Raw genomic sequence first — 230686 nt, forward strand, 5'->3', positions numbered from 1 at the left:
ATACGTCTACAACCTCAAGCTCTACGACGAAAGCGGTTCCTTTAGAAGATGTTCAACGTTTTTCCAATGCTATTGGTGAAATTAAAAAATACTATGTAAAACCTGTTGATGATAAAGAACTCTTTGATAATGCCATTCGTGGTATGCTCAATGGACTGGATCCTCATTCCAGTTACTTGGATGAAGAAGAGTTTAAAGAACTACAAACTTCAACTAGTGGTGAATTTGGTGGTTTGGGGCTCGAAGTGACCATGGAAGATGGAGTGGTAAAAGTAGTGACTCCTCTCGTTGATACGCCAGCCTTTAAAGCAGGCATCAAATCTGGTGACTACATTATTAAATTGGGAAAAGAATCCGTTCAGGGTCTCTCACTTAAAGATGCAGTCAATTTGATGCGTGGTAAAGCTGGAAGTACTATTCAATTGACTATCTTACGTAAAGGGGTTAATAAAGCGCTTACTTTTGATTTGATGCGAGAAATTATCCTAATTAAAAGTGTACAAAGCAAAATAATCGCCCCCGGATATGGTTATATTCGTTTAACCCAATTCCAAGCATTAACTGGAAAAGATATGTTGCAAGCCATTGATAGGCTAAAACAACAATCTGGTGGAAATTTAAAAGGCCTGATCCTGGATTTACGTAACAACCCAGGGGGACTTCTTGATTCAGCAATTCAAGTTTCTGATGCCTTCCTTGGTAAAGATAAATCAGGAAAACCAGAAACAATTGTCTCAACTAAAGGACGTTTACCTGGTTCAGATTTTACCGCCTTATCCAAAGGAGTAGATGTCTTACACGATGCTCCAATGGTTGTATTAATTAATAACGGCTCTGCATCTGCAGCTGAAATTGTAGCTGGCGCTCTGAAAGATAACAAACGAGCTGTTATTCTTGGTACAACAAGCTTTGGTAAAGGCTCAGTACAAACTGTCTTGCCACTAGATGAAAAAACAGGGATCAAGTTAACTACTGCTTTGTATTACACCCCATCAGGAACTTCAATTCAAGCTCAAGGAATTGTGCCTGATATCGTAGTTAATGAAGTAGAAATTCCTAAAACTGCTGCGAAGCCTGCTGATCCTACAGGATACAGTGAAGCAAATCTTAATGGGCACATAATCAATAAAAGTAATCAAGAAGCTAAAGCTAAAAATTTCAAGGCACAAATGGATGAGCTAATGCACAATGATTATCAACTCTATGCTGCTTTGACGGTTTTGGAAGGTATGGCTTTAGCTAATAGATAATTTGTCTCTCATCAAAAAAAGGAGCCACTTAGGCTCCTTTTCTTTTTGAAGCTTGCTGCATTGGTAGATTAAAATTAGGCAGTAAGGGTCTGCTTCTTATAGGAAACCCCATTTTTGTTTAAATTAAATGCGCCCATGACCCCTGTTCCTGGCTCAAGAGCCAAGAGATGTGTTGCGATTGCTTGGCTGGAAAAATCAGAATGGGTTTGCATTGCAAGCAAAGCACTATTATGAATTAGATGGAATACATCAAAAGCATAACCGGCTTCACTGATAGGGTGGCTAAGATATTCTTGTTTAAATTGCGCGATAAACTCTGGCTTCATTGATTGTGTTAAAACAGCAGTTTGCTTGTGATTAGGGCTTTGTGCCTGAAAATTATTTTTTCCATCAGCAATTATTGAGTCATCCGTGAGACAAAAGTGTATGAGTTTATTTTTTTTTGCCAAAGGTGCAACTAAAGCCCCACTCTCTACTCCTTCAGTCATAATTACGTTAATGTGATGGGCATCTATAAATTTTTGCAAAGTATTTGCTGCATTAGCATTATTGGGCATTTTATCCAGCGTATAAAACTCATAATTAATTTCTGAGGACTTTAATTGATCCCGGGCAATTTCCATTGCTCCTAACATATTTCTACCAATAAAAGCAGATTTCTCAGAAAAGGGAGCATAAATAGCCACATTGATTGTCATTTTAGCTTTATTTGTAGAATCACTCAGATCTGATGTCGCATTACCAAAACTCGCTGTCATTAACGACAGAAAAAAAGTACCTAATACAGTATAAAATTTTGATAAAAAATGTTTCATGTTCATCATCCTAGTTGATTAGACTTTATAGGGTATTACATTCAAATGAGTGTTGCCCCCTTTCCTGCATGTCCAGTCCCTCACTTTATAGCCCCACTAATAGGTGAAATATAATTGTGACGAGAGCTTATATGACAGCCCCTAAGAACAATAAAATCATTTTGCTATGAATAGATCCTAAATACAATGGTTGGGATTTAATAATAATTGTGCGATAATTCCCACAAAACTGACATATTTTCGAATACAATGAACTATATTAAATCAATACCACTCCTTGCTGGTCTATTTTTTTCCTCTTTTTCACAAGCTAATGTCCAATCCCATTTCGACCAAATAAAAAATGATCCTAACGCATTATATGCATTTTTTAAGAGTATGCCTAAGGGTGGTGAATTACATTATCACTTAGCTGGGGGAGCTTACCCTGAGGTTATGCTGGAGCTAGCAGCCAAAGATAGCTATTGCTTAAATACAACCAATTGGAATGTTAGTAAAACTTCCTCTGTATGTAATGGAATTGATACAAAGGATCTGCTTAACCACCCTGAACTCTATGCAAATACTGTGAGAAGTTGGTCTATGAAAGAATTTGTACCAGGGAAAGAATCAGGGCATGATCACTTTTTCAACTCATTCGACAAGTTCATTCCTATAGTTGCAGATCATCAGCCTGAGTTAGTAGCAGCAGTATTGCAAACCGCAGCGCAACAAAATGAACAATATATGGAATTAATGATTTTACCTGATAACGCCCACTCTAGCAGTTTTGGGGATATGCTCAAAGATACCACTTCGTTTAATCAAAAAAGAAAGCGTTTATTAGCAAATCAAGATTTTCAAAATAATATTAACTACACTGTGGTAGAATCAAATCGAATTTTGCAACAAACACGCCGCGAATTGGGCTGTGAAACACATCCAGAAAAAAAAGCCTGCCAAATAAAAGTTAAATTTTTATATTATTCGCTTAGAGAGCAATCATTAGATAATCTCTTTGCACAAACACTTAATGCTTTTGAAGCCGTAACTCAATCCATAAAAAGCAACGGTGCGCTTGTTGGCGTTAATTTGGTGCAACCTGAGGACGGTATTATTTCTTTGCGCGATTTTCGTAAACAAATGCAAATGTACCAGTATCTTCATGAGCTCTACCCACAAGTCAACATCGCTTTACATGCTGGCGAATTAAGCCAAGAAATAGTTGCTCCCGAAGATTTGGATTATCACATCCATGATGCGCTTTTTACTGGTCAGGCGCAAAGAATCGGGCATGGAGTAGATATTGCTCATGAAAATAATGAGGAAAAAACCTTAAACTTCATGGCGAAACATCATAAGGCAGTAGAAATTAATCTCATCAGCAATTTAAAAATATTAAAGATTTCAGGGCGCAACCACCCTCTGAATTTTTATCTCCAACATCATGTTCCAGTTGTTTTATCTACTGATGATGAAGGGATATTGCGGACCAATTTAACTCAGCAATATGTTGAAGCCGTATTAGAACATGGTCTGGATTATCAAACTTTAAAACAAATCAATAGAAATGCCCTAACCTACGCATTCGTACCAGGAAAGAGCATTTGGTCCGATTCAGGTAAAGCTCTCTTGACTCATGATTGCCAAGATTTAGAAAGTGAAAGCTGTCAGCAGTTTATAAAAGCAAATGAGAAAGCGCAATTACAATGGAATTTAGAGAAAAAACTACGCGCATTTGAGAATAAGTTTTAAATATCTATATCCTTGTGACTGAAACTCAGTGTTTTGACAATCCATCCCTCATTTATGTACCGCGACTTGTTCGCGGTATCCATTAAATACCGAAATTTCCAATATAGCAATTCAATGCAAAGAACTCTGAATCTTATCAAAACATTACAGATTAGCGATTGGTTTATTGGAGTAAAGAGCCTGAAACACACGAAGCAAGGTGTAAGCGAATATTAAATTGATTGAAGATTTACATCCAGATGATGTGATTTTTATGAAGAAGTCTGTTGCTGCTGATTAAACTACTAGATACCGCGAACAAGTCGCGGCACTTAGAAACAATGCCTGGCTTTTTGTATAGCCAAGGACAATTAAGCTTTAAATGGACTGCGTAAAATAATCGTCGAGTCACGTTCTGGACCTGTTGATAATATATCAATAGGAACTTTGAGAAGATTTTCTATTCTATTCAAATAAGCAATGGCATTGGCAGGCAAATCACTGATGTTCGTGATATCGGCCGTAGACTCTTCCCAACCGGGCATTTCTTCATAAACTGGCTCTAAACCTTGAAAATCAGCCGCTGATTGAGGTGGACGAGAAATTAAATTACCGTTTTCGTCCTTATATGCAACAGCGATGCGTAATACCTCTAAATTATCCAGAACATCCAGCTTAGTAATACACAATCCAGTAATACTATTCAATTCAATAGAATGTTTTAATAAAACCGCATCAAACCAGCCACAGCGTCTAGGTCTTCCGGTTACCGCCCCAAACTCCTGGCCACGCTCAGCGATTCGTTTACCTACGTCATCGAAAAGCTCGGTCGGAAATGGACCACCACCAACACGTGTAGTATACGCTTTTGTAATGCCTAAAACATAATCAAGGTATTTAGGACCAAATCCTGCACCATTAATTACTGAGCCCACACACGTGTTTGAAGAAGTAACAAAAGGATAAGTACCATGGTCAATATCAAGATAGACCCCTTGGGCTCCTTCAAATAAAATATTATCCCCATTTTCTCTATGTTCATGCAAACAAGCAGAAACATCACATACCATGGGACGTAATTCCTCAGCCCAATGCAAAGCAGAATCTAATATGGGTTGCATCGCTACAGCAGGCTGTTTGAAATATTGTGTCAAAACAAAATTGTAGTAATCTAAAAGGTCTGCTAATTTTTTTTCGAACCGCTCAGGGTGAAATAAATCACTAACCTTTAGAGCGCGACGAGCTACCTTGTCTTCGTACGCTGGTCCTATACCACGGCCAGTAGTACCAATCGCAGCATTCCCCATATGTGCTTCGCGTGCTTTATCCATAGCCACATGACATGGGAGGATTAAAGGACATGCCATGCTAATCCGTAAGCGAGAACGAACATCAACTCCACTGTTTTCAAGTTCTTTAATTTCACTCAAAAGTGCATCAGGCGCCAGAACCACTCCATTTGCAATGTAACACATTACATTGGGTCGCAGCATACCGGAAGGAATGAGACGTAGAACCGTTTTCACCCCATTAATTTTTAAGGTATGGCCTGCATTATGACCGCCTTGATAACGAACAACAACCTGCGCATCTTGAGTTAATAAATCGACAATTTTACCTTTGCCTTCATCGCCCCACTGCGTTCCTAAAACAACAACGTTTTTACCCATGATCTACTCTTAATTTGCAAAATGCTATTCGCCGCTCTAAATTGAGAACACACTTGGACTCAATTTCAACAAAATTTGTAACTACTCCTCCCCCAGGCTGATTCCACATTGGAGGCATCTTAAATAAAAAACATTCTGAAAATACTCACAAGGTCATTGTGCTTTTTCAGAATGTTTTTATTCAACCTGTACTCATATGTGGATGTTATCCACAATTTTGCTCTAGGATGAATAGTTACCAAAACTCAACATTATAGTTACTTTTTAGCAGGTACACCATCATTTTTTGGTATGGCTTCCTTAAAATAATCGAAAAATGCATTACTTTGATCCAATACCAAAATATCCCTTTTGCTATTAAAACTCCCTTCATATGCAAGTAAGCTACGATATAAAGAGAAAAAATCTTTATTTTTATTGTATGCATCCGCATAGATTGATGCAGCTTGTGCTTGTCCAATTGCTCTTATTTTCTGCGCATTACTGCGAGTCTTCGCCAATAAGACCATAACATTAGCGTCTGCTTTAGCTTTTATTTCCTCAGCAGCTGCTTGACCATCAGCGCGATGCCTATTCGCTATTTTTTGCATATCAGCACGCATGCGTTGATAAATCGCATTGCTGGTATTGGCCGGTAGCTCTATTCCTTTAATGCGGACATCCACCACAATTATGCCTAGCCCGCCAGCTTGTTTTTGAGCCGCTTTACGCAACAATTCCATTAAATCGTCACGACCACCCGAAACTACTTCTGGAATGGTACGTTTACCAAACTGAGCACGTAATAATGTATTTAATTGTTGCTCCAATAATGTTTCCGCTTTAAATTCACTGCCACCGGTTGACTTAAAGTATTGGGCCAAATCAGTAATCTGCCATTTAACATAATAATCAACCATTACATCCTTTTTTTCCTTGGTGACAATACGAGTCGATTTGATATCCATAGTTTGAATACGCGTATCAAAAATGCGTACATTTTCGATAAATGGTATTTTAAAATGCAATCCAGGATTCAATACTTTAACTTTATTAGTCAACTTATCATCGACCAGACGACCTAAACGCAAAAGAATACCTTGCTGTCCTTCGGTGATAGTAAATACGCTGGTCAATAAAAATAACAAGAGTACGAAGATCAAGATGCCAAGGGTTCTAGCAGTAGTTTTCATTGTTAATCTCTCCCTTGTCGATAAACAGGTCTAGTAAACTCACGATCATCGATTAAATTCTCTGTCTCACCGATGTCATCTCGCTCCGTTTTACCATTTTTGGCGGAGACATTTCGAAAACCGGCAGGCTTTTCAAATAATTTATCTAAAGGTAGATACAATAAATTACTGGATTTGCTATCAACAATGATCTTACTGCTCTTGCTTAATACTTTTTGCATTGTCTCTAAATACATACGTTCCGCCGTAATATTAGGGGCCGCGGTATATTGAGGGAGCAAAGCTAAGAACTCAGAAACCTCTCCCTGGGCATTCAATACAACCTGTTTGGAATAAGCTTCGGCTTCTTGCAGGATACGGCTTGCCCTCCCTTCAGCAATCGGTACTACTTTAGCTGCATAGGCATAGGCTTGTTCTTTAAAACGTTTTTCATCTTCTTGTGCTTTAATCGCGTCATCGAACGCATCTTGAACACTCTCAGGTGCACGTGCGGGCTGAGGTGATACGTTCACGATCGAAATACCCGTTTTATAAAGATCCAATGTTTTTGCCAAAGTATCTTGAACTTGATTGCCCCAAACTTCACGACCTTCCGTAATCATTTGATCTAATGTAGTTGTTCCCACTACTTGCCTTAGAGCACTTGAGGTCGCTTGCTGCAAACTTTCTTCGGGATTGGCAACATTAAATAAGTAATCCTCCAGATCACCAATACGGTATTGCACGGCTAAAGACACGGAAACCAAATTTTCATCTCGAGTAAGCATTTGCCCAGAATAGGAATAATCCAACACCCTATCCACATTCATAATGATTTTAGAAGAAATAATTCTTGGTATCCAATGAGGTCCGGACCCCACAGTTTCTACATATTTACCAAAACGAAGAATAACCGCTTGCTCAGCAGGATCAACGATAAAAATGCCAGAAAGTACCCAGAGAATAAACGCAATCGAGACAACGATTAAAGTCACTAGCCCGCTATTTGATTTTTTGGAAGGCTCATTGTTCATTTTAGCAGCTCCTCCGAATAGAATCTTCTTCAATTTGTCATGAACACGTTTAAGAGCTTCATCTAAATCTGGAGGCTGATTTTTACCCTTCCAGGGATCTTTGCCTTTATCTGGCTCATTCCACCCCATGTACTACTCTCCTGGCCAATTCTAAGAAAACTAGAATTCTATGGGGTATATGAAGTTTAAGCAAGTTTTCACGATGGAATTAGCTCAATCTGAATTCTTTATTGTTCAGATACTATGCCTTTTCATGCGACAAAGTCTAATTAAGGTAGTTAATGTATCGCTTTGGTTCTATTACAAAAATCGTTCAAGTTTTTGAGAAACTACTGACATTTTCCTCTAAGATCAATATTCCAAATATCAACTACAATATCATGTTCAGTAATAAAAAATTGATCAAATAAATTAATTGTGGGATCGCAATGAGGGACCACCAGTTCTAAAACGTCACCATATGGGGGTAATTGAGTGCCATTTACAGCGGTAATCTTTCCATGTTCATCACCAAATCCCCCCCAATCATATTCCAAACCCTGATGACTAATAATTTTAGGTTTGTATTGATCGACATAAATGGATTTCGTCCCTGCATCGACGGTAACATGCTCAGTTCTGTTATTGCTGATGACTGTAGTCAAAAGTGTCAGTGCCGGTTTGAATGTATTAAATTGCTCCGGGTTGCTTTGAGAACCAATAGAAGTATATTGAACATCCATAACCGTATAAGAACCCGGTTGAACCTCAGTTACTTCTGTTGCCTCAACATCAATATCATAAGTTCCTGTTCCACTTCCTGTTAATATTGGGCAATTAAGACCATTTTTTCTAAAACGTTTTACAAGGTCACTTGCCATTTGCATTGTTTGCAATGATTTAATTTTGCGTTCATTAAAGGAAGATATATGCTGTAAATTACCTGCATAACATTGAATTCCCATCAAGTTTAACCAAGGAAATTGCTTCATTTCTAACGCAAAATTTAAGGCATATTCTGGTTTAACCCCGGTACGTCCTATTCCTGGATCGACATCCACGAGTACATGAATCATCTTCTTACTGCGTGCACCAGCTTCATTTAAAGCGGCAAGATTTTCCTTATTATCTACAACTATTAAAGTAGAAGGAGCGTGTTCCAAACAGGAGATAAGCCTAGAAATCTTATTGCTCGTGACTATTGGAGACGTGATCAGTACGTTGGATATTCCATTCCGAATAAGAACTTCCGCTTCAGAAATTTTTGCAACACTGACACCTATTGCTCCGTATTCAATTTGTAACTGAGCTAATTTGGAACACTTATGAGTTTTACAATGCGGTCGGACATTAACTTTATTCTCAATAGAATGTGTTCTCATGGTTGCTAAATTGGATTGTAGAATATTTTTATCAATTACTAAGCAAGGGGTATCCAACTCTGTTTTTTTTAAACCTAATGCTGTTTTCAACATTGTATTCCTCATAAAACAACTAATCCGCGCTCAACATCACTCGAATTCCTATATAAACCAATAAACCACCAAACAAACGACTCAAAACAGCTTGAAAATTAGCAAATACCACTCGAACTTTATTAGATTGCAGAAATAAAACTAATAAAGGCCAATAAAAAGCAGACTCAGTAACAAATACTCCAGCGACTAAAGCCTTATCACCCATTGATGCATTAATTGAGACAAATTGGGTAAACAAGCTCAGGAGAAAAACTGCAAGTTTTGGATTTAAAGCATTACACAAAACACCTTCAATATAAGCTTTTGAAATCGTTATATTTTTTATGGAAGCCTGCTCTTGAGATATTGTTGCAGAATGTTTGGATTTTAGACCTTTTAATCCAAGATAAATTAAATAACATGCGCCGATATATTTTATAGTGGTATAAAGGACAATACTTTGAGTGATAATAAATGCCAATCCCAAAATACAATAAGTTGCATGAAAAAGACATCCAGTGACAATACCAAAGGCCGTTGCCAAAGCCTGTCGTTTGGGGTAAAAAAAAGCGTTTTTTGTGACAAGTATAAAATCTGGCCCTGGACTAATCATACCAATAAAACAAATCATCATTAAAAGTAATAAACTAATATTCATAATGACTACACCCCAAAAATATATTAAGACTACGATTAACTACTAATTTTAATTCAATGCATACATGACATCCATTTATTATTTAATTAGAGAGATAGTCTCCTCTAAACTCTTATTGTGGTTCCTATCTCTACAGAGAAAATATGCAACTGTAATTAAAATTGGTTTATTACTTAACTTCAATAGAGCTAAGCCTGTTTTCAACGTCTACAACTGAACTCTCAATTTGTTCATGCATCTCCATTTTCGGCAAGGTCTTAAACATATCATCATAAATAATCTGCGTTCTAGTTCCTTTATGGGTACGAGCATATTCTTTTACGGTCTCCCAATTACATTTTCCCTCAGCAATCATCCAACGCATGGTACTCCAAGGATTGGGAATTTTTTGATTCTCATAAGCTTCGTTATAACGTCGTACAAATTCCGCATAAAGTTTAAATGGAGGCTCATTTTCTTTTAATGGTACTGCCGCGACTGTTGGCAATATAGAGGCTGCTATACTCCCTTCCGGTCGACGGCTGTATTTGCGAGTAACTAACCGCTCTATAACAAAGGCTGCCTCACTTGGCCTACCGAAAAGCTGGCGTAAAGTACTTCCCCAAGAATGATCCACATAAATTATTTTATACAATGCACTGTCATTTAAATGGCATCGGTTCACAAAAGGATCCACTAATTCGGGGCGAGTATCCAGATAGCGATCGATCTCTTTGAGCAACTCACTACGTTTATCGGCTAATAATTGACAGAGTGCTTCACTTCGTGGTGGTTCAGCACCACGACAAAGCAACATTGCAACCCCCCGCAGTAAATCTTTGTTGTGCCGATTATGATTCAACTGCTTACAAAGAGCTTCAATTGCATTCTCACCTGTTTTCTTATCTTCAGAACATTTATTATTTTCCGCCTCAAGCTTCAGTTTTTCTACTGGGGCCTCTTCTAATAAGGCTTCAAGCGCCTTAATCTTGCCTTGCCGTGCAGCCAATTGCAGTGGAGTTTCTTTCATCGTGCCTAAAGGATTTGTCACATCTGCACCGCTTCTTACTAAATTTATTACTCCTGAAGTAAAATCAAGTGCTATGGCTTGATGCAAGGGTTGAGAGGGAATACGACCTTCTGTAAGTCGTGTTGGCGCATTAACATCAGGTTTAGCGACTAAGATTTTTTCCAATAATTGACGGTTTTTAGTAGGCAATGCCAAAGACAAGAGCGTGCGTCCCTCTTCATCACGTTGATTGATATCAAAATTATGAGACTCCAAAAGATGAAGAGCTAACCGCACCTTACCTAAAGCAATTGCTTGGTGCAAAGGCTGGCCAATATTTTTATTCTGAATCTTGCCAAGGACCAGATCAATAAATTCAGTGAGATCAGAAGGTCGCTTCTCATCAACAGAATCTCTTTTTTTTCTCTGGTGTAGTTGAATCAAATAATTCAAAACGGTTACTTGAGCACCTTCTGCCATCCAAAATGGATGCTCAAGATAATTGGTGTCTACTTGCAGCTTTTGCTCAATGAACTCGTTAAATCCTTTCAACCCTGATTTTATAGCTGCATTTATTTCAGTGATAAATTCCATATTACGTCCTTTGTAATGTTCCATCCGGATTCATATTACACATTGGACAATAGAAGATCAAAAGGATAGTTAAAATTTCTACAAATTCATCAATTTTTCAAAAAAAAGCTTTGTGAATTTAAGCAAGGGTCCTCATCCAATTTTAGTAAAAATTAAATCCCAAACCCCATGCCCCAAGCGTTCGCCACGAAGCTCAAATTTTGTAAGTGGGCGCGATAAAGGCCTAGGTGAATATCCTCCTTCTTTTTGAGTATTCTGCAAAGAAGGCTCTGTGGATAAAACATCTAACATATGTTCCGCATAATCTTGCCAATCCGTTGCACAATGGATAAACCCTCCAGGCTTTATTTTTGTTGTTAATAATTGAATAAATTCGTTCTGAATTAAACGTCTTTTATGATGGCGTTTTTTATGCCATGGATCTGGGAAAAAAATTTGTACACCTGCAATTGAATTGTCCAACAATTGTGTGCGAAATACTTCAACAGCATCATGAGCAACGATACGTACATTAGATAATTGAGATTCATGCAAATCAGCAGCCAAACTACCGACGCCAGCCTGATGCACCTCTATTCCTATATAATTAATTTCCGGATTATTTTGAGCCATAGTTAACAATGAGGCACCCATGCCAAAACCTATTTCAACAACTGTATCTGCAACACGGTGAAACTCTTCTGCCAAATTCCATGGACTTCCACCCACAGTAAGCTCATAATTTTTAAACCAAAGATCTAATCCTTGACGTTGCCGATTGCTCACCCTACCAGCCCTTAAGACATAACTTTTTATCTTGCGTTGCATAAATTGCACTCATATTTTGTCAAAGCCTGAATTATATGTTTTTACAAAAATCTTGCAACTAATGCATTTTTTTGATATAAAACCGCTCTTGTATTTCACATCCGGCTATTTGCCCAGAATTTTACAAAGACAAGCAAATTAAAACCTATTTTGGAGTAACACAATGTCTAGAGTATGTCAGGTAACTGGCAAGCGACCCATGACTGGTCATAAAGTGTCGCACGCTAACAACAAAACTAAAAGACGCTTTCTGCCGAATATTCAGAATCATAGTTTCTGGGTTGAAGAAGAAAAACGATTTGTCACATTAAAACTTAGCACCAAAGGTATGCGTATTGTAGACAAGTTAGGTATTAAAGCAGTTCTGGATAAACTCAGAGCTGAAGGCGAAAAAGTATAACTAAGGGGATAAACCATGGCAGCCGTCACTATCAAAGTGAAAATGGAATCCACAGCAGGAACTGGATACTATAAAACTACAACTAAAAACCCAAGAAACCATCCTGAAAAGATGGAGCTTATGATGTACGATCCTAAAGTACGTAAGCATGTTCTTTTTAAAGAGAAAAAAGTAAAATAATGATTTAAGCCCCATAGCTTATGGGGCTTTTATTTATTTTAGGCAACGCCAATTCTCCACCATCATAGCAATTCATTTATTTCAGTATGTTTGCTCAAGCAAACAGTACCTGAGACCCAAGCTTTGTATTTTATTACTGCAACCCAGTTATTAAGTGCCGTTTTTTCATCGGTTATTTTCTAAATTAACGTAGTAGATACTGGATAATCCTTACGAATCGTTTAAACTGATAGTAAATAGCAATGAATACAAAGAGGATTTGCATGAAACCATCATTGCAACTAAGCATTGGCCAGCATTTAACACTAACCCCACAGTTACAACAAGCAATAAGACTGTTACAACTCTCAACATTCGATTTACAGCAAGAAATCCAACTCATTGTTGAATCAAATCCAATGCTTGAAGCCACTCCCAGCGAAGATAAAGAGGGATTTGAAACGGCGGAAGTAAAACAACAAGATAATGATGAGTCATATGACTTTCAATGGTCAGAACTTTACCAAAGCTCAAATAAACGCTCTGCTTTTGAAGAAAATGACTATAATTTTGATAACTTACATTGCACAACGACCAACTTACAAGACCATCTAAGATGGCAACTGGAACTTTCGCCTATGAGTGATGTGGATAGGGCGATCGCAACAGCTATCATTGATGCAGTAAATAGCGATGGCTTTCTAACAATGAGCCTTACGGAGTTGCATACAAGTCTTACCAGCGAGGAACATCCACTGGATTTAGATGAAATAGAAGCAGTACGTCATCGTTTGCAATTATTTGACCCTGTGGGTTGTGCCTCTGTAAATCTCGCAGAAACACTACTTGTGCAGCTAGAACAACTTCCATTGGATGGTGAATATTTAGCTCTAACCAAAAAAATTATTACAGAAAACATCGAGTTGCTAGCCCAGCACAATTATAAGCAATTAATGAAAAATCATCAGATTACTGAAAAAACGGTTGATGAAGTATTAAAGACCATTCAAGGATTAAACCCTAAGCCTGGTAATTTGATTCATGAAGACATTACTGAATACATTATTCCGGACTTAACTGTTAAAAAAGTTAACCATAAATGGAAGGTTCAACTCAACCAAAGCGTGCTTCCTAATTTAAGTATTAATAACCAATATGCCTCTTTGATTCAACGCGCTGATAATAGTGCAGACAATCAGTTCTTGAAAAATAACCTACAAGAAGCACGTTGGTTTTTAAAAAGTATCCAAAGCCGTCAGGAAACGCTCCTTAAAGTAGCCAAATGTATTATGGAATATCAGCAAGGATTTCTCGAATATGGTGAAGAAGCAATGAAACCATTGATTCTCAATGACATTGCTTCTGCTCTGGATATGCATGAATCGACAATCTCTCGTGTCACTACACAAAAATTTATCCATACACCCCGAGGAGTATTTGAACTTAAATACTTTTTCTCAAGCCATGTCAACACAAATGCAGGAGATGAATGCTCCTCTACTGCAATACGTGCTGTGATAAAAAAATTAATTTCCGCGGAGAATAGAAAAAAACCATTAAGTGACAGTAAAATTACCCAATTATTGGAAGAACAGGGTATCAAAGTAGCAAGACGAACCGTAGCAAAATATCGTGAAGCAATGGGAATTGCTCCATCTAATGAACGAAAAATTATTTGTAATTAATTAAGGATCATGATTTCATCATGATTCTATGTAACTCGGAGATTTTTTTATGTTAATTAACATCACTGGACATCATATTGATGTTACTCCCGCCCTCAGAGCATTTACCGAAGAAAAATTCGATAAGCTTGAGCGTCACTTTGATCAAATCAAATCCATTAATGTAGTATTCAATGTAGAAAAACTACGCCAAATTGCTGAAGCAACGGTTCACGTAAACAAAGTTGAACTGCATGCAACTTCAGAATCTGAAGATTTATATGCTGCAATTGATGCTTTAATTGATAAACTGGAACGTCAACTGCTCAAACATAAAGAAAAAAGTCAGAAACACCATGATTAAGAAATAAAGGCCGTTTGCATTTGCTAGCTTGAGCCAAAGTGGACTAATTGAAAAATAAGGACAATTTGGCCAAGCTAGTCAAATGTAATCAGTCCCTAATCGAAGTATGCTTGAGAACAGAGAGGTGTCTCCTTATTCTTCTAGACTCCACTTGACGGCACTCAGCTACACTTATTACTTAATTCGTGGTACATTGTGGGCGCTATGATTAAAACTAAGATTAAAATAATTAATAAGTTGGGCTTACATGCACGCGCTTCGGCAAAATTTGTTTCTACCGCAGCAAAATACCAAAGCCAAATTGATGTAACCAGCAACTCACAAACCGTTAATGGAAAAAGCATTATGGGGGTCATGATGCTTGCAGCCAATAAAGGGAGTGAACTCATTATGGAAATAGAAGGCCCCGATGAAGTACAAATGAATGAGGCCTTAACGCATCTAATTAATAATTATTTTGGCGAAGGTGAGTAAACAGGATTGAAATAATGATCCTTTCTGAAAATCAATCCTAAAAATATTCATTGAATTTTTTTGTAAGTTTATTTTGAATTGCTTTATTTCTCCGAGTTCTTCCTTTGCTTTCTCATTTTTTGCAACGCCAGTAAAGTCATAAGCAAGCCAGATAATGCATAAATGGTAAAACCAACAAATAAAACCAACGAAGGATTTGCTGCAATGGCTACAAACAAAATAATCATCACTAAGACGTAAAGAAATGGAACTTTTCCCTTAAAATCCACTTCTTTAAAACTGTAATAGCGAAAGTTGGACACCATTAAGCCTGAAACAACTAATGATAAAATGGCTGTTAATAGAGAAACAAACATATTCTGCCATTCATTTTGATAGCATAACCAAGCAAAGGAAGCCATCACAGCAGCGGCTGGTGGACAAGGTAATCCCTGGAAGTATCGTTTATCTGCTGTCTCAAGCTGGGTATTAAAACGCGCTAATCGTAAAGCAACAGCGGCTGTATATACGAACGCAACAAGCCAGCCTACTTTTCCCAACTGACTTAAAATTAAATTATATACCAATAATGAAGGCGCAACGCCAAATGTCACCATATCGGATAAACTGTCATATTCAGCACCAAATTCAGTCTGTGTATGAGTTAAGCGAGCAATTCGCCCATCCAAACCATCGGCAATCATACCAATAAATATAGCAATGATAGAGGCTTCAAATTGCCCTTTCATTGATGCAACAAGGGAATAAAATGCTGCAAATAAGCTGGCCGTTGTAAACAAATTAGGCAACAAATAAATACCAGAATGACTATCTTTTTCCATTCTTAATAACCTTCAAAAAAATGCCAAATAGAATATGTTGACATAATAGGGATAAAAATTACTTTTGAAAACCAAATTTAACACAAATTTATTTCTGTAAAAAATGAATAAATTACGGTACAGCATCTAGCATATGATGGTATACTTATCACACTGTATTTATATTGCATAAAAAGCTATGGCTACACCGAAAAATAAGACCATTATTATAGAGGGAATAACTGACCAAGGAAAAACTTTTCGACCCAGCGACTGGGCTGAGCGAATGAGTGGTTCGCTAGCAAGCTTTAAAAACAGCCGCATTCATTATTCACCCCTATTACGACCCAGTGTAAATAGTGAGGGATATCAATGCGTTTTACTTGATCCCAAACTTAAAGAATCAAGTCCTTTGTTGTATCAATCCATTATTGATTTTGCCAAAGCTAACAACCTTAGAATCTGTGGGGAAGAAAGTTAGAAACGATTAATATCCTTGACTGGCTGTGATTGCCATAGTCCAACGAGCCATAGAACTCACTACGTAATTTAGCATGGCGATGGTATTATCGAAATTCATTGCCAATACCCCAGCAATTATAAATACCAAGCCTTTAGGCCCATGCTGGGTCCCTGGTTGACTGGACTGTGCAACCAATACACTCCCACGAACAAACCATAATACCCCTGCTGTTTGAATCAATAAGCCCATAGAACTGAATATATTTAAGGGACTATAGGAAGTATAAGTTAAAATATTACCAACGCCAAAGGTTGTATTGGCCATAACATCTAAGGCAGTAGGTAAATACAGGAGTGCCGCGCCAAATACTAAGTACATCATAGGGGTATACATCTTTTCCTGCGATGATGATTGTGCTCGGTGATCTCCGATTTTTTTAAGTTTGGAAATAGCAGTCCAAAAAAATAAAATGCCCAGTATGTACGCAAGTCCACTGATTAAATGCTGCACCGGGTACAAAGAACGGCTGAAATTGCCTATAATTGTAATCAGATCTGGTGTATTCATAATATAATTATATGCCGTTAAAACTTGTAATGCATAATTTTTTGCTTATATTAACTTTAGTTCAGAGTTATAATCTCTAGTTTTACAGTAAAGTTGATATTCGTCATGCAAATAAATACATTCCCCATCACTTTAAAAGAGTCATTTATGATCTCTCCTAAAGTAAAACACTTCATTTTTAATTGTGAAGTGGCACCCAATTTTAATTATTTACCTGGACAATTTATAACCATTCACTTTGAACATCAAGGAAAATCGTTAAAACGTAGTTATAGTATAGCTAATGCGCCAAAACAAGATAATAAAATTGAAATCGCAGCCGGTTATTTTGAAAATGGACCTGGCACTGAATTCCTTTATAATTTAAAACCTGGAGACACTATTCAGATCAGTGGTCCATATGGGCGCTTAATTATCAAAGAGGATATACCCAATCGATTTATCTTAGTTGCCACCAGTACAGGAGTAACACCCTATCGAGCAATGTTGCAAGAACTAAGTGTACTCATGGAACAACATTCTGAACTCGAAGTAGTAATTCTGCAAGGAGTACAACGACGGGAAGAAATTCTCTACGCCAACGAATTTTATGCGTTTGCTCAAAAATACCCTAAAGTCACATTTAGACCCTATCTAAGCAGACAGGCAACGCATGAGTTGAATGAAAACGAATACAGTGGCTACGTACAACATGCTTTTCCTACATTAAACCTCGACCCTCAGCGTGATGTTATTTATTTATGTGGAAATCCCAGCATGATTGACGAAGCTTTTAACTCGTTAAAAGAACAAGGTTTTGCCATGCAACAAATTATTCGTGAAAAATATATATCTAGATAATAAACAATCAGGAGCAAACACAATATGAATTATGAAGAACTATCTAATACAATGGAGCAAATACTGCAAGAGGGAAAAGGAATATTAGCTGCAGATGAAAGCAATTCAACTATAGGCAAGCGTTTTGTCTCAATTGGTATTGAGAATACCGAAGAAAATCGCAGAGACTATAGGCTACTGCTCGCCACTACATCTGATTTGGAACAATATGTTAACGGGGTTATTTTATTTGAAGAAACTTTTAGCCAAACAGACGAGCATGGAACTCCTATTCCTAAACTATTTGCCGATAAAGGTATTGTTCCTGGCATTAAAGTAGATAAAGGATTAATTGCTTTAGCTAATACTGAAAATGAGCAAGTCACTCAAGGTTTAGATGGATTAGCTGAACGTTTACAACATTTTAAAAAGTTAGGTGCAAAATTCGCTAAATGGCGAAATGTTTATTCAATTTCTGAATTTACCCCCAGTTTAACTGCAGTAAAAACAGGGGCAGAAAATCTGGCTCGTTATGCGGCAGCCTGTCAAGAAGCAGGGATTGTTCCTATCGTTGAGCCTGAAGTACTTATGGATGGCGATCACAGCATTGAACATTGTGCAGAAGTATGTGAAATTGTCCTGCATGAGTTATTCCACGCATTATTTATTCACCAGGTTGAATTAGAACATATTATCTTAAAACCTAGCATGGTAACCTGTGGTAAAGCACATAGCCCTTTCAGTGAGCCTGATGAAATTGCTGATTACACAATCGGCGTATTCCGTAATAATGTACCTGCTTCAGTACCAACAATTAATTTCCTATCTGGTGGACAAACACCACAACAAGCTACAGCAAATTTAAATGCGATTAATAGCATCGACCATCAACCTTGGTTGCTCAGTTTCTCTTTCGGTAGAGCATTACAAGAAGATTGTTTAGCGGCCTGGGGCGGAAATAAAGATAATATTGCTAAAGCACAAGAAGCTTTATTGAAGCGTGCTCGCTTAAATAGCCTTGCATGTGTTGGGGAATACAACAACAAAATGGAATAATCTTTGTAAAAGAACATTGCCAGGATGAAGCAAAGGTAGCTACTTTAGCTTCATCTAGGGCTTAATTACTTCAAAACGTGCATAAAGCGGTAAATGATCAGACAGCATTCGCCAAGGCTTGCCATGTAAACAAGCTACTTCTTGTACTTTCATACCCCTAAAATAGACGCGATCAATGCAAAGCGCTGGTCTAATCGCAGGAAAAGAACGCGCGTGCTGCCCCTCTACCGAAACAAAAGCTTCTTCTATATTTAATTCCTCAGCCAAAGGCTTAGAAATAATAGTACGCCAATCATTGAAATCTCCTGCCATCAACAGAGGTTCGTCTTGTGGAACAACGTCCTTTATACGTTGCATTAAAGCATTACATTGTACCATTCGCTCCGCCTTAAAAAGGCCTAAGTGCACACATAACAAATGAATAGTAACGTTATCCAGTTTTAGTTGAGCGTGTAATATTCCCCTCGAAGCCCTGCGAATGTTTGCAAGATTAATATTTTCAAATCGTTCAAAAGCATATTTACTTAAAATTGCATTTCCATGATGTCCTGATTCATATACGGCATTTTTGGCATAAAGATAGTGAGGCCATATATTTTCAGCAATATACTCAAATTGTGGCGAGTCAGGCCAAGAATTAATTCGCTTTTGTCGTTTTATATGTTCACCTTGAACTTCTTGCAAGAAAACAAAATCAGGTTGTAAGCTTGTAATGGCGTCACGCATTTTAGGAAGCAAAAAACGTACAGCCCCTACACCAAACCCTTTATGGATATTGTAAGTAATTAATGAAACGCTTTGTGTTTCTTGTTGCATAGTTAACTCTGTTCAAGTTCCTGGATTAAGCATAACATTAAATGGATAAAAAAAATTGTACTCCATACGTCTTAAATCACATGCAACAGTTGTTTGTGGCAAGTGATTGTAATATGTAAAACGACGCGGTAAAAAATTCTTATTCATCTATAATGGATTATAGCTCTCCTATTTGCAGTAGAGATATAATCATTGCTTATAATAATCAAAAAATATTAAATAAAATGAACACATTAAATCTTACAATTCCAGGTTTTTCTATAGCCTGCAGGACCTGGGGAAGCCCAGATAAGCCAACCATCCTAGCTCTACATGGTTGGTTAGATAATGCAAACAGTTTTGCTCCCCTTGCCTCCTATTTAGCTAATGATTTTCACTTTATTGCAGTAGATTTACCTGGACATGGTTATTCGTCACATCTTCCTGAAGGATGTCACTATCATTTTTTTGATGGCATTTTTGTGGTTATTGAACTAATTAATGCGCTAAAACTTGATAAGCTCCATCTGTTAGGACACTCAATGGGGGCTTGTCTCGCAAGTCTGGTTGGCGGTGTAATCCCCGAACGATTTTTATCACTAAGCCTCATTGAGGGTTTAGGACCATTTTCTCATCCTGCAGAGACGGCATGTCAGCAATTAAGAGACTATTCCTATTTTCTTACTCAAAAAAGCAAAAAATCTAAAGGATATGACAGTTTAAATAGTGCCGCTCTTGCACGTGCCTTTAAAGGATATGTTTCTTTAGAGATTGCAAAAATTCTTTGTGAACGAAGTTTAATAGAAAAAAAAGGTAAATTTTATTGGCGACACGATCAACGTTTATTGGTACGTTCCCCTTTGCGTATGACAGAACCCCAAATCCTTTCTTGTTTACAAGAAATTACTGCAAAAACCTATTTAGTGTTATCGAGCAGAGGATTTTCTTTTGATACTGAAATCATCAATAATAGAATTAAAGCGGTAAAAAATCTTACACTAAAAAAAATGGATGGCGGGCATCATATTCATATGGAACAGCCAGAAGTTATAAGCAAACTTCTGGCTGATTTTATTACCAAGCGGATTAATTAGCGCAATCACTCATATTAGTGGTGATTTTAACTTCATTTAATGACTTTTTAACATCACAAAGAGCAGTTGAAGGATATCTCTCATGATTTGGATCAGCAGCTACCAGATCAGAGATTGCGCTTACTATGCCCTCACCACCTTCATCAAAGTTTGAATAAGGGGTCCAGTAATCCATGTTGGCTTTAACCATAACATCAAAGGCTAATCGGGTATTCCAATTAGGTTGATTGGCTAATATGTAGAATAAATGGTTGTATACCCCACTGGAGTAATGAACATCCAAACCACCATAATATTCATCAGCAGTGTCAATCGACTCACCATCACGACTTGGTTTATCCATATAACGCAATGCATCCCAGCCGCTGTCTTCTTTCATGATTTCGCCGCCAATTTGCCAAGTGCTTTTATTTACAGAATAATACTCGGCTGCTTGGGCTGCCATGTCAGAAAACGCCTCATTCATGCCGCCTGATTGCCCATAATATTCAAGGTTAGAATGTTGTTCTGTAAAACCATGGCTGATTTCATGTGCACCTACTCCCAGAGACACCAAAGGATACATCATGGTATCACCATCACCAAAGGTCATCTGTTGGCCATCCCAATATGCATTCTCATAGCCTTCGCCATAGTGAACTCGCATCACTAATTGCATTGGAGAACCATCAGAATTACTCAGCGCATTCGCGTTATACCATTCTTTATACATATGGTTAATCACATGACCGGCATACAATGCATCATTCGTTGGAGAAGCGGCTCCGTTTTGTTTGTCGTAACCATCTCCTCTATAACCAGTGAGGTAAATATTAGAGTCATTGGTTGGACAATTGAATTTCATTGCTCTACGTTTTGAACTGTATCGGTGATCCATGTCAATTACTTTGACATCGGTATTCTCCATAAAGCAGGATTCAGTACCTGAATCACGAGTTAGATCTAAATAAGGTAAGTCAGCACCATATCGGTAGAAACCTGTTTTATTATTTCCACCAAAACCTGCTCCATTAACCGCACTTTTGCCAGTTTTGATATCATTCCATTGGACAAAAGGTTTGTTAGTTTCTGCATCAATTATTGCAGTTGGGCGCTCTGGAATTTGATCTTTATGAACAACAAGAACACTCACTTTATAAGCCCAATGTGCTTTATGCTGAGCATCTATATAAACCATAGGAGTGACTTTTTCCTCACTCACATCTTTACCTGCATACTTCGCTTTAAACTGTTGTAGCGCTGAATCCGCATTTTTTACAAAAGAAGCATCAGGTTGTCCTAATTCGGATTGTAGGCCTTGATAAATAACGCCATTCATTGCCACGTTGGACTGTGCTTTAGTTAATGATTGCGCTGTATACATGCTATGCATAATTGCATAACCACCATAAACAGGAAATCCTACATATTGTTGTTGCATACGAACATGAGTTACTTTATTACTGTCAGTATGTTCGCTTACAAAACCTAAACTGTCTTTAGCAACCGCGACACCTTGTGTCGTCAAAGCAAATTTTTGCTTTACTTGCTCAAGAGACGCCTTCTGTAAAGGCATAGGCTCTGCGGCTCTCGCAGAGGATGCTATCCCTAAAGCCAGAGCAACAGCTAAGGGAGATAAATAGTAATTATGATGCATGGAAACCCACTCCTTCTTTGCAACTTAATCTAAATTGAAAGCAACTCATCTCCTGCCAAACCAATAATCCTTAAAATCAAGTCATAAAAAACCTGATTGGTTTCAACAGTGAGTTACACCTTTGAACACAACCAATAACTCTAAAAACTTATCCAAGCTAGCATAGTTTTAGAATTTTTGAAATTATTATTTGATGCTTCGCGACATACCTATATGAAAATACTGGTGTGATGAAAAAAATCTTATCGCCAAAGAATTCCTAAAATGGTGTGGTTTTCAAGAACGTGAATTTATTTTATTGAGTTATTGTTTCTTGATAATACCATGCAGCCAAAGCACTTATACCAAGAACAAGTAATATTGCAGCTAAAGAAAATTGACCTTGTATCTTGGTTATTGCAATAATACCACTGGTCAATGCAGAAGTTAAATCCTGCATGCTGACATACAAAGCAGCTACAGTTCCTGCAATTTGTGGAAATGGATGAAAAACTCCAGCAAACGCATTAATGAAAGTAAAACCTGCCCCCATACTAAACAAAGCAATAGGAATCATGATTGTCAGCACATTCATTATTCCTGCAAGAGCAAAGCTAAGCATGATCCCGCCCCCACTAATCATCAACAAGATACCAATGAACAACATGTAGGAAACACCTTTAGACATAACCAATTGGCTATTAATTAGTCCGCTAAGACAAATAGCACCCGCAATAAAAATTGAAAGTTGCCCGTATTCCAAAGGACTTAGTCCTAATCCATTTTGAAATAAAAAAGGAGCTATAGTCAGGTAAGCAACCAAACCCGAACATGCAAAACACGCACATAAGGTATAACCTAAAAAAACTTTAGATTTTAATAAAGCATAATAATTTTGCTGTATCACCCTTATCTTCGTTGCATTAGGATTAAGATTTTTATTGGTTTCCGGCAGAACCAGAAGAATAAAAAACCAAAAACCCAAACCAACAACAAGGATAAATAAAAAATTGGCCCTCCATCCAAAATGTTCCTGAATAAATCCACCCCAAATTGGGGAAGCAACTAAAAGAAGCGTACTTGCCACGCCAACATAGGAACCAATTTTCGACAAATACCGGTCATTAAAAAGATCGCGTATTAAAGAGCGCCCCACTGAACTGCACGCGCCAATGCCAAATCCTTGTAAGAAGCGACCTAAGGTTAACACCCAGACAGAAGGTGCCAATAAACAACAAAGGCATCCTATAATACTTATACCAATACCATAAATTAGAGGGCGTCTACGCCCAACTTTATCGGACCAAGGTCCAAAAAATATATGAGAAATTCCCAATCCAAACATAAAAAGAAATATGGTGAATTGAATGGATGATTCGTTACTATTAAGGGATTTAGTAATGGCTGGTAATGACGGAACATATTGGTCAATGGAAATTTGCACCAATATCATCATCATAAAAATCACAAAATATATTACAGGTCTTACTTTTTGTACCTTCTGTTGTTGGTCGAGCGTTGCTTGCATCAAAAATTCCTTTCTCCAGAAGGATTGAATAAAATCCCATTTTAATCCTTAAAATAATTCAATCCTTACCTAATCTAATAGTCTAGGTTACTGTATGAAAGTGAGCAAATTTTTACCCAGATATCAGGGGCACACAAAAAATATAAAAAAAGTGGGGATCATGTGGATATCTTCGGAGATATATGGACAATTTCAGGAAGATCAGGCAAAATCTGCAAAAATCGCTCGATACTAACTAAAATATGAAAAAAATTCTGGTTTTACATGGACCAAATTTAAACCTCTTGGGAACTCGAGAACCTTCAATTTATGGAGCTACGACGTTAGATCATATCAATACTCGTTTAATCAAAGAAGCAACAAAAGCAGGATTTGCATTAAAATGTCATCAAAGTAATTCTGAAGCAGATTTAATTCAAGTAATTCACCAAGCAAGTATCGACAAAATAGATTATATAATTTTTAATCCCGCTGGATTTACCCATACCAGCGTCGCTTTGAGGGATGCCTTATGTGCTGTTGCAATCCCCTTTATTGAAGTACACATCAGTAACATTTATTCCCGCGAACCTTTTCGCCACCATTCCTATTTCTCTGATATAGCGAAAGGTACTATCAGTGGATTGGGTGCGCAAGGATATTCATTAGCATTAACATCAATTATTGAAAGAGAATCAAATAATGGACATTCGTAAAATAAGAAAATTAATTGAATTGCTGGAAGAAACTGGCATTTCTGAAATTGAAATTAAAGAAGGTGAAGAGTCGCTGAGACTAAGTCGGCATAGCAGCGCACCGGCGGTAGAACATCCCCAGGTCCACTATGTTACATCACCTGCCCCACGTCAGGAATCACATCCTGCTGTAAATAATGTACCTGCTTCTGTAATACCTTCACACCATGAAAGTAAACCTGTACCTACAGCCTCAGGACACAAAATTCGTTCGCCTATGGTTGGTACAATGTATACATCTCCATCACCAGAAAGTCCTGCCTTTGTGACTCTTGGCCAATCAGTCAAAGCAGGTGATGTTTTATGTATTGTTGAAGCAATGAAAATGTTTAATGAAATTGAAGCGGATCGCGCCGGTAAAATTGTAGAAATACTCGTCGCTAATGGTGAACCTGTTGAATACGATCAGGTCCTGTTTGTCATAGAATAGAGGTGCATCAATGCTCAGTAAAATTGTTATTGCCAACAGAGGTGAAATTGCTCTTCGCATTTTGCGTGCGTGTAAAGAACTTGGCATTCAGACTGTAGCCGTACATTCAGATGTAGATAAAGATTTATTGCATGTCCGTCTCGCGGATGAAACCGTATGCATAGGCCCTGCTCCAGCACAAAAAAGTTATCTCAACATTCCAGCAATCATTTCTGCTGCTGAAATTACTGATGCTGTAGCAATTCATCCTGGTTATGGATTTCTTTCTGAAAATGCTGATTTCGCAGAAGTAGTAGAACAGAGTGGATTTCGTTTTATCGGTCCGCGAGGTGATACCATTCGCCTCATGGGAGACAAAGTGTCTGCGATTAACGCCATGAAAGCTGCCGGGGTCCCCTGTGTGCCTGGATCGGACGGTCCATTATCTGATGATGATCAACTAAATCTAGAAATTGCTCGAAAAATTGGTTATCCCGTGATCATTAAAGCAGCGGGAGGGGGCGGTGGGCGCGGTATGCGTGTTGTGCATAGTGAAGCGAATCTACTTAATTCTATAGCCCTTACCCGTAGCGAAGCCAAAGCTGCATTTAATAATCCCGTTGTTTACATGGAAAAATTCCTGGAAAATCCACGCCATATTGAATTCCAAGTGCTTGGAGATGGTAAAGGTAAAGCCATACATCTAGGTGAGCGTGATTGCTCGATGCAAAGACGCCATCAAAAAGTAGTAGAGGAAGCACCTGCTCCCGGAATAAGTGTTGAACTGAGAACTAAAATTGGCGCTTCTGTAGTCAAAGCGTGTCAAGACTTGCAATATCGAGGTGCGGGAACATTTGAATTCCTATATCAAGATGGATGTTTTTATTTTATTGAAATGAATACCCGAATTCAGGTTGAGCATCCAGTAACTGAAATGATCACGGGAGTTGATTTGATTAAAGAACAAATCAAAATTGCAAGTGATATACCAATGACGCTCACCCAGGAAGACATAAAAATACATGGTCATTCTATTGAATGCCGAATTAATGCGGAAGATGCAAGAACCTTTATGCCTTCGCCAGGAACAATAAAATTATTACATCAACCAGGAGGACCTGGTATTCGCTTTGATTCTCATATTTACAGTAGCTATACCGTTCCGCCTAATTATGACTCCATGATAGGCAAGCTGATTAGTTACGGCGAAACTCGTGCGGAAGCCATTGCAAGAATGCGAAATGCGCTGGATGAAATCATCATTGATGGTATAAAAACCAATATTGAACTACATCAACGTATTTTCCATGATCAATCTTTTATAGCAGGTGGTACTAATATTCACTATCTGGAAAAAATGCTGAAGGATTAATGCTGTGTGGTTTCAATTAAAAATAGAACATTGTCCAAGCCAAGAAATAGAACTGCTTAGCGAGGAGTTAGAAGAATTCGGTGCGTTGTCCATTATGCTCACCGATAAAAATGACAATCCTGTTCTTGAGCCTGAACCCGGAACAACGCCATTATGGCCTGAAGTTGTTATTCAGGCTTTATTTGCGGAAGTGTTCCAAGCGCAATACACCCGAGAGCACTTGCTGCACACTTATCCCAAACTTACCTGTGCTCTAGAAGTTCTTGAGGACAAGGATTGGGAAAGGGCTTGGATGGATGATTTCAAACCACAACGTTTTGGTCAACGCCTATGGATCTGCCCTACTTGGTCTACTCCACCAGAATCCGATGCAGTTAACCTAATGTTAGACCCTGGTTTGGCATTTGGTACCGGAACGCACCCTACGACTGCTTTATGTTTAACCTGGCTGGAGCAGGCTGATTTAAAAAATAAATCAGTTATTGATTACGGTTGTGGATCAGGAATACTTTCTTTGGCCGCTTTAAAGTTAGGCGCGGCAAAAGTGCATGCAGTCGATATCGATCAACAAGCCCTGCAAGCGACTCAAAACAATGCATTAGCAAACCAAATTGATGAACAAAAGTTGTTTATTAGCAAGCCCGATATATTAGACGAGCCTGTAGATTTGATTATTGCAAACATATTGTTGGCACCATTAATTACCCTGAAAGAGCGATTTCAACAATTGCTAAGCCCTCAAGGGATGCTTATTGTATCAGGAATATTAGAAGAACAAGCGCTTAAACTCATTGAAACGTATGCTTCAATATTTACTCCGATTCATCAGGAAAATCTTAATGGATGGTCATTATTGGCTTTTACCCATAAAGCAGATTAACTTGTCGAACTCGTTGTTTGGTAGTGCAAGAATAAAACCTGAGATAATACTCTAAATTTTCCAGGTTCCGCAGCACCTCACTCAGGCTACACTTAGTTAAGGAAATTATAATGGCCCAAGAACATGCTTTCTCTGCCTTTAAACCCAAAAGAGCTCTGCTTAGTGTTTCAGATAAACGAGGCATAGTGGACTTGGGTAAAGTACTTCACCAAATGGGCGTGGAGCTTATTGCAACGGGAAATACTGCTGCATTACTCAAAGAACATAAATTGCCAGTCATCGAGGTTAGTGACTGTACAGGCTTTCCTGAAATGCTGGATGGCCGAGTCAAAACCTTGCACCCAGCCATTCATGCAGGTTTACTCGCACGCGGGAAAAAAGATGAAAAAACACTTAAAGAGCACTCAATCAAACCGATCGATTTGCTGGTAATTAATTTATATCCATTTGAACAAACCATCAGTCGCCCTGACTGTAATTTCAATGAGGCTATAGAAAATATTGATATTGGCGGCCCCGCCATGATTCGCTCAGCAGCGAAAAATCATGCACATACGTTGGTAGTGGTAAAACCAGAAGATTACGCCGAACTTATTCAGCACCTAAAAAGCCAAAAAATTCCGTCAGATTGGGGATTCACCCTCGCTAAAAAAGCCTTTGCTCACACGGCTGCTTATGATGCAGCAATTACTAACTATCTCACTACTTTAGATGCACAATACACCCCTTGTGGTTTCCCAGATGTACTCACATGTCAATTTAATAAAATAACTGATCTACGTTATGGAGAAAATCCACACCAACAAGCCGCTTTTTATGTTGATAAAAAAGTTTCATCCGGCTCCTTAGGTTCTGCCCAATTAATTCAAGGTAAACAATTATCCTATAACAATATTCTTGATGCCGATGCGGCGTTGGATTGTGCTAAATCCTTTTCTTGCGAAAAACCCGTTTGTGTGATTATCAAGCATGCAAACCCTTGTGGAATTGCTATAAGCGACTCCCCTCTTAACGCCTATCTCAAGGCTTTTCAATGTGATCCAACATCAGCCTACGGCGGCATCATCGCTTTTAACCAAAAATTGGATGGTACTACCGCGAAAACCATTCTTGAAAAACAATTTGTAGAAGTCATCTTAGCCCCTGAAATCAGTGATGAAGCCAAAGAAATTTTTGCCAGCAAAGAAAATATTCGCGTCTTATCAACTGGAGCTTGGAAACACGATGATGCATTTCGCTTGAACATGAAAAAAGTAGATGGCGGCTTGCTGGTACAAGAACATGACTCTCTTTCATTAGGCAGTTATGAATTTAAAGTCATGACTCAAAACAACCCCTCAGCACAACAAATGAATGATTTAATGTTTGCCTGGCTTGGAGTAAAACATGTCAAATCCAATGCGATTGTTTATGCGAAAGATGCAGCAACAATAGGCATTGGAGGTGGTCAAACCAGCCGGGTTATGAGTGCTCGTATTGGCCTTTGGCAGGCAGCACAAATGGGATTTGACCCCCATGGTTCAGTTATGGCTTCTGACGCATTTATCCCTTTTCCAGATACAGTAGAAATTGCTGCAGAGGCTGGGATTGCGGCGATTATTCAACCAGGTGGTTCAATCAGAGACGCACAAATTATTGCTTGCGCTGAAGAACATGGAATAATTATGGTATTTACCGGAATCCGTCACTTTAAACATTGATAGGTAGAAACAAAAAACCTTATCCCTATGTCCCGCGAACACATCGTAGTGACGTAGGCAAACCCAAAGTTCTTAACTTAATGAAGTTACCGAAGTAGTTTTATGGAGAAAACAACTGTGAATACTCTTGTAATTACAGGAATTAGTCGAGGAATAGGATTAGAAACAGCCAAAATATTTTTATTGCATGGTTGGTTCGTTATTGGAACTTCTACACAAGGTGATACTCCCCTAAAACACAAGAATTTAAAAGTTCATCCACTTAATTTGTTGGATTCAGAACAAATTAATCATTTCGCGGAACAGTTACCCAAATTTGATGTATTAATTAATAATGCAGCCATCCTCCTAGAGGATTGGGGTGAAATGAACATAAACATGAGTCAGCTAAGAAAAACATTTGCTGTTAATGTGTTCGGAACTATTGAATTAACTGAACAGTGCATTCCAAAGTTAAATCCTAATGCCCAAATAATTAATATCTCTTCAGGATGGGGCGCTTTTAGTTCAAATGACTCTGCGTCAGTACCCCATTACAAAATGTCAAAATCATGCCTAAATATGTATACTCTCCTTTTGGCCAAAAGGCTCCCTGGAGTTACTATCTCCAGTTTTGACCCAGGTTGGGTAAGAACGGATATGGGAAAAAATAACGCCCCCAAGCTGCCTTCGGATACGGCATACGAACTTTTTGAATTGATTAACAAGAAGAAAGAGAGCGGTTATTTTTGGCATGAAGGGAAAACAAGGAATTGGTAAATCATAAACTTTCCAAGCACTCAGCTCTTGATCCATAACGATAAACCAACCAAAATAGGAAACAAAATTATTTGTCCACAGGAGTTAGGATGACCCATGACAAAGAGCTTGGCGAGTTATTGCAAGCTATAGCTGCAAAAAGTTTGCAAATCATTTCTGATATTAAAGAAACTCCTTTACAAGTACCCGTGATAATCAATCAATATATTGAGCTAACGGAACATTTCCAAAATGTAATGAGTATTCTTCTGCAGAATCCTGAAAAAATCTGGGAAATGCAACTCGCATACTGGCAAGATGCATTTAATTTAGCCCAAACCCAATTACAATATTGGTTAAATGGGACGCCCATGCCCATAAATGATCCACGCTTTCATGAAGAAGATTGGATAAATAATCCTTTTTTTAATGTGTTAACTCAGCATTACCTTTTAGCCAGTCAGCATATGAATACTTTATTTGAAAGGATAGAATACCCTGATACAAATACCGCAAAGCGGCTCCAATTTTTTACCAAGCAATATTTAGATGCATTATCGCCAGCTAATTTCCTTCATACGAATCCTCAGATCATGGATGAAACATTGAAAAGTCATGGTAAAAATTTATTGCATGGACTTCATAATTTACTTTCTGATCTAGAAATAGGTTCTCCTCGTCTCATGATTAAAATGACAGATACGGAGGCATTTCGGCTCGGTGAAAACATTGCTATTACTCCGGGAAAAGTAGTCTTTCGTAATAACCTGATGGAGCTTATTCAATATACGCCACAAACCACTAAGGTAAAGTCTATTCCCCTTCTTATTATTCCCCCCTGGATAAACAAATATTATATTCTGGATTTAAGCCCACATAATTCTCTTGTTGGGTGGTTAGTAAAACAAGGAATTACTGTATTTATCATTTCATGGGTTAATCCAGACTCAAATTTTTCTCATAAAAGTCTATATGATTATTTAAACGAAGGACCATTAACCGCGATTAGTATGATTCAAAAGCAACTACGTATAAAGCAGGTTAATACTATGGGCTTTTGTATAGGTGGAACACTTCAATCAATGTTACTTGCTTATAATAAAGCACGGCAAGACAACTCCATTCGCAGTGCAACCTTTTTAGCCTCCATGATTGATTTTAGTGATCCAGGTGATATCGCTGTTTTTATTGATGAACAGCAAATCGCAAAACTAGAAGATGAAATGAAGTCTAAAGGTTATCTTGCTGGAAAATTCATGGCCTCAAGTTTTAACTCTCTTAGGGCAAATGACTTAATTTGGTCTTTCTTTATTAAAAATTATCTGCGCGGTAAAAATCCGGTTCCTTTTGATATATTGTATTGGAACTCAGATTCCACCAACATGCCAGCAACAATGCATTCCCAATATTTAAGATGGATGTATTTGCATAACGATCTGGTAAAACCGGGTAAAATCCATCTTAATCATACCCCAATTAACATCAGTGCCATTGACATACCAACCTTTTTCCTTTCCACCGAAAAAGATCATATTGCTCCCTGGAAAACTACTTACCTGGGCTTTAAACTTATGAACGGTCCCAAACGCTTTGTACTTGGTGGATCCGGACATATAGCTGGGATTATCAATGCCCCTGAAACAAAAAAATATGGCTACAAGGTCAATAATCATTGTCCTACCCAGGCAGAGCAATGGCTAGAGCAAGCAACAGAATATTCAGGTTCTTGGTGGCCAGAGTGGCTAAAATGGCTAAAAACACATTCAGGAAAACTCATACCCGCGCCAGATTTTAACCAATTGCCATTAAAATCAGTAATGGATGCCCCAGGTAGTTATGTTTTAAAAAAATAAATATAATAAAATCCAGGATCCTCCCCAGGATTTGTCCCATGCCCGGTTGCTTGCAACCGGGATTAATCCCTTAGATGAAGCACAATCCTGAAATGCCAACAGACCACTTCTTTATTTGCCGAGTTTGTAAAAGTGAAGTCTTATACGCGAATTAAATAACTTCTAATTAGCTTAGCATCCACTAGTAGTTACAACCACCACTGGAGGGTTTGATGCACTGGTTGCTTGAGTATATACCACTCTGCAATTCGTTTTTAGTGTATATGTTGTTGTAGATCCTGACGTAGAAGATGAAAAGGCGCTTGATACATTCACTGCATTTACAATACCTGAGGCAGATGGATATCCAAAAACTAATCCAACTGTAGAACCTTCCATAGTAATTGAGCCAGTAGCTCCAGTTTGGCCTGTCGCTAAAGCCGCACCATGGGCGGTTACATTAGCTGAATTTAGCGCTCCAGCTAAACCATTGAGATCCGCTATATTCGCTTGTGTACTAAAGCTATAAAACTTAGGAATTGCGTAAGCAGCCAAAATTCCCAATATAACCATAACTACAACAAGCTCAATTAATGTAAAACCCTTTCCCTTATCCATTTCAAACCTTGAATCGTTTTTGCATTAGAGGTCTATTCACTATAGACGAACGGATCGCAGATATACCAACTGTATAGGTTATAGTAAATGTAGCCCAGATACATCTTCATCACTTATCCAGGCTACTGTATAAAACTCAAAAATTAACATCCAGAAGTAGTCACAGCCACCGTTGGAGGATTTGATGCACTGGTTGCTTGGGTATATACCACGGTACAATTGGTTTTGAGTGTATAAGTTGTTGCTGATCCTGAAGTAGAGGCTGAGAAGGCACTTGATACATTCACTGCATTCACAATACCTGCAGCGGATGGATAGCCAAAAACTAATCCAACTGTAGCACCTTCCATCGTTATGGAACCAGTAGCTCCAGTCTGACCTGTCGCTAAAGCCGCACCATGAGCAGTTACATTGGCGGAATTTAACGCTCCTGCCAAACCATTGAGATCTGCAATATTAGCCTGGGAACTAAAATCATAAAACTTGGGAATTGCATAAGCAGCCAGAATTCCTAATATGACCATTACAACAACTAATTCAATTAAAGTGAAACCTTTTTGCGTCTTCATTTGCATATCCTTATGTTAAGAGATTTTATTCCTACATAACAAAAATAAATCATTTACCATGAATCAACATCCCCAGATTTTTTTATCATGGCATTGAAATAGGTTTAGCTTAAAAATGATTATTACCCTTTGTAAAGTATAGATCAATAATCATCTGGTAAGAAAATTTTGATTTAAAATACTCTTTATTACGTACTGAATTTTTTCATATCCATCATTGTTGTTTCACCAAAGATGCTAAGTTCCATGTCGGCAGAAATACTCCCAATGCAAGAATCAATACCATCCCACCAATAATCACCAGTAAAATAGGCTCAATGGTGTCACTTAAACGCACAATGTCGTAATCAATTTCCCGCTGGTAATAGTCTGCCACCTCGTCAAGAAGACGATCAATGGTACCACTCTCCTCCCCAAGTACAATCATCTGAATAATTAGAGGCGGGAAAAGATGGGTTCTATCTATAGCTGCTGAAATTGTATTTCCTTTAGCAATTAATTCGGTAACACCTTGTATCTGCAAAGCCATATAAGCATTATTAGTTGATGCTCCTACCATTTGAATGCCATCAACTGCAGTGATACCCGCACGTAATACCAGAGAAAGAAGTCTGGCAAATCGAGTTAGTAATATGCGGTGGATAAGCCATCCCACAATTGGAATTTTAAGTTGTATTCTCCCCCACTGAATTGCTCCTCTAGGCGAATGGATATAGGCTCTAATAACCCATGTACCTACTACTATGATCCCGATCAATAAATACCAATAATGAATGATGAAATTGGAGGTAGCTAAGAGAATGCGTGTCGGCAAGGGTAAAATTCCATGCATATTGGCATAGAGTTTCGCAAATGCAGGAATGACAAACACATTAATGATGAGCAAAGCTATAATAATTGCTCCTATCACCATTATGGGATACCGTAAAGCAGATTTTACTTTTTTTGTAATATCTACTTCCATCTCAAGATATTCAGCAAGATGGAGAAAAATATTATCTAAGTTACCTGTATTTTCTCCAATCACAATCAAATTAAGAAAAAAATCAGAGAAAATATCAGGGAATTGTCTCATCGCAATATTAAGTGAACTGCCTTTGTTTAAAGAAACAACTACTTTTTGCAGCGCCTCAGCTAAGGTTTTATTGCGTGTCGTCTCGGCAAGACGTGTTATCGCAGAAGCAACGGGAATTCCAGCATGAATTAGAGAGTACATCTGGTGACAAAATATATGCAAATCATTTAAAGTGACTTTAGGTACAAACCAATCCTTTTTGGGATTTGGAGTACTAGAAGCACTAGATTTCTTACCAGCGCTAACCGAAATATCTAGCGGTATAAGACCCTCACTGATCAATTGATTAGCGAGATCTTCCGCACTAAGCGCGTTTCGTTGTCCACTTAGTGCTTTACCCTGTTGATCACGGGCATTGAAGTAATATTCTGGCATCCCTAATAGTCCCTTATCAAAATAATACTCTACTCGTAATACTAAAGATTGTAGCGAAAAAAGATAAAGCTTTAATCTAAAACGCTTACTCAAATAGGATTGGTTTAATGCGCGTTCAGATTACACGTTTTTAAAGAGTGTGCTTTTCCTTCATACAATTTATCGCCTCATAAACTCTTCATCTAATTGTCCCACGACACGAATAGCTTCAGAAACCGAAGTGATGCCTCGCTTCACTAAATCGAGCACTGATTCAGATAATGGTCGATAGGTTTCGCATGCCAATGCTGCTTTGACAAAGCTGCTTGAATCGTTATGTCTTAACGCCATAAGCATGTCTTTATTTAACTCTAACAGTTCGTAAACCCCTGTACGTCCCAAATATCCACGATAATTACAAGCAGAACATCCTTTACCTTTTTTAAATGGGAGCGTTAAATCAACCTTCATTGACTCAAGCCACAGGCTTTCATGCGGCTCAAGATCCTCAACACTTGAGCAATTATCACACAAATTACGAACTAATCGTTGGCCAATAATTCCTTTAACAGCAGCTGCAACCATATAACCTTCTGAACCCATATCAATTAAACGCATGGCGGAAGTCATGGCATCATTCGTATGTAATGTTGCTAATACCAAATGCCCTGTAATTGCTGCCCGCATGGCTATTTGTGCTGTTTCAGAATCACGAATTTCTCCAACCATAATGACATCAGGGTCCTGACGTAGCATGGCACGAAGAACGCGTGCAAAAGTAAGATCTATTTTGGGGTTCACTTGGACTTGATTAACTCGCTCAATCCTATATTCAATAGGATCTTCGACAGTTAAGATTTTACGTTCTGGAGAATTAATACGCTGGAGTACACTATATAATGTAGTTGTTTTACCGCTTCCTGTGGGACCAGTAACAAGGAGCATTCCGTAGGGTTTCGAATAAATATTCTCTAAACGTTTAACAATTTTAGGGTCAATACCTAACTGACTTAAGTCAGTAATCTGGGATGATTGATCTAATAAACGCATGACTACTGCTTCTCCATTCGCTGTGGGTAGCGTTGATACGCGTACATCAAATGATTTTCCTTTAATTTTAAAATTAAACCGTCCATCTTGAGGAATACGTTTTTCAGCAATATCTAAATGAGCACGGAGTTTTAAACGTTGGACCAAAGCACCTAGGATACGTTTATCGTCTAAAATATTTTCATTTAGAATTCCATCCACTCGAAAGCGAATTCGTAGCGATTTTTCACCTGGTTCAATATGAATATCTGAAGCACGTGCTTGAACTGCATCACGAAATAAAGAATTTAAAAGTTTAACAACCGGGGCTTGCTCTTCACTTTCTTGTGCTTCATCAAATAAATCATCTTGTTGTTCTTTAAATTCTTCTAAAATCTCATGGGAAAGCTCTTCAGCAAAGTTGGTGATTTCTTGTGTACGACGATAAACTCTATCGAACACTTTCAGTAGTGCCAATTCGCTCACTACAGCCATTTTAATAGGCCGTTTCAAGATTTTTGAGATTGCGTCAAAGGCGTTAATATCCTGAGGGTCAGACATCCCGACTATTAATACACCATCTTCCTCTTCAATGATAAGAGCTCTATAGCGACGAGCATAAATTTCAGGGAGAAGATGCGTGAGATTTTTATCTATTTCATGATGATTTAAATTGATAAAAGGTATCTTAAGCTGATTGGCAATGAAGTTTAAAACTTCTTCTTCAGAAATTACCCCCATATCAACTAATATATGCCCTAATTTACCTCCGGACTTTATTTGTAACTCAATTGCTTTATCCAAGCTTTCTTGAGTAATTAACTTCTCCTTAAACAATAATTCGCCGAGTCGAAGCCGTTTCATCATTATCCCTGTAAGACTTTCAATCGATTTTCGGCATAATCGCGTACGGTTGGATCACTATCCGGATTTTGGCTCGCACGAAGATATGCTTCAATGGCTTGATTCACTTTATTACTATGTTCTAACGCAATCGCATAACCCAACCAATAGCGACCATCATTAGGATCAATTTGTATTAAAGATCGATAAAGACTCCCTGCTTCAAGAGTCCGACCCTCAGATTGCAGCGCTGCTGCTAAAGTGCCATAAAAATCAGGATAAGACATTATAGAAGGGCGGTATTTTGATAAAAGGTTAATAGCCTCTTTGGCTTTTCCTTGATCAAGAAATAATCGTGCTTTAATCGTAATAAGAGCCGTATCTGCGGGTGCATATTGAAGCCCTTCATTTACAATTTCAGAGGCTTGGGCAAAATCTCCATAGGTCAAATACAATGAGGCTAAATTTTCTCGAACATCAGATGCATTAGGTACTCGAATCAAGATTTCTCGTAATAGGGTTATCGCCTCTTGATCAAAGCCTTTGTCTATGGCCTCCAGTGCTTTATTTAACTGAGCATCATGCCATTCCTCAAGAGTTTGGGGTGTATAGACCTTATTAACTGCAGCTATAGTTACAGGTGGTTCACCTTGATTATCTACCCGAGTGCTCAATGTATCTGGTGCAATCGGAGCTTGGATAGCAACGTGCTGTGATGCGGCGGAGGCAAAGGGCTCAAGATAACTTTCCAGGATGACTGATTCTGGAACTGCACTAACGGCAGCTTGAATTATGGGTTCAGGGTTTATGGTTACGTCAGCATTATTGATTTTAGTTTCAGGAACACTTGGGGGTGTTGTAAGGTTGATTTTTGATGAATGTTTATGAAGCAAAAAAAGGAACAAAGTGAAGGCGACCAATGCAAGACATAATAAAATTTTCTTGCTTGCTCCTTTATTTCTAAGAGGTACAGGCATATATAAAGGTGTGACTGGCCTTGTCTGCTTTTGCTTCGCAAGGTCATGTAACATTTCATTAAGCAAACTCATAGATATAGTCCATAGGTCCAATACATCATAAAAATAACGCTAAGCCCCAGTACTCCGATTCCAGAGTAGATTAATAATGAATAAATCCATTCTAAGCGTGTAGAACTTAATGTATCAATTATGGCTCGCCTTACGGCGTACCCATCAACTTGACTCTTTCCTTGTCCATAAGCCACTAAAAGTGATTTATGACACAAAATATTTAACAATCTTGGTAATCCTTGGCTTGCACGATATAAACGTTTTTGCGCCTTTTGAGTAAAGGCCGAACCATAGGTATATCCAGCTCGGGCCATCCTATGATTCAAATATTTGTCCAGTTCGTGACGCGCCAAGGGCTGTAAATGATACGAAAAAGTAATGCGTTGTTTTAATTGACGCAATCCAGATTGCTCAAGCTTAGTATTTAATTCTGGTTGTCCAAAAAGAACTACTTGCAGTAATTTATGTTCTTCAGTTTCTAAATTAGTCAAAAGTCGAACTGCTTCTAAACATTCGTCAGATAAAAACTGAGCCTCATCAATAATCAATACTGTTTTTTTGCCTGCTCGATGCAATTCTAATAAACATTGATTTATTGCTTCCAGCAATTGATATTGTGTCCAACTTTCATCGGGTTGCATCCCTAACTCGCGGGCAAGAGAAAGTCGTAACCCTTCAGCGGTTTGATCCGGATTAGGAATATAGGCAGTGACGTACTCCTCAGTTAAGTAGTTAAGCAATAACCTGCATAACAAAGTTTTTCCTGTTCCTACCTCACCGATAATTTTGATAAAGCCCTCACCTTGAGCCAAACTAAGCAAAAGGACATTCAATGCTTCTTTATGGGTTGGGAGTTCACAAAAAAACTCCGTATTAGGTGTGAGCGTAAATGGCGCTTTTTGTAATTTAAAATGTTCTAAATACATTGCTTCTCCCTTTTAGCGCGTACCTAAGTTCTCAGTAGTTTTTGGACCTAACATAATAGGTACCTCTCCCTGAGTACCATAAATATCAGGTCTACCACCAATATGGAAACCACGTTTGAGACTAGAAACGCGCCGCGCAGTTACCGTAATGTCTTTATTAGTAGTTCTTCCATTCACAATAGTTGGTCTTAATAAAATGACAAGCTCCGTTTTTTGAGAGTCTTGTTTTGTCGCGCGCACTAAAGTGCCTAAAAACGGGATATTACCAAACCAAGGCAACTGCCCTATTCCTTCCGTAGTTGTATCTTGCATCAAACCACCAATAACCACTACTTGGCCATTTTTAGCATGTACCATAGTATCTGATTCACGAATGGTGCTATTGGCTAAAGGTAAATCCAATATCCCACCTTGAGTTCCTAAATCAATGACTTTGCGTTGGTCTTTCACCAAGCTTACGGTAGGATGTATATGTAAAGTAACTTGACCATTTGCATCAATTTGTGGTGTAACATCCAACGTAATACCCGAGAAAAACGGAGTCAAGTTAACATTTAACATCGGTTGAGTCACAAGACTCGAAGTGACAATATTTTGATTTTGGGATACGTTAGTTACAAAAAATTCGTCAAATCCTACTTTTATTGCTGCGCTTTGATTATTCATGGCAGTAACGCGTGGGCTTGAAAGAACCTGAACGTTTCCTTGAGTTTCTAATGCTTGAATCACCGAGGTAAAATCTTGAGGATTCCAGTGAATGTCGATATCAAACGCTTTAGGGAAACTCGATTGAGAAATATCAACTTCTGGGAAATTACTTAATGCGTTGAGCCTTGCTCCAAAAATTTTCCAATCAATTCCCATTTGGAATTGATTGGTCAAATTGACCTCCAGGATTTTAGCTTCCAGAATCACTTGTCGGTCCATACTGTTTTGCACCATGTCCAAATAACGTTCGACGTGTTTGAGCTCTCGAGGTGCAGCATGGACAACAACTAAGCCAGCCATTTTATTGACCGTTACAGTGCGACCATCCTCTTTACCTACCATCTTTTTGACGGTATTTTCAAGTGACTTCCAAAAATCGATATTACTTTTGGTTTCCACATCACCAACGACAGCACTATAGTTTTGATTTCCATTACTTAGTACCCCAGAAATATTTCCACCAGAAACTGAGGTTCCTGTGCCACCTGGGCCTCCAGGAGAGCCCGCATTGGTCACTTCACCCGAACTTACCGTCATGCTTGAACGACTTTTTCGTTCTAATTCAAGATAATTTACTTTAAAAATCTGGGTTCTTAACGTGTTAGGTAAAATTTCATATCCACCCGGAATAGCATTAAAGGAATAACCATATGCATCCTCTAATGCTTGGAGGACTTGCTCTACAGTAACCCGTTTCATGCTTAAGGTAATATTGCCTTTAATTTCAGGACTCACCACCATATTGGTTGAAGTATCCGCGACCAATCCCATATAAAAGGCTTGGGCGGGCACATTTTTAACCGCTATATCAAAACGTTGGGGACCACCTCGGGATCGTGCATCACGGATTTTTAAGCTTGGAAGTAATGCTCTGACCGGGCTTCCTCGCCCCTTAGTATGATCTTTTCTCATGATTATTTTATTATTAGCAACGCCTTGTTGCATCACTTTATTCATCTCATCAATAGCAGTTCCCTTTATGGGAGCATGAGTGTTGCAGGCAGTAAGAAATAAAGAAACTGCTACTATGATCCCTCTTCTCATCAATGAGTCTTCCACAAGCGTTTGCCAAATAAATATAGAATCTTTCTATGTCCAGCGTAGAACAATACCACATGATTTTTATCAATAGCAAGAACACGAGCGCCCTGAATGCTACTGCCTGTTCCTACAATTTGACCATTAATCATAGCCAATCGCCGCATTGGCCCAATCAAAATACTTTGCAAATTAAAATCATCCTCATCTATTGATGATTCATGAACTAATGGGCTTATAATCGGTTTTGTTGGATCATATAATGCAGCATAACCGATATTCATTAAGTTAAAACAACAAAAGTAAAAGATAATGAATTGTTTTTTTATGCTCATTGATTTTGCCCTCTTTTTATTATCAGTTGAGCACTTTGGGGTTTTAAAGTATAAAAATCGACCGTTACCAATCCTTCCGGATATTTTGTTACCGTATAATCAAATTTGTCCCAATAGAGTTGCCATGGTAATTGTTCCAGACGTTGCAAATACCTCATCACAGGGAAATAAGTGCCCCGCATAACTAGGCGATAATGATTCGCTTGTATGGTTGATGGAAGTGCTGGCGTTTTAACTAGAGGCGTTTTAGATGGTGCTGCATCACTTGTTTGTTGGTTCACAGGAGGAGGAGGTGCTGGTGGTAGCGCAACCGTAGCAAAACTCTCAATAGTTACCCCCATTGTTTGTTTCAACATATCATGCAGTAGCTTTGCTAAATCACGTCCCGCAATATAACGCTTATTATAATGGATGAGTTTTTTATCGAGACTCGTAATCTCAGTAGATAAGTCTCTAATATGAGTAATAACTTTTACTGTTTCCGGGTTGCTGATCAAAATTTCAACGATCTTCTTTTTCTGTGTCAATATAGTAAGCTGTTCGTTTATCTTTTGGATTTGTTGTTCTTTGTGATGTTTTGAATTTATTATTGGCTTTACAACAGCAAAAAACCATAAAATAATAAAAACGATTATGGTAATGAAGAGTAACAAGATTCTATCGCGCTCACTCAGATGATCAATTTTTTGTTTTACTAAATATAATTGCTTTGAATAAAAGAACTTTAAATCCATTCACTTTACTCCCTGGGCATTTTTAGCTTGATCAGTTTGTTCAGTAATTGCTTCCTCCTGGGGACCGAGCGCATGGGTAGCAATAGAAAATTTCAAATAAGGATGATTTTTAATCGTTTTTACAAAAAATAAATTGAAGATGACATTTTTAAAAGAATTGGTCGTTAATAATTGACTCATCAGTTCCGATACTGAATCAGGACGAATGGCATACCCATTTAAGGTAATACTATTAGCATCATGATCAATTTGAATTTGATTTAGCCATAAAGTATTTGATGTTGTTTGAGCTAAATCAAACATATATTCAGAAAATCCGCGCCGAACAACAAGATGCTCCAAGGAGTTAAGTTCAATTTTCTTAGCTTGCAGTTTTTTCTCAAGGGTTTTAACGCGGGCTACAAAAGGAATATCGCTGACGAGCAACGGATAGGTCTTCGCCAATTTATTGTACTCGGCTTGTGCGTGCATTAAGCTCTTTTGAGTCCTCCTAAAGGATTTATAAGTTTGGAAATTAATTAACGCAAGAACTATTGAGATAATAGCTAAAGTAACCAAGGTAATAAGGACAATCCACCCCATTAATGAGGCAGTTAATCGACTGGTACTTTTAGGAAGACCCTTGAGAAAATTTATCGATTGACTCATGATCTACTTTCCCTATCTAGAAGCATTAGGGCACCACCAATAGCATAGAAAACCTTTTCCAGAGTTTCGGGAGCAATGGGTTTAGACGAAAAAAACGAATTAATATCTAATAACCTTACATCCTTATTAAGTTCTTCTTGTAAATAGGCAAATAAATCTGCTGCCTTATAAAAACTGGGCGTGAAGAAAATTTGTTTTGGCTCAGGAAGTTTCAGTTCCATTAAACAATAATCAATACTACGTTGAATTTCCAATAACATATCCTGATTTTTAGAATTATTGGGTTGTATAATGGTTTTACTCATAGGTAAGGTACGAAACAGATACAAGTCTCCCATGTAATATACATGGTGTTGACAGTTCTCATCATCATAACTAATGACGATGAGTGGCGCTGTGGTCGATACTGGCTCAAGAGATAAGATTTTGCTTAAAGCCAACTCACTAATACTCACTCCAGTAACATTTAATAGACAACTTTCCATCATCGATATGTGACTGAGTAATGCAGACTGTAATGTCACCGCAACAAAAGCTTTTTTTCTTTTGCTGCCCGCACCATGTGGGGGTACCGTAAAAACATCTACAACGATATCATTTAAGGGATAATCGACTAAACCTTTAAGTTGCCAACGTAATGCTTTTGCGAGTTCATTTTCAGGAACTTCGGGGGTATCTATTAATAGCAGCTGGTATAAGCTTGGGGAAAGAATTACTTGGCATGGGCGTCCAACTAAATGATGTTTATTAACATCGTCTTCTAAGCATTTAGCAATATAAACAGGAGATGGTTCAGAAGAATAATGCTCTTCACAAAAAAGGATGTGCTGATTATCAGTTAAGCCCACAAGTGAATATCCGAACTCACTAAGAAAGCAAGATAGAGGTTGAGGCGATTTAAATTTACCCAATCCAAACATGGATCATCCTGATCATTGTTCATGAATGGCAGTATAAACTGAGCTACATACGATTGTCGATTGAAAAAAATTGATAATTTAAGGTCGGAAAATTGTTTATGACATATTACTTAAGTACACTGTATTGATCATAGGAACGCTTTCATTACCATTGCTTAAAGTCATATCGATTGTTACAGCACGAACCGCCGTCAATGTTGTCGTTAAGGTAAAATTGGATTGATAATAAGTGAGAGAAAAGCGAGTCACTTGGTTATTGAGTGTCTGAGCTGAAGCACCTGTTCTTAACAAAATCGGACTGGACCAACTATAAGATATAGTTGAACCATCGGTGGTGGTAAATGTCATATTGGTTGGGTTAATTGTTGAAAAACGATTTGCCTGTTGTAACTCTTTAGTCATGCGTGCCATAGCCATCGTTGCCTGATTGGTCAACGCAGTAACTTTTACTCCTGTAAAATAGTTAGTAAACCCCGCACTTAACATAAGAGATACTGCAGACAAAACCACACCTGTGATAATCATCACAATCAACATTTCAATGAGAGTAAATCCTTTAGTTGTTCGCATAATTATAGACCCTTGCATTAATGGTAGCGCTCCCGGAACCCGTTACATTCAGGGTAATTACTTTGGGATTGGAGCCTAAAATAGTAGGATCACTGACAACAAAATCGTTTTCTAATGCATAATTCGATAATGCCATACAGATATCAAGACTTGGTGTACTAGTACATGGATCGTCTAGGCCTGTATAACCATTTATATCACGGTTCATTAATATTATTTGCATACGTGCATTGGCTAAAAAACTTGCTTGAGGTGTTCCTCTAGGTATACCGCTGTAACGTTGTGCTTGATTTATCCCAATCAACAATCCGCTTACAATAATCCCTATAGTTACTATAAAAACTATCAGCTCAATGATAGAGAAACCGCTCTGTTTCTGCTTTGACATACCGTTCCCTCATTGGTTAAGCAATACAGTAGGGACTACTCCCGCCCCAGTTCCCGAGCCTAACCCACTGACAGAATTAAGAGTAAAACTCGTAGGAAGTGAAATAGCAGTCCAAGCCCCGCCTGTATAGCGGTACGCGACAGCACCCGCACCTACAGCTAAACAGTCGTTTGCGGCATTACAATGCACTCCCAATAAATTCAGTGTTCCAGGAGATGTTTGAGCTACGCATGATGCATTAGAGGTAATAGGAATACTGCAATTAAAAATGACTCCATTATTTCCTACCACCATACAGTTACCCGTGCTCGGGCAGTGCACTTCATTAAGCGACTGGCTACTAATATTAAACGCATTACTCCATGCAACGCCATTAAAATAATGTACCGCGCCAATGCTGCGTACAAGTACACAACTATTCGATTGGACACAGTCAATGTCATTTAAAGTACCTCCTATATTAGTCCGATTGCCAAATGGGTTAGTAGAATTTATCGGAAACATATAAACATCATTAGGAAGAGTGGCCATGCAAATATCATTAGCACAACTCACACTTGAGACTGGGACACTCCCCATACCATTCGTGCTATAAGGTAGACCAATCCCCGTATAATACATCAGTGGCCACTGTGGGCTTTTGCCTTGTCCTACTATCCAACAAAGAGTTGGATATTTAGGGGCATCACAAGAAACTGCGATAAAATTTGCATTGATAACCGTTCCTAATAAAGCCCACGAGCTTCCATTAAATCGAAAGATATAGCCCAAGTTAATAACCGAAGAACCTACAGCCAGGCCATAATTAGTGCTAATTTCTACCCCTCTAAGGGTAACACCAGGGGCTGTCAGTACTGTTGACCACGAAGTGCCATCATATTTGAGAATAACACCGTTTGAACCTTGAGTCCCCACAGCATAATAAGCTCCTCCTTGAGACAATAATACTGCTTGATAGAGCGTTACCTTGCCATTAGGCGCATCTAGAGAAGGGGCACCAGCTTGACTGCTAATTATATATTGTGACTGACTGGCAGTTGCGCCAGAAAGATGGGCTGCCGCGGTTGTACCATTTTGTCCTCGTCGCAAATTGAGCAAGGTATTTCCGCTTATCCCATCATAGAAAATAATTTCTGAATCAATAGCTATGGCTCCAAAACCACCTAAATTGGCAACAGAAGCAAGTTGCATTGATGAAGAAGTAGCCGTCAGCGTACTAGTAATCGTTGTGGTGGCTTGGTTTTGACTGCAACTGTATTGGTATTCCCCTTGCCCCGTAACAGTGACAATCGAGCTCCATGTATTATTGCACGCTCCAAGTGATAATTGGTAACTGCCATTTTCAATACCAGCTTTAGCCAAATCAAAAGCATTATTTGCAGATATAGTACTTATGGTTGAATTAGTGCCACTTACAATCATCGAAACAAAGGCTGTAGCAAGCCCACCCACTACAACAAGTAAGACAGCAATAACCATCATTAAAAAACCAGATTGCTTACCCATTCACGAACCCCGTTTCTGCAGAAACTGTCAGTGTGTTGGTACCGACTCCAGATGCTGTAATTGTGATTGAAGCGCCTGATGCGGGCGCCCCCATTGAATTAAAGGTAATGCTCACCGAAGATAGTGTAATCCCTGTAGGCATGCTCACAGAGTATGCGCCATTGGGAGGATTGGGAGCAATCGTATAGCTATTTGTTGAAAGAATAATACTATAGTTTGTATTTAAACTAGTCGCCAAAGTTTGAGTATAACGTATATCACGTCTTAATTGTTCTGTTATGGAAGACAAACTGTAAAGTGATACTGATGGAGTTTTTATCCCAAAAAATAGTGCCACAAGGGTAATAATCAAAATCATCACAATGAGTTCGATAAGGGTAAAGCCAGATGTTCGTCGCATCACAAATACCTGTAATTAAAATACTCCTAGCTTTTAAAAAATATAGTACCGCTGACTTTATTTAATTGCTATGTATCTGTTTAAAAACAAAAATTATCAGTAATAAAAAATGGAAAACGTCTTGCCCATGGTCTAGCATAAAATCATAGAGGGTACAAATGATCAAGTGAGGCAGAGAAAAATGAAAAAAATAATAGTTGCCTTAATCATCGCGGGCTCATCTATTCTATTAAGTAATTGTGATACGAAGTGTTGTGACGATGGCCTAGGACATTGCATTCAAACAGGGACTAGCACATGCCCTAAGACTGATTATAATGCCTGGTGGTATTAAACACTTTTAAAACCGTATTACTCATCAATTAATTCATTTTGAATGGTTACATAATCAATTTTTCCTGAAGGTAATACTGGAATTTTACTTCCTGGAACAATTTTATGTGGAACAAGTAATTCCGAATAACTCAGTTCCTTTATTCGCTTAACAAAGCTGGTTTTATCTGCACTTTCAGCCTCACTATATAATATAATTTGCTCTCCTTTTTTTGGACTTTTCTTGCTTACTGCAGCATGCAATAACTCAGGCCAAATTGAGGCAGCAACACCCTCTACAGCAGTAAGCGAAACCATTTCCCCGGCAATCTTCGCAAAACGTTTTGCTCGGCCCGCAATAGTAATAAAACCTTCTTCATTCATAGTCACGATATCACCCGTATCATGCCAGCCCTCTTCAGGAGTAACAATCGCTCCCGACTTTTCGGAAGAGAGATAACCTTTCATGATATTAGGGCCACGCAACATTAACCGGCCTCCTTCAGCGATGCCATCTACAGGCTGAATCCGACTTTCCATAGAAGGTAGCAACATCCCCACACTACCTGGGATAGAAGCTAAAGGACAATTCATAGAAATCACTGGCGAAGCCTCTGTTGCACCATACCCTTCATAAACTTTTACTCCAAAAGTGTCTATCCAATGTCGAATTGTTTCCGGCTTCACTTTTTCTGCTCCAGCAAAAATATAACGTACACTACTAAAATCATGTCGTTCTGCGGCTCGAGCATAACCTGTTAAAAAGGTATCGGTTCCAAGCATAATGCTAGCACCGGTTTGATAAATTAATCCCGGAATTATTTTATAATGCAAAGGAGAGGGATAAAAAAAGCAACTAATTCCATGTATTAGTGGCAGAATTGCGCCCGTTGTTAATCCAAAACAATGAAATATAGGTAAGGAATCGAAAAATTTATCACGAGAAGAAAAATCCACTCGAGAAGTTAATTGGCAACAATTTGCCAGTAAATTAGCATGCGTTAAAACAACTCCCTTCGGAAGTCCTTCTGAACCCGAAGTAAATAATATAACTCCTGGATCCTCTGCAGAAACCGGGTTACCAATTAATCGATATGCTCGAGAAGGAAAGATCCCCTTGAATATCCCGGAAAGCTTATTGGCTAATGTTATGGAAGACTTAAAATCTTCAAGGAAATAAATCTTTATCCCTGCATTCTGTAATCCTTTGACCAAGTCGTCCAGTTTAGCTGTATCAATGAATTGTCTTGCCGTATAAATTGTTTTTACTTCTGCAACATCACAAGTAGCTAATAAATTATGAAGTCCCAAGCTAAAATTCAGCATGGCTGGAATACGTCGATATGCATGTAAAGCAAAAAAGGTGACCATTCCCGCAATCGTGGTAGGAAGCATGACACCGACATGTTCTCCTACTTGAGTTTGGTCCTTGATTTGTCGGCCTAAAATAAAACAACGTGCAAGAAATTGTTTGGCAGTTAATGGCGCACGATTAGAGTCTTCAATTTTTGCTTTATTCTTTGTCCCTAATACGACTCCTTGAATGAGTGCTTCAAACATTGGCATTGGTTGATAGCTATTTTCAAAAGTAAGCTCGCTAATTAATTGAAACAAACGAGTACTCATCGCATTTCGATCAAGAGGCGCATTATCCTCCTGAATATAGGATTGTGTTGGTAATACATGCAAAATAACTTTGGGAAATAAACGAATACGATGTTTATCTTTACTTATAGAAAAAATACTGTGTTGTGCTCCATCGATACGAATCGGAATCACTGAGGCTCCCGCTTTTTGGAGTACCATTCCTGGAGCATCAAAAACCTTCAAGCTCTCTTCTTGCAATCCTATTCCCTGAGGAAAAATAACACAACGCTTCCCTTCTCGTATGGCTTTGATTAAAGCTCTTGCTGCAAAAGCGTTGGTGGAGTCAATGACAATGACATCCGCAAAAAGCATCATCATCTTCATCCAAAGTTTACCCGCTGAGCGTGGAGGGAACGCTACAGTCAATTGCTCAGGTAAAAAAGCAGCAAGCAAAAGTAAATCAATTTTCGAAGTTCTATTGGCAATAATGACTGAGTTAGATTCCGGCTGATAATTTCCTCGCAGCTCCACTTTAAACCAGTAGGCTAAAATTGCTCTAATCCATCTACGAGCACGCTGCTTTTGTCGTTCCTTCCACATAACTTGTTCCATGTTTTTGTTTCTCTTATGAAAATCCGCTCTTGGTTATACCCAATCAATCATCATTTTTCAAGATTGCAACCGATAACCAGGTGTAATAGACTTTCATTATTAACGAACTGTTAAGGACTGTACGATTACAGACACAGATTTATCTCATACAAAAATAACGTCTATGAAATATCGAGTCACTCATCCTATTAAGACAATTTTCATTGTTTTAGCTTTGATATCGCTCATTTCGACTGCCTTTTTTTTTCATAAATATTCAACTGAAATAATTAATTGGATTGAGCATCTTGGCTGGATTGCCCCCATTCTCTTTTTGGTGGTATATTGCCTTGCAACCATCCTGTTCTTGCCAACTATGGTGATCACATTGGCTGGAGGTGCGCTTTTCGGTCCATTGTTTGGCACCCTACTCAACTTATTGGGCGCAACAAGTGGCGCCGCGTTCTCTTTCTTAATTACCCGACACTTGATTTATAATTGGTTTTCCCAAAGAAAAGGAGAAAGGTTAAGCAAACTCATTTCAGCCGTCGAGCAAAAAGGATGGGTAATTGTTGCTTTTCTGCGCTTAGTTCCCATAATCCCGTTTAATATAGTTAATTATGGCTTAGGGATCACCACGATAAAATTCCGACCTTATCTGTTCACTACTTTTATTTTTCTTATTCCAGCTGAGATTGTTTATACCTATTTAGGCTATGCTGGAATGGGAGTTTTAAAACAAGAAGTATTTTATAAAAATAATGTAGTTCTAATAGCAGGCCTAGTTCTCTTGCTATTGTGTGTTATCAAGTTGTTGCATTTTAATCACTACCGTTTTCAAAATGTAGAGAAGAAGATAATTGATTAAGTAATGGATGGTCCACTGCAAAAACAGTTTCATCCAGAGAGCATACAGGACGAATACCCTGTAAGGAATTAGTTACAAAAAGGGCTTCCGCTTCCTTTAACATTGTTTTGGTCACAGAAACCTCCATACAATTTATATCTTGTTGCTTGGAATGCTGGAGAACTCTTGAGCGAGTAATACCAGGAAGCACACCATCTGTTATAGGAGGAGTTAGCAAACAATTATCGTGGATCACAAATAAGTTAGCACATGTAGTATCTGTCGCATGATGCTGCAAGTTAAAAAACAAAGCATCATCCGCAACTGCCGCAATTGCTTGACGACGAGCAAGTATCGCCTCTAAATAATTGACTGATTTAACTTGATATATAGGATTGGCCCCATCTCTTAGCCATGACGCACTAACCAATCGTTGTGGATGGGTTTCTATAGAATAATTAAAAGCTTGAAATGCAAGCTGGCTTACCTGGCCTCGTGCAGCTAAACCTCTAGGTGCAGAACCACCACTTAAAATCGCTTTAATACCACCTTGATACAAATTATCTTGCTTAATTTTATTGAGCAGATGTTCTAACCAATGCTCAAAGGAAAGATCGAAGGGGATATCCAATTTTCGCGCCGAATCAGTTAACCGCTGCCAATGCAAATAAGCACAACATGGCTTGGCTTCCTCTACTCTGAGCGTTTCAAACAACCCCTCGCCCAAAAAGATGCGATCATCTATTGGAAATGCAAAATTACATTCCCCTTCTGTGAGTACTCGTGTTCGTATCATAAACGGTGCTTAACCCTAATTTGTCAGTTGATTCACTACGAAATGATTACTGACGAATTGGGTTTAATAGTCTCCAAAATCGTCCAGTTCATCCCGTAAACGTTTTTCGTCCAACATATTTTCCAATCGCCTACGTGCATCCAAACCACGAGGAACATTTTCCGTAACTTCTGCTTCAACATCCAATTCGCTATCAACATCACCGAAGTCTTCTCCGACTTCTACAACAGCATCTTCATCATCTTCAAACAAATCACTCATACCATTCTCTCAATGAGTTATACTGTACCTAGAACCATCCAAAAGGATCTAAAAACCAGGACGGCTTATATACCTTATTTTTTTTGTCTTGACTAGTTTTTTTTTTAAAAATAGCAATTCCCTGTGATTTTGAGAGTGACAAATTTTTTCCAAGATTTCAATACCTTGAATTTTTACAATAAAGAATCGATAATTTAATAAGCACAATACATTGATAACTTATGACAGATTACGTCAAGAAGGCATTAAGAGATACAATGAAACAAATACGCTCCAAGATATCTGTTTCGTATCGCGCCACAGCTTCAACTCAAGTTTGTACCCGCATCCGCTTGCTGGAGCAATATCGCCATGCCAAGCAAATAGCACTTTATTTTGCGATAAACGGCGAAATTGACTTAGATGAGCTATGGAAAAATGCGCTTTTACAAGGGAAAATTTGTTATTTCCCTGTCCTCAATGAGGATTTAACCCTTTCTTTTTTACCTGCTACAGCGGATACCCCTTTTCAAAAAAATCGCTATGGGATTTCTGAGCCCGATGTTAGTCCTGATTTAGCAATCCCAGTAGAGGAACTGGATTTGGTCTTTGTTCCGTTAGTTGCTTTTGATGTACGCTGTAATCGTGTTGGTATGGGTGCTGGTTATTACGATCGTACCTTTAAAGGCAAAGAAAACTGTCCTTTGCTTGGCGTAGCGTACCAATTCCAACGTGTCGATGAGTACCTCGAACCAGAACCTTGGGATATTCAGCTTAACGCCGTAATAACCCAACGCGCCATTTATTGGTATGGTGGATAATTCTAGTTTTTAGGTTAAAGCATCTGCATTGATTTCCCCAGTACGCACGCGAACCACTTGTTGTAATTCGTAAACAAAAATTTTGCCATCCCCAATCTTACCGGTATATGCTGACTTGCAAATTGCTTCAATCGCAGCTTCCACCATATCATCTGGTAACGCTAATTCAATTTTAATTTTAGGAAGAAAATCCACCACATATTCAGCCCCACGATACAATTCAGTATGACCTTTTTGTCGTCCGAAACCACGCGTTTCAGAAATGGTTATTCCCGGTACTCCAATTTCCATTAATGCCTCATGAACATCATCTAATTTAAAAGGCTTAATAATTGCCATAATCATTTTCATAATATATTCCGCTGTGTTTATACTTTTGTTAGACTCTTTGCAAAAACAAACATGGAGTGATTATGTTCGACCCCAAGCAATTTGATGATTTAGCAAAAAAACTTTTTTCAGCTCTTCCCCCCAGTCTACAAAACATTGAAAAAGACATCCAACAAAAATTTAAAGAAGTGCTTCAAGCTGCCTTTTCTCACATGGAACTTATTACTCGTGAAGAATTTGATGTACAAACCAAAGTTCTGACACGAACTCGCGAAAAAGTAGAACAACTTCAAAAGCAAGTCGATATATTAATGACCCAGCTTAATAAAGATCAAAAATAATTACAAAATAGTTTAAGCGGCGAATAGGAAATTTTGTCGCTCAATTAGTCCAACATCACAGGAATAAGCAATGAATCTTGCATTTACTAAAACACGTAGTACTGTTGGGATATTGGCACAACCCGTGTCAGTAGAAGTTCATTTATCAAATGGTTTGCCTGGATTTACAATAGTAGGCCTTGCCGAAACCGCAGTAAAGGAAAGTAAGGATCGAGTTCGTTCTGCGATTATTAATAGTCAATTTGAATTTCCCTGCCGCAGAATCACTGTGAACTTGGGACCTGCCGATTTACCCAAAACAGGAAGTGGTTTTGATTTGCCAATCGCTCTTGGAATTCTTGCTGCATCAAATCAAATTCCCCAAAATCAATTAGCCAATCACGAATTTATAGCAGAACTTGCCTTAAGTGGAGAACTTCGAGGCATTTCCGCTATTATTCCTGCAGTCTTAGCAGCGCATAAAAGCCAAAGTTTACTTATTATTGCCAGCGCCAATGCTCATGAAGCATCATTAACCGGCTATCAAAACATCTATAGTGCCAACAATTTGAGAGAAATATGCAGCTACCTTTGCCAAGGAACATCATTACACGCTCTCCCACCCAAGCCTGAATCATGTACCACACAATACACTATGGATTGGTCTGATATCAAAGGACAATTTCATGCGAAAAAAGCAATGGAAATTGCAGCATGTGGTGGTCACAGTATTTTGCTAAGTGGGGCCCCTGGAAGCGGCAAAACGATGTTAGCAAAGCGATTTAATACCTTATTACCTCAATTATCTGAAACAGAGGCATTGGAATGTGTGGTCATCAATTCCATACGTGGTAAATTACCTGATTTTAGCAATTGGCGCTCACCCCCCTTTCGCGCCCCACATCACACCGCATCACCTGTCTCTTTAGTTGGCGGAGGAAACCCGCCTAAGCCGGGAGAAATCTCTCTGGCACATCATGGGGTTTTGTTTCTTGATGAGTTACCTGAATTTAACCGGCAAGTTCTAGAAACGCTTAGACAACCGCTTGAATCAGGAACCGTATGCATTTCAAGAGCCGCGGCACAAACAGAATTTCCCGCTCAATTTCAGTTCATCGCTGCAATGAATCCTTGCCCATGTGGACAATGGGGTAATCCTCAAGCAAACTGTTTATGCAGCCCTGATCGTATTAAACGTTATCATGCGAAGATTTCTGCTCCTTTGATGGATCGTATTGATATGCATATCTCGGTCCAAGCGCTAACCCAGGAAGAATTAGTTGCTCCTAATGTTAATCCCATGAAACAAAGTGAATTAATCCGAGAAAAAGTTATCAAAGTCCGATCAATACAAGTGGAGCGACAAAATTGCTTGAATGCCTATTTAAGCGCTAATACTTGTGAAAAGATTTGTGAATTAGGTTCTCAAGAACAGGATTTTTTACGTCAATCGATGCTGCAATTTAAACTTTCTGCTCGAGGGTATCATCGCTTATTGAAAGTTGCACGAACTATAGCGGACATAAATGAAAGCAGCCAGGTTTCTAAAATTCATCTACAACAAGCATTGTCCTTTAGACATACTTTATCGACTCCAGGAAATTTATAATCCAGGATGGATTGCGCTTGAATTTAGGGTAATCCTAAATTCAAATGCAAATTTAACAAACGCGTAAGATAATATATTATCGGGACAAACACGCCGAATATAAAAATAATAATTATCACTGATATCGAATAATGCTTTACTCCATCACCGATTATTTCATTATGACCATAAATTTTTTTTCTTTTAACTAAAAGATAAATTAAAAATAATAAACCATAAAAAAAAGTAGAGAAAAAGCTGATTCGTACCAGTAAATGATCCATCTCTTTGCTATTTACATAATCAACAGGAAAATTGATAAGAAAAAGACATAGAAGCCAAATAATCATTGTTTTTATAGAGATATTTTGGTTCTCTAGGGCTGCTTCAAACCAAAGAAGGGTCATTGGCAAAATTAATAAAGGAAAATAATAAACCCAACCAAAAGGACTTAGAAGTAGCATCATAGCCAAAGTCAAACAAAAAGGTTGGTGGTTTATCGGAGCATTCTCTGTTGGTCCAAGGTTGCGCCAATACCATAAAATTAAAATGACAAAAATAACACTATAAACCAAATTAACCGGTATTAAATACGACATATTAGGGAGTATTTCGCCACCAAAGAATAATCGAAACATAAAACCATAAATTGAAGCATTCCACTCATCACCATACCAAAATACATTATGCATCATTTTAAAATATTGATGGTAAACCTCTGAACCATATACCAGCACTGGAATAAATACAGCAATCAAGAATGTAACAAGCATACTCAGAAAAACACGAAGACGACCTTGTTTTACAACATAGAAAAATAACAGTGCAGGAAACAATTTAATCGCAATGATAATACCCCAAAATATACCTGCAAGATAATCCCGGCGATTTAGATAAAAATAATAACCCAACATAATGAGGAACAATAAAACGCAACCAAATTGCTGAGTAACAAAATTCATTAGTGTTGGAAAAAATGCGAAATAAAGGAGGTATAGATTTACATAGTTTTTATGAAAAAATCGTTTAGAAAAAGCATAATAAAATGTTATGGTAACCCCAATTATTCCCAGAACAAAAGAAAAACAAAACCAAAAAAGTAATGCATTCGAATAATTAAAATATGCTAAAAAACTAAAACTCCACAAAACAAATGGAGGATTCAAATTGGCAGGTAATATTTTTGTAGAAGATAAGTAGGTAGTAAAAAAATTTCTATAAGGATTTTCACCCTGTAAAAAAGCCTGAGAGGAGAAATAAAAAGAAGAAAAATCAATACGTTGATAATGATTAAAAATAAAATAGGTCAGTAAGCAATAAAAGCTCAGTAGCAGAAGAATGCCTATTTTCTGGTAGCAACGACTCATCCATTTATCCTTAACTCTTTCCGTATTAAATTGCACTTCCACTGTAGCTTCTCAAAATAATTAGCTTTGCTTACATAACGCATCAAAAATTGCCATACGTACGAAAACACCATTAGCAACTTGATTTAGTATAAAGGAATTTGGCCCATCGGCCACATTACTGTCTATTTCAACACCACGATTTATAGGTCCCGGGTGCATCACCATCACATCCGATTTAGTATACGCTAGATTTTCTTTGGTTAATGCAAAATCACGTCGATAAGAATCGAGATCCAAATGATCAGACTCTAATAAACGCTCGTGCTGAACCCGCAAACAAATCACGACGTCAGCATCAGATAATCCATCGTGTAAGTCTTGAGTTGCCCGTCCATAATGCAAGGTCTTTGGTTGCCACAGTTCCGGCGCAACTAAAACAAGCTCACCTACACCGAGTTGTGCACAAATGCATTGAAATGAATTAGCAACACGTGAGTGTCTAATATTTCCCAAAATTGCTATTTTTAATTGATCCAATTGTGGTTTTTGTTCAAGGATCGTCATCATATCAAGCAAACCCTGACTTGGATGAGCATGAGTGCCGTCACCAGCATTTATTATGTGAACACTATCACCGACTTGACTTGCTAAACTTTGTTGCAAACCATCTTGCGAATGACGAATTACAAAATATTTAATTCCCATTGCAGCCAGGGTACGGATGGTGTCCTCAATAATCTCACCCTTAGTTTCAGAAGAGCTCTGTAAATCCAGATTGATTACTGGCATAGATAAACGATTGGCAGCCAACTCAAAACTCACCCGGGTGCGGGTACTATTTTCATAAAATAAATTCGCAACCGTATGTTGTGCATATGAAGGATATTGGGATTGGCCATGGTTTTTGAAATAAACCGCGCGGTGCAATAAAGACTCAATCTGTTGTCGTGATAATTGACTAATTTCTAAAAAATGATTCATAAAACCCTTATCTCTTTTAACTTCACTCCCAAAAATCCAGGGTTTCTTTTCCATTTCGTTAGATTGAGCTCAAGATAATAGAAATAGAAAAAGCCCTATTCAGGATGTTGCAGCCATTGCTCAAGTATAACACAAGCCGCTATACTATCTACCTCAGATTGTTTGATTTTACGATATCCACCTTGTGCAAACAATTGCTCCCTCGCCTCAACTGTTGAGAGTCGTTCATCGACTAAATGAACCGGCAAAGAAAATCGCTTGCGTAATTCTTTGGCAAACCGACGCGCAGCAGAAGTTGTATATAATTCACTGCCATCAATACACGTGGGAATACCAACAATTAATCCTTGAGGGGACCATTCCGCAATAACTTTAGCGACTGCATTCCAATCAGGAACACCCACACGCGCATTAAGAGTAGCAAGAGGAGAAGCACTACACGTTAGTTGTTGACCTACGGCAACACCAATGCGTTTATAACCAAAATCAAAACCTATGAAAACAGGACTAGGCATGGCCGATATTTGAACTAAGTTGACTCATTTTGATCCCTAAAGTGGATCCTGCATAATCCCAACGATCTTCGAAGGGCACCTCATACAGAATTTCGGAGCGATATGGGCAAACTAACCATGTATTCTCAAGGATCTCTTTTTCTAATTGTTGCTCAACCCATCCAGCATAACCTAAAGTAATTAAAACATCTTTAGGTCCTTTATCCTCTGCAATGGCGCGAATAATATCATTTGATGTCGTAACCGTCACCTCATCTTGCAAAAACAAACTAGAACGCCACCCCCCTAATTGTTTATGAATAACAAATCCTCTTTCCGGCTGTACGGGTCCGCCAAACATTAATGGTAAATGGCTTTGCTCTATACGAACCGGTTCAATATGTAATTGTTCAAAAACAATTGACAAGGGAAATTGCATGGGGCGATTTATAATCAAACCGACCGAACCTTGCTCATGGTGTTCACAGATATAAATTACAGTTCGTTCAAAATTAGGATCATTGAGGGAAGGCATCGCAATGAGCAAGTGATTAGCCAAGGAGCTTATAATTGCCATGAGCCCTCCATAAAAGGTCGGTTTATTTAGCTGCTTCTATTTTAATTATACACCAGTTGTTCGTTTTTTATTCAACTATTTTAATGATTACCTACCACCGTAACCTTTACATAAAGCGTTGCTTGTTGGGAAAATGGTCTTCCTGCTGTATATGAAACCGAGGTGGAATCCGTATCCTGTGTTCCCTCTGGACTTCCCAAAGAAACCCACTTATTTAATGGTACCATCAATGTTGTGTCTATATTTTGATCATCAAATTGTTGGCCGCCAGCAGGATTTTGTTGTTCACGCACCCGACGCAGCTTCAATTCAACCTGTGATCCACGCATGACGGGCTGTACTAATAAACCATTTTTAATTTGATGTTGTTGATACTCGATTCCTGTAAAAAAACCCGCACCTACAGCAGTAATAATGGGTACCTCTTGATCAGTCGAAACGAAAGCAGATTCTCCATTCATCACTTTAACCGATTGGGAACGTTTCACTTCAGCCGGAGAGTTTGTGCTATAAGTTACCGAATTTTCATTTTGTGCACTAAGCCAATTTGGGTCACCTTGATAAATAGAAATATTAAATGTTACTGGTGGTACATCGATTTGATGTAATACGGTTCTAATTTGGGTTAATGTTTCAGGAGAAACCTGAACGACTAAGGTTTGATCGGAGCCACTTATTTTTTCTCCAGTTTGCAGCAAAGGTTGTACCAATTGGATAACTTTTTCGACAGGAACATAATGCAATTCAATTACCTTAGTAATCGTTTGGGAAAATACGTTATGTGCTAACAACAATAAACTTATTAGCCAAAATCGCTTCATCCTGAGCTCCTTGTTCCGATTTCATCGATCTGAGTAAAACAATGTATTGTGGAAAACCCTAATATTTTCAATTGTAGACCAATATAAAAAATCATTGCAGCAAATTGAAAATATTTTTATTTTTCACCCTAAAAATCCAATAATAAAGCGAAAAAATTAGTTAACTGCAATTCAATAGTTTTGTTCCGGAAAAAGTTTGGGTATACTTCTCAAAAATTTGCCTAAGAGATGCGAACATCATGGGTAGCATATTTAATATGTTTGGTCCTTCACCAATTAGACCGATAGAACAACACATGCGAAAAGTGCACCAATGTGCCAAACAGCTCTACCCATTTTTTGAAGCGGTTCTAAAAAAAGACTGGACGACGGCCAATAAAATAAAAGAAAAAATAATTTCTCTTGAAAAGGAAGCAGATTTAATCAAGCGAGATCTACGTCTTCATTTGCCTACTGGACTTTTCCTTCCTGTTTCTCGTACTGATTTGCTTGAGTTGCTTAGTGCTCAAGACTTCATCGCGAATAAGACAGAAGATATTGCGATACTTATTATTAGTAGACAAATGACCGTCCCCGCAGCAATAGTTCCCATTTTTATGCCTTTTTTAAGTCGTTGTCTTGACGCATCAAAACAGGCTTGCAAAGCAATTAATGAGTTAGATGAATTACTAGAGACTGGTTTCAGGGGCTCTGAAGTCAAGATTGTTGAGGAAATGATCTTAACCCTTTATGAGATTGAACATGACAGTGATGAACGCCTTGCAGATATTCGACATCGTATTTTTGAAATCGAAAAAGACTTGTCTGCAATTGATGCAATTTTTCTCTACAAATTGGTCCAATGGATTGATGATTTAGCCGATGGCGCTCAACATGTGGGCAGTCGTCTTCAAATTCTAATAGCCCGGTAGTCAACTTCTATGGATTATTCAATTATATATCTTCTTGTAGCAGTCATTTTGTGTTTTTTGATGACTTGGGGTGTCGGTGCCAATGATTTAGCTAATGTCATGAGCACTACAATGGGCTCAAAAGCCGTTACCGTCAAGCAAGCAATGCTAATCGCCATAATTTTTGAATTTGCAGGTGCATTTTTAGGTGGAACTGGTGTTACCGAAACAATGCGTGATGGAATTATTAACTCCAGTGAACTCTCTGGACAACCCTTGATCCTTATAGAGGGAATGTTGGGGGTTTTATTAGCATGTACAATCTGGATGAATCTTGCGAGCTATCTTGGAGTTCCTGTTTCTATTACTAATGCCTTAGTTGGTTCGATGGTAGGTTTTGGGACCATAGTACTAGGCCCCCAAGCAATTCATTGGAATCAAGTAAGTCGTATTGCTGTAAGTTGGATTACCTCTCCAATGATTTCCGGAATCACTGCTTTCATATTGTTTACCAGCATTCAACAAACTATTTTTGTTAAAAGTAACCCACTTACCAAAGCTAAATTATATATCCCTATTTATCTGTTCCTTATTGGCTCTATTTTGTCATTTATCACCGTATTTAAAGGGCTCAATCATTTTCATATTCACCTGAATTTCAAGCAAAATCTAGCTGTTACTTTAGCAACGAGCATTATTATTACAATTATTGGAATGGTCATCATTAAACGCATCCCAGAACACCCTAGAATAAGACGTAGAGAGCGATTTATCCAAGTTGAAAAATATTTTGCCGTGCTTATGGCTATGACTGCTTGTGCGATGGCTTTTGCACATGGCTCCAATGACGTGGCCTTAGCAGTAGGTCCACTTTCAATCATCTATAGCTTGATCATGAGTTCGCATCAAGTTTTTGATGCTAATAATTACCCCGCATGGATTATCTTATTAGGTTGTGTTGGTGTCGTTACGGGCCTTCTTATGTACGGTAGAAAAGTCATTGAAACCGTAGGTAGCGCGATCACCGCTTTGACACCCAGCCGTGCCTTTGCAGCAACGCTTTCCGCTGCAACAACCGTAGTGGTAGCAACAAGTACAGGTATTCCAGTTTCAGCAACGCAAACATTAGTTGGTGCTGTTCTTGGAGTGGGCTTGGCACGAGGTATTGGTGCGTTAAATCTGATTGTAATTCGTAACATCTTCATGTCATGGGTTTTAACATTACCCGCTGCTTCTATTTTGACTATCCTGGCTTACAAAGCATTACATTTCTTTTTGGGCTAAATAAAATCATCCATGTTTCGCAAGATTGTTTTTGTAATGTATAAGCGATCACAAGATGCATTTTGTCAAACACTACGTGTAGCCCGGATGCAGCGAAGCGGAGTCCGGGTTTTTCTGATAAAGATTTCCCCATGTTAAGGCTTGCGCCTTCACCCAGGCTACGATGGCTTTTAAATAAATGTTCACAAGCGTAGAAGGATCTCAGTAAATGAGATGGCATTATCAGTAAATAGAATGCAAAATAAGGACATCCTTCGTCATAGACTCCTTTGAGGGAGAAATGCTAACGATCACTGTCCTGGAGGATGAACGCCTGGAAACAATCTAATGTAAAGTTCGGATTGCTTTTACCGAGGCTATGCGAAGATTAAAATTCTTCCCAGATTTCACCCTTTTCATTTCCATAATCTTTATTATCACGCATCATAAAAATACGCTTGTGCTTGTTAATTTCTTTTATTTGCGATGCAGATTTATTATGAGTTGCATCAAATTCAAAGAAAAATTTATCATAAGGACTAACATAAGCTTTATCTATATCATCGGAGTTCATAACCAATCCAAATAACTATAATTTAAATCGGGTATTTTATAGCTTTTTTATCTAAGTTACCATTACTCTAACTTTTAAAGAAATTAGGAGCAAAGGATGAGTTTAAAGAAAGCGGAGTTACATGTCCATTTGGAAGGTACCATCACTCCTGGATTAGCCGCAAAGCTGGCTGCACGTAATAAATTAGTTCTCCCTGAAGGCCTTGTTGCACCTGATGGAAAAAGTTATTTATCCAAAGACTTTCTCGACTTCTTAAAGGTTTATGACACACTGGCATCCGTAATTCGTTATCCTCAGGATTATTATGATATCACCTTTGACTATTTACGATCTCGTGCTCAAGAAGATGCGATTTATGTAGAGATGATGTACTCACCCGATCATGCAGAGCTCTCCAGTAAAATCCCTTCCGCTGAACATTTAGCTGCAATTCAACAAGCAATTGATGATGCTAAAGAACAGTTCAATATCATAGGACGTATTTTAATTACCGCCGTTCGTCATTTTGGTGTGGAAGCAGTAGAGCATGTAGCGCAACAAGCTCATAAAGATAAATTTCCTTGCGTCACAGGCTTTGGTTTGGGCGGTGATGAGGCAAAATTCCCTCCTAAATTATTCAGTAAAGCCTACCATATTGCGGCGGATGCTGGTCTACAATGCACAGTCCATGCAGGAGAGTTTGCTCCTGCAAGCGGGATGGTCGAGGCGATGGAAAATCTACCAATCCAACGTATAGGACATGGAGTTAATTCAATTTATTCACCAGATACCATGGCAATGGTAAAAGAAAGAAATATTACTTTAGAAATTTGTCCTACAAGTAATATCTTTTTGGGCCTGTTTAAAGATATGAATGAGCATCCCTTACCTAAATTTTATAATGCAGGGATTAAAATTAGCATCAATTCAGATGATCCACCTTTTATGAGTACTACCCTGGGTCAGGAATATCAACGTGTACAAAAGTCATACCACTATAGTGATGAGACAATGAATGCAATAACACGGATGGCCATTGAAGCCGCTTTTGTTGATGAGAAAACAAGAGCAGAGCTTCTATCAAGAATTTAATTTCGCTGTATTAACTAAGAATCGATAGTGTTCGATTGTAACCTGGGTGAAAGCTTAAGCCTGAACCCAGGAGCCTGGGCTAAGCAACAGACTCCTTTGTAGGTTAAGCGACAAAAAACCTAGGGTTAATCATTACGATGTAATTCACCCATCAGCTGTTCAATATAGCGTCTGCACGTCAGAGGGTTATGCAAAAAATTAATAATACGACGAGTACCACCTGTACCTGTGATGCTTATCATCCCATAACTCAAAAGACTGCCCATAATGGATTGACGAATGTCTATCGCTTCAATTTTACTTAGTGGAATATCAATCGTTTGTCTCACGACGACTCCAGTGCGAATAATCACATGATTTTTCTTGATTGTGAGAGAAGAAAAATAATACGTCATCCAGGTTATGCCAATCCATATCAAGGCTAGCGCTGCAAAACCGTACCCAAGTTTATGTAAGAAATCGATTTCCACATAATTAACGATTATTAGAGCAGCGCATAACGATACAACTGGCCAAAAAAATATAATCCAATGCATGCGGGTAAAATAAATAACATTACTGTCGTAGGGCTTTTCAAACATTGATTCACCTATAATCATGAAAGTCTACAAAAAATTATAATATTGCATTTAGCTCGAATTTACTATTCTATACTTCATACGAAGTATATACTAACTCTCTTACATTTTTATTTATTTAGAATCGAAAAATGCGCTCTATTAGTCGTTGCCTTAATAAACAACTTGCTGACCTCTGCCAACGCTCTGTTCAATTAGAAGAGCTTGCAAATAAAATTAAGCTGATGCTTCCTGATGTTTTAGCAAATCAATGTCAGGTTGGCAGTTTTAATAAAGGATGTTTGCTATTAACAACTTCTGACGCTGCCTGGGCCACTCAATTACGTTATGCGATTCCTGAGTTGCGCGATAAATTACGCAAAGAAGCTGGAATGTATCAACTTTCTTCAATTAAAGTGGTTGTTATTGAGCCAACAGCACAATATAACAAATCAGTGCTACCCCAAAAGCATGAGTTATCTGAAAAAGCAAAATCGATCATTATTAGTGAAAGCCAAAATTGTACCTATGAACCCTTACAAAAAGCACTATTGCATTTGGCTGACGGAGAGAATTAAAGGAAATGTATACGGAGCAGTCAAGATGTTTGTCTGTCTTCATGAACTAACATTGACTTAATTCATTGTAGCCTCATTGCCCTCGTCAAAATCAGGAGATCCTTCGTCGTGAATCATCAAGAACGTTATTTAAAAGCCAACAACCTTTTAATAAAAACTTAGCTTGCTTTTAAAGACAGTGTCTACAATAGTACAGAATTAGGAATGTGTTTCAGTTAGTGCTGTTGCAAAACGACGAGCTACCCATTCCGAGCCCAGATAAGCAAAACAATCTTGCAGATATTCAGTCAGTTCTTCTTCTTCTATTATATGTTCTTGACCACTTGGCTCAACATCATGATGAAAATAGGTATCAAAATGGCGTATTGAAAAATCGAGATAATCACGTGTATGGAGAATAAAGGTGTGCCACATCTCATCAAGAATAAGTAATGGCCCAAAAAGGTAGGTTTTCTTACCTTGTTTTGCCCTTTGCGCATTTAGCCACATCCAAGCTAATAAATCCGCAAATAAAACCTGACCTTCTTGTTCAGAAAAGTCAGGATGATAAGAGCAAAAATGATTGACTACAGTTTTATTTTTGTAATCAAGTAGGTCAGATAAATTAATCATCCACAACACGCTTTTTTGGTGCTTGGTTTTTGGGTTACATAACGTACGATACGACAAATCATTTCTTCTTTAGTCATCATTATCTCCACAATTAATTGATACAGTGCAGAAAGTCTAACCAATGTTCAGAATGGATGCAATTTAATTATTTTTATTTTCACTGCATACGGCAACATCCTCCCGAATATTCAGGAGGAGCCGAGTAATTACCAAATCACACAGCGGTTTTTATTCACCATGGGACTGTCACTAGGAATATGGAACGCTTCCTGAAATTGAGGAATGTTCGCTAAACTTCCGTTCACTCTGTATTGGGCAGGAGGGTGAGGATCGGTAGTGACCTGATTACGTAATTGTTGTGGTCGAATGTTCATCGCCCAAACATGTGCTGTGGCGATAAAAAATTGTTGATCCGGAGTAAAACCGCCAATTGTAGGTGCATTTTTATAGGCATCAGAATGCTTAAATGCTCTATAGGCTAGGGTAATACCCCCTAAATCTGCAGCAGCTTCTCCTACAACTAATTTGCCTTGTACATGCAAATTATCATCTACAACATACTGAGAGAACTGATTCACAATGCACTGTGTTGCTGCCTGGAACTTTTCCAAATCACTGGGAGTCCACCAATTCTTTAAATTTCCATGACCATCAAATTGTGCACCTTGATCATCAAATCCATGGGTCATTTCATGTCCCATTACGAAACCAATGGCTCCATAATTTACGGCAGCAGGTGCTTTGGGATCAAAAAACGGCGATTGAAGAATCCCTGCTGGAATATTCAAATTATTCATTGAAGGATCATAATATGCATTGATGGTTTGTGGTGTCATAACCCATTCGGTTCTATCTATAGGCTTACCGATTTTATTAAGATCACGATTCGTTAAAAATTCATTAGCTCGAATTACGTTTAATACGTATGGACCTCTATTAACTACCAATTTGGAATAATCTCTCCACTTGGAGGGGTAACCTACTCGCTCTTCCATCATTGAAAGTTTTTTTAATGCAGCCTCACGAGTAGCAGGAGTCATCCAGGATAGAGTACTAATGTCTTCCTGTAAAACGGTGCGAATATTTTTGAGTATATCCAAAGCTTGTTTCTTATCTTCAGGAGAAAAATAGCGGTCCACATACATTTTACCTATAGCAAAACCCAAAGCCCCATTTTCCGTAGCAACAACCCGTTTCCATCGTGGGAGTATTTTCTCAGCACCCGTCAAAACCGAAACCATTTTAAAATTTTGAGCGACAAAAGGAGCAGACAAATACGAGGCAAAGGCATCAATTAAATGCCAACGTAAATATATTTTCCAATCGTCTAAAGATACCGTTTTCAATTGATTGTTCATGTCCTTAAAAAAACCAGGCATTGCTAAATTAATACTTTTTATTTGATCAAGTCCCATTGCCGAAAAATAGGCTGGCCAAGAAAAATCTGGAGTGACTTGAGCAAGTTGCGCCCTATCCATAATATGATATACCGCATGAGGGTCACGTTGTTCTATCTGTGACATAGAAGCCTTTGCCATTTGTGTTTCTAACTTCATCACTGTCTTGGCTTCAACAGCTGCTTTCTCGGGGGAATCACCTAATAGCTCAAACATTTTGGCTATATGATTTATATAAGCTTCTCGAATTTGTTTAAATTTAGCATCATCTTTTAAATAATAATCACGATCGGGCAATCCCAATCCGCTCTGAATGGCCGCCGCAATCATATCCTCACTGTTTTTAAAATCTTGCATACTGCCAAAATTAAAAAAAACATCAACTCCAATTTGGTGTAAATGAGCTATTTCTTTTTGTAAATCAGTTAAACTTTTCAAATGATTAATTCGATCAAATTCTTGCTGCAGCGGTTTAATACCCAGTTGATTAATGCTCGCCTCATCCATACCACTATAATAAAAATCACCCACTTTTTGTTCTATACTGCCTGGCTTTGCATTTGTATTTTTAGCTGCATCGATTAACATTTGATGAATAATATTTTGGACTTTCTCACTAATTAGATTAAAGCTTCCCCAACTTGAATAATCTGGAGGAATGGGATTATTTTTTTGCCAATTACCCACTGCATAGGCATAAAAATCTTTGCTTGGGGAGATATTGGTATCCAACCAATTCATATGGAGTGCTTGTTCAGCATTTGTTTCGGGTGTTTTTTGAGTACTTGCAGAATATATTGAGGTACTGCATAACAAAGCAAAAGTAAAAAGGCTAATATTTAGTTTCATGCCACAAGGCTCCCTTGCCAATCATTTATTTTCAAAATAAACGTAGCCAGGTGGAGGCAAATCATAACCAGAGACATGCGGTTCTGTTTTCCTGGGTTACGACGTTATCTTCACCCAGGCTACATTCCTACGCTTCGACAGGATAAAATTCAGTGTGCATTGTAGGAAGATATTCTTCTTTATCAAAATAAGTATATTCCCAAGCGTCTTGTCTTACCATTAACTCACGCAACAATCTATTATTCAGTTCATGACCTGATTTGTACCCTTCAAATGCACCAATCAAACTCGAACCCAACAGGTATAGGTCACCAATTGCATCCAATACCTTATGAGAAACAAACTCTGATTCAAAACGAAGTCCATCATCGTTGAGAACACGATAATCATCAACTACTATAGCATTATCCAAGCTTCCGCCTTTTGCCAAATCACATTCTCTTAGTTTTTCATAATCGGAAAGGAATCCAAACGTACGTGCTCTGCATACTTCTTTCACATAAGAAGTCGTTGAAAAATCAAAACTTACAGTTTGTGGCTTATCATTAAAAGCAGGGTGATCAAAGTCAATGGTGAAGGCAATTTTATACCCATCATAAGGATAAAATTGAACGTATTTTCCATTGTCTTCCACCCGAATAGGCTTAAGAATACGAATGTATTTTTTAGGCGCGTTTTGTTCACGTATTCCAGCTGATTGGATCAAGAAAACAAAAGGAGCGGCACTGCCATCCATAATGGGTAACTCTGGAGCATTCACATCAATATAGGCATTATCAATCCCTAATCCTGCTAGGGCAGATAGTAAATGTTCCACGGTGGCAATTTTAACTGGTCCATGGTGTAATGTGGTACATAACATCGTATCGCCCACATTTTCGTATGATGCGGGTATTTCTACTACGGGCGAAAGGTCCACTCTTCTAAAAACTATACCTGTATTAACAGGAGCAGGTCTCAAGGTTAAAAGCACTTTTTCACCGGAATGCAATCCTACACCAGTTGCCTGGATCACCTTTTTAGGAGTTCTTTGTTTTGTCATTCAGTGCTCACCTTGTTCCTCATAATATCATTTTTTAAAATTTTTTATTTTGCACGCAAAACCTAGTGATCGTATCAATATTTTAATATTTAGTCTAATTATTTTTTTATCAAAAATTAAACTTCCCTTCATCCACACTAAGCAAATGAAGGGTCTAATATATTTTTACACCTCTTCTTGCCGGCGTAAAAATGCTGGAATATCAAGATAATCTACATCTGGAATGCTATCCCCTTGTTTTGCGCCAGAGGACACGCCTGATTGAGCTTGTTTACGAACAACTGCTGGTCTCTCTAATTGTTGATAATCAAAAGAACCATCACTTCGCGTTGTTTCAAGCAAACGAGCCCGATGAGATTGGGGTTGTGCCTGTTGGTGGCGCTGTCTTGCATCACCTAAACCAGTCACAATCACTGTAACGCGCATTTCATCCGTCATGTCTGGATCAATTACTGTTCCGACCACCACTGTTGCATCATCAGAAATGAATTCTTTAACTACATCACCAACCTCTTCAAACTCACCAATTGACATGTCAAGACCAGCAGTAATATTAACTAATATTCCTCGTGCGCCTGAAAAGTTTACATCCTCTAATAATGGAGATGCAATGGCTGCTTCTGCAGCTTGTCGTGCTCTTTGTTCACCCACGGCACTACCAGTACCCATCATAGCCATACCCATTTCTGACATGACTGTGCGTACGTCTGCAAAATCAACGTTAATCAAACCAGGGCGTGTAATTAAATCAGAAATCCCTTTTACTGCACCAAGTAAGACATTATTTGCAGCCTTAAATGCATTTAGAAGGCTGATGTTCTTTCCTAAAACACTGAGTAATTTATTATTAGGAATCGTGATCAATGAATCAACATGTTCTGCTAAGCGACGGATTCCGTCTTCTGCGGCTAACGCACGTTGCTTACCTTCAAATGAAAACGGTTTGGTAACAACTGCTACAGTTAAAATACCCAATTCCTTAGCAATCTCTGCGAAAACCGGCGCGGCGCCTGTTCCAGTTCCACCACCCATTCCGGCGGTAATGAATACCATATCTGCACCACTTAAGATTTCCCGGATATGGTCTCTATCTTCTTCGGCTGCTTCGCGACCTATTTGTGGATTTGCACCTGCACCTAAGCCTTTAGTCAGCTCATCACCTAGTTGAATATGTATTTTTGCATTTGAGCCTCTCAGTGCTTGAGCATCAGTGTTAGCACAAATAAACTCAACTCCATCAATATTTTCTGCAACCATATGTTGGACGGCATTACCACCACCACCGCCAACACCTACTACCTTGATAACAGCATTATTACTTTGGTGTTGGCCTTCCATTAATTCAAACATAACCTGCTCCCCTCATATGTTTAATCTTTCAACAAATCTCGGCAGTAAACCCTTAAATGGAATCATCACCGACTTAGTTATATACGTTAGTTGTAACCTAAAAATTACCCTGAAACCATTCTTTCATACGGGCCCATATACTTTGGGTATTCTCATTCATTGTAGGAACCTTGTAGTTTGATACATACTGTTGTTGGTATCCTTGCAACAACAAGCCTACCCCTGTTGCAAATGAAGGATTTTCTGTTGCTTCAGCCAATCCAGAAACATAATGAGCACAACCTTTTCGTACTGGCATTTCAAAGCAAAGTTCTGCAAGTTCAATACCTCCTCGAACATTAGCAGCACCGCCTGTTAAAACAATGCCTGCAGCCATTCTATCTTCAAAACCACTACGTCGTAATTCATTACGTACTAAAGTAAACAGCTCCTCATAACGCGCCGCGACTACATCAGATAGGGTTTTTGCTGATATCTTTCTTCCTGGTCTGTCATTAACGCTAGTCACTTCCAACATGAGATCTGAGTTTGCTAGTTCAGTTAAAGCACACGCATGATTCAGTTTAATGGACTCGGCTGCTTTTGTGGGTGTGCGCAACGCCATAGCGATATCATTGGTTACTTGATCTCCCGCAATGGGAATTACGGCTGTATGCTGAATCGCACCTTCGCAAAATATCGCAATATCGGTAGTACCACCACCAATATCAATCAAGCACACACCAAGATCTTTTTCATCTTCGGTTAAAACTGCATGGCTTGAAGCCAATTGCTCCAGAATAATATCATTGACCTCTAAACCACAACGACGGACGCACTTGACTATATTCTGGGCAGCACTTACTGAGCCCGTAACAATATGTACACGGGATTCAAGCCGTACTCCGGACATGCCGATGGGCTCGCGAATACTGCCTTGTTGATCGATGATAAATTCCTGCGGTAAAACGTGTAGAATTTTTTGATCGGCAGGAATTGCTACAGCTTTTGCGGCATCGATCACACGCTCTACATCGGCTTGTGATACTTCTTTATCGCGAATCGCAACAATGCCATGTGAATTTAAACTACGAATATGACTGCCCGCAATACCTGCATAAACAGTTCGCACCTCACATCCAGCCATAAGCTCAGCTTCCTGAACCGCTCGCTGAATGGAGTTCACAGTAGCCTCTATATCAACCACAACACCACGTTTTAAACCACGAGAGGGATGACGACCTATTCCGATAATTTCTATTGCACCATCAGCTGTAACTTCTCCAATTAATGCAATTACTTTTGAAGTTCCAATATCCAATCCAGTGATAATATCTTTTTCTATTTTTTTTGCCATTATCGTTCCGTTTGTTGTTTCCACTGCACCGCCATACCACGTGGATAACGCAGGTCCACGCTAGACAATTGCTCAATTTTTTCAGCAAACACTGCTGGATATGCTTTACAAAAACGCTGCAATCGTTCCTCTAACTCTTTCTTTCCTAAATATATTTTTATATCATTGCCTAAAAGTAATACCCAGGATTGGTTTTCTCTTAGATGCAGTCCAGTGGCGTTTAAACCATACATTGACAATATCTTACTCAATTTTTCGTAAACTTGTAAGACTTCTTCTTGTTGAGATAGTGGTCCTTTTAATTTTGGTAAGCTTAGCCCTTCTGGAACAGCACCTTCATTGAATAATCTTCCGTCCTCAGTCATGAGGGCATTATCCCAAATGGCAACGGGTTTTTTTTCAACAAGCCTTATTTTCAATGTATCTGGCCAAACACGCTCCACAGATGCAGTATCGATCCATCCAAGCTCATTCAACTCATTCTGTAACGCATTGATTGATAAAGTAAAAAAGCTGTTACTCAAGTGTTTTGATAATACCCCTTCCAGCTCTTTATGCGTCACATGTTCGTAATTTGCAGCGACTTTGATTGTGGTAATTGGAAAGCGCTCTGCATCGGATAGATAATAGTAGCCTAAGCGACAAGTTAAGAATATTGCACTTAAACTTAGTACCAACAACCAACAGATATATCGCAAATTACTGGAATCAACATCCCTATTTTTATTCATGGTGCTCACAAATAGTTAGTTACCAAGTGTTGGCGGCAATTCTGATGCACCATCGCAATACGAATCAATTCATCCAATAAATCAGGATAAGATAAGCCACTCGCCTGCCATAATTTTGGATACATACTAATTGAAGTAAATCCAGGTAAGGTGTTTACTTCATTAAAATAGATTGTTTCTGTTTTATCATTAACAAAAAAATCCACACGCGCCATCCCTTTACATTTTAAGCGGATAAAAATATCTGCAGCAGCCTTTCTTAATTGCTCGTATAAATTCTGACTCAAAGGAGCCGGTACAATCAGATCGGTTTGTGCACTTTCCAAGTATTTTGCGGAATAAGAATAAAAACCATCGGGATGATGTACACGTATTTCACCAGCAATACTAACTCTTGGCTCACCCGAAGGTACAGTACTCTCCAGAACAGATAACTCAATTTCTCGTCCAGAAATAAAGGACTCTACTAAAATCTCTTCGTCATAGCGCAAAGCATCATCAACTGCGACTAACAATTCAGCCATATTTTTTGCTTTATGTATGCCTACGCTGGAACCCATTGAGCAAGGTTTAACAAATAAAGGCCAACCAAACTCCTCTGCAACCTCATGACAAAAGTGTTGTCTTTCAGATGCTGAGGTATGCCATGATAAGAGTTTATAATTTGCTGATTTTAAACCATCAACGCAAACAATGCGTCTGGCCATATCTTTATCCATTCCAATGGATGAAGAAAGTACATCACAACCGACATAAGCAACACCAGCTAATTCAAGCATTCCTTGCAAGCATCCATCTTCATATAAAGGTCCATGCACTACAGGAAAAACGACATCAGCATCAACCGATAAACGTCCATTAATGAACAAGCCAACCAAAGGTTTTGAGTGTTCGGTTACTACAGGAAGCTTTTCTTTATAAGCAAGTAAATCCTGATATTGATGAAGATGAAATAATCCCTCTTTATCCATTGCTACTGGAATAATATTATATTTTTCAGCATCCAAATGGGTAAGCACAGATGCCGCTGAAATTAATGAGATTTCATGTTCTCCAGATTTTCCACCATAAAGCAGAACTAAATTGAGAAGCTTGGACATTTAACGGTCTCCGATTATATGAACTTCGCGCACCAACTCAATTGTTGTCTGCTCACGAACTTTAGTTTGTACTAAATTTATCAATGCTTCAATATCAGCTGCAGTAGCTGTACCTTGATGATTGATAATAAAATTAGCATGTTTTTGAGAAACTACTGCCCCACCGATATTGAAGCCTTTTAATCCACAGGACTCAATAAGTCGAGCTGCAAAATTTTCTGGTGGATTTCGAAACACTGACCCACAATTGTATTCATTAGTCGGTTGAGTGTTTGCACGATGAGCCAACAAATCTTTTATGACCTGTAACGAAGTTTCTTTATCACCAGGAGGAAGCTTAAATGTGGCCGAGATGAACCATTCATCGGGAGGAACAGCCACATGTCGATAGGCAACCTCATATTCCCCGGGCTTACGAATTCTTATTTCACCATTTCGCGTCATGGTCTGCAGTTCAACCACAAACTGCCACGTTTCGCCACCATGACAACCGGCATTCATGCGCAAAGCGCCTCCCATTGTTCCAGGGATACCCGCCCAAAACTCGCCACCAGCCAAATCATTACGCGCACAAAAACGCGCCATGCTCGCACAAGAAACCCCTGCTTCAACTTTAACAATTTGCTTGTCTAAGAGTGCAATTTCTTTTAAGCATCCTTGAGTCAAAATCACTGTTCCGGGGAATCCAGTATCGCGAATTAAAGAGTTGGAACCTAATCCCAACCATAATAAAGGTTCTGTTTCCGGAAGCTGGCGAAGAAATATAGCCAGATCAGCAATGCTTTTGGGCTTATATAGCTTGGCAGCAGGTCCCCCAACACGCCAGGTAGTATATTCTGCCAAAGACTCATTATAAAGCAAACTGCCTTGAAATTCAGTTACAAGGCCACAATCATTCTCAGTTGGACTCATGTTGCTCTCACACTTCCTTCATTAAGTTTACAGCAATTTGACCAATACTACCGGCTCCCTGCATCAATATCACATCACCATCTTTAATCAACTGATTCAATTTTGCTTTAAGCGATTGTTCATTCACAAGAGTTACTTTTTTATCTTTACCTCTAATTTTCTGTGCCAAACTCTCACTGCTTACTCCAGGGATTTCGGGTTCCCCTGCGGAATAAATATCAAATAAGAATAATTCATCTGCAAGGCTCAGCACATCCACAAACTGCTCTTGTAAAGATTGAGTTCTTGTATAACGATGCGGTTGAAAGACATGTACCAAACGCTTATTAGGCCAAACATGTCGAAATGCATCGATGGTTGATAGAATTTCTTGAGGATGATGGCCGTAGTCATCAACAATAAGAGCTGAACCATGCTCAAATTTTTTCTCACCTAACATTTGAAAACGACGCCCCACTCCCTGAAACTTCGCTAAGGCACGTTTAATAGAAGCATCGTCTACACCTAATTGCGTCGCTATCGCAATAGAGGCCAAAGCATTTAATACATTGTGGCGGCCTGGATACTGAAATTGAATATTTAATTCAGAATAAGGGACTGGACGTACTACAGTGAACTCACTAATGAGTTCGTTTTGAGTCCAATTGGTCGCACGATAATGTGCTTCCTCAGAAAATCCGTACGTTAAGGTTGGTCGCTCAATGGCGGGAACAATCTTACGTACTTCTGGATCATCAATACATACCACGGCTAACCCGTAAAAAGGTAAATGATGTAAGAATTCAAGGAACGTTGTTCTTAATTTATCAAAATCATTCTCATAGTTATCCATATGATCTGCATCGATATTGGTCACTATGGCCATCATGGGTTTTAAGAATAAAAAGGATGCATCACTTTCATCAGCCTCAACAACAAAATAGGGGGATTGACCAAGTTGAGCATTAACCCCAAGGCTATTTAATTTCCCACCAATAACAAAACTTGGATCTAAACCACCTTCCGCTAAGAGACTACTGACTAAACTTGTTGTGGTTGTTTTACCATGGGTTCCCGCTACAGCAATACCATGGCGAAAGCGCATGAGTTCGGCAAGCATCGCTGCTCGTGGTATTACTGGTATCATTTGTTCGCGAGCAGCCACAATTTCAGGATTATTCATACCTACAGCCGAAGAACGCACAACCACATCAGCACCTTTTATATGTTCGGCTTTATGTCCCATATAAACAGGAATGCCCAAAGATTTTAATCTTTGTACCGTACTGCCTTCGCCTAGATCCGAACCTGTAATTCGATATCCTTGGTAGTGTAATACTTCAGCGATACCACACATGCCAACCCCACCAATTCCAACGAAATGTATTTGTTCTACGCAGCCCATCCTTGAAGATATAAATTGTCCTGAATTACCCACAAATGCCCCCTTATGCTGACAGTGGCCCCAATCCAAGAGCTTGCCAACGATTTTCATGATCAATGCGCAATAATAACGCAATTACAACACAATTGATAACCATACTTGCACCACCATAACTCATTAGTGGTAAAGTTAACCCTTTTGTCGGTAATAATCCCGAATTAACACCCATATTTATAGCTGCTTGCAGCCCCAGCCAAAAAGTCAGACCATAAGCAGTATATGAAGCAAACAACCGTTCTTGCACATAAGCATTGTATGCAATAGTCATACCTCTAATAACCAGTATAGTGTATAAGAACATGACCATTAAAATGCCTACCAGCCCTAACTCTTCAGCCAATACAGCAAATAAAAAGTCGGTATGGGCTTCTGGTAAATACAATAATTTTTGAATGCTTTCTCCCAAACCCGAACCAACCCATCCCCCTCGACCAAATGCGATCAAAGATTGAGTTAACTGATAACCACTATTATATTGATCCGCCCAAGGATCTAAAAATGCCGTTAAGCGAGCAACTCGGTAGGGAGAGGAAACCGCTAAACAGGCCAGTGCACCCATAACTACAAGCATCAATCCTATATAATAGCGTAATTTTACACCCGCTAAAAATAGCATCGCCATAACGGTACCAGAAATCACCACGGTAGCGCCAAAATCAGGCTCAAGTAATAACAAAAAGGAAACAACGGCCAAAATTACCATCGGCTTGATAAAGCCCAAAATGCTATTACTGACTGCCTTTTGTTGACGGACTAGATATCCTGAAAGGTAAAAGATCATAGTGAGCTTGGCAAGTTCAGATACTTGCACACCTATTGGTCCTAAAGCCAACCATCGTCGGCTGCCATTCACTGACCGACCTATTCCAGGAACCAACACAATAACGAGCATAAATAAGCAAATGAGCAGCATCGGCATGCTGAGCCGCTCCCAAACACTACTATCAGTCCTAATCACGATAAGGGCAATCATTAAACCCGCAAATAAATAACATGCTTGGCGAATCAAAAAATGAAATGGTTGATGGAAATACTTGGTAGAAATCATGACTGAACTTGAGGCCACCATCATCAGCCCAATAATCAACAAACCGATGACCACACTAATCAACCATTTATCATAAAGAGAAATAGGTTTACTGACAGGTTTGCCTCTTTGATTCACATGTCTTGGCCGCATTGATTACAATCCATTCACTAAAGACGCAAACGATTCACCGCGATGATTAAAATCACGGAACATATCTAAACTAGCACATGCAGGAGACAATAAAACAACATCGCCTGGTTTGGCTTGCGACTTAGCTACAACCACAGCATTATCCAAGGAGGAAGCGCGCGAAATAGGTACTACATTAGCTAATGCAGCTTCAATCTTATCTGCATCTTCACCAATTAAAATAATGGATCTTACATAATCAGCTATTGGCTGAGCCAGTTCACTAAAATCAGCGCCCTTTCCTTGCCCGCCGGCAATAAGTACAATCTTTCCTTCCATAGAACCTCCTATTCCATTAATAGCAGAGATAGTTGCACCAATATTCGTCCCTTTAGAATCATTAATCCAATCTACGCCATCAAGAGTTCGCACCCATTGAGACCGATGCGGTAAACCTGTAAATGAGGTCAACACACTGTTGATGTGCTGATGTGAAATTCCTGCAGCATCCGCTAAAGCAGAAGCAGCAAGCGCATTAAGCCAATTATGAACTCCTTTGATCAACACAGACTCAACGGGCAAAATGCAAGTACTACCTTTTGCCAAATATATTTTATCTTCTTGAGTAATCAAACCCCAATTATTTTTTTCAGGGGCATTAATACCAAAAGAAATACAATTCACATCTGTAGCTGGAACAGTGTAATGATCATCGCGATTAAATAATGCCACTTGCGCTTGATGATACACTCGCTGTTTCGCTTGCGCGTAAGCTTCCATTGTATGATGTCTATCTAAATGATCAGGAGATACATTCAGAATGGTAGCAGCAATTGGCGCTAAAGAATAAGTTAAATCCAATTGAAAACTGGACAATTCCAAAACCCATAAATCATACTGATGCTCATCATCAAGCATATCAAGAACTGGTGTTCCAATATTTCCGGCCACAGCAACTTTATATCCAGCTGCTTTTGCCATTTCGCCTACTAAAGTAGTCACCGTTGATTTTCCATTAGTTCCAGTAATTGCAATCACTGGAGCATGAATCTCTCGAGCCAAACACTCTATATCACCATATACAGAGATGCCCATTTGTATGGCCTTTTTTAAAAACGGTGTATCCAAAGACAAACCAGGACTTGCAATTATATCTGACAACTGGCCTATTACTTCATCAGGAATATGCTGAGTATAAACAAGAACATCCGGGAATTCTTCGGTAAATTCAGTCACACTTGGAGCTTGTGCACGAGTATCAAAAGCAATAAAAGGTTTATTTTTTCTACGTAAATACCGCGCTACCGATATTCCAGTTTTACCCAAACCTGCAACCAAATACAAAGGAGAATTCATGAACGCACCTTTTTATCGAAGTTTTAAAGTGGCTAACCCGCATAAGACAAAAACAACAGTAATAATCCAGAATCTGACAATTATCTTAGGCTCTGACCATCCTTTTAATTCAAAATGATGATGTAAAGGTGCCATTCTGAATAAGCGTTTCCCATGGGTATATTTAAAATAACCTACCTGTAGAATAACGGAAATTGTCTCTATGACAAATAAGCCACCCATCATTAATAAAACCAGTTCTTCTCTAATGACCACCGCGACAATACCCAAAGCAGCCCCTAAAGCCAAAGAACCCACATCGCCCATAAATAACTGAGCAGGATAACTATTGTACCAAAGAAACCCAAGTCCTGCGCCAACAATCGAAGAACAAAAAATTGTTAATTCTCCGGTATTTGGAACATAAGGGATACCTAGATAAGGTGCATAGACTGAATTGCCAGAAGCATAAGTAAAGATCCCCAGCGCACCTGCAACCATAACTATAGGCATAATGGCCAATCCATCCAGTCCATCAGTCAAATTCACCGCGTTGGAACTTCCCACAATTACAAAATAACCTAAAACAGGGAAGAGAATACCTAAACCTATGGTTAACGATTTAAAAAAGGGTACGGTTAATTGAGTATGGACAGGTAACGTAGCATGCATGTATAAATAAATTACAGCAATAAGAGCAATGACTGATTGCCAAAAATACTTCCAACGTGCAGGCAACCCTTTACTGTTTTTTAATACCAGTTTGCGGTAATCATCAACCCAACCTACCACCCCATTTGCGAGCGTAACCAAAAGAACGAGCCATAAACTGGACTGTTGCAAATCACCCCAAAGCAAACAACTCACCGTGATTGCCAACAAGATTAAAACACCCCCCATAGTCGGGGTTCCTGCTTTAGATAAATGTGATTGAGGACCATCATCCCGTACCATTTGACCAATCTGTAAGCCGCGCAACCAGCGAATCATCACAGGGCCACACAATAAACCCACTAGAAGTGCGGTTAGAGAAGCTAAAATGGATCTGAAAGTCAGGTATTGAAAAACTCTTAACGCATGATATTGCCCTTGAAATAGCTGCGTTAGCCAGTAGAGCATAATTGTTCCTCTTGGTTAATCCCAATTATGGGTTTGTGTTAAATACTGCCCACTAGAATAATGGGCCAAAAAAGCGGCCAAGCATACCACAAACCTACATACCATTCAGCATCGTAAAAAAATATTTCTTTGGTTCTTTATTGTCACATAGGTTGTCGTTAGATCACCTCAATCTATCAGTTGATGCACAATTTTTTCCATTGCACTGGATCGAGAACCTTTTACCAAAACAACAACATCTGGTGCTAATTTTTCTACCAGGCTTTGCACCAATAACTCTTGGCTAGAAAAATGCTCACCACCAACACCAAATGACTCAGCAGCTAATTTGCTGTGTGAGCCACAACTAAGTAACTGATCAATACCCAATCTTCGCGCCGCAAATCCAACTTCCTGATGGTGCTGAGTTGCCCAAGTCCCCAACTCCCCCATATCGCCAAACACAAAAATTTTTTTGTTAGGGCGTTCTGCTAATACCTCTAAAGCGGCTAAAACAGAACGTAAATTTGCATTATAAGTATCATCGATTACTGTAGATTGTTTTTTCCCTTTAAGAACTGTCAAACGTCCTTTTACACCGCCAAAACCATTCAGTCCCTGTTGAATCTCTTTTATGGAAATCCCCACTGCATAGCAACATGCTGCAGCAGCTAACGCATTACGAACATTATGCAAACCAGGAATTTTTAAATGAATATCCGCTTGTCCATTAGGAACGATTAAAGAAAATTGACCACAACCTTGCTCATCTAGAACAACATCTTGAGCATAGATGTCTGCAGGATGGTCTAAAGAAAAACGAAGAACCTTTTTATCAATCAATAACTCATCCCAAAAATGAGCATAGGCATCATCATCATTAACTACGGCTACACCGGCAAGAGATAAGCCTTGATGTATTTCTCCTTTAGCGCGAGCCACACCATCTATAGAACCAAACCCTTCCACATGTGCTGGAGCTATATTGTTAATCAATGTCACATCGGGATGAACAATTGCAACAGTGTGTGCGATTTCACCCGGATGATTTGCACCCAACTCAAAAACTGCATAACGATGTTGATTATTTAATTGTAATACGCTTAATGGGGCACCAATATGATTATTAAAGTTTCCTTTGGTCGCATGAGAGGGAGATGGTAAAATAGCAGCGATCATTTCTTTGGTTGTAGTTTTTCCATTAGACCCAGTCAAAGCGATGACGGGGCAATGTATATTGTGTCGATGCGCTGCTGCTATTTTGGCCAATGCTTGGATGGGATCTGGAACAACAAATTGCGGTATACGCACTCCATCTACAGCATGACTCACTATTGCAGCTATTGCACCTCGAGTTTCTGCTTCTTTTATAAAATCATGTCCATCAAACCGTTCACCACTAATGGCAATAAATAGACTCCCTGGCTTGAGTTCACGGCTATCAGTACAGATACCAGTAAGTTCAGCATTGATCTGACATGGTTGGGCAAGTAATGCAGCAACAGTATTTAGGTTCATAGTATTAAGACATAGCTAAAAGTCTAGTGTACTAACACTTGTGCGTAGAGTTCAAGTGGGTAATAACAGTAAAAAAAGTTTAATTCTTATTCCCTACCCAACTGCAACCTGGATGCGGCTCAACAAAATTCAGATTTAAAAAAAGATTAATAACCGTATCCGATTCCCGGGGCCTCTATGGGACCCGGGCTAGAAGAGAGACCTATCCAACAGCAGACTCAAAATGAGACTGATTAATTTGTAATAGGCGATAATAACGAGCGATACGATCTTCAGTTAAAGGCTTACGCTGATCATCAAGTAAGTGCGCATCCAAACCTTCACTTAATTGCCTTGCTGTCTCTAACATCACTGTAAATCGCTCCATATCAATCCCGGGATTTTTTGAAGAGTGCATATACAAACAAAGACCACGCACACTAAAGGCACCAATATTTTGTAAATCAAAAACCCCTGTCGTAGTTGCAGCTGCCAAGCTACATAAAACAGGACCTTGACCATTAGAAAATTGATGGCGATGAAATAATTGACCTTCGCCAAAACGTAAACCAGCGGCCAAAACGGTTTGTAATAACTCATATCCCGCAAATTGTCTGTTTTCTTTTGCAAGCAAAAACATCATCAAAGTAGGTTGATTATCAGTTTGACCTTTTGTCTCAACGTCTATTTTAGGTGTTGGTTTTGGTTCAATTTCTATCTTTAATTTAATGTCATCTTCATCATCCATAGGCATTAAACGTGGTTGAGAAGGCTTTGTTGCAGTTTTCTTTAATTGCAAATCCTTATCCACTTCAATTTTACTCTCCATTGCCGTAGCATTCACTTTACGTACTGCAATAATGTCATCATTATAATTCTGTGTGCTATCGGAACTCCTTTCTGGTGATCCCAGATTAGGTTGATAACGTTCTGGACTTAAGCTCTGTCTTCGAGCTTTCATTAAGCGCCCAATTGCTACGATAACGCCAATTAACAACAGGACATTAAGAATTAAGCTCCAATTTGCCTGCATCATTTACTCCATAGCCAAAGCTTGTGTTACATCAACCGCAACCAAGCGAGATACCCCAGGTTCACGCATAGTTACCCCAATCAAATGATCTGCCAATTCCATGGTAACCTTATTATGTGTAATAAAAAGAAACTGTACGAATTGTGACATCTCTTTCACTAAAGCGCAAAAACGCCCCACATTTACATCATCTAGAGGTGCATCCACTTCATCTAGCATACAAAAAGGTGAAGGATTTAACTGAAAAATAGCAAAAACTAATGCTACCGCAGTCATTGCCTTCTCTCCCCCGGACAACAAATGAATGGTACTGTTTCGTTTTCCCGGAGGTTGTGCCATTACTACAATACCAGCTTCCAACAGATTATCACAAGTCAATTCAAGCTGCGCTCTCCCACCACCAAACAACCGCGGAAATAGTGCCTTGAATGAAGAATTGACTTGATCAAAGGTATTTTCCAAACGTGAGCGGGTTTCTTTATCCATTTTTTCAATGGCTGTTTCCAGAGTTGCTAACGCTTGATTTAAATCATTATACTGCTCATCCAAATACACTTTACGTTGTTGTTCTGAAGTAAACTCTTCAATTGCAGCAAGGTTAATAGCACCTAAGCGTTTTATTTTTTCAGAAAGGGCGATTAATTCATCTTCCCGCATAACTTGAGTCACACCAGCAGGTATCAACTCCAGTAATGCTTGTGCTTGCAAACCCAATTCATCAAGCGATTCATGTACGGAGCTAGCACGCACAGCCAAAGCCTGCTCTTCCATTCGAGTCTGGCTAATTTGTTCTTGGATGCGTTTTACCTCAAAATCACAGTTTAAAATATTTTTCTCACTCTCTTCAAGCGCCATCCTTAATTGTGAGGACTGCTCTCTACTTAGAGTCAGTTGTAATTCCACTTCACTATGTTTTTGCAACTGGAGGGCCAATTGCTCGTTGAGCTCTTCCCCTGGACCTTCTGTCTGCAAGCAAAGCATTGCTAAATTTTCCAGCCGCTCCTCCAAAATATTTAAACGATCTTGTTCTCGCTGAATGCGATCGTTAATTTGCTGTATTTTATTTCGCTCTCTGTCATATTCTAATTCTGCATGATGGAGCACAACACGAGACTCTTCTACATGTTTATTTTTTAAAGCCAGAGCCTGCGACCATTCTTGCTTTTCACGTACACATTGCTCATGTTGTTGTTCATAATCTCGACATTGTTCTTCTAACGCATGCAATTTCGCTTTTATATCATATTCTTCTGCAGCCATTTCTTCCAAAGTAAGGGTCAACTCTTCGCACTCGGAGGCTAAAGCGGTTACTTGTTTTTCAGCATGAGCGATGGCTTGTTCATTAGAACTCATAGCTACACTATTTATTCTTAATGCCTCATTACTAGCGTTCACATTGAGTTGTTGTAATTCGATCTCCTTTAAACTTCGCTGTAATTGCAGATGGGTTTCATCACGCTCAGTTCTTAAGGTTTCAATTCTTTGCTGGAGCACCTGAACAACTAGAGATAATTCAGAAATTTTTTGTTGGCGTGCCAATAATCCTAATTCATCTTGAGTTTCTGGAGTAACAAATTTCACCCATCCCTGCCCCAACCAAAACCCGTCGGGAGTTATAATCGACTCATGCCCGGCTAACTCAGGCAACCAGCTCAATGCCTCATCAAAATCTTCCGCAGTATAAATATGCTCCAACGGGCATACATGTGCCGGGATATCCCCTTTTATTTTCTCTATGAGACGTGGATAAGGCGCGGATTGATGCACAATTTTTCGCAGCGTAACAATATGTTCGCCTTGCCGCTCACAAATTGCTCGCTGTGGCCATAGTTCATCAAAAGTTTCGAGCACATAGGCATGTAATGCTTCGTTAAGGACGCGTTCACAAGCAGATTGCCATTTGGTTTCCACCTGTAAAATATCCACTAACCGAGGTTTTTCTGACCATTCCTTAATTGTATTTTTGTTGCTTTGCATGCCTTGTTTTGCAGCACGCTGGGCTGCCATCAACGCGGCATGCTCACTATTTGCTTGATGGAAATCATCTTGTAATCCATGTAGCTTTTGCTCTACATCTTGTAATTTGGCGCGTAATTGTTCGGCATTTTCTTGACTTTGTTTGAGTTGCAGTTCATCAAACTCTTGATCTGCAATTAATTTAGTACGTTGACTCTCTAAATTTTCACGTGTTTGTTGTAAATCTGCTACAGAAATAGTTTCTTGTTCTAATTGAAGCTTCTCTAATCTTAATAGGGTTTGCTGATGCTTCTCTTCCAAATGCTGGGCTTTAATTTGTGCAACTTGAAATTCCCTTTTCAGAGTACTGCTCTGTGTCTGTACCTCCTGCCAATGAAGCTCCCACTCTGCATGTTGTTTTTGCGAAGCGAGCCAACTCGTTTCTTGTTCTTTAAATTGATTCCTTAGTTGCCCAAGTTGTTTTTCCAGATCACATGCGTGCTGCTGACTATGAAGCAATTCCTCTTTATCGTGTTTGAGTTGTTCCGCAGCTACCCGCCAATCCTCCTGCATTTGCTGTTGATCTTGTTCCAAACGTTTTTTTTCACGTGTCTGCTGTTGTATGGTCTCTTCCAAACGTGCAATTTCAGTTCCCAACTGATAAAAACTCGCTTGAATTTGTTGCGATTGTGCATCTGCATCATGCAGGGTTTCATTCAAAATGATCCGCTCTTTATTTGCTTTGGTTAATGCACTTTGCTGTTGCTCATATCCAACTGCAAATTCTTGTATTTGGCGTTGTTTTATTTCTTGTTGGGCAATAAAATCTCGCCATTTTAGCGCTAAAATTTCTGCCCGGCATAACCGCTCTTCATCTTTCAGAATAAGATAACGTTCCGCCGCTTTAGCTTGGCGTTCAAGACGCTGTAATTGTTTGTCTAGTTCTTCTCGAATATCAGCGACACGAGTTAGATTTTCACGCGTATGATCAATACGTTGTAAGGTCTCTCGTCGTCGTTCTTTATACTTGGAGACACCTGCCGCTTCCTCGAGATGCGCTCTTAAGTCTTCCGGTCTGGCTTCAATCAGCTGAGAAATAGTACCCTGACCAATGATTGAATAACCACGAGCTCCAGCACCAGTTCCAAGGAAAATATCGGTGATGTCTTTACGTCGACAACGGCTGCCATTCAAATAATATGAAGAATCACCATCGCGAGTTACAACGCGTTTTACGGCAATTTCGCCATAACTGGCAAAAGGACCTGTCAAACGTCCAAGACTATTATCAAAAACCAGTTCAACTGAAGCCTGACCTACAGATTTACGATTTGAAGAACCATTAAAAATCACATCGGCCATAGATTCACCCCGCAAGTTACGTGCGGAACTTTCTCCCATAACCCAACGTACAGCATCGATAATATTTGATTTTCCACAGCCATTGGGGCCAACAACTGCAACCAATTGGCTCGGAAAATGAACCACTGTAGGGTCAACAAAAGATTTAAAACCGGCTAATTTTAGTTGCTTCAAATGCATAGGTCTGGCAATTTTAAACTAAATAAGCAGGCATTATAACTGAGGATGAGCAGGCTATCCATATAAGTACATAACCTCTTTCCAACTGAGTAAGAATTGAAAATGTCCTGTGAACTCTAGTAATTATTCAAAGCTAATTTGACAAACAAATGAACAAGGATATAATTTGGCCATTTAGTAAAAAATGGATAGATTATGAAGCGTGTACTCAATAAATCACTCACCCTCCTAATACTCAGCACTGCTTTTCTTTTTTCAAATCCAATTTTTTCTGATCCACCGAATTTGACTTTAGTAAAAAATGAACTCAAAACCTATTATAATTCAGGCCTTTATCAAAAAGAGTTAACGCAAGTCATTGAAAATGCCCAAAGTTATATTGATCAACAAGCCGAACTGAACCAAAAAGAGAAATCAGGTAAAAAACTCGCCCTGATTCTAGACATCGATGAAACCAGCTTATCAAATTATCAATACATGATTAAGCGTGATTTTGGTGGGAATCGCGAAGCATATCATCAAGACATAATGGCTGCTAATGCCCCAGCAATTGAGCCTATGCTCACTTTATATCGAGATGCACAAAAACATAATATTAAAGTGTTTTTTGTTACAGGAAGAAATGAATCTGAGCGCAAGGCAACGGAAGAAAATTTGCACAAAGCTGGTTATACAGGATGGTCCGGTCTGTATTTGCGTCCCATGAATTATTCCTCAAAATCGATTATTCCATTTAAATCAAATACCCGAAAAATGCTCACTGAAAAAGGCTACATTATTGTGGCCTCGATAGGGGATCAATATAGTGATCTTAAAGGTGGATATGCGCAAAAGGTATTTAAGTTACCCAATCCCTTTTATTATTTACCTTAAGACCCTGCTTGCGGATCAGGTCAATTCCTCATGGGTTTTTAGAACTATCAGGTACAATTTCATGTGTATCCTGATGAACTATATCTTTTAAAATAAGTGACATTAACAATTGAACTTGTGGTTCATACATTTCTCGTTCATATCCTCCTTCTAATCCCCAATATACTTTTTCGATGCAGCTTTTGTTCTCTTGATATAGTTTAAATAAATTCTCATAAAAATAGGTTAAGTCGGTTGCGTTAAAACGAGTTTTTCGTGCCTCTGCAGTTCCCATAAAATGACCATCAACAAATTTCCCACAGTATGCAGTTTCTTCTTCGTGAGAATCCCACCCTGTAGGTAAAAACAGAGCTACTTTTTGCTGATTCATTTTAGCCTGTTTTATTTCCTCTTCAATTTTTTCTAATGCAAAAACCAAAGCCGGATGTACTACGCCAGGTTTACGTACTGTGCGACTTAAATCAACTGCAAAATATTCGAAACTTCCTCGTTGCCATGTCTGAATTTTTTGTCCTACATCCGTCCCACTCTTGTTGAATATTTTAGAAATAAAAGCATCATCTTGTTGGGGATAAACCCTCGAGTCAAAAATATCAATATGGCGTATATTCTTATCCGAAGCTGAATTCATCAAAATATCACATAGACCATTGTCTCGATTAACATCCGTTCCAACAATAATATGTCTTAACGGTTTACTCGATGAGCGCTCAAGATATTTAATTAACACTGCTGACTTATTTAAAATACAAAAACCACTTCCCTCGTTACTGTTTGCATGATGCGTCGGCAGACCAAAAGAAAATTGTATTTTGCCCGAATGAAATAAAGTCATGGCAATATCTTTGATTAATACTTCAAATGATCCTGGAGTTACGATGATATCTGGAGATAATTGTTTCCATCCTTTTTTTTGCGCTTGAATACAGAAAATAATAAGTTCCTGCAAATACTTTAATGTATGAACTGCTAATAATGCCTGAAGCAGTTCATCTTCTTCAGGAAATTGAGCAAGAAGAGCTAATGCAACTTCCGCATCTCCTTTCTTCATTGCCGCAAATAATTGCTTCCAGTGTTTCGGTAACTTCACTAAATCAGTAGTAGCTACAGGTAAGGAAGAGTTCGTTGATTGAATTTTTGCAATGACCTGGGTCATATGTTTGAGACGTTCAAATTGATCTTCATCCGCACCTGCAGGCATCGCATGCATTTGATCTATATCTTGGGTGGATGGAATTTGAACGCAACATTCTTGGGCGTTATGTGCATTAGGAGAAACCTTTGGTCCAAAAAAATATTTATGCTTCATCTTCATTAATCCATATGAAAGTAAGGAGCAAAGGAGTTTCTAATCCAAGCGAAACTCCTTTAATTTTCTATTAGATTATAGAGTATAGAGGCATGATGCAATGAAGCAGGACAAAATTAATTTAAGACCACAGCACTATAGGGATAGGGTGGCGGTCCATCATAGCTTTCAATCCCGTCTTTAATATCTATAAGTTCTTGCGATAGACCTTTACGCGATCCTGATTCAATGGCTTTGGGCCCCGCAAAAAATGTTAATCCAATTCCAGTAGCTGCCGCCAGAGTAGAAGCAATCCCAAACACAAGTTCTGTTTCTAATATACCTAAACCTAATGAGATACCCCAGGCACTTAATATGGAACTCGAACCAGAAGTAGCGATAAAACCAGCAATACTCCCACAAATAAGCAATGCCCCAAATACGATGAGAAGACTACCTAAAACCTGTTTACCAATAGAGGTGCTTCCAGATGCATGTTCAGCGATTGCTCCTAAACGTGTCGCTGATTCTTTATCTGTAGGATTAACTAAAGCGACATTCAAAAGAAGGACCGTTCGTGCATAAAAATGATAATCAATTTCCTCCTGATTTTTCTTTTTCTGCTTTACTTCAGCATCAATTAAATTGGCCGCATTGATAATGTGTTTTTGAAGTGCGGTAGGCTTTAGCGGTGTATTTTGAGAAATATAAGCAAGCCCATCAGTAAGTATTTGCTCTTCTAAATGAGGTAAATATTGTTCTTGAATTGCAAAACATGCTGGGGCGCCTTGTTTATTACTTTCAAACCAGGCAGTCGCACTATAACCTGTTAACATTGGATAAGGCAAATCTCCATGTTGCGCAAGATGTGTACTTTCAATAAGACTTCCTAGAATTTTTTCGAACTCAGGGTCTTTACCTTCTTTTTGTACATTAGAATACATATCCCATAAGAAACCACACAAACGAAGATAATTACTGCGATGGATTTGATTCAGGTAGTCAGGCTCTCCTACTAGAGGATAGAAGGTCAGTTGCTGTAAATACCGAACAGCAATCAAGCAAGTACGTACTTGAGGAGAAAGACCAAACAGGTGAGTGTCTTCGTAATTTACCAATGCCCCCCAAATTTTATTGGACAAATCCTGGACCAATTTCATCGGGTTTTCTTGTAACGTTTGTATAAATATCTCTGCTGCGGGAATATGCTCATTTAACCATGTTCTTCGAGAAAAAAAGTTCTGCAAACGTTCCTGGGCCTCTCTAATTGCCTGCTCCAAAGGGTAGATCTTATGTTTGAATTGATTACGTTCCTCTTCCAAACGACTTAATTCCAGTTGTAAGTTGAACGTATTGAGTATCCCAATACTCTTTCCATAGTAATGAGCTCTTGGACGTGTTGAATCTTGGACAAGCGCTATATCCATAGACAGCTCATGTTCTATTAAAGAAATTTTTAAATTCAGGGACATTAGTTCGTTTTGAAGTGGTTGCAGTTGTTGCCTCTGATACTCAACAAATTGTAAATGTTCTGATATTTGATTTTCGAGTGGAGTTAATTCTGATTGCCAGGACATGAGATCAGTATAATTGTAAACAACAGGATTAACAGTAGGCATAAAGATCCTTTCAAGTGGTTACATTAGAAGCGCAGTTGATTATACATGGTGGGAACTATTGATTCAATTATTGCATTTTATACCCAAAAATAAACTGTATATTATTGAATTTTAATAATAAAAAAAGTTCATGAGAAATTAAAATACTATTGTTTTTCATGCCCAAATCAATAGCTAGAAATCCCTTTATATGCATTTGCTTTTCCTAAAACATGCATCAATAGGTAGCGTGGCACATAGGCAAAGAGATACAATAACAACCGTTCCTAAAAATAATCAAGGGCAGTAGTAATGAGCACCCAAAAAACTTTTGGACCTTATTTTTTTCCATTTATCTTAATTACGGCCATTTTTCTAGGGGGCCTTACAGGTTACTTATTTGGGCCAGCTACTCTCTATTTAAAGCCTTTTGGTGAGATTTTTCTTAACCTAATTTTTACGGCGATTATCCCTTTAATTTTTTTTAGTATTTCTTCCGCAATTGCACGAATTGGCTCCATGGGCAAACTGGGTAAGATCGCTTTTTATATGACGGTTGTATTCCTATTTACCGGAGTGATAGCAGCAGTTTATGCTCTTTTTATTGTCAGTCTATTTCCTCCTGCTCAAGGAGTTGAGTTAACACTCAACGCACCAGAAAAAACATCTGCATTGAGTTTTCTCAATCAAGTTGCCGATATTTTTACTGTTCCTGAATTTAGCAAACTTCTTTCGCAGCAGCATATTCTGGCACTTATTATATTTTCAATCCTCGTAGGCCTAGCAGCATCGAATACCAATGAAAAAGGGAGGATATTTATTGATTTTTTAAAAGCAGGTGAAGAAATTTTCATGCGTGTTTTTGCTTTGATTATGTATTACGCTCCATTGGGTTTTTTTGCTTATTTCGCTGTATTAGTCCATGACCTAGGTCCGCAGTTGATGGCTAATTACCTACGAATCGCTGTTATTTATTATACGTCCGGAGTCCTTTATTTTATTATTGCTTCGACAGCTTTTGCCTATTTAGCTGGAAAAACTCAAGGTATAAAATTATTTTGGAGTAATATTTTTCTCCCCGGAGTTACCGCAATTGCCACTTGCAGCAGTGCCGCAAGTATTCCTGCTAATTTACTGGCAGCGAAAAAAATGCGAGTCGCACCCGAAATTTATGAAACAGTAATTCCTTTGGGCACCATTATTCATAAAGATGGTTCAGTAATCGGTGGGGTTTTCAAGATTGCTTTTTTATTTGGAATCTTTCACTTAAATTTTTCAAGTCCCGGTGTGCTACTTACTGCCTTAGGAATTTCATTGTTAGTTGGTACCGTAATGGGCGCAATTCCCAGTGGAGGCATGCTTGGTGAGTTACTTATCCTCAGTGTTTATGGATTTCCTCCTTCAGTTTTAATAGCAATCGCAGCAATTAGTATTATCATTGATCCACTTGCGACTATGCTCAATGTAACATGTAATACAATTAGTAGTATGATGGTTGCCCGTTTTGTTGAAGGGAAAAAATGGCTAACTTAAGATATCGAATGATTATTGAAGGTAAATTATGAATCAACCCTACAAAAAATTATGGCGCTCACGTAAAGATCGAAAAATTGCTGGAGTATGCGGTGGTTTAGGTGTTTATTTTGGTGTAGATCCAGTATGGGTAAGAATTATTTTTGTTATTTTTTTCCTACTGGGTGGTGCCGCATTTATTGCCTATATTCTGTTATGGCTTATCATTCCTTTAGAACCTGAAGACTGGCAAGATGCATAGTACCTAAATCAACGTAAAAAATGACTTGAGAAGGGAGTTTTTTCCCCAAGCCATTAGTGTAAATTTAAGAAAGTGCACGATATTCTGTTGAAGCTTTAGGAGTCTTTAATAATTCATGGAATGAGGAGAATGCCTCTTCAACTGTAGGTCGCAACTCCGGAGCTTTACTCGTCATTTTCTCAAGTAATGAATAAATACATTCGGCCTGTTGGGCCGTGAAACCAAACGTTCTTTGCATTTTACTAATGGCCCCTTCTTTCAAGGGCCCATCGTCTTTAGGTGCTAAGAAAGCCACTGGAGCAACATGTTGCGGCAATTCAATAAACTGTAACATCTTATAAGTGGTTATTTCTAATAATAAAGCGATTGTTATGGCAGCAGAATAAACATCACTCGCATAACTATTCCCTTCTCCCTTCAATATTTCAGGTGCAGCCGTAAAAGGAACACCCGCATTACCTCGTTTTTCCCCTTCTCTAACTGACAAATTGAAATCAAATAATGCTGCTGAGAGAGGGTGTTTTCTCAATCCCAAATTATGGATACCAATATCACTATGAATAACTTTTCTTCCATGAATTTTTACTAAGCTTTCTAATAACCCCATAATTGCCACATAGCGCTCATCCGCGGAGAGAGAAAATTGCATATTTCCTGGATCTTGGTTAATAAGGTAACGCGATATTTTTTTACCAACATAAGGCATAAAGAAGTTGTGTTGCCAGGAAGTCGCACGAACGCCCTTTAACATGCCAACCGTTTCTAAAATTTCACCTTCTCGTTCAATAAGTTTAAAATCAATGTTGTTCCCATGCTTAATCACTTTGACGACCATTTTTTCCTGACGGCCATCAAGATGTTCCACTAAAATCTTTTTAGCTGTCCCAAAGGCACCACCACCCAGTTTTTTTGAAGCAATTAATTTGACTGTAGTTTTGCCTTGCGAATGAGGTAAATCAATCTCTATCGTTCGATTTGCTCGGGCTTTTTTCCAATGACTTTGGACATCGCGAGCTACAAGTGCATTACTTTTTAATTCTTGTTGGCGTTGTTCTGACACAGGCACCTCTTGGTCATAACGATAAATTCGTCCATTTACCATGCGTGATTGATATAAGCGCGCTGGTTTTGTTCTTACGATTTTATCGCTCTGTACTGAACTCTCGGCATTTCTTTCTTGAAGAGGAGACGTCTTCTGCATAGGGCTTTCAACATCGCGAACATCAATCCCATCCCCAGTATCTATCGTAGAAATGGATTTTGTTTCCTCTACTTTTTGATCATGACGATAAATCATTCCATTTATCATATAAGAGCTCTTCTTGGGTACTTTGCTCTTAGGTTTTTCTTCTATTATTGCAGTATCAACTTGTAATGGTTGTTTTTTTTGCTCAATGCGTTGATCTTTTACTGTAGGGGGTTTGGGTTGCAAACTTCGATACAGATCGATCATTTCTTCTCGAGACATATTTGCTTTTTTTCTCGACTCATACTGCACAAGTAGATTGCGTGCTTCCTCATCACTAATAAATTGTTTTTTAAGATGCTCAGGAGGTGATTTAATCGATTGATAAAGAGAATTTCCTTTGTTTGATAGCTGCGTTAGTTCATGTGCTGTCTTTAATGGTTTATTTTCTTTACTTGTATCTATAGATGATGAGGTATTTTCTGCAGCAACCTTTGTTAAATTTGTTTTCTGAGAAAATAGTTTTCTTTTAGTCGCTCGCAAAGCATTTGAAATACTTAAACCACTTTCTTTATTCTTTTCAGGTTCCTTTTTTTTCTCTGAGTCCTTTTTGGAATGGTTTTTCATAATTTCATGACGCCCATAGCAACATATTGATTAAATTATAAACCTGCAAGCTTAAGGAAGTCTGAAATGGACAAGAAAACAGATAGCGTAAAAATACGTACTACATACGATGAATTTTAGTTCCGGGTAATGTTATATACCAAAACCCAGAACCACTAATTTAAAGTTCAGTCTGTGATAGAACAAAAAACAATGCATTTAAAATCGCAGCAATTCGAAGTACAGACTGTACTGCAACTTTATTTAAATCATGCTCCAACAATTGCTTTACATGTGAATGGATGCACATCCCACAGCCATTAATAGCAGATACGGCCAAAGCAAATAACTCAAAATCCGCTTTAGGTACCCCAGGATTTAACATACCATTCATACGCAAATTAGCAGGCATTGCTGCAAGTTCCTTATTTTCTGCCAAATGAATCGCTCGATAATATATATTATTCATTGCCATCAAAGCAGCAGCTGTTTTTACAGCCTGTTCTAGTTCCAAAGTAATGTAGGATGAACCCTCTGTTTTAATAGCATTGATAATATGCTTATCTTTTAAAGTATAAGCTACAGCTAATGCAACCCCATAAAACTGCGCTTCTGTTAAACCTGATTGGGCCACATTACCAAATAAATTGCTCACATTAAGACGAATATCCTTAGCAAAATCAGGTATCATTTGTTTCAATTGTTCTATAGACATACTTACTCTCCTCTACAGAAGCTCTTATCGATAAGAACTTCTGAATTTTGCTCAGGCTTATAATGTTTCACCACCAATGGGACGATTACAAGGACACAATTCATCAGTCTGTAAAGCATCCAAAATACGCAATATTTCTTGAGGATTACGCCCAACATTTAATGAATTAACACTCACATGTTGAATCACATTGTTTGGATCAATAATAAATGTTGCTCTTAAAGCACAACCACTTTCCTCATCCCTAATACCAAAACCATCCGTTAATTTTCCTTGCACATCTGCAAAACTGTATTGATTTAAGTGATGTAAGTCCTTATGTTCTCTTCGCCAAGCCAATTTAACAAACTCATTATCAGTACTTCCTCCAAGTACTACTGTATCTCTATCGTTAAATTCGCTATTTAATTTTGCAAACTCGACAATTTCTGTTGGACATACAAACGTAAAATCTTTAGGGTAGAAAAAAAGTACTTTCCATTTTCCTGAAAAACTTTGTTCAGTAATCACTTCAAAAGCACTCGCACCATTTTCTTCATGATTGTTAAAGCCAGGTTTTGCTGCAACAACAGAAAATTCTGGAATTTTTTGACCAACAGTTAACATAAAATTCTCCTCATTCGTTTGGTTCAATTAAATTATAGTTATGGTGTATAATTATTTAAAATGAATAAAATAGATAACTTTAATCGGAAAAATCGATGAGTAGATTAGTTAGCCTTAAACAGCTTCATTACCTAATTACACTATATGACCATCAACATTTTGGCCGTGCTGCGGCTTCGTGTTTTATTAGTCAGTCAACCTTAAGTGCAGCCATTACAAGTCTTGAAGAAACTTTGGAAGCACAATTACTTGAACGAGATCATAAAACATTTCTGTTCACTCCCTTAGGAGAAGAAATTGTTCGTCGCAGTCGACTGATTATTGAACAAAGCAATGATTTAGTGGACTACGCGCGCAATCAAGGGAAAGTAATGCAAGGACCGTTTTATTTGGGAGTAATTCCTACCATTGCCCCTTTTATTTTAAGTGATTTACAAAATCTGTGTCAGCAACTTTATCCGGAACTTATCTTATTCATCAGAGAGGACACTACGGACAATGTTTTGAACTATTTGAGTGAGGGAAAACTTGATCTTGTTATTTTAGCACTTCCCTACCCTACCCAAGAATTCCAGACACAGGTTTTATGCAAAGATTATTTTAAATTGGTATTACCCAAAACGTGGTCACATAAAGGATTTGACAAAGAAATCAGTCAATTGCCAGAAAACAGTATTTTCCTTCTGGAAAAAGAACACTGTTTGACAGGACATGCATTACAAGCATGTCAATTAAAAGAAAGCAAAAAGATCAATCATTTCTTCGCCACTAGCCTGCATACTTTAATTCAAATGGTAAGTCATCAGCCTGGAATTACTTTTTTACCTAATCTTGCAATTAATAGCGGTATTCTTACGGGTACTGATTTAGTCTCACTTCCTTTAAAAAGCGATTATGCCTATAGAGAAATTGGAGTGGCCTGGCGGGCAACCTCCCATAAAACACAAAATTACATGCTATTAACCGAGTTAATTAAACAGATTGTTGTTGCAAAATGCGCCGATGCTTCTTAAACGCATTTTTACAAATAGGCAGTGACAGTGTTGAGGTTCGAGGAAAATAAGGATCAAAAATCGAAATCTATTTTCTTGATTCATCTTCTTAAAACACACTCAATATATTATAGTCTCCCAAAATCATGGAGAAACATTATGCGACAATACATTATCTTTATCCTTTCTACGCTTGCCTTTTTAACATCAATGGATTCCTATGCAGAGGATCAAAAAACCGTGCGCACTCCTCAACTTTCAAATAAAGAAGTTTCAGTCTGGACCACCGTGATCTATCCGAATAAAAAACACAGTTTAAAAATGCATCGGCATGAACATAATCGAGTCATCGTTGCCTTAGATAATGGATTGCTAAAAGTAGTCAACAATAAAGGAAAAGAACATTTCTTAAAATTGGAAAAGGATAAGGCGTATTATCTCTCTAAAGACGTTCCTGGTGAATTACATACTGATGAAAACATGAGTAATCATCCCATCAAAGTTGTGGTCATTGAATTAAATAAATAAACGGTTTCGCAAAGACACGAAACCGTCTAATGCATTTTATGATCTTTTAGTAAGATTTTTATTCTGAAAACCACAATGGTGACCATGATGGACAGGCAATAAAACACCCAATTTTTGATAGGTTTGAAATTGAGTTTGAGCCCAGAGGGTACTTATTTTCGCATTAACACGATTTCTTTTTTCTACCAAGTTCGCTATATCACTCCATTTTGCATTTGGGGTAGCTAATTTGCCCCTTATTTGCATACTCAAAGCCCGTTTTTCTTTAATTAATGGAGCCATTTGTGTGCGAAGATTTTGTTTGATTTTAGCCAACTCCATCCGTTGCTCTGGAGTTAACAATTTACCAACATGCTGACGATAATGACCTGTTTGATTGATCGAAACTGTCGCACCAGATGCTACTGGTTGTGCTGTTGCAATACAGGTACTTAATACACTGAAAGCTAAGCTATTAATTAATAAGAAACGTTTCACATTCATTTTATTTCTCCTATTAGGTTCATTGATAAGTGTAATGAGGCAATGTAATAGGAATATGACAAATACGCTGTTTATTGTAACAACCCTGTTACAATGCTAAACATAGGGCGGTTTACTGTTATAATACAGCCTAATAGGCGGAATTTTATACGTCAAAGCTTAGGGTTCCGCTTCGCCGTACCTAGACACAATTTCTTTTATCAGGTGATTCATGAGCACAAGAAAAAGCCACATATTGATTATTGATGATGATCAAGAAATTACGCACTTGATTAATGATTACTTGATTAAAAATGGTTTTCGAACCACCTGGACCTTGAATGGCTTAAACATCAAACAGCTATTAAGAGAACATAATTTTGATTTAATTATTTTAGATATCATGCTCCCAGGAATTGATGGATTAAATCTATGTCAAACAATTCGTCAAACTCACAGCATGCCTATTATTATGCTCAGTGCAGCAAACAGTATTGCTGATCGGGTTGCAGGCCTGGAGTTGGGTGCAGACGATTATATTTCCAAACCCTTTAGTTCTCGTGAATTACTTGCACGTGTCAAAGCACAATTAAGAAGAACTCAGGGCGAATTACAACAGGATCGTAAAAAACTGACGCCACTACAACAAATTCATTTTGATAATTGGATTCTTGATCGGAATACCCATTCTTTAATTGATAAAGAATCTGTAGCCATCCCTTTAAGTCATAGAGAATATGAGTTATTAATTATTTTCTTAGAACACCCTGGACGAATTCTAAGTCGCGATCAATTGATGGACTTATTGTATGACAAAGACTGTGATTCGCAAGATAGAACGATTGATGTACTTATAGGCCGTTTGCGTAAAAAAATTGAGCTGGATCCTCGTAATCCACGATCCTTATTAACAATTCGAGGAGGTGGCTACCAATTCAAAACCAAGGTTGATTTGGTATGACCCAATTAACTAAAACGGCAAAAAAAACCCTAATTGGATTAATTCTCGGGAATCTATTAATAATTTTTTCACTGATGCAACTAGGGAAATATTATTATGAAAACATCCATTCGCCTCTTCCTCCAAAAGCAGTACGCTCATTGACTCATCTTGTCACCCTATTACAAAAAAATCCCCAATCCATATGGCCCCTGATCTTGCGAAATCAGAGTATATCCTGGGCTGAAATAACTTTATCTCCTAAACCCTTGTACGATAAAAATGCGTTTGTGACATTAAAAGCCCCTGTGCTTTTTAATTTAATAAAACAAAACAAAAAATTAGAATTCTCCGTTTTTATAAAAGAGAATAACTGGTTAAATATCAAGGTAATTTCCTTTTATCCCGTGCAAGCAAACTCAGTTGTCAGCCTGTTTCTTATCCTAATCGGTGCGTTACTCTTCATCAATTATTGGGCAGTACGAACACTCAATCAACCTATTCATACCTTAATCCAAAGCCTTCATTACAGTGAGCATCAAGAAAATTGGTTACCTATCCCAATAACTGGAAACCAGGATCAAAAAACTATTTTTAAGAAAATTAATGATCTCCAAGAAAAAGTAAACAAGCTTTTAGCCAATCGAACTCGAGTAGTTACAGCGATTTCGCATGATCTGCGTACCCCGCTAACTCGTTTAAAATTACGTGCTGAATATTTGGAGGATGATCCCAATTACAGCAAAATAATGGCCGATATCAATGAGATGGAACTCATGATTCGTGAAACTCTGGATTATTTCAGAGATGTAAATGTTGAGGAAAAACCCCAACTTTTTGACTTGGTAGCACTGCTTTCATCACTGAAAGATGATGCCATCGAACTGAACTATGATGTCAGTTTTACTAGTGAAACCACGAAACTGGTTTATTATGGTACGGTAAATTTATTAAAACGAGCGTTCAATAATTTAATTAATAATGCAGTTCATTATGGTTATAAGGCGATGATTCACTTAAATTGCCTACAAAATAAAATAGAAATTACAATTACAGACCAGGGACCAGGATTAGCAGAAGCAGATCTAGAACATGTTTTCTTGCCCTTTTACCGAGGTGAAAATTCACGTTCACGCAGTACAGGCGGCACCGGACTTGGATTAACAATTGCAAGAGAAATTATTCAAATGCACCAAGGCGATATTACGCTGACTAATAATTTCCAAGGAGGTTTAAAAGTAATTGTAACATTGCCCCTGAGAACAAATTAAATTTGCGCATATCGAAAAAACTCGTCATCCCAAACTTAGTGCTTCCAATTCACCTTAAGTTTTCCTTGAAACTAGGGGATCCCGCGGACAAGCCGCGGGGCGTGGTTATTGTTATAAGTCCAGTCAAAACTGAAGGTAAATTAGAAGACGTAGTGAGTGATCACCAATTAGTGGCATCGCTGTCAAATCAGATTCACAGCCCCTTCCAAACGTGTTTTAAGTAAGAAAAGAATAGCGTTTTTCTTCTCATGAGTAAGAGAATTGGATTGTACCAAAGTCAAACAATATTCAGCGAAAGCAGCAAGTTTTTCCTGGTTTGTCTGTGTCGCCTCAGCAAGCATATGAGTTTTTCTATAATTACTCTCCAGCTCATTAGCAAGAACATCCATCATTTTTGGATCAGGATTTTTTATGTTTTCTATACCTTCGTGCTTACTAACTTCTGCAATTTTTTCTAAAAGACCACTTACTTGCTCCGATGTAACTTCGTTCGTTTGATTCGATTTCTTCGCCATGAACTTTAAGTCATTTCGGTGCGTACTTTCCCAATATTCTCTATCACCTTGAAACGCAATTACAGTCATCAGAACCCGAGAATCAATTTCTTTCTGATTAAATAATTCGCGATTAGTAATATTAAAAGTCCAATCATTTTTCAGTCGAAAAAATGGTCGATATAAAGTGGCCATTTCTTTATCAGTTACCGGATCATAGATTGTGAATGTTGTGCCCCAAAAGTTCATACTCGCCTTAGCCAATTTTGTATATCCATCTTGGCCATAAATATCAAACGTAGGGAAAAAGGCAAATAATCGTTCATCAGCTGCTCCAATAAAATTTTCAAAATTATCGTACACATCAAAATGAGCAGTAAGAGAAAGAAATTTTGAACGCGCATAAGCTAATTTGTTATCAAATGGATCAAAAAATTCATACGTTAATAACAAACTAAAGAACTTTCTATATAAAGTTCCTAGTTTTCGGGTTTTTGTTTCAATGTCATAGCTAGTGGTTAAACTGATCCAATGTTCTTTAATGTACATTTCATCTGGAATTTCCGTATTTGTCAGGGCAAAACTGGTATTAATACCTATCAATAGTGAAAACAAAATAGCGATTGCATTTTTCATATAAAACCTCATTCTAAAGCTTCCCTTTTTTTATTATTTTTATTCTTTTCTGAATGCATTGAACGCTGCCAATCCATTCATAATTCAGAACGAGGTTGATTATAGGGGAGTTCTCTTAAGAGAATATTAAATTACACTAAGCTGAATTCGATTTAAAAATAGGATTATTTTTTAACTCGAACTTATTTATTGGGAAGGGCTCCCGTATTACATTAAATACGGGATAAAGTTTATGACTTAAAAGGATAAAATTATTTTATTCGTTTTATGTCGAACTCAGGTTAATTTTGCAGGTAAACTCTTAACATCAGGATTTTTTGAATATGCATCCAAAATTTCGTTGATTAATTGTTCTACAATACTTTCTTTCAGTTCATCTTCAATTAAACCCATTTTTTCTTTCATACTATTTAATCGGGTTTCTAGTTCTTTGGCAACGGAACCATTAGGAAATAATGCAGCCAAAACACGCCTTGCTTCTGCTGGTCCAAGATGACGATATAAGTGGTTTCTCACTGTAGCATCTTCTGCTGTAGTACTAAACGCCCACAGTTCCACAGGTCCTAAGGTCAGGGTAAGCAACTGAACATTCACACCCGTTTTAGTAGCATATTGGGCTAAAAACGTTCCCCCACCTTGTCTTGGACCATGTACTCGGGTGCGCAAAGCAGTTTTTGCGGTATCGGAGAGTCCGAATATTGCAGTTGTTTTTTCGATCGCTTGTGAAGGTCCTGCATCCATGATGTAAATTGCAGTAGCGAAATCGATCATTACTGGATCAAAGTCATCAACTGATTGGGATAACAAGGCGATTTGTACCTTCCACTTACGTCCCTCACGCATATCGATAATGACTTGTTCACGCACTGCTGCAGATTTTGAAGTACGATGGAACTCGTCATAAACAATACGTTTGTGATCTTCGCGAATTTCTTGCACCCTTTCTTTATGATATTCCTTGTATTGTTCGGGTATATTATTTAGGCTTTCTTCAGTTAAATAATAATGTCTTGCCAAGACATACCGGGCCAGCATATACATAACCGCCGTCTGTCTGTCTGCGGCATCCCCACCACTTTTTGCAACCTCATCAAGATCAAGCGATACCACGCGCGCATCACCAATATCAAAGGCACTCACACGTGATAAAATAGGATATTCCCGCACTGCAGCGGAGATCATTCGTGAAAACGCATTAATTAAGGATTCGCCAGTCGGCGCCGTTATTCTTTCATACAAATCTTCAATAGAGGGCGTACGACAAATTGATGCAGCATCAGCCAATAAAGGCATCGCATAGCGTTGAGCCAACATCGCTTCATGAACAAATCCTGCTGAATAAAGCGAGTCTGTTACTTCCCACCACGTTGATTTTGAATCACGAATAAAACCAATTTCTTCTAAAATACTGTCGATAAATTCCTCAACCCCAGGTGAATAAGGTGCGGGATTATATTCATCAGCCAAACTTTTATATAATTCATCTACAACCATACCTGCAAGATCTGGCATACCATCGTAGGGTCTTTCTGCACCAAGAGGCGTAGTGAGTAGCGTAATAAAGTTAACTAAAAAAGCACGCTCAAGTGCAGTAGGATAGCGACATCCTAATTGTGTATCAAAAGGATTAATAGAATACTCAGGAGTCATCCTTAAACGATGATAAGCAACCAAATGACGTTTTGATGCGGGAAGCGCTTCTTTTAGCAGAGAGATGAGTCCACTACTTGAAGGTCCAATATCAATAATCGCAATGCGTGGTAAACGTAACAATCCACCAGACAAACATAATGCTAGATTAACCGCGTTGGATAAAACTGATTTACCAGAACCGGGACGTGCATACACCAAATCAATCCAAGTAGTTTGTTCTGTAGACCCTGGTTGAAAGGGCCAAGGCTTGCCATCAGGTGTTCTAAAAAGCAATGCACCTTTTGTCCAGGGTGAGGCAGGACGAGTAATAGGTAATATGGATACTACCGAACTTAGTGGCGCAACTGTAGGTACAGCGGTGCTATTGAGCGTAGCCCCTAACATAGTGGAAACAAAACCACCAAAAGGATCACCACAAATTTCAGAAACATCAGTTGAACCCCATCCTTCAATTGCTTTTACTAATTCAGAACTACGTTGACGCAATAATGGCATTCTGTCTTCAGGTGCCCAAGTTGTTGCAACAACTCGCAAGCGCACTATTGATTCATCCGTATTAAGCTGTATATATTTTAATAAATTCACTGAATCACTGATCAAACGATTTTGTGCCGAACTAAAAGTAAGAATCGCAGCCAACATTCCTTTAAGCTTAATCGTAGCAAGTCCCTCACTCTCAATTAAAAAAGAGATTCGCCAAGGAACATGTGAAGGTAGAATGCGGGTAAATAACTGAATAAATGGTCTTAGATCTTTAGGGAATAAATCAATATAGGTTGAGGAATAAATCTTATCACCAACCCTCACTGTGCGCAAATCCAAGGCTTCTGCATCACGAGGAAATACTTGTTTTGCTAATGATGGCCATAATAAATCAGAGGCATCTCCTTCAAAACTATTAATTTCTCTAACTGTTACCCTATCTCCAGGCAAACTGGGTCGCCAATCATCCGCTGTATAGTCAGGATCTGCAGTCATGCGAATTGCATGTATCGCATCGTGAACTTCTAGTAATTTAGCAAACACATGATGGGCATCCAGATCATTCATCACGGAACGGACATAGGCATCATGGGTATCACGTAATTCTGGGATTGCAGCATAGATAGTCTGGCTGTTTTTAAACGGTGGCGCCTTCATATCCTTGATCATCTTCATTTTAGTTTTGTTAGCAACCTTTAATTGCTCCGATGTTAAATTGAAGGGTCGTGTAAACAGCACAAAATAAACGCGTTCTTCTGCGCAATACGATGCCATGTAATTAACTCGTTCTTCAAACAAGTCTTCTAAATTCAGCTCCAGACGTTTTGCCGTGGCTGTAGCCGGTTGGTACGTATCTTGAATCAACTTCCTTATGTTTTGTTTATCATGACTGAAATAAACCTGCAGGGCATGTCCTGGACGCCCCATAGCCGCTTGAAATGAGTTGGTTAGACCTGCAACTAAATTTTCAAATTCAGCATTTCCTACAAGGGCTGATACGCCTTCAACCTTCAAAATTGATACTAAGGAGCCATCGTGATTCACCAACACCGTTGGACTATCAGCTGTTTCTAAATCAATATATGATTCTGTTGTTTGCTTGAGCGATGTACTTAGCCAGGCAAAGAAGGTATCTATTCCTTCAAAAAGAGATTCTGACCAATGCGCCATTCCGTTCCTCACATTAACTTGAAATTTCTTCTAATGCACTAGCGGCCCATTTTTCAATTTGTTTGCGAAATTTGGCCCTTGAAGGCAATAGAAGTATATCTTTAAATAATTGAGCCCTTCTCTCTTCGTCATTGACACCTGCATCAATCATTAACTGACCGAAAATTGCAGGGTCGCTCGTTCCTTCACCAAATTTTTCTTCCACGAGTTGAGAACGAAATTTGAAAGCTCGGTAAATATTTTGTGCACTGGACTTATATCCCGTATCATTGGTGATCGCACAAAATAGTACATGACATATGCTATTCAACTCAGCTTGGGTTAGCTCAGGAACATAAATTAGTGTGCCGCCACCATATCCACCCACGCCAACAGATTCAACAAAAAAGCACTGGGCACAAAAACAACAAGAGGTCACCAAGTTATCTAATTTGTTGTTCGCATAATTATTATCAATGTTTACCACTTCTTGAAATAAACGTGCTTGAAATCCACAAAACCTACACGTATATCTATCTCTTTGAAATACTTTTTGCTCGAACGACTTAAATCGTTCGTCCACCTTTCTGGCAGAATACAAACGCCATGAACCCGGCGTAGCCATTAATTTTAATTTATTTTGTTCTTGATTAACTGCCATATTCTAGGCTCACATTTATTACAATTAACTTTTTTTGGCAATTATTCGTTCAACACTCATTAAAAGATCCTCTTCCCTTGCGGGAAGAGGATCAGAAATGAATCTTACCATTATAAAAGCAACTTCTATGCTACTAGCTGCCGCTTGTATAAATTGTTCCAGTTGGGCCTGCAGTTTGACCACCACTACCGCCAAACATTGTTACTCCGGTTACCCCTAGAATAGAAGGAAGGAATAATAAGGCCGCAGCGATAAATACCAAAGCAATTGGTGTACCTATTGGAATCTGGGTGGGGTTATCTTTGTGTTGTTTAAATTTCATAATAGCACCGATTGAGAATCCCAATCCAGCCAGATAAGAACCTGCAGTGATTAATTTCGTCAAGTTTTCAAATGACCCGGTAATCGTTGATGCCATCTTCCCTACAGACATTCCGCCTGCAGAAGCCTCTGGACTTACCAAAGCCAATAAGCTTAAACAAATAAAACTGCCTAACCAATATTTGTAACTAGATTTACTAATGACTTTACTCTTCACCTTTTTCTCCCCAATTTTAAATTACTAACAATTAAATCAAATTAATATCGTGTCCTGCCTGTCACGATGTCCCATATAAAGTATTATTAATCATCTCAATTGTACCTACAATGTTAATCGCTAATATCCCTCCAAACACGTGAACTAAACCTTTTCCTGTTCCTCCCGGTGGTTGTCCTTGCGAAGCAGAGCGTGCAATCAACACCCATCCTCTTACGAAGGCAACTAAACCGATGACCTGAATAATAATTGTCAAGGGTCTTCCTACAACACTCCCGCTACCGAATAAGGTGTCAAGTGTCGTATTATTACCTCCTGTTGGAGCATACTGGAGAACATTTTGATAACCAAAAGTACTCACCATTAATGTCGAAAAAGCCGATGGAAAATAAATAAATAACGCGCCAACAAATAAATATACAATCGGTTCTTTCATACTCGTATTACTTGACATCATCGTACGAGCTTCACCATATGTCTTTAAACTATAGACTGCTTTGAACAAAAAAGCACAACCGATCAGATATGCCCCCCCTGTAATAAGACGCTCTACAGGAACTAGCGAATTTGCAATATTAGTTAATATATTAACTTGACCTGATATCCAGCAAGCTACACTTCCGCCCGTACATGTATCAGCCATACAACACCTCAACTATCTTCTTGACTAAATCTAATTACTCGCCCTGAACTCGTTAAAACCCGACCCTGCATGGAGTCAATAAGCTTAACAGTCCCATATCCTGCGATTTTTGTCCCTTCTCTTACTGTAAGTGTAGAACCATTTGTGCCAATTAGCCAAGCCCGACCAGGAATTACTGCATTTATATAATAAATTATTTGCGGTGCTACTGGTTTAATATGTACTACTCGCTTTACAGGCTTAGGTTTTGTTCGTTCTATTAATACATTAATTACTTCTGATTGTTTGGCTACCTGATTATTTAAATCACTAATCATCTGATTTAGTTTCGTAATCTGAGCATTCAATGCATTTACATTATTATTGACATTCCCCACTTGCTGGTTCATTGAGCTAACCTCGGATTGAACCGTTTGTTGACTGGCCTCAATAGATGCTACTTTTTGCTGAAGCGCTGCATTGCTTTCTTGAACCGCCGAAAGCTGGGGAGGTTGCTCTTGAACTACCGGTTGTGATTGAACAGGTTCCTGAGGAATCTCTGTCACCGGAGGAGGAGGAGTGGGTGTCACTTCTGCTACAGGAGCAGGAGTTATACTTTCCTTAGGAGGGGTGGTACTTTTAGAGAACATCCCACCGATGAATTTATACATCAACATAGCAAAAACAATAACACCTACCGCAATTAAAGCATTTCGCTTAATATTCTTTGGGGGCTCCATTCCTCCTGATCGTGCAGGAGCAGAGCTTTTGGTATCAAACTCTGAAGTATCTAATGATTCGTTCTCAAGAGAATCTAATTCTTCGAATTTATATTCATCGTTTTGATCATTATCTGCCATTTTTACCTACCATCAAATTAAATAGATTGTATATCCTGAGTAAATAAGACCCCAACAGGAGTTCCTGCAAAGACCTCAACAGTTGTAGGTGTATTAAATAATACTTGAGCTTGTTGCCCCCAAGTTTTACCAACGGTAGCTAAACCAATCACCGCATTTTCCAAAGTAGAACGACCTACACCGTTTGCAATGGTTACGTTATTACCACCACCTGTACCGCCTATGGTGACCGTAGTATTAGCAGACTGAAACGCATTACCAAAGCCCTCTAAAAATGATGAAGCAAACAATGAACCATATCTTAATAAAAAGTGATGGTTTGTTTTACTTGAAAGAGCCGTTCTTGCTGTATTTGGATCAATTGCATAAGCTGAGACCGAAATCGTTTTTGGTGCACCAGGAATTGACATTGTGTTAAATGTAATAACCATTTTGTCGGCATTGGATGGTAAATTAAAGCTACCAATTAGTTTGGATCCTTTGAGTCTTCCGGAAACAATAGTTGCTAGAATAGGCCCTGGCTCATCACTGTTTACGGAAGTATCGATTACAGCGAACAGTACATCGCCCGTTTTAATCATATTTACTTGAGTAGTTGAAGTGGTGGTGGTCTGAGTAACGGCTGCTCCCCCAGGACCAGGCCCCATTCCTGCAGCGGCAGCAGCAGCGCCTTTTTCTTCATTACCTGAAGTATAAGTCTGTGTAGGCACGTTTTTCCATTCTGCGATTAATTGATTCGCCGCCGTTAACATGTCAGAACTTTTTTGTTGAATTTTTTGTTGATATTTTTGCTCAGCCAATTGCTGATTTTGTCTGTTAATAATATCTTGCAATTGTTGATTACTCGCGGCAGACCCTGGGGTTATAACTCCCTCTGCTCCGCCTTGACCTACTGTTGGGACACCGCCAATATTAAATGTACCTTGCCCAACATCGGGAGCACCCAAGCCAGCCACTTGAAAAGCATTCACTAACTCAGAAGCACTGTAGCCAGCATTCTTTAGGTCATCAGAGGTAAACCCTGCATTCGCCAAATCTTTAGCGCCATAACCGGCTGCTTTTAATTCTGCTGCTGTGAACCCTGCATCCTTTAGGTCTTTCGCACTAAATCCTGCTGCTCGCAGCTCAGCTGCGGAAAATCCTGCATCTTTCAGATCCTTAGCGCTAAAACCCGCTGCTCTTAATTCGGCAGCGGAGAATCCTGCATCCTTCAAATCTTTGGCGCTAAAACCTGCATCTTTTAGCTCTTGGGCAGTAAAACCAGCGGCTCTTAATTGTGCGGCAGTACATCCGGCATATTGTTTTATTGATGCAGCACTGACTCCTGCTGCTCGTTCCCTCTTTAACGCCTCAACACTACAACCTGCGTTTTTGATACTATCTGGCGTAACCCCCGGTGGTAATGTAGCCCCTGCTGCATTTATTTCTCCAGCTGAATAACCCGCTTTAGCAAGTTGATCGGGTGTGAAGCCAGCACCTAAAAGATCTCCAGCAGAAAATCCTGCATCTTTTAATTCTTTTGCACTAAAACCAGCATTTTTTAAATCCGCAGCACTAAATCCTGCATCTTTTAATTCTTTCGCATTAAAGCCAGCTGCTTTTAACTGTGCGGCTGTAAATCCGGCATCCTTCAAATCCTTAGCACTGAAGCCTGCATCTTTTAAGTCTTTAGCACTAAAGCCTGCATCCTTTAATTCTTTAGCACTAAAACCTGCATCCTTTAATTCTTTAGCGCTAAAACCAGCATCTTTTAAATCTTTAGCACTAAAGCCTGCATTTTTTAGTTCAGCTGCTGTAAAACCAGCATCCTTAAGCTCTTTTGCAGTATAACCCGCATCTTTTAGTGCTTTGGCAGAGCATCCAAGTGTTTTCTTAATAGTGAGGGCACTGATCCCTGCAGCTCTTGCTTTTTTCAATGATTCCACACTGCAATCTGCAACCCGACCGGCTGCAAGAATATCTGCAGGACTCAATCCTGCATTTTGCAAGTCCTTAGGAGTAAATCCCGCCGCAAGAAGTTGCGCCGGTGTATATCCCGCATCAAGTAATGATTTAGCATCATATCCCGCATTTTTTAAAGCTTCCGCACTACAGCCATTTAATTCTTTAATGCGTTTGGCAGAAACACCGGCTGCGAAGAGTTTTTTCAGATTATCTGGGTTACAACCAGCAGCTTTGATTTGCTCATCCGTCAATGGAGTTGCTGCACTGATTTGTTGCGGGGTAAAACCAGCATTTGCTAAATCTGCATCAGTAAAACCAGCCGCTTTTAATGCTTGGGCACTACATCCAGCATACTGTCTAATAAGGGCGGCGCTAACCCCCGCAGCTCTTTCCCTTTTTAATGCATCAACATCACAACCTGCTTTTTTAACATCATTAGGAGTAATGCCGGGGGGCAATTCACCTTCAGCAGCCTTTATATCGGCCGCAGAATAACCCGCCTTAGCAAGATCATCAGGGGTAAACCCTGCATTTAATAAATCCCTCGCACTATATCCGGCTGCTTTCAATTCTTCTGGAGTAAAACCAGCTCGTTTAAGATCGGCCGCACTAAATCCTGCATCGCGCAACTCTTTAGCAGTAAAGCCAGCCGCTTTTAATTGTGCTGCACTACATCCACTGATGCGTCGAATGGCAGAAGCAGTAACTCCAGCTTTACGTAATTTAGTCAAAGCATCAACACTACAACCTGCTTTTAATACGTCCGCAGCAGTTATCCCTGGCGGTAAACCACTCGCATTGGCTATTTCCTCTGGAGAATAACCTGCCCCTTTCAATTCATCATCAGAAAAACCAGCATCTTTAAGTTCTCGTGCAGTAAAGCCCGCGTTACGTAATTCGCATGCATTAAAACCGCAGTCCCTTAAGCGTTCAGCATTATAGCCTGCATCTTTAAGCTGCCTTGCATTATAGCCTGCAGCCTTTAACTCTTTACACGGACAAACTTGATTCAAATCTTTTAAAGAATAACCATTATCTTTTAACTGGGCACAACTACACACTTCTTTCAGATCGGATAATTGAGCTCCTTGACTAATAACCTGGTTAACAACTGTTTTTGAACACCCCCCGTTTTGAAGTGCCTGCAGCCAAAGACTTTTTTGAGACCCTTCTTCATTCTCACGAGCTAATGTCGCAAACCCAACACCACTTTGCCCTCCTTGAGATCCTATAACGCCAACGCCTTCACCCAAAGCCTGGGTGCGGATAATTGTAGGAATCGCACTACCGCCACTTTGCTCTGCTTTTTGCGCCTGGTTAATATTTTGTTCTTCCTGCAATTTTGCATATTGAGCTGTTGGATTGAGTACACCCGGGATAGACTGGATGGCTCCTGGAGTATTTCCAACAGTAGCAACTGCTGAAGGACCGCTATTTATAGCTCTTAATTTTATATACCCTATCACCACAGCAATTAATAATAATGCCACTGTAAAAATGATGATCACACGCGTACGCGTGTTTGAAAAAAGCGATTTTATATTTTCTTTTCTGCCAGCCATTTATAACCCTTCTACCTTGAGCTGCATGACTTTCCCATGCCAGGAGACTAATAACACCGGGGATTTTTGCATTTCATAAGCATGCGTCCCATCTGCACTGGTCATACTTGCTAACCAGCCCGGCGACAATATAGTAAGATTCGTTCTAACATACATTCTGTCGTTAGCTAACCAAGCCCGCGCATCACCTCCAGTAATACTTAATCGTTTACTTCCGGGAGGTGGTACACCATCTAAAACATGAAGAAGCAATTCACTTGCTGAAGGCGGAATTCCTGTTTCTAGCGGCATGCTTTTAGCATTTGGCCCATAACCTTGAACACGCAAATCAACGCGATAATCAACAGCTTTTTGTCCCGGTATAAGGGTGAGCATTACGGGGGTATTTAAACCTCTCAAACGCACCGCCAAATTTCCATAATTGTATAATTTCAGTGCTTGAATCATTATCGTATTGCTTGTTTTATCCCATTGAATATTAAATGAGTTTGGATCTCCCAAATCATAAGCAGCAATTGGCCATGGAGCGCCGGATGAATCAAGAAAAACTAATGAAGAGACAAATCCTTGCGCCAAACGAATAACGGGCGGAGTGGAGCCTGGTGATAAATTCACGAATTGAGAAGTTGCAGTAGGTTTTGGTGGAGTACCTACAGGTGAAGACTTTGCATATTCCATAGTTTCATTTAATTGTTTTAAATGAACAATTTGCTCTGTATTCAATGGATAGAGACTTCGTGTCATATCCTTATATGCTTTGTTATCAATAATCTCTTCATCATTTCGAGTCACTATCTCCGGCGCATTAGGATTAGGGTTAGGATTAGAATTAGCTGCAGGATTTGGTGGCGGAGGCTTATAAATATTATTTGCTAGAGGAATAGGAATATTTGCTTCTGGATTTTGGGCTGCTTGATTTTGTCCAAGAGCTTGATTTTGCCCTGCTGTTGGATTTTGGCCTGCGAGCTGATTTTGCGCTGCTGGCTGATTTTGTGATAAACGTTGTTGCAACAAACGTAACTGCTGTAATGCCTGTTGCGCACTATCGGATTGGTCCTGCGCATAAGAAGAACCAGGAACCCCATAAGCTATTCCGGAGATCAGACAAAACCTTAAAAACCAGTTCAGCTTTTTCATTAAGACACTCCACCTGCGGCAGGTCCCACAACAAATTGCGATATACCTATTCCTCTAGGCGAATTTAAAGTAGAAACACGTGTAATTAGCATAGTAACAACATTATTTTGTTGCGTAAATTCACTGGCGCTTTGGTACGTTACCAATATAGGCATTTGTACTCGCCATGAAAAACTGCCGTTTAATACACCTTTTTGTAAGATAATGGGTGCTCGTGTTGCTACTGCCGAAACAATCAGTTTTTTAGCTTTGACTGCATCCAAGTTATTTGATTGTTGTAAAGCACTTAAAAATTGATCCCAACCTTCAGGTGTAAAAAACCCAGATGAAGCCTGTAATTCGTCTCTATAATTCACAAAATTATACGTAAATGCTGCAATAGCTGCTTGGTTTGCCCATTGCAATACTGCAGAATCGGATTGGTTAGGTTCATTTAAGGGAAAAAGTGGTGTAATACGACCGTTAATACTCGTCGCAAAATACTTGGGTGCTGGAGGATGGGTAATCATGTATACCAATAACGAAGCTAGAACTATATTGACAATAAGAGCAATTAACAATGCAAGCATTACTTTACGCTGGCTGTCTTTATAAAATTTGTTTCTTAGTGCGACAACTGTCAAGGCATCTTCAGCCATAATATCCTCTATTTATTGCTTATTGTGGTATCAATTTATCCTCACTCTCCGCTGGTGGATCAGGAGGAAGTAACGCATTTGGTGTAAAATTCGGAGCCAAAATAGGTTGCAACTGAATAGGTGGTGCTATTCCACTCGTTGCATAATAATCCCGTTCAGGCTGTGTTAAATGAATATAAACGATTAAAACTCCAAAAATGCAATTTACTATTGAAGATATAATTAAAGTGATTAATCCACGTCTATAGGAGATAACATAGAAATTTTTACTATTTTTTATCAATTCCCAAGAATCGCGACTCATTATTTCCCCTATGCTACAGCTCGTCTAAACGTAATCTCTACCCTTGCATTTATTGAATTATCACCGCCTTTAGTAAACCCAATAATAGGTTTATCACTACCTAATCCTTGTGTAAAGATAAAACGACTATCTACTCCCTGAGACCAAAGGTATTCGCTAACAACTCGCGATCTGGCTAAAGTCAACGCATGTTCTCTTTGTGGTGATACATACTTGTTGCTGTAGCTCGCTATATTAATTGCAATTTTTCGAAACTGTTTCAGGAATACAGCAATTTCATTGAGTAATGGATAAGACTTCCATTTTAAACGCGGGGTTTCTGGTTCAAACAGATAATTCGCTGGGATACTTATCATATAATCCTGGCCAATAGTAATTACTTTTACCCCTTTTTTATTTAATTTTTTAGCGAGCTTCATGATGGTGGCATCACAGGCACCAAGGACCTTACAAGGATATTTAGGCTCCTCTCTATCAAGAGCCCAATAGTCACCTTTACAGGCGGTCAACGTCAATAAGACAACCAATCCAACAGCCTGAATTAGATTAATACGTACTGATCTCACTCACTATCCTCATATTTCAAAATGACCATTTCAAAATGATTCTGACTGTAGTTCTGTTGTGTTCCATCTTTAAGAAAAGGATACAAATCATTACGTTACAATGAATTCAATAAAATAGCTATTTTTTTGAAAATTTATTTATTGCTTTACATTTTTTTGTATAAAGACAAAGCGGCTAGAATTATTTTTTCTCAACATAAAATAGCCTCAGGGCCCTGAATGCTTAAGGAATAAAGTTTGTGTTAAGGCGTCTGAAACGCTTTTAGCCAGGAATCAACATGGCTTGAGAAGGACCTAGGATTGATGAAGCAGAGTAAATCAAACAATTGATGGTGTAGTTTACTCTTCTTCGCCTTTTTTACTCGCTTTTTCACGTTCTGTTGCGATTTTTTCTGACAAGGATTTAACCAGGTCGGTTAACTCATCGGGAGCGATGAAATCTCTCTCCTCAGGCGGATAACTGGTAGCCAATTGAAAATCTTTAATCAATTCATTCGCTACTGTGCCTGCATATTTATCTTTAGCTCCAGCTAGACGTTCAATGTTCATCATCTGGTTACGTGTTTCATTAATGGGTAATAAGGACTCTGAGAATGCAGCTTTATCACTAACCAACACTGGAGGCGCACCTTCATTTTCTCGTAGAGGACTAAATATTGTTAACGCACCTTCGACTTCTTCCTCAATCAGATCTTCGACAGGTTCAGGTTCATTATGACCATGGAATGCAATTAAGGCGGAGACACCTCGCTCTATCGGCTCCTCTATGGGAGACTCACGTAACAACTTAGAAATAAGCGTAATTTCTTCACTTTCTGCAGTTTTGTTAATTGATAAATCGCCGCTTTCCAATATGGCCTGAAATGAAGTCAATTGCTTTTGTAACTTCATTAAATAATCGTCTGGTGGCGCTTCGACTTTTAAAAACTGGTTTAATTTCAACTTCTTAACAGGTTTCGGGTTCGCATAAAACATGCGGGCACGAACAATTTTTGACTTGAAGAATATATGTGCCTCACCTTCTGTTTGTTCTTTTAAATCCAAAAGGTCAACACGAGCTCTCTTTTCAAAAGAAGAACTTTTACTGTCCATATAGGTATTCGCAATGCTGGTATCTTTAGCCTGGAATGAATCCACTTTAGTTACATAGGCTTCACCTGCTGTTTTAGTGAAGAAATCCCATGTTTCGGTAGGATCTTCTAATTTCATACAAATTTTAATGTTCGTATTTGCACCAATGGATGCCGCTTCTTCTTTAGAGGCTTTTTGGAATGCAGGTAAATCTTGCCCTGCAAAAATTGCAGAGAATCCAAGAGAACGCGCTTGCGCAGGAACCACTGCAAATCCCTGAACGGCATAATATCCATACTCATCCAAAATGCACATATAAGGTGTAGGTGCATTCGTTGGCTTTCTCAAGATCACATCTCGATAATCCCCTTCAACGTCCTCTCCTAAACCTGCAGCCATCATTGCTTTTAATGAAGAAACAATAATCTTACCAAGGTTAGACAACTCATCGGGAGATTTTTCTAAAGCAGGCAATAACACAACGAGAATCCTTCGGTTCAATACCACGTCTTTAAAATCTACCTCCGCCAAGTTCGTACGAACAATATGTCCATATGTATCAGCCAAGGATGAAAACGCTCTGACCAGCTGCATGGTAATAAAACCGTGTTGTTCCAAAACCTGTGATACTTGCTTTCCTTTTTTCTCTTTATTGTAACCTGGCAAGGTACCTAAGTAGTTACGTAAAGGGTCTGTAACCAGTTTTGGAATTTGTTCAATATTCACACTTTCTTGATTATCACGTGGGAAGATTTTATCAACAACGATGGTTTCTAACCGGGTTAAATCAAAATAGTTACGGATGGTATCAGCATCCAAAAGGATGGCCCCCTCATCACGCATATAGACTAGAAGACGCATCAATGCCTCAACGAAAGCGATCGCACGACCTTTCCACATGTCTCCATCTCCGCCTCCTTTTGAGTCACCCATCAAACTCACTACAAGCTGGGTTAACATACTGGAAGAACCTTGAGAAAACGGATTAAAGGTATTGGACAGTCTTCTTTCTTGAGGACCAATAATGTCGCGTGCACCAGTCATAAAGTTAATTAGAAGCAAATCGTCTTCACGCCCCATGCTTCTGACCATGGAAAAAACTTTAGCATAGAGTGAGTTATCACCTTTACCGTCTACATAAATAAAACCACTGCCTTGGACCAAAGCATTGAAAGCAAGCGAAACCAAACATTCTGTTTTACCACTACCGGTTGAGCCGAAAATTAATGCATGGGTACGCATATCATCATTAGCAAACCATAATTCATGCCCTGTTTTTCGATCATTACCGAAAAAAGCGATGCCACGAGCCATATTAGGCTTGTTAACACCTGGCTTCATATCGTTGTAATCTTTTACTCTAGAAATTAGAGGAAGACGGAAAGGGAGTTTTTGTTTCCGAGTATAACTGTAAAGAAAACTTCCAGCACCTACAAGCATTAAGAATGTTGCAGCCTCGGAGAAATAATAAGACATTGCTGCTAAAGTAAACAGTATAATCGAAATATTAGTTGGATCAGCGAAGAAATCAGCTAATCTCTGCGTCAAAGTTCGCGTATCCCTAAGTAAGAGTGTGGGATCTAACTCATGACGTGATTCAATACCTCGCATCATGGCTCTAACTCCTGCATTTGTCGGGGTGTTAACTTAACTTCTTTTATGGCAATCTCCAAAGCTTTAATCGCCTCATCTATCATTGGCACCAAAGAACGCCGTCCCATTTCTTTTTCTGCTTTCCAGTGAGCATATGCGCCCGCAACTTCTGAAAAAGGTGTTTGTCTCCCAACACAATTGAGCATATACCATAAACGTCTATCAACAGGCCTTAACCATAAAAATTCAGCGCTCGGAACAACACCATCATCCCGGGCTTTTTCCAGTAATGAAGCCATTACACTTAAAGTATAGGCGTGTTTTGAAACAACTTCCTGTATAATTTCCGTGTTTTTATATTTTTCTATGGTTGGTCTAGCAACTGAATAGTCAAGCTTTCCTGTCACATAAGATTTATCTAACGTAGCTAAAATATTATTTGCGGCGTCTCTATCCCGATTAATACGAGCAAGGAAAACAGCAGCCAACGCGTAAGCCTGTGGTGAACAATGCTCAAAACCGTCCCAGTAAGGGCCTAATTGCAGGGTAAAAACTCGTTTCGCATCTCCTCTTCGAATCCCTGCTGTCATCTCCTGCCCCGGTACAGGATTGTCTAATAATACATCTTCCTTTTTTAATAAATTGTATTTACGCGCAAACTCCATTGGAGTTAGAGCCATAGCCCAAGGACCTTGATTTATATCTTGGTCTACCAAATTTTCTTTAACTATAGGCATAATTGCAGGCCAGTTAAATTGCTCTTGCTCACGTAATTTCTTCATATCATAAATTTTGCGAAACTTTAGAGTAATATTTGACTGATACAAAAGAACTGCCAGGACAAGAAGAACAAGAACCACGGGGTAACGCATGAAGTCACCAACAGCACGTGTTGTATCTAGCAGCTGTTCCCAATTTACTGCATTGGGATCTATTGTTTGCATGATTTGAATCAAACTTGCTAGTTGCTCACTATGAACAAAAAGATTAACCAATTTTGCTTGCAAAATATTAATTTGGAAAACAACCATCACAATATACTGATGTCCCATTTTCCATATAAGAAACCCAGTAATAAACAACAGCACCATGACCCATATTGGACCCATGCCACTATCTTGACCTTGTTGTTGCGGTTGTTGTGCCATTAATGATTACTTCAAAAATAATTTGTTTGCTTTAAGTATATACTGCCCTAAGATAATTTTGCGAGAGATTCGCAAGTATATCTATGCTTTTATACAACGTTAAAACAGGATCACTGTTCTTTAGTCAAACGACCACGTGAATATTTATATACACCACTTATATGAACAAAACGGGTAATATTTTCTACGTCTAAAGATCTATCTTTTAACGTTAATAAGGGGTTACCTAATCTATCATATAAAATTTTATCAGGAGAGAGAGGAATAATATCTGTTTTATTAATGTAAATCGCTACATAAGCCTCATTCTGTTTATTCTCTTTTGACTTAATTACAGCTGTTACCTGCTCTTCATTAGTGTAGATTGGACGAGAAATCATTTGCCGCGGCAAATTGGTGATTATCCGTTCCCAAGACTGTAGATTGGATCCATCCGAAGAATATAAAGAAACAAAAACTTCCTGCTGACCACTTCGTAAAGCAAGACGATTTGCTAAATGAGCATCAGAGCGAATTTGCGCTTGGCTGCGCGCATTAATTTTTTTGGCAAAATTCTCGCGTATTCCAACTAAGCGATTACCAATTGACCGCAGAAAATTTGACTTATCCCAAGGTCCATTTTGAATCGCATAATCCAATGCTTTAAGAATCGCGTCATTATGCTCTTCGGTGAACGTTTCTTTTTTCATAACATCAAATGTAACCTTTTAACAATGAAACACTCTGCATAAATCAATGCAATATTAAGGAGTATAACAGTAATTTCGATTATATAAAAAAGATAAAATTCACAAAGAGACGTGTAAGCTCTTTGTGAATAGTACAAAAAAAGATTTAAATTTACTTGGAGTTACTATTAACTCATTCCTAAGCGAGACCCACTTTCATTTTCGACTTCTTCTTGGGCTACATCTTGTTGCTTAGTTTCTTGAAGTTGTTGCTTAGTTTCATGGAATAGTGGTGTTGTTTGCTTAGCTTCTTTGGCTTGCAGAGATTGCAACGCTTCAGGGCCTTTAGTTACTACATTGTTTACATCATCTAGTTTATTTATTGCCTCGTCAAGAAAATCCAAGCCATCTTTACCCGTTGCTAAAGCCACTGCTCTCATTTTTAGAACAGTATCTTTTAATTTAGTAATTTCCTTAACAGCATCTGTAGCAGCTGGCTCGTCGCTTTGTCCATGTTCTCCGTGAGCAAAAAAACCTTTCATAACTCCCATCGCATCACCCCTAAAACATATAAATCTTTAATAGATTTAGTGTATCAAAAAATATCGTAAATGTATGCAAAATCATCAGTGCTTTCGATTTCTTTACAATTCATTTCACAAAAGGCAACTAGTCGTACATCAACTCATCTAAAGGGGTATAATCACGACTCGGTCCACCTTGAATCAATTCGTTTAACACATCAGTCATACATAACAAACGTAGTACATTAGGTGTTACTTCATCAAAAATCACTCTGAGTCCTAACAAAGCACCTTCTGCCTCGTCAAATGTTGCTCCTAATCCATACCCAAGACACAGAGAGCACAATTGATCCGCTCGTTTGGCAATAGCGGGTAACAACCCGGTATCTACAAAAACTTCATCGTAACTCACAAATCGATCATTAAGATAAAATTTTGCATTTAAACTTGCCGCAATAACTGACATGCATTTACTAATATCTCGTTCCATCTTATCGCCACCACGGTTTAGAAGATTTAAGCGATCCAGCTAAAACGCTTCTTATCCACCTTAAAAAAACAGGGACTGTAAAACCGTAATGCTCAATAATGCCAAAAAACACTGCAGAGATTAAAACCAAAATCCCTGTCCAGATCCTAATGTGCATTAAAAATAAAAAAATAGGGAATGCAGCTCGAGCATCAACTATAAAAAATCGAGCACTTCGAGCGGAATCTCTCCAATGTGCAGTTTCAGCAAATCCTGCCATATTCAAGCCTCAAAATAATAGCCTCTTTTAAAAAGTATATACCTAAATAGAGGCTTTAGCACCTTGGTTGTTCGTAAAATTTATAATATTTTTACCACAATTCGTATATATAAAGAATACTATAAATTACAGGCTTAACATTCAAAATAGGCCCCTCTACAAGGAGAGGGGCTAAGATTACGGATGACAATTTTTATACGAATGACAGTTTAATTAATTATTTTTATCCATTGGGGAATATCCTTTGGAAAATGAGGGCCCTAAGATATTGCTCAGGACATTTTTCATTTCTAATTCCTCAGATGGTTTTTTTGCAGAGGGCACTAATTGAGGCGCAGCCAATTCTTTTTCAACCTCCTCTGTTTCCTGCGAGACGTCCTCAGTACGGATATTGTTTTGTCCAACAGCCAGTTTCCCTAACATTTTAGAAGTACTGTATTGACTCATCTGAATTCCTTCTATCACACCATAACTAATAAATTAGCATAAACAACTTAAGGAATTATTAACACAATTATATTTTTTATAAAAAATACTATTGAGTAGTACGTCTATTTTACGTTATGTTAAAACAACCTATAAAAAAATAGGTTCACTTGTCATTTATGGATAAATGCAATTGCTTAACTGACCTCAAACGTCAGAGCGATTGAGAAACAATAGGGTCTAAGCAATGGGACTCTAGAAAAGGAGGAAATATGGCTAAAGGTGAAGTTAAATGGTTTAATAATGCCAAAGGTTGGGGGTTTATTATTCCAGAAAATGGTGGCGATGATATTTTTGTTCATTTCTCGTCAATTCATGGTACAGGGTACAAAACATTAGTTCCCGGACAAACAGTCAATTACGATGTAGAACAGGGTGATAAAGGTCTGCATGCAGCTAATGTAATTGTGCTTAATGAAAGTGCTGATACTGTAATGGCTTAATTAAGTTAACGCAGTATCTTGCTGGTGCTGCGTCCATTAGCTAAGAGCACGAGTTAATTTGATACAAGTACTGAATTAAAAACTGTCTTCATGTATGATGACCTTATTCTATTTAAGGTTAACAATTAGTTGATGAAGCATGGTTTATTACTCATAAATCTTGGCACGCCAAAGAGTGCAGATACATCATCTGTCAGGAGCTATTTACGCGAATTTCTTACTGATGAGCGCGTTATCGATCTTCCTGGTTTGCTCCGCTATGTCCTGGTTTATGCATTTATTTTACCTTTCCGTTCAAAACGTTCTGCCCATGCTTATCAATCCATATGGACTGAGCAAGGTTCGCCTCTACTCTTTCATAGCCAAAACTTAATAAACCAATTACAAAAAGAAGTGGGTTCAGAACACATTATTGCTCTTGGCATGCGTTATGGAGAACCATCTATTGCAACCGCTTTAAATCAGTTAAAACATTGTGAGTCCATTACTATTCTGCCTTTATACCCACAATATTCATCAGCGGCTAGTGGCTCATCCATTGCTGAAGCCATGCGAATTATGCGCTGCTGGGATCTCATTCCATCAATCACAATCATCCGTGATTTTTTTCAACATCCAGCGTACCTAAAAGCACAAGCTCAAATCATTAAAGCGTATCTAGAAGAGCATTCCCATGTTCTTTTTAGCTATCATGGGATTCCTGAACGCCAAATTACTAAAAGCACCTGTAAGACAATTTGCACTGAAGCCTGCCCTTCTTTAATAGATAATACTCAGGGTTGTTATAGAGCTCAATGTTATGAAAGCAGTCGCTTATTGGCACAAGAACTGGGCTTATCTCCCAATAGCTTCAGTACAGCGTTCCAATCAAGACTGGGTAAAACACCCTGGGTAAAACCCTATACGGATCAGATTCTCTCTGAATTGATTGATCGAGGCATTAAAAAACTGATTATAGTTTGCCCTTCTTTTGTTGCCGACTGTTTGGAAACACTTGAAGAAATAGGAATCCGTCTCAAACAACAATGGATAACACTTGGTGGTAACGAATTAATTATCGTGCCTTGTATGAATGCCGACCCTTTATGGATAAAAGCCATAATTACCATGGCGCATTTGCAATCTGATTCTCAACCTAGGAGCATCTCGTGAAGCCCCAGTTAATCATTGCCAAAGTATTGAGTACCCTCGTTTCTAAATTCAAGATTATTGGATTATCGAGCATTCTGCTTATCGGTTTAGGAGTGTACTATACATTCTATTATCATGCGGCAAAGTCTCCAGCCTCATCGCCTAAGATAGTAGAGACAGTTACTATAACGCCTTCAACAATTGAAAAAAAGATAAAGCTTATAGGCACCATACGCCCTAAACATGCTACGGTTCTTATTGCCAAAGGATCTGGAATGCTTGACACCCTCATGAGTTCAGGACAAGTAGTCCAAAAGGGTGACTTAATTGCTAAAATAACAAATCCGGACATTGAAAGAAGCTATCAACTCTCTAAAGAAACAGAACGATTGGAAAACACTCAATATCAACGCCTTAAAAATTTGCAAAAAACAGGGTTTGTTAGTGCACGTGAAGTGGAAGAGAAAAAAAGAATCTGGATAGACTCACAAAAAGAAAAAGCCAAAACCAAAATTGAATTAAAAAATATGCGTTTTTATGCTCCATTTGATGGCGTTATTGGTGCATTTAAAATTAAAGAAGGGGCACAAGTAACTGAAGGCGCGGCGGTAGTTACCATCTACGATCCGGATTCATTAACCGTTGAAATTGATATTCCCTGTACGAATAATCATTCGATCGAAGAAAACCAGCCAATTTATATATTAGGCAAACTTTATCATTTAAATCATGTACAAAAAATGATCGATGATGAAACCCATATGTGCCCAGCAGATGTCGATATTCAATGCACTCATTGCTTAGTAGGAGCTAGTGTATCCAGCCAACTCGTAGTGAATAAAAAAACAGGGACTTTAGTTATTCCTACTCAAGCTTTATTTCTCAAACAAGGGAAAACTCATGTTTATAAGGTCGTTGATAAAAAGATAGAACTTATAGCAGTCAAAACAGGGATACAAGAGCAAGATAATGTAGAAATTATTTCAGGATTAAAATCTGGAGATCAAATAGTAAGTAAGAGCCCTGAGCGATTATATCCAGGACTGGAAGTCTTAATTTATAAAGGTTAGCCATCCGCTTATGAAATTTACAAGCTATTTTTTAAAACATCCTGTGATTGCAATTATTCTTAATTGCATGGTTCTGCTCTTGGGAATACTGTGTTTTAACTCGTTACCTTTAAGAGAATATCCCAATATCAGTTTTCCAGTCATTACGATTAATACCAATTATCCCAATGCCAGCCCTGAATTAGTCGAATCAGTTGTGACTAATGTACTTGAGGACCAGCTTGCTGGGGTAGAAGGATTGGAACTGATGACTTCACGTTCTAACCCAGGAAACTCATATATTACCTTAAGATTTCGTCCAGGAACCTCCATGGACAAAGCTCTGAATGCTGCACATGAGGCAGCACGGTTAGCTCAACTTCCATCAACAGCGAAGGCACCCGTTATCGAGCGTCAGCGCCAAGCTGATGGCTTACCTTTTATAGGCATTGCCCTGGAGTCCTCTTCTTTAAATTTTGGAGAGCTTACTCATTATGCCAATTTGAATCTAAAAAATACTCTTCGTAGCTTGAAAGGGGTTGCTTCCGTCGATGTATGGGGGCAACCCTTCACTTATACTGTTCAATTAGATCAAAAAAAATTATATACATTTGGAATTAATGTTGATGAAATTGCCAATGCAATTGCTAATAACCATTTATCACTACCTGCAGGTAGTTATCAAGATAAGATTCCTACTACACTTGATTTTGAATTAAAAACCCCAGAAGACTATGAAAATCTAGTAATCAAAACTCAAAATCATCATCCAATTTTTCTTAAGTCATTAGCAAAAATTCAATTAACCACCGACAATAGCCAATTTCGAGTTAAGGTCAACGGTCATTCAGGATTAGTACTCGCCATTAATCGCGCTAATGATGCAAATCCTATAGAGGTTTCACAAAGCGTCCGTAAAGAACTCAATATCTTGAAAAAAAGCTTACCTGATGATATCAAGACTAAAATCATAATTGATCAATCCGAATTTATTAAAGCATCCCTCAAAAACATTCAATCGTCGATTCTTGAATCCATTTTCTTAGTCTTAGTCATCATTTTCATCTTTTTGCGAAATATACGCGCTACCATTATTCCTTTAATTGCAATTCCAATTTCCCTTTTAGGCTCTTTATTATTTTTGAAAATTGCAGGCTTTAGTATCAATCAAATGACGCTTCTTGCGATGGTACTGGCTGTTGGTTTAGTTGTAGATGACGCCATTATTGTTCTTGAGAATATATGGCGTCACATCGAAGAAAATTTATCGCCCATGGATGCCGCACTTAAAGGTTCAAAACAAATAGGCTTTGCCATCGTCGCTATGACATTAACATTAACTAGTGTTTATGCACCTATTGCTTTGATTGATGGCATGATCGGTCAATTATTCATTGAATTTGCCGTCGCCCTTGCAGGAAGTGTATTCATCTCAGGAATGGTAGCCTTGACTCTTTCGCCTTTGATGTGTGCTACATTCCTGCATAAAAATACGAAACACTTATGGCCAGTGATTGATAGATCACTAAGTCGCCTTGCTCAGTATTACTATAAATTACTGGATATCCTTATCTATAGAAAAAAAACAACGCTTTTCATCCTATTTCTCTCATTGAGTCTAAGTCTGCTCCTTTACAAAATAATGCCTGGCGAAACAGCCCCCAAAGAAGATCGCGGTTTGATAGGAATTTATACTCCACCTCTATCTGGTGATAGCTTAGATACTCTAGAAGCCAATACAAAACTCATGCAGAAGTCCGTAGGTACCGTGCCGGAAGCGAAAAATACATTAACATTTTTAGGAAATTGGGGCAGTAGCATTGTTATGCCTTTAAAACCTCATCAACAAAGAACTCGTTCTGCAGAACAAATTGTTAATTCATTAAAGCCTAAAGCAGAGCGACTACCGTCAGTCGATGCTTCGGTCTGGAGCTGGGACTCAGGATTACCTGGAGTGGATGATGCACGCAATAACTCAGAATTAGAACTGGTTATTTCCACCACCGAAAATTTTCGACAATTATTTGAGGCAACAGAACATTTGAAAAAAACACTGGATCAAAGCAAAAAATTTGCCTCTACGCGCTATGATTTACGCCTTGATTCGATGGGATACTCCGTAAATATAGATAAAAACGCCTTAGCTCAATTAGGATTGACCCCCGCACAATTGGCTAAAACCATAGAGGTTTTTTTCAGTAGTGATAAGTCATTATCATTTCAAAAAGATGGGGTATCTTACAATCTAACCTTGAAAGGATCATCCAAACCCTGGACTCTAGATGAACTTTATCTTACAGCTCCCTCTGGAAAACGCATTTCCCTGGGTTCAGTCGCTCAAATGAAACGACGAGCACAACCCACTGCATTAGAACATGTCAACCAAATGCGTTCTACAACCTTATATGCCCAATTGCCTGAAAAACAATCCTTTAAAAAAGGAATGAATGCGCTCTTGGCGCTAGCGAAAGAAAATCTTCCCAACCAGTACAAATTAAGTTGGAGTGGTGCTGCTAAAGCATATAATGAATCGTCGCACACCATGGTTTTGTTATTTGCTTTAGCGATACTCTTTATTTATGCCATTCTCGCAGCGCAATTTGAGAACTTTGTTTATCCACTCATCATTCTATTCACCGTGCCCTTAGCTTGTTTTGGCGCCTTACTGTTCGCTTACTTATTTGGTCAATCCCTAAATATTTTTACCCAAGTCGGTTTAGTCACCTTAATTGGACTAATCAGTAAACATGGTATTTTGATTGTAGAATTTGCGAATCAATTGCAAAAGGAAGGATTTTCATTAGCCGATGCGATAAAAAAATCGTGCTCATTAAGGCTGCGCCCTATTCTCATGACTACAGGTGCAATGGTTTTTGGTGCCATACCGTTGGTACTTTCACATGATGCTGGAGCTGAAGCCAGGCATGCAATAGGTACAGTACTTATTGGAGGCTTATGCATTGGTACATTATTTACTTTATTTGTGCTTCCTGCCGTCTACTTTATGATTTCACAAATTATAAAAAAACCTGCGAAACAATAAGAAAATTAAACCCTGCCCCTAGAACATTTGGACACTCTCAATAACATTCTTGTTCAATATTTAGTCTAAAATTAAAAAAAGAGAGTATGGACTTATGCAAATGACTCAGACGCCTTTGGAGTTGGAGATATTAAAAACGGAACGGTTAAGAACGACAATCTTAGCCTTCTTTTTTTTTGGTTTATCTCTGATGTGGATCCTATTTATTTCTTACGCACCTCAACAATTTTATCAATATTACGGTAAAACATCGGTCATAATCTTTCCAGGTTATTTAGCGGCCATAGGGATATATTTTCTATTGATGCATCAAATTATTTGTCAATATATGCGCTATAAGAAAAATATTCCCACTCTTCTACGGTATTTTTTCGCTTTTATCGAAATGAGTATTCCAACATTGGCTCTTATAATCATTGCCAACTTTCAAAGATCAGCTTATGTTCTGGTAATGCCTCCCGTTTTAATTTATTTCATTTTTATTTTTCTGACTTCACTGACATTAAATGTATGGCTGTGTTTTTTTGCAGGATTAATCGCAGCACTTCAATATTTGGGCCTATCCTATTATTTTTTGCATTATACCGATATTTCAGGCATCGTTTACTATTTAACAGGATGGTTTTCCTATGCTGCTCGGGGAGCATTATTGTTAATTGGAGGTATAGTTACAGGATTTGTGACGTCTCAAATGAAAAAACAATTTAATACCGCTTTTGAAGCCCAACAAGAACGTAATAAAATCGAACATATTTTTGGTATGCACGTTTCTCCTGAAGTTGTATCCAAATTATTATCAAAAAATTCGAATGCAAGTGAATATATACCTGTTTGTATTATGTTTTTGGACATAAGAAATTTTACGCGTTTTGCCGAAGATGCTGACCCATCTATCGTTGTTCAGCATCTTAATAAACTATTTAAATATATGGTTGAAATCATTCATGAAAATAAGGGAATTATAAATAAATTTTTAGGTGATGGTTTTATGGCAATATTTGGCGCCCCCATCTCCAGTGGAAATGATGTAGAACATGCAGTGAATGCGGCTTTACAGATTATTAAACGTACTGAAGAGGAAATAAAAAAGGGTAATATTCCTGATTTTAAATTAGGAATAGGAGTACATTATGGCAATGCGATAACAGGTACTATTGGTGCAAAAAGTCGTCTTGAATATACGGTTATGGGTGATGTGGTGAATTCAGCGGCTCATATTGAACAGTCCAATAAAACGTACAATACAAACCTACTTATCTCTGAAGAGGCCTACAACAAAGTTTCTAATATTAAGGCTGAATTGGTAGGCGATGTTATGCTTAAACATCGGGATCATCCTATTAAGTTGTACAAATTAATTTAATCTTCTTTGATAGTTGGATAAATAATCGAGTTAACCCTGGACTTCGGCTACACCTAGCTCCCCTATCTTCTTAAATAAACCCTATACTCTGCACAGTTATTTTAAGGTACTATGAAATCGTTCAACTTTAATAGGAGATTATGTTGAAAAGGATCTGTTTTTTAATGATATTTTTTGTTTCTCAAGCAATAAGTTCTGTATTTAGTTCAGAGGACGTTCAAAAACTAAGACAACATTTTTTTGCCAATATTCAATCTAATGGAGCAATAGTAGCAGCTCCTTCCAAGCAAAATCCAGATTACTATTATGATTGGATTCGCGACTCGGCGATTGCCATGACATTAATTGAAACCTGGTATGAATCCACCCATGCGTTTGGATATAAAGAACGCTTATTTAATTATATTTCTTGGAGCCAAAAGCTTCAGCATCAATATGATCCATTACCCGGACAAGATATATTGGGAGAACCCAAATTTTATATTAATGGTTATCCTTTTGATGGTTCTTGGGGCAGACCACAAAATGATGGGCCAGCCCTAAGAGCCTCTGTTCTAATTCGTTTTGCCCAACAATTATTAGATGATGATGAAACAGAATATGTACAGGCCAATCTTTATAATAACAATTTGGATCCAAATTCAATGGGCGTTATCAAAATGGATTTGGAGTACACTGCCCATCACTGGTCTGATAAAAATTATGATCTTTGGGAAGAAGCGTATGGATATCATTTCTTTACTGCCATGGCTCAACAAAAAGCACTCTATGAAGGCGCAGCCCTTGCTCGTAGACTCAACGATAATGAAGCGGCAGTTTATTATGAACAACAAGCCAAACTGATAGACATACGTCTAACACAGCATTTGGATCCAGTGCATAAAACAATTCAAGCAACGCTTTTTCCCCATCCAGGTCCTCAAAAAACCTTAGAGCTTGATTCCTCTATAATCCTGGGCATTTTATTTAATCTTCAAAAAGATGGTGCTTTAGCTCCAGATAGCATCTACGTCCAAAATACAGTAGAAGCTTTGTATGAACAATTTAATTCAATGTTTCCCATTAATAAAAATCATTCAGGAGAAATTTTATTTGGTCGTTATCCCGGAGATACCTACGATGGATATCAAACCAATAGCATAGGTAATCCCTGGTTTATTTTAACTGCGACTATGGCTGAATATTACTATACGCTGGCTGATCATTTACCTTTAAACAAAATAAATAAATCAACCATAGTGAAACACATCCAAGTTGGTGATAATTATTTGAAACTTATAAAAAAATATGGCAAAGACATGAAACTAAGTGAGCAAATTAATTTAAATACCGGAGTCCAACAAGGAGCGTCATCGCTAACTTGGAGTTATGTAGCTGTTTTACGTGCGATTGAGTTAAGAGATAAATTAACCAATAAATTAAAATAATCTTCGATGAAATTCTTCACTAGCCAATGATTTTTGAAAACATTGGCTAGTTTTTTTCTACTCTATTTTAAGTAGATGTCAAATAAGACGGTTCTTTTTTATCAACCTCTTCTATCGGAAGTACCTCTTCTCGTCCTAATAAACGCAGTGGCTTACCTGATACAATGTAATTCTCAATTTGCTCCAAACTGATGCCTTTTGTCTCAGGCATATAAAAATAGGTATATATAAGGCCTAAAAGACAAACCACTGCATACACTGCAAAAGTATATTCAATACCCAACATTTTTTCTAATAGAGGGAAACTAAAAATAACGATTGTATTGAAAGTCCAGTTGCTCATAGCAGAGAAACCCATTCCCGCTCCACGCACATGAAGGGGAAATATTTCTGCCATTGCAATATGTGGTATTGGCCCCAAACTCACTGCAAAAGAGAAAATATAAAGAATGAGACAAGCAACTGATAAATATGGTAGCCAAGTGACTTGATATCCTGAAAACATGCATAAGGACAACAAACTGAAACACATGCCGGAGAAACCAAACAACAGGAGTTTACGACGGCCTATTTTATCAACGCTAAGCATCGCAATAATGGTCACCAGTAAATTAACTATACCAATGCCAATGGTTGCCAATATTTGTCCGGTAGTACTATTCATTCCTAAATTTTTAAAAATTTCGGGTGCAAAATAGATAACTACATTAATTCCACTCAATTGTTGTAAACAAAATAGCATTGTACCTAACATCAAAACCGGTAATAAGGGACTTTTAAACAGCAACAGCCAGCTTCCCTTTTTGGGTTCATTAGCCAAGGTCATTTCGATATCCATCAACTCATGATCGACTGAATGACTTCTACGTAGTTTTTTTAAAGCCTTGGATGCTGCATCACGACGTCCTACACTGCACAACCATCTAGGAGACTCTGGCATAAGTAAAATTCCGATGCATAAAATCAGGGCTGGGAGCGCACTTGAAGCAAACATGGCACGCCAATCACTGTTCTCCAGAAATAGGTAGTTGACTGAGTAAGAACAGACAATTCCTACAGTCATTGCCAATTGGTAAATAGCAACTACTGCACCTCTTGTCTCATAAGTTGCTGTTTCTGCTAAATACAAGGGAGCCATTACTGAAGCCATACCAATAGCAAGGCCAAGAACTAATCGTGAAATAATGAGTATAGTAATTGAATCCGCAAATCCAGCCCCTAATGCACCTAAAAAAAACAACACGCCTGAAAAAGACAGTAAGGTGCGACGACCAAAACGTTTCACGCCTCTTGATGCGGTAATCGCACCAATCAACATAGATCCGAACAAAGCTCCAAATGGCAATGCTGAAGCCATTACCCCAACATGGGTAGCACTTAAGTCAAAATGATTTTTGACCAATTCTATAGAACCCGCAATAATTCCCTCATCATAGCCAAACAAAAAACCAGCGACCGAACCGATAATTGCAACAATCCATGGCATATTTAACTCCTTGATCGATAATCCAAAATTTGGGTATGAACAACCTTATCCCTAAATCATCAGGCTACTCTTTATCTACTCCCATCCTCGTACGCTCTGACGCGCCGAAAGAGATAAATCAGTAATTAATGCCCAATCGCCTTTTTTAATTGCTTCGTCGGGAACAATCCATGAGCCGCCAACACAGGAAACATTGGGCAATGCCAGATAATCTGAAAAATTCCCCTCATTAATCCCCCCTGTTGGACAAAATTTTGCTTGGGGAAAAGGACCATGCATCGCCCGTAGCATATTAGCCCCCCCCGCAGCAGTTGCAGGAAAAAATTTAAAATGGGTATAACCCAAAATTAATCCTTCCATTAGTTCAGATACACTGGATACACCAGGTATTAATGGGATGCTGGAAGTACATCCAGCAGTAAGGAGGGCTTGTGTTTTTCCAGGGCTTAATGCAAATTTGGCACCGATGTCTGCAACCTGCTCTAATTGTTCTGGGGTAGTTACTGTTCCCACCCCAATTAACGCCTCAGGGAAGGTATCCAGAAGTAACTTAACGGCATCTAAGGCAATTGGCGTTCTAAGTGCAACCTCGATTATATGGATACCACCTGCAAATAACGCTGTAGCTAAAGGCAGAGCATGCTCTATTTCTTTAATTACAACAACTGGGATAACAGGTGATGTACAAAATACAACTTCCGGCCGCACCATCCAATTTGGAAACGACATGAACCTCTCCTTATAGTCGACAGTAGTCTAGATGGACAAAATGTAATCATGGATTAGAAATAGGATATATCTTTATGGTTCTAAGTTAAGAGTATTTTCCTATTACCTCCCCGCCTACGTCCCTCGCCTTGTTCGCGGGATCCAGTCACGAAGCCTACATTCCTTGGTTTCCGCGAACAAGGCGCGGAACGTAGGCTTTAGGGGAGTATCTTAACTTAGTGTCATTAGGATATATCTGATTATTCTCATTTTTATCTAGGCTACGATTGTTTTAAATAAACTGCAGCCCCTAATATCCCGGGCTGCTCGGCTGTAATCACATAGGTCGGGATTTTCGCATTAAAATCGCTAAAACGCCCTTTTTCTTCAAAGCGAGTTCTAAAATCACTGTCATGCAACAATGAAATTAATCGAGGCACAATGCCACCTGCGATATAAACACCGCCAAAGGCAGCAAAAATTAATGCGAGGTCTCCAGCATAAGAACCTAAAATTGCGAAAAATTGTGCTACTGTCGCCTCAGCAACAGGACATTGTTGTGCTAAAGCCAAAGCAATAATTTCCGATGCTGTAAGAGGACCTGTCTCTTTTTGATGCAAAGTAGCTAGTGCGTGATATAAATTTTCCAAACCCTGGCCTGATAACAAGCGCTCATAGGATACATGTTCATATTTTCGTCGGAGATAACGATAAATAAACCACTCTTGCTCCGTTTTTGCACCCCAACTAATGTGTCCTCCCTCTCCAGCATGAGCAGAGTATCCATCCTGAGTTGGCACAAGAAACGCAACGCCTAGTCCTGTTCCGGCCCCCAATATCGCTCTAGTTCCATTTTGATCTGCAATCCCCCTTCCTATCTGAAGCATTTGCTGGTTCGATAAGACAGGTAAACTCATTGCTATCGCATTAAAATCATTTAAAACCTTAAGCTCTGTCAACCCTAATTTTTGCTTTAATTCACTGATAGAAAAACGCCAATGTGTATTGGTCATACAAATCACATCATCAAGAACGGGACAAGCAATAGCGAGAGCGGCTTGCCTTATTTCGTCCAAGCCATGTTGTGACTTATAGGCTAAAAATACGGATTCAAAACTGGGATAAGCAGCACATGAATAAATTTCAATTTTATCCATAACCAGATTTTCTAAATTAACACGGCTGAACCGAGCAAAAGTTCCACCAATATCTGCAACGATCGCATAAGATTTTAAATCATGATTCATAACACGACTCTTTTCCCTGAAACAAACTACATGCTCCTTGCTCAGCTCCTGTAAATTGCGATCTTAAGCTGCTGAATAGTTCTCTGCCCATACCTAAGTAAGACCCCACTTCAGTTAAAATCGCTTTAGTTCTTAATCCTAACTCATAATCTGTAACTAATAATTGCAGTATGCCTTGTTCAGCATCAATTAAAATCATATCGCCAGTTTCAATGCGAGAAAGTACTTCATTATCTATTGCCTCTGGTGTGACATGAATCGCAGCAGGAACTTTACCTGAAGCTCCGGACATCCGGCCATCAGTGACTAAAGCAACTTGAAACCCTTTATCCATGAGCACACCGAGTTTAGGAGTTAATTGATGTAATTCGGGCATTCCACAGGCTTTAGGTCCCTGAAAACGCAGCACCACCACGCAATCTTTATCTAAAACGCCTTCTTGAAACATCTGTTCAAACTCATCCTGACTGGAGCACACCACTGCAGGCGCTTCGATTTTGCTTTTCCCAGCAGCAAGTCCTGAAGTTTTAATTACTGCTCGGCCTATATTTCCGCTTAATACTTGCAGACCACCCTGAATTTTGAATGGAGTTTTAGCTGACGTTAATACACTCTCATCATTTGAACAAGGAGGACCAGAAACCCATAGCAATTGCTCATTATCTAATAAGGGTTGTTGAGTATATCGTTGCAAACCATAACCCATCACTGTATGCACATCCTCATGCAGCAATTGTTCATCCAGTAAAGTATGGATAAAATAGGCCATACCACCAGCCCTTTGAAAATGATTGATGTCTGCATATCCATTTGGGTAAATCTTGGCAACCAAGGGAGTAACGGCAGATAATTGAGCAAAATCATCCCAATTAATCGAATAGCCTGCCATAGCAGCTATAGCAATCAGATGCATGGTATGATTCGTTGAACCACCAGATGCCAATAATGCCACAATACCATTGACAATATTTTTTACATCCATCAATTGCCCTATGGGCATATAATGATTATTTAAATCCGTTAAAGAAAGAATTTGTTGTGCCGCAGCCCAGGTTAGTGCCTCACGTAAAGGCGTGCCAGGATTGATAAATGATGAACCAGGAAGTTGCAACCCCATCGTTTCAATAATAAGTTGATTGGAATTGGCAGTGCCATAAAAAGTACAGGTGCCTGCAGAATGATATGAAGCAGCTTCTGCCTCGAGCAATGCATTTTTATCTACTTTTCCTTCAGCATACAATTGACGAATACGCGCTTTCTCTTGATTTGAGATACCCGATGGCATAGGTCCTGCTGGTACAAAAATGAACGGTAAATGACCAAAGCTCAAAGCCGCCATCAACAATCCAGGAACAATTTTATCGCAAATACCGAGCATAAGGCCGCCATCAAACATATTGTGCGACAAACCTATAGCTGTTGACATGGCAATTACATCACGGCTTAATAAACTTAATTCCATGCCACTCTGGCCTTGGGTAATTCCATCACACATTGCCGGAACGCCTGTAGCAAATTGTGCGACACCACCCGCAGCAGAAATCGCTTTTTTAATTAACGAAGGATAATTCAGATAAGGTTGATGCGCTGAAAGCATATCATTATAAGCAGAAACAATAGCTATATTTGCTTTAGTCATCCCTCTCAGGTTTGCTTTATCCTGTTTCGCACAGGCAGCAAAGCCATGCGCTAAATTACCACAGTGGAGCACACTTCTCTGAGGGCCTTTAATACGTAATTGTTGTATATGCTTCAGATAAACATCTCTACTACGGATACTCCGTTCACGGATGCGATCCGTAACTTGAGCTACAACCGGGTGCATTCTTTTTCCTTAAGGTGCATACAGCACCTGAACGTTTGCATCAAAGTTATTTAAAAAAGCACTCACTGGCATCACCATAGAGTTATGCTCTGCCATTGCTTGATGCAATACAGTCAATTTGTTCTGACCTAATAAATGCAAAAAGATAACGCGACTCTTTAACAATCTTTTTTTCGATAAGCTTATTCGTTGATGAGGGGCTGTCTTTGGGCTAACTCGAAGTACTGCTGCAGCATTCTCATCCAACCCCATACCCAGTTCATCTGAGCAAGGAAACAAAGATGCAACATGCCCATCCGTCCCCATCCCTAAAACCACCGCATCAAAAGTAGGTAGAGACGCAATCTCGTGTTCTGTTTGTTCTAGAGAATGACCTTCGTTGTATAAACTCAAAAAATGAGCTTTTGCTGCATAATGTTGCAGTAAAAATTGTCGTACTAAACGTTCATTTCGATCCGAGTCTTGAGCCGACACACAACGCTCATCAGTCAAGGTTATTGTAATTTTATCCCACGGCAGATCGGTTTTGGCCAGGGCTTTAAATAAATCAATCGGAGTTTTTCCACCCGAGACCACTAAATAAGCGTGACCGCGTTGCTCCACTGCATGGCTAAGAATTCGTTTTAACTGATCTACTAAGTCCTCTGTTAAGATAGAGGCTTCACTAAAACTACGTAACTGCATTTTGCTCACCCCATACATGCGCTTTGCCATTGTATAAACGAATTACTTCTAAAGGCCCCCAAGTACCTGCAGGGTAAGTATAGAGTGGGGTCTCTTGTCGTTCCCACGCTTTCTCAATTTCATCAATCCATTTCCAAGCTTGCTCTACTTCTTCACGACTTACAAACAGATATTGATGACCTAACATCACCTCCAACAATAAGCGTTCATATGCATCGGCAATTCTTTGTGAATTAAAGAGATGGTTAAAATTTAAATCCAGCTTGCTATCTCGTAATTGCATACTTTCACTAAGACCAGGGATTTTATTCATCATTCGTAGCTCAACCCCTTCATCTGGTTGTAAACGAATGATGAGCTGATTAGGAGAAAGTTCTTGTTTTAATTGTTTAAAAACATTGTACGGTTGGGGTTTAAAGTAAATCACTACTTCACTTTGTTTTTTTGATAGTCTTTTACCGGTTAATAAATAAAAAGGAACACCAGACCAGCGCCAGTTATCTATAAATGCTTTGATCGCAACAAAAGTTTCAGTAGTTGAGTTTTTATGGGCACCCTCTTCATTCAAATACCCAGGGATCTGTTGGCCTTTAATTACATTTCCCACATATTGCGCTCGCACCGTATGTTCATTGGCATGGATATGAGAAACAGGGCGTAATGACTTTAATACCTTTAATTTTTCACTACGAATGCATTCAGCAGAGAGACTCATTGGCGGTTCCATTGCCACAAGAGAAAGGATCTGTAATAGATGATTTTGCAACATATCCCTTACTTGACCCGATTTATCATAGTAAGACCATCGCCCTTCAACGCCTACTTCTTCTGCTACGCTAATTTCAACTTTATCAATAGCCTGATGATCCCAATTTGAAGAAAAAATCGCGTTGGCAAAACGCAATACTAGAAGATTCAATACCGTTTCTTTACCTAAGTAATGATCTATTCGATAAATTTGATCTTCAGCAAAAAAATGCGCTACCTCATTATTAATGGCTATAGATGAAGGTAAATCATGGCCAATTGGCTTTTCAAGGACTACTCGTGACGGTTGCTTGGTTAAACCAATACTTGATAGACCTTGGCATGTTTGAGCATAAAGTGAAGGGGAAATTGCAAAATAAGAGATTGTAATTCGCTCATCAGGACTTACATAATCTAATATTCTTGAATAATCTTCGGGTTGTGTTAGATCAACCTGACAATAGGTCATCTTATGAATGAGACGGGACCAAACCTGCTCATCCAGCCCTTCACTGATAAAAGATTGAACTTTAGATTTTATTACCCCCGCATAGTCCGTTAGTGTAAGGGGATCTCGCGCGCAGCCAATAATTCGAGTATGGGCATGAAGCAAATTGGCGCGTTCGAGTTGATACAGTGCAGGAAATAACTTACGACACGACAAATCCCCTAAAGCACCGAATATAATTAAATCACAAGGATATTTTACAGCAACTTCTTCGATCATGTTTATCCCAAACAAGCCTCTTTTGAGGGTCAATACTAAATTGAAAGATTGTGCAGATCAACCCAAATCAAGTTTATCCTGAGAAAATGAGTTTCAATAGGAAGGAAAAAGCCTAAAGTGCTGAATGTTTTAGGACAATCATTGCAAAACCTTATTTTTATGCTATATGAAATAAATAAGATAGCTGCTCTTTTAGCTTAGCTGTAAGGTCGATGACTAGAGGAGTAATTACATGTATTTCAACCTAACCTAAATCATTATTAGGAGAAACCGATGCTTAATAAGAGATTTTCTGAAAGACTAAATAAAGAACTTGATAATATTGGTGCACCCGAATCAAGTGCAGAACGTATTGAGGTATTATCGAAGTTGGTTAAGATTCCCAAGTTCAAAGCGGAGGCATTGCTAAGCGGCGCCACAAATCCAGATGAAAAATTACTCAATGCATTAGCGCAAGAATTCGAGGTAAGTGCTGATTGGTTGGTCGGTAAGAGTGATCAATCCCATTAACAGATTTATTTAAGTTTTATGCGCGCATAAACATAAATTGTCTATAATTAAAGCGTCATGCTTATAAATTTATGGGGTATTTGTATTATGCGAGCACCAATAGATGCATCAACGATACTTTCATTAACGCAACAAATTGGAGACTATGAGAATAAAGGGAAGTTTTGTATCAGCTATAATGGAGAACAAGAGCTGTATCAAGGTATAGAGGAATATGAACAAACTCGCATTGCGTTAACTCAATCCTATATAAAAGATTTTGAAGAAGATCTCGACCCTTATGATTCTTCAGATCCTCAATTTTTTAGAAAAAAATTTTTAGAATACATTCAAAAGCATAATTTTCCTGAATATAAGGGCAATATAGAACAGCGTAATACTCAACCTGAACAAGCCACCACAGAAATGGAACAATTTTTTTGGTAAACAAGGTGTTCGTTTATTCAAACTCGCCTTGGAAGAGGAAATGAATAGTAAAGAATTCAGGGATGCGGTCGTCATCAAATCCACATCACATATTGAGGGGCCGAAATGGAAAGAACGTCCTGTAGTAATCGTTGCAGGTCCTTCCGCCTCAGGAAAATCCTATGCAGCTAAAGCAGCAATGGAAAAAGCGAATCAATTTTTAGCTGCTGATGTTTATAATATGAGTGGAAATGATGTCATTGCTGCAGATGGCGGGATTGTTCGTGAAATGTCGCAAATGAGAAAACTCGTTATTGAATTAGCCAATAATCAGGGATATACCGGTATTAAAGATTTATATAGCCAATCCAATAAACTTATGGATGGCATAAAAAATAGAGTTCGTGAAGCAGCTTTTTTAACTCCTGGATTAGGTGTTGTTATTCCAGAAACATTTACCTCATGGGTTGTCTCTAATTCGGGAAAAAAATTACTGAAGCAAATTGAAGATCTAGATGATACAAAACATATTTTTACGCGAGTGGAAGGTCATGAACAGAGCAATTTTCAAAAAGTTGTTGCCTTTATGGGTTCGAGAAGAGCTTGGAAAACAAAAAACTTTGAACCACAAGAACTGGATTTGAATAGAACCGACTTATCAGAATCTAAAGCATACAATAAAAATGCATTCTCCCTCGGCGAATTCGGCTCAAAATGCGCTGAAGCCTGGTTTAAAAGAAAGAGTAAAGATAAATTGAATATGATCATAACCAATGATCTCATTCTTTTAAAACCAGATCCTTTGCAATCAGGAAACTGGATCAACGCAGAACAAAACGATGCAGGAGTTCGCCTGTTCCCTGAGAGTCTGTATAAGCAATGGAAGGAGTTACCTGAAAAACCTGATTTAGTGGAATATTGCAACTTAAATTCTAAAACGCAAATTACAACATCTCCACAAATGGCCTTTGCTATAGCCCAAGTTAAAATTCAAGAACGGGTTGATGCATGCCATAAAAAAATTGATAGGGTATTACGTAAAGTGCCAATAGATGATGAACGACTGAGGTACCTAAAAATAAGGCAAGATTTTTTAGAAAGTTTCTCTAACTTTTCTCTTAAAAATCTGGAAAATTATAATGACATTACGAACATGGAGAATCAGATTGAAACTCAGCTTCTTTTATTAAGAGGTGATCCGAGCGGAAAGCAAATTCTCACACCAAAAACAATGAGGGTTGTAGATGAGTTTACAAATATGCTTGATAAGACAAAAGCTGAATTTGAAAATGCCACATCGTTCTATGAAGATCACCAAAATACTTCCTTTTTTAAAAGAAAATATAACGAAACTCTAAATGGAGAGCTGGAACAAGAGGGAGAGGATCCCGAGGTTTCGTATCGCTAAACGCTAACTCACTCGGTGCTCTATTGCTGTGAGCTATAGCACACATTAACCATGAAACCGATCATTCGCACTGATCGGTTTTGCATGCTTCTCAATGTACTCAAAAATTTTTCCGGCAATATTGACGCCAGTGGCTTTTTCCACGCCTTCAAGACCAGGAGAGGAATTAATTTCCAAAACTAAAGGCCCATGGTTCGAGCGAATTAAATCGACACCCGCAACTTTTAATCCCATTGTTTTAGCAGCACTGACGGCAATGGCACGTTCTTGTGGGGATAACTTTACTTTAATCGCTTTTCCACCTTGATGAACATTGGCACGAAACTCTCCATCTTTCGCTTGTCGTTTCACAGCAGCAATTACTTTTTCCCCAACAACAAAACAACGGATATCGACCCCACGAGATTCTTCAATAAACTCTTGCACCAAAATATTGGCATGCATTTCTTTAAAAGCGTTAATAATACTCACCGCTGATTGATGGCTATCTGCGAGAATAACCCCCTTCCCTTGTGTTCCTTCCAATAATTTAATAACTAATGGAGCACCACCAACCATACGAACCAGGTCCTCAGTATCATCAGGTGATTGAGCAAAGCTCGTTAAGGGCATGGGGATACCTTTGCGAGCTAATAACTGTAATGAGCGGAATTTGTCCCGAGAACGCGCAATGGCTAAAGACTCATTTAAAGCATACATCCCCATAGTTTCCATATGGCGCAAAACTGCAGTGCCATAATAGGTATTCGATGCACCAATTCTTGGAATGACCGCATCAAAATGAGGCAAAGGTGACCCCCCTCTATAATGAACTTTAGGGCAGGAAGCAGCGACATTCATATAACAATATAAAGGATTAATAATTCTAATCTCATGACCAGCAGCTTCTCCCTCTTCTTTCAGACGCTTGTGAGAGTACAAATGTGGATTTGTGGCCAATATTGCAATTTTCATGAAAAACGCTTTCCTCAATTTTTTTATTATTCTAGAAATTTCGAGCCTTCTTACAACTCGCTCGTATAAATAAAGCCTAGTCCAAAAATGTAAAAATCACCTTGGAGCAACAAAAATATATTTTATAAAAATTGTCCCTTAAGAAACCAACAACAAATAATCCTTCGCTAATAAATCGGCGTGATGTGGCGTGGTAAAAAATGCATTGAGTTCTCCCTGAGGATTGAACAGCATTAAAGCACCACTATGCTGAATATCATAATTTGTTGCATCATTATTTCCCTTTTCAATTACTTTTGCATAAGCAATGCCCATTTCTCGGGTCATTAACTTAATGGATTCTTCATCTCCTCGTGCCCCATAAAAATTGGGATGGAAGGATGTGACGTAATGTCCTAATTTCTCTTGATTATCACGCTCCGGATCAATTGAGATCATCACAACATGAGGCAAATTCTTTACCCCCTTCTCTTCAAGAATCCGATACATTTTAGATAATTCTGCCATAGTAGTGGGACAAACATAACCGCAGTTTGTAAAACCAAAAAACATTAAAGTCCATTTTCCTTTTAAACTCTTGTTGCCAAACGGCTTTTCATCAATTCCTGTTAAATTGAACTGATTAACTTGTCTTGGGTTTTCAAGATAAGTACCATGAAATGTAGACACATCGATTTTTTTCTTAAAATGCACATGCTGGCCTACAAAAATTCCTGAAAACAATCCTGCAAGAGCCAGCAAAACAACTACAGTAAAGGTAACACTCTTAGCCTTTAAACTCATTTTACCCCCTTATAGGAACATACATGGAATAAGTCTCACAACCACTGCTTTTACAAAAATTACTGGTTCATGGGACATATTTCATACCTATTCCTTATAGATAATGATCGATCAATAAAAAAACAAACAATAACATCAAATATACTATTGAAAATCTGAATGTTTGCATTGCAACTACGGGCTTCTCGGTACGATATAATTTATGCGACCAAAATAAGAATCGCGCACCAAGTACTAAAGCACCTATTAAATAAAATAAACCACTCATCCCCACAACAAATGGCAATACACTGACTACTAACAATAAAATGGTATATAAATAAACACTCAATTTAGTAAACGCAATACCATGGGTCACAGGTAACATGGGAATTTGAGCATGTTGATATTCTTCATAACGATAAATAGCCAAAGCCCAAAAATGAGGAGGAGTCCAAATAAAGATTATTAATACCAACAATAAAGCTTGAGGATCCAATTGATTTGTAACAGAAGTCCAGCCCAACAGCGGAGGTGCAGCTCCAGCCAATCCACCAATGACTATATTTTGGGAGGTGGCTCTTTTTAAATAACCTGTATAAATACCAGCATAGCCAATCAGGGTAATGAACGTAAGACATGCGGTGAGTGGATTTACAAAAATCACCAAAATCGTAAGTCCAAGAGTTCCCATGATTAAAGCAAACCATAACGCTTGCCCTACTGAAACTTGGCCACTAGCAACAGGTCTTTTTTTGGTTCTCGCCATAATGGCATCGATTCGTTTATCTACCAAATGATTAATTGCAGCCGCACTTCCCGCACACAGTCCAATACCAAGCAAGGAAAAAACCAACAGCGGCATACTAACCCAGCCAGGAGTGGCTAAATACATTCCGACAACTACCGTCAATAACATAAGTAGTACAACTCGAGGTTTGCATAACTCGAGATAATCACGCCAAGTAGCAGACGAGGATTGAACTACATGCTCAGCGTGCATCATTTTGCCCCTTACGTGTAAAATGCAGCGTACTAAATAATGTTGCCAATAATAGAGCAGCAACCCCATTATGAGCTACAGCAACACTAATTGGCAGTAAATAAATTACATTCAAGATACCTAAAGTAAATTGAACTAATACTAATAAAGACAATACTAAAGCTGCGGTTTTAAGATAACTAAAGCTGCTTCTTAATAGAATCAATAAGGAGAGCACAAGAATATAAGCTGCAGTAATTATCGCACCTAATCGGTGAATAAATTGAATCGTTACTCTTACGTCATGATCGAGTAAACCACCTTGATAATTAGCCCCTACAGGTGAAAATAAATTAAATCCTTGTGCGAAATGTAACTCAGGTAACCATACACCATTACACATCGGGAACCCAATGCATGAGATCCCTGCATAATTTGAACTTACCCAACCGCCTAATGCGATTTGCAGAAACACAATAAGCACCCCGAGTCGTAACCAAGGACGCCATTGCGATAAATCCTGTCCCTTTATTGCACTGATTTGCAATCGAAAACGACTTAAGCATGCAACGATCAGCATACCTCCTAAGAGGTGTCCCATAACCACTACTGGCAACAGTTTCAAGGTTACTGTCCACATCCCCAAAGCCGCTTGAAAGAAAACTAAGATAATTAGTGCAGCAGGCAAATGCCATGGCAAATTATTACCCTGAACGCGCTTGCGTACTACATAAAAACCTATAAAAAAAATTAACAAAGCTAAAGACCCTGCAGCATAACGATGAACCATCTCCGTCCATGCCTTTCTCGATTCGATGGGAATTTGCGGGTATTGGGTTTGTGCTGCCTGCAATTTTTCCTTAGCGCTAGGAAGAACCATCTGACCATAACAACCGGGCCAATCCGGGCAACCTAAGCCTGCATCAGTCAAACGCGTATATGCACCAAGCATAACCACTAATAAAGACAAAAGCACAGCAAGTGATACTGCATACCGTAATAATTTATTCTGCATTAGATTAATCACTCTTTTCTGTTGTATTGAGCAACAACTTCAAATCTTTGTATACATCATTAGGATTGACCTGCGATGTATAACTGAGAATTAAATAATTACCTGGATCAGCTATAAATACGTTTGTTTCAGACAATAAAGCATCTTTAGTAACAACCTCAGCTGCAGATAATTTTGCCACTTTAAAATCTATTTCCTTTAAATAGGTTTGTTGTTCTGGTGATAAAGAAGGTGCTTTATCACTGAGAAGAAGCCACTGATCCACTTGATATAATTTACGTCCTAATGCCAGACGAATTCGGGCGAGTAGATCCAGCTGCTTCATACAGACTTGGTCACAAGCCTCTGGACTCCAAAAGACAATACGCCATTTGGATTTTCCTTCTAAGGCATTCACCATGATTGGTGGATTCAGTAATGTTCCTTTATTAACCCGAGTAGCCCCCAACCAAGAAGGATGCTGGTAAAATAAATAAGCCGCTACGCCCGGAGTGACGAATATTACAACCAACAACACTAAAATATAATATTTACTGGCTTGTTTTTTCATTTTTTTTCTTCAGATTTAATGCTACAAATATAATTAGTATTACCAATGCCATAGCAAACCACTGCAAAGCATAAGCTAAATGCCGCTGCGGAGGCATGGATACCGTTTCCCATTCACGTACAAATCCATTTGAGTCTTGCTTGTCGAGGCGAATAATAAACGGAGCGACTGATTTTTGCAAAACTTGGCTGATCAGTTGATGATCCACACGCTCCAAAATGATCGTTTTATTCCCTCTTTCTTCTAGAGCAGGCCCTAAAACCCATTGATTCTTGCTGGGAAAATAGACTGCGCCCTGTAATTCTAGTATTCCTTTGGGAATCTGAATGTTTGGAAGAACTCGCCGCGTCAGTTCACCAGGAACCCATCCTCGATCAATCACAATGATAGAACCATCGGCCAACTGCAAGGGAGACAAGACATCATAACCAAATTGATGATTGTGATGCTGATTATCCAATAAAAGTACTTGTGATAGATAGTGACCTTTTACCGTGATACGTTCATATTGGACCGGCAGTTCTTTCTTTACTGACCAAGGAACTGGTTTTTGCCTCTCTTGTGTTTTTTGTGCAACAATCATTTTGGTTTTTTCATCTGCACGATGGATTTGCCAGAAGCCAAGGCGAACAAATAACGAAAAAAATAGGATCGCCAGAATTGACATCGGCCAACTTGGGGTGAAACGAAATTTAAAACAGGTTAAACTAGGCATCATTAATTAATTGTTTAAATGTTAGTCATAATTCGACGGCAATTTCGGGAGTATAACAAATGATCACTAAAATTATCATCATCTGCGTCATGATTATCATTGCCGGATCTTTGGCAAGTGGTCTTTTCTTCCTCATTCGTGATTCAGGGAACTCTAAACGCACCGTTAAAGCATTAACGATAAGAATAAGTATTTCAGTAGGTTTATTTATATTTTTATTAATTGCTTTTAAACTGGGTTTAATTAAGCCTCATGGCATTTGATTGGATGGATATAATTATGCGTATTGTATTAATCAGTTTCCTATTTCTGTGTCATTGTATTCATGCAGACACCATAAAAAATTACATGAGTATCGCGGATAATATTCCACAGATGGAAGTTAAAGCAGACCCCCAAGCCCAAGCATGGGCTCGCTCTGCGCGCCATGTTTTAACCATAACTTGTGAAAGTATTGCAGAAACAATGATTCAGGCCAATGAAGTCGCAAAAAATCAAGGAAATCCTGTATATTGTTTACCACCCGGGGTACAGCTAAATGCATTTACACTTTGTGAGTTGATTCAGCAAACATATAAAGAAATCTCAAGTCAGCAAAGCGATAAAGATTCAATGACCGTATCACAAATAGCTTGGTTAGGTGCGAGTAAACACTATCCATGTAAACAAAATACAGCAGCAAAAAATGAAATGCTCCATGTTTCGGCAGCATTAGGACAACCTTCAGCAGAAAAACCTTAACTGCTTAAGGGATAGGAGTATCTGAGCGTAGCCTGGGTAGCGTGCAGCGGAACCCGAGTTTCAGATTACTGGGTTGCATGCTTGCGCCCCGGCTACAATTCGATTTTGCGTGAACGTACACGCATTAATTAGAATACATCTACTTATTTACTAAACTCTTCAAAAGCTTCCAAAGCTTCTGCAGCATACATTAAAGATGGGCCACCACCCATGTAAACTGCCATACCTAAAGTTTCTAAAAATTCTTCTCGTGTGGTTTGTAATTTAATCAAAGCTTGCGCATGAAATCCAATGCAACCATCACATTGCTTCGCAACAGCCAGAGCCATAGCAATTAATTCTTTAGTTTTTTTATCGAGCACACCGTCTTTAGTTGCCGCTTGCGCAAGAGCAGAGAATCCAGACATTACTTCCGGCATTTCCTTACGCATTTTAGCTAATTGAGTACTAATATCTTTGGTAATCTGAGAATATTTATCTGACATTTAAAAAAGCTCCTTTTAGTAATCACCCATTCACGCATATCATTTTCTTTGTTATTCATAAAACAACAAGTTAATGTTACGTTTGAGTCATTATTTTAGTAATGAATGCCCAAAAAGGCACTCTAAGGCCTATTTACATTTTTGACCAAACTGCCGAAATGTAAACAGACTCTAAATTTACCGCATTACTCGGCTCAGAAAAAGATTATTGATTAAGAAACAGCTCGATTTAATGTTTCTTTCGCTAAAGTCAGTCGACGCTCTAACTCACCTAGCTCTGCTTTTAAATGCAAAATTGCACTGGAATTTTGGCTATGTCTGAGATGCTCCAAAGCCTTTGTCATTGCGTGTTGTTGTTCTTCAAGGGTATTAATTTCGAACTCAAGATCGTTTATCCATTGTTGTCTGGTACCCAACATCTTTATGCCGAAGGAAACTTTTTCTTCTGATTTTTTTTTGCCCTGATGCATTTGACATAAGACAACTAAAATATTAATTTTTTGCCTAATTCGCTCTGCCAGATATAAAGCACTACGCTTATTTTGTTGTTTGGATAATGCATGTATATCCGCTTTAATTTCTGCGATACATGCAGCACCATTTGCCTCTGTGTCTAAACGAAATACCCCTTTGGGCAAGCGTTTAATTGAAAAAAATGAACCGAGCTCGCCAATTTTCCATTCCAATTCAGGTAACCTTGCCATTAACTGACTCAGCAACTCATTAGATTCTGTTGGTATGTTCATGGTGCTACATATCCTTTTTACAGAGGCTCAGGAACATAAGACTAATCTGGAACAGCTGCATCCAATATTGGTGTTTTTCCTCTCCAAGAACTTACAAATGGGGGTAAACACATGAGAATTAAACCACCAATTAAAGTTAACTCATAGCGTGCCATGCCACCTACATTAATTCCTTCTGGGGGAATAAAACTCACGGCCAACGTAGCACATACACCAACAATACCTATTCCAGCCACAAATAACATGCCTATTAGGCCACCAGGAATCGCAAAGGCGCGAGGATGATGAGGCTCTTCAATTCGCAATTTAATGGCTGCTGCAAACATAATAAAATACATCAGCATATATAATTGAGCAGCTAAAGCGGTTAACAACCAATAAGATCCATTCACGCTCGGCATAAATAAGAATAAAGCTGACAAAATAGTGACAATACTTGCCTGGGTGAACAGCATAACAATTGGGGCACCTTTTGCATTAGTACGTTGGAAATAATCGGGTAAATTGCCATCTTCTGCTGCAACCAATAATCCTTTTGTGGGGGCAATTATCCAGTTACTTACACCACCAAGCCCTCCTAAAACCAACATTACAGCAACCACAGGCATCATCCAATACATGTGGTAACTGGAAAAGAATGCTTCAAATGCTTGCATAATTCCTGCTACTAAATTGATGTCTTTGCCAGGCAAAACAATTGCAATAGCTAAAGACCCCAGAATTAAGGTGCTTAAGATAATTCCTACTGAATAAATTAATACTTTTGGGAAAGCATTCTGTGGATTTTCTACATCATTCGCATGAACGGTCGCGATTTCAATACCGCAAAAAGACATGATGATTGCAGTTAAAGAAACCCACATGGATTTATCAGATAAATGAGGTACGATACTTGGAATGTCAAATTGGATTTGCAATGGATTACCCTGTGTAACCCAAAAAGCCCCAAGACCGATAATTAAGGACATGGGTAATAACAAACCTGCAAGAGAACAAAGATTACTGAATGCGGCTGACGATTTCATTCCACGCAAATTCAATATCGTAGCCCCCCAAAATGAACTAACGATTACTGCCCAAAGAAAATAAGGGTTACTCGTCAATGCAGGATTAATTAAATAACCAATAGTACCTGCGACGAACGATAGAATTGTTGGGTACCAAATTACATTTTCTATCCATTGCAGCCAAATGGCTAAAAAACCCATTTTTTTACCAAAAGCCTGTTTTACCCAAATGTAAATCCCACCTTGCTTTGCCCATCCTGAGGCCAGTTCTGCTGAAACCAAGGCAGTTGGGATTAGAAAAAATAAAGCACCTAAAACAAAATAAAAAATTAATTGACTACCAAATAAGGCCGTAGCAGGTAAATTTCGTATACTGTCCACAGAACCAACTGTTATCATAGTCAGACTGAAAATTGTCAGTGAATGTTTTTTCTCGATCATCGCATTCCTTCAGTGCAGTTTTGGGCGTGCAGAAGCCTAATTATATAAAAAATTAGCTTAAGGAACCCTTAATAATCGGGCAATAATTAAACAAAATGTTCCTTGATTTTATTTACTAGCCCATAGATTTTTAGCTCGCACTGTAAAATAGCATGATTTTATAAGAAAATCTCTGCCTTTTTTCCTGTCTTTATGCACAAAATCATTAGCCCAAGCCAGAGAAGTGAACACGATGCGAACTTCCCTCTTCAATACGAACAAACAAATCTTCACTGAACAGCAAATGGACTGAAAAAAACAGGTAATTCGTAGCGAGCATGCTTTTAGATTTCATTGTAATAATAACTATTGACTTAATTCTTGAGATTTTAAGTAGAAACAGTACTCCGGGCTTACATCAAATTAGATCATGAGCTGGACAGTTTCATATCATAGCTTCTCTGTGCTATAGTTCCTATTTTTTTCGGGTAATAGAACATGTTTGAAACCTTAACCGAACGGTTGACCCGCTCCTTTAAAAGTCTACGAGGGCAGAGTCGATTAACTGAAGACAATGTACAACACGCTCTGCGTGAGGTCAGGATGTCACTGCTTGAAGCAGACGTTGCCTTACCTGTTATTAAAGAATTTATCGAAGAAGTAAAACAAAAAGCTTTAGGACAGACAGTCTTAACTGAGTTAAATCCCGATCAAGCTTTTGTTAAAATCGTTCATGATGAATTAATCCATATCATGGGTGATGAGCGTGCTGAACTTAACTTTAAAACCCAACCCCCTGCAGTATTTTTAATGGCAGGATTACAAGGTTCAGGAAAAACTACCAGTACTGCAAAACTAGCCCGCTATTTAAAAGAATCTGAAAACAAAAAAGTGATGGTAGCCAGTGTCGACGTTTATCGACCTGCTGCAATACAACAGCTTAAAGTATTAGCCGAACAAATAGATGTCACCTTCTTCCCAGCAGAAGCAAACGAACAACCACTTAGTATTGCCAAAAAAGCACTTGATGCCGCGAAAAAACAATATATGGATGTGTTGCTGATTGATACTGCGGGTCGTTTGCACATTGATGCCGATATGATGGCTGAAATTAAAGCCTTACATCAAGAAATAAACCCCATTGAAACTCTGTTTGTTGTAGACAGCATGACCGGCCAAGATGCTGCAAATACAGCAAAAGCCTTTCATGAAGCCTTACCATTAACAGGCGTCATTCTCACTAAAACAGATGGTGATGCTCGTGGCGGTGCGGCTCTATCTGTAAAACAAATTACGGGACAACCTATCAAATTTATTGGTAGCGGTGAAAAAGTAGAAGCATTGGAGCCATTCCATCCCGAGCGAATTGCCTCCAGAATTCTTGGCATGGGGGATATTCTTACTCTTATTGAAGAAGTCGAGCGGAAAGCAGACAAACAAGCGAGTGAAAAACTAGCCAAAAAGTTGAAAAAAGGCAAGAGCTTTGATCTTGAAGACTTTAAACAGCAACTACTGCAAATGAATAATATGGGTGGTATTGCTGGCATGATGAGTAAATTGCCTGGCGTCAGTCAAATGATGCCTCAACAGGCAATGAAACAGGTCAGTGATAAAGCGATGGCACAAACCATTGCTATTATCAATTCCATGACTCCCAAAGAACGTCGTATTCCCAAACTTATCGTGGGTTCACGCAAGAAACGTATTGCATTAGGTTCAGGAACACAAATACAAGATGTGAACAAATTATTAAAACAATTTGAACAAATGCAAAAAATGATGAAGAAATTTACAAAACCTGGTGGAATGCAAAAAATGATGCGTGGAATCGGTGGTATGGCAGGATTAAAAGGCATATTACCCGATGATTTTAAATAATTCACAAGAATTACTTCACATGCTGAATTAATTTTCGTACAATACACGGCATTTTTACGTAACCACTCTAAAGTAGAGGAAAATAATGGTCGTTATACGTTTATCAAGAGGTGGCGCCAAAAAGCGTCCGTTTTATCATATGGTCGTTACTGACAGCCGCAAACGCCGCGATGGCAGTTATATTGAGCGTATTGGTTATTTTAACCCTGTAGCTCGTGGACAAGAAGTACGTCTGCATATCGATACAGAGAAATTGAGCCAATGGCAAAAAGTAGGGGCACAATTATCTGATCGCGTCAGCGCTTTGATAAAAGAATTTAATAAGAAAGGCGAAGCTGCTTAATAACGTGAATAATCAGGAAAACTGGATAATAATTGCCCGTTTGGGCCGGCCTCATGGTGTTAAAGGTTTTGTTACGGTTCATTCCTTTACAGAACCTCGTGATAATGTTCTAAAGTATGCAAATTGGCATGCCTTTATTAACAATAAATGGCAACCAATCAAATTGTTGCGTGCTGAAGTACAAAATAAATCCATCATAGTCCAAATTGAAGGTTATCCTGAGCGTGAGCTTGTCGCTCAGCTCACTAATATAGAAATTGCAGTTCAACAGGAACAACTGGAAAAACTGGAACCTGGTGAATATTACTGGCATCAACTTATAGGCATGAAGGTGATCAACCAACAAGGAGAATCTTTTGGGAAGGTCATTGAAATAATTCCTACAGGTGCAAATGACGTGCTAGTTGTAGAAGGTAATAAAAGACACTTAATACCTTACTTACCTGGAAAATTTATATTAGATGTTGATTCCACCCAGCAGTTAATTACTGTTGATTGGGATATGGATTTTTAAGCGGTGCTTCATCTCGGAGTAATCAGCTTAATACCCGAAATACTTAATGCCTTGAATTATGGCGTTACGGGCAGAGCCATTGAGCAAGGACTAGTTAAACTCGATTACTGGAATCCAAGAGATTGGTCTTCCAGGCCCTACAGGCAAGTTGATGACAAGCCTTATGGGGGCGGCCCGGGAATGGTGATGATGTATGAGCCATTGAAAGGGGCAATTATGCAGGCACGCAGTCAAATGCCTAGTCACTGTAAAACGATTTATCTGAGTCCTCAGGGCAAGGTAATTCGACAAAATGACTTGAATCACGTGGCAAATGACAAACAACCCCTGCTCTTTATTGCCGGGCGATATGAAGGAATTGATGAGCGTATTCTTCAAAATTATGTAGATGAAGAATGGTCTCTTGGAGATTTTGTTTTAAGTGGTGGTGAGCTGGCCGCTACGGTATTCATCGATGCGATTATTCGCTTAATACCGGGGAGCCTAGGGCATCTTGGTTCAGCAGAACAAGATTCATTTATGAATGGTTTACTGGATTGCCCTCATTATACTCGACCAGCAACCATTGAAGGATTAGAGGTGCCGCCTGTTTTATTAGGTGGTCATCATAGAGATATAGAACTGTGGCGGCGAAAGCAATCTCTAGGTAAAACCTGGCTTAAACGCCCAGATTTACTTGAAAAAATACAGTTAAGTGAAACAGACAAGCAATTGCTTGCTGAGTTTAAGTATGAACACGGTGATTCCTAAAGGATGAACCAATTTGAGGAGTAGTCCATGACTAATATTATTGACCAACTGAATGCTGAGCAAATGCAAGGCAAGGAAATCCCAGACTTCAATCCTGGTGATACTGTTTTGGTTCAGGTGAAAGTAATTGAAGGTAACCGTGAGCGTTTACAAGCTTTTGAAGGTATTGTCATAGCAAAACGTAATCGTGGTTTAAACTCTGCATTCACTGTTCGTAAGATTTCACACGGTGTTGGTGTTGAGCGTGTATTCCAAACTTACAGTCCAATTGTTGACAGCATCACTGTAAAAAGACGTGGGGATGTACGTCGTGCTAAGCTTTATTATCTACGTAATTTGGCTGGCCGCGCAGCTCGCATCAAAGAAAAGTTAGCTGTTAAAAAAGCGGATTAATATTTAATCCCTGAACAAATTCCAATATCCCCGTTTATACGGGGATTTTTTTGACAAAAAAATCTGTTTTTAAAACAAACTTCCTTGATCCAGCTAATATCTTTAATCCAAAGTTTTTCTAAAAAGCAAAATCGCTGAAAATACAATGAGAACCATGAATAACAGTATGGGCCAAATATCAGGCCATAGAATGCTTAAATCGGCACCCTTCAGCATAATATTACGCGTAATTCTTAAAAAGTGGGTTAAGGGGAGTAATTCACCGATACCTTGAGCCCAAAACGGCATCCCACTGAATGGGAACAAAAATCCAGAAATCATTACTGCAACTAAGATATAAGCATTTGTTGAAGCAACAGCTTGAAATTGAGTCTTGGCAAATGCAGAAATAGCTAATCCCATTGCTAAACTTCCAATTGAGTAAGGTGCCATAATCAATAGATAAAGTAAAAAACTTCCATAAAAAGGCACTGAGAAAACAAAAAAAGAAATGATCAAGAGCATAAATAAGATTAGATAACCCACTATAAAATGCGGAATAACCTTACCTAAAATAATATTTGCAGCGCTAAGTGGTGTGATTAATAGTGTTTCAAACGTACCAACCTCATATTCAGCTGTAATTGACATCGCAGTTAGAAGCGTGAGAGTTGTAAACATCAATACAGAAATTAATCCAGGGACAATATTATATTGTGAAAAACCTTCAGGATTAAACTTGGCATGGATATCAAATTCAAAAGGTGTTTGCCGGGAAGAAAGATAATCAAAAGGACCAGACAGATCACGTTCAAACAATTGAGCTGGAAGAGCTGCGGCGGCTCGAAAGGCATTTGAAATTGCAACGGGGTCAGAAGCATCCGCTTCGATAAGTACATGGGGCTTTTCTCCCCTTAATAAATCTCTTGAAAAATTGGGAGGAATATTAATAACAAACAGTCCTTTTCCACTAAGTAACAAATTTTCTGCTTCTTTCTCAGTGTGGGCAAAAGAATTTAAGGAAAAGTATTCTGTGTGTTTAAACCCCTCTAACAATGTGCGAGTAAACGAATTATTTTCAGAGGATATAACCGTTGTTGGCAAATATTTGGGATTCGTGTTAATCATAAAACCAAATAACAAGATTTGCATTATGGGAATTAAAAATAAAAACAAAAAAGTGGAAATGTTTCGTTTGATCTGGATAAATTCCTTTTTAGCAACTGCTAGAACGCGACAGAATTCTATTTTTATCATTTATAATCTCTGCTCACCGAACGTCGAGAGCCAAACAAATACATCCTCCAAAGTCGATTCAATTTTGCTTCCATAAAAAAACTCATTTTCAATATAAGGCTTTATTGCTCTGGATAATTCCTCCTGATTTTTGCTACTTACATGGAGTGTATTATGGAATCGTAAAACTTGATCAACGCCATCAGTAGACTCTAATTGATGGGAAAGCATCGCAATATTTGTACCTTTGATCTCCCAGGTCGTCAAATTTACAGAGTTTAAAATTTCTTCAATCGTTCCTGACATAAGGGTTCGTCCATAACACATGTATGCAATTTTATTACATTTATCTACTTCATCTAAATTGTGTGAGCTCAATAATATGGTAATTCCCTCTCTTGATAATTGATGCATCAAGTCCCAAAATTCTCGTCTTGCTTTAGGATCAATATTAGCGGTTGGTTCATCCAATAATAACAATAAGGGATCATGCAATAAAGAAACAGCTAATGATAAACGTTGTTTCCACCCACCAGACAAAGTTCCTGCGATCTGATTTTTATATTGCTCCAAATCAAATTTATGCAAATATTTTTCAATTTGATTTTTTCTATCAACAACCCCATAAACTTCAGAGAAAAAAATCATATTTTCATAAACAGTAAGATCCTTGTAAAGACCAAAATTCTGCGACATATAACCAACAAGAGCCTTGATCTGGCGAGATTCGGTTACGATATCAAATCCAACACATTGACCAGTACCTGAATCGGGAGTAATTAAGCCACATAACATTCTTAAAGAGGTAGTTTTTCCTGCCCCATTTGGTCCAAGAAATCCATATATATCACCATATTCAACTTTAAGATTTAGGTTTTTGACCGCCTGATATTTATCGAATTTTTTAGTTAAATTGCTCACGTCAATAATATAATTGCTTTTATCCATAAAATACCTATTAAAAATTTGTGCGAATCTACTCAATTATTCATTATGAAACGGTTAAAGTTGCATTCCCTGTCTGGTGAATGCATATAGGGTCCTATTTTCTTCCCATAATTTTCAAAAGAATTTTTTGCAATAAAGAGGGACGACGAACGGTTATGAATTTTTTAACAAGCTCTACTTCTATAACTAACAATTCGCTATCAATTTTAGCAAAAGCATCTTCCTTTCTTTTGGTATCCGTCATAAAGCCCGAATCCCCAAACATTTGATTTATTTTAATTACAGTAGAACTACTATTTTTACTCAGAAGAACGACCTCTCCTTTGAGTAAGTAATAACAAGCATCCGTAATATCTCCTTCTTTATACAAATAGGAACCTGCCATAACCTTAATATTTTTTGCTGTTTTCACCATGGTCTGTATTTTCTCATGAGAAAAATCGCTAAAAAGATGATGGGCACGAATAAACTGAATTAAAAGAAACTCTTCACTTAACTTTTTTAAATTGGGATACTTTATTTGTGGCTGTTCCAAAAAACTTAGGAAATCATAAAGGCTAATTTTTAGTAACTCCATGGAGGTAAGCGCTTTTACTGTGGCTGTACAAAGTCCTGTATGGGACACAAATCCTTCTGATGATAAACCAATAATATCCCCTCTTTTTAATTCAGAAATACGCATAGTCTGTTTTTTTCCTAATGAATGAACTGCTCTGGTTACGTCAGCTCTTCCTGAAACAATAAGAAAAATACAATCAATTGGCTCCCCTTCAATAACAAGTAGTTGTTCTGCTTCAGCAGATTCAGGTTTTGCATATCCAATTAACTGATGCGCATTTAAACGATTCAGAAGACAGAACAAAGGATGTTGTAAAATAAGATCCTCATATGGTTCAACGTTCTTTTTCATAAATTATCTGTTCTCTCATAAGCAGTATCCTATTACCATAATAAGTTATTAATCTAACGTTCTTCTAAAAAGTAAGATTCCAAAAAAAATAATAACGACTGAAAACAAAATTATAGGCCAAGTATCAGGCCATAAAATATCAAACCCAGCCCCTTTTAACATACTATTTCGAGTAATTCTTAAAAAATGCGTCAACGGGATCGTTTGGCTTATCGATTGCGCCCAATGAGGTACGCCCGTGAATGGAAATAAAAAACCAGAAACCATAATTGCGACAAGACCATACGCGTTGGTTAATCCTACAGCAGCAAATTGTGTTCGAGTAACTGCTGAGATAGCGAGTCCTGTGCCTAGGCTAGAGATAGAATAAGGCGCTAAAAGTAATAAAAAAAGAGTCAAACTGCCATGAAAAGGAATAGAGAAAATAAAGTAGGCGATTGCTAACAATATAAATAAAAGCAAATAGCCTAAAATAAAATAGGGTATAACCTTGCCAAAAATAATATTGGCTGGTGTTAAAGGTGTTATTAATAAGGTCTCGAATGTCCCCCGCTCGAACTCTGAATTTATAGAAACAGCAGTTAAAACAGTCAACGTTGAAAAGATTAATAATGCAATTAATCCCGGTATCGTATTGTATTGAGAAATATTCTCAGGGTTATATTTAGGCTGAATATCAAAAATAAAGGGGGCCTCCCTAGAAGCTAAATAACTGAGTGAACCTTGTAATTCATGTTCAAATACTTTCGCGGGTAATTCAGATGCGGCTCGAAATGCATTTGAAACGGCTACAGGGTCAGATGCATCAGCCTCAATTAATACATGTGGGTGCTTTCCCCGTATTAAGTCTCGGGTAAAATTAGGTGGAATATTAATAACAAATAGAACTTTTCCACTAAGTAAAAGTCGCTCTGCTTTTTTTTCATCTTCAGTTATTGTTTCAATTGAAAAATAATTCGTGTTTTTTAGACCCTGTAACAAAGCACGGGTAAAAGAGGTATCCTCAGCGGTAATTACAACAGTTGGAAGATGGCGGGGATTAGTGTTAATAATCGCACCAAACAATAATATTTGAATAACTGGAATGATTATTAGCCATGAGAAAATCAAAATATCACGTCTAATTTGAATAATTTCTTTCTTTGCAACCGACCAAATACGAAGAAATTCATTTTTAATCATTTATCATCCTTGAATGAGAACTAGAACTACTAATTTTTCTCAAACAAATTTCTGAATTTTTTTCAGAAATATCCAAAAAGATAAGGTGTGTTGACAATCCATCTTCACCGGCTACGTCTCGCGACTTTTCCCTGAGAGATCCACACGAAATTTTTCCACCCTACGTACGTAGAAAGTTGAGTATATTTCATTTGAAAACATTAAGTTATATTCAAATTTCTTAAGGAACCCTCAGCATTTTCCTGCATGCTCTGATTAGTAATCAAACATTTCAGCTTTATCCTCCATTTCTGGATTCCGCGAACAAGTCGCGGAGCGTGGACTACGATGAATGATCAATGCACCTTTAATATTTTGATATGAATCTTAATCTATAATGTCGTATCGTATCTTAATATGAGCCGGACTGACAATCTATTGATCGTTACGATTTAACCTCTTATCCTAATTCAGTTCCTTTTTCACAAACAACAGGTCGCCAATGAGTGTTTCATTTCTAATACGAATTTCATTTTCTTTGGATATATATTGTCAGATGTTACTGTTTGGTGGTAAGTTTTTTTATTTCAGCCCATTGAATCGATAAATTCATTTAAGATCAAAATAATATGCAAGAATTCATTCCAAGGTGGTTGTTTCTCATCATGATTTGCACCCTGATGGTGGGCTGTAAGGAAAAGAACAATTCATTACAGGGATATGTTGATGCGGATTATACCTATATCTCAAGCCGTTTTTCAGGAAATCTTATCAGCCTTGATGCCCCAAAAGGAACTACTATTAATAAAGGGGAACTGCTGTTCACCCTAGATGTACAGCCGCAACTATCTCAGCTCAAGAAAGCTAAGGCCAATCTTACCCAGGCTTTGGCACAAGTCAAAGTAAAACAAGCCGACCTTGATTATCAAAGTACATTATTGGCTCGTTATCAAAAACTAATAAAATCGGGCGGGGTCAGCCTGGAACAACTTGAAGAAGTTAAAAACAATTATCTTAATGCTCAAGCATCATTAATCTCCCAACAGGCATTAGTCGAATCGTCAATGGCAGAATTAACACAAGCAAAATGGAGTGAATCAAACAAAAAGAAATACTCTTCAATTTCAGGCTACGTTTACGATACCTATTTTACTGTTGGGGAATTAGTATTATCAGGTCGTCCTGTATTATCAATTGTTAGCCCTGAAAATCTAAAAGTTATTTTTTATGTTCCTGAGCCTTTATTATCAAAATTAAAATTAAAAAATCAAGTCACCATCAGCTGTGATGGATGTAAGGACACGTTCCTTGCAACCGTGAGCTATATTTCTTCAAAAACCGAATATACCCCCCCTTACATATTTAGTGAAAGTTCCAGAACAAAATTTGTTTATCGAGTCGAGGCAAAACCAGTCAAAACAGCATTTAATTACTTACATCCCGGACAGCCGGTTAGTATCAACTTGATTTTATAATCATTAACAGCGAGTCATTTCGCTAATTAATGATGTTAATCATTTATATAAGAAGACCAAATGCAAAAAATTTATTTATTTTTATGCACAATAATCCTTACAAGCTGTAAGGTTGGACCTAACTTTCATGCACCAGATGCTCCCAAAACGACCCAATATAATAATGGGCCTGCGAACACTAAAACAGTCGGTGCTCATAGTCGGGCGGGCCAACCACAACAATTCAACTTTAAAAAAAATATATCCAGATCATGGTGGGAACTATTTCATTCAAAAGAATTAAATTCATTCATTGAAAAAGGATTACAAAATAACCCATCAATCGCAATGAGCAAAGCCAATTTGCGCAAAGCACAAGCCAATTTGCTTGCTGAAGCAGGGCCAAATTTATTCCCTACTGTGGATACCCAATTTTTAGGAAGTCGTGAAAGAAATAGCTTACTTGCCACAGGAATTAATCTTACACCTACCCCAGGAACAACGCTTCCATTTTCCTCAGTAAATACATTTGATCTCTACAATGCCTCGGTTAGTGTAAGATATAATCTCGACTTATTTGGCGGTAATCGCCGGCAGTTAGAAGCTCTAAAAGCAGCAATTGATTATGAGCGCTTTGAATTGGAGGCCACTTATTTAACTTTAACCGCAAATATAGTAACAACCGGCATCACGATTGCATCGTTGCAAGAACAGATTTCAGCAACAAAAAAGCTTATAGCATGTCAAAAAAAACTGGTGGAATTAGAACATAACAACTACATTCTAGGACATACCTCCAGAGTAGACCTACTTAACAGTGAAAATCGACTTAAGGAAACTCAAGCGCAACTCCCTATCCTCAAAAATGATTTGGCTAAAAAACATAATGCTCTTGCAGTGCTTACCGGGTCATTACCAAGTGAAACAGAACTTTTTGACTTTACACTGCAAAATATGCAATTACCTATCGATCTGCCAGTTACCCTTCCTTCGCTTCTGGTCAAACAAAGACCGGATATAAAATCCTCTGAATCATTATTGCATAAAACAAGTGCTGAAATAGGTGTTGCCACTGCGAATCTCTTTCCTAAATTAAATATAGGTGCTACGTATGCATGGTATTCCACTGCACTGAGTACTTTGTTCAATCCTGCAAATAATGTATGGAACTATGGCGGGCAAATAGCACAAACACTTCTTAAAGGTGGAGCATTACGTGCAAAACGCAAACTTGCCATTGCCGCATATGATTATGAATTGGCACGGTATAAAAAAGTCGTACTCGAAGCCTTTCAGCAGGTAGCAGATGTATTACATGCTCTGGAATTCGATGCTGAGTTGTTGCGTGAACGGGCAAATGCAGAAATAAACACCCACGAACATTTTAAAATAGTACGCATGCAATACCAACTCGGTAAAGTAAACTATTTGTCTGTATTAAGGGCAAAAGAATCCTATTTAAAAATCCATTTAAAAGTAATTCAAGCTGAAACTGCTCGTTACAATGACACTGCAGCGCTATTTCAATCACTAGGTGGCGGATGGTGGAATAAGGCATAGATGCCTAGCGTTTTTTAGCATGAAGCTCGTATTCAACCCCTTTTCTTTCTATAGTTGGAGAAGTACGAAGTTTCGCTAAATTTAATCTCATTAACATTGTGATATAAAACCACCCCAAATCAAATTCGTTTTTTAGAAAAGAAAGTTTGGCAGATGCAGGATTGTTATGATGGTTATTATGTAATTCCTCTCCATTTAACAAAATACCTATACGCATTAAATTACGCGAATTATCCTTAGTATCAAAATTTCGATAACCCCATTTATGAGTCAGGGCGGCAAATGCTCCAAATAAAACAGTAGTAATTGCAAGAATATTTAAATCCCACATGACCATCCCCCACAATCCAAAAAGCACGATGTATAACGCTAAAAAGATGACCAATCCTAAAGATTGAAATTTAGTAAAAAGAAATTTCTCAAGTGCATCATTATCTGAGATAGTGCCATATTTTTCTATTAACGATGATGGACTGCATTGAGCACAAATTTCAAATCCACTTAAAAATAGATTAAATGTTCCCTTATATAATGGACTGTGTGGATCAGCAGGTAGATCTGCTTTTTGATGATGTAATCGATGAATTGAAACCCATTCCGCTCGATTTAGTCCGGTAGCAAGCCAGAGCCAAAAACGGGAAAAATATCTTATAGCCGGTGCAAGTTCAACGGAGCGATGTGTTTCGCATCGATGTAAATAAATACTGAAGACAATCATCGTTATATGGTAAACAATAAGGCAAAATATTAATTTTCCTTCCCATCCCAGGTTCCACACCCCATGAATCAGAATTTGATTGTTAAACAAAAGGCAAAAAAGCAAATAACCAAAAAGAAATGAGGATACGAATAAAACGTCTTTAGATAATATCCTTTGATTTGCTATCTTCATTACAACCTCTCAACCTAACACTTAGATAAATCCATTGATTTATTCCTTATGTTTTGAAAACACTATTCCGTATTTACATTTTTTTCGCCTAAAGCCTTTATGACTTCATTACCTCTCCTTAACTCCTGTGGAACTTTATTAAGATCATGAATAATTTTAACTTTATCTAAAAAACATAATAAATAATAAGTAATATCTATTTGCCACCAGCGAAATCCCTGGCTTGTTGAGCGTGGATAATAGTGATGGTTGTTATGCCAACCTTCCCCCATAGTAATTAAAGCCAGCAGAAAATTATTACGACTTTCATCTCCTGTCTCAAATGTTTTTGTGCCCCATACATGGCATAGGGAATTGATAGAAAAAGTAGCATGGAAGAGGGCGATTGTTGAAATAAGCCCCCAAACAACTAACTGCAGACCATCAGTTTGTAACTGAGGATAATAATTTGCTAAAAAACTACCGATAAAATAGAGAATGAACAGTACGCAAATAGGGACCACATTATCATAACGATTCAACCAACATAATTCCGGATATTTTGCAAAATCCTGTACCGCTTTGTAGTCTGTTTTAAAATTGTCTGAATAAAAAATCCACCCGACGTGACTCCACAATAGACCATGTTGAAGGGGGGAATGAGGATCTTGTGATTGTTCTGTATATCGATGATGATGGCGATGATGACTTGCCCACCAAAGTGGTCCTCGTTGTACCGCTGCAGTGCCTATTACAGCGAAAATAAATTGCCAAAACCGATTCGTTTTAAAGGTTTTATGTGAGAAATAACGATGGTAAAAACCAGTTATCGCAAACATTCTAAAAAAATAAAGGAACAGGGCTGTAACAATAGCTGTAAGACTCCATCCCACCCAGAACACTGCCAAACAACACAAATGCAGAAATATAAAAATGAAAACACGGGCCCAGTGGATCGTACCTTGCTGTAAATGGTTCTCTTTAAGACTCGTATCAAACCATCCATGTATGGAGAACATTAACGATTTGAATTTCATTTTCACCTCGACAATGAAAATTCGTTATCTATAAGAAATATGAGATAGGAATGAGACCTTGATATTTTCGATGAAGTTTGAGCATCTCGTTCATTTTATAAAATGAACAGGCTTTGTACATCAGATGAAAATACAACCCTCAGAACTACAGCATAAACTCCGCATCCAACCTGCATCAGACATCTGCCATAATGTTTAAGTGTAGCAAACCCTCATCATTTAGCACTACATATTGGGCAAAAAGAACAAAAAATTACCAAATCTTAACTAAAGCTTACTTATTTTACCGGCAATGGGATTAATTCTTGGAAAAAGGTTGCGGATTTTTATAGTAAGTCGACAATTTTTTTGCCATCCATCCATTATCAGGAAAAGTAGTTCCAGGTACTTCCCAAACTCCTGTAGCAAAAGCACCCGCCCCCCACAAAATTGCAAATATGTGTGCATCAACTGCCTTTTTTAATTGCTCGTTATTATTATGAGCCCAATTAAAATTGTTTAATGTCAAACAACGAGTCGCATTTTTTCCAGCACATAAGCTATACCCTTTAGGTAAATTAGGAATATCTAGATTAATCCAGGATGCTGTATTGCTTAAATCACGTTGTAACTTTGAATCACCGAAAAAATATACCGGAGCAGAACCTTCTTCATGTGCTTCAAGAAAAGGTTCGTCCTGTGTAGGGATATGGGCCGCAGGTATCTGCCATAACATTGCAGGTATATAGCTTTTTCCTGCTTGTTTTCCCAACCCTTCACTAATTTGTTGCGTCATTGTTAGGAAATTTTTCCAGGCGGCATCATTATAAAATGTTGCCTGATTAATGAGTAAATTTGGAAATTTACTACTGTAATCATCGGCACCATATCGATCAAAATAAATAAAATCAGGTTTGTACTTACTAGTGAATAATTCAAAACTCTTTAAATCAGCCAAAACCTTATCCACATAAGGCTTCACAGCAGTTGGCCCCCGATGAATCCACCACCCTCCTTCTGGCACTGCAGAAATATTTTCATGAACTCCGAGAGCTACATGAGGTCCAAAATGTTTAGTCATCCAGTTTTGAGCCTGTAACCATCCATTAAAATTATCTGAGAAATCAGGGATGTCATGACTTGGGGGTACGGTACTACAAAGAGGCATCACATACTCGTTGATACAAGTAGCAAACGCTTGTCCAGCAGTATAATTATCTGTTTTAGATTTGAGCCAAAGCAATAAATCAGTCGGAGTACCATTGATTGTTACCGGTTTATTGTCCCATCCATAAGTGCAAGTAGGCGTACTAGTAGGATTAAAATTAACTTTTTTACCCATCATACAATAAGCGTTAGAAACTGCCTGACCTACTGGGATGTATAAGGATTTAACTGCTTCGATACGATTTGTATTTCCTAAGTAACCCAGCATATCTGGATTTAATAAAATAGTGCCGTACGTTCCGGTATTACTATAAGCATTTGCCTCTAATGTTTTAGACAAAAACATTAGATTAAAAAAATGTTTTGTTAGATCTTCTAAATTAGTAACGCTATCCGGATTCCAACCACCACTTAATTGCCAGCCGTATTCAACTAACACAGGATTAACAGCATGGCCAGTCTTGCTTTTTATATTTTTAGCCATGTTAATCATGTTCCAAATTTTATAAGGAGTTTCTATTTTTCCAGGGTCACCATCGCCACCCGCACCATTATATGTAAATACAGCATCGACACGAATATTAGTCGGCTCTTGCGGGGCACCATTCGTTATAGCTCCCATAGCTAGGTAGCTTGGCCAACCAGGGATAAGAGAATTGCCTATATTTTGGCTATAGGAAAAGGAGGATAGTAGACTTATTGTGGAAATAATCAAAAAACTAAAACTCTTTTTTTTCATTGTATAGTTCCTAAATTATTCATCAGGCTGGAAAACGATGGATACGCCCATTACTGATTTCACTGACTGAATTGATGCTTAGAATGGAACGAATTATATCATAATCATCCATTTTGATCATAATTAACATCTATCAAACAATAAATAATCAATTTTAATGGGGATTTTATAGATGTGCGTTTAATAGATTAATAGGTGGGAACTTTTTCATATTTCTCAACAGCCCAAAGAGATTCTATTATCTCCTGCCCTTTGCTATTACATGTAAACCAAAGGCTTTTTCCAGTCTATCATTTAGTATATGGGTAAGCCGAATCATATAATAAGGGAATAGTATGAATATATTAGCATTAACCGCATTTATTCTTTTAAATATAACTACTGTAGCCTTTGCAGATAATAGCTCTTATACCGGTCCCGATAATCCAGTTATTCCTGCTGATAACAATAAAATCCGATTAAACCTTGCTGAATGTATTGAAGATACCAATGAGGTGATGGGCGATAATGATACGCATGATTTGGCAAAAGAACTATGTGAGTTACGCACACAACATCAGGCCGCACGTCAACAAGTATTGAACGGATTAACTGATTTAGTCGATCAATATAAAGGCATAACAAACCATGATCACGATCAGCGATTGGCGCAGACCATTTCATTGATTCAAAACGGTGTAAAAACATGCATCGATGCTTTAGCTTCTCAGGAATATTGTCACAATATAGGTTGTGTTACTGAACCAGAACTTGATGCTATTTTTTGTGATAAGCAAGCTACAGCTATTATCAATAGAATTTTGGGGCGCTAATAGCCCTCTCACAATTATCCAGTGAGTTCCCAGTAGGTTCTTTTACCTCCTGAAATATTCAAGACTTGTTTACGGGATCAAATAGCCTACATCCGCGAGGAGTCTCGAAGAAGTAGGCAAAAAGAAATTCACATTAAGAGATTGTGCATGAGCCGCTATTGTTTGGTAAACAAATTGGTGCGCGGTTGACGGCTGGCGTTCTTGCGGGAGCAGGTTTCGGCGCCGGTTGAAAGTGTTGTGGCTGATATGCTGCACCAGTTGCTAATGGTTGAGCTTTTCTTTCTATTTTTGGTTGATTCACCTGATTGCTTGCTGCTTTAAAAACAGAAGCACGGTGTAACGGATGATACGCTGTTTTTTGAGCAGGTTGAGCTCTTTTATCTTCTGCGTGCTTCACGGCATGATTGCTTGCTGCCTTGAAAACAGAAGCACGGTGTAATGAACTATCCGCTGCTTTTTGAGCAGGTAGAGCTGTTTTATCTTCGGTATTAGTCGATGCCGGCTTCACGGAAGGAAAATTATTTACAAGGTTTCGATTGAAAATAAAAGGTTTCTGAAATATGGTCCATTCCTTATGTTCAGTAATATGTTTTAATGCATATAGATGTATTTCATCATTTATTTCTTTATAGCGGGCAAAAACCTCAGTCCTGGTATAACAAGTATATTCGTTACTTTCCTTACGTGCCTGTCCAAAAAAACGATGGAGTTCTTCTTCGCTGATAAAAATCCCATTCTCGTATTTATACTTATAACCTCTAGGATTGCTATCTGAAGAGATCGTTTTATTTCCAACTCCTTCAGGAAATGATATTTGTTTAACATACTCTGTATTTTGAAAGAACCGTTGCAGCTCTTCTTCAATAAGCGCATAACTCCTTATTATAGACCTATAACTAAATTCAGAAATATTTGGTAAGGTTAAAATCGTGTATAACTCAGGGTGTGCAAATTCTTCTTTTGTTTGGCCTATAGCTTGCTTCCAAACAACATCACTTGAAGCAAAGGCCTTCCAATCTTTACAGACTAATTCTAAAGTCGCTAAATCTCTTGGGCGGCCTAGAAATGTCATGATATATTCTAAAATCTCTGCGGGTATCTCGGGTAGTTGATCTTCAGTTTTCTCTTGCATGCTGGTCCAATTTATTGATTAGTACTAGAAGTGCTACATTGTAATTGAGCAACATTAAGACAATATTAACAAATCATAGGCTTGCCAATAACGGCTCTAAACAGAACGGTCTTCAGTCAGATTCAGCCAAAATCTAAGTTTTATCCATCCTAAGGTAAGTTCTTAGCTTCATGATTTGTCTTGCATTAACCATAGAGCAGGAAAAGTTAATAAAGCCATTACAATCAAAAAAACCGAAAAGGCAAAATTTGTAAAAACATAACTCAAAAGCAAAATAATCAGTGGTGCTGTGCCACCAAATAAAGAGTTACTTAGGTTAAAAAATAAAGTAAAACCACTTGCTCGTTCTTCTAGTGGTAATTGTTCAAGGCTCGCGGTAAATACACTCCCAATAAAAATAGAGATAATAATCGCCAAAATACTGCACCCAAAAGTAATCTGCAGTAAAGAACCGCCATTAACTATATAATTTATTCCTAGACTGAAAAATACAGTTGCGATTAAGCTTAATGCTAAAGGAAATTTTCTCCCTAAAATATCAGAGATAAATCCTGATACTATTAGACCAACGCCATAACAAATCATTGCCACCATAATTACATCCATCGCTATAGGTAATGCTAATCCGTGTTGTTGTAAATAGGATGGCATATAAACAAAAAGTGTATAAAAACTTCCATTGCAATAAATTGCCAAAAGAAAAATAGTAACAATAGCTTTTTTTCGATAATGCCAAGCACTGCGTAACGGATGATGTTGTCTGTTTGCAATTACTTTTGAAATATCTATTAATTCCCTGGTCTTACTTCGTAAGTAAACACCGACAAGGCCAACGATTATTCCCATTAAAAATGGAAAACGCCAAATATAGATAAGCTCCTGTTTGGAAAAAAATAACAAGGTTATTTTGCTTATAAGGATTGCAAGTAACAATCCACAAATAGAACCCAAAGCCACAAAACTAACGGCGAACCCTTTATGACGCATACTCACATTTTCATAGATGAAAATACTTGCCAATGTCATTTCCCCTGCCACAGAAATGCCTTGTACTAATCGGCAGAGAGTGAGCAATATTGGGGCGATGATGCCAGCGACTTTATAGGTAGGTAATAAACCGATAAAGCTTGATGAAAAAGTCATAACGAAAAGAGTTATCGTCAATGTTTTTTTCCGGCCAATACTATCACCGAGATTCCCTAACCAGTAGGCGGCCAATGGTCGAATTAAAAACCCTGCTGCAAAAATAGCAAATGTTGCAATTAAGGCGATATGCTTATCGGTAGTAGGAAAAAAAATAGTTGCTAAAATAGGGGCCATAAATCCATAAATGGCGTAGTCATACATTTCAAGCAGCGTACCCAGCGATGCTGCAGCAATAATTTTTTTATTCATCATTCAAACAATAATGTTGGTTATTTGATTGATTCTAACATTTTTCTCTGCATCACCTATGGCAAGCAATCAGGAGCTTAAGTGCTTTTATTTTTCATTCATTTTTAAAAAAGCGTACAGGTCGGATATGCTTCATCCTGGAGATCTGGTTTTTCTATTACCTTCGCTTTACTAATTTCTCCAATAGCAGGATAAGAAAAGAGAATACCTGTATTATGTTCAGGTAATAATACCGTCATAGAGCATACCGCATCCTCTACTTTACCAAAATAATTACCCACAGCTTCACTTCCCATGGCTCTATCACGAAGTTTATGCATCGCATCAGAATAGTCCTTAGTATCCCTCGGATTTGCGGAGAGATATTCTTTTGTTGGCCAAAACAAAGGATAACAATCAAAATATCCTTGCGTTAGGACAAGATTACCTTCATTACTATTAGGACTTCTATAATAATCCAAGAGAGGTTTTACCAAGGTATGAACATCTTCCGAAAGAGATGGAGATCGAAAATCAGAGATAACCACGGTGACATTCTTTCGGAGTAAATCAGTAATCGGTTCTTTAATTATCGCAGCCACTGAACTATCAAAATGCATCCTTAAATATTTTTTATCGTCAGTATTAACACTCGCGGCCTTCACATGTTGAGCTCGGTCTGTTACACGGACGATTAATTCTAATTCATCATCATCTGCCTCATGATATGTATCAGCGCATTTTGATTTCAATAAATTAACGTCATCTTGATTCGAATTCTTTGTATTCAGTTTATAAACATTAAAATCCTTAGGTGATGCATAATAAAGATCGTCATTAAACAAAATTACAGCATTTTTATTTTCTAATGCTTTGTCCATATCTCTCATAAAATTGGATTTTGTTGGATCAGCAGATACTTTAAGAAGTCCGCAAGGATAATCACCTGGATAACCTATATCAATATTTATATTTAAGTGCTTGCTTTCTGAATCAAAAACCATATTTTGGGCATAGGAATCACTTGGCTTAGGCCCGGCACCAATGGTAATAATAACTTGTTTAACATCTGATCCAGCATTATTTAAATATCCCACTAGTTGAGCTTTGAGCTCTATATTTACTTTCTCTTCCCTAGTAAACTTGTACATATCGACACCTATGAATTAATTAAAACTATTAGAGGATGATTATCTCCCTCTTAATTGATGGATAATTATACGCTATGCGTATTTATTTTTCAATTTCATCACTTAAACATCAATTGCCTTTCATGGGTCGAGCCACAAACCAAAATTCCCTTTTGTATTTTTTGCCCTAAAAACTAAATGAAATAGCACTACTACCCGCTCAGTCAAATCAGAACCATGGAGGATGATTAACCAAAGTCATCTGTTCATTAAGTTGCGATCCGAGATCGGAAAAGTCCTTTGTTCTTATTTTACATAACGCCATTAGGGCATCCAAATCATACTGAGCACCGAACCAATACACGCCGCTACACATGGAGAGCGGCCCGTTACGACCTTTATATATTGCAAATTCTGAACCCATCTTAGAATCATCATCGAACCAACTTTCATACTTTTTAGTTTTCACATTTAAAAATTTTCTTGACGATTTGGGCTGCGCGGTAAATTTTGGCTCAGGATCAAAAGGCTCATTCGAGCAGTACTCATCAACAACATGCATAGGCAACAGCCTTTGTGCACCGCCGACACCTTCACGCCATTGCTTCTCAACGAATTCTTCCCACTCATCAGGTTCAGTTGTGTTTGTCAAATTAATTTGCTTTCGCAACTCTTTAATAATGGTATTCTCAAAATCAAAGTGCTTTTCAACAATTGTTTTTCCATTAAGCCTATAAGTTACCTTTTTGGTATTTGTATTAAATTCGTTGTATTGGATACGCAATTGTTCTAATACCTGTTGGGAAGCTCCCCCATTTATAGGTAAACAATCGAGCATCAGCGCCCACATATGTTTATCAAGCGCCCAAAGCGCATATTCAAAGCCACTAATATTCTCAAAAGTACGCCCCGAACAATCCGTTACATTGCCCCTTTGTAACAGAATCCATGGATCATTTAATAACATCTCTTGAATTACATCATGGTTTCCACGCACCAGATAATATAAGAATTTACGAACATCCAGGATGGGTTGAAAGAAACTCTTGCTCGATTTGGCGGTACGGATAAGCATCCCTAATTCAGAGTTTGATAAGTTTTGTGCTATTACGCTTTTTGGTACATCAGGTAATTGGTTCAATGAGTTAACCAATTCAATTTGGTCCAGCATACTTTTCGGCATTCTGGCATTCCCATTATCTAAGATGGGCGCATAGCTAAGGTTGCTTTTGACAAAAGCTCGGCTTCTTTAGCCGAGCAATATTTTGCATTGTGCTCGAATAGGGCGAACCAAGTTGACGGATTAATCACCGAATACGAATCACCATTAATTTCAAATCGATCGGTAAACCTTTTTACAGCGTCTTCTAACCCTAGTACCATTGGCACAGCAAGCGCCTTCCAATTCCAATAAATTTCTATAAATTCAGCATTCTCAGAATTATCACATTCTTCAAGCGTTATCTTCCCGGAATTCATTTTAAAAAATCGAGTCATGTTAGAGGGATTCTTAGAAGGAAATTTGCCGCAATTTAACATATAGTTTTTTATAATTCTATGCAGCTTCGCAGATAGGCTAACTACTTGCAGTCTTATGCTTATGAGAATAGAGTAGTTTTAGGTTATCAATAAGGATATAACCAATGAAATGATGAGTCTAGGTAATATGACCATTGCCTATCTTCTTTGGGGCGTTTTATTTAGCGTTATTGGTCTTATCTATGGGAAAAGACAAAAAAACGTTCCTTTATTGAGCATTGGTGTTGTATTAATGCTCTATCCAATGTTTATCTCGAATACCTATATATTGGTACTTGTAGGTGCAATACTCGTCATAATTCCTTATTTTTTATAATGTTGGAATATTTTCAAGTTGAAGTTGCTTGTTCTTCTACTTTTTTAGGTTGGAACTAGGCGAATCCACAGTTTCAATGATTATAGGGCTCCCGGAAATTACTTCCCCGATCGATTTATCGCCTAAAACAATACTAAAAAAGCTAATTCCTATCGCTGTAACTTTTCTCCACGTTTGTTCAATAGTTGAAGGAGGAGAGATTCTATCTAATTGTTCTACTTCCCCTTTACCTGGCTGCAACTCACGAAGAGAATTAACATAAGTAGCAATTACTTCCGCTACCGCAGGAGTTAATTCGGTTTGCTCAAACAAATAACCAAGAAAACGTTTTGCCAAACTTAAGCGCGTAGTATAAAGTTTATCCTCTTTTATTTTGATACGCTCTAAATGTAAAATATACTCTTCAAGAAGATACCGTGGCTGTGTAATAGCGTGAATTTTTTCAAATGCATCGGCTAACTCGTTTTTATCAGTATCTTCTACCCACTGATAAAAACGTGTTTGCATTTCTTCTAATCGCTCCTTATAAGTAAAGGGATTCAACTTCATAAGCGTTTTTTCAATAAACTGATTTATTTCATCCCGGGCATTTTCTTTTTTTGAGAGTTCATTTATATCTCCTTCAAGTTTCTGAAAAACCATACACACAAATAAAGCAATGGTAATTGATTTAAGGGAGTAATCTAATTTTCCTTGTAAAGGCTTAGACTCCACATCATATACTGCTTGTACAACAGCTAACTTTTGAGCGTCCTCTTCTAAATAACCATTACTTAACCATTCAAAAATCAAAAAATTGACGGTGTCATCAGCATTTAATAGTTTATATTTTTGAGTAATAAAATCGGTCCACCCTAAAAATAGTAAATATTTTCCTTCGCGCAAGGCTTTAATGTATTCGGAACTGGATGAGAGCATGACGATCCTTGACTGCTTTTTTAGAATATTATCCTATACTTAAAAAACATAAACATGCAAATGGTGCACACTATGAAAAGGAAATGGTATGTAGCTATTGCTGTATCTCTCTTACCCTTAAGTTTAGCATTCGCAAATTGTGATTTAACCCAATTTCGTTGGGAATGTGACATACCCGTGAAGGTGAAACCTCGACCAGGGGCTACCTCACTCGTATATTGTGGTAATTCCTATGGTTATCTCACCAAACAGGAATATGATATTCTGGCTCGCTACCAACGTGCTAATGTTAATATGGTTTTGGATATTAATGGCGAATATATAGACAGCCCTTGTATCGGAGCACAGAGATAGTACAATAGCTCAGATTAATTCCTTGATACTTTGGGAATGAGCATACCCTGGGTGAGGCGCAGCAATACTCGGGTTTTTCTGATAACTTTCCCGGGTTATGCTGCGCTCCACCCTGGCTACATTATGTTAATGAGATGATCATTGAACTCGATGGTATTCCCATAGAAATATCAAGAAAAAAAATTAAGAATATGAACTTACGTATTTACCCTCCTGATGGCTTAGTTAAGGTAAGTGCTCCTCTTCGATTCAGCGAACAACTTATAAGACAAAGTCTCGAGTCTAAAAGGGAATGGATTCATGAACAAAGAGAGCGAATTCGTAATCGTGCTGTTGTCGAAGAGAGCACCTTTGAAACAGGCTCAACAATAACATTCAGAGGGAACAAATATTTATTAATCATCGAAGAACATCATGGACCTGCGCAAATTAAAATCAATAATGAACTGATGTACTGTTATACCCCACCCAACAGCACCCCCATTCAAATACAAACCATCATTGAGCGCTGGTATAAACAACAAATGCAAATGTTATTGCCTGAGCTCATTCAGCACTGGGAGGCTATTGTGGGCGTTAAAGTAGCAGAATGGGGAATCAAAAAAATGAAAACGCGTTGGGGCTCATGTAACACCAGAGCGGCGCGTATTTGGTTAAATCTTAATCTTATTAAAAAACCTTCGATTTGTCTGGAATATGTCCTTGTTCATGAGTTAGTTCATCTGTTAGAACCAAGTCATAATAAACGATTTTATGGGTTAATGAGTAAATTTATGCCACAATGGCGCGAATATGAATATCACCTTGAGGGGCGTGTACTTTGATTGATTCCGAACCACTGATCAATGACCTTTGTAGGCAAGGATTTTGTATTATCGATGGTTTTCTTGAGCAAGCGCAGTGCCAATCATTGCGCGAAACAGCACAAGAGTTGTATGAGCAAGGATTATTTCGCGGCGCTAAAATTGGTCTGAAACTTGAATTACATAAAAATGATTCTATTCGTACTGATGAAATTTTGTGGCTTGAAGGAAATGAACAAGATCCAGCAATCCAAATCTTTTTAGAACGAATAAAACAGTTGGCTCAAATATTGAATCAGTCACTTTTTTTAGGCATACATGAATTTGAAACCCACTTTGCTGCCTATCAACCTGGTACTTATTATAAAAAACATGTGGATCAGTTCGCTGCGCAAAAAACACGAAAAATTTCATGTGTGTATTATTTAAATAAGCATTGGAACGCTGATTTTGGAGGCGAATTAAAACTGTACAATATAGGGGATCAATTACTTGAGAGTGTGTTGCCCTTAGAAAATCGCTTCATCTGTTTTAATAGTGAATTGCCTCATGAAGTATGTGTTACCCATCAACCTCGTTACAGCATTACTGGTTGGATGAAAACACCTGCTCACTTTGTATTAAACCAAGGTGCATTCTCCAATTTACTAAAAACAAGATGAAACAAGCGATTAAATAGATAATTCAGAATCTAACCTTGTTCGTGAAACAATATGATTATTGTGTATAATAATCTTTTCATTTTCATTTGATCTTCTATGCATGCCTTAGACATTAAACAATTATTCAAAACCTATGCTAATGGTGTACAAGCAGTAAAAGGCATTGATTTAACCATAAATACCGGTGATTTTTTTGCTTTATTGGGTGCCAACGGTGCAGGGAAGTCAACAACCATTGGTCTAATCACTTCATTACTCAATAAAACCTCAGGTAGTATCAGCATTCATGGTTATGATTTGGAAAAAGAACCTGAGAAAGCCAAATCCTGTTTGGGTCTTGTGCCTCAAGAAATCAATCTTAATATTTTTGAAAATTGCGAACAAATCCTTCTAAATCAAGCAGGATACTATGGAATTTCACGAAAGAACGCACAGCCCCGAGTTGAAACCCTTTTGCAACAGTTGGGACTTTGGGAAAAAAGAAACTCCATCGCACGACACTTATCGGGCGGAATGAAACGTCGACTCATGATTGCCAGAGCTTTAGTGCATCAACCCAAAGTACTCATTCTCGATGAGCCTACAGCAGGAGTGGACATAGAAATTAGACACAGCATGTGGGAGTTTCTCACTCGAACCAATGCGGAAGGCACAACGATTATTCTCACCACCCACTATCTAGAAGAAGCAGAGCAATTATGTAAAAACATTGCCATCATAGATAAAGGGGAAATAATAAAAAATACATCGATGAAGGCTTTACTGCAAACACTGCGCCATCAAACTTTTATTTTCAATACAGAAAGCCGTATCGATACCTTACCCGATTTATTTCCCTTTCAGCCCACCCTGGTTGATAGTACTACCATAGAACTTCGGGTAGACAATAATTTGAATTTAAATGATGCATTTGCTCTGTTCACCAAACACGGAATAAAAATTCATAGTATGCGAAATAAAACCAATCGCTTGGAAGAACTCTTTTTGGATCTTATAAAAAATGGCCATTAAACAACAAGTTGTTGCATTATATACTTTGGTAAGACGCGAGTTGGTTCGTATGTTTCGCATAGCAAGCCAAGTATTTTTACCACCTGTTATTACGACCACGCTTTACTTCCTCATTTTTGGTAGTTTAATCGGTCCGCGTATTGGCTCTATTCAAGGAGTCAGCTATCCGATGTTCATTGCTCCTGGATTAATTATGATGTCCGTTATTGTTAACTCCTACGGTAATGTATCTTCTTCACTTTACAGTGTTCGCTTTCAAAAAAGTATCGAAGAAATGCTTGTAAGTCCGATGCGTAACAGTCTCTTGCTACTCGGCTATGTCTTGGGTGGCATATGTAGAGGATTTATTGTCGCGGTCTTGGTATACATCATTGCCAGTTTTTTCTTAGCCATTGAATTAAGTCACTTACCAATGACGTTACTTGTTGTATTGCTGGTATCTGCTGTATTTTCATTAGCTGGCTTCACCAATGCCATGGTGGCGAGAAATTTTGATGATATTATGATTGTTCCAACGTTTATACTCACGCCGCTCACCTACTTAGGTGGTGTATTTTACAGTATTAACATGCTGCCAGAGTTTTGGCAGAAGGTTTCTTTGCTCAATCCAATTTTGTATATGGTTAATGCCCTCCGACAAGCCATGATTGGCCAAAGCGAAGTCAATATTTCTTTAGCCATGGGAATTATTTGTCTTATGTTAGTGTTGCTGACATTTCTCAATATGTTTTTATTAAAAAAAGGCGTGGGATTTCGTGAGTAATCATCAGGAAAATGAATAAGTTTGGACGGAGCGAAGCAGAGTCTGGGTTTTCTTTAAGTTGATGCCATTCGTTTATTTACGCGTAAATCCCAAAGCCTGTAAACGTTGTTCAACTGAAGGATGGGTTGCAAACGCGCTACTTAACGATTTCACAGGATCAATATCGGATGGATCGAACAGATAGGATGCCTGCCTCACCTGTTCATGAGGAGTATTACCGTATTCCGCTGAGTACTGTTCGGCGTGTTGTTGATGATCCTCATTAATTTTAAGCAATGCCCGAGCTAAAGGTTCATTATCGCGCATTAATTCCACACAACCAGCATCCGCCATATATTCACGGGTTCGACTCAAAAATAAGGTTAATAAAATGGTCAGTAAAGGTAACACATAACGAAGAATTATAATCACCATTAACAAACGGTTGTCTTCTCGTTTACCATCACGCTTAAAGACTGCGGAATAAAATAGAATATCCACTGCGATCAAAAGGATATTACTTAAAATCGCCACGGTTAACGTTAATTTAATATCATAGTGACGAATGTGACTTAGTTCATGAGCCATTACTGCTTGCAGTTCTGCCCTGTCCAGTTTTTCCATTAAACCCCGAGTAATTGCAACCATTGCTGATTTTTCACTATAACCACTCGCAAACGCATTCATATAATCTGCTTCGATAATAAAAACTCTAGGCATGTACTGTAAACCGGCGGCAACTTTCATTTCTTCAACGACATTATACAATTGTTGTTCCCGCAAATTTTGAGCTGTTTGCGGGGTGATTTCATGATAGTCCGTACCTAATAACATAATGCGATCATAAAATGCATACGTTATTAATAACGACACTGTAGCAATACCCACCATAACAAGAGTGGCATAGGGAACCACGCGTAGATGAACCAACGCAGTAAAACATTGCTGCAAAGTCAACTGAGGATAGGTCGATTGCAAAACGAATAAATCAGCAATTAAACCCACAACAAAAAAAATTGCAACAAAAAAAGCGATTACTCCATAGGTCTTACGCTGATTCAACCGTATTTGTTCGCGCCAATTCCCTACGCCACCATGATAGTCTTCAAGTCCCATGTTCTAAACTCAAAATTTTACGGTATAGTCTTCTTTAGCTTGAATCTGTTCTTCAGGAAGCCCCCAGTAAACAAAATCCTTATCTAATGCAGAGGCAAAAAAAGACACCACCATCGATTCAAAGAACGATTTCTTTTTAGCATTATAACGTTCTATACCATCGTTATAAGCCTGCTTGGAATATGCCAACTTATTTTCAGTGTTAACAATTTCTTCCTGCAATTGCATGACATTTTGACTTGCTTTCAAATCGGGATAATTTTCAAATACTACATTCAGCCCTGAAGCAATTTGAGAAATTTGGTTCTCCGCAGCCATACGACCTTCTTCATCTCCCGCAGCTTTAGCAGCTTGCGCTTGATTACGTAAGGCAACTACATCTTTTAAAGTAGTTTTCTCGTAATCCATATATTTCTTAACCGCCTCAATGAGCGATTCAAAAACTTTAAATCGACGGTCCAACTGGATATCTATTTGCTTTTTGTCGTTATTAATCGCCTCAATTAAGCGAATTAAAGTGTTATAAACACTAATAGCCCATAAGAATAAAAGTACTACAATAATAATAAGGGCAATAAAAAAAGTACTCATTTTTCATCCTATGTAAAATTTTCTACAATTTAGTTATAGATCGAAAATTACAAAAAAAATAGTGGAATGACTGAGGATTTTTTTCTAAACCAGAACATACGGGTAAAAGTTAATGAATAAAAGTCAAATTGGATGGTGTGTTCACTTTTTAGCATATTATCTGTGTTGGATAGCCTGTTTCTATTTTGCAGCACAAAATGATGTATTGCTTGGAACAACAATTGGCCTCGTCATCATTGCCGTGCAAATTGCCTGGCAATCAATGAATCGATTGCCTTATTTAAATGCTCTTTATTTTGCACTTCTTATTGGGGTTATTGGCTCACTCACTGATACTATTTGGCTGCATCAAAATTATATTTATTTTAAAGCAAATCCCTTCAGCTCTTATTTTACTGCTCCATGGATGATTTGTATTTGGTTAAGTTTCGGATTGAATCTTATTATTCTTAATGAAAAATTGACTCGTTATTATCTCATTTGGTTCCTACTCATCCTTTTTATGATGCCTTTTGCGTATAAAATTGGTGAAGCTTGTAACATAGTAGTGATCGAAAAAAGTTATCCCTTTTATTTTTTCGTAGGAATTACTTGGGCATTCCTTTTGCCAGCGAGTTTTTATCTATATCATTATTTAAATAAACCCAATATGTTGAACCCATAATTTCAACTAGAAAAAAATTATCGCACCTTCAAAATAGGCTTCAAAAATTGTCCTGTATAAGAACGCTCACAAACTGCGACTTGCTCCGGTGTTCCGGTTGCCACAATACGGCCACCTTTGCTTCCTCCTTCAGGTCCCAGATCAATAATCCAATCTGCAGTCTTAATGACGTCCAGATTATGTTCAATAATCACCACCGTATTCCCTTGCTCCCGTAAACGAAATAATACAGCTAATAACTGTTTGGTGTCGTGAAAATGCAATCCTGTAGTGGGTTCATCAAGAATATAGAGAGTGCTTCCTGTATCTCGTTTTGACAATTCTCGAGATAATTTAATGCGCTGAGCTTCTCCTCCAGAAAGAGTCGTCGCACTTTGCCCCAATTTAATGTAAGACAAACCAACATCCATCAAAGTCTGACATTTTCTTGCCAAAACAGGAATCGCTGCAAAAAACTGGCTTGCGTCTTCAACAGTCATTTCTAAAACTTCATGAATATTTTTGCCTTTATACTGAATATCCAGGGTTTCTCGATTATAACGTTTTCCTTTGCATACATCGCATGAAACATAAATATCAGGTAAAAAGTGCATTTCAACTTTAATCAAACCATCCCCCTGACACGCTTCACAACGCCCACCACGCACGTTAAAACTAAATCGTCCTGGTTGATAACCTCTTGCTCGAGACTCCGGAGTTGCTGCAAATAATTCGCGGATATGAGTAAAAATGCCTGTATATGTGGCTGGATTAGAGCGAGGTGTCCTGCCAATCGGACTCTGATCAATATCAATTACTTTATCGCATAGATTCAAACCCACAATTTCTTTGGCTGAGCCTGGAGTAAATAAACTTGCCCTATTTAATAGGTTAGCCGCACTCGGATATAAAGTATCGTTTATCAAACTCGATTTCCCCGAGCCTGAAACTCCGGTGATACAAGTAAGTAAACCCAAGGGAATACTGACATCGACATCCACTAAATTATTGCAAACCACTCCTTTTAGATGAATCATTTTTTCGGAGTTAACGGGTAAGCGGGTAGTGGGAATTGCAATGGATTGCTTTCCAGATAAATACTGCCCCGTTAACGACGCGGGTGATTGCATGATTTCTTGCGGTGTCCCGCTTGCTACAATTTCACCACCATGTACCCCAGCCCCAGGACCTATATCCAGGACAAAATCAGCACTGCGAATTGCATCCTCATCATGTTCCACCACAATAACTGTGTTACCCAGATTTCGTAAGTGCATCAATGTTTGTAATAACCGATCATTATCTCTTTGGTGCAATCCAATGGAAGGCTCATCCAAAATATACATAACCCCAACCAACCCGGAACCAATCTGGCTGGCTAAACGAATACGCTGCGCCTCTCCCCCAGATAAAGTTTCAGCACTGCGGGCTAATGAAAGGTAATCCAAACCAACATTGACCAGGAATCCTAATCGCTCAACAATTTCTTTATTAATTTTGGCCGCAATTTCACCTTTATATCCCGTCATCCGCAGATTTTTAAAAAACAGATACGCTTTTTCGATCGAATAGGCGGTAATTTCGGGCAAATTTTTATCATCAATAAATACATGCCGTGCTTCTTCTCGTAATCGTGCACCATGACAAATTTGGCACGGGCGAGAGGACAAATACTTCGCGAGCTCCTCACGAATCATTCCTGAATCAGATTCACGATAACGCCGTTGCATATTAGGAATAATTCCTTCAAAAGAATGTCGCTTTACCGTATATCCACCATTAGGGCGATGATAATGAAAGTCTATCACCTCACGTCCACTACCGTACAAAACAATCTGACGAATCTCTTCTGACAAATCACAAAATGCGGTATGGACATCAAAATCATAATGCCCAGCAAGCGACTCAAGCATCGAAAAATAATAAGTAGTTTTTTTATCCCAACCTCGAATAGCACCTTCAGCCAAGCTGGCGGTTTGATCGTGCACAACCCGATCTGGATCAAAAAACTGATCAACACCCAATCCATCGCACGCAGGACAAGCACCAACTGGATTATTAAATGAAAAAAGTCTGGGCTCTAACTCACTGAGACTGTATCCGCATTCGGGACATGCAAATTTGGAAGAAAAAACAAGATCATCAAATTGATTATCCATTGAAGCCACTATGGCGAGGCCTTCGGCTAAATTTAACGCATTTTCAAAGGACTCACTTAAACGCTGAGCAATGTCGGGTCTCACCTTAAAACGATCTACTACGACTTCAATCGTATGTTTCGTGCGCAAACCCAGCTTAGGCGGGGAATCCAATTCACACAACTCCCCATCAATACGAGCGCGTACATAGCCTTGGGCTTGCAACTGTTGTAAAAGCTGGACCTGCTCTCCTTTGCGCTCACGCACTACCGGAGCCAAAATCATTACTTTACTGTCGGTAGGTAAAGCCAAAACATGATCTACCATTTGACTGATGGTTTGCGCATGCAAGCTAACATGATGTGTAGGACAACGTGGCTCCCCCACCCGAGCATAGAGTAATCGCAAATAATCATATATTTCGGTAATAGTTCCTACTGTAGAACGAGGATTATGAGATGTTGCTTTTTGCTCAATAGAAATAGCCGGTGATAAGCCCTCTATCGAATCAACATCAGGTTTCTCCATCATTGCCAAAAATTGACGTGCATAAGCAGATAAAGACTCAACATAGCGACGTTGACCCTCTGCATATAATGTATCAAAGGCTAAAGAGGATTTGCCAGAACCAGATAAACCCGTAATTACAATTAATTTATCACGCGGTAAATCCAAGTCTAGATTTTTTAGATTGTGGGTTCTTGCACCACGTATGGTGATAGTATGCATAAAACTCGATAATTTGGTTTAAATACTAGGTTTGCGTTTTATATTTTGCGGTTACAAAGTATACAATTATACGTCAAAAAAAAGACGCGTGCAGCATAAGAAAACGCAATTTTTCAGTACACATTTTTAATTTACAGATTATACTACAATAAAAGATTTAAGTTCTTCATTTTAAAACATTAAAAGGATTTTAAAGATGAAAGCTCTTTTGCCAAGGATCCTCTTATGGCTCGTACTTTTCATATCACCATTGACTCTTTATGCTCAAAATGATGAGCAAATCAGCCGGTGGGTAAAACAAATTCTATTGAATACTTTGTCCGTAGATTACACCTATAAAGCAAGTGATGATTCAGAATTACGTAAAAATTATACTGAAAATGCCTGGGACGCTCTAACCAATTTCTTAGGCAATTACCTCGATGTCATCCGAGTAAACCAACTTACACTCCATCCTACCTTTATTACCGAGCCTTACGTCGTTGAACAAGGTAAAGCTCTTGGAGTCTATTATTGGCGCGTTAATGAAGTTGTTTCAATTCCTGAATTAAATCTTACAATTGCATTTTCGCTTATAGTTATCGAAGCCAATCCACAAGCCGATGGAGGTGGGCGTTTACTCATACAGAGTATGGATATGATTAAAAAGGAAAATTCATGAATGTCTTAACTCGTTTTAAATTGTTTCTCTGGAAATTTAGCCATTTTAAAGTTCGCATGATCGGCTATTTAAAACCCCGGTTACTTCAACTTACCGACAATGAAATTATTATTTGCCTGCCTTTGAATCAACGTAGTCGTAATCATTTAAATTCCATGTATTTTGGTGCGCTGTGCGTCGGGGCTGACTTAGCTGGAGGCTTACATGGTTTTTATCATGCGGCGCAGAAACAGCTTAAGGTTTCCCTTGTTTTTAAATCATTTCAAGCACAATTTTTGCATCGCCCAGAATCTGATGTTTATTTTGTTTGTCGTGACGGAGCAAAAGTCGAAGCAATGTTAGAAGAATCGAAGCAAACTGGAGAACGCATAACGCAGCCCATCCAGATTAAAGCCTATACCGATTATCCTGACCTTAAAGAATCAGTTGCAGAGTTTGTTTTAGAGTTGTCGTTAAAAATACGTTCTTAATCAATCTACTTTTTTAATTAGGAAGGACTAAAGTAATCATTGATTTATCTCCCAGAACAGACGAAAATATTGCCAAACTGTGGTATTATTAGTTCCGACTTATATTGACAGTAAACGATTTATGAATTCATTAGGCTATCTGTAATGATATTTGAAGAATATGTAAAATTATTAGAGTCATTCAAGCAAAACCAGATATCTAAGATACTGGAGCAAATTGACACTAAAATTTTTGAAATTCTCTATAGCAAGAACGTTAGTCCTCGAATAATTCCTTATTTCCCCCGCTACGAACTTTGTTTCATGTCCGATGAAACAGAATTACAACCCGGAAAGTTATATATAAGAGAACACGAAGGTAAAATAGCCTATTCAGTACTCACTCCAGACAACAAAACCATCAAGGATGTTGTTTTGGAAGAACTGGCTGCACCTTCACCTTTTAAATATACCATCGCATCTATGACTGGGGTAGTTAAACCTCAAGCAGGCATTTTTTATGCCCGCATGGTCGCAACAGGTCTTGAATATACGGTTATAGACCCTTCTGGCAAATTGGTAATCGCTGTAATTAAGAAAGAAGAATTAAAAATTAATTTAGGCTCAAATTTTACACCTAAAGATCTAGAGCCTTTTATGCCTGAAATTCTTAATATTACATCGAAAAGAAATCATACTCTTCCCTATACACTGGACACCTTTAGAGCGCGGGTACTGTCAGCGACCTCGAGGAAAGGTCATACGAAGTGGGTTCCTTTTACTAATTACTCTCTCGATCCTGATAATATTTCCCAAATTAAGAAACTAATCAATGCCCTTTACTACGCTCGTCTGACTTTTTTAGATTTGGAAAACATCGATGTCAGAAACGTAAAACGAAGTTTTTCGGATCTGACATTACTCTACGGTAAAACAATAGATTTAGCTTATGAAGCAAGTTACTTACTCACTCATTTAGATGTTGACCTAAGAGATATGTTTCAAGAGGAACTCTCTCTTATTCTGCCCTTATTCAATCAAATACAAGTTTTTGCAGAGAAATATGCTAAAGAGAATAAATCATTTGTACAAGCACTAACCCCCTTACCTTTAGCTTACAAAGCGGGGACCGTAGCAGGAATTGCCGTAGATCAAATGCGTCCAGTTGATGGTGATGTAGATTATAACTTCCTTGCTCAATTCAGTGCCGTTTTGCCAAGTTATATTGATACATTAACCAACTACATAAAACAATTTTCCTCTGAAATTAAAGAATCAGAAGAAAAACTTAATAAAGAAAAACTGGACGAATTACAAAATGCAGCGCTTAACTTATTAAATGAGATCGAAAATTTAAAGGGAAACAGTATTTTTGTTTCACTTAAGTTTTTAAATTACATTCATATAATCCGCAATGTAATCACTTTATCCATGAGCTCATTAGAACAAATAGGCGAGCTCAGTGAATCATCTCAAGACTTGCTCCGTGATAAATTAGCCCAACTTAAATACAACGTATTACCAGGTCTATTTAGTTTGGTTGATAAAATTGAAGACAATGCCATGCTTAAGCCTGGAACTTTGTCTGTTCCTTTAATGGAAAAAGTCAAAGTTTTGTATGAGCAACTTCTTTATCTACCTAAAAAAGCAATTGACTTTAAAGCTAAAGGAGAAGAATTACTCGAGATAGAAGATCACCGATTTATCGAATTAAGATTAGAAATGGTCTATAAAAGGATCGATAAGGCCAATAAAGCATTATATAAAATCCAAAAAGCGCAGGACGCGTGCAAGAGTTTTTTTGAAATATTAAATAGCCCTGATTATAGAGATCTTCGTTTATATCAACTCCCTCCAGAGGTAAAGCAAGAGCTTATAAAACACTATAAGCTTCTTAAGCCTTATATGAATCAACTGGATATTGATTTAAATGAACTCATCATCTCGAAATTGACTGGACCGGAAAGAGAGGAATGGTCCTCTTATCTTATAGGAAAACCTTTACGTTTTATAAGAAGAAAACTTCCCGCAGACCATTTAAGCTTTGTTTTGGCAAAAAGAGACGCGTTAACAGATTTAATTACCAAAGATGAAAACAGCCAGCTCTTTCATATTAATTTAAATAAGGATTTAGTTGATTCGGTACATAAAAAAGCAAATTTAGCTTTATTCCCATTTAGGGAAAAGAGAAATGTATATTCTCTTGATGAATCAATGCCCTTACAAGTCGAACAAGAAAAAGATAAAAAATCCAGGCTCTCAAAAGCAGAGTATCAACAAGTCCAAGATGCTTATTTGCGTTTTGCACAGATAATAAAAAAACAAATAAAAGCAAAACCTGAATGCTATGAAAAAGATCTGGATTTAAACTTATTGGATGATAGAGTAAAAGCAGAATGCCAGCAGTTATTTCTGACATTCCAACCTTACTTAACATCAATCATCTTACCTGAATTTAATGACGCAGAAAAAAAGAAGGTATTTCAACCTTATTTAAGTTCAATCATCGCTTCTGAACTTAAAAAATCGGCAAAAAATCTTGAACGCTATTTATCGGCTGTATTTGCAAACAAGCCAGTGAAAGATATTCCATCTACAGAACTCTTTCTAAAACTGGATCAAAATATTCAAACCTTCTTCGATCATATTAATTTCGAATGGTTCAATAAAGATGAGTTTCAAAAAATCCTAGCGGCATACTCCCGTTTTGCTCAGATCATAAAGAAGCAGATCGAGGAAAAACCGCAGCTCTACGGTAATAGCTTATTATTAACGAGTATGGATGAGCGTGCTAAAGAGGAATGTCGTGACTTATATCCAATCTTCCAGCCGTTCTTCAAGTTTGCCATCCCACCACATCTTCGAGAATCCGCTAAAAGTTTTGAGAAGTATTTGGCTGCTTTACTTGCAAATAAGCCAGTTGAAATTTTAGAAACTCCTCCCCCATCTTTATTTCTAGAATTAGATAAGCACGTTCAAGAGGTTTTTGCTAAATGGCGAGATAAAAATACATCGTATTATGATTTTGCAAAAGTTAGATTTCTTGATGAAAGGGAATCAACAGCTCTGAGGTGCAAACGCGAGGAAGACAAGAAACTGCATTTTAAAAATGTAGATGGCGATAATTTGCTGCAAAACCCCGAGCAACTAAGTGCGGACCAGGCGCTTGAGGTCTACCAATGGTATCGAAATAAACATACCAAGTTCCTGGTGGTTCAAAATGCATATATTCAATTTATCACCTTGCTCAGAAGAGAAATCCGTACGAAGCCACAGATCCAAGGAAATATGCTCCTTCTAAATCGTCTTGATCCCAAAGTAATCGATCAATGTCGTAATTTATATAACATTTTCCAACCATTCTTTATTTGTGCCGCACCTCCTGAAATGAAAAAGGATGCTCTAAAGTTTGATAAGTATTTGATTGCCATCTTATCGAATAAAAAAATCGCTATGAAGAAAGCACCTTCAGTGAGAATGTTCTTGGATTTCGATATGCACTTCCAAGAGTTTTTTGCTGGCATCACTAATAAATGGAATCAAAAGACTCAACGGTTTTATAACTTAGCACAGAAAAAATTCACTCTGGAAAATAATTCAACGGAACTCAAAGCCAATCCCAAAACGGGAAGAGAACACTATGTCATCCAACATACCAATTATTCCAAGTGCATTCATGAATTTAGACAATCCTTGTTTGGGGTAACTCAAATATTTAACAAGGCAATGCAAGCTGCATTAACACCCCATGATTCAAATAAATCATCGAACGTAATCGATATTTCACCCACCGGGATGTTGAACCAAGCCATTCAAGCTGTATTTCCACCCTCATCGCTACCATTCCCGGAAATGGAGGATAATAACCAGAGATTGGCTCAAAGCGTACAAGTTTGTGCTTTAAAAGACATATTTAATAGTTTATTTCATTTAGAAGGGATTGTTCTTGAATTAGAAAATTTAAATAATCAAAGTGCTAAAAGCCGCTATGTTTATTATTTATTACAAGCGTATGGACATCTCAATGAAATTATTAAGTCGTCTAAGCGCTTAGCGGCTGATCCACATTTAGGATTTATAGCTCGTGATTTACTTAAGAAGGCACAAGATCTTTATGCCACGTTTCAAGAACACTCTGATGCATATCAGGTGAGTCCCGAACAAGTTCCATACGGGGAGACAACAGTACAATTCAACTCCCTCTGGTATGTTCTAAATGCCTTTTATATTAGCCCTAAACATATTCGAGCTTTAAAAAATACCAATTTTCTAACCACTGATGAACTTAATGAACTACATCTGCGAGCCAGAAAAGCAACCTCATTTATAGAAGGCCTGATTAATAACTCGAACTCATATTTTAAATTGTTCTTGCAAACCCCTCGTATGATTTACCTGTACCAGGAACTTACAACCAAACTCAATGAATTTACGGTTACTTCTCACGATGGAATAATGGATAATCTTGAGAAGATTCAATCTACTGTATTTACTCCCATGCTTCTTGAAGCAGATCGCTGGGAAGATAAATTAGGACTCACTCCAGGAACATTATCAGGCCCATTAAGACGAATTATTGATGAATTCTTCAAGGGCCTATTACACCCACTGGATTTAAAATCCCAAAAACGGATCGCTCTAGTTTGTGATGAAGAACCACTGAAACGAAGGACGGAGATAACAAGAAAAAAGGTCAAAAATGTAACCAGATTTCTTAAAAAAATAGATGAAGAATATCAAGATATTGAAAATCTATATTATTGGTATCGTATCGTTATCACCCCAGTTGAAACGTTTGACCTAACTACACCAACCCGATCAGCAGAGGATTTGAAGAAAGCGAAAATTGAGTTACATGCTGCTTATAAAAAAGCTCTTCCCAAACTGACAAAACTAAAGCTAGATAAAAAAGTTGAAATTGCGCCAAGCCAATATCCTGAAGACCATAAACTTGATGAACTATGTAATTATGGACTTAAAGCCTATGACCCACATCATACAGAAATCGAGGCATTAATTGCAGCAAGCCATCATTACTATCTGGGTCTAAAAGCAACACATCAAATGCGATTAGACACTTTAAAAGAGAAATTAGGCTATCTTCAGAGTTTGGAACCAATCCAGAAAGACGAGAAACTGACTTTTATTAAACAATACACCACAGAGTCATTTGATAAACATATGGAAGCAATGTGCAATGACCATGTGGGCTTACAATATACTGATAAAGAATATAGAACCGAACTGAAGGCTTATTTACTTAAACTAAAAACTGAAATAATTGCCAAGTCAGAAACAGTTGAAGATATTGATCAGAGCATTAAAAAATTATTGCGAACTGAAATCAGCAAATTTGAGACAAAATACTATGTGGACTATTATCAACTTGATGAAGTGCTTATAGCCTTGGCTCAATTTAAAATTTATTTCAAGAACTCGAGAATTGCAATAAGAAACGAAGAATCCTTATTTGAAAGTAATGAAACTTTAAATAATAAGTCCAAGCGTATTAATAAATTAGATGAAATTGCGACTAATACAACATTGGAAGTTAAAGACCGTTTGCGACAAATAAGAGACCAAGTAGTTAAATATCCTGATTTTAAAACAGTTGTCCTAGCACATAAGCGAGTAAATACCTTTAGTTTTGAATACTTAAAAATGTGCTTTTTCTCACTACTTGAAGCATTAAATATATATACCCCTACTTCGCAGAAACTTCTTGATCAGATCAATGAAGCGGTAAAAAACCCACCTGATATGGCTGAACTAACCAAACGTTTCGGCTTATTTTCCTCTACTCAGACAGTCAAAGAGGTCGAAGCTAAAAGATATGCTGCACCGGCTATGCCAGTTAACCTTCCCTAATCTTATTCGCGACTTATTCTTTTCTAACTAAAAATTATCACCCTAAAGACTCTTCCTCATTCAAGTGTTCCGCTTCAGCTTTTTTTGTATGATCTGCTGCTAACCAAAGATACATTGAAGGAACCACAAAAAGAGTAAATAAAGTACCAATTGAAATACCCATTGCAATCACTAAACCGATGTTATAGCGACTCGCAGCACCAGCGCCAGTAGCAAAAATTAAAGGGATAACTCCTAAAACCATAGCCGCTGTAGTCATTAAAATAGGACGCAGTCGAATTGCAGCAGCCGCTTTAATCGCATCCAGCTTCTTTTGTCCATTGGCTTGCAAGTCATTGGCAAATTGTACAATCAAAATCCCATGCTTGCTGATAAGGCCAATTAAAGTAACCAAACCTACTTCGCTATAGATATTAAGGTTCGCCTCGCCAATACCTAAACTAACAAAAATCATCGCGCCGCAAATCGACATAGGCACACTAATTAAAACAATAAGTGGATCACGAAAACTTTCAAACAAGGCTGCTAATGATAAAAAGATAATAATGAGCGCGAAGAAAAAAGTGACAACTAGATTAGATCCTTCTTGAATAAATTGTCGGGATTGTGACGCATAATCTATATAATACCCCTGCGGCAAGACCTCCTTGGCAATATTTGCAAAAGTTTCCAACGCCTTACCCATGGATACTCCAGGAAATGCAACGGCCGAAATTGTTGCAGAGTTGAGCTGTTGAAAATGATTTAACGACTCAGGAACAATTTGACGTTGCAAGCTAGCAACGGTGGAAAGAGGAATTGAGTCTCCTGAAGCGGTTTTAATATAATAATTTAATATTTGCTCCGGATTTAATCGAGTGTCTCTCATTACTTGTGGAATAACTTGATAAGAACGACCTGCATAATTAAAATAATTAATATATCCCTCACTGAGCGCCGACCCAAACACATTACCAATATCTTGCATGGTCAAACCAAACTGGGATATTTTCTCGCGATCTAAATTAATCTTTGTCTGAATTTGATCGATTTTGAGATCCGGATCAATATAAGCAAAAATACCCGAGGCATACGCTTTCTCCAAGATCCGGTCTAACACATCGTTTAATTTATCAAAAGTTTCAGTTGTATTAATAACAAATTGAATAGGCAGACCACTTCCGCCCCCGGGCAACGAAGGTAACTGGAATGCAGCTACTTTAGCGCCAGCTATTTTATCAAGTTCCGCTTGAACTAACGGCTGTAATTCATTCGAGGTCCTCTGACGTTGGTCCCATGGTTTTAAAACCATACCAATAATAGAGGTATTCAACCCTTGAGCTCCATCAACTTGAAAGATGTGATCCGTTTCCGGATATTTTTTAAAAATCTCATTCACTGCATTTGCATATAGTTTGGTTTGAGCTAAAGATGCGTTTGCTGGAGCAGTAACCTGGGCAATAATAATACCTAAATCTTCTTGCGGTGCTAGCTCGGAATCTGATGAAATAAAGAGGAAGTAATTACTAAACAAAATGATCGCCGCAAAGACAATAACGACCGGCAGATGATTTAATGTTGTGGATAATATTCGCTCATAAGATTTCTCTAGTTTTGCAAACGCATTATCAACATAGGTCATAAAACGTCCTTTAGTCTCCCCATCTCCTACCTTAAGAAATTTAGAACACATCATTGGAGATAAAGTTAATGCAATTACAGCAGAAACAGTGACTGCACCTGCAAGTGAGAAAGCAAACTCAGTGAATAAAGCTCCAGTCAAACCCCCCATAAATCCCACTGGTAAATAAACTGCAATTAAAACCACTGTAATTGCAATAATTGGATTTGCTAATTCCCGGGCACCCAATAAAGCGGCTTTATATCGAGTTTTGCCCTCCTCGATATGCCGTTGTACGTTTTCTACAACAATAATCGCATCATCAACTACCAAACCTATTGCAAGCACTAAAGCCAATAAAGTGAGTAAGTTAATTGAAAAACCCAGAATAAGCATAATCCAAAAGGCACCAACGAGAGATAAGGGAATAGTAACCATTGGAATCACAACGGATCGAATCGAACCAAGAAAGATAAAAATAACAGCAGTTACAATAAAAAATGCTTCTAATAAAGAAACAATAACTTCATGAATAGAAGAATTAACAAATAAACTGGCATCATATACAATTTTTCCTTGTAATCCTTGAGGTAATTGCTCCTGAATTGTTGGAAATATTTTTTTAATATCATCAATTACTGTTAAAAGGTTAGCAGAAGGTGCCACCACAATCCCAATATAAACTGCTGTTCGCCCATCAAAACTGACTGAAGTATTATAATTTTGAGCTCCTAAATTCACTGTAGCCACATCTTCCAAACGGATAATTGCGCCGTTTTGGGCTTTAATGATCATCTTCTTGAATTGATTAACATCCGTTAGATCGGTACTTGCAGTAAGATTTTGAACGAACATTTGTCCATCGGTACGACCTACTGCCGAAATAAAATCATTATTTGCAAGAGCTGCTCCAACTTCTGCTGCTGAAATTCCATATCCAGCCAGCTTTACCGGATCCAGCCAGGCACGCAAAGCAAACGTTTGATTCCCAAGGATCTCTGCTTTTTGTACACCATTAACTGCCTGTAATTTAGGTTGCACGACACGAATCAAATAATCGGTAATTTTATTGATTGGCAATTCATCGCTGTAAAATCCTATGTACATTGAATCAATTGTTTGTCCCACCGACACAGTAATCACTGGTTGCTGTGAATTTTTAGGTAACTGATTCAGTACTGCATTCACTTTGGTAGTGATATCGGACAAAGCTTTTAAGGGATCATAATTTAGTAACAGATTTACTGTTATTGTGCTGGTACTTGGAGAGCTAACGGATGTCATATAATCAATACCATTAGCTTGTGCTATGGAATTCTCTAAGGGAGTAGTAATAAAACCGGCAATAACATCGGGATCAGCTCCAGTATAGACTGTAGTAACAGTCACTATTGCATTTTGGGTAAATGGATACTGCATGATAGGCAACGAACTAATAGAGCGTAAGCCCATTGCTAAAAGCATCAAACTAATCACTGTAGCAAGTACAGGTCTTTTAATAAAAATATCCGTAAACCGCATTCTTACAATCCTTAGATTATTCTTTATCCTCTTTGTTCATCGTAAACCTGGATGAACACAGGCTAGATAACTTTCATTACTCTTCTGTTATTTCTCAGGCACTTTTGGAGATGCCTCATTACTCGGTTGTATTTTATTGTTTATGATGATCTGGCTACCATTTTTAAGCTTTAATTGGCCGCTGGTCACAACAACATCTCCTGGACTCAACCCTTTTAAAACAGCAATCTGATCGCCTCGAGTATCTCCCACGGCCACGAAAATCTGTTTTACCACCAGAATTGGTTGATTATTTTTGTCTTTTTTTCCACTATCTTTAACAAGAAATACAATATCACCATAAGGATTAAAGCTAATCGCCGATTGCGGTAATGTTAGATAGTTTTGTTTCCCTCCTGTTAGAACCTCTACGCGAGTAAACATACCTGGTTTTAATTTAAAATCAGGATTAGGGAGCGTCGCTTCCACTCGAACATTTCGCGTAGCGTTATCTACAATAGGTTCTATTGTAGTAATTTTTCCTTGAAAAATTTTATCGGGGAACGTGTCAGTTACCACTTTTACTGTTTGTCCAAGTTCTAACTTTGCCAAAACTTGTTGGGGTAAATAAAAATCCACATAAATTGGATCTAAAGACTGCAATGTAGTCACTGCATCCCCTACATTAAGATACTGTCCTGGATTAATATTATTTATCCCTAATTGTCCAGAAAAAGGAGCTCGTATCGTCTTTTTTTCCACGGTTGCGGCTTGTTGTGCAACTTGGGCCTGTAAATTTTTCAGATTCCATTCATCAGCATCTACTGTCTGTTTACTTACTGCATGGACCATATATTGGGCTTTATCACGTTTATAGGTAATTTTTGCCAATTCAACTTGCGCCTGTAATGAGTGCAATAATCCAAGTTCTGTACCCGCATTTAATTGCACTAAAACAGTGCCTTCCTTAATCGTTGTACCAGGAGTGAAATAGATTGTTTGGACCATACCCGCAAGTTCTGTAGTGACGTTCACACCTAAACGTGCCCGTATGCTCCCTACTGCTTTTAAGGCGGGTTGCCATGAGGAAGGTTCGACTTTCATGGTCGATACCGTCACAGGAGGTGACTTCATTTGGAGAAAAAATTGGTTCCTCATGTAATTAACAAAAGCTTTCCAGCCAAAAATCAGGCCAAAAAGAATCCCCACCGTAATTAACATTATGATCATCTGTTTTTTCAAAAAAATTTCTTTCATCATAGACACTCTTTGACACACCAAGGTTTATGCCACCAGCCCCCACCTAAGGCCTGGAATAATGCGGCCGTATCACTATAACGCACAGCTTGCGCTTGAATACGACTAATTCGCGTCTGTTGGTACTGCTGTTGTGCATTTAATAAATTGATATAACTTACACCGCCTAAACGATATTGTTGCAGGGTAAGATTCAAAGCAGCTCGAGCCGCGTCTTCAGCTTTTATTTGTGCTTGCAGAGTACGGGCGTCGACTTCTAATCCTCTTAAAACATCCGCCACATTTTGAAAAGCTTGCAATAAGGTTTGTCTGTATTGAGCAGCCGTCTGTTGATAAGCAGCCATTGCTGCACGTCGTTGCGCCAATAAAGCACCGCCATGGAATAAGGGCTGCACCACCTGACCAGTCAGCGCCCAAACTTCATTTCTTTTGGTAAAAAGGTTTGTAAACGTGGTATTCAACCACCCCTCATTCGCAGTAATCGTAAATTGCGGGAATAAATTAGCCGTTGCTACGCCAATTTGTGCACATGCTTGGTGTAGTAATGCTTCAGAAGCGCGCACATCCGGACGTTGACGAACAAGATTTGAAGGCAAGCTCACCGGTAACTCAGTGGGTAATTTTAAACGATCTAATCGAATAACGGGTAAAGGAGCATCTGGAAAAACTCCTACAAGCGTAGCTAAAGCGTGTCTGGCTTGTGCTAAGTTTTTTTGAAGTGGTGGCAAAGTTGCTTTTGTTTGTTCGAGTAGAGTTTGTTGTGTTAATACATTTTCTTTGGAAACGCCTCCCAAACGATACTGTTGATTTAAAATATTAAGAATCCCTTGTTCAGCCTTGATTAAGTCCACTGTTACATCAATTTGAGCTTGATAAGATGCAACTGCTACTGCTGTTGTAACAATATTAGATGTCAACGTCAAATAAGCAGCAATTACTTGAAATTGCTGATAATCCACCTGTGCTTTTAAACCCTCAATTTGACGCCTTGCGCCACCAAAAACATCCAAGGTGTAGGATAAATTAAATGAAGTATAAACAAGATTAAACGTGACGCTGTCACTTGGAATTCCTATTTGTAGCCCTGAATAACGTTGTCTTTGAACCATCTGAGATGCATCAATTGCCGGCCACATTGAGTTACCAATTTGGGCTTTTAGATTTTCTTGTGCTTGACGCAAAGCAGCTGAAGCAGCCGCTAAATTCGGACTATTGGTTAAGCCCGTATGAATTAATTCATTGATTTCGGGTGAATGATAAAGCTCCCACCACAATAAAGGGATATCTTTATTCGTAATAAACGTTTGTGCTTGTCCACCAGCCCCTGAAGTATTTACGGTTTTTTTCGGTAGCGGTTTTTCAGTATATTTTTTGACTTTTGGTGGTCTAGGTGTATGAAAATTGGGCCCTACCATACAAGAAGTTTGCAACACTGCGCTCAGCGAAACCAGTATAAAAACTTTTATATGACGTTTAAAATCAAACACTAACCACAATCCTTTGCCAATCATCCAATGAATAGTTATTAATTTATCATGGATCAGTGTGGGTTGACAGTTTTAGTGAGCAGAATTGTTGTTTTCAGCAGATGTAGTGTAGTTTAATTTGATTGAGCAATAAATGATCATACAGTATAATGAACACCACTTTAAGGGTGCGATTCAATGAGCAACGAAGGAATTAAATATGCCTGCTGTAAAAATAACAGGAATGGGATGTTATTTACCTAGAAACAAAGTACTTTCCACTGAACTTGATTTACAACTTAATTTACCTCAAGGCAGTGTCCAAAAAAAATCCGGCCTGATTTCACGACACTTTGCATCCTCCGATGAAACAACTTCTTATATGGGAGCCCAAGCAGCATTAATTGCAGTCCAAAAGGCAAATATTCAATTAACAGATATTGATGCCATTATCAGTGCCTGCGGTGTAGGTGAACAGCCAATTCCATGTACTGCTGCATTAATCCAAAAAGAATTGGGGTTGGAGCAATCCGGAACAGCTTGTTTTGACATAAATAGTACGTGTTTAAGTTTTATTAGCGCCTTAGACATTGCATCGTATTTAATCGAAGGCGGACGCTTTAAACGTATTCTCATTATTTCTAGTGATATCGCTTCGGCAGGATTGAATTGGGAGGATATGGAAACCTGTACTATTTTCGGCGATGGTGCTGCGGCCTGTGTACTTGAAAAAAGTAAAGGAACACACCGTACTCTCTCGTCACATCACGAAACGCATAGTATTGGCTCTACGTTCTGTCAAATAGAGGCTGGGGGGACACGCCTTCCCCCTAAAAATCCATTACAACATATAGAACAAGGCCTCTTTTATATGGAAGGTAAAAAAGTATTCAAATTAGCGTCCAAATTATTGGACAATCTCATGGACAACCTCTTGAGTAAAGCCAATCTTAACTTAAGTGACATTAATTGGTTCGTACCGCATCAAGCAAGCCTGCTCGCGATGAATCACATACAGAAAAGATTAAATATTCCAACTGAAAAACTTGTTTCTATTTATCCCTATCATGGAAATCAAATTGCAGCATCTATTCCTACGGCATTATGTACTTTAATTAATAGCGGCCAGTTACAACGTGGACAATTAGTGTTATTAATCGGTACTGGAGCTGGTCTAGCAGCTGGTGGCCTCATCTTGGAGTACTAATATGGTTTGCGTTGTGACAGGAGCAACAGGTTGTCTCGGATTGAATTTGACTCAACGATTGATCAAAGAGGGCCATGAGGTAATTGCCTTAGGACGCAATGAGCGGCTTGGCAAAATCATTACGGAATCTGGTGCCCAATTCATAGCAGTCGATTTGCTTAATCAAGATAAGTTAAAAAAAATAACTCTGAATGCTCAAACTATTTTTCATTGTGCGGCCCTATCTAGTCCTTGGGGACGGTATAAAGATTTTTATGATGCCAATGTGCTGGGCACCCAAAATATTATTGAAGCAACGCCCCCAAATACGCGGTTAGTTCATGTTTCATCGCCAAGTATTTATTGTGATTTCACAGAACAACATAATATTAGAGAGGATTCACCCTTACCCGCAAAACCAGCCAACTATTATGTAAAAACCAAATTACTTGCTGAAGCGCTGATTGATAAAGCCTTTCAAGAAAAAAATCTTAATGTGATTACGATACGTCCACGAGCTATTTTTGGTCCTTATGATCGAGCTATTTTACCGCGTATACTCCAAAATGAAAAAAAGGGGATCCTGCCTATTATTGGGAATGGAACTAATGTAATTGACATTACTTATGTTGAAAATGTAGTAGAAAGTCTGCTTTTAGCAGCCCAAGCAAAGCAGCAATTTTGCGGTAACAAATATAATATCACCAACGATGAACCACGAACTTTAATCACCATTATTTCTGAACTTTTTAGAGTCTTAGAAAAGCCATTTATACCTAAATACATCCCCTACTCGATAGCGAAAATATATGCTGCATGTATGGAAGGACTCTATAGTTTCCCACTTATTCAAAAAGAACCACGTTTAACCCGATACAGTGCAGCCGTTTTATGTATGGGACAAACATTAAATATTGAAGCGGCCCAAAAAGACTTGAGTTATCAACCAAAGATCCCCATTAATCAAGGAATAGAACGTTTTACGGAGTGGTATCAAAAATCATGATAGAGTATCAATTATTTGAAGTTGGTTTTTGCAAATATTGTGCGCGAATGACCTTAAAGAATGCCCATTGGAAACAAAGCGAATACCCAGCCCTCTGTACTTTAATCAAACATCCAACTTACGGTTATATCTTATTCGATACGGGTTATACCAACCGGTTCTTCCAATTAACCCAAAAATTTCCCTTTTCCCTTTATAGACACCTAACCCCAGTAATGCTAAAAAAATCGCTTAAAGAACAATTAGCGGAAAATAATATCCAGGCTTCAGAAATTAAAGGAATTGTGATCTCACATTTTCATGCAGATCACATAGGCGGTTTAAAGGATTTTCCCAATGCCCAATTTTTCTGCCACCCTGATGCCATAAACGACATTCATCAAAAAACCGGAATAAAAGCATTAATACAAGGATTCTTACCCGGATTACTTCCTAAAGACTTTTATGAGCGCCTGGTTTTATTAAAAAACGAAATTGAGCTGAAGCCCAGCCTATTCCCCTTTACAACTGGATTCGATCTCTTTAATGATGGACAGATCATTGCCATCCCCTTACCAGGACATGCAAAGGGACAAATAGGTTTATACTTTAAAGCCGAGCAAGATACTTTTTTAATTGCAGACAGTTGTTGGCACCAAGAAACGTTTAAAGAATTGATTTTTCCAAGTAATCTAACCTACTTGATTCACGATAATAAAGAAAGCTATCAGCAAACAATCCAGAAATTACACCAACTTTTTAAAAATAATAAAGAAATCGATATGATTCCTTCCCATTGTCAGCACATTCGCGCTCGTCTTTCAGGAAATCAATCATGATACTTAGACTCCTTTATTATTATTTTAAGACACACTATCTGCGAAAACGATTTAAATCACGAGCCCAACTGTCTACTTACCAGGAAAAAAAATTTAGAAAGCTCGTTAAAACAACTTTATATAAATCCCCTTTTTATCAACCCTATTTGGATAAACCCCTGAGTGAATGGCCCATTATTAATAAAAAAATAATGATGCAACACTTTGATGAAATAAATACGATGAATATAAAAAAGGACCAGGCGCTAGAATTGGCTTTAAAAGCGGAAAAGACCCGCGATTTTTCCCCCTTAATCGATGGTATTGCTGTGGGACTTTCTTCTGGCACATCAGGAAATCGGGGTTTATTTCTTGCCGATGAAAAAGAGAGGGATGCCTGGGCGGGGATTTTATTGGCTAAAGCCTTACCCCAAGGATTAAAACGAAAGGAGCGCATTGCTTTTTTCCTTAGAGCAAATAGTAAACTCTACACAACCCTCAACAAAAGCAAAAAAATTCAATTCCATTTTTTTGATTTACTCGAAAATTTCCAAACTCATATTGATCGTTTAAATCAAATACAACCTACCATTTTATCAGCACCCACCTCAGTATTACTTGCTTTAACAAAGGAAAAACATCGTTTATCCATAACCCCTGGAAAAATATTTGCTGTGGCTGAAGTTTTAGAGAAACGTGATGAAGCAATTATAAGGAATGCTTTTAATTGCCAGGTCGCACAAATCTATCAATGCACCGAGGGATTTTTAGCCATTAGTAATAAAGACAGTAATCATTTATTAATGAATGAAGAATATTTGATTATTGAAAAAGAATGGCTAGATGAAAAACGCTTTGTACCTATAATCACGGATTTAATGCGAACAACACAACCCATCATCCGCTATCGTTTAGATGATGTACTTGTTGAAGAACAATCAAATGGTGTTTTTACACGATTGGCAGGAATTGAAGGACGTGTGGGTGATATTTGTTATGCAACCCAAAATAATAAAGTATTTCCCCTCTTTGCCGATCTGATACGCCAGAAAATGGCATCCTTCACTTTTGAATTCGATGATTACACCATCCAACAACATGCCTTAAACCAATTTACCATTCAAATCACTCCTGATTTACCCGAGAAAGATGCCTTAATCGCTCACTTAAACGAATTATTTCAAGCACTAGATTTCGATATTCCTGCATGGCAATGGCAACCTTTTATAAAAAAAGAGCTTGGTGCTAAAAACCGAAGAATCCAAACACTACCCGAAATCGTGCAGTTTTTTTAAACTCATCATAGAACGAGTACTCAAAGAATAAGACTTCTGAATTTTGTTCCTGTACAATGATGTTTTTTTACACAAAAGATACAAAGTAATCATGCGCTCTAGATCATTTTTTACTAGCCCCAAAATATTCACTAAAAAGACTGTTGAGATGGATGAGCATGCATTCACAAATAATGGATCCACCGCATTGATTACCGAAGGGGTTTGTACTTGCATTGCTTTTGTAATTAAGGGTACATATTTAGATAATGAGCTTGAGAAAATCAATTTTTGTGGGTTATATCATTGGTCAGGTTTTAGAATTTCAAATAAAAACCAAGACCAGTTAGCTCAAGAAACCTTGGAATGTTTCTTAAAAAATCTTCGTATTGCATTTAAATTATCCCATCTTACTCCGATTGAAATAGCATCACTTCAATTTATCGGTGGAGAAAAAAAAGAAATTGACGGTGATGAACTAATCCTGAAGGGGACGGAAGCTGAAGTTATGTCTTTAACAAAAATAGTCCAACAATTTGATTTTAAGGGGCATTATTTTATTCTTCATCCTGAGGCAATTGAACATCATCACTTTTTAACCCGGGGCGATCAATCCATTACAATAAAAGCCACCCCCCACACGTGTAATTTTTATATTGATTCAGGCATAACCGAATATTTATCCTGCAACACAACAGGTGGGAACTCCCCCTAGGGGGAGTCGTAAAGAAATTATCGTGATGCTCTTTGAATATCTTTACCCACATGAGATACGTCTTGCCCAAAACCATGAACAGTACCACAAGAACTTAATGCCCCAAGTGTTGCAAAACATACGCCAATAATCATTATTTTTTTCAGAATGTTCATCTTTTTCCCCTATTTTTATTTTTAAAATGATTTCTGCATGTCTATTATTTTAGACCATATTTTTATAAGTTAGAAATTAATAAATGATTTTTAACTGATAGATCATTAATGTATTTTCTAAAAAATATTGCTACAGTATTTCGATCTTCCGCTATAAAAAAGAGATATAAATTTTGCGTTCACTCTTTGTAATTTATGTTTTAATCGCGCTCACATTAACGGGTTGCTCTTTTTTTGGTGAGCTACATACGAATACAAAGCCAATCAACGCCCCTGATTTAGCAATACAACACATTTATAAAAAACCTAAAGAAAGCAAATCAGCACCTTATTTTAAACGGTTTAATGATCCACAGTTAGAGCAACTCGTCTCTGTAGCTCTTGCTGATGCCCCTGATATGCGCAGCGCCAAAGCACGAGTTGTCCGTGCCAAACAACTTGCAAAAATTGCCTATTCATCACTTTGGCCATTTATAGACTCCAGTGGTTATTTGGACAAAGCCTATTTCCCAATACACGGAAAAATACCACCACCTGTAAACTCAATAAAAATTGACCAAGCGAATATTGCAAATATTGGCTTAAAATTTAATTATGAGCTGGATTTTTGGGGCAAAAATAGAGAAACCTTAGCCAGTAGATTAAGTGAAACATTTGCAGCACAGATGGATCTCGCCGAAACCCAACTTGTTTTGAGCGCAGCGATTGCTACCGCTTATTTTGAAGTACAAAATAACATTATCCAACAGCGTTTGGCCAAAGAAAATGCACGCCTGTTAAAGCAACTTGCTGATATCATCGTGGACCGAGAACGCCAAGGTATTGAATCGAATATTCCTGTAAAAACAGCTGTAGCCGATGCTCAGGAAGCCATATTATCCATAGAAAATTACAAACGCGCTGAAATGCAATCGCGACATCAATTAGCCGTTTTAATAGGTAAAAATCCCTTAAATACACAAATTGAACCCGCTGCTTTTGTTTATAACAAAAAACAACTCCAGTTACCTGCAATAATTCCTGCAAATATACTGGCCCAAAGACCCGATATTGCTTCAGCTCGCGCCCTTACTGAAGCTGCAGCCCATCAAGTGAATGTTGCAAAAACCGCTTTTTTCCCCAATATTAATTTGAAAGGATTGCTCAGTTTACAAAGTCTGTACTTTAGCAAAGCGTTTAATGTATGGCTCCAAAACGATCATGCCTCTGCTGCAGTTGATCTACCGATTTTTGATGCGGGTGCACGAAAAGCGAATCTTGGAGTTAACTATGCTGAATTTGAACTTGCAGTAAACCAGTACAATCAAACTATTTTAAATTCATTGCAACAAGTCAGCGATCAACTTTCTACCTTAAAAACCCTTAATACTCAAATTACAGCCCAGAACCAAGCATTAATTAATATCCAATCCAATTACAAATTACTCCAGGCGCGTTATACTCAGGGAATTATTGATTACACTCAACTAATTGAAATCAAACAGTTATTAATCCAACAAAAAGCCATTTTGAATAATTTGCAAACACGTCAAAAACAAGCTTTTGTAGCCTTATTAGCAGCCTTAGGTGGAGAGCTATAGAATTATGGCAGAACAAACAGAAACTGAAGCCGACTCGAAAAAAGTAGGTGCAACACCTGAAACATTACGTAAACGTAAATTTGCTATACTCCTCCTCGGCGGTATTTTTTTACTAACTGCATTTTTATGGTTTTTCTATTGGCTCATTTGGGGACGATTTGCACTCTATACCGATGATGCCTATGTAAACGGAAACATGGTGCAACTGATGCCTCAAATCCCAGGCACCGTTATCACGATTAACACCGATGAAACCCAATTAGTTACTGAAGGCCAAATCATAATTAAATTGGATCCTACCGATTATGCAATAGCCCTACAAAGAGCTAAAGCCGATCTAGCACAAACCGTCAGGCAAGTACGTCAGTATTTTGAAAATGCGGCTCAGGCACAACAAAATGTGAATGTGAGCAAAGCAAATCTAATAAAAGCGAAATTAGATTTAAAACGTCGCGAAGGTCTGGTTGGTAATCGAGCAGTATCCCGGGAAGAGATGCAACATTATAAAACGACATTAGAGACAGCTCAGGCAACGTATGATAGTTCAGTGCACCAACTAGATGCAGCTCTTGCTTTAGTTGAAAATGCACATTTGTACACTCATCCACTTGTTGAAACGGCCAAAGCAAATCTAAAAACAGCTTATCTGAATTTGCAAAGAACAACGATTGCAGCCCCCATCACCGGTTACGTGGCAAAACGCAGTGTGCAACCCGGACAGCAAGTCTCGCTAAACTCCGTCATGTTAGCTATTATCCCACTGCACGATACCTGGGTAGATGCTAACTACAAAGAGTCCTCTCTAAATGATATTCGTATTGGGCAGCCAGTTACTCTTTATGCCGATGCGTACCCCGAAATGACATATCATGGAACCGTTGTTGGTTTAAATGCAGGAACAGGGTCTGCCTTTTCTTTACTCCCGCCACAAAATGCAACTGGAAACTGGATTAAAATCGTACAAAGACTTCCTGTGCGTATTAGTTTAAACCCCGATGAGTTGAAAAAAATTCCATTGCAACTTGGATTATCCATGCGCGTGACTGTTGATATTCATAACTTAGACGGCCATCGACTTCCACAAACTGCTGAATCTAAATTTAAATATCAAACAACGGTTTATAAAAAACAGCTTGCTGAAGTAAAATCGCTGATTGACGAAATTTTACATGCTAACTCACCCGACATGTTCCTCCCAAGGACAAATCATAATGGCTGAGCGTCCTCCTCTAGTTGGCAGTAGATTGGCTCTGATGACCATTTCTTTATCATTGGCCATCTTTATGAATGTCCTCGATATCTCTATAGCTAATGTTGCCATTCCAACCATTGCAGGCGATTTAGGTGTGAGTCCAGATAATGGCACTTGGGTAATTACCTCTTTTGCCGTAAGTCAAGCCATTATGCTGCCGTTAACAGGATGGCTAGCCAAGCGTTTTGGTGAAGTTCGTTTATTCATCTTCTCTACAAGCTTATTTACCATTGCCTCCGTGCTTTGTGGATTATCAATAAGTTTGGAGATGTTGGTTTTTTTCCGAGTAATTCAAGGTGCTGTTTCAGGACCGATGATTCCTTTATCACAAAGCATCCTCCTTGCTAATTATCCTCCTGAAAAGAGAGGATTGGCAACCGGAATATGGACTATGACTGCGGTTGTGGGACCGATATTTGGTCCAATCCTAGGTGGTGTGATTACCGATAATTATACCTGGCCCTGGATCTTTTATATTAACGTCCCCGTGGGCATCTTCTCAGTAATATTTACGCTCATTACTCTTAGTGGGCGAGAAACACCAATTACTAAATTTCCTATTGACTTTATTGGCCTGATATTATTATCAATAGGCATCGGCAGTTTGCAAATTTTATTAGATAAAGGTCAAGATTTAGATTGGTTTCACTCACCATTCATTATGACTTTAGCAATTATCTCGACGGTTACGCTTAGCTTTTTAATTATTTGGCTTTTAACGCAAAAACACCCGATCATTGATTTATATTTATTCACTAATCGCAATTTTTCTATTGGAACAATCAGTCTAACTTTAGGTTTTATGGTCTATTTTTCCACCGTAGTTATTTTTCCCTTATGGCTACAAACGCAAATGGGTTACACGCCAACTTGGGCAGGGTTTGCAGTTGCCCCGGTGGGAATTTTACCCTTTTTTTTAACACCTCTTGTAGGTAATTATATGGGTAAATTTGATCTACGCATTATTATCAGCCTTGGGTTTATTGTGTTTGCAGGGACATGCATATGGCAATCTACCTTTTACACTGAAATGAGTTTTAATCAACTTATTATGCCGCGCTTTATTCAAGGCATTGGCCTTGCTTTTTTCTTTACCCCATTAATCACGCTCATTTTGACTGAACTCCCTCCTGATCGCCTGGCGAGTGCATCGGGCCTTGTCAACTTTTGTCGAATTTTGGGTAGCAGTTTTGGCACATCCATCAGTGTCACGTTATGGAATCATAGAGAAGCGTTACATCAAAGCCATCTGGTGGAACAAATAACCGCGTACAATCCTTTAGTGCAACAATCACTCAATCAACTTCATTCATTGGGAATATCGGGCCTCAAAGGGTTCGGGGTTCTCTATGCAACAATCATCAATCAAGCATTTATGCTGGCTACAAATGACATTTTCAGACTCGCGGCCTGGATTTTCATTTTTTTGCTGGCCATGATTTGGCTTGCTGAACCTACCTATGTACGCTCGTCCGTAAGGATTGCAACAGAGTGATTGTTTTTGAGCCAATTCTTCCCTATAATCGCCATCGGCTTTAAATAATAAAAATAATAATAAAGGTGTTCTGAAATGAAAAAATGGATTCTACTGGCAACAACCAGCTTAATGATGATGAGTGCTCATGCAGATAAATCTTGGTGTGGATATAAAGATTATTTCCGCTTAAGCGATACATCCCACCCTGGTATCTATGTGGTTAGCGGATTTAATGATGCAGATGTCATGCTTCACCTAATTGGACCACGTAGTTTTGAGATTTTAGACGGCTTTGCATGTCGTTCAGGTTACGCTCATGTTACTGTTGCTTATGACTCAGAGAATTGGTGTGTTCTTGATATTAAAGACGGTCCATTAATGAACCATCCAGTTGTTAATGCTTCTTGTAACGGAATTCGCTACATTGATACAGTATACGATGGCATGGGAAGTTACTCCTATACGATTAATCTTGATTAACAAAGTTACCCCTTGTCCTGAAGAATTAAGGCAAGAGAGACTCCTATAATATTAAGATAAATATTAATCTGGACTCCTTGCCTTTATCCAAGTTTCCCCCGATGGCCCAGCACGTCTTATCTTTTCTTGCCCATATCTAAAGACCAACCACCACCTAAAGCTTTAATTAACTGAATACTCGCAATTTGACGACGAGTGTGGATATTAACTAATGCAAGTTTTGATTGTAGTGCGGTATTTTCAGCGACAACAACTTGCAGAAACGTAACCAATCCTCCTTCGTATCGGTATAACTCTTGATCCCAAGCGCGTTGTGCTGCACGAGCTGCGGCATTTTGGCTTCGATACTCCTTATCGAGCTGATGAATCGCAATCAGATTATCTTCCACTTCTTGGAATGCAGTTAAGACCGTTTGCCGATAAGTAGCAACGGTCTCAAAATATTGAGCTTTGGCTTGATTTAATAAGCCTCGCAATCGACCACCATCAAAAATCGTTACTTGTGCTACAGGTTGCGTTAAGGTCAATAAACTCAACGGACCAAGTGCCCAAAAAAGGCTGGGTTTTGAAATGAGATTCGCAAGACTTTTGCTCTGAAAACCAGCACTTCCACTTAAGTCAATCTCAGGGAAAAAAGCAGCTCGTGCGACGCCAATATTTGCATTTGCCGCTTGAACCCGAGATTCAGCAGCAACAATATCAGGTCTTCTTTCTAGAAGAGTTGAAGGAATGTTGGGGGCTATTTCCAGAAAAATCTTAGGTGATTTGGCTGGAGGCACAGAAAAATTACTAGGTATTTCCCCAACCAATACTGCAATTGCATGTTCAAACTGAGCGCGCTGTAATCGCATGTCTGCTGCCATGGTTTTTGCATTCTCAAGCTGAGTTTCAGCTTCATCCACATCGGCTATAGGTGCAGCCCCACCTCGATAACGATTTTTTGTTAAATAAAGAGCTTTTTGATACGCGATAACGGTAGTATCCAAGATACGTTGTGCCTCATCGCTTCCTCTTAATGCAAAATAATCATTCGCAAGTTCTGCTTGTAGACTCAAACGAACCGAAGCAACATCAGCAGCACTCGCCGTAGCAGTGCGCTCACTAGCAATGACCGAATTGCGAACGCTACCCCATGCATCAAGCTCATAAGAGAGAAAACCGCCCACTAAAAATTGGTTAAATACAGGAGGAGTTACAGGATTCGCTACCGTTCGTGAGTTTTGCTGGCGATCCGCATTGAACAATCCCTGCATGAAGGGGAAAAAATACGATCGAGCTACTTGTACTAATGAAGTTGCTTCTTGAAAATGAGCATAGGCCAATTTCAAATTTTGGTTTGCTCCATTCAGCTGGTTTTCTAAATCATTTAAAACAGGGTCATTAAACGCTTGCCACCAAGCATCGGGTGAAACAATTTTTGGTGTCGATTTAATTTCCACCCATTTTCCTGGTTCCTTAAAGTGTTCAGGGATAGGCATAATCGGGCGATGATATGTTGGAGCCAAAGAACAACCCATTAATGCAAAAACAAGTGCTCCAGCACCAAGCAATTTTTTCATGAAACAACTCGCACAGTTTCACCATTCATAATGGCATCAGGAGGATTAAGTACAACGCGATCACCGGGCAAAACTCCTGTGGCAATTTCAACTGTTGCACCAAAATCGCGTCGTAGCGTAACCGATTTTAAGACAATCTTGTTGTCTTTATCCAAAGTCGCGACTTGTAATCCTTGAGCCTGAAAAAGCAAGGTATTAACAGGAAGAATCACCGTTTTGGGAGGAATAGCTAAAGTAAACCAAACTTCAGTATACCCACCTGGCAATAACTCCTTATTTTTATTGGGAGAAATAAATTGAGCGAGCAAAGTACGGGTATTTGGATCAATCGCTTGCGCTGTTTCAAATAATTTGGCCGAAAAAACTTGCTTGGGGTGCTCCGCAAAATGGAGATCTACTGTCATATTGGGTTTAATTCGTGAAGAGTAATACTGAGGAATTTTGACATAAATTCGCAAAGGACTTGTTTGGGCAATACGAAACAAGGGTTGCGCTGTTGAACTACTTCCTGCGTCAATTAAATCACCAATATCGGTGGCGCGATCTGTAATAACACCATCAAAAGGAGCGATAACACGTTCAAAACCGACTAATTCTTGTAATCGTTGCAAATTAGCTTTAGCAGCAAACATCGCAGCCTCTAAAGCCGCAGCTGTACTCACTTTTTCGTCAGTCTCTTGTTGAGATACCGATTCTGTTTTTACTAAATGAAGCCAACGCTTTGCAGTAATCTGCGCCAATTGATTATTTGCAATTGCAGTCTTCAAATCAGCCCTTGCCTGACGTTCCTGCGCATCAAGCTCCGGTGTTTCAATAACGGCAAGCAAATCACCTTTTTTAACCTGACTGCCAATATCTACATACCATTTTTTTATATAACCATTAGTCCGTGCATAAATAGGTGACTCGTGCCAAGCTTGAACATTGCCTGGTAAAATAATTTTATCAACCCCTTTTTCTTGTTTGGCTTCCATCACTCGGACCACAGGAACAGCATCTGCAAGAGTCTCATTACGTAAGTTTATCGCTGCATAAATACGTAAAACAATTATCACTAAAATGAAGAGTAAAAAAACTGTTATCGCGATAACAAGTCGTCTATGTTTATGGTTCTGTACATATGATCGAATGGATTTAAGCATGGTCCTTCCTTTGCTTCTTCTTCAACTTGCGTTCGTGAATTACGTAAAAAATTGAAGGGACAAAAAAGAGAGTAGCCATCGTTGCAAAAGATAACCCTCCAATTACCGCCCGTCCTAATGGAGCATTTTGCTCCCCTCCATCTCCCAAGCCTAAGGCCATAGGAAACATACCGATTATCATGGCTAATGCAGTCATCATAACAGGTCGTAAACGCGTCTGTCCTGCCTCAAGCGCTGCTTTCATGGGATCATTTTCAGTTGCAAGATGATCGCGAGCAAAACTAATAATAAGGATACTATTTGATGTTGCAACTCCCATACACATTATTGCTCCTGTGAGTGCAGGCACGCTTAATGCGGTATGAGTAATAAATAACATCCAGGCAATTCCTGCAATCGCAGCAGGCAAGGCAGTAATAATAATAAATGGATCAACCCATGATTGAAAGTTAATAACAATCAGCAGATAGACTAACAAAATCGAAAAAGCCAAACCCCAATACAAACCATTAAATGCATGCTCCTTAGTATCAATTTGCCCACGAATCGCTACCGAGGATCCTCTGGGCAACTTGTTTTGCGTATCATTAATAATTTTCTGGATGTCTTTAGTTATCGACCCTAAATCTCTATCTTGGATTGAAGCAAAAATATCAATCACTGGTTGAACATTATAATGAGACTCAACAACAGAGGTCCAAGTACGTTTCAATTTTGCAAAAGAACCTAAAATTTGCAGTTGACTGGGCAGAGTTAAACTTCCAATTGGGATATTAAGCAAATCATTTAATGAGGTCATGACGTATTGGGGTGCTTGAGTGACAATTGGATAAGACACCCCATTTTTAGGATCTAACCAAAATGTGGGGGTCGTCTGAAAACTACCTGATAAGGTCACTAATAAATCAGAGGCGACATTGAATTGAGTAAATCCAAGTTCATTTGCCAAACTACGGTCAACCTCCACAAAAAACTCAGGATAATTGTTAGATTGTCTTATTCGCACATCTGTGAGACCAGGAACACGCTTTAACTGCTTCATCAAGTTATTGGCATAACGCGCATTGTCATCTTTTTTTAAGCCAATAACCTGAATATTAATAGGTGATGGCAAACCAAAATTGATAATTTGGTTTACGATATCAGCCGGTAAAAATGCGAACGTCACAGCAGGAAAATGTTCTCTTAGGACTGATCTTAATTGATGCACATAATCAGAACTGGGGCGATGCCCGTCTTTTAAAGAAATTAAGATGTCAGCATCTTCTGGTCCATTCGTTGCTGAATTGCTGTATGATAAATTAATACCGCTAACGGGTAACCCAATATTATCAACAATACTCCCCATATCTTTAGGGGGTATCACTTGGCGAATCACAGTATCAATATTATCTACAATTCGTGCAGTTTCCTCTACTCGGGTTCCCGTGGGAGCACTAATATGTAATTTAATTTGTCCTGCGTCCACATCAGGAAAGAAATTCGAACCAAGCCATGGCCAAAGCAATAATATTGAAATGGCAACAAAACCTAAAAAGTAACAAATAAAAACTTTTGCATTGTTTAATACCCAAGATAATGATTTGGAATATTGGCCGCGCAATCGTGCAAATTGTTCTTCAAATGATTGGTGTAGGCGCGCAAATCGTCCCTTATCTTGCGCTTCCCCGCTCAAATCGTGTTTATGCAACCAATATTTTGCCAGGGTAGCGACCAGAGTACGTGATAAAATATAAGACATGAGCATGGCAAAAATTACCGCCTCAGCTAAAGGCACAAATAAATATTGAGCCACGCCCCCTAAATAAAACATAGGGACAAACACGATACAAATACATAAAGTTGAGACTAAGGCAGGTATTGCAATCTGTTTGGCACCGTCAAGAATTGCTTGTTCTACTTCTTTACCCTGTTCCAAATTCCAGTTAATGTTTTCAATAGCAACCGTCGCATCGTCAACTAAAATACCCACAGCAAGTGCCAAACCACCTAGGGTCATGATATTGATTGTCTCTCCCAACGCAGAAAGAATAGTAATCGATGCAATAATGGATAAAGGAATGGACAAAGTAATTATAAGCGTACTCCGTAAACTTCCTAAAAAGAGTAAAATCATAAGCCCGGTTAATGCCGCTGCAATCACTCCCTCCGTAATAACTCCGTGAATCGCGGCGGTAACAAAGATTGATTGATCTGCAAAATTGGACAAATTAAGTCCTTCTGGAAGCATGTTCTTAACTTTAGGCAATAAATCCTTAACTCGATTCACGATATCTAAAGTAGATGCATTACCGGTTTTTTGGATTGACATCATCACAGCCCGTTTTCCATCCACTCGTACTATATTGGTTTGGGGTGCAAATCCATCACGCACATGTGCCACATCACGGATATATAAAACCCGACCAGGGGTTGATTTAACCGGCACATCATTTAAATCAACGGCTGAAAGCGGACTACCATTTAATTTAACAATGTATTCATACTCACCTATTTTTTGTGTACCTGCAGGGATAATCAGGTTTTGCGCAAGAATTGCACTATTAACTTCTTGTGCGGAAATACCATAGGTTTGCATGGCTGGAAGATCTAAATCGACCTGGATTTGACGTATTTTACCCCCATAGGGATACGGTAATGCGGCTCCTTGTACGGTTGCAAGTTGAGTACGCAGAAAGTTATTGCCCAAATCATTTAATTTTTGTTCTGGGATGGTTGCACTCGATAATACCAGTTGTAAAACAGGAACTGTTGAGGCTTTATAGCTTAAAACCAATGGCGGTAGTGTCCCAGGTGGTAAGTTACGGAGCATCGTTTGTGCGATTGCTGTGACTTGGCTTAAAGCCAAATCAACATTCACATTGGGTTGAAAAAATAATTTGATTACACTGACACCAATCAGCGACGATGATTCAATATGTTCAATATCATTTACGGTGGTAGTAACGGCCCGCTCAAAAACACTCGCAATGCGATTACCCATTTCATCAGGAGGCAAGCCTGAGTAATTCCATACAACGCTCACAACCGGGATATTAATGTCAGGAAAAATATCTGTAGGAGTACGCATTATTGCTAGTGGCCCAATAATAAGGAGCATTAAGGCCATTACAATAAACGTGTAAGGTCGCGAAAGTGCAATCCATACAATCCACATAAATATCCATATTAACGATTTGAAAAGTAGACCATTATATCCATGAAATACATCAAATATTAAGAATAAACTTGAGTTTTTATTGGGAAATTATGCCTAAACTCATTTAGATAATCCTCTTTTTTGAAAAAGAGGAATTATTTATAATAAGATTTCAACAAGTCAGCTGCAAATGAGATTTTGTTTTGGATTGAACTTACCCACTTTTAACTGAGATCAAATTCCTGACCACAACGAACAAAACCAGCAAAACCTTGAGTTTGTGCATCAGGTAGCGCTCCATCATTATAATGATACAACCAACACTTGGCTTTAATTTCAGGCTCTAAGGTGACTAACTGATCAAAATGAGCATGAACTCCACTAGGAGTTTCCATGGTTTCACAATCATGAAAAATTACAGATGCATCATGATAATAGGGCGAAAAGTGTTCAGGGGTAAACCGCGCATCCGTTGTAATGAAGATTTTTTTCCCTTTGTAACCAATATTCAAACCATAACTGGGCATTAATTCTTTATTAGAATAAATATGGAAAGTTTGTACTGGGTTCAATGTTAAGCCCTCCCAGTTAAAAGGGTGACCAGTACGAACTAATTGAACTTTAAAATAATCGCTTAAAGTCGCTTCTTTATCATCGAGTGTTTTTAACCCTCCACTTAGACTGCCATTCCATAAGAGATCAACTAAATCCTCATGGATAATTAAACGAGGCATTCCCATCGGTTGGGAGGCAAATTTTCGTTGAAAAGCGAACCACTCGATCCCGCCGATATGATCGGCATGTAAATGACTAATATAGAGTGCATCAATATCTTGAGATTGATATCCGGCTTTAGTTAAAGAAAAACGAATATCTGTACCACAATCTATCAGAAGTTTTTTACCACTATCTGTTAAAAGTAGCATATTTGATTGAAAATTTCCGAAATCCGTTCCTATACCGCTACCGGCTCCTAAAAATAACAATTTCATTAAATAATCCTTGAACTGTTTAAGGATCAAGTCTGGCTCGTCCTGGAATTCCCTAATTAACAGACCTCTCTTCTATAAAGAATAGCATTTAAAATAAGTTATTAGAAATAGCCTCCATTATTATATAAATAAGCTATTCTTGAAGGTAGGTTAATGGAAAAAAGAGTCAAACGTGCTCAGAAAGCTCCATCTTAAAAACACACGTCTTTTATACTACTTTTTCTTCTTCTTAGCGCTCACGTTAATGAGCCTTATCATTTGTTTATTTGCCTTAAAACACATCGCAGTTCAAGAGGTTATTGATGGAAATGAGCGTTATCAATTGTATATGTTAGCTAATAAACTTCGACAAAGTTCTGATGATTTAACCGAGATGGCCCGCCTTTATATAGTAACGGGCGAGAAAAAATACCGTACTTACTATAATGAAATTTTAAGCATACGCAATGGAACTTCGCCCCTACCTTTAGACTATGATGAATTGTATTGGGATTTGGTTATTAAAAACAAACGACCCCAATCTTATGGCCCAGCAAAATCATTATCCTCAATGATGTTGGAGCATCATTTTACTCTCAAAGAATTTTCATTACTAACTAAAGCAGAAAACCAAAGTAATAAACTATCAGAAACTGAAATTAAAGCCATGAATTTATTTGAGGGGAAATATCCAGATAAATCAGGGAACTACACGATAATTGGCAAACCTAACCCTCAATTAGCGCAACAAATGGTTTTTGGCGATGATTATACGAGTGCCAAATTACAAGTGGTAAAACCCTTACAAGAATTTTTTAAACTGGTAGATAGCCGTACATTCATAACCAATGAAAAAATTGATCTCAAGATGTCAAAAATTATTGCCTTGGCTCTTGCGCTTTCACTTCTGTCAACAATACTCATGCTCTTTTTTATTATTCATGCATTAAAAACATTATCGAGAGTAAATGAGGCAAATGACTTATTACTCTTGAATATTTTGCCAGAAGCAATCGCCTCACGCTTGAAAATGGGAGAGGAAGATATTGCCGATGAATTTTCTCAAGCCAGTGTTATGTTTGCAGATATTATTAATTTTACGCAACTAACGGAACAATTGGGTGCTAAAAAAACGGTAAATATCCTCAATCGCTTGTTTGCTGAGCTTGATAAACTCACAGAAAAATATTATGTAGAAAAAGTTAAAACCATTGGTGATAACTATATGGCAGTCTCAGGTGTTCCCGAACAAACCACCCGGCATGCAATAAATATAGCGAATTATGCGTTGGCTATTCTGGATCGAATGATGACTTTTAATCAAGAACATAAGATGGAACTTCAGTTTAGGATTGGTATCACCTATGGTACGGTAATCGCCGGAATCATTGGTCATAAAAAATTTGTTTATGATATATGGGGTAATGTGGTCAACTTAGCCAGTCGTCTAGAAGAAACCTCCCTTCCTAATAAAATCCATATCTCGGAAAAAATGGCCTTTATGCTTCAAGATGAATTCATTATTGAGCCACGAGGAACTCTAGAAATGAAAGGAATTGGCAAGGTAAACACTTTTTTCCTGTTGGGAAAAAAAGAAGTATAAACCACCGTTAGCGTTTATTTATCCTTATGGCAACGTGGACAAATTCCATAAATATTCAATGCATGATCCGTCATGTGAAAATTGGCGCGTTCGGCAATAGTTTTCTGTCTTTGTTCAATGACTTCATCAACAAACTCTTCAACACAACCACATTTAATACAAACCAGGTGATCATGATGTGCCCCCTGACTCAATTCAAATACAGAGTGTCCTCCTTCAAAATTATGTCGATTCACTAATCCTGCAGCTTCGAATTGCGTTAACACACGATAAACAGTTGCAAGACCAACGTCTTCTCCTGTCTCTAATAGCGCCTTATAAACACCTTCCGCGCTCAAATGATGATTAAGAGATTGCTCCAATATTTGTAATACTTTTAAACGGGGTAAAGTAATCTTCAATCCAGCATCTTTTAGCTGCTTACTCTCTTCCATCAATTCTCCTTCGCAGTAAAGAACTTGTCTTATCGAAACCTGAAAAAATTCCAGTAGATCCGGTACCCTTAGCTTGCACAGTAAGGTTTATCTGCTTTTCTAGGTTAAAGGTGTCTTTCATTAAATGACGTGTTATTATGGCGAAATTTTTCACGATAGGCAAAAAAATGAGAATAATAATTTTTCTACTAGGAATTGTATGCACCTTAACTCTTACTCAATGCTCATCATTTGATCTGTCTCGACGAGTAGCACAGCAAGGAAATTTGTTACCAAAATCGAAAATTGACCGACTCAAAATAGGGATGAGTAAAAATGATGTTGCTATATTAATGGGGACTAGTTTGTTAAGTCCTACGTTTAATGAAAACCGCTGGGACTACGCATACACTTGGCGTAGAGGCCGAGGATATATGACTATGTCCACAGTGAGCTTATACTTCCAAAACGGTGCTCTGGCTCGTATCGAACGTGGTAAACTAAAACCAGGGGTAGCATCACTTAATCAACCACCAGACATTAATCAAGAATAAGCAGGACATAAAGCGGTGCTGTATCGTAGCCTGGGTGTAGCGAAGCGAAACCCGGGTTTCGCTTCGCTAAGGACACACTATATACTCAAACTCTGAAAATTATCGGGCACGAATCGCTTTTTGACGACGCTTCTCTTTTGGATCTAAAAGCAAGGGTCTATATATCTCGACCCTATCACCTTCTTGCAATACTTGTTCTAAAGTAACCTGCTTTGCATAAATTCCAACAGACATCCCTCGTGTTTCTGGATGAATATTATATATTCCTGATGCATTAAGCGCATCAAGAACTGTTGCTCCTTGTTTGAGCTCTAAAGTCATATGTTCTGTGGTCTTGTCTAAAGCCACATAAACCAGCTCAACCTTGACCATAAATTGCCTTGGCTCTCTCACAAAATGAATCCACCATCTTATCCGTGACTTGTTCAAATACAGGACCAAGCAGCATGGAAAACATGCGTCCTGCAAATTCAAACTCTAGATCAAAAGAGATTTTGCATCCCTCTTCAACTTCATCAAAGCGCCAAAACCCCTCTAAATGACTGAATGGACCATCAACAAGACGAATTTCTATCATTTTATTAACTTGTAACATGTTGCGTGTGGTAAATGACTTACTCATACCGGCAGCACCAATAACTAAGGTCGCTTGTACTTCATCTTCATCACGATGATGTACCATGCTTTCTGCGCAATAAGGTAGAAATTCCGCATAACGTTCTACTTCATTCACCAATGAAAACATTTGCTCACAGGTATAATTAACCGTACGTGACTTTTTCACTATGGGCATTTATGCTTCTCCCCTAATTTTATTTCTAAACCAAAGACTTAAGTCTTTAATTTCCTCAAAACAAATTGAATGTTCCATAGGATACTTATAATAAGAAATATGTTCATATCCTTTATTCAATAACCAATCTTTACTTGATTCAGTCCATTGAGGCAAAACCAAGGGATCAAATTGTCCTGCTCCCATAAAAAAAGGTGTGCTCTTATCCAACTTTGGTCTGGTATGCGCAGCTAAAGGTAAATAAGCAGATAAAGCAACAACTCCCGCTAAACGAGCTGTTGTATGAAGAGCGGTATGCAATGCCATCGCTCCACCTTGTGAAAATCCTGCTAAAAATATCTGATTGTACGCTAAACCATGGTTTAATTGTTCATCCATGACTTTACGAATCAGCAATTCGGATTGTTCAATTCCCTCTTTATCTTCTCTGTCAATTAGTTTCATGCCCATAATATCATACCAAGCAGGCATGACCATGCCACCATTTAAAGTCACTGGACGCTGGGGGGCATTAATAAATACATGACGTACCGCGAGATCTGCAAGCGTTAACTGATCAACTAAACCCATCATATCGGAAGCATCAGCACCTAAACCATGCATCCAAATAACACATGCTTGTGTTGTTTGAGCCTGTGACTCATTTATAATTACATTCAAAACAAATCCCCTCACAGACAAAAAAGAGAAATTATCGCTAATGCAACAATACAGTGCAAGTTATATGCGATCGATATTTGATAAAAGTCAATTTATTGCAAAATAATATCAACCTGTATTATTTATCAACAAATAAAGAGCCCTGGCTATTCCATTATTAGCCAACATGAATTATAGTTCGCTAGTCTGAATCAAGAAGCGGCAATAGCATGTTTAAGAAAGTAGAATCCAAGTCATTTACCCTTACGATGTTAGGGACAGATACAGAATACACGCCTACTCTAAAAGATAAGAAAAAAACACCTTTGAAAGTCGGAACTATAATACGGAACTTCTACCCGAAGGGAGAAACTTTAAGTATTGTTTCTACGTTGATTAAAACAGAAGAAAAGCCGACGATTGCTCCCAAACAACTTGTTCCTTATCAGTCCTCAGAGGTTGCTGTTGTTAATGGTCCCAAAACAGACGGCGGCAATGTTGGCGAAAAAATTGGAATTGGACTGGGTATCGCTTTAAATGCGCTTGTTCGTGGACAAACAGAACTTAATGAAATTGCGCACAGTAGAGGTGGCGTTGAATCCATTCTGATTGCTCATGAAATAAATGCAATCAAAGAAGCCATTAATTCTTGCGATAATTTTGAGCAGTTAATAAAACTACTCTCATTGCAACAAACCGAGCGCCAACAAGCAAAACAAAAAGATAAACCGTTTAATAATACTCCTGACATTATTAAACCATTACTAACCCAACTGCCTAAAGATAGAGAAGCCCAGGAACTATGGTTTAATTCATTAAAAACGAATATCTCTAACGTATCAATGAATCTTTTTATCATTGATCCGGTTCCTGGAGATTGTTGGCCTGTTACCTGGTACGATCAAAGATTTTTTACTCTTCCACCTGTTGTAAAACATGCGGAATTTGTCTATTACGAAAATGAACGTTCTGATTGGGGCTTTACACCAATCTACCCAGAAGCGTCTACAGCTGATCAAATAATAGTTCGCAACACCCTCCCTGGACATCATGGTACAGGCTCGGCTGGAACTAATGCATCTCAACAAAACATTGTCGTTTCGCCTGAAACAACTAAAGCGACTCACGTGCAAAAATTGATGATTTTTAAGCTACTTAAATTTTTAACCGTACATGGAGTTGAGTTTAATAATGCTCAAGAGATTTTTCGTGAGCCTACAGGTTTAGGTAGAAAAAATATCCCTTTTCTTGAAAACTTAAAAGGGGACATTGATGTAGCAAAACTTGATTTTCAAGCCATATTCCGCAAGCTTTATGATAAAATTTATGCAAATAGAGCGGCCTATGAAGCATTTAATTCCACCCATTATACCCTTATGGGTGTGGCCCCTCAAAGAAAAATGCTTCGAACTGGTCATAAATATGGTCTTTTAACAGAAGTTTTCCCTAAAAATATCGGGTATGTAAATGATGAGCATAGCCTATTAATGAAAGAGTATTTCTTCAAAATATTCCAAGTTAATTCCACGGAAACAAATTTAGCACGCTTGATTGACTCAGCCAAAAAATTGCTCTCTGGAAACATTAAAAAAATAACAAATCTTTCAACTTCTCTTTCATCATCCCTTACTGAGCACTCGATTACATCCACAACGATACTTGACAGTGAAAGTGCGCGCAAAGATGTTTTAGATTCATTTGGGTCATTAATTCAACGAGTAAGCCAACAATACCTGACAGATGACTGGAGTGAAGAGAGTAAGCAACGAGAAAAGCAAGACCTTTTTGTGGCCATCATTGCTACATTTGAAGAGTTTGAAAAATTACTACAAATAAACAATAACACCATTCAAGAATTTGTCCACTCCCTCTATACCTTGAGTTTAAAAGGAATTACACAAACAGTAGGACAACAGCATGCAAACTTGCAAGATGAATTTAACCGTTTGCAAACATCAACCGATACAAATTTGAAATGCTTTTTTAATGCTTTATTAACCCAAATCAATAAAGATGATCGTTATTCAGATGGAGAGATTAATCCGGATATCAAAGAGATCATGGAAAGTCCTAGGTTTGCTGAGTTAGCGAATCATCCAATAAGAATAAAAATAGAATACATCTGCCAGCAACTGGGGGAAAAACTACCTAAAAGCAATACTGAAGAAAGTTTAGTTGACCAACTTACACAACGATTTGAGGAGCAATATAGTATTTCTTTTGATGAGTTTGAAAAACTGTATCATCAAATTGGAGTCTTCACTGATGACATAGCAGCATTAGCTCGGGTACGAGAACTTGCAACTGAGGTGGCTGTTTTCAATACGCATGAGCTGCATCTCCGAAAAAAAGCAGAAGCGTTAATTGATGTTGCGGCGCAAAAATTTTATCGAGACCGCCCTGATGCTTTGCCTGAACTCGCAGAAAAAGGAACGTTCAAGGAGTTAGTAGAACGCCATGCTATTAACAAATATGGAGTAGTTGACAGACTTAAGCTAGAAAAGACTACTTTAGAAGAGGAAAAGGAATCTCTAGTTGCACGCATTGATAAAATACAGAAAAACCTAGAGAAAAAAAATCAACAACTGAAAGAAAATAACACAGCCTTAAGAGCGGAACAACGCAAAAAAACCGAATATCATAAAGCATTGAACGATGAGAAAGAGGCTGAGCATTTATTACTCATTAATAAAAAACTCATTCCATTAACCGAAGAATATTTGGCCTCACTCAAATCTCAATTATCACATAGGCCTAAAGACTTAGAACAAGATGATGAAATAAAAGAAGCCGATGATAAAATAAACGTCAAAATTGAAGAAGTATCTAAACTACTTAATATTTTGCGCAATAAAAAGGAAATTCCTCATCCTAAAGAGAGAGTCCGCCAATTTTACAACTATTTAGATAGAGTAGAAAAGACACTGACCAAACATCGTGATTCGCAATTAAAACGGTATATCAGAAATGTCGTAATTGCAGGAGGAATTCTTTTTGCTGGCCTTGGATTAATTGCACTTGCAGTTTATGCCCATGTAGGCTATTCCTCTGTTAAATCACTTTTATTTTGGCAATCCTCTGGAGACAATGTGGTTTCGGCATTGAATGAATATAGAAAAGAGCTTGATATATCGATTGATGATGTCGATGTCGATGTCGATGTCGATGTCGATGTCGATGATGAAAGAACAGAAAAAGCACTGGAGCTCAACGTTTAAGCGGCAGAACCCGGGGTTTTTATTAAAATTTTCCCGGGTTACTTCAAAAACATTGTATATTGCTTGAATTTTTACTCAAATAAATAGATAGTTATCCTTTAATCGCTAACTTGCTTATTGCTAATGAAACGAATTTGCTTTTTATTTATAGCTTGTCTTGTACTATTCTTATCGGCTTGTGGGCAAAAAGGACCTCTTTATTTGCCACAACCAACAAAAAATGCCACGAAAAGCAACTCTTAACGCGACAGAAAAACTTATGAACATTAAATTTACAAAAATGCATGGCTTAGGCAATGATTTCATTGTGATCGATGGGATCCATCAGAATATTAATCTAAGTACCCAGCAAATCGCGACTATGGCTCACCGAAATACCGGGATTGGCTTTGATCAATGCTTGCTGATTGAATCTAGCCAGCAAGAGGGTATTGACTTTAATTATCGAATTTTTAATGCCGATGGTCAGGAAGTTGGTCAATGCGGTAATGGAGCACGTTGCCTTGCTTTATTTGCTAAATACTACGGTTTAACCGACAAAAATCACTTGACCGTTGCGACCAAAACGACACAGATGAATTTACATATCAATCCAGACTCTAGTGTGAGCGTTGATATGGGAGTTCCTCAATTAGAGCCATCGTCTATTCCGTTTAAAGCGGAGCAACAAGCTATTGAGTACTCTTTAGAACTTCCATCCAAAAAAATGGTCAGCTTCCATGCCTTAAGCGTTGGAAATCCACACGCAGTGTTATTGGTAACCGATACAGAAACAGCACCAGTTGATACTCTGGGAAAACAAATCAGTTTGCATCCGTGTTTTCCTGCTCAAGCCAACGTTGGATTTATGCAAATTATGAGTCCACAGCATATTAACTTACGTGTTTATGAACGCGGCTGTGGAGAAACACAAGCTTGTGGAAGTGGTGCTGTTGCAGCGGCGGCTATTGGTCGTTTATACCATCAATTGGATAAACAAATAAAAGTTACATTACCTGGTGGCGATTTGTTTATTGAATGGCCTGAATTTAATCAGGCCATCACCCTCACTGGTCCGGCCGTTTTTGTTTATGAAGGGAGCTTGTTTTAAAAATAGAGAATTGAATCCTCTTCGTACCCATTTAACTTTTTATACAAAATTAACACAAGTATTGAATTTTATTTACAAAGAGTTATCCTGAAAGAACGACCTCACACTCGCACTGACTCATTAGACTTCCATCGCAACTCGCTGCGGCGAGCATGTATGAGAAGTAATAGAGCGCGTAGAACCGGAGTGTACTGGAGTACATGAGGATTCAAGCACCACATCGACGAAGTAATTTGCCACCACAGTAGGTTTCGAAAGAAAGCTATTTTGGAAACCGGTGCTTGACTAAAAGGAGAGTGCCATGACAGGAAGCAAAATACAAAGTTTTGATTTATTCAAAGCGGCTATGGGGAACTCTGAGTACTTAAAAGAGATCAATAAGGATATAAGAAGCCAAACTCAATTTTTAACTACTCTTGAAGAGGGGCAATTGACCGCCTCAAACATTCTTGAGTCCATCAAAATAGTGCAAAGTCGCACAGTAAAATCCCTTTTAATTATTCACTTGTTAAGTCAAAAAGAATTCCTATCTTGTTTAAGAGGAGATTCATTATTAAATCGATTAACGCAACAAGATCATCATATCCCCTCACGCCTTAACCCCTTGATTCATCAACTTGATTTGACAACGCTCTCAACTCCATTAATTGGCAAATTGGAACCCGAGGCTGCAATAAGTATTCTTTGCTCAGTCCCTCATTTTCATCAATTAACCAAAACGCAGATTGAAGCGTTAATTGAACGATATCCCCTCTATGAGAGACACCGCGTTCTAACCTATTGGCTCAGCCATTTTTCATCCATGCCTAATGCCCATTACGTCTTGGCGCATTTAATGCACATTGCAGGCCCCAATGTCATCGATGAACTAAGCAAAATGGAGTTGAATCAAAAAGAAACAATCCTCATCAATATTATTGAACATTTAGGATTATTTAATAACCTCCCTCTTAAATTTTTAGAGCATGCGAATAAAGAATCTCATTTGATTTTAGCGATGCGTCTATATCTCAACGGCCACTATAATAAGGCATATGCAAGTTATATCAATCAACTAACAAAAAAATTATTAGATAAAAATCATCCTTTTTCACTTGAAGCTATTGAATTACTTTTTTATTTAAATGATAAACTCGCATTTAAGGAATTAGCAAAAAGCACCGCTTTTTTAACTAATCGCTACTTAAGAAATCATGCATTAAACGGAGATGTTTCATTATTTTATCAAAATAAGCGAATCAACACTCAAAGAGTTATGCAAACAGTTTATTTAAATCCACTTATTCCTGGGGTCTCAAAAGAGCAAAAACAATTATTAAATGCCGATGAAAACCCCTTTATAGAAGGATTGATTAAGCATGATAAGTCGATTAATTTTTTTGAGTATTTTTTAATACACTATAAAGGGGACCCTGAGCCCATTACGAAACTAATCAATGACTACATGGAGTTCTTCGCAGGCTCAGAACATTTAAAATCACGAAACCAAGCCATACATCACATTGGGTTTATGTTAAGGCGTCCTGAATTAGATAAAACAATTAAGGAAGTACTATTTACTGCTTTTTTAAATCATCCCATGTTCTTTGACGAACAAATCAGCTATCAATTATTTCTGTTTGATGCAAAGAGGATCGTCCGGTATTTTGGTTTACGTGGAGGGAAGGAAAATTATCAACACGTGATTAATTTATGTACCTTAGCGTTAAAAAATCTTAATTCCGAAAAAAATCAGGAAATCATCCAGGTAGCTCAACAAGGGCTTTCAGAAGCACGACAAGAGTTAATTTGGACCCAAAATCAAGGATTTTTTGCATCTCTCATTAAATGGATTAAACGATGTTGGACTTATGGATGGAGTGGTTTTTTTAAACCAAACCCGCCTGATTATGTTGCTCCTGAGTCATTGGGCCCAGTGGAAAACAATAAAAAAAAAGCTACAAATCCAGCAAAAAAAGCAATTTCAGCTCCAGAACAAGAAAAAGATCTTTTGATTTTGTTAAACAAAATTCGATTGCCATTAACACAGGAAAAATTTGAAGCCATTATTAAAGCATTCGATAGTTATTCGTTACAGATAATGCCTAAAGAAGAGCTCAAAACAAGACAAAAACTCCATAAATTATATCATTACGTAATGATCCATAAAGAACACAACGAAGAGCTTTATCGCTGGTTAAAAGAAAACCAAACTCCATTTATTGTCAATCGATTCCATTTGTTGGAATTAACCTTAAAAGAAAAACAACGTAGTGAGGTGGATTCCTTGCTTGCGGAGGTCAATGACGATTCCGATCACCTCCAATATGTTTCTGATGAATTGGATTGCCCTATGCCAGAACTAATAATCAAATCTCCCCCAAAACCTTCAAAAACAGAGGCATCTTCTGACTTTGTTACGAACGCCTCGAAAGTATTTTCAGAATATGCTTGTGAGGCAACGGGATATGCACAAAGCGCATTCCATTGGGCGGAAAGTTTTTTTTCTAAAATGAAAGAACCAACACAAGAAGAGGAAGATACCTTTGAGGTGGAACATATTGAATCGTTTAAAAATGTAATCAGTAGTAGTGAAACGATTAGGCCTTGAGCTTCCAACGTTTATGCATCCAGTTCCATTGCTCAGGATGAGCCAAAATAATACGTTCTAAAGCTTGGTTGTAAGCCAATGTATTATGGTACAGGGATTCTTGAGCATTTCCATAATCGTTCCAAGGAATAGGATCATAAAATTCTAAAACATGTTTCCCATTGGGTAATCTATAGCCTGCAGCAGGAATTACTGGGACTCCCGTATAACGAGATAACGTTGCTAAACTTCGGTAAGTCCCTGCCTTCGTACCAAAAAATTCTACAGCGATACCATCACGATTCGCTAAAGAAGCATGTTGATCCAGAACAAAAATGACTGCATGGTTTTGCTCTAAAGCAGCGCAAACCTTATCTAGAGAATTTTTTTTAGGAATAACGTTTAAACCGACTTGGTAGTATTGCTTAAACAAACTGCGCTCAATAAATTTGATTGATAAAGTACGACGGATAAAATGAAACTGTCCTTGAAATTCTTTAAAATTTAAAACACCGCCGATTGGTGCAACTTCCCAATTGCCAAAATGCCCTGTTAGAACTAAAACACCTTTTTGTTGTGCGACAACCGCCAGCATGTTTTCGTGACCGCGAACCTCGACCTGATTGCGTAAATCATCTTCTGACATAAAACGCAATTGAATGGCTTCTTTAAAGGATTTAAGCAAATGTGAATAATAGGACATAGCAAGCCGCTTTTTTTGCGCTTGACTTAATTGATCACCGAAAACACGATCGATATTGGCCATAACTATTTGCCGCTTATAGGGTAAAAATTTATGGACGAATCGACCTAACCAGCTCACGGGCAATTCATTAACTTTTTGCTCTAATTTAGTCACAAGCTTTGATCACCAAACACGCATTCATACTGGCAAATCCTCGATTAATCGTTAGTGCATAGGGTTTTCTTTTTAAAGTCTTATGCTCTGAACTTACGAATAAACCATCACAACTGGATGCAATATTTTGCAAATTAGCTATCCCTGGCACACATTTAGATGAAAGTGCATAGGTTGTCATTACTGCGTCAATCAATCCAGAAGCGCATAGAGTATGTCCCATAGACCACTTGAATGCTGTTACTGGAATTTCCTCTTCGGCAAACACATTTTGTATTGCCTGAGATTCACTATAATCTGATTTACTATTACCATTTCCATGTGCAACGATAAATCCTAAATCATTAGAACTTAGTTTTACAAGATCCAAAGTACGCTGCATCAATTCAGTAAGCTTTTGCCCACTTGTATCCAGAGAAAACAGGCCTTCTGCTTCACTAGTAGATAAACCACCGATAATCTCACCATAACCCGTTGCTGAGCGTGCACGCATGCTGGCTTCACTTTCCAATACCAAAGCCGCAGCACCTTCAGCTAAAATTGTGCCGTCATGGCTCTCATCAAAAGGTTTTAAATGTTGATTACTCAATACCCCTAATTGGTCATAATAAAATAGCGCTTGTGGTTCAATACCCATATCATAGGCAACAACGACCGCTCGCTCTGCCTGACCGGTGCGAATAGCATGATATGCTTCCAATAGAGCTTGGGTTCCACCCACAGCATGATTGGTTACATTATGATTAGGGCCTTTAAATTCATAGGTAATCCCTGTATATGCAAGAACATTATTAGGTAATATTCGTAATAACCACATTGGATGGACTGTTTCAAACAAATGCTGCGCAAATTGCTGCATATTGCCGTGGGTTTTTGCTAACAACGGTAAAAAATCATATTGTTGAAAATATTTATTCCCCGGCGAACCCACAAAGACCGCTGTTTGCTCATTAAATGAATTGGGATCTTCAAGAGTATCGCGATAAGCAATCATTTGACTGTGTTCGATTGCTTGTACTGCAGCATTAATTCCCATCACATCCTGACGTGAAATGACTTTCATCAACTTACGGTCCGGTAGCATTTTTGCAGGATTGAACTCTTTTAGTTCCCCTCCCAAACGATGAGACCATTGTGACAAATCCCACTGGGTTATTTCAGCAATGCCACTTTTACCAGAAAGAATTGAATCCCAAGTTGCATCCGCAGTAGCACCTGATGCAGTTAATACACTGCGCCCCGTGATAAATACTCTATTGTCCTGACTCATAAATCTGCTCCTCCAAACTCAGGATGCTTAAACAATAAGCAACTATTGGAGCCACCAAATCCAAAAGAATTGGATAAAACCACGCCCAAAGATCGTTCCCGTGGCCCATCAACCACATAATCCAAATCACATTCTGGATCAGGGTTAGTTAAATTGGCCGTTTTAGGTATCTGTGCCTGTTCTATTGATTTAACGGATAATACAGCCTCAAGTGCCCCTGCCGCAGCAATCAAATGCCCCGTTTGACCTTTAGTCGAACTTACTGGCAAAGTTGCAACAGACTCTCCAAAAACAGCTTTAATCGCATTCGTTTCGCTTAAGTCATTCATTTTGGTTGAGGTGCCATGTGCATTAATGTAATCCACATCGGAAGCCTGTACTCCTGCATCCTGAAGCGCACGCTCAATTGCTTGAATCGCACCATCACCATTTGGATGAGAATCAGTAATTCGATAAGAACTTAAGGAATTCCCCTCGCCAGCCAATTCGGCATAAATGCGAGCACCACGGGCTTTTGCTTTGCTCCATTCTTCAAGAATTAAAAAAGCAGCCCCTTCTCCCAAAACAAAACCATTACGTGTCGCATCAAAAGGTCGACTTGCTGCTTCCGGTGTACTGTTGTACGTTGATAAGGCACCTAATAGGCAAAAACTAGACAATCCCAATGGATTAATCATTGAATCAAATCCGCCAGCCAACATAAAATCGGCTTCACCCCGCCGAATGACTTGCATTGCTAATCCTAATGCTTGGCCACCTGAAGCGCATGCGGTATGAACTGAGGAAGCATAACCTCTAATTCCGTATTGTTGAATCAATAAAGACAATCCTGAGTTTGGTGTCGTTTTACCAAAATCAGATAATTTATAAAATTCTTGTGTGTTATCCAGCAAGCGTCCCCAATCTGCTTCACCATCTTGGGCACAAATTTGTTGAAATCGAGATAGATAATCAAATTCAGCAGTCATCATACCACTGCCTGTAACTACTCCCCACTGGCCTGCTGTTTGTTCGGTAGGCACAATACCAGCATCATCAAAAGCTTGTTGAGCGGCTGCAAGAGCATAGCGGGTAAAATGCACTGAAAAGCGACTACGTTTGGTAATTAATTTGGGATCAAGCGTAAAGTCTTTTACTTCAGCCGCAATATATGTCGGAAAAGCACTGGCATCAAATTGCTTAATTTCAGCAATTCCGGAGTGTCCTGCCAATAAATTAGACCATGTGGACTGTACATCAAGTCCTAAAGGGGAAACTGCACCCAAACCTGTAATAGCCACTCGTCTTTTTTTCACTTTATTTACCCTCTGGGAATAAGTACCACATCTACAACACAAACACGTTTCCCGGCAACCTCGCTGCGGTAGGCCAGGATCAACTCGTCTTCTGTTTGCTTTTTAACTGTTACATTACATTCAAGAACATCGCCGGGATAGACAAATTCATTCATTTTTATTTTGCGAAACTCGCTCACTTGATAATGCGTTGTATATCCTGCGCGCTGAACAAATTCATAAGCTAAATTAAGCTTGCATTCCAATAATACCGTCAAAGGTAATACAGGTTTTTTGGGGAAATGATCTGCAAAATAAGGGGCTGCTCGTGATATTCTTTTTTCAGCGATTAAACTAACCCCTGGTTCACTGGAACGAATTCTATCAAATGTCATGGGCATTACGGATAACTCCGAACCCATTAGCAGATAATCGTCTACCTCGGGCCCACTTTCTTTACTAATAACCGACCAGTCACCAGGGCGGTTAATTTCAGAAAATTGCTGTTTCACTTCATCCAAATTGATAAAATCATCCATAGGCAGCAAAGGGCCTAAAGCGCCGTCAAGACTGAAGACAAGCTCACTACCCACCCGGGCTTCACTATGATATTGCATGACTGAATCATCTATGTGCTCTATAAATGACTCCAGCAATAAAGTCTCCCCGACATATGCCCTCCGATGCATGGAGGCACGTGCGACGATACCAGCCACAGGCCTACGAGTAAATTCTTGCAGCGCCATTACATTCCATGCAGCCAATTGCCCTAGTGTTTCACCGATTAAAGAAGGAATAAAACAAGGCCGCCCTTGTTCATCAACTGTGAGGAACGTATCATTTGAGGTAATATGCTTGATCCCCCGGATTAACTCTCCAGGAGATGACTCTACTATACGATCAACGAATAAGAATCTCATCAGTATTTATTAAACCCTATTTAATCTTTAAAAGTAAACCGAAACTAAGCCCCTGCTCCGGCAGTTTGTTGCTCTTTGATCGCAACAACAACTAATTTACAAAAAGTTTCAATGGTAAATAACAAGGGTATTTCATTGACTTTCATGTTGGGTTTGAATTGATCTGCAGGAACCTCGCTTAAATAGTTTTGCAATGCCTTCAAACCGCGCTCAGAAATAACGCCACCTTTTTCAAATTCGTCTTCCGCCAAATCACCACGTGCATTTTTTTCCAATTGACCACGAGGAATTTTAATTTTGAATTCTTTTTCTAACTGGAAAACCAAATCAAGAAAATCAATAGATTCAGCGCCTAGATCTGCTATCAATCGACTGTTAAGAGATACTTCTTCTGCATCAATTACTAACACATCAGCAACAATTTCCCTAACCTTAGGATAAACGTCTGCTACATTCATATTTTGTTCCTCAGAGATCAGCTAATTTAAAAAGCCCGGAATTATACCATATATTTTTTTAAAGACACAAAATTAAAGTGATGAGGTATTAGCCAACCTGACTATACCCTGCATCAACAAATAAAGTATGCGCATTAATCATAGCCGCTTCCGGCAAGCATAAGAGATAAATTGCATTGGCGACATCTTGTGTTGTCAATGGTCTATCGGTCAAAGAGTGAGCTTGATATTCATCAAGTAATTGTTCTCTGTTAGGAAAATGCTTTAATGCGTCTGTATCAACTACTCCAGCAGAAACAGTATTCACAGTAATCCCATCAGCAGCTAACTCAAGACTCAAAGAGCGAACTAATGCTTCAAGAGCCGCTTTAGAAGCACCGATAAAGGCATAATTAGGAATTGCTCGAGATGCGCCAAGACTGGATAAAGCAATAATGCGACCTCCTTTGGGCATTAATGAACGAGCCTCTGTCGCTAAATGATTTAATGCCAAGGCATTCGTTTCTAAACACCAACGCCAATGTTTCGTTGACATCTTAAGTGCCGACTTTAAAACACCACTGGCCGCGTTACTAATTAAGAAATCAAGTCGATTAAAGTGTTCTCGGAATTGAGCAAACATTTCTTTCACAGACTGATGGTCGGCCACATTAGCTTGAAGGGCAATTGCCTTGCGCCCCATAGCATGAATTTCTTTAACTAAAGCTTGGGCTTCATCAGAGCTGTTGTAATAAACTATAGCAATATCACATCCTGCCTGTGCTAACTTTAATGCAGTCGCCTTACCGATACCTCGTGCACCGCCAGTAATCAATCCAACTTTATCTGCAAAAACCAAACTCATGGAATATTCCTCATCAACTTCAATTTATTAAAAATAAAAGCAACTGTTGATAAAACAATGGTACCACTTAAGAAATCATGTCCATGTAGAGGCTGGGTGAACACGAAGCGACCCGGGAATTTGTTCCCTACAAAAACCCAGGTTCCGCTTCGCTCCGCCTAGGCTACGATTTCAAGATACCAAGCGCTCATATATCGACACCCTTGGAAGAACAGTTACAAAAAAACTACATTTTCATTTTTATTTATCGATAAAGCAATGATTAGATCATTAAATTTTTAAATATCTTGTTTCTAGAGGGCTAACTTTGTACTATCGGCACACGATTAAGTTAAACATATAATAATGAATGAAGCATTCTTGGTTTAAAACTGTATTTCCTATAGCTGCAATTTTTTCTTTTCGCATGCTTGGTTTGTTTTTACTCATTCCTGTATTTAGTATTTATGCAGAAAATTTGCAAAACGCGACTCCTGCATTGGTAGGTTTCGCGCTTGGAGTTTATGGGTTGGCTCAAGGCGTCCTTCAAATGCCTTTTGGTATGCTTTCTGATAAAATAGGTAGAAAACCCATGATTACTTTGGGCTTACTCCTTTTTGCTTGTGGAAGCTTACTTGGCGCTATGACGGATTCTATTTATGGAATGATCCTCGCCAGAACATTACAAGGTACTGGGGCAATTGGAAGCGTTTTAATCGCATTACTTGCTGATCTTACCCCTGATGAGCAACGCACTAAAGCAATGGCTGTCATTGGTATGACCATCGGCACATCTTTTAGTCTGGCTATGGTTGTGAGCCCAGCTATTACGCATCATTTCGGCCTAGCCGGTATTTTTTACCTCACTACGTTATTAGCAATAACCGGAATCATTTTGCTTCATTTGGTCATTCCTAAACCGGTAAGTGAACGTTTTCATATTGACAGTGAAACAAATCCCGCTTTATTGAAACAAGTTGTTTCTAACATGCAACTACAACGGCTTAATGTAGGCATTTTCTGCCAACACTTTATTCTAACAGCAACTTTTTTTGCCATCCCCTATATCTTAAGAAAGCAAGTAGAACTAGGGCATTTATCCCAACAATGGCATTTTTACCTGCCACTTATGCTTATATCATTTATACTGATGATCCCCTTTATTGTGCTTGCAGAAAAGAAAAGGCGCATGAAAAGCGTTTTTGTTTCCTCAGTTCTTACAATGACCGTGGCACAATTATTATTGGCCTATACGTTTCAAAATTGGTTTAGTTTGTGCACCCTCATGTTAATTTACTTTGTTGCTTTTAATATCCTCGAAGCAGCATTACCTTCTCTTGTATCGAAACAGGCAAATCCCAACAGTAAAGGGACAGCCATGGGTATTTATTCAACCAGTCAATTTTTAGGTCTTTTTATTGGTGGCGCACTATCTGGTGTGTTGTATCAGTGGAACAGTAGCGAAGGGATCTTTATTACTAATGCCATTATGGGTGTTTTTTGGTTAATTACTTCAATTTCAATGAATTCAAACGTCTCTGTTGCAACACTTATTTTACCCTATCCATGGTCCGAGAAAAAAGAGAACATTATTGCTCAACTATTAAGTATTAAAGGAGTGATTGAAGTCGCACTTGCAGAAAAAGAGCAGGTTGTCTATTTGCGCGTTAATAGAGAGAACTACCCCGAAGGAAGTGCAGAAAAAATTCTATCAACTCTATCCTCCTGAAAAGGGAAATTTTTATAACAGCGTCAATAATATCAAAGGATCTTTGACGAATAATGTGATGAATCGCACTTTTATGGCATTCACTTTAAATTATTTTATTTTTTTGATTTTCTGAAATTTCAGATTTTTCAGGAGCAATTCCTAATTCCTTTAAATAAAGCTTAAGAATTTCCTTATTAATATTAAATTCAAGTTTCACACTCTTACCAGTAAATTTTGTCGAACCCACCATATAACTTTTTATATTGCGAGGTAAAAGAGATAATAACTCATCAATAATATTATCTTGATTCTTTGATAATAATTTATCAGACTGTATTATTCTGACAAATTTTTTAGCCAACTCTTTTAGAATAGGGTGCGAATACTCAGGATATTCTACTTTTTTGTGTTGTAGCGGCCTGCCAAAGAATCGTGCTGATAATAGACAAGAAGACGGAGCGCTTACTGATGTTTGTTCATTTAGCCCATGTCTAAACATTTTAGCCTTTCCTACAAGACAAGTTAAGTTAAAGTCAAAGACATCATTGCTCATGTGGAGTACTTTAACAGCTCCCTTCGCTCCCGCAAACAAGCTCTGCGCCTCTATTCCGGGGACAGTTAGACTCACCTTTGAATAATACTCGATCTCCATCTTTTGGAGTGCTTCACCTAATTGTTTACGAAATTGCTCCGCCATACAGCGAGACTTATTCTCTAGTCGGTATTCATCACAAAAGAATAGCTTAATGACGTTTTTATCACTAAAGTTTGGTATCACCAAATCAGTTATAAAATTCTTTGCAACGCTCTCTATCGTAAGTTCTCGATAAGTATCATCATCAACTGTTTGGTTACATACTATGAGTTGAGACGTATCCATACCATGGCTTAAAATATAAATGTGACATTCCCCATTTTGCAAAGCCTTATGAATATTGTCTTGGTTGGTGACTTTATCGCTATCGTGATAAATAATGAATACTTCTTTATTCTTCTTTTTAGAGCGCTCATACCAAACCTTGGCTTTCCTTTGCAAATCATATAAAGCATCCTCAAATGAAAATGGTATGTATAATATATTCATTAGATAAGCATCAAGATCAAATATGAAGCATATTATAGCCAGTAATTATTTACATCGCACTAAACATTTAGTTCCTGAGTTGAGCAAATTGCCATAAATCACCTGTTGCCTTCTATATGATGAAATCGATAAAAAGTCGCAGTTCATCAACATTAATCACACTTACTTTGGGTTTATCATACGCTCAGCAGGAACAAGACTCACTGAGTCCTTATCACTTATATGAGAAAAAATACTTGGTTTTCTTTGGGCTTCTTTTTCTTCACAATACCTTTTAATCACTGTAAATTTATCTGTATCATTCAATAGATTGTAATGAACTAAATAATCCAGTAATCGGATAACATCCTTAATAGATATTTTTCCTTTATCTTTTCGTTCAAAATGATAATGACCTTCATCACTATAATCTGGATTAATTCCTTCGTGGTACTTCAGTTTATTAGTTTCTTCTGTATCATGGTCAACTACATATGTAAAAACAGAATGTTCATCTTTATCAAGTTCAATAACCAATTCCATTAAATTCAGTAATTCATTAAATCCATTGTAATAAATTGTTATATTATCTTTTTTAAAAACAATACATTTTATATTCTTGAAAAGTTGGATAACTATATTCATCACATTATTATGATTTTTATTGGTCAATTTGTTTATTTTATCACACGCCACTGGCTCTAGGGCCAGGTCTTGTCGTTTTCATTCCTAAAATTTAAATTCAATGAATAGGATCAAAAATAAATTTGGATTGTCTAATTTGAGTTATCTTTATTGATAACTCAAATTAGGTATGCATTTAATTATTGACGAATCAATCGCAAATTTTTATCGATAAAGGGAGTCTTTTCTGTAGAACGGTATGGATTGATATCCAAGCCTCCCCGTCTGGTATAACGACCATATACAGTTAACTGTTCTGGTTTGCAGTAGTTCATAATATCAACAAATATCCGTTCAATACATTGCTCATGAAACTCATTATGATTTCGGAATGATACAAGATATTTCAATAAGCCTTCACGGTTAATTTTCTTTCCTTTATAAGCAATTTGTACACTTCCCCAATCAGGCTGGTTAGTGACCAGGCAATTTGATTTCAATAGATTGGAGTATAAGGTTTCTTCCAGTAGTTCATCACCTGTAAAAAGAAACGAAGGTTCAACAAGATACACAGAACATTCTATATCAAGATGATCGAGTGACTCCCCTGTAAAAGATGGTTGTATCGCAAACTGATTGGCTGCTTCTAAAGGATGAACCTTCACCCAAACTTCTGCACCAACACGTTCTTGCAAGTCTTTTTTAATCGTATGCTCCAAGTCATCGACATTTTGTATTCGCGTGTTGTTGAACGAATTAAAATAAAGTTTTAATGATTTTGATTCGATTAAGTTAGGTGAGCTGCAGTCATAAAATAATTCAGCAATTGCGACCATAGGTTTACCCTTCGCATTAAGCCAGGAAACTTCATAATGATTCCAGCAATCAAAGCCATAAAAAGGTAATTGCATGGGATCAACGCCGATTTCCTGTCGCTTCCCCGCTCTCGGAATTGGGAATAATCGATCCGGATTATACGTATCATCATAGGCAGACTTTTTACCTAATTCGGATTTTTCAGCTTCAGTTTTATATTTCTGCAGAACTTGATCATTCATTGTATTTAACTCCAATATTTCTATAATTTTTGCAGTACTTTTCCAATTCACTGGTTGCTTCATTTCCATTTGACTGGAAATGTAAGTAAGCAAAGAAGCCGCCTCATTAATCCGATTTGCTTTCTCAGTTAATTCACGTGCTTGTATGCTAATGGATGCCATCACATCAAAATTTGGACTTTCTATAATCTTTTTGATTGTCGACAAAGAAAAACCCAAAAACTTTAAAGTAGTGATCTGTTGTAATCTTATTAAATCCATTTCAGAATAAAGACGATAGCCACTATCAGAACGTTTTGTTGGTTTCAATAAACCGATTTCATCATAATACTGTAATGACCTAATTGTTAATGAGGTCATTTGGCTAATCTCTTTAATTTGGTAATATTTCATTCAACTTTCTCCTGGAGAGCTGATTCTAAACTATCACGTAACGTGAGAGTCAATACTGAAAATGAAAGAAAATACACAGGGATTATACACTATGCCTAAAATTGATTTTAATTGGCTAAAATACATTACTGAAATTCAAGCAATTGCTCAAAATGGGCTATGTTACTCAAATAATGAGTTTGATAAAGAACGCTACCTAAGACTTCGGGAGATTGCGTTTGAGTTTATGGCAAACTATTCGGATACACCACTTAAAGAGATAAAGCAGATTTTTTCATTAGAAAAAGGATATGCAACACCTAAAATAGATGTTCGTGCTTTTGTTTTAAAAAATAATAAAGTCTTATTAGTTAAGGAACGCTCTGATGAACTCTGGACCTTACCTGGTGGATGGGCGGAAACAAATGAATCTGCCTCAGAATCAGTAATAAGAGAGGCTAAAGAAGAAACTGGATTTGATGTTTCAGTAATCCGACTACTTGCATTATGGGATAAACAAAAACATGATCATCCACTACAATGGCCCCATACTTATAAATGTTTCTTTCATTGCGACATTTTGTCGGGAACAGCAACAGAAAATCTAGAAATTTCTGAAATTGATTTTTTTGACATAACCAGCTTACCGCCACTTTCAACGCATCGGGTGACCCAAAAACAAATTACGCGTCTGTATGAACTTGTTTCCAGTTCGGACAAAACTCTTTTTGATTAACCTGCTTGACTCTAACCTTACGTCATACATTAGCCTTGGTAACAAGGAGGAAAAACGATGAAACAATGGTATGCAAAAGAGTTTAGCCAACTTACACAAATTTCAGTAAGGACGCTACATCACTATGACAAAATTGGTTTACTTAAACCCAGTTTACGTCTAAGCAATCGTTATCGTTTGTACTCTGAACAAGACTTATTAAAGCTGCAACAGATTATTGCGCTGAAATTTTTTGGTTTTGAATTAGCGCAAATCAAACAATTACTTGCCCACAATACAGAGGTGCTAGAGCACTTCAGCCTACAAGCAAAGTTTTTGCAAGAAAAAGCAGAAACACTCATGCAAGCAAGTAGTATTCTAAAGCAAGTAACTGAAAACTGTGGCCGAGAAAAGTCTATTCCTTGGGAACAAATAATACAGCTAATAGAGGTTTATCGTATGACACAACAACTTGAAAGTTCTTGGATTAAAGAAGTATTTAATCCCAAAGAGTTAGAGCAATATGCGCAATTTGAAGCAAATCTGCAATCTCGTTTTAACGAAAAAGAAAAGAAACAGTTTGAGGATAATTGGTTTAATTTGGTAAACGAAATTCAGAATAATTTACATAATGCTCCTCAATCAACAATTGGTATTTCCTTAGCAAAACAATGCATGACTTTAATCAATAATCTATATGGTAAGGAGCATGCACATCTGCGAACCACCAAATGGGAAAAAGGTTTTAAGGAAGGAAAAGGTCTTGAAGATCATGGACTAACAACCGAAATTGTGGACTGGCTCGATCGTGCTATAGATGCATATTGGTTTGAATGCATTCATGAAGTACTCGCAAAAGCGAATAAAATGCACTTTGCTGAATCAATAACCGCTTGGAATGAACTCATGGAAAACATCTGTGGAAATTCAAGTGAGTTAAGAACAGCTGTTTACGATAAGATAATGCATGATGAACACGTGAGTAGCGAAGCAAAAGATTGGCTTAAAAAAATTTCCGAATTATAAGCTAATAACAAGCATACGAGATGGGTATGCTTGTTCCTTTTTCTAGCGAATTTCTATTGCAACTCATCCGTGCAAGGGATATATAAATTAGGTATACTCTTCTCCTAACTTTCGCATACAGGAGATCAGAAATGGCACGAGGTATAAATAAAGTCATCCTCATTGGTAATGTGGGTGTTGACCCTGACGTACGTTATTTACCAAATGGAAATGCTGTAACCACACTATCAATTGCCACTAGTGAGGCGTGGAAAGATAAAGTGTCCGGTGAAAAGCAAGAACGAACTGAATGGCACCGTGTAGTATGTTTTAACCGCTTAGGAGAGATAGCCGGCGAATATGTGCGCAAAGGCTCTAAGCTCTACATCGAAGGCAGTTTAAGAACCAGAAAATGGCAGGATCAGCAGGGCCAAGATAGATACACTACTGAGATTGTAGCAAATGACATTCAAATGCTAGACAGTAAAGGAACGGCCTCATCAAGTTTCGATGAGATACCGCAAGCTCAATTTGCACCAAGCAATCAAAATTCTGGCAGACAACAATCTCCACAAGTACCACAAGATGCTTTTGATCAGTTGGATGATGATGTTCCATTCTAAACATGTAAATATACGTTGTTTCAACTAATTGTAGCCTGGGTGCAGCGAAGCGAAACCCAGGAATACTATTCTCGCCAAATACTTCTCCTCCGTACCGAAACTACATGGAATTCACTATACTAAACAATCATTTCTTCCAATAGTACAAAATAATTAAGCAATGTCTACATAACTAATACAATGAGGTAATTATGGATAAAGTGAATTTAACAGAAAAATTTAAACTCTTTAATGAGTACTGGTCTCCACGTATTGCGGGGGAGTTAAACGGTCAGTATGTCAAGCTTGCTAAATTCAAAGGTGAATTTATATGGCACACCCATGCCACAGAAGATGAGCTTTTTTTAGTATTGAAAGGAACACTCAAACTCGAGCTTAGAGATAAAATAATTACTTTAAAAGAAGGAGAGTTTTATATTGTCCCCAAAGGTGTGGAACATAAACCGGTAGCCGATGAAGAAGTGCACGTCATGTTGTTAGAGCCAAAATCAACAGAACAAACAGGTGGTATTGAAAGTAATTTACTGGTGTATCAACAGCCGTGGATTTAACTTTTATTAAAACACTTTAAAGCATAAGGTGCGAAAAGTTATAACTATATTGCCAAATTCGAAGGGCACTATAAATTACCTAGATACAACTTTGATCCGTATATAAATAAAAAACCCGCATAGTGCGGGTTTTAGAATAATAAAAATAGTACGTTATTCTTCAGTTTCGTCACTGACGGTAGGTCTGTCTAATAGTTCAACGATAGCCATAGGTGCATTATCACCTTCTCTGAATCCGCATTTGATGATACGCACATAACCACCAGGACGCTCAACAAAACGTGGACCTAAATCTTTGAATAATTTACCCACAGCTGATTTGGATCTTAGAATATCAAACGCATGACGACGAGTAGCCACTGAATCAACCTTTGATACAGTAATTAAAGGTTCAATGTAACGTCGCAGGTCCTTAGCTTTAGGCAAAGTTGTTTTTATCAACTCATGCTCAATCAAAGAACAACACATGTTTGCAAACATAGCCTTTCTGTGGCTACTTGTACGGCCAAAACTTCGGCCAGAATTACGGTGACGCATAACCAAAACTCCTAAACATTATTCGCCAAGATTTGCTGGCGGCCAATTCTCAAGTTTCATACCTAGCGATAATGAACGTGAAGCTAAAACATCCTTAATTTCAGTTAAAGATTTCTTACCTAAATTAGGTGTTTTTAAGAGTTCATTCTCAGTTCTTTGTACTAAATCGCCGATATAATGAATATTTTCTGCTTTCAAACAATTTGCAGATCGCACAGTTAACTCTAAATCGTCAACGGAACGTAATAGAATAGGATCAAAATCATTGCGTTCTTTATTATCAGATCGAGATTCTTCAAATTTCATATCAACAAATGCATGAAGTTGTCTTTGAAGAATACTAGCAGAAATTCTTATTGATTCTTCAGCATCAATAGTTCCATTCGTTTCTAATTCGATAGTTAACTTATCAAGGTCAGTACGATTTTCTACACGAGCACTATCAACATAATAAGCCACTTTCTTAACTGGAGAGAAGCTATTATCAATTTTAAGCTTCCCAACAGATTTTCTTTCTACTTCATCATCGAAATGTCTAATGAATGAATCAGTACTGTGGAAACCAATTCCTCGTTCAACTTTCAATGTCATATTTAATTTGCCTTTTTCATTCAAATTAGCAATAACAAGCTCTGGATTAACAATCTCTAATCCATGAGTCAGTTGAATATCTCCAGCTGTAACCTGACAAGGACCTTGCTTGTTCAGTGTTATCATAGCTTCTTCACCGACTGTCATTTTTATCGCAACTAATTTTAGGTTCAGTAATATGTCAACGACATCTTCCTGCACACCTTCAATTGTGCTGTATTCATGTAGAACACCGTCAATTGAGGCTTCAGTAATTGCACTTCCAGGCATTGATGATAGTAAAATACGTCTCAAAGCATTGCCGAGAGTATGACCAAAGCCACGCTCCAAAGGCTCTAAAACTATTCTAGCTTTATAGGGCGATTCTGCCTGGACCTTAAGAACATTAGGTGTCAACATTTCATTGATTTCAGTATACATTCAGCTATTTCTCCGAGCTTACTTAGAGTAAAGTTCTACAACTAAGTTTACGTTGTAGTCTGAAGATAAGTCAGTTAACGTTGGTGCTGTAGAGAAAGTTCCTTTAAAAGAAGAAGTATCTACAGTAATCCAATCACATGGAGCTCTTTGTTCAGACAAAGTTAAAGCTGCTTGGATGCGACCTTGACTTCTAGCTCTTTGTCGAACAGATACAACATCACCAGGTTTTACTAAAAACGATGGGACGTTAACTATTTTATCATTAACAAGTATGGCTTTATGCGTAACCAATTGACGTGCTTCAGCGCGTGTGGTTGCAAAACCCATACGATACACAACATTATCCAAACGTCTTTCAAGTAAAGACATTAGGTTTTCACCTGTTGAGCCTTTCATACGAGCAGCCATTTTGTAATAGCCACGGAATTGCTTTTCAAGAACACCATACAATCTTCTGATCTTTTGCTTCTCTCTAAGCTGGATTCCATAACCATTCAGGCGTGGTTTCTTATCGCCATGTTGTCCAGGTAATTTTTCTGATTTACATTTGGACTTGTGATCACGGACACCACTTTTAAGTAATAAATCACAACCTTCACGACGTGATAACTTACATTTTGGACCAAGATATCTAGCCATTAATTACTCCTGAGTCTTATACACGACGTTTTTTAGGTGATTTACACCCGTTATGAGGTATACCCGTAACATCGGTAATTTCAACAATTTTAAAATCTTGTGATATCAATTCACGAATAGTGGACTCTCTTCCAGGGCCAGGGCCATGAACAAATACAGCCACAGATTTCATACCGTATTCTTTAGCAACAGCAGCAGCACGCTCAGTAGCAACTTGCGCAGCATAAGGTGTGCTTTTTCTTGAGCCTCTAAATCCTGAACCACCAGATGTTGCCCAGCACAGAGCATTACCTTGCCTGTCAGTAAAGGTCACTATAGTATTGTTAAAAGAAGCATGTACGTGAACGATACCATCAGATACGACACGTTTTGCCTTCTTGCGTACTTTTTGTTGTTTTGACTTAGTTATTGCCATCTTACTTTCCTACATGAAAAATCAAACGGTAGTGCCCTTTCTGCGGCCTTTTCGAGTACGAGCATTAGTTTTCGTACGTTGACCCCGCAATGGCAACCCTCTTCTGTGTCTTAGACCACGATAACATCCTAGATCCATAAGGCGTTTAATGTTCATTGTCACAACACGACGCAAATCACCTTCCACTGTTATTTTTGCAATTTCTGTTCTCAAAGACTCAAGTTGAGCATCAGTTAGTTCTGATACCTTTTTAGAAGGTTCAATCCCAACAGTAGAACATAATTTTAAGGATGTAGGTTTACCAATACCATATATAGCTGTTAAAGCAATCACAACATGTTTGTGATCAGGTATATTTACTCCTGCAATACGAGCCATTAACTTCTCCGAACGTTATTTGTTCTGTCGAAAGGGACAGAAGAATACTATTTTTATAAAATTAAATCAAGCAGATATTAACCTTGCTTTTGTTTGTGTCTGGCATCTTTACAAATAACCCGTATAGTGCCACTTCTTTTAATAATCTTGCAATTGCGACAAATTCGCTTTACAGATGCTCTTACTTTCATTCCAAACTCCGATAAAAATCATAAAAGACCAGGTAATTTTGTACCTTTGAAATTAGCCTTTTTCATTAAAGAATCATATTGCTGAGTCATTAAGTGAGCTTGTACCTGAGCTACAAAATCCATAATAACAACTACGATAATCAGCAAAGACGTTCCTCCGAAATAAAAAGGGACATGCCATGTATACATCAAGATCTGAGGCAAAAGACAGACCAAAACTAAATAAATTGCTCCGATTAATGTCAAACGAGTCATTACACCATCAATGTACTTAGTTGTTTGTTCTCCTGGTCTAATTCCAGGAATGTATGCACCAGATTTTTTTAAATTATCAGCAGTATCTTTGGGATTAAACACCAGAGCGGCATAAAAGAACGCAAAGAATATAATTGCTACTGCATAAACAATTAAATATAAAGGTTGTCCAGGAGATAAAGCCATTCCAACATCAGCAAGCCAACCTAAACCTTTAGTATGAGAGAAAAACTGTGCTAAGGTTGCTGGTAATAATATGATACTGGATGCAAAAATTGGAGGAATTACCCCAGACATATTTATCTTTAAAGGTAAATGGCTGGTTTGTGCAGCATATACCTTTCTACCTTGTGTCCTTTGCGCATAATTAACTCTTATACGTCTCTGCGCACGCTCCATAAATACTACAAATCCTGTTACTACAACAACCACTACAGCAACAATGATTAAAGTTAATGCTTGCATTTGTCCTTCTTTAACTTGTTGAAGAACTGAAGCAATTGCAGTAGGCATACTTGATACAATACCCGAAAAAATAATCAGTGAAATACCATTACCAACACCTTTTTCAGTAATTTGTTCGCCTAACCACATTAAAAACATCGTACCCGTAACTAAGGTAGCAACTGCAGTAAAATAGAATGAAAAGTCAGCTTGAAGTGCAATTTGTTGTCCAGCTAACCAACGTGCCATTCCTAAAGACTGAAACACTGAAAGCACTAAAGTTAGATATCGAGTATATTGGTTTATTTTTCTACGCCCTGATTCACCTTCTTTTTTAAGTTGCTCAAGTTTGGGAGAGACAACTGTAAAAAGCTGAAGAATAATAGACGCTGAAATGTATGGCATAATACCAATTGCAAAAACCGTCACACGCGATAGAGCACCACCAGAAAACATATTAAATAAGCCAAAAATTGTATTCTGTTGCTCATTAAAGAAATTCGCTAACCGTGCAGGATCCAAACCCGGAACAGGAATATGGGCGCCTAAACGATAAAACAGAATAGCGAGAACAACAAACAATAATCTTGATTTTAGTTCAGCCAATCCTCCACGTGATTGGCTTGCATTATGTTTTTGGTTTTTCATAGTCACTCTTCTATGCTGCCGCCTAAACCTTCAATGGCCAAACGAGCTCCTTTAGTGACCCTTAAACCTTTAAGTTTGATGGCTGTAGTTAACTCACCGGATAAAATAACTTTTACATCTTTAATAGAACTATTGATTAGACCAGCTTCGCGTAAGACATTTAAATCAATTACATCAGCAGATAATTTTGCAAGTTCACTAAGGCAAACTTGATCTATAGTTCTACCAACTCGTGACTTAAAGCCCATTTTTGGTAAACGTCTTTGAATTGGCATTTGACCGCCTTCAAAGTTAATTTTATGAAAACCACCAGCTCTAGCCTTTTGACCTTTATGCCCTTTACCACTAGTTTTACCTAACCCGGA

221 protein-coding genes and 1 pseudogene (2 of these 222 only partly in view) are annotated in these 230686 nt (G+C 38.3%); 83 read left to right on the forward strand and 139 right to left on the reverse strand.

Going from position 1 to position 230686, the window contains the following annotated elements:
* On the forward strand, positions 1-1250 hold the 3' portion of the coding sequence (locus tag ACWTEW_RS36315; RefSeq protein ID WP_454782855.1) for a S41 family peptidase. Its footprint begins 100 nt before the window's first position; the window shows 1250 of its 1350 coding nt (coding positions 101-1350); the start codon falls outside the window, past its left edge; it ends in the stop codon at positions 1248-1250.
* Between the two features lie 74 nt (positions 1251-1324).
* On the opposite strand, the gene ACWTEW_RS36320 is transcribed toward ACWTEW_RS36315, so the two are convergent.
* The gene (locus tag ACWTEW_RS36320) at positions 1325-2065 is read right to left on the reverse strand and encodes a branched-chain amino acid ABC transporter substrate-binding protein (protein WP_454782856.1); all 741 of its coding nucleotides are present in this window, start codon (positions 2063-2065) and stop codon (positions 1325-1327) included.
* Positions 2066-2314: 249 nt separating this feature from the next.
* On the opposite strand from ACWTEW_RS36320, the gene ACWTEW_RS36325 reads away from it, so the two are divergent.
* Positions 2315-3799, forward strand: coding sequence for an adenosine deaminase family protein (locus ACWTEW_RS36325; RefSeq protein ID WP_454782857.1), 1485 nt, complete (start codon positions 2315-2317; stop codon positions 3797-3799).
* Positions 3800-4149: 350 nt separating this feature from the next.
* Here the strand turns inward: ACWTEW_RS36325 and ACWTEW_RS36330 are convergent, their stop codons facing one another.
* The 7 genes from ACWTEW_RS36330 to trmB all read right to left on the reverse strand — a co-directional run bounded on the left by ACWTEW_RS36330 (position 4150) and on the right by trmB (position 12116).
* A complete protein-coding gene (locus ACWTEW_RS36330) occupies positions 4150-5448 on the reverse strand; it encodes an adenylosuccinate synthase (RefSeq protein WP_454782858.1) in 1299 nt (432 codons plus the stop codon).
* A 257-nt stretch (positions 5449-5705) separates the two neighbouring features.
* Positions 5706-6620 (reverse strand): protease modulator HflC, encoded by a 915-nt coding sequence (gene hflC, locus ACWTEW_RS36335; protein WP_454782859.1) that lies wholly within the window; start codon positions 6618-6620, stop codon positions 5706-5708.
* 2 nt (positions 6621-6622) lie between these two features.
* Positions 6623-7762 (reverse strand): FtsH protease activity modulator HflK, encoded by a 1140-nt coding sequence (gene hflK, locus ACWTEW_RS36340; RefSeq protein WP_454782860.1) that lies wholly within the window; start codon positions 7760-7762, stop codon positions 6623-6625.
* Positions 7763-7962: 200 nt separating this feature from the next.
* Positions 7963-9087, reverse strand: a complete 1125-nt coding sequence (locus ACWTEW_RS36345) for a DSD1 family PLP-dependent enzyme (protein WP_454782861.1) — start codon at positions 9085-9087, stop codon at positions 7963-7965.
* Between the two features lie 19 nt (positions 9088-9106).
* A complete protein-coding gene (locus ACWTEW_RS36350) occupies positions 9107-9727 on the reverse strand; it encodes a LysE family translocator (protein WP_454782862.1) in 621 nt (206 codons plus the stop codon).
* Between the two features lie 169 nt (positions 9728-9896).
* Positions 9897-11309 (reverse strand): Dot/Icm T4SS effector AnkC/LegA12, encoded by a 1413-nt coding sequence (gene ankC, locus ACWTEW_RS36355; protein ID WP_454782863.1) that lies wholly within the window; start codon positions 11307-11309, stop codon positions 9897-9899.
* Positions 11310-11441: 132 nt separating this feature from the next.
* A complete protein-coding gene (gene trmB / locus ACWTEW_RS36360; protein ID WP_454782864.1) occupies positions 11442-12116 on the reverse strand; it encodes a tRNA (guanosine(46)-N7)-methyltransferase TrmB in 675 nt (224 codons plus the stop codon).
* Positions 12117-12279: 163 nt separating this feature from the next.
* Between trmB and rpmB the strand changes: the two genes are divergently transcribed.
* The 5 genes from rpmB (at position 12280) to ACWTEW_RS36385 (ending at position 15177) form a co-directional block, all read left to right on the forward strand.
* The gene (gene rpmB, locus ACWTEW_RS36365; RefSeq protein ID WP_182391467.1) at positions 12280-12516 is read left to right on the forward strand and encodes a 50S ribosomal protein L28; all 237 of its coding nucleotides are present in this window, start codon (positions 12280-12282) and stop codon (positions 12514-12516) included.
* Positions 12517-12531: 15 nt separating this feature from the next.
* Positions 12532-12696: a 50S ribosomal protein L33 gene (rpmG, locus tag ACWTEW_RS36370; RefSeq protein ID WP_003635328.1), complete on the forward strand. Its 165-nt coding sequence runs from the start codon at positions 12532-12534 to the stop codon at positions 12694-12696.
* A gap of 263 nt (positions 12697-12959) precedes the next feature.
* A complete protein-coding gene (locus ACWTEW_RS36375) occupies positions 12960-14360 on the forward strand; it encodes an RNA polymerase factor sigma-54 (RefSeq protein ID WP_454782865.1) in 1401 nt (466 codons plus the stop codon).
* Between the two features lie 49 nt (positions 14361-14409).
* On the forward strand, positions 14410-14703 hold the full coding sequence (gene hpf, locus ACWTEW_RS36380) for a ribosome hibernation promoting factor (protein WP_454782866.1): 294 nt from the start codon (positions 14410-14412) through the stop codon (positions 14701-14703).
* A gap of 204 nt (positions 14704-14907) precedes the next feature.
* Complete coding sequence (locus ACWTEW_RS36385; protein WP_454782867.1) at positions 14908-15177, forward strand: HPr family phosphocarrier protein; 270 nt, start codon at positions 14908-14910, stop codon at positions 15175-15177.
* Positions 15178-15260: 83 nt separating this feature from the next.
* Here the strand turns inward: ACWTEW_RS36385 and pssA are convergent, their stop codons facing one another.
* Positions 15261-15998, reverse strand: a complete 738-nt coding sequence (gene pssA / locus ACWTEW_RS36390; RefSeq protein WP_454782868.1) for a CDP-diacylglycerol--serine O-phosphatidyltransferase — start codon at positions 15996-15998, stop codon at positions 15261-15263.
* Between the two features lie 178 nt (positions 15999-16176).
* Here pssA and ACWTEW_RS36395 point away from each other — a divergent pair, with 178 nt between their 5' ends.
* Positions 16177-16458 (forward strand): DUF3579 domain-containing protein, encoded by a 282-nt coding sequence (locus ACWTEW_RS36395; RefSeq protein WP_058466581.1) that lies wholly within the window; start codon positions 16177-16179, stop codon positions 16456-16458.
* Positions 16459-16464: 6 nt separating this feature from the next.
* Here ACWTEW_RS36395 and ACWTEW_RS36400 read toward each other — a convergent pair whose 3' ends face one another.
* Positions 16465-17007 (reverse strand): type IV secretion protein IcmC, encoded by a 543-nt coding sequence (locus tag ACWTEW_RS36400; protein WP_454782869.1) that lies wholly within the window; start codon positions 17005-17007, stop codon positions 16465-16467.
* Between the two features lie 105 nt (positions 17008-17112).
* Here ACWTEW_RS36400 and ACWTEW_RS36405 point away from each other — a divergent pair, with 105 nt between their 5' ends.
* Together ACWTEW_RS36405 and ACWTEW_RS36410 are read left to right on the forward strand one after the other, a co-directional pair.
* On the forward strand, positions 17113-17847 hold the full coding sequence (locus ACWTEW_RS36405) for a ferredoxin--NADP reductase (protein WP_454782870.1): 735 nt from the start codon (positions 17113-17115) through the stop codon (positions 17845-17847).
* Between the two features lie 24 nt (positions 17848-17871).
* Positions 17872-18882: a class I fructose-bisphosphate aldolase gene (locus ACWTEW_RS36410; protein ID WP_454782871.1), complete on the forward strand. Its 1011-nt coding sequence runs from the start codon at positions 17872-17874 to the stop codon at positions 18880-18882.
* A 54-nt stretch (positions 18883-18936) separates the two neighbouring features.
* Here the strand turns inward: ACWTEW_RS36410 and ACWTEW_RS36415 are convergent, their stop codons facing one another.
* Positions 18937-19698: an endonuclease/exonuclease/phosphatase family protein gene (locus tag ACWTEW_RS36415; protein ID WP_454782872.1), complete on the reverse strand. Its 762-nt coding sequence runs from the start codon at positions 19696-19698 to the stop codon at positions 18937-18939.
* Between the two features lie 224 nt (positions 19699-19922).
* Here ACWTEW_RS36415 and ACWTEW_RS36420 point away from each other — a divergent pair, with 224 nt between their 5' ends.
* Positions 19923-20771, forward strand: a complete 849-nt coding sequence (locus ACWTEW_RS36420; protein WP_454782873.1) for an alpha/beta fold hydrolase — start codon at positions 19923-19925, stop codon at positions 20769-20771.
* On the opposite strand, the gene proA is transcribed toward ACWTEW_RS36420, so the two are convergent.
* Positions 20764-22407 carry a zinc metalloprotease ProA gene (proA, locus tag ACWTEW_RS36425; RefSeq protein WP_454782874.1) on the reverse strand — a complete coding sequence of 548 codons (1644 nt, stop codon included), beginning with the start codon at positions 22405-22407 and terminating at the stop codon, positions 20764-20766. The two genes, ACWTEW_RS36420 and proA, sit on opposite strands and share 8 nt — an antisense overlap.
* Before the next feature lie 295 nt (positions 22408-22702).
* Positions 22703-23914 (reverse strand): multidrug effflux MFS transporter, encoded by a 1212-nt coding sequence (locus ACWTEW_RS36430; RefSeq protein ID WP_454782875.1) that lies wholly within the window; start codon positions 23912-23914, stop codon positions 22703-22705.
* A 242-nt stretch (positions 23915-24156) separates the two neighbouring features.
* Between ACWTEW_RS36430 and aroQ the strand changes: the two genes are divergently transcribed.
* From aroQ to ACWTEW_RS36465, 7 genes are all read left to right on the forward strand, one after another.
* The gene (gene aroQ, locus ACWTEW_RS36435; RefSeq protein ID WP_454782876.1) at positions 24157-24609 is read left to right on the forward strand and encodes a type II 3-dehydroquinate dehydratase; all 453 of its coding nucleotides are present in this window, start codon (positions 24157-24159) and stop codon (positions 24607-24609) included.
* Positions 24596-25078: an acetyl-CoA carboxylase biotin carboxyl carrier protein gene (gene accB / locus ACWTEW_RS36440; protein WP_454782877.1), complete on the forward strand. Its 483-nt coding sequence runs from the start codon at positions 24596-24598 to the stop codon at positions 25076-25078. The genes aroQ and accB overlap by 14 nt, the downstream gene beginning before the upstream one ends.
* A gap of 10 nt (positions 25079-25088) precedes the next feature.
* Entirely contained in the window at positions 25089-26429 is a 1341-nt protein-coding gene (gene accC, locus ACWTEW_RS36445) for an acetyl-CoA carboxylase biotin carboxylase subunit (RefSeq protein ID WP_454782878.1), read from the forward strand.
* Positions 26430-26433: 4 nt separating this feature from the next.
* Positions 26434-27309, forward strand: a complete 876-nt coding sequence (gene prmA, locus ACWTEW_RS36450; RefSeq protein WP_454782879.1) for a 50S ribosomal protein L11 methyltransferase — start codon at positions 26434-26436, stop codon at positions 27307-27309.
* A 110-nt stretch (positions 27310-27419) separates the two neighbouring features.
* Entirely contained in the window at positions 27420-29009 is a 1590-nt protein-coding gene (purH, locus tag ACWTEW_RS36455) for a bifunctional phosphoribosylaminoimidazolecarboxamide formyltransferase/IMP cyclohydrolase (RefSeq protein ID WP_454782880.1), read from the forward strand.
* A gap of 117 nt (positions 29010-29126) precedes the next feature.
* Entirely contained in the window at positions 29127-29768 is a 642-nt protein-coding gene (locus ACWTEW_RS36460; protein WP_454782881.1) for an SDR family NAD(P)-dependent oxidoreductase, read from the forward strand.
* 89 nt (positions 29769-29857) lie between these two features.
* Complete coding sequence (locus ACWTEW_RS36465; RefSeq protein ID WP_454782882.1) at positions 29858-31600, forward strand: PHA/PHB synthase family protein; 1743 nt, start codon at positions 29858-29860, stop codon at positions 31598-31600.
* A 171-nt stretch (positions 31601-31771) separates the two neighbouring features.
* On the opposite strand, the gene ACWTEW_RS36470 is transcribed toward ACWTEW_RS36465, so the two are convergent.
* The 15 genes from ACWTEW_RS36470 to ACWTEW_RS36540 all read right to left on the reverse strand — a co-directional run bounded on the left by ACWTEW_RS36470 (position 31772) and on the right by ACWTEW_RS36540 (position 45271).
* Entirely contained in the window at positions 31772-32197 is a 426-nt protein-coding gene (locus ACWTEW_RS36470) for a pilus assembly FimT family protein (protein ID WP_454782883.1), read from the reverse strand.
* A gap of 143 nt (positions 32198-32340) precedes the next feature.
* Complete coding sequence (locus tag ACWTEW_RS36475) at positions 32341-32766, reverse strand: type II secretion system protein (protein WP_454782884.1); 426 nt, start codon at positions 32764-32766, stop codon at positions 32341-32343.
* Between the two features lie 214 nt (positions 32767-32980).
* Positions 32981-34216, reverse strand: a complete 1236-nt coding sequence (locus ACWTEW_RS36480; RefSeq protein WP_454782885.1) for a type II secretion system F family protein — start codon at positions 34214-34216, stop codon at positions 32981-32983.
* Between the two features lie 159 nt (positions 34217-34375).
* Complete coding sequence (locus ACWTEW_RS36485; protein ID WP_454782886.1) at positions 34376-36091, reverse strand: GspE/PulE family protein; 1716 nt, start codon at positions 36089-36091, stop codon at positions 34376-34378.
* Positions 36091-37116 carry a tetratricopeptide repeat protein gene (locus ACWTEW_RS36490; protein ID WP_454782887.1) on the reverse strand — a complete coding sequence of 342 codons (1026 nt, stop codon included), beginning with the start codon at positions 37114-37116 and terminating at the stop codon, positions 36091-36093. The genes ACWTEW_RS36485 and ACWTEW_RS36490 overlap by 1 nt, the downstream gene beginning before the upstream one ends.
* Positions 37113-38024: an ExeA family protein gene (locus tag ACWTEW_RS36495; RefSeq protein WP_454782888.1), complete on the reverse strand. Its 912-nt coding sequence runs from the start codon at positions 38022-38024 to the stop codon at positions 37113-37115. Before ACWTEW_RS36495 ends, ACWTEW_RS36490 begins: the two co-directional genes overlap by 4 nt.
* A 12-nt stretch (positions 38025-38036) precedes the next feature.
* Positions 38037-39776, reverse strand: a complete 1740-nt coding sequence (gene mshL, locus ACWTEW_RS36500; protein WP_454782889.1) for a pilus (MSHA type) biogenesis protein MshL — start codon at positions 39774-39776, stop codon at positions 38037-38039.
* Positions 39776-40105 carry a hypothetical protein gene (locus tag ACWTEW_RS36505; protein WP_454782890.1) on the reverse strand — a complete coding sequence of 110 codons (330 nt, stop codon included), beginning with the start codon at positions 40103-40105 and terminating at the stop codon, positions 39776-39778. Before ACWTEW_RS36505 ends, mshL begins: the two co-directional genes overlap by 1 nt.
* On the reverse strand, positions 40102-40839 hold the full coding sequence (locus tag ACWTEW_RS36510) for a hypothetical protein (protein ID WP_454782891.1): 738 nt from the start codon (positions 40837-40839) through the stop codon (positions 40102-40104). The genes ACWTEW_RS36505 and ACWTEW_RS36510 overlap by 4 nt, the downstream gene beginning before the upstream one ends.
* Positions 40840-41487: a PilN domain-containing protein gene (locus ACWTEW_RS36515; protein ID WP_454782892.1), complete on the reverse strand. Its 648-nt coding sequence runs from the start codon at positions 41485-41487 to the stop codon at positions 40840-40842. It lies immediately after the preceding gene.
* Complete coding sequence (locus tag ACWTEW_RS36520) at positions 41484-42407, reverse strand: hypothetical protein (protein WP_454782893.1); 924 nt, start codon at positions 42405-42407, stop codon at positions 41484-41486. Before ACWTEW_RS36520 ends, ACWTEW_RS36515 begins: the two co-directional genes overlap by 4 nt.
* Before the next feature lie 96 nt (positions 42408-42503).
* Positions 42504-42977: a PulJ/GspJ family protein gene (locus ACWTEW_RS36525; protein WP_454782894.1), complete on the reverse strand. Its 474-nt coding sequence runs from the start codon at positions 42975-42977 to the stop codon at positions 42504-42506.
* Positions 42964-43365: a type IV pilus modification PilV family protein gene (locus ACWTEW_RS36530; protein WP_454782895.1), complete on the reverse strand. Its 402-nt coding sequence runs from the start codon at positions 43363-43365 to the stop codon at positions 42964-42966. The genes ACWTEW_RS36525 and ACWTEW_RS36530 overlap by 14 nt, the downstream gene beginning before the upstream one ends.
* A 9-nt stretch (positions 43366-43374) precedes the next feature.
* Positions 43375-44871 carry a hypothetical protein gene (locus ACWTEW_RS36535; RefSeq protein WP_454782896.1) on the reverse strand — a complete coding sequence of 499 codons (1497 nt, stop codon included), beginning with the start codon at positions 44869-44871 and terminating at the stop codon, positions 43375-43377.
* A complete protein-coding gene (locus ACWTEW_RS36540; protein WP_454782897.1) occupies positions 44864-45271 on the reverse strand; it encodes a prepilin-type N-terminal cleavage/methylation domain-containing protein in 408 nt (135 codons plus the stop codon). The genes ACWTEW_RS36535 and ACWTEW_RS36540 overlap by 8 nt, the downstream gene beginning before the upstream one ends.
* Positions 45272-45452: 181 nt before the next feature.
* On the opposite strand from ACWTEW_RS36540, the gene ACWTEW_RS36545 reads away from it, so the two are divergent.
* Positions 45453-45605, forward strand: a complete 153-nt coding sequence (locus tag ACWTEW_RS36545) for a hypothetical protein (RefSeq protein WP_158618887.1) — start codon at positions 45453-45455, stop codon at positions 45603-45605.
* A gap of 17 nt (positions 45606-45622) precedes the next feature.
* Here the strand turns inward: ACWTEW_RS36545 and ACWTEW_RS36550 are convergent, their stop codons facing one another.
* Positions 45623-47782 (reverse strand): AMP-binding protein, encoded by a 2160-nt coding sequence (locus tag ACWTEW_RS36550; protein ID WP_454782898.1) that lies wholly within the window; start codon positions 47780-47782, stop codon positions 45623-45625.
* A 163-nt stretch (positions 47783-47945) separates the two neighbouring features.
* Between ACWTEW_RS36550 and ACWTEW_RS36555 the strand changes: the two genes are divergently transcribed.
* Positions 47946-48629, forward strand: coding sequence for a TVP38/TMEM64 family protein (locus ACWTEW_RS36555; protein ID WP_454782899.1), 684 nt, complete (start codon positions 47946-47948; stop codon positions 48627-48629).
* Here ACWTEW_RS36555 and ACWTEW_RS36560 read toward each other — a convergent pair.
* Both ACWTEW_RS36560 and ACWTEW_RS36565 read right to left on the reverse strand, forming a co-directional pair.
* Entirely contained in the window at positions 48583-49404 is an 822-nt protein-coding gene (locus ACWTEW_RS36560) for an aminotransferase class IV (RefSeq protein WP_454782900.1), read from the reverse strand. The two genes, ACWTEW_RS36555 and ACWTEW_RS36560, sit on opposite strands and share 47 nt — an antisense overlap.
* Positions 49405-49467: 63 nt before the next feature.
* On the reverse strand, positions 49468-49665 hold the full coding sequence (locus ACWTEW_RS36565; protein ID WP_454782901.1) for a PA3496 family putative envelope integrity protein: 198 nt from the start codon (positions 49663-49665) through the stop codon (positions 49468-49470).
* Between the two features lie 221 nt (positions 49666-49886).
* Here ACWTEW_RS36565 and ACWTEW_RS36570 point away from each other — a divergent pair, with 221 nt between their 5' ends.
* Positions 49887-50465 carry a 5-formyltetrahydrofolate cyclo-ligase gene (locus ACWTEW_RS36570; RefSeq protein WP_454782902.1) on the forward strand — a complete coding sequence of 193 codons (579 nt, stop codon included), beginning with the start codon at positions 49887-49889 and terminating at the stop codon, positions 50463-50465.
* Between the two features lie 9 nt (positions 50466-50474).
* Here the strand turns inward: ACWTEW_RS36570 and ACWTEW_RS36575 are convergent, their stop codons facing one another.
* Positions 50475-50816 carry a P-II family nitrogen regulator gene (locus ACWTEW_RS36575; RefSeq protein ID WP_003635241.1) on the reverse strand — a complete coding sequence of 114 codons (342 nt, stop codon included), beginning with the start codon at positions 50814-50816 and terminating at the stop codon, positions 50475-50477.
* Between the two features lie 62 nt (positions 50817-50878).
* On the opposite strand from ACWTEW_RS36575, the gene ACWTEW_RS36580 reads away from it, so the two are divergent.
* Positions 50879-51136 carry an accessory factor UbiK family protein gene (locus ACWTEW_RS36580; protein WP_454782903.1) on the forward strand — a complete coding sequence of 86 codons (258 nt, stop codon included), beginning with the start codon at positions 50879-50881 and terminating at the stop codon, positions 51134-51136.
* Between the two features lie 70 nt (positions 51137-51206).
* Positions 51207-52724, forward strand: coding sequence for a YifB family Mg chelatase-like AAA ATPase (locus ACWTEW_RS36585; RefSeq protein WP_454782904.1), 1518 nt, complete (start codon positions 51207-51209; stop codon positions 52722-52724).
* Between the two features lie 23 nt (positions 52725-52747).
* Here the strand turns inward: ACWTEW_RS36585 and ACWTEW_RS36590 are convergent, their stop codons facing one another.
* The 5 genes from ACWTEW_RS36590 to ACWTEW_RS36610 form a co-directional block, all read right to left on the reverse strand.
* Complete coding sequence (locus tag ACWTEW_RS36590; protein ID WP_454782905.1) at positions 52748-54070, reverse strand: glycosyltransferase family 87 protein; 1323 nt, start codon at positions 54068-54070, stop codon at positions 52748-52750.
* Between the two features lie 60 nt (positions 54071-54130).
* Positions 54131-55033, reverse strand: coding sequence for an aspartate carbamoyltransferase catalytic subunit (locus tag ACWTEW_RS36595; protein ID WP_454782906.1), 903 nt, complete (start codon positions 55031-55033; stop codon positions 54131-54133).
* 95 nt (positions 55034-55128) lie between these two features.
* Complete coding sequence (gene ruvX / locus ACWTEW_RS36600; RefSeq protein WP_454782907.1) at positions 55129-55548, reverse strand: Holliday junction resolvase RuvX; 420 nt, start codon at positions 55546-55548, stop codon at positions 55129-55131.
* Positions 55541-56104 carry a YqgE/AlgH family protein gene (locus ACWTEW_RS36605; protein WP_454782908.1) on the reverse strand — a complete coding sequence of 188 codons (564 nt, stop codon included), beginning with the start codon at positions 56102-56104 and terminating at the stop codon, positions 55541-55543. The genes ruvX and ACWTEW_RS36605 overlap by 8 nt, the downstream gene beginning before the upstream one ends.
* Positions 56105-56184: 80 nt before the next feature.
* Positions 56185-56925, reverse strand: coding sequence for a type II/III secretion system protein (locus ACWTEW_RS36610; protein WP_454782909.1), 741 nt, complete (start codon positions 56923-56925; stop codon positions 56185-56187).
* Positions 56926-57164: 239 nt separating this feature from the next.
* Between ACWTEW_RS36610 and ACWTEW_RS36615 the strand changes: the two genes are divergently transcribed.
* Together ACWTEW_RS36615 and ACWTEW_RS36620 are read left to right on the forward strand one after the other, a co-directional pair.
* Entirely contained in the window at positions 57165-57836 is a 672-nt protein-coding gene (locus ACWTEW_RS36615; protein ID WP_454782910.1) for a TIGR00153 family protein, read from the forward strand.
* Positions 57837-57845: 9 nt separating this feature from the next.
* On the forward strand, positions 57846-59099 hold the full coding sequence (locus ACWTEW_RS36620) for an inorganic phosphate transporter (protein ID WP_454782911.1): 1254 nt from the start codon (positions 57846-57848) through the stop codon (positions 59097-59099).
* A gap of 367 nt (positions 59100-59466) precedes the next feature.
* Here the strand turns inward: ACWTEW_RS36620 and ACWTEW_RS36625 are convergent, their stop codons facing one another.
* On the reverse strand, positions 59467-59652 hold the full coding sequence (locus tag ACWTEW_RS36625; RefSeq protein ID WP_454782912.1) for a CBU_0585 family protein: 186 nt from the start codon (positions 59650-59652) through the stop codon (positions 59467-59469).
* Positions 59653-59748: 96 nt separating this feature from the next.
* Between ACWTEW_RS36625 and ACWTEW_RS36630 the strand changes: the two genes are divergently transcribed.
* Positions 59749-60723, forward strand: coding sequence for an adenosine deaminase (locus ACWTEW_RS36630; protein ID WP_454782913.1), 975 nt, complete (start codon positions 59749-59751; stop codon positions 60721-60723).
* Positions 60724-60848: 125 nt separating this feature from the next.
* Here the strand turns inward: ACWTEW_RS36630 and ACWTEW_RS36635 are convergent, their stop codons facing one another.
* A complete protein-coding gene (locus ACWTEW_RS36635; RefSeq protein ID WP_454782914.1) occupies positions 60849-61304 on the reverse strand; it encodes a PH domain-containing protein in 456 nt (151 codons plus the stop codon).
* A gap of 128 nt (positions 61305-61432) precedes the next feature.
* Between ACWTEW_RS36635 and ACWTEW_RS36640 the strand changes: the two genes are divergently transcribed.
* A complete protein-coding gene (locus ACWTEW_RS36640) occupies positions 61433-61858 on the forward strand; it encodes a DciA family protein (protein ID WP_454782915.1) in 426 nt (141 codons plus the stop codon).
* 198 nt (positions 61859-62056) lie between these two features.
* Here ACWTEW_RS36640 and ACWTEW_RS36645 read toward each other — a convergent pair whose 3' ends face one another.
* The 15 genes from ACWTEW_RS36645 to smc form a co-directional block, all read right to left on the reverse strand.
* Positions 62057-62470 carry a glycine-rich domain-containing protein gene (locus tag ACWTEW_RS36645; protein WP_454782916.1) on the reverse strand — a complete coding sequence of 138 codons (414 nt, stop codon included), beginning with the start codon at positions 62468-62470 and terminating at the stop codon, positions 62057-62059.
* A gap of 206 nt (positions 62471-62676) precedes the next feature.
* Positions 62677-64716: a M13 family metallopeptidase gene (locus ACWTEW_RS36650; protein WP_454782917.1), complete on the reverse strand. Its 2040-nt coding sequence runs from the start codon at positions 64714-64716 to the stop codon at positions 62677-62679.
* 127 nt (positions 64717-64843) lie between these two features.
* Positions 64844-65758 (reverse strand): UDP-3-O-acyl-N-acetylglucosamine deacetylase, encoded by a 915-nt coding sequence (gene lpxC / locus ACWTEW_RS36655; protein WP_454782918.1) that lies wholly within the window; start codon positions 65756-65758, stop codon positions 64844-64846.
* A 165-nt stretch (positions 65759-65923) separates the two neighbouring features.
* Positions 65924-67108, reverse strand: coding sequence for a cell division protein FtsZ (gene ftsZ, locus ACWTEW_RS36660; protein WP_454782919.1), 1185 nt, complete (start codon positions 67106-67108; stop codon positions 65924-65926).
* A 97-nt stretch (positions 67109-67205) separates the two neighbouring features.
* On the reverse strand, positions 67206-68444 hold the full coding sequence (ftsA, locus tag ACWTEW_RS36665; RefSeq protein ID WP_454782920.1) for a cell division protein FtsA: 1239 nt from the start codon (positions 68442-68444) through the stop codon (positions 67206-67208).
* Entirely contained in the window at positions 68444-69175 is a 732-nt protein-coding gene (locus ACWTEW_RS36670; RefSeq protein ID WP_454782921.1) for a cell division protein FtsQ/DivIB, read from the reverse strand. Before ACWTEW_RS36670 ends, ftsA begins: the two co-directional genes overlap by 1 nt.
* Positions 69176-69180: 5 nt before the next feature.
* Positions 69181-70275 (reverse strand): D-alanine--D-alanine ligase family protein, encoded by a 1095-nt coding sequence (locus tag ACWTEW_RS36675; RefSeq protein WP_454782922.1) that lies wholly within the window; start codon positions 70273-70275, stop codon positions 69181-69183.
* Entirely contained in the window at positions 70276-71187 is a 912-nt protein-coding gene (gene murB, locus ACWTEW_RS36680) for a UDP-N-acetylmuramate dehydrogenase (RefSeq protein ID WP_454782923.1), read from the reverse strand.
* A 7-nt stretch (positions 71188-71194) separates the two neighbouring features.
* Entirely contained in the window at positions 71195-72604 is a 1410-nt protein-coding gene (gene murC, locus ACWTEW_RS36685; protein ID WP_454782924.1) for a UDP-N-acetylmuramate--L-alanine ligase, read from the reverse strand.
* A gap of 10 nt (positions 72605-72614) precedes the next feature.
* Positions 72615-73790 carry a putative lipid II flippase FtsW gene (gene ftsW, locus ACWTEW_RS36690; RefSeq protein ID WP_454782925.1) on the reverse strand — a complete coding sequence of 392 codons (1176 nt, stop codon included), beginning with the start codon at positions 73788-73790 and terminating at the stop codon, positions 72615-72617.
* Between the two features lie 3 nt (positions 73791-73793).
* Positions 73794-75125, reverse strand: coding sequence for a UDP-N-acetylmuramoyl-L-alanine--D-glutamate ligase (gene murD, locus ACWTEW_RS36695; protein WP_454782926.1), 1332 nt, complete (start codon positions 75123-75125; stop codon positions 73794-73796).
* Positions 75126-75137: 12 nt separating this feature from the next.
* Positions 75138-76223, reverse strand: a complete 1086-nt coding sequence (gene mraY, locus ACWTEW_RS36700; RefSeq protein WP_454782927.1) for a phospho-N-acetylmuramoyl-pentapeptide-transferase — start codon at positions 76221-76223, stop codon at positions 75138-75140.
* Positions 76224-76391: 168 nt separating this feature from the next.
* Positions 76392-77720 carry a UDP-N-acetylmuramoyl-tripeptide--D-alanyl-D-alanine ligase gene (locus tag ACWTEW_RS36705; protein WP_454782928.1) on the reverse strand — a complete coding sequence of 443 codons (1329 nt, stop codon included), beginning with the start codon at positions 77718-77720 and terminating at the stop codon, positions 76392-76394.
* A 202-nt stretch (positions 77721-77922) separates the two neighbouring features.
* Entirely contained in the window at positions 77923-78732 is an 810-nt protein-coding gene (locus tag ACWTEW_RS36710; RefSeq protein ID WP_454783070.1) for a cell division protein ZipA C-terminal FtsZ-binding domain-containing protein, read from the reverse strand.
* A gap of 3 nt (positions 78733-78735) precedes the next feature.
* Positions 78736-82230, reverse strand: a complete 3495-nt coding sequence (gene smc, locus ACWTEW_RS36715; protein ID WP_454782929.1) for a chromosome segregation protein SMC — start codon at positions 82228-82230, stop codon at positions 78736-78738.
* A gap of 195 nt (positions 82231-82425) precedes the next feature.
* On the opposite strand from smc, the gene ACWTEW_RS36720 reads away from it, so the two are divergent.
* Positions 82426-83103: an HAD family acid phosphatase gene (locus ACWTEW_RS36720; RefSeq protein ID WP_454782930.1), complete on the forward strand. Its 678-nt coding sequence runs from the start codon at positions 82426-82428 to the stop codon at positions 83101-83103.
* A 28-nt stretch (positions 83104-83131) separates the two neighbouring features.
* Here the strand turns inward: ACWTEW_RS36720 and ACWTEW_RS36725 are convergent, their stop codons facing one another.
* Positions 83132-84412, reverse strand: coding sequence for an arginase family protein (locus ACWTEW_RS36725; protein ID WP_454782931.1), 1281 nt, complete (start codon positions 84410-84412; stop codon positions 83132-83134).
* Positions 84413-84528: 116 nt separating this feature from the next.
* Entirely contained in the window at positions 84529-86010 is a 1482-nt protein-coding gene (locus ACWTEW_RS36730) for a hypothetical protein (protein WP_454782932.1), read from the reverse strand.
* 291 nt (positions 86011-86301) lie between these two features.
* Here ACWTEW_RS36730 and ACWTEW_RS36735 point away from each other — a divergent pair, with 291 nt between their 5' ends.
* The gene (locus tag ACWTEW_RS36735; protein WP_454782933.1) at positions 86302-87522 is read left to right on the forward strand and encodes a dicarboxylate/amino acid:cation symporter; all 1221 of its coding nucleotides are present in this window, start codon (positions 86302-86304) and stop codon (positions 87520-87522) included.
* 28 nt (positions 87523-87550) lie between these two features.
* Positions 87551-87763: a PspC domain-containing protein gene (locus ACWTEW_RS36740; RefSeq protein WP_454782934.1), complete on the forward strand. Its 213-nt coding sequence runs from the start codon at positions 87551-87553 to the stop codon at positions 87761-87763.
* Positions 87764-87827: 64 nt separating this feature from the next.
* On the opposite strand, the gene ACWTEW_RS36745 is transcribed toward ACWTEW_RS36740, so the two are convergent.
* The 3 genes from ACWTEW_RS36745 to ACWTEW_RS36755 form a co-directional block, all read right to left on the reverse strand.
* The gene (locus tag ACWTEW_RS36745; RefSeq protein ID WP_454782935.1) at positions 87828-89576 is read right to left on the reverse strand and encodes a protein kinase domain-containing protein; all 1749 of its coding nucleotides are present in this window, start codon (positions 89574-89576) and stop codon (positions 87828-87830) included.
* A 160-nt stretch (positions 89577-89736) separates the two neighbouring features.
* A complete protein-coding gene (locus tag ACWTEW_RS36750) occupies positions 89737-90270 on the reverse strand; it encodes a carboxymuconolactone decarboxylase family protein (RefSeq protein ID WP_454782936.1) in 534 nt (177 codons plus the stop codon).
* A 57-nt stretch (positions 90271-90327) separates the two neighbouring features.
* Positions 90328-90876, reverse strand: coding sequence for a peroxiredoxin (locus ACWTEW_RS36755; protein ID WP_454782937.1), 549 nt, complete (start codon positions 90874-90876; stop codon positions 90328-90330).
* A 95-nt stretch (positions 90877-90971) separates the two neighbouring features.
* Here ACWTEW_RS36755 and ACWTEW_RS36760 point away from each other — a divergent pair, with 95 nt between their 5' ends.
* Together ACWTEW_RS36760 and ACWTEW_RS36765 are read left to right on the forward strand one after the other, a co-directional pair.
* Positions 90972-91889, forward strand: coding sequence for a hydrogen peroxide-inducible genes activator (locus tag ACWTEW_RS36760; protein ID WP_454782938.1), 918 nt, complete (start codon positions 90972-90974; stop codon positions 91887-91889).
* A gap of 138 nt (positions 91890-92027) precedes the next feature.
* Positions 92028-92396 (forward strand): cupin domain-containing protein, encoded by a 369-nt coding sequence (locus ACWTEW_RS36765; RefSeq protein WP_454782939.1) that lies wholly within the window; start codon positions 92028-92030, stop codon positions 92394-92396.
* 36 nt (positions 92397-92432) lie between these two features.
* On the opposite strand, the gene ACWTEW_RS36770 is transcribed toward ACWTEW_RS36765, so the two are convergent.
* Complete coding sequence (locus ACWTEW_RS36770; protein WP_454782940.1) at positions 92433-92879, reverse strand: hypothetical protein; 447 nt, start codon at positions 92877-92879, stop codon at positions 92433-92435.
* Between the two features lie 211 nt (positions 92880-93090).
* Here ACWTEW_RS36770 and ACWTEW_RS36775 point away from each other — a divergent pair, with 211 nt between their 5' ends.
* Together ACWTEW_RS36775 and ACWTEW_RS36780 are read left to right on the forward strand one after the other, a co-directional pair.
* Positions 93091-93819 carry a response regulator transcription factor gene (locus ACWTEW_RS36775; RefSeq protein ID WP_454782941.1) on the forward strand — a complete coding sequence of 243 codons (729 nt, stop codon included), beginning with the start codon at positions 93091-93093 and terminating at the stop codon, positions 93817-93819.
* Positions 93816-95069, forward strand: a complete 1254-nt coding sequence (locus ACWTEW_RS36780; RefSeq protein ID WP_454782942.1) for a sensor histidine kinase — start codon at positions 93816-93818, stop codon at positions 95067-95069. The genes ACWTEW_RS36775 and ACWTEW_RS36780 overlap by 4 nt, the downstream gene beginning before the upstream one ends.
* Before the next feature lie 182 nt (positions 95070-95251).
* Here ACWTEW_RS36780 and ACWTEW_RS36785 read toward each other — a convergent pair whose 3' ends face one another.
* The 18 genes from ACWTEW_RS36785 to ACWTEW_RS36870 form a co-directional block, all read right to left on the reverse strand.
* A complete protein-coding gene (locus ACWTEW_RS36785) occupies positions 95252-96199 on the reverse strand; it encodes an LURP-one-related/scramblase family protein (protein WP_454782943.1) in 948 nt (315 codons plus the stop codon).
* 276 nt (positions 96200-96475) lie between these two features.
* Entirely contained in the window at positions 96476-99505 is a 3030-nt protein-coding gene (locus ACWTEW_RS36790) for a type IV secretion protein IcmB (protein WP_454782944.1), read from the reverse strand.
* Between the two features lie 13 nt (positions 99506-99518).
* Positions 99519-100145, reverse strand: coding sequence for a type IVB secretion system protein IcmJDotN (gene icmJ / locus ACWTEW_RS36795; RefSeq protein WP_454782945.1), 627 nt, complete (start codon positions 100143-100145; stop codon positions 99519-99521).
* 133 nt (positions 100146-100278) lie between these two features.
* Positions 100279-100683, reverse strand: a complete 405-nt coding sequence (locus ACWTEW_RS36800; protein ID WP_454782946.1) for a type IV secretion protein IcmD — start codon at positions 100681-100683, stop codon at positions 100279-100281.
* Positions 100684-100744: 61 nt separating this feature from the next.
* Positions 100745-101326: a type IV secretion protein IcmC gene (locus ACWTEW_RS36805; protein ID WP_454782947.1), complete on the reverse strand. Its 582-nt coding sequence runs from the start codon at positions 101324-101326 to the stop codon at positions 100745-100747.
* An 8-nt stretch (positions 101327-101334) separates the two neighbouring features.
* Complete coding sequence (icmG, locus tag ACWTEW_RS36810; RefSeq protein ID WP_454782948.1) at positions 101335-102165, reverse strand: type IVB secretion system protein IcmG/DotF; 831 nt, start codon at positions 102163-102165, stop codon at positions 101335-101337.
* A gap of 17 nt (positions 102166-102182) precedes the next feature.
* Positions 102183-105671 (reverse strand): type IVB secretion system protein DotG/IcmE, encoded by a 3489-nt coding sequence (gene dotG, locus ACWTEW_RS36815; RefSeq protein WP_454782949.1) that lies wholly within the window; start codon positions 105669-105671, stop codon positions 102183-102185.
* Positions 105672-106808 carry a DotH/IcmK family type IV secretion protein gene (locus ACWTEW_RS36820; RefSeq protein WP_454782950.1) on the reverse strand — a complete coding sequence of 379 codons (1137 nt, stop codon included), beginning with the start codon at positions 106806-106808 and terminating at the stop codon, positions 105672-105674.
* Positions 106808-107446: a type IVB secretion system apparatus protein IcmL/DotI gene (locus ACWTEW_RS36825; RefSeq protein WP_058466659.1), complete on the reverse strand. Its 639-nt coding sequence runs from the start codon at positions 107444-107446 to the stop codon at positions 106808-106810. Before ACWTEW_RS36825 ends, ACWTEW_RS36820 begins: the two co-directional genes overlap by 1 nt.
* A 19-nt stretch (positions 107447-107465) precedes the next feature.
* Positions 107466-107750, reverse strand: a complete 285-nt coding sequence (gene icmM, locus ACWTEW_RS36830) for a type IVB secretion system protein IcmM/DotJ (protein ID WP_454782951.1) — start codon at positions 107748-107750, stop codon at positions 107466-107468.
* A gap of 8 nt (positions 107751-107758) precedes the next feature.
* Positions 107759-108316 (reverse strand): type IVB secretion system protein IcmN/DotK, encoded by a 558-nt coding sequence (gene icmN / locus ACWTEW_RS36835; RefSeq protein ID WP_454782952.1) that lies wholly within the window; start codon positions 108314-108316, stop codon positions 107759-107761.
* A gap of 339 nt (positions 108317-108655) precedes the next feature.
* Positions 108656-111001, reverse strand: a complete 2346-nt coding sequence (locus ACWTEW_RS36840; protein ID WP_454782953.1) for a TraM recognition domain-containing protein — start codon at positions 110999-111001, stop codon at positions 108656-108658.
* On the reverse strand, positions 110998-112128 hold the full coding sequence (icmP, locus tag ACWTEW_RS36845) for a type IVB secretion system coupling complex protein DotM/IcmP (RefSeq protein WP_454782954.1): 1131 nt from the start codon (positions 112126-112128) through the stop codon (positions 110998-111000). Before icmP ends, ACWTEW_RS36840 begins: the two co-directional genes overlap by 4 nt.
* A gap of 110 nt (positions 112129-112238) precedes the next feature.
* A complete protein-coding gene (icmQ, locus tag ACWTEW_RS36850; RefSeq protein WP_454782955.1) occupies positions 112239-112817 on the reverse strand; it encodes a Dot/Icm secretion system protein IcmQ in 579 nt (192 codons plus the stop codon).
* Between the two features lie 167 nt (positions 112818-112984).
* Positions 112985-113347 carry a hypothetical protein gene (locus tag ACWTEW_RS36855; RefSeq protein ID WP_454782956.1) on the reverse strand — a complete coding sequence of 121 codons (363 nt, stop codon included), beginning with the start codon at positions 113345-113347 and terminating at the stop codon, positions 112985-112987.
* 118 nt (positions 113348-113465) lie between these two features.
* Positions 113466-113810, reverse strand: a complete 345-nt coding sequence (locus tag ACWTEW_RS36860) for a type IV secretion IcmS family protein (protein WP_182391556.1) — start codon at positions 113808-113810, stop codon at positions 113466-113468.
* A 1-nt stretch (position 113811) separates the two neighbouring features.
* On the reverse strand, positions 113812-114069 hold the full coding sequence (gene icmT, locus ACWTEW_RS36865) for an IcmT/TraK family protein (protein ID WP_454782957.1): 258 nt from the start codon (positions 114067-114069) through the stop codon (positions 113812-113814).
* Between the two features lie 213 nt (positions 114070-114282).
* Positions 114283-114516, reverse strand: a complete 234-nt coding sequence (locus ACWTEW_RS36870; protein ID WP_454782958.1) for a hypothetical protein — start codon at positions 114514-114516, stop codon at positions 114283-114285.
* Between the two features lie 251 nt (positions 114517-114767).
* Here ACWTEW_RS36870 and ACWTEW_RS36875 point away from each other — a divergent pair, with 251 nt between their 5' ends.
* The 6 genes from ACWTEW_RS36875 to ACWTEW_RS36900 all read left to right on the forward strand — a co-directional run bounded on the left by ACWTEW_RS36875 (position 114768) and on the right by ACWTEW_RS36900 (position 123011).
* Positions 114768-114998: a cold-shock protein gene (locus tag ACWTEW_RS36875; protein ID WP_454782959.1), complete on the forward strand. Its 231-nt coding sequence runs from the start codon at positions 114768-114770 to the stop codon at positions 114996-114998.
* A 132-nt stretch (positions 114999-115130) separates the two neighbouring features.
* Positions 115131-116150, forward strand: a complete 1020-nt coding sequence (gene hemH / locus ACWTEW_RS36880; protein ID WP_454782960.1) for a ferrochelatase — start codon at positions 115131-115133, stop codon at positions 116148-116150.
* Complete coding sequence (locus ACWTEW_RS36885; protein ID WP_454782961.1) at positions 116147-117199, forward strand: efflux RND transporter periplasmic adaptor subunit; 1053 nt, start codon at positions 116147-116149, stop codon at positions 117197-117199. Before hemH ends, ACWTEW_RS36885 begins: the two co-directional genes overlap by 4 nt.
* Positions 117200-117209: 10 nt before the next feature.
* The gene (locus ACWTEW_RS36890) at positions 117210-120221 is read left to right on the forward strand and encodes an efflux RND transporter permease subunit (RefSeq protein WP_454782962.1); all 3012 of its coding nucleotides are present in this window, start codon (positions 117210-117212) and stop codon (positions 120219-120221) included.
* A 100-nt stretch (positions 120222-120321) separates the two neighbouring features.
* Positions 120322-121584, forward strand: a complete 1263-nt coding sequence (locus ACWTEW_RS36895) for an adenylate/guanylate cyclase domain-containing protein (RefSeq protein WP_454782963.1) — start codon at positions 120322-120324, stop codon at positions 121582-121584.
* Positions 121585-121748: 164 nt separating this feature from the next.
* Positions 121749-123011 carry a glycoside hydrolase family 15 protein gene (locus ACWTEW_RS36900; protein ID WP_454782964.1) on the forward strand — a complete coding sequence of 421 codons (1263 nt, stop codon included), beginning with the start codon at positions 121749-121751 and terminating at the stop codon, positions 123009-123011.
* 67 nt (positions 123012-123078) lie between these two features.
* On the opposite strand, the gene ACWTEW_RS36905 is transcribed toward ACWTEW_RS36900, so the two are convergent.
* The 6 genes from ACWTEW_RS36905 to zwf form a co-directional block, all read right to left on the reverse strand.
* Positions 123079-124497 (reverse strand): sugar porter family MFS transporter, encoded by a 1419-nt coding sequence (locus tag ACWTEW_RS36905; RefSeq protein WP_454782965.1) that lies wholly within the window; start codon positions 124495-124497, stop codon positions 123079-123081.
* 75 nt (positions 124498-124572) lie between these two features.
* The gene (locus ACWTEW_RS36910; RefSeq protein ID WP_454782966.1) at positions 124573-125226 is read right to left on the reverse strand and encodes a bifunctional 4-hydroxy-2-oxoglutarate aldolase/2-dehydro-3-deoxy-phosphogluconate aldolase; all 654 of its coding nucleotides are present in this window, start codon (positions 125224-125226) and stop codon (positions 124573-124575) included.
* A gap of 260 nt (positions 125227-125486) precedes the next feature.
* The gene (locus ACWTEW_RS36915) at positions 125487-126452 is read right to left on the reverse strand and encodes a glucokinase (RefSeq protein ID WP_454782967.1); all 966 of its coding nucleotides are present in this window, start codon (positions 126450-126452) and stop codon (positions 125487-125489) included.
* Complete coding sequence (gene edd, locus ACWTEW_RS36920; RefSeq protein ID WP_454782968.1) at positions 126442-128277, reverse strand: phosphogluconate dehydratase; 1836 nt, start codon at positions 128275-128277, stop codon at positions 126442-126444. The genes ACWTEW_RS36915 and edd overlap by 11 nt, the downstream gene beginning before the upstream one ends.
* A gap of 9 nt (positions 128278-128286) precedes the next feature.
* Positions 128287-128961, reverse strand: a complete 675-nt coding sequence (gene pgl, locus ACWTEW_RS36925) for a 6-phosphogluconolactonase (RefSeq protein WP_454782969.1) — start codon at positions 128959-128961, stop codon at positions 128287-128289.
* Entirely contained in the window at positions 128948-130435 is a 1488-nt protein-coding gene (zwf, locus tag ACWTEW_RS36930; protein ID WP_454782970.1) for a glucose-6-phosphate dehydrogenase, read from the reverse strand. The genes pgl and zwf overlap by 14 nt, the downstream gene beginning before the upstream one ends.
* Positions 130436-130708: 273 nt before the next feature.
* Between zwf and ACWTEW_RS36935 the strand changes: the two genes are divergently transcribed.
* The 3 genes from ACWTEW_RS36935 to ACWTEW_RS36945 all read left to right on the forward strand — a co-directional run bounded on the left by ACWTEW_RS36935 (position 130709) and on the right by ACWTEW_RS36945 (position 132758).
* Positions 130709-130945 carry a hypothetical protein gene (locus ACWTEW_RS36935; RefSeq protein ID WP_454782971.1) on the forward strand — a complete coding sequence of 79 codons (237 nt, stop codon included), beginning with the start codon at positions 130709-130711 and terminating at the stop codon, positions 130943-130945.
* Between the two features lie 87 nt (positions 130946-131032).
* Positions 131033-131371, forward strand: coding sequence for a hypothetical protein (locus ACWTEW_RS36940; protein ID WP_454782972.1), 339 nt, complete (start codon positions 131033-131035; stop codon positions 131369-131371).
* A 40-nt stretch (positions 131372-131411) separates the two neighbouring features.
* Positions 131412-132758 (forward strand): hypothetical protein, encoded by a 1347-nt coding sequence (locus ACWTEW_RS36945; RefSeq protein WP_454782973.1) that lies wholly within the window; start codon positions 131412-131414, stop codon positions 132756-132758.
* Positions 132759-132803: 45 nt separating this feature from the next.
* Here the strand turns inward: ACWTEW_RS36945 and rimK are convergent, their stop codons facing one another.
* The 6 genes from rimK to ACWTEW_RS36975 form a co-directional block, all read right to left on the reverse strand.
* Complete coding sequence (gene rimK, locus ACWTEW_RS36950; RefSeq protein ID WP_454782974.1) at positions 132804-133712, reverse strand: 30S ribosomal protein S6--L-glutamate ligase; 909 nt, start codon at positions 133710-133712, stop codon at positions 132804-132806.
* Positions 133713-133850: 138 nt separating this feature from the next.
* The gene (locus tag ACWTEW_RS36955; protein ID WP_454782975.1) at positions 133851-134495 is read right to left on the reverse strand and encodes an SCO family protein; all 645 of its coding nucleotides are present in this window, start codon (positions 134493-134495) and stop codon (positions 133851-133853) included.
* Between the two features lie 94 nt (positions 134496-134589).
* Positions 134590-135477 carry a heme o synthase gene (gene cyoE / locus ACWTEW_RS36960; protein ID WP_454783071.1) on the reverse strand — a complete coding sequence of 296 codons (888 nt, stop codon included), beginning with the start codon at positions 135475-135477 and terminating at the stop codon, positions 134590-134592.
* Complete coding sequence (locus ACWTEW_RS36965) at positions 135467-136471, reverse strand: COX15/CtaA family protein (protein WP_454782976.1); 1005 nt, start codon at positions 136469-136471, stop codon at positions 135467-135469. Before ACWTEW_RS36965 ends, cyoE begins: the two co-directional genes overlap by 11 nt.
* 4 nt (positions 136472-136475) lie before the next feature.
* Positions 136476-137021 carry a hypothetical protein gene (locus ACWTEW_RS36970; RefSeq protein ID WP_454782977.1) on the reverse strand — a complete coding sequence of 182 codons (546 nt, stop codon included), beginning with the start codon at positions 137019-137021 and terminating at the stop codon, positions 136476-136478.
* Entirely contained in the window at positions 137002-137736 is a 735-nt protein-coding gene (locus ACWTEW_RS36975; protein ID WP_454783072.1) for an SURF1 family protein, read from the reverse strand. Before ACWTEW_RS36975 ends, ACWTEW_RS36970 begins: the two co-directional genes overlap by 20 nt.
* Before the next feature lie 59 nt (positions 137737-137795).
* Here ACWTEW_RS36975 and ACWTEW_RS36980 point away from each other — a divergent pair, with 59 nt between their 5' ends.
* On the forward strand, positions 137796-137999 hold the full coding sequence (locus tag ACWTEW_RS36980; protein ID WP_454782978.1) for a twin transmembrane helix small protein: 204 nt from the start codon (positions 137796-137798) through the stop codon (positions 137997-137999).
* 16 nt (positions 138000-138015) lie between these two features.
* Positions 138016-138477, forward strand: a complete 462-nt coding sequence (locus tag ACWTEW_RS36985) for a phosphatase (RefSeq protein ID WP_454782979.1) — start codon at positions 138016-138018, stop codon at positions 138475-138477.
* 143 nt (positions 138478-138620) lie between these two features.
* Here the strand turns inward: ACWTEW_RS36985 and ACWTEW_RS36990 are convergent, their stop codons facing one another.
* The 3 genes from ACWTEW_RS36990 to ACWTEW_RS37000 all read right to left on the reverse strand — a co-directional run bounded on the left by ACWTEW_RS36990 (position 138621) and on the right by ACWTEW_RS37000 (position 141156).
* Complete coding sequence (locus ACWTEW_RS36990; RefSeq protein ID WP_454782980.1) at positions 138621-138962, reverse strand: carboxymuconolactone decarboxylase family protein; 342 nt, start codon at positions 138960-138962, stop codon at positions 138621-138623.
* A gap of 212 nt (positions 138963-139174) precedes the next feature.
* Positions 139175-139708, reverse strand: coding sequence for a hypothetical protein (locus ACWTEW_RS36995; protein ID WP_454782981.1), 534 nt, complete (start codon positions 139706-139708; stop codon positions 139175-139177).
* 41 nt (positions 139709-139749) lie between these two features.
* Positions 139750-141156 (reverse strand): APC family permease, encoded by a 1407-nt coding sequence (locus ACWTEW_RS37000; protein WP_454782982.1) that lies wholly within the window; start codon positions 141154-141156, stop codon positions 139750-139752.
* A gap of 477 nt (positions 141157-141633) precedes the next feature.
* Between ACWTEW_RS37000 and ffh the strand changes: the two genes are divergently transcribed.
* The 5 genes from ffh to rplS all read left to right on the forward strand — a co-directional run bounded on the left by ffh (position 141634) and on the right by rplS (position 145013).
* On the forward strand, positions 141634-143013 hold the full coding sequence (ffh, locus tag ACWTEW_RS37005) for a signal recognition particle protein (RefSeq protein ID WP_454782983.1): 1380 nt from the start codon (positions 141634-141636) through the stop codon (positions 143011-143013).
* A gap of 85 nt (positions 143014-143098) precedes the next feature.
* Positions 143099-143356, forward strand: a complete 258-nt coding sequence (rpsP, locus tag ACWTEW_RS37010; protein ID WP_454782984.1) for a 30S ribosomal protein S16 — start codon at positions 143099-143101, stop codon at positions 143354-143356.
* A gap of 4 nt (positions 143357-143360) precedes the next feature.
* Positions 143361-143870 carry a ribosome maturation factor RimM gene (gene rimM, locus ACWTEW_RS37015; RefSeq protein ID WP_454782985.1) on the forward strand — a complete coding sequence of 170 codons (510 nt, stop codon included), beginning with the start codon at positions 143361-143363 and terminating at the stop codon, positions 143868-143870.
* A gap of 3 nt (positions 143871-143873) precedes the next feature.
* Complete coding sequence (gene trmD, locus ACWTEW_RS37020) at positions 143874-144620, forward strand: tRNA (guanosine(37)-N1)-methyltransferase TrmD (RefSeq protein WP_454782986.1); 747 nt, start codon at positions 143874-143876, stop codon at positions 144618-144620.
* Between the two features lie 27 nt (positions 144621-144647).
* Complete coding sequence (rplS, locus tag ACWTEW_RS37025; RefSeq protein WP_454782987.1) at positions 144648-145013, forward strand: 50S ribosomal protein L19; 366 nt, start codon at positions 144648-144650, stop codon at positions 145011-145013.
* A gap of 102 nt (positions 145014-145115) precedes the next feature.
* Here rplS and ACWTEW_RS37030 read toward each other — a convergent pair whose 3' ends face one another.
* The 4 genes from ACWTEW_RS37030 to ACWTEW_RS37045 all read right to left on the reverse strand — a co-directional run bounded on the left by ACWTEW_RS37030 (position 145116) and on the right by ACWTEW_RS37045 (position 149268).
* Positions 145116-146249: an ABC transporter permease gene (locus tag ACWTEW_RS37030; protein ID WP_454782988.1), complete on the reverse strand. Its 1134-nt coding sequence runs from the start codon at positions 146247-146249 to the stop codon at positions 145116-145118.
* Positions 146250-147176: an ABC transporter ATP-binding protein gene (locus ACWTEW_RS37035; RefSeq protein WP_454782989.1), complete on the reverse strand. Its 927-nt coding sequence runs from the start codon at positions 147174-147176 to the stop codon at positions 146250-146252. It lies immediately after the preceding gene.
* Positions 147177-147270: 94 nt separating this feature from the next.
* Positions 147271-148086 carry a cyclic nucleotide-binding domain-containing protein gene (locus ACWTEW_RS37040; protein ID WP_454782990.1) on the reverse strand — a complete coding sequence of 272 codons (816 nt, stop codon included), beginning with the start codon at positions 148084-148086 and terminating at the stop codon, positions 147271-147273.
* A gap of 48 nt (positions 148087-148134) precedes the next feature.
* Positions 148135-149268 carry an ABC transporter permease gene (locus ACWTEW_RS37045; protein ID WP_454782991.1) on the reverse strand — a complete coding sequence of 378 codons (1134 nt, stop codon included), beginning with the start codon at positions 149266-149268 and terminating at the stop codon, positions 148135-148137.
* 608 nt (positions 149269-149876) lie between these two features.
* On the opposite strand from ACWTEW_RS37045, the gene ACWTEW_RS37050 reads away from it, so the two are divergent.
* Both ACWTEW_RS37050 and ACWTEW_RS37055 read left to right on the forward strand, forming a co-directional pair.
* Complete coding sequence (locus tag ACWTEW_RS37050) at positions 149877-150722, forward strand: HlyD family secretion protein (protein WP_454782992.1); 846 nt, start codon at positions 149877-149879, stop codon at positions 150720-150722.
* A gap of 60 nt (positions 150723-150782) precedes the next feature.
* Complete coding sequence (locus ACWTEW_RS37055; protein ID WP_454782993.1) at positions 150783-152261, forward strand: efflux transporter outer membrane subunit; 1479 nt, start codon at positions 150783-150785, stop codon at positions 152259-152261.
* Positions 152262-152265: 4 nt separating this feature from the next.
* On the opposite strand, the gene ACWTEW_RS37060 is transcribed toward ACWTEW_RS37055, so the two are convergent.
* The 3 genes from ACWTEW_RS37060 to ACWTEW_RS37070 all read right to left on the reverse strand — a co-directional run bounded on the left by ACWTEW_RS37060 (position 152266) and on the right by ACWTEW_RS37070 (position 156054).
* Positions 152266-153153, reverse strand: a complete 888-nt coding sequence (locus ACWTEW_RS37060) for an acyl-CoA desaturase (RefSeq protein ID WP_454782994.1) — start codon at positions 153151-153153, stop codon at positions 152266-152268.
* A 62-nt stretch (positions 153154-153215) separates the two neighbouring features.
* Entirely contained in the window at positions 153216-154169 is a 954-nt protein-coding gene (locus ACWTEW_RS37065; protein WP_454782995.1) for an acyl-CoA desaturase, read from the reverse strand.
* A 298-nt stretch (positions 154170-154467) separates the two neighbouring features.
* Positions 154468-156054, reverse strand: a complete 1587-nt coding sequence (locus tag ACWTEW_RS37070) for a hypothetical protein (protein WP_454782996.1) — start codon at positions 156052-156054, stop codon at positions 154468-154470.
* A gap of 335 nt (positions 156055-156389) precedes the next feature.
* On the opposite strand from ACWTEW_RS37070, the gene ACWTEW_RS37075 reads away from it, so the two are divergent.
* Positions 156390-156866 (forward strand): hypothetical protein, encoded by a 477-nt coding sequence (locus tag ACWTEW_RS37075; protein WP_454782997.1) that lies wholly within the window; start codon positions 156390-156392, stop codon positions 156864-156866.
* Between the two features lie 133 nt (positions 156867-156999).
* Here the strand turns inward: ACWTEW_RS37075 and ACWTEW_RS37080 are convergent, their stop codons facing one another.
* The 5 genes from ACWTEW_RS37080 to ACWTEW_RS37100 form a co-directional block, all read right to left on the reverse strand.
* On the reverse strand, positions 157000-157998 hold the full coding sequence (locus tag ACWTEW_RS37080) for an F-box protein (protein ID WP_454782998.1): 999 nt from the start codon (positions 157996-157998) through the stop codon (positions 157000-157002).
* A gap of 168 nt (positions 157999-158166) precedes the next feature.
* Positions 158167-159393, reverse strand: a complete 1227-nt coding sequence (locus ACWTEW_RS37085; RefSeq protein WP_454783073.1) for an MFS transporter — start codon at positions 159391-159393, stop codon at positions 158167-158169.
* Positions 159394-159497: 104 nt separating this feature from the next.
* Positions 159498-160523: a hypothetical protein gene (locus tag ACWTEW_RS37090; protein WP_454782999.1), complete on the reverse strand. Its 1026-nt coding sequence runs from the start codon at positions 160521-160523 to the stop codon at positions 159498-159500.
* 208 nt (positions 160524-160731) lie between these two features.
* Positions 160732-161685: an F-box protein gene (locus tag ACWTEW_RS37095; RefSeq protein WP_454783000.1), complete on the reverse strand. Its 954-nt coding sequence runs from the start codon at positions 161683-161685 to the stop codon at positions 160732-160734.
* Positions 161686-161702: 17 nt separating this feature from the next.
* On the reverse strand, positions 161703-161999 hold the full coding sequence (locus ACWTEW_RS37100; RefSeq protein ID WP_454783001.1) for a hypothetical protein: 297 nt from the start codon (positions 161997-161999) through the stop codon (positions 161703-161705).
* 151 nt (positions 162000-162150) lie between these two features.
* Between ACWTEW_RS37100 and ACWTEW_RS37105 the strand changes: the two genes are divergently transcribed.
* Entirely contained in the window at positions 162151-162357 is a 207-nt protein-coding gene (locus ACWTEW_RS37105) for a hypothetical protein (protein WP_454783002.1), read from the forward strand.
* Positions 162358-162393: 36 nt separating this feature from the next.
* Here the strand turns inward: ACWTEW_RS37105 and ACWTEW_RS37110 are convergent, their stop codons facing one another.
* Entirely contained in the window at positions 162394-163275 is an 882-nt protein-coding gene (locus ACWTEW_RS37110) for a helical bundle domain-containing protein (protein ID WP_454783003.1), read from the reverse strand.
* A 72-nt stretch (positions 163276-163347) separates the two neighbouring features.
* On the opposite strand from ACWTEW_RS37110, the gene ACWTEW_RS37115 reads away from it, so the two are divergent.
* The 5 genes from ACWTEW_RS37115 (at position 163348) to ACWTEW_RS37135 (ending at position 166868) form a co-directional block, all read left to right on the forward strand.
* Positions 163348-163629 carry a hypothetical protein gene (locus ACWTEW_RS37115; RefSeq protein ID WP_454783004.1) on the forward strand — a complete coding sequence of 94 codons (282 nt, stop codon included), beginning with the start codon at positions 163348-163350 and terminating at the stop codon, positions 163627-163629.
* 134 nt (positions 163630-163763) lie between these two features.
* Positions 163764-164453, forward strand: a complete 690-nt coding sequence (locus ACWTEW_RS37120; protein WP_454783005.1) for a M48 family metallopeptidase — start codon at positions 163764-163766, stop codon at positions 164451-164453.
* On the forward strand, positions 164450-165094 hold the full coding sequence (locus tag ACWTEW_RS37125; RefSeq protein WP_454783006.1) for a 2OG-Fe(II) oxygenase: 645 nt from the start codon (positions 164450-164452) through the stop codon (positions 165092-165094). Before ACWTEW_RS37120 ends, ACWTEW_RS37125 begins: the two co-directional genes overlap by 4 nt.
* Before the next feature lie 96 nt (positions 165095-165190).
* Positions 165191-166105, forward strand: coding sequence for an ABC transporter ATP-binding protein (locus tag ACWTEW_RS37130; protein WP_454783007.1), 915 nt, complete (start codon positions 165191-165193; stop codon positions 166103-166105).
* Complete coding sequence (locus ACWTEW_RS37135; RefSeq protein ID WP_454783008.1) at positions 166095-166868, forward strand: ABC transporter permease; 774 nt, start codon at positions 166095-166097, stop codon at positions 166866-166868. Before ACWTEW_RS37130 ends, ACWTEW_RS37135 begins: the two co-directional genes overlap by 11 nt.
* Before the next feature lie 72 nt (positions 166869-166940).
* Here ACWTEW_RS37135 and htpX read toward each other — a convergent pair whose 3' ends face one another.
* Complete coding sequence (gene htpX, locus ACWTEW_RS37140) at positions 166941-167963, reverse strand: zinc metalloprotease HtpX (protein ID WP_454783009.1); 1023 nt, start codon at positions 167961-167963, stop codon at positions 166941-166943.
* Positions 167964-167972: 9 nt separating this feature from the next.
* Entirely contained in the window at positions 167973-168554 is a 582-nt protein-coding gene (locus tag ACWTEW_RS37145; protein ID WP_454783010.1) for a LemA family protein, read from the reverse strand.
* 112 nt (positions 168555-168666) lie between these two features.
* Here ACWTEW_RS37145 and ACWTEW_RS37150 point away from each other — a divergent pair, with 112 nt between their 5' ends.
* Entirely contained in the window at positions 168667-169218 is a 552-nt protein-coding gene (locus tag ACWTEW_RS37150) for a DUF2878 family protein (protein WP_454783011.1), read from the forward strand.
* 17 nt (positions 169219-169235) lie between these two features.
* On the opposite strand, the gene uvrA is transcribed toward ACWTEW_RS37150, so the two are convergent.
* Positions 169236-172064, reverse strand: coding sequence for an excinuclease ABC subunit UvrA (uvrA, locus tag ACWTEW_RS37155; RefSeq protein WP_454783012.1), 2829 nt, complete (start codon positions 172062-172064; stop codon positions 169236-169238).
* 196 nt (positions 172065-172260) lie between these two features.
* Here uvrA and ACWTEW_RS37160 point away from each other — a divergent pair, with 196 nt between their 5' ends.
* The 3 genes from ACWTEW_RS37160 (at position 172261) to ACWTEW_RS37170 (ending at position 179042) form a co-directional block, all read left to right on the forward strand.
* On the forward strand, positions 172261-172725 hold the full coding sequence (locus ACWTEW_RS37160) for a hypothetical protein (RefSeq protein ID WP_454783013.1): 465 nt from the start codon (positions 172261-172263) through the stop codon (positions 172723-172725).
* Entirely contained in the window at positions 172722-173195 is a 474-nt protein-coding gene (locus ACWTEW_RS37165) for a hypothetical protein (RefSeq protein WP_454783014.1), read from the forward strand. Before ACWTEW_RS37160 ends, ACWTEW_RS37165 begins: the two co-directional genes overlap by 4 nt.
* A gap of 144 nt (positions 173196-173339) precedes the next feature.
* A complete protein-coding gene (locus ACWTEW_RS37170; RefSeq protein WP_454783015.1) occupies positions 173340-179042 on the forward strand; it encodes an SdhA in 5703 nt (1900 codons plus the stop codon).
* A gap of 37 nt (positions 179043-179079) precedes the next feature.
* Here the strand turns inward: ACWTEW_RS37170 and ACWTEW_RS37175 are convergent, their stop codons facing one another.
* The 3 genes from ACWTEW_RS37175 to ACWTEW_RS37185 all read right to left on the reverse strand — a co-directional run bounded on the left by ACWTEW_RS37175 (position 179080) and on the right by ACWTEW_RS37185 (position 184886).
* Positions 179080-182163, reverse strand: coding sequence for an efflux RND transporter permease subunit (locus ACWTEW_RS37175; RefSeq protein ID WP_454783016.1), 3084 nt, complete (start codon positions 182161-182163; stop codon positions 179080-179082).
* A gap of 87 nt (positions 182164-182250) precedes the next feature.
* Positions 182251-183399: an efflux RND transporter periplasmic adaptor subunit gene (locus ACWTEW_RS37180; protein WP_454783074.1), complete on the reverse strand. Its 1149-nt coding sequence runs from the start codon at positions 183397-183399 to the stop codon at positions 182251-182253.
* Positions 183399-184886: an efflux transporter outer membrane subunit gene (locus ACWTEW_RS37185; protein ID WP_454783017.1), complete on the reverse strand. Its 1488-nt coding sequence runs from the start codon at positions 184884-184886 to the stop codon at positions 183399-183401. Before ACWTEW_RS37185 ends, ACWTEW_RS37180 begins: the two co-directional genes overlap by 1 nt.
* A 199-nt stretch (positions 184887-185085) precedes the next feature.
* Between ACWTEW_RS37185 and ACWTEW_RS37190 the strand changes: the two genes are divergently transcribed.
* The 5 genes from ACWTEW_RS37190 to ACWTEW_RS37210 all read left to right on the forward strand — a co-directional run bounded on the left by ACWTEW_RS37190 (position 185086) and on the right by ACWTEW_RS37210 (position 189843).
* A complete protein-coding gene (locus ACWTEW_RS37190) occupies positions 185086-186072 on the forward strand; it encodes a beta-ketoacyl-ACP synthase III (protein WP_454783018.1) in 987 nt (328 codons plus the stop codon).
* A gap of 1 nt (position 186073) precedes the next feature.
* The gene (locus tag ACWTEW_RS37195) at positions 186074-187057 is read left to right on the forward strand and encodes an NAD-dependent epimerase/dehydratase family protein (protein WP_454783019.1); all 984 of its coding nucleotides are present in this window, start codon (positions 186074-186076) and stop codon (positions 187055-187057) included.
* The gene (locus ACWTEW_RS37200; RefSeq protein WP_454783020.1) at positions 187054-187875 is read left to right on the forward strand and encodes an MBL fold metallo-hydrolase; all 822 of its coding nucleotides are present in this window, start codon (positions 187054-187056) and stop codon (positions 187873-187875) included. Before ACWTEW_RS37195 ends, ACWTEW_RS37200 begins: the two co-directional genes overlap by 4 nt.
* A complete protein-coding gene (locus ACWTEW_RS37205) occupies positions 187872-189149 on the forward strand; it encodes a F390 synthetase-related protein (RefSeq protein WP_454783021.1) in 1278 nt (425 codons plus the stop codon). The genes ACWTEW_RS37200 and ACWTEW_RS37205 overlap by 4 nt, the downstream gene beginning before the upstream one ends.
* Positions 189150-189240: 91 nt before the next feature.
* Positions 189241-189843 (forward strand): hypothetical protein, encoded by a 603-nt coding sequence (locus ACWTEW_RS37210; protein WP_454783022.1) that lies wholly within the window; start codon positions 189241-189243, stop codon positions 189841-189843.
* Between the two features lie 17 nt (positions 189844-189860).
* Here ACWTEW_RS37210 and ACWTEW_RS37215 read toward each other — a convergent pair whose 3' ends face one another.
* On the reverse strand, positions 189861-189998 hold the full coding sequence (locus ACWTEW_RS37215; RefSeq protein ID WP_454783023.1) for an entericidin A/B family lipoprotein: 138 nt from the start codon (positions 189996-189998) through the stop codon (positions 189861-189863).
* A 173-nt stretch (positions 189999-190171) separates the two neighbouring features.
* Between ACWTEW_RS37215 and ACWTEW_RS37220 the strand changes: the two genes are divergently transcribed.
* The 4 genes from ACWTEW_RS37220 to ACWTEW_RS37235 all read left to right on the forward strand — a co-directional run bounded on the left by ACWTEW_RS37220 (position 190172) and on the right by ACWTEW_RS37235 (position 194787).
* Complete coding sequence (locus ACWTEW_RS37220; RefSeq protein ID WP_454783024.1) at positions 190172-191578, forward strand: efflux transporter outer membrane subunit; 1407 nt, start codon at positions 190172-190174, stop codon at positions 191576-191578.
* Between the two features lie 4 nt (positions 191579-191582).
* Positions 191583-192797, forward strand: a complete 1215-nt coding sequence (locus tag ACWTEW_RS37225; RefSeq protein WP_454783025.1) for an HlyD family secretion protein — start codon at positions 191583-191585, stop codon at positions 192795-192797.
* Positions 192790-194325: a DHA2 family efflux MFS transporter permease subunit gene (locus tag ACWTEW_RS37230; protein ID WP_454783026.1), complete on the forward strand. Its 1536-nt coding sequence runs from the start codon at positions 192790-192792 to the stop codon at positions 194323-194325. Before ACWTEW_RS37225 ends, ACWTEW_RS37230 begins: the two co-directional genes overlap by 8 nt.
* A gap of 75 nt (positions 194326-194400) precedes the next feature.
* Entirely contained in the window at positions 194401-194787 is a 387-nt protein-coding gene (locus ACWTEW_RS37235; RefSeq protein ID WP_454783027.1) for a hypothetical protein, read from the forward strand.
* 116 nt (positions 194788-194903) lie between these two features.
* Here the strand turns inward: ACWTEW_RS37235 and ACWTEW_RS37240 are convergent, their stop codons facing one another.
* From ACWTEW_RS37240 to ACWTEW_RS37255, 4 genes are all read right to left on the reverse strand, one after another.
* Entirely contained in the window at positions 194904-196346 is a 1443-nt protein-coding gene (locus ACWTEW_RS37240) for an efflux transporter outer membrane subunit (protein WP_454783028.1), read from the reverse strand.
* Complete coding sequence (locus ACWTEW_RS37245) at positions 196343-197488, reverse strand: efflux RND transporter periplasmic adaptor subunit (RefSeq protein WP_454783029.1); 1146 nt, start codon at positions 197486-197488, stop codon at positions 196343-196345. The genes ACWTEW_RS37240 and ACWTEW_RS37245 overlap by 4 nt, the downstream gene beginning before the upstream one ends.
* Positions 197481-200645, reverse strand: coding sequence for an efflux RND transporter permease subunit (locus ACWTEW_RS37250; RefSeq protein WP_454783030.1), 3165 nt, complete (start codon positions 200643-200645; stop codon positions 197481-197483). The genes ACWTEW_RS37245 and ACWTEW_RS37250 overlap by 8 nt, the downstream gene beginning before the upstream one ends.
* A gap of 206 nt (positions 200646-200851) precedes the next feature.
* Entirely contained in the window at positions 200852-201619 is a 768-nt protein-coding gene (locus tag ACWTEW_RS37255; protein ID WP_454783031.1) for an MBL fold metallo-hydrolase, read from the reverse strand.
* 172 nt (positions 201620-201791) lie between these two features.
* Here ACWTEW_RS37255 and ACWTEW_RS37260 point away from each other — a divergent pair, with 172 nt between their 5' ends.
* A complete protein-coding gene (locus ACWTEW_RS37260) occupies positions 201792-203201 on the forward strand; it encodes an adenylate/guanylate cyclase domain-containing protein (protein WP_454783032.1) in 1410 nt (469 codons plus the stop codon).
* Between the two features lie 14 nt (positions 203202-203215).
* Here ACWTEW_RS37260 and fur read toward each other — a convergent pair whose 3' ends face one another.
* A complete protein-coding gene (gene fur / locus ACWTEW_RS37265) occupies positions 203216-203635 on the reverse strand; it encodes a ferric iron uptake transcriptional regulator (protein ID WP_454783033.1) in 420 nt (139 codons plus the stop codon).
* Positions 203636-203772: 137 nt separating this feature from the next.
* On the opposite strand from fur, the gene ACWTEW_RS37270 reads away from it, so the two are divergent.
* Positions 203773-204168: an outer membrane protein assembly factor BamE gene (locus ACWTEW_RS37270; protein ID WP_454783034.1), complete on the forward strand. Its 396-nt coding sequence runs from the start codon at positions 203773-203775 to the stop codon at positions 204166-204168.
* A 99-nt stretch (positions 204169-204267) separates the two neighbouring features.
* Here ACWTEW_RS37270 and ACWTEW_RS37275 read toward each other — a convergent pair whose 3' ends face one another.
* The 3 genes from ACWTEW_RS37275 to ACWTEW_RS37285 are packed head-to-tail and all read right to left on the reverse strand — an operon-like array spanning position 204268 to position 205621.
* Positions 204268-204540, reverse strand: a complete 273-nt coding sequence (locus ACWTEW_RS37275; RefSeq protein WP_454783035.1) for an RnfH family protein — start codon at positions 204538-204540, stop codon at positions 204268-204270.
* Positions 204527-204961 carry a type II toxin-antitoxin system RatA family toxin gene (locus tag ACWTEW_RS37280; protein ID WP_454783036.1) on the reverse strand — a complete coding sequence of 145 codons (435 nt, stop codon included), beginning with the start codon at positions 204959-204961 and terminating at the stop codon, positions 204527-204529. The genes ACWTEW_RS37275 and ACWTEW_RS37280 overlap by 14 nt, the downstream gene beginning before the upstream one ends.
* The gene (locus tag ACWTEW_RS37285; protein ID WP_454783037.1) at positions 204962-205621 is read right to left on the reverse strand and encodes an alpha/beta hydrolase; all 660 of its coding nucleotides are present in this window, start codon (positions 205619-205621) and stop codon (positions 204962-204964) included.
* A 209-nt stretch (positions 205622-205830) separates the two neighbouring features.
* Between ACWTEW_RS37285 and ACWTEW_RS37290 the strand changes: the two genes are divergently transcribed.
* The 4 genes from ACWTEW_RS37290 to ACWTEW_RS37305 all read left to right on the forward strand — a co-directional run bounded on the left by ACWTEW_RS37290 (position 205831) and on the right by ACWTEW_RS37305 (position 212498).
* On the forward strand, positions 205831-208818 hold the full coding sequence (locus tag ACWTEW_RS37290; protein ID WP_454783038.1) for a hypothetical protein: 2988 nt from the start codon (positions 205831-205833) through the stop codon (positions 208816-208818).
* 123 nt (positions 208819-208941) lie between these two features.
* Positions 208942-209061, forward strand: coding sequence for an LPS translocon maturation chaperone LptM (lptM, locus tag ACWTEW_RS37295; protein ID WP_454783039.1), 120 nt, complete (start codon positions 208942-208944; stop codon positions 209059-209061).
* Between the two features lie 16 nt (positions 209062-209077).
* Positions 209078-209908, forward strand: coding sequence for a diaminopimelate epimerase (gene dapF / locus ACWTEW_RS37300; protein ID WP_454783040.1), 831 nt, complete (start codon positions 209078-209080; stop codon positions 209906-209908).
* A 301-nt stretch (positions 209909-210209) separates the two neighbouring features.
* Positions 210210-212498, forward strand: coding sequence for a hypothetical protein (locus ACWTEW_RS37305; protein WP_454783041.1), 2289 nt, complete (start codon positions 210210-210212; stop codon positions 212496-212498).
* Here the strand turns inward: ACWTEW_RS37305 and ACWTEW_RS37310 are convergent.
* From ACWTEW_RS37310 to fabL, 6 genes are all read right to left on the reverse strand, one after another.
* A complete protein-coding gene (locus ACWTEW_RS37310; protein WP_454783042.1) occupies positions 212488-213336 on the reverse strand; it encodes a lysophospholipid acyltransferase family protein in 849 nt (282 codons plus the stop codon). The genes ACWTEW_RS37305 and ACWTEW_RS37310 overlap by 11 nt on opposite strands.
* Complete coding sequence (locus ACWTEW_RS37315) at positions 213329-214606, reverse strand: beta-ketoacyl-[acyl-carrier-protein] synthase family protein (RefSeq protein ID WP_454783043.1); 1278 nt, start codon at positions 214604-214606, stop codon at positions 213329-213331. The genes ACWTEW_RS37310 and ACWTEW_RS37315 overlap by 8 nt, the downstream gene beginning before the upstream one ends.
* Positions 214603-215901, reverse strand: coding sequence for a beta-ketoacyl-[acyl-carrier-protein] synthase family protein (locus ACWTEW_RS37320; RefSeq protein ID WP_454783044.1), 1299 nt, complete (start codon positions 215899-215901; stop codon positions 214603-214605). Before ACWTEW_RS37320 ends, ACWTEW_RS37315 begins: the two co-directional genes overlap by 4 nt.
* A 5-nt stretch (positions 215902-215906) precedes the next feature.
* Positions 215907-216800 (reverse strand): ApeI family dehydratase, encoded by an 894-nt coding sequence (locus ACWTEW_RS37325; RefSeq protein ID WP_454783045.1) that lies wholly within the window; start codon positions 216798-216800, stop codon positions 215907-215909.
* A gap of 44 nt (positions 216801-216844) precedes the next feature.
* Complete coding sequence (locus ACWTEW_RS37330) at positions 216845-217258, reverse strand: acyl carrier protein (protein WP_454783046.1); 414 nt, start codon at positions 217256-217258, stop codon at positions 216845-216847.
* 88 nt (positions 217259-217346) lie between these two features.
* Complete coding sequence (gene fabL, locus ACWTEW_RS37335) at positions 217347-218102, reverse strand: enoyl-[acyl-carrier-protein] reductase FabL (RefSeq protein WP_454783047.1); 756 nt, start codon at positions 218100-218102, stop codon at positions 217347-217349.
* Positions 218103-218451: 349 nt separating this feature from the next.
* Between fabL and ACWTEW_RS37340 the strand changes: the two genes are divergently transcribed.
* A complete protein-coding gene (locus tag ACWTEW_RS37340) occupies positions 218452-219810 on the forward strand; it encodes an MFS transporter (protein ID WP_454783048.1) in 1359 nt (452 codons plus the stop codon).
* 85 nt (positions 219811-219895) lie between these two features.
* Here the strand turns inward: ACWTEW_RS37340 and ACWTEW_RS37345 are convergent, their stop codons facing one another.
* From ACWTEW_RS37345 to ACWTEW_RS37360, 4 genes and pseudogenes are all read right to left on the reverse strand, one after another.
* Positions 219896-220876: a hypothetical protein gene (locus ACWTEW_RS37345; RefSeq protein WP_454783049.1), complete on the reverse strand. Its 981-nt coding sequence runs from the start codon at positions 220874-220876 to the stop codon at positions 219896-219898.
* 162 nt (positions 220877-221038) lie between these two features.
* Positions 221039-221500 (reverse strand): hypothetical protein, encoded by a 462-nt coding sequence (locus ACWTEW_RS37350; protein ID WP_454783050.1) that lies wholly within the window; start codon positions 221498-221500, stop codon positions 221039-221041.
* 179 nt (positions 221501-221679) lie between these two features.
* On the reverse strand, positions 221680-222537 hold the full coding sequence (gene queF, locus ACWTEW_RS37355; RefSeq protein ID WP_454783075.1) for an NADPH-dependent 7-cyano-7-deazaguanine reductase QueF: 858 nt from the start codon (positions 222535-222537) through the stop codon (positions 221680-221682).
* Positions 222538-222777: 240 nt separating this feature from the next.
* Positions 222778-222930, reverse strand: a pseudogene (locus ACWTEW_RS37360) (MerR family DNA-binding transcriptional regulator); the annotation flags it as partial.
* A 91-nt stretch (positions 222931-223021) separates the two neighbouring features.
* Between ACWTEW_RS37360 and ACWTEW_RS37365 the strand changes: the two are divergent.
* The 4 genes from ACWTEW_RS37365 to ACWTEW_RS37380 all read left to right on the forward strand — a co-directional run bounded on the left by ACWTEW_RS37365 (position 223022) and on the right by ACWTEW_RS37380 (position 225803).
* The gene (locus ACWTEW_RS37365; protein WP_454783051.1) at positions 223022-223645 is read left to right on the forward strand and encodes an NUDIX hydrolase; all 624 of its coding nucleotides are present in this window, start codon (positions 223022-223024) and stop codon (positions 223643-223645) included.
* Between the two features lie 57 nt (positions 223646-223702).
* Positions 223703-224650 carry a MerR family transcriptional regulator gene (locus tag ACWTEW_RS37370; protein ID WP_454783052.1) on the forward strand — a complete coding sequence of 316 codons (948 nt, stop codon included), beginning with the start codon at positions 223703-223705 and terminating at the stop codon, positions 224648-224650.
* Positions 224651-224781: 131 nt separating this feature from the next.
* Positions 224782-225252, forward strand: a complete 471-nt coding sequence (gene ssb / locus ACWTEW_RS37375; protein ID WP_182391646.1) for a single-stranded DNA-binding protein — start codon at positions 224782-224784, stop codon at positions 225250-225252.
* 191 nt (positions 225253-225443) lie between these two features.
* Positions 225444-225803, forward strand: a complete 360-nt coding sequence (locus ACWTEW_RS37380) for a cupin domain-containing protein (RefSeq protein ID WP_454783053.1) — start codon at positions 225444-225446, stop codon at positions 225801-225803.
* A 153-nt stretch (positions 225804-225956) separates the two neighbouring features.
* On the opposite strand, the gene rplQ is transcribed toward ACWTEW_RS37380, so the two are convergent.
* The 8 genes from rplQ to rplO form a co-directional block, all read right to left on the reverse strand.
* On the reverse strand, positions 225957-226340 hold the full coding sequence (rplQ, locus tag ACWTEW_RS37385) for a 50S ribosomal protein L17 (protein WP_454783054.1): 384 nt from the start codon (positions 226338-226340) through the stop codon (positions 225957-225959).
* An 18-nt stretch (positions 226341-226358) separates the two neighbouring features.
* Positions 226359-227351 carry a DNA-directed RNA polymerase subunit alpha gene (locus tag ACWTEW_RS37390; RefSeq protein ID WP_454783055.1) on the reverse strand — a complete coding sequence of 331 codons (993 nt, stop codon included), beginning with the start codon at positions 227349-227351 and terminating at the stop codon, positions 226359-226361.
* A gap of 18 nt (positions 227352-227369) precedes the next feature.
* Positions 227370-227990, reverse strand: coding sequence for a 30S ribosomal protein S4 (rpsD, locus tag ACWTEW_RS37395; protein ID WP_454783056.1), 621 nt, complete (start codon positions 227988-227990; stop codon positions 227370-227372).
* Positions 227991-228006: 16 nt separating this feature from the next.
* The gene (gene rpsK, locus ACWTEW_RS37400) at positions 228007-228405 is read right to left on the reverse strand and encodes a 30S ribosomal protein S11 (protein WP_454783057.1); all 399 of its coding nucleotides are present in this window, start codon (positions 228403-228405) and stop codon (positions 228007-228009) included.
* Between the two features lie 21 nt (positions 228406-228426).
* On the reverse strand, positions 228427-228783 hold the full coding sequence (rpsM, locus tag ACWTEW_RS37405; RefSeq protein WP_028381376.1) for a 30S ribosomal protein S13: 357 nt from the start codon (positions 228781-228783) through the stop codon (positions 228427-228429).
* 77 nt (positions 228784-228860) lie between these two features.
* The gene (rpmJ, locus tag ACWTEW_RS37410; RefSeq protein ID WP_010946099.1) at positions 228861-228974 is read right to left on the reverse strand and encodes a 50S ribosomal protein L36; all 114 of its coding nucleotides are present in this window, start codon (positions 228972-228974) and stop codon (positions 228861-228863) included.
* A gap of 18 nt (positions 228975-228992) precedes the next feature.
* Entirely contained in the window at positions 228993-230321 is a 1329-nt protein-coding gene (gene secY, locus ACWTEW_RS37415) for a preprotein translocase subunit SecY (protein WP_454783058.1), read from the reverse strand.
* A 2-nt stretch (positions 230322-230323) separates the two neighbouring features.
* Positions 230324-230686, reverse strand: partial view of a 50S ribosomal protein L15 gene (gene rplO / locus ACWTEW_RS37420; protein WP_454783059.1) — the 3' portion only. It continues 72 nt past the right edge of the window; only the last 363 of its 435 coding nucleotides appear in the window; its start codon lies off the right edge, out of view — the gene reads right to left on this strand; the stop codon is at positions 230324-230326.

The organism is Legionella stuttgartensis (genome assembly GCF_977063405.2).

What these genes read in the sequence shown, in the direction of transcription:
- ACWTEW_RS36855 (WP_454782956.1), bottom strand. Translation starts at nt 113,347, where the DNA reads ATGGGAGTTATGAAAGGTTTTTTTGCTCACGGAGAACATGGACAAAGC.
- ACWTEW_RS36755 (WP_454782937.1), bottom strand. Translation starts at nt 90,876, where the DNA reads ATGTTAACTGTTGGTCAAAAAATTCCAGAATTTTCTGTTGTTGCAGCA.
- ACWTEW_RS37150 (WP_454783011.1), top strand. Translation starts at nt 168,667, where the DNA reads ATGAATAAAAGTCAAATTGGATGGTGTGTTCACTTTTTAGCATATTAT.
- ACWTEW_RS36615 (WP_454782910.1), top strand. Translation starts at nt 57,165, where the DNA reads ATGGGTAGCATATTTAATATGTTTGGTCCTTCACCAATTAGACCGATA.
- ACWTEW_RS36730 (WP_454782932.1), bottom strand. Translation starts at nt 86,010, where the DNA reads ATGCCTACTGTTAATCCTGTTGTTTACAATTATACTGATCTCATGTCC.
- ACWTEW_RS36430 (WP_454782875.1), bottom strand. Translation starts at nt 23,914, where the DNA reads ATGCAAGCAACGCTCGACCAACAACAGAAGGTACAAAAAGTAAGACCT.
- ACWTEW_RS36585 (WP_454782904.1), top strand. Translation starts at nt 51,207, where the DNA reads ATGAATCTTGCATTTACTAAAACACGTAGTACTGTTGGGATATTGGCA.
- pgl (WP_454782969.1), bottom strand. Translation starts at nt 128,961, where the DNA reads ATGCAGTTACGTAGTTTTAGTGAAGCCTCTATCTTAACAGAGGACTTA.
- ACWTEW_RS36790 (WP_454782944.1), bottom strand. Translation starts at nt 99,505, where the DNA reads ATGGCGCATTGGTCAGAATCTCTTTTTGAAGGAATAGATACCTTCTTT.
- rpmG (WP_003635328.1), top strand. Translation starts at nt 12,532, where the DNA reads ATGGCAGCCGTCACTATCAAAGTGAAAATGGAATCCACAGCAGGAACT.
- secY (WP_454783058.1), bottom strand. Translation starts at nt 230,321, where the DNA reads ATGAAAAACCAAAAACATAATGCAAGCCAATCACGTGGAGGATTGGCT.
- hflC (WP_454782859.1), bottom strand. Translation starts at nt 6,620, where the DNA reads ATGAAAACTACTGCTAGAACCCTTGGCATCTTGATCTTCGTACTCTTG.
- ACWTEW_RS36805 (WP_454782947.1), bottom strand. Translation starts at nt 101,326, where the DNA reads ATGGCTGATACATGTACGGGCGGAAGTGTAGCTTGCTGGATATCAGGT.
- htpX (WP_454783009.1), bottom strand. Translation starts at nt 167,963, where the DNA reads ATGGGACTTGAAGACTATCATGGTGGCGTAGGGAATTGGCGCGAACAA.
- ACWTEW_RS37195 (WP_454783019.1), top strand. Translation starts at nt 186,074, where the DNA reads ATGGTTTGCGTTGTGACAGGAGCAACAGGTTGTCTCGGATTGAATTTG.
- ACWTEW_RS36480 (WP_454782885.1), bottom strand. Translation starts at nt 34,216, where the DNA reads ATGCCAGAATATTACTTCAATGCCCGTGATCAACAGGGTAAAGCACTA.
- ACWTEW_RS36495 (WP_454782888.1), bottom strand. Translation starts at nt 38,024, where the DNA reads ATGTATTTAGAACATTTTAAATTACAAAAAGCGCCATTTACGCTCACA.
- ACWTEW_RS36650 (WP_454782917.1), bottom strand. Translation starts at nt 64,716, where the DNA reads ATGAAACTAAATATTAGCCTTTTTACTTTTGCTTTGTTATGCAGTACC.
- ACWTEW_RS37040 (WP_454782990.1), bottom strand. Translation starts at nt 148,086, where the DNA reads ATGAAAAAGAACGTTGAACCATATGAGGATCTTATTTTACAACATCCT.
- ACWTEW_RS36540 (WP_454782897.1), bottom strand. Translation starts at nt 45,271, where the DNA reads ATGCGACGAACATCTGGCTTTACCCTTATCGAACTCATTGTGATGATT.
- ACWTEW_RS36735 (WP_454782933.1), top strand. Translation starts at nt 86,302, where the DNA reads ATGAGCACCCAAAAAACTTTTGGACCTTATTTTTTTCCATTTATCTTA.
- cyoE (WP_454783071.1), bottom strand. Translation starts at nt 135,477, where the DNA reads ATGCACGCTGAGCATGTAGTTCAATCCTCGTCTGCTACTTGGCGTGAT.
- ACWTEW_RS37170 (WP_454783015.1), top strand. Translation starts at nt 173,340, where the DNA reads ATGATATTTGAAGAATATGTAAAATTATTAGAGTCATTCAAGCAAAAC.
- rpsM (WP_028381376.1), bottom strand. Translation starts at nt 228,783, where the DNA reads ATGGCTCGTATTGCAGGAGTAAATATACCTGATCACAAACATGTTGTG.
- ACWTEW_RS36785 (WP_454782943.1), bottom strand. Translation starts at nt 96,199, where the DNA reads ATGAAAAATGCAATCGCTATTTTGTTTTCACTATTGATAGGTATTAAT.
- ACWTEW_RS37080 (WP_454782998.1), bottom strand. Translation starts at nt 157,998, where the DNA reads ATGCAAGAGAAAACTGAAGATCAACTACCCGAGATACCCGCAGAGATT.
- ACWTEW_RS36515 (WP_454782892.1), bottom strand. Translation starts at nt 41,487, where the DNA reads ATGAGTCAATCGATAAATTTTCTCAAGGGTCTTCCTAAAAGTACCAGT.
- ACWTEW_RS37105 (WP_454783002.1), top strand. Translation starts at nt 162,151, where the DNA reads ATGATGAGTCTAGGTAATATGACCATTGCCTATCTTCTTTGGGGCGTT.
- mshL (WP_454782889.1), bottom strand. Translation starts at nt 39,776, where the DNA reads ATGAGAAGAGGGATCATAGTAGCAGTTTCTTTATTTCTTACTGCCTGC.
- ACWTEW_RS36420 (WP_454782873.1), top strand. Translation starts at nt 19,923, where the DNA reads ATGAACACATTAAATCTTACAATTCCAGGTTTTTCTATAGCCTGCAGG.
- ACWTEW_RS37090 (WP_454782999.1), bottom strand. Translation starts at nt 160,523, where the DNA reads ATGTACAAGTTTACTAGGGAAGAGAAAGTAAATATAGAGCTCAAAGCT.
- ACWTEW_RS37085 (WP_454783073.1), bottom strand. Translation starts at nt 159,393, where the DNA reads ATGAATAAAAAAATTATTGCTGCAGCATCGCTGGGTACGCTGCTTGAA.
- ACWTEW_RS36725 (WP_454782931.1), bottom strand. Translation starts at nt 84,412, where the DNA reads ATGAAGCATAAATATTTTTTTGGACCAAAGGTTTCTCCTAATGCACAT.
- ACWTEW_RS37030 (WP_454782988.1), bottom strand. Translation starts at nt 146,249, where the DNA reads ATGATAAAAATAGAATTCTGTCGCGTTCTAGCAGTTGCTAAAAAGGAA.
- ACWTEW_RS37205 (WP_454783021.1), top strand. Translation starts at nt 187,872, where the DNA reads ATGATACTTAGACTCCTTTATTATTATTTTAAGACACACTATCTGCGA.
- ACWTEW_RS37035 (WP_454782989.1), bottom strand. Translation starts at nt 147,176, where the DNA reads ATGGATAAAAGCAATTATATTATTGACGTGAGCAATTTAACTAAAAAA.
- ACWTEW_RS36770 (WP_454782940.1), bottom strand. Translation starts at nt 92,879, where the DNA reads ATGAATGTGAAACGTTTCTTATTAATTAATAGCTTAGCTTTCAGTGTA.
- ACWTEW_RS36510 (WP_454782891.1), bottom strand. Translation starts at nt 40,839, where the DNA reads ATGGATTTAAAGTTCTTTTATTCAAAGCAATTATATTTAGTAAAACAA.
- ACWTEW_RS36765 (WP_454782939.1), top strand. Translation starts at nt 92,028, where the DNA reads ATGCGACAATACATTATCTTTATCCTTTCTACGCTTGCCTTTTTAACA.
- ACWTEW_RS36955 (WP_454782975.1), bottom strand. Translation starts at nt 134,495, where the DNA reads ATGAGTTTAAAGGCTAAGAGTGTTACCTTTACTGTAGTTGTTTTGCTG.
- ACWTEW_RS37305 (WP_454783041.1), top strand. Translation starts at nt 210,210, where the DNA reads ATGACAGGAAGCAAAATACAAAGTTTTGATTTATTCAAAGCGGCTATG.
- ACWTEW_RS36940 (WP_454782972.1), top strand. Translation starts at nt 131,033, where the DNA reads ATGCGAGCACCAATAGATGCATCAACGATACTTTCATTAACGCAACAA.
- ACWTEW_RS37095 (WP_454783000.1), bottom strand. Translation starts at nt 161,685, where the DNA reads ATGCCGAAAAGTATGCTGGACCAAATTGAATTGGTTAACTCATTGAAC.
- murB (WP_454782923.1), bottom strand. Translation starts at nt 71,187, where the DNA reads ATGAGTCCAACTGAGAATGATTGTGGCCTTGTAACTGAATTTCAAGGC.
- ACWTEW_RS36625 (WP_454782912.1), bottom strand. Translation starts at nt 59,652, where the DNA reads ATGAACTCCGATGATATAGATAAAGCTTATGTTAGTCCTTATGATAAA.
- rimK (WP_454782974.1), bottom strand. Translation starts at nt 133,712, where the DNA reads ATGAAAATTGCAATATTGGCCACAAATCCACATTTGTACTCTCACAAG.
- mraY (WP_454782927.1), bottom strand. Translation starts at nt 76,223, where the DNA reads ATGCTCTACTGGCTAACGCAGCTATTTCAAGGGCAATATCATGCGTTA.
- ACWTEW_RS36325 (WP_454782857.1), top strand. Translation starts at nt 2,315, where the DNA reads ATGAACTATATTAAATCAATACCACTCCTTGCTGGTCTATTTTTTTCC.
- ACWTEW_RS36775 (WP_454782941.1), top strand. Translation starts at nt 93,091, where the DNA reads ATGAGCACAAGAAAAAGCCACATATTGATTATTGATGATGATCAAGAA.
- queF (WP_454783075.1), bottom strand. Translation starts at nt 222,537, where the DNA reads ATGAATGATCAAGTTCTGCAGAAATATAAAACTGAAGCTGAAAAATCC.
- ACWTEW_RS37380 (WP_454783053.1), top strand. Translation starts at nt 225,444, where the DNA reads ATGGATAAAGTGAATTTAACAGAAAAATTTAAACTCTTTAATGAGTAC.
- ACWTEW_RS37215 (WP_454783023.1), bottom strand. Translation starts at nt 189,998, where the DNA reads ATGAACATTCTGAAAAAAATAATGATTATTGGCGTATGTTTTGCAACA.
- ACWTEW_RS37275 (WP_454783035.1), bottom strand. Translation starts at nt 204,540, where the DNA reads ATGGTCAAGGTTGAGCTGGTTTATGTGGCTTTAGACAAGACCACAGAA.
- aroQ (WP_454782876.1), top strand. Translation starts at nt 24,157, where the DNA reads ATGAAAAAAATTCTGGTTTTACATGGACCAAATTTAAACCTCTTGGGA.
- ACWTEW_RS37390 (WP_454783055.1), bottom strand. Translation starts at nt 227,351, where the DNA reads ATGTATACTGAAATCAATGAAATGTTGACACCTAATGTTCTTAAGGTC.
- ankC (WP_454782863.1), bottom strand. Translation starts at nt 11,309, where the DNA reads ATGGAATTTATCACTGAAATAAATGCAGCTATAAAATCAGGGTTGAAA.
- icmJ (WP_454782945.1), bottom strand. Translation starts at nt 100,145, where the DNA reads ATGGCAGTTAATCAAGAACAAAATAAATTAAAATTAATGGCTACGCCG.
- zwf (WP_454782970.1), bottom strand. Translation starts at nt 130,435, where the DNA reads ATGATCGAAGAAGTTGCTGTAAAATATCCTTGTGATTTAATTATATTC.
- ACWTEW_RS37145 (WP_454783010.1), bottom strand. Translation starts at nt 168,554, where the DNA reads ATGAGTACTTTTTTTATTGCCCTTATTATTATTGTAGTACTTTTATTC.
- ACWTEW_RS36520 (WP_454782893.1), bottom strand. Translation starts at nt 42,407, where the DNA reads ATGTTTGGATTGGGTAAATTTAAATCGCCTCAACCTCTATCTTGCTTT.
- rpmJ (WP_010946099.1), bottom strand. Translation starts at nt 228,974, where the DNA reads ATGAAAGTAAGAGCATCTGTAAAGCGAATTTGTCGCAATTGCAAGATT.
- ACWTEW_RS36550 (WP_454782898.1), bottom strand. Translation starts at nt 47,782, where the DNA reads ATGGAACAAGTTATGTGGAAGGAACGACAAAAGCAGCGTGCTCGTAGA.
- ACWTEW_RS36870 (WP_454782958.1), bottom strand. Translation starts at nt 114,516, where the DNA reads ATGAGTCAATACAGTACTTCTAAAATGTTAGGGAAACTGGCTGTTGGA.
- ACWTEW_RS37250 (WP_454783030.1), bottom strand. Translation starts at nt 200,645, where the DNA reads ATGTGGATTGTATGGATTGCACTTTCGCGACCTTACACGTTTATTGTA.
- ACWTEW_RS37135 (WP_454783008.1), top strand. Translation starts at nt 166,095, where the DNA reads ATGGCCATTAAACAACAAGTTGTTGCATTATATACTTTGGTAAGACGC.
- ssb (WP_182391646.1), top strand. Translation starts at nt 224,782, where the DNA reads ATGGCACGAGGTATAAATAAAGTCATCCTCATTGGTAATGTGGGTGTT.
- murD (WP_454782926.1), bottom strand. Translation starts at nt 75,125, where the DNA reads ATGAATTCTCCTTTGTATTTGGTTGCAGGTTTGGGTAAAACTGGAATA.
- ACWTEW_RS36900 (WP_454782964.1), top strand. Translation starts at nt 121,749, where the DNA reads ATGATATTTTTTGTTTCTCAAGCAATAAGTTCTGTATTTAGTTCAGAG.
- ACWTEW_RS37065 (WP_454782995.1), bottom strand. Translation starts at nt 154,169, where the DNA reads ATGAAATTCAAATCGTTAATGTTCTCCATACATGGATGGTTTGATACG.
- ACWTEW_RS36525 (WP_454782894.1), bottom strand. Translation starts at nt 42,977, where the DNA reads ATGCGAACAACTAAAGGATTTACTCTCATTGAAATGTTGATTGTGATG.
- ACWTEW_RS36415 (WP_454782872.1), bottom strand. Translation starts at nt 19,698, where the DNA reads ATGCAACAAGAAACACAAAGCGTTTCATTAATTACTTACAATATCCAT.
- ACWTEW_RS37345 (WP_454783049.1), bottom strand. Translation starts at nt 220,876, where the DNA reads ATGAATATATTATACATACCATTTTCATTTGAGGATGCTTTATATGAT.
- ACWTEW_RS36590 (WP_454782905.1), bottom strand. Translation starts at nt 54,070, where the DNA reads ATGAGTCGTTGCTACCAGAAAATAGGCATTCTTCTGCTACTGAGCTTT.
- ACWTEW_RS36945 (WP_454782973.1), top strand. Translation starts at nt 131,412, where the DNA reads ATGAATAGTAAAGAATTCAGGGATGCGGTCGTCATCAAATCCACATCA.
- ACWTEW_RS37330 (WP_454783046.1), bottom strand. Translation starts at nt 217,258, where the DNA reads ATGAATGTAGCAGACGTTTATCCTAAGGTTAGGGAAATTGTTGCTGAT.
- ACWTEW_RS36620 (WP_454782911.1), top strand. Translation starts at nt 57,846, where the DNA reads ATGGATTATTCAATTATATATCTTCTTGTAGCAGTCATTTTGTGTTTT.
- hflK (WP_454782860.1), bottom strand. Translation starts at nt 7,762, where the DNA reads ATGGGGTGGAATGAGCCAGATAAAGGCAAAGATCCCTGGAAGGGTAAA.
- proA (WP_454782874.1), bottom strand. Translation starts at nt 22,407, where the DNA reads ATGCATCATAATTACTATTTATCTCCCTTAGCTGTTGCTCTGGCTTTA.
- ACWTEW_RS36570 (WP_454782902.1), top strand. Translation starts at nt 49,887, where the DNA reads ATGACAGATTACGTCAAGAAGGCATTAAGAGATACAATGAAACAAATA.
- ftsZ (WP_454782919.1), bottom strand. Translation starts at nt 67,108, where the DNA reads ATGTTTGAATTAATGGAAGGCCAACACCAAAGTAATAATGCTGTTATC.
- ACWTEW_RS37210 (WP_454783022.1), top strand. Translation starts at nt 189,241, where the DNA reads ATGCGCTCTAGATCATTTTTTACTAGCCCCAAAATATTCACTAAAAAG.
- ACWTEW_RS36840 (WP_454782953.1), bottom strand. Translation starts at nt 111,001, where the DNA reads ATGATGCGAGGTATTGAATCACGTCATGAGTTAGATCCCACACTCTTA.
- rpsK (WP_454783057.1), bottom strand. Translation starts at nt 228,405, where the DNA reads ATGGCAATAACTAAGTCAAAACAACAAAAAGTACGCAAGAAGGCAAAA.
- ACWTEW_RS36345 (WP_454782861.1), bottom strand. Translation starts at nt 9,087, where the DNA reads ATGTTGAAAACAGCATTAGGTTTAAAAAAAACAGAGTTGGATACCCCT.
- ACWTEW_RS36575 (WP_003635241.1), bottom strand. Translation starts at nt 50,816, where the DNA reads ATGAAAATGATTATGGCAATTATTAAGCCTTTTAAATTAGATGATGTT.
- ACWTEW_RS36860 (WP_182391556.1), bottom strand. Translation starts at nt 113,810, where the DNA reads ATGGAACGAGATATTAGTAAATGCATGTCAGTTATTGCGGCAAGTTTA.
- ruvX (WP_454782907.1), bottom strand. Translation starts at nt 55,548, where the DNA reads ATGCCTAGTCCTGTTTTCATAGGTTTTGATTTTGGTTATAAACGCATT.
- ACWTEW_RS36645 (WP_454782916.1), bottom strand. Translation starts at nt 62,470, where the DNA reads ATGATTAATTTATCTGACCTACTTGATTACAAAAATAAAACTGTAGTC.
- ACWTEW_RS37225 (WP_454783025.1), top strand. Translation starts at nt 191,583, where the DNA reads ATGGCAGAACAAACAGAAACTGAAGCCGACTCGAAAAAAGTAGGTGCA.
- ACWTEW_RS37230 (WP_454783026.1), top strand. Translation starts at nt 192,790, where the DNA reads ATGGCTGAGCGTCCTCCTCTAGTTGGCAGTAGATTGGCTCTGATGACC.
- ACWTEW_RS36975 (WP_454783072.1), bottom strand. Translation starts at nt 137,736, where the DNA reads ATGCCTAGTTTAACCTGTTTTAAATTTCGTTTCACCCCAAGTTGGCCG.
- smc (WP_454782929.1), bottom strand. Translation starts at nt 82,230, where the DNA reads ATGCATTTGAAGCAACTAAAATTAGCCGGTTTTAAATCTTTTGTTGAC.
- ACWTEW_RS36465 (WP_454782882.1), top strand. Translation starts at nt 29,858, where the DNA reads ATGACCCATGACAAAGAGCTTGGCGAGTTATTGCAAGCTATAGCTGCA.
- ACWTEW_RS36610 (WP_454782909.1), bottom strand. Translation starts at nt 56,925, where the DNA reads ATGAAGCGATTTTGGCTAATAAGTTTATTGTTGTTAGCACATAACGTA.
- ACWTEW_RS36560 (WP_454782900.1), bottom strand. Translation starts at nt 49,404, where the DNA reads ATGATACGAACACGAGTACTCACAGAAGGGGAATGTAATTTTGCATTT.
- ffh (WP_454782983.1), top strand. Translation starts at nt 141,634, where the DNA reads ATGTTTGAAACCTTAACCGAACGGTTGACCCGCTCCTTTAAAAGTCTA.
- ACWTEW_RS36320 (WP_454782856.1), bottom strand. Translation starts at nt 2,065, where the DNA reads ATGAAACATTTTTTATCAAAATTTTATACTGTATTAGGTACTTTTTTT.
- lpxC (WP_454782918.1), bottom strand. Translation starts at nt 65,758, where the DNA reads ATGACAAAACAAAGAACTCCTAAAAAGGTGATCCAGGCAACTGGTGTA.
- dapF (WP_454783040.1), top strand. Translation starts at nt 209,078, where the DNA reads ATGAACATTAAATTTACAAAAATGCATGGCTTAGGCAATGATTTCATT.
- ACWTEW_RS37290 (WP_454783038.1), top strand. Translation starts at nt 205,831, where the DNA reads ATGTTTAAGAAAGTAGAATCCAAGTCATTTACCCTTACGATGTTAGGG.
- accC (WP_454782878.1), top strand. Translation starts at nt 25,089, where the DNA reads ATGCTCAGTAAAATTGTTATTGCCAACAGAGGTGAAATTGCTCTTCGC.
- ACWTEW_RS36965 (WP_454782976.1), bottom strand. Translation starts at nt 136,471, where the DNA reads ATGCAGAATAAATTATTACGGTATGCAGTATCACTTGCTGTGCTTTTG.
- ACWTEW_RS36740 (WP_454782934.1), top strand. Translation starts at nt 87,551, where the DNA reads ATGAATCAACCCTACAAAAAATTATGGCGCTCACGTAAAGATCGAAAA.
- icmM (WP_454782951.1), bottom strand. Translation starts at nt 107,750, where the DNA reads ATGAGTCGCGATTCTTGGGAATTGATAAAAAATAGTAAAAATTTCTAT.
- ACWTEW_RS36745 (WP_454782935.1), bottom strand. Translation starts at nt 89,576, where the DNA reads ATGAAAAACCATTCCAAAAAGGACTCAGAGAAAAAAAAGGAACCTGAA.
- ACWTEW_RS36780 (WP_454782942.1), top strand. Translation starts at nt 93,816, where the DNA reads ATGACCCAATTAACTAAAACGGCAAAAAAAACCCTAATTGGATTAATT.
- ACWTEW_RS37120 (WP_454783005.1), top strand. Translation starts at nt 163,764, where the DNA reads ATGATCATTGAACTCGATGGTATTCCCATAGAAATATCAAGAAAAAAA.
- ACWTEW_RS36915 (WP_454782967.1), bottom strand. Translation starts at nt 126,452, where the DNA reads ATGAATCATGATTTAAAATCTTATGCGATCGTTGCAGATATTGGTGGA.
- purH (WP_454782880.1), top strand. Translation starts at nt 27,420, where the DNA reads ATGGCCCAAGAACATGCTTTCTCTGCCTTTAAACCCAAAAGAGCTCTG.
- rpsD (WP_454783056.1), bottom strand. Translation starts at nt 227,990, where the DNA reads ATGGCTAGATATCTTGGTCCAAAATGTAAGTTATCACGTCGTGAAGGT.
- ACWTEW_RS37045 (WP_454782991.1), bottom strand. Translation starts at nt 149,268, where the DNA reads ATGATTAAAAATGAATTTCTTCGTATTTGGTCGGTTGCAAAGAAAGAA.
- icmT (WP_454782957.1), bottom strand. Translation starts at nt 114,069, where the DNA reads ATGGCAGGATTTGCTGAAACTGCACATTGGAGAGATTCCGCTCGAAGT.
- ACWTEW_RS37160 (WP_454783013.1), top strand. Translation starts at nt 172,261, where the DNA reads ATGAAAGCTCTTTTGCCAAGGATCCTCTTATGGCTCGTACTTTTCATA.
- ACWTEW_RS36630 (WP_454782913.1), top strand. Translation starts at nt 59,749, where the DNA reads ATGAGTTTAAAGAAAGCGGAGTTACATGTCCATTTGGAAGGTACCATC.
- ACWTEW_RS37325 (WP_454783045.1), bottom strand. Translation starts at nt 216,800, where the DNA reads ATGAGATTCTTATTCGTTGATCGTATAGTAGAGTCATCTCCTGGAGAG.
- ACWTEW_RS37180 (WP_454783074.1), bottom strand. Translation starts at nt 183,399, where the DNA reads ATGAAAGAAATTTTTTTGAAAAAACAGATGATCATAATGTTAATTACG.
- trmB (WP_454782864.1), bottom strand. Translation starts at nt 12,116, where the DNA reads ATGCAACGCAAGATAAAAAGTTATGTCTTAAGGGCTGGTAGGGTGAGC.
- ACWTEW_RS36635 (WP_454782914.1), bottom strand. Translation starts at nt 61,304, where the DNA reads ATGTTTGAAAAGCCCTACGACAGTAATGTTATTTATTTTACCCGCATG.
- ACWTEW_RS36545 (WP_158618887.1), top strand. Translation starts at nt 45,453, where the DNA reads ATGAAAAAAATAATAGTTGCCTTAATCATCGCGGGCTCATCTATTCTA.
- ACWTEW_RS36970 (WP_454782977.1), bottom strand. Translation starts at nt 137,021, where the DNA reads ATGAAAAAACAAGCCAGTAAATATTATATTTTAGTGTTGTTGGTTGTA.
- ACWTEW_RS36410 (WP_454782871.1), top strand. Translation starts at nt 17,872, where the DNA reads ATGAATTATGAAGAACTATCTAATACAATGGAGCAAATACTGCAAGAG.
- hpf (WP_454782866.1), top strand. Translation starts at nt 14,410, where the DNA reads ATGTTAATTAACATCACTGGACATCATATTGATGTTACTCCCGCCCTC.
- ACWTEW_RS36400 (WP_454782869.1), bottom strand. Translation starts at nt 17,007, where the DNA reads ATGAATACACCAGATCTGATTACAATTATAGGCAATTTCAGCCGTTCT.
- ACWTEW_RS37075 (WP_454782997.1), top strand. Translation starts at nt 156,390, where the DNA reads ATGAATATATTAGCATTAACCGCATTTATTCTTTTAAATATAACTACT.
- ACWTEW_RS36605 (WP_454782908.1), bottom strand. Translation starts at nt 56,104, where the DNA reads ATGGCAATTATAAGCTCCTTGGCTAATCACTTGCTCATTGCGATGCCT.
- ACWTEW_RS36505 (WP_454782890.1), bottom strand. Translation starts at nt 40,105, where the DNA reads ATGAGCATAAAAAAACAATTCATTATCTTTTACTTTTGTTGTTTTAAC.
- ACWTEW_RS36475 (WP_454782884.1), bottom strand. Translation starts at nt 32,766, where the DNA reads ATGAAGACGCAAAAAGGTTTCACTTTAATTGAATTAGTTGTTGTAATG.
- ACWTEW_RS36720 (WP_454782930.1), top strand. Translation starts at nt 82,426, where the DNA reads ATGAAGCGTGTACTCAATAAATCACTCACCCTCCTAATACTCAGCACT.
- rplS (WP_454782987.1), top strand. Translation starts at nt 144,648, where the DNA reads ATGACTAATATTATTGACCAACTGAATGCTGAGCAAATGCAAGGCAAG.
- accB (WP_454782877.1), top strand. Translation starts at nt 24,596, where the DNA reads ATGGACATTCGTAAAATAAGAAAATTAATTGAATTGCTGGAAGAAACT.
- ACWTEW_RS36485 (WP_454782886.1), bottom strand. Translation starts at nt 36,091, where the DNA reads ATGATGAAACGGCTTCGACTCGGCGAATTATTGTTTAAGGAGAAGTTA.
- ACWTEW_RS37315 (WP_454783043.1), bottom strand. Translation starts at nt 214,606, where the DNA reads ATGAGTCAGGACAATAGAGTATTTATCACGGGGCGCAGTGTATTAACT.
- ACWTEW_RS36470 (WP_454782883.1), bottom strand. Translation starts at nt 32,197, where the DNA reads ATGGATAAGGGAAAGGGTTTTACATTAATTGAGCTTGTTGTAGTTATG.
- ACWTEW_RS37240 (WP_454783028.1), bottom strand. Translation starts at nt 196,346, where the DNA reads ATGAAAAAATTGCTTGGTGCTGGAGCACTTGTTTTTGCATTAATGGGT.
- ACWTEW_RS37000 (WP_454782982.1), bottom strand. Translation starts at nt 141,156, where the DNA reads ATGATCGAGAAAAAACATTCACTGACAATTTTCAGTCTGACTATGATA.
- ACWTEW_RS37055 (WP_454782993.1), top strand. Translation starts at nt 150,783, where the DNA reads ATGCAAAAAATTTATTTATTTTTATGCACAATAATCCTTACAAGCTGT.
- ACWTEW_RS37110 (WP_454783003.1), bottom strand. Translation starts at nt 163,275, where the DNA reads ATGCTCTCATCCAGTTCCGAATACATTAAAGCCTTGCGCGAAGGAAAA.
- fur (WP_454783033.1), bottom strand. Translation starts at nt 203,635, where the DNA reads ATGGAAGAGAGTAAGCAGCTAAAAGATGCTGGATTGAAGATTACTTTA.
- uvrA (WP_454783012.1), bottom strand. Translation starts at nt 172,064, where the DNA reads ATGCATACTATCACCATACGTGGTGCAAGAACCCACAATCTAAAAAAT.
- ACWTEW_RS37365 (WP_454783051.1), top strand. Translation starts at nt 223,022, where the DNA reads ATGCCTAAAATTGATTTTAATTGGCTAAAATACATTACTGAAATTCAA.
- ACWTEW_RS37165 (WP_454783014.1), top strand. Translation starts at nt 172,722, where the DNA reads ATGAATGTCTTAACTCGTTTTAAATTGTTTCTCTGGAAATTTAGCCAT.
- ACWTEW_RS36825 (WP_058466659.1), bottom strand. Translation starts at nt 107,446, where the DNA reads ATGGCTGAAGATGCCTTGACAGTTGTCGCACTAAGAAACAAATTTTAT.
- fabL (WP_454783047.1), bottom strand. Translation starts at nt 218,102, where the DNA reads ATGAGTTTGGTTTTTGCAGATAAAGTTGGATTGATTACTGGCGGTGCA.
- ACWTEW_RS37350 (WP_454783050.1), bottom strand. Translation starts at nt 221,500, where the DNA reads ATGAATATAGTTATCCAACTTTTCAAGAATATAAAATGTATTGTTTTT.
- ACWTEW_RS36750 (WP_454782936.1), bottom strand. Translation starts at nt 90,270, where the DNA reads ATGTCTATAGAACAATTGAAACAAATGATACCTGATTTTGCTAAGGAT.
- ACWTEW_RS37050 (WP_454782992.1), top strand. Translation starts at nt 149,877, where the DNA reads ATGCAAGAATTCATTCCAAGGTGGTTGTTTCTCATCATGATTTGCACC.
- ACWTEW_RS36935 (WP_454782971.1), top strand. Translation starts at nt 130,709, where the DNA reads ATGCTTAATAAGAGATTTTCTGAAAGACTAAATAAAGAACTTGATAAT.
- ACWTEW_RS36705 (WP_454782928.1), bottom strand. Translation starts at nt 77,720, where the DNA reads ATGAACCTAAATACTGTTGCTGCATTACTTGCCCAACCATGTCAGATC.
- icmP (WP_454782954.1), bottom strand. Translation starts at nt 112,128, where the DNA reads ATGGCACAACAACCGCAACAACAAGGTCAAGATAGTGGCATGGGTCCA.
- icmG (WP_454782948.1), bottom strand. Translation starts at nt 102,165, where the DNA reads ATGGCAGATAATGATCAAAACGATGAATATAAATTCGAAGAATTAGAT.
- ACWTEW_RS36995 (WP_454782981.1), bottom strand. Translation starts at nt 139,708, where the DNA reads ATGAACATACCAACAGAATCTAATGAGTTGCTGAGTCAGTTAATGGCA.
- ACWTEW_RS36760 (WP_454782938.1), top strand. Translation starts at nt 90,972, where the DNA reads ATGAGTAGATTAGTTAGCCTTAAACAGCTTCATTACCTAATTACACTA.
- ACWTEW_RS37255 (WP_454783031.1), bottom strand. Translation starts at nt 201,619, where the DNA reads ATGAAATTGTTATTTTTAGGAGCCGGTAGCGGTATAGGAACGGATTTC.
- ACWTEW_RS36580 (WP_454782903.1), top strand. Translation starts at nt 50,879, where the DNA reads ATGTTCGACCCCAAGCAATTTGATGATTTAGCAAAAAAACTTTTTTCA.
- ACWTEW_RS37100 (WP_454783001.1), bottom strand. Translation starts at nt 161,999, where the DNA reads ATGACTCGATTTTTTAAAATGAATTCCGGGAAGATAACGCTTGAAGAA.
- ACWTEW_RS37280 (WP_454783036.1), bottom strand. Translation starts at nt 204,961, where the DNA reads ATGCCCATAGTGAAAAAGTCACGTACGGTTAATTATACCTGTGAGCAA.
- ACWTEW_RS37130 (WP_454783007.1), top strand. Translation starts at nt 165,191, where the DNA reads ATGCATGCCTTAGACATTAAACAATTATTCAAAACCTATGCTAATGGT.
- ACWTEW_RS36395 (WP_058466581.1), top strand. Translation starts at nt 16,177, where the DNA reads ATGGCTACACCGAAAAATAAGACCATTATTATAGAGGGAATAACTGAC.
- ACWTEW_RS36405 (WP_454782870.1), top strand. Translation starts at nt 17,113, where the DNA reads ATGCAAATAAATACATTCCCCATCACTTTAAAAGAGTCATTTATGATC.
- ACWTEW_RS36875 (WP_454782959.1), top strand. Translation starts at nt 114,768, where the DNA reads ATGGCTAAAGGTGAAGTTAAATGGTTTAATAATGCCAAAGGTTGGGGG.
- edd (WP_454782968.1), bottom strand. Translation starts at nt 128,277, where the DNA reads ATGCACCCGGTTGTAGCTCAAGTTACGGATCGCATCCGTGAACGGAGT.
- ACWTEW_RS36565 (WP_454782901.1), bottom strand. Translation starts at nt 49,665, where the DNA reads ATGAGTGATTTGTTTGAAGATGATGAAGATGCTGTTGTAGAAGTCGGA.
- ACWTEW_RS36990 (WP_454782980.1), bottom strand. Translation starts at nt 138,962, where the DNA reads ATGTCAGATAAATATTCTCAGATTACCAAAGATATTAGTACTCAATTA.
- dotG (WP_454782949.1), bottom strand. Translation starts at nt 105,671, where the DNA reads ATGGCTGGCAGAAAAGAAAATATAAAATCGCTTTTTTCAAACACGCGT.
- ACWTEW_RS36890 (WP_454782962.1), top strand. Translation starts at nt 117,210, where the DNA reads ATGAAATTTACAAGCTATTTTTTAAAACATCCTGTGATTGCAATTATT.
- ACWTEW_RS36350 (WP_454782862.1), bottom strand. Translation starts at nt 9,727, where the DNA reads ATGAATATTAGTTTATTACTTTTAATGATGATTTGTTTTATTGGTATG.
- lptM (WP_454783039.1), top strand. Translation starts at nt 208,942, where the DNA reads ATGAAACGAATTTGCTTTTTATTTATAGCTTGTCTTGTACTATTCTTA.
- rpmB (WP_182391467.1), top strand. Translation starts at nt 12,280, where the DNA reads ATGTCTAGAGTATGTCAGGTAACTGGCAAGCGACCCATGACTGGTCAT.
- ACWTEW_RS37200 (WP_454783020.1), top strand. Translation starts at nt 187,054, where the DNA reads ATGATAGAGTATCAATTATTTGAAGTTGGTTTTTGCAAATATTGTGCG.
- ACWTEW_RS36385 (WP_454782867.1), top strand. Translation starts at nt 14,908, where the DNA reads ATGATTAAAACTAAGATTAAAATAATTAATAAGTTGGGCTTACATGCA.
- ACWTEW_RS37190 (WP_454783018.1), top strand. Translation starts at nt 185,086, where the DNA reads ATGCCTGCTGTAAAAATAACAGGAATGGGATGTTATTTACCTAGAAAC.
- ACWTEW_RS36375 (WP_454782865.1), top strand. Translation starts at nt 12,960, where the DNA reads ATGAAACCATCATTGCAACTAAGCATTGGCCAGCATTTAACACTAACC.
- ftsA (WP_454782920.1), bottom strand. Translation starts at nt 68,444, where the DNA reads ATGGCAAAAAAAATAGAAAAAGATATTATCACTGGATTGGATATTGGA.
- ACWTEW_RS37235 (WP_454783027.1), top strand. Translation starts at nt 194,401, where the DNA reads ATGAAAAAATGGATTCTACTGGCAACAACCAGCTTAATGATGATGAGT.
- ACWTEW_RS37115 (WP_454783004.1), top strand. Translation starts at nt 163,348, where the DNA reads ATGAAAAGGAAATGGTATGTAGCTATTGCTGTATCTCTCTTACCCTTA.
- ACWTEW_RS36905 (WP_454782965.1), bottom strand. Translation starts at nt 124,497, where the DNA reads ATGCCATGGATTGTTGCAATTATCGGTTCGGTCGCTGGTTTTTTGTTT.
- ACWTEW_RS36895 (WP_454782963.1), top strand. Translation starts at nt 120,322, where the DNA reads ATGACTCAGACGCCTTTGGAGTTGGAGATATTAAAAACGGAACGGTTA.
- ACWTEW_RS37060 (WP_454782994.1), bottom strand. Translation starts at nt 153,153, where the DNA reads ATGAAGATAGCAAATCAAAGGATATTATCTAAAGACGTTTTATTCGTA.
- rpsP (WP_454782984.1), top strand. Translation starts at nt 143,099, where the DNA reads ATGGTCGTTATACGTTTATCAAGAGGTGGCGCCAAAAAGCGTCCGTTT.
- ACWTEW_RS36910 (WP_454782966.1), bottom strand. Translation starts at nt 125,226, where the DNA reads ATGTCGTTTCCAAATTGGATGGTGCGGCCGGAAGTTGTATTTTGTACA.
- ACWTEW_RS36330 (WP_454782858.1), bottom strand. Translation starts at nt 5,448, where the DNA reads ATGGGTAAAAACGTTGTTGTTTTAGGAACGCAGTGGGGCGATGAAGGC.
- ACWTEW_RS36670 (WP_454782921.1), bottom strand. Translation starts at nt 69,175, where the DNA reads ATGAATAAAAATAGGGATGTTGATTCCAGTAATTTGCGATATATCTGT.
- ftsW (WP_454782925.1), bottom strand. Translation starts at nt 73,790, where the DNA reads ATGCGGCCAAGACATGTGAATCAAAGAGGCAAACCTGTCAGTAAACCT.
- ACWTEW_RS36985 (WP_454782979.1), top strand. Translation starts at nt 138,016, where the DNA reads ATGCGTATTGTATTAATCAGTTTCCTATTTCTGTGTCATTGTATTCAT.
- ACWTEW_RS37070 (WP_454782996.1), bottom strand. Translation starts at nt 156,054, where the DNA reads ATGAAAAAAAAGAGTTTTAGTTTTTTGATTATTTCCACAATAAGTCTA.
- ACWTEW_RS36710 (WP_454783070.1), bottom strand. Translation starts at nt 78,732, where the DNA reads ATGCAGGCAAATTGGAGCTTAATTCTTAATGTCCTGTTGTTAATTGGC.
- ACWTEW_RS36675 (WP_454782922.1), bottom strand. Translation starts at nt 70,275, where the DNA reads ATGTCCAAGCTTCTCAATTTAGTTCTGCTTTATGGTGGAAAATCTGGA.
- ACWTEW_RS37340 (WP_454783048.1), top strand. Translation starts at nt 218,452, where the DNA reads ATGAAGCATTCTTGGTTTAAAACTGTATTTCCTATAGCTGCAATTTTT.
- ACWTEW_RS37370 (WP_454783052.1), top strand. Translation starts at nt 223,703, where the DNA reads ATGAAACAATGGTATGCAAAAGAGTTTAGCCAACTTACACAAATTTCA.
- ACWTEW_RS37175 (WP_454783016.1), bottom strand. Translation starts at nt 182,163, where the DNA reads ATGCGGTTTACGGATATTTTTATTAAAAGACCTGTACTTGCTACAGTG.
- ACWTEW_RS36595 (WP_454782906.1), bottom strand. Translation starts at nt 55,033, where the DNA reads ATGAATCATTTTTTAGAAATTAGTCAATTATCACGACAACAGATTGAG.
- hemH (WP_454782960.1), top strand. Translation starts at nt 115,131, where the DNA reads ATGAAGCATGGTTTATTACTCATAAATCTTGGCACGCCAAAGAGTGCA.
- ACWTEW_RS36820 (WP_454782950.1), bottom strand. Translation starts at nt 106,808, where the DNA reads ATGAAAAAGCTGAACTGGTTTTTAAGGTTTTGTCTGATCTCCGGAATA.
- ACWTEW_RS36640 (WP_454782915.1), top strand. Translation starts at nt 61,433, where the DNA reads ATGCGCTCTATTAGTCGTTGCCTTAATAAACAACTTGCTGACCTCTGC.
- ACWTEW_RS36980 (WP_454782978.1), top strand. Translation starts at nt 137,796, where the DNA reads ATGATCACTAAAATTATCATCATCTGCGTCATGATTATCATTGCCGGA.
- ACWTEW_RS36535 (WP_454782896.1), bottom strand. Translation starts at nt 44,871, where the DNA reads ATGGGTAAGCAATCTGGTTTTTTAATGATGGTTATTGCTGTCTTACTT.
- icmQ (WP_454782955.1), bottom strand. Translation starts at nt 112,817, where the DNA reads ATGAAAAAAGAAACGTTCACCGAAGAGCATAATGACGCGATTCTTAAA.
- ACWTEW_RS36530 (WP_454782895.1), bottom strand. Translation starts at nt 43,365, where the DNA reads ATGTCAAAGCAGAAACAGAGCGGTTTCTCTATCATTGAGCTGATAGTT.
- rplQ (WP_454783054.1), bottom strand. Translation starts at nt 226,340, where the DNA reads ATGCGTCACCGTAATTCTGGCCGAAGTTTTGGCCGTACAAGTAGCCAC.
- ACWTEW_RS37270 (WP_454783034.1), top strand. Translation starts at nt 203,773, where the DNA reads ATGGCGAAATTTTTCACGATAGGCAAAAAAATGAGAATAATAATTTTT.
- ACWTEW_RS36555 (WP_454782899.1), top strand. Translation starts at nt 47,946, where the DNA reads ATGAAATATCGAGTCACTCATCCTATTAAGACAATTTTCATTGTTTTA.
- pssA (WP_454782868.1), bottom strand. Translation starts at nt 15,998, where the DNA reads ATGGAAAAAGATAGTCATTCTGGTATTTATTTGTTGCCTAATTTGTTT.
- ACWTEW_RS37245 (WP_454783029.1), bottom strand. Translation starts at nt 197,488, where the DNA reads ATGCTTAAATCCATTCGATCATATGTACAGAACCATAAACATAGACGA.
- ACWTEW_RS36490 (WP_454782887.1), bottom strand. Translation starts at nt 37,116, where the DNA reads ATGAGTTTGCTTAATGAAATGTTACATGACCTTGCGAAGCAAAAGCAG.